Below are 230,686 nucleotides of genomic sequence, written 5' to 3' on the forward strand. Positions count from 1 at the left end.
GGTGCCGTCCCAGCCGGCCTCCTCGGGCGTGAGCCCCGCGAGCCGCTGCAACTGCTCGGCGACGACCTCGCCCTTGAGCCGGCGCTGGGCCCCGGGCTTGGCGTGCTGCCAGTCGCAGCCGCCGCAGCGGCCGGGCCCGGCGTAGGGACAGGGCGCCTCGATACGGTCCTTGGAGGCTTCCAGGACCTCGACGGCGTCCGCCCGCAGGAACCGGGCGCCCTCCTCGCCGTCGGTCACCCGGGCCACGACCCGCTCACCGGGAAGGGTGTGCCGGACGAACAGCACCTGGCCGTCGGACGTACGGGCGATGCAGTGCCCGCCGTGCGCGACGGGGCCGACCTCGACCTCGTAGTCGACCCCCACCAGTGATTTCTTCGGTTCTGCCTGCATGGCGGGGAGACTCCACAACGATCGAGTGAGGGATGGACCACGGGACCGGCCCACGGGATGGGCCGACAACAACCCACCACTCTACTTCGGCGTCGACGCCTCCTTCGCCCGCTCCTCCGCGGGCCCCCGCCGCACCGCGCCCGGCGCGTTCCAGTCCTGCCGCTTGCGGGCCCGCTTCTTCGCCGCCTCCGACGACTGCAACTGGTACGGCACCGAGGTCACCATGACCCCCGGCGTGAACAGCAGCCGGCCCTTGAGCCGCAGCGCGCTCTGGTTGTGCAGCAGATGCTCGTACCAGTGGCCGACCACGTACTCCGGGATGATCACGGACACCACGTCCCGCGGCGACTCCTTGCGCAGGCTCTTCACGTACTCGATGACCGGCCGCGTGATCTCGCGGTACGGCGAGTCCAGCACCTTCAGCGGTACGTCGATCCCGCGCCGCTCCCACTCCTCGCGCAGCGCCTTGGTCTCCGCCGGGTCGACGTTGACGCTCAGGGCTTCCAGCGTGTCCGAGCGCATCAGCTTGGCGTACGCCAGGGCTCGCAGCGTGGGGCGGTGGATCTTGGAGATGAGGACGACGGAGTGGACGCGGGACGGTCGTACGCTGTCGTCGCTCGGGCCCTCGGGGGCCGCGATCTCCTCGGCCACCCGGTCGTAGTGCTTACGGATCGCGGACATCGTCGCGTAGAAGATCACCATGCCGAGCAGGGCGACCCAGGCGCCGTGCGTGAACTTGGTGACCAGGACGACGACCAGCACCAGGCCGGTGAAGAAGGCACCGAAGGCGTTGATGGCCCGGGAGCGGACCATGTGGCGGCGCTTGGCCCCGTCCTTCTCGGCGGCCAGGTGGCGGTTCCAGTGCCGGACCATGCCGGTCTGGCTCAGTGTGAAGGACACGAACACGCCGACGATGTAGAGCTGGATCAGCCGCGTCGAGTCGGCGCCGTAGATCCACACCAGCAGTCCGGCGGCGCCGGCGAGCAGCACGATGCCGTTGGAGAAGGCGAGCCGGTCGCCGCGGGTGTGCAGCTGGCGCGGGAGGTAGCGGTCCTGGGCGAGGATCGAGCCGAGCAGCGGGAAGCCGTTGTACGCCGTGTTCGCGGCGAGGAACAGCACCAGCGCGGTGGCCGCGGCCAGGACGATGAACAGGAAGCTGCCCTTGCCGAAGACGGCCTCGGCGACCTGGGAGATCACCGGGTTCTGGACGTAGTCGGAGCCGATGGCGGCGCCGTCCTTCAGCAGGTCCACGGCCGGGTTCTCGGCCATGCGGACCTTCGTCACCATGGCCAGCGCGATGATGCCGCAGAACATGGTGACGGCGAGCAGACCCATCGCCGCGAGCGTGGTCGCGGCGTTCTTCGACTTGGGCTTGCGGAAGGCCGGGACGCCGTTGGAGATCGCCTCGACGCCGGTGAGGGCGGCACACCCGGAGGAGAAGGCGCGCAGCAGGAGGAAGACCAGGGCGAAGCCCGCCAGGCCCTGGTGTTCGGCCTTGATCTCGTACGACGCCGTCGGCGCCCGCATGGTCTCGTCGAGGACCAGTCCGCGGAACGCCCCCCACGCGATCATGATGAAGACGCCCACGACGAAGACGTACGTCGGGATCGCGAACAGCGAGCCGGACTCCCTCACGCCCCGCAGGTTCATCAGGGTGAGCAGCACGATCACGGCGGTCGCGCAGAGCACCTTGTGCTCGACGACGAAGGGCACCGCGGAGCCGAGGTTCTCGATGCCGGAGGCGATCGAGACGGCCACGGTCAGGACGTAGTCGACGAGCAGGGCGCTGGCGACGGTGAGGCCGGCCTTGGGGCCGAGGTTGGTGTTGGCGACCTCGTAGTCACCGCCCCCGCTCGGGTAGGCGTGGACGTTCTGTCGATAGGAGGCGACCACCGTGAACATCAGCACGACGACCGCGACGGCGATCCAGGGGCTGAAGTGGTAGGCCGACACACCCGCGATGGACAGGACCAGCAGGACCTCGCCAGGCGCGTACGCCACGGAGGACAGCGGGTCGGAGGCGAAGACGGGGAGGGCGATGCGCTTCGGCAGGAGCGTTTCCCCCAGCCGGTCACTGCGCAGTGCGCGCCCGATCAGAATCCGCTTGGGCACGTCGGTCAGTTTGGACACGACAGAACATCGTAGGCGTTCGAACGGGTGCCCAACCACTCGCCACCCCGCTTGTGCCCTCCGGGTGAAAACACGAGGCGCCCCGGCTGCGGATTCCGCAGGTGGCCGGATGCGCATGCCTATATGACAAAAACCCGTCTGTCGCCCGGGCAGTACCTGCCTCTCGCCGCCCCCTGGAGGTCCCATGCACGCCACCGCGGAGCTGATCGGTGCCGCCGGCACCCTCGTCGGCCTCGGAATCCTGACCTTGGTGAGTGTCCGCAGCATCAGCCGCCGCTGATCGTCCCGATCCCCGGGACAACCGTGCACAGGGGTGCCGCCGTCCCACCGTGCGTGTGTAGCTTGGGCGACGGTCTGAGACCCTGATGGGGCTGAGCAGTATCTCTTGACACCGGAAGGACGGTCGTGCACATCGTCATCATGGGCTGCGGCAGAGTGGGTTCCGCTCTCGCCCAGACCCTGGAGCAACAGGGGCACACGGTCGCCGTGATCGACCAGGACCCCACCGCCTTCCGACGACTGGGCTCCGGGTTCGGAGGCCGGCGTGTCACCGGAGTCGGCTTCGACCAGGACACCCTGCGCGAGGCCGGCATCGAGGAGGCCGGTGCCTTCGCCGCCGTCTCCAGCGGTGACAACTCCAACATCATCGCCGCCCGGGTGGCCCGCGAGATGTTCGGCATCGAGAACGTCGCGGCCCGGATCTACGACCCCCGCCGCGCCGAGGTCTACCAGCGTCTGGGCATCCCGACGGTGGCCACGGTCCGCTGGACGGCCGACCAGATGCTGCGCCGGCTGCTGCCCTCGGGTGCCGAGCCGCTGTGGCGCGACCCCACCGGTGGCGTCCAACTGGCCGAGGTGCACACCTCCGCCTCCTGGGTGGGCCAGCGGATCAGCCGGCTCCAGGAGGAGACGGGCGTCCGCGTGGCGTTCCTGACCCGTCTCGGCGAGGCGATCCTGCCGAGCTCGCAGACGGTGTTGCAGGAGGGCGACCTGGTGCACGTGATGATGCGCACCGACGAGGTCGACAAGGTCGAGGCGTCCTTCGCCAAGGGCCCCGAGGAAGAAGGCGGTCACTGATGAGGGTCGCCATTGCCGGTGCCGGTGCGGTGGGCCGCTCGATCGCGGGCGAACTGCTGGAGAACGGCCACGAGGTCCTGCTCGTCGACAAGGCGCCGACCGCCATCTCGGTCGAGCGCGTCCCCCAGGCGGAGTGGCTGCTGGCCGACGCCTGCGAGATCACGTCCCTGGACGAGGCGGCGCTGCAGCGCTGCAACGTGGTGATCGCCGCGACGGGCGACGACAAGGTGAACCTGGTCGTCTCGCTGCTCGCGAAGACGGAGTACGGCGTCCCGCGCGTCGTCGCCCGGGTGAACAACCCGAAGAACGAGTGGCTCTTCAACGAGTCCTGGGGCGTGGACGTCGCCGTCTCCACCCCGCGTCTGATGTCGGCCCTGGTCGAGGAGGCGGTGAGCGTCGGCGATCTGGTCCGGCTGCTCCGCTTCAGCCACGGTGACGCCAACCTCGTCGAGCTGACCCTGCCCGAGGAGTCGGCCCTGGCCGGCACCCAGGTCGGCGACGTCGAGTGGCCGCAGGACACGTCCCTGGTGACGATCATCCGCGGCACCCGTGTCCTCACCCCGACCCCGGACGACTCCCTGGAGGCCGGCGACGAACTCCTCTTCGTGGCCGCTCCGGCCCGCGAGGAGCAGCTGGAGGACCTGCTGTCGGTGCGCCGCGAGGACACGACGAGCTGACGTCGTCCGGCGTTACGACGAGGGAGGGCGCCCCGGGATTCCCGGGGCGCCCTCCCTCGTCGTAACGGAAGTCCTCGAAACTACGCGTCGCGCCGGTGCCGGGCGGCGCCGGTCGTCTCGCCGCGCTCCTCGGCCAGTGCCGCCTTGCGCTCTTCCTCCGCCTTCTCGGCCGCCTCCATCTCCGCGAACACGTCGATGGGCGCCGGGGCCTTCGCAAGGAAGACCCAGGTCAGCCAGACGGCGAGCAGGAAGGGCGGGATCTTCAGCCCGACCAGCACCCAGCCCAGCTGTGCCGTGTCGGCCCACCAGTACAGCGGGAAGAGGATGGCGCACTTGGCGAGCAGGATCGCGCCCCACGCGTAACTGGCCTTGGCGTACGCCTTCTTGCGGCCCGGGTTGCGGGTGCGCCAGGAGAGGTTCTCCTTGAAGACCGGGCCGAGGATCAGACCGATCAGCGGGACCCCGCACAGCGTGGTGATGATGTAGGCCAGGCCCAGGCCCAGCGTGTAGAGCATGCCGGGCAGGTAGAAGTCCTTGGCGTTGCCCGTCATCATCGCGAAGACGACACCGAAGGCGACGCCGAAGACACCGCTGAAGGCGTGCTTGACGGTGTCCTTCGTCACCAGGCGGACCACGACCAGGATCAGCGACACCGCGAGCGCGGCGATCGCGGACATGTGGAGGTCCTTGTTGATCGTGTAGATCGTGACGAAGAGGAGGCCCGGCAGCACCGTCTCCACCATGCCCCGCAGGCCTCCGAAGGCCTCGAACAGCGCGGCCTCGGTCACCGCCCGGGCGTCGTGCTGCTCAGTGTCTTCCGTCGGCTTGTCGAGCGACGTCACCGGCTACTCCCTACCGAGGGGTCTCAGTTCGTATTTCGGGTTGAACAGCACCCGGCGGCCCCGGCTCATCGAGATCCGGCCCGATGCGATCAGCTTGCGCCCCGGTTCGATCCCCACGATGGAGCGCCTGCCGAGCCACACCACGTCCAGTGCGGCGGAGCCGTCGAACAGCTCGGCCTCCAGCGCGGGGACACCGGCTCTGGGACGCAGCGTGACCGTGCGCAAGGTACCAGTAACGGTCACGATCTGTCGGTCGTGGCAGTCACCGATCTTGATGCAGCCTGCGGTCTCGGCGTCCTCCCGCAGCTCCTCCGACTCCAGGTCCTCCTGCGACGAGGAGAGCCTGTCGAGCATGCGCCGGAACCGGCCCACCGGCTTTTCGGAACGCGGAACAGCACTCATATGTGAAGCGTACCGGGGTGCACTGACACGTTCGTACCCGCAGTACTAGCCCTCGAACCGATAGCCCATCCCAGGCTCCGTGATGCTGCATCCCCCGGGGGACAACCCCCGGACCCCCGGCCGCCCAGCAGCTCAGTTCTCGAACCGATAGCCCATCCCAGGCTCCGTGATGAAGTGCCGGGGATGCGAGGGGTCCGCCTCCAGCTTTCTGCGCAGTTGGGCCATGTAGACCCGCAGGTAGTTCGTCTCGGTTCCGTACGAGGGCCCCCACACCTCCTGGAGCAGCTGTTTCTGGCTGACCAGACGGCCGGTGTTGCGCACCAGCACCTCCAGCAGGTGCCACTCCGTGGGGGTCAGTCGTACGTCCTTGCCGGCCCGGTTGACCTTCTTCGCGGCGAGGTCGACGGTGAACTCCTCGGTCTCCACCGTCGTCACGTCGTCCTCGCCCGGTCCGACCGGCTCGGCCCGCCGGACCGCCGCCCGCAGCCGGGCCAGCAGCTCGTCCATGCCGAAGGGCTTGGTGACGTAGTCGTCGGCGCCCGCGTCGAGGGCCTCGACCTTCTCGTCGGAGGAGTGCCGGGCGGACAGCACCAGGATCGGCACCCGGGTCCAGCCGCGCAGGCCCCGGATCACCTCGACGCCGTCCATGTCGGGCAGGCCGAGGTCGAGGACGACCACGTCGGGGTGGCGGGCGGCGGCCAGCTCGAGGGCGGTGGCGCCGTCGTGGGCCGCGTCGACCTCGTACTTGCGGGCCTTGAGGTTGATCACGAGGGCGCGCACGATCTGCGGCTCGTCTTCGATCACGAGCACCCGGGTCATGTGACCTGCCTTTCGGGTTGTACGACCGGTTGTGGCTCAGGCTGCGATCCTGCCGCCCTGAGCGTGAGGACCATCGTCAGGCCGCCGCCCGGCGTGTCCTCGGCGGTCAGCGTGCCCCTCATCGCCTCGGCGAAGCCCCTGGCCACCGCGAGGCCCAGCCCCACCCCGGCGCCGCGCGGGGCGTCGCCGTAGCGCTGGAAGGGCGCGAAGATGCGCTCCTTGGCCTCGTCGGGGACGCCGGGGCCGCGGTCGACCACCCGGACCTCGACCCGGTCGGCGATGGCACTGGCGGCCACCAGGACGGCCTGGCCGGGCGGGCTGTACTTGACGGCGTTCTCGACGAGGTTGGCCACGGACCGCTCCAGCAGTCCCGGGTCCACGGCGACCATGGGCAGCGTCTCGGGAATGTCCAGCCCGACGCTGTCCTCGGGCACTCCGCCCAGCGCCATGGGGACGACCTCGTCGAGGTCGACCTCCCGGATCAGCGGGGTGACGGTGCCGGTCTGGAGCCGGGACATGTCGAGGAGGTTCCCGACGAGGTGGTCGAGCCGGTCGGCCCCTTCCTCGATGCCCTCCAGCAGCTCCGCCCGGTCCTCCTCGGACCACTCCACGTCGTCGGACCGCAGGGAGGATACCGCCGCCTTGATCCCGGCCAGGGGCGTCCGCAGATCATGGCTCACGGCGGCGAGCAGCGCCGTCCGGATCCGGTTGCCCTCCGCCAGCGTGCGGGCCCGGTCGGCCTCCTCCTGGAGCCGCCGCCGGTCCAGCGCGACGGCCGCCTGCGCGGCGAATGCGGCCAGTACCCGGCGGTCCTCCGCGGGCAGCACCCGCCCGGTCAGCGCGAGGGCCATGTGGTCGCCGACCGGCACGTCCACGTCCGCGTCCTCCGGCCGCTCCACCGGGCGCCCGAGCCCGGCCCGGCCCGCGCAGGTCCACGGTTCGACGTCGCTCGCGCGCTCCAGCAGGGCCGCCGACTCCATCGCGAAGGTCTCCCGGACCCGCTCCAGCAGCTCCTCCAGGCCGGTCTCGCCGCGCAGCACGTTGCCGGCGAGGAAAGAGAGGATCTCCGACTCGGCCCGCAGCCGCGCCGCCTGGTGAGTACGCCGGGCCGCGAGGTCGACCACCGAGGAGACCGAGACGCCGACGCCGACGAAGATCGCGATGGCGACGATGTTCTTGGGGTCGGCGATGGTCCAGTGGTGCAGCGGCGGTGTGTAGAAGTAGTTCAACAGCAGGGAGCCGACCGCGGCCGAGGCCAGCGCGGGCGCCAGTCCGCCGAGCAGGGCGGCCGCGACCGTGACGGTCAGGAACAGCAGCATGTCGTTGGCCAGGCCGAGGTCGACGGTGCTGAGCAGCACGGCCAGGACCGGCGGGCCGGCCACCCCGACCGCCCAGCCCCGGATGATCCGGGCCCGCCCGAGCCGGGCGCCCCGGGCGACGGGCAGTCCGCGCCCCTTGGCGACCTCGTCGTGGGTGACGATGTGGACGTCCAGGTCGGGCCCGGACTCGCGGGCGACCGTGGCGCCGACACCGGGGCCGAAGACGTACTGCCAGGTCTTGCGGCGAGAGGACCCGAGGACGATCTGGGTGGCATTGGCGCCGCGTGCGAAGTCGAGCAGCGCCGCCGGTATGTCGTCGCCCACGACGTGGTGGAAGGTGCCGCCGAGGTCCTCGACGAGGGTGCGCTGGACGGCGAGTTCCTTGGGCGAGGCGGCGGTGAGTCCGTCGCTGCGGGCTATGTACACGGCCAGCACTTCCCCGCCGGCGCCCTTCTCGGCGAGCCGTGCGGCCCGCCGGATCAGCGTCCGCCCCTCCGGGCCGCCGGTCAGCCCGACCACGATCCGTTCCCGCGAACCCCAGATCTTCGACACCCGGTGCTCACTGCGGTACTGCTTGAGGTACTCGTCGACCCGGTCCGCCACCCACAGCAGCGCCAGCTCCCGCAAAGCGGTGAGGTTCCCGGGCCGGAAGTAGTTCGACAGCGCCGCGTCGACCTTGTCGGACCGGTAGATGTTGCCGTGCGCCATCCGCCTCCGCAGCGCCTGCGGCGACATGTCGACAAGCTCGATCTGATCCGCCCGCCGCACCACCTCGTCCGGCACGGTCTCCCGCTGCCGTACCCCGGTGATCGACTCGACGACGTCCCCCAGCGACTCCAGATGCTGGATGTTGACGGTCGACACCACGTCGACCCCGGCCGCGAGGAGTTCCTCCACGTCCTGCCACCGCTTGGCGTTGCGGGAGCCGGGGACGTTGGTGTGGGCGAGTTCGTCCACCAGGGCGACGGCGGGGGCGCGGCGCAGTACGGCGTCCACGTCCATCTCGGTGAAGGCGCTCCCCCGGTAGGCCGACTCCCGGCGCGGGATCTGCTCCAGACCGTGCAGCATCACCTCGGTGCGCGGTCGGCCGTGGTGCTCGACGAACGCCACCACGCAGTCGGTGCCCCGCTCCATCCTGCGGTGCCCCTCGGACAGCATCGCGTACGTCTTGCCGACGCCCGGTGCCGCACCGAGGTAGATCCGAAGCCTGCCGCGTCCCATGGGTCCCATTGTCTTTCGGTCATCACTGCCTGCGCAGCGTCGACCCTACGACCAGCAGTCGCGGCAAATGGAGCGGAGGGGCGCCGCCGCAGCCGTCTTTGACGCAACCCTGACGGCACACCCGCGACGGCCGGCCCTCCGCGGTCTCCCCGTCTAGACCTCGACGATCTCCCCGTCGCCCAGCTCCAGCACCCGGTCGGCGAGATCCAGCAGGGTCGCGTCGTGCGTGGCGACCAGCGCGGTGACGTTCTCGCTGCGTACGACGGCCCGCAGCAGCTCCATCACGGCGTGCCCGGTCTCCGCGTCGAGCTGACCGGTCGGCTCGTCGGCGATCAGCAGCGAGGGGCTGTTGGCGAGGGCGCGGGCGATGGCGACGCGCTGCTGCTGGCCGCCGGAGAGCTCGGTGGGCCGCTGTGCCGCGTGGTCGGCGAGGCCCACCAGGGACAGCAGCAGCTCGACGCGCTCCTCACGCGCGCGTGCCTCGGCCCGGCGCAGCCGCATCGGGACGCCGACGTTCTCGGCGGCGGTGAGGATCGGAATGAGCCCGAAGGACTGGAAGACGAAGCCGATGCTGTCGCGGCGCAGGGCGAGCAGCCCGTCCTCGTCGAGCCCGGCGAGGTCGCGGCCGTCGACCTCGACGCGCCCCTCGTCCGGGGTGTCGAGTCCGCCGACGATGTTGAGGAGCGTGGTCTTCCCGGACCCCGACCGTCCCTTCAGGGCGACGAGTTCACCGCGCGGCACCTCCAGGGAGACCCCGCGCAGGGCGTGGACGACGCCGGCTCCGCGCCCGAAGGACTTGTGGACGTTCTCGACCCGCACCATGGTCTCGGTGACCACCTGGCTCATCTGCCGCTCCCCCGTGACGCCTTCGACCGGGCGCCAGTATCCCCACCGGACGCCCGGCCGATCAACGGTTTCAGCTCAGGTTGTCCCCGTGGGTGAGGGTCTCCCAGGCCACGAACAGGTTGTTGCTGCCGGCCGGGCGGTTCCGTTCGGTCAGCGTCTGCGTATTAGCCATGCCCATGCCAATCCTGTTGTGCAGTGCGTTGTAGCCGACCTCGGTGACCGGCCCGAGGCCCAGATGCAGCGACCCACCGCACAGCCGGCTCGGCACGGCCGTACCCAGCTCGTACTTGGCCTGGAACCCGAGCGCCTGCCGCAGCCGCTCACCCACGTCGGTGCCGTACAGATCCTGCCCCTGGGTGCGGCTGGTCTCGGCGATGTGCGAGATCGCGGAGATGCCGTACCCGGTGTGCGTGAAGTCGCGGCAGGTCTCCTGGGTGAGGCCGGTGACGAAGGTGGACTGCCCCTGCCAGTACCTGACGACCTTGTCCCGGGTGTCGAGGTTCTGGCTCGGCACGGTCTTCGGCAGATCGCCGTCGGAGGCGAGATAGACGTAGGCGGCGGTACGGGTGCGGAACTTCACCACGGCCTTGTCGTACGAGGTCCGGTCCTCCAGGAAGACGGAGATGCCGACGGCGGCCTCCATCATCGACAGCTCCCAATTGCCGTTGGAGTTCGAGCCGTTGATGATCTCCGGGAGGTAGACGTCGCGGAGCATGGTCGCGAAACGCCCGGAGTTGGCCCAGCCGCCCGTGTACGTGTGCTTGATGATCTCGGCCGCCTTCGGCCAGGAGGAGCCGGCCCAGCCGGTCTGGAGGGGCGCGTTGCTGTTGGTGTGGTCCGTGATCACCGCCGACCAGGCGTCCATCAGCTGGATCGACTTCTTCGCGTAGCGCTCGTCACGGGTGATGTACCAGGCGAGCGCCTGCGTGTACGCGGCTATGGCGTCCTCGCGCTCGTCGGTGCAGCCGTAGTTAGGGTTCGAGTAGGAGCCGCACTCGACGACCGCGCGGGGCTTGGGCGTGCGGTTCAGATCGGCGTACCTGCTCGCCATCATCTGGTCGTAGGCGCCCTTCCAGGGCTGGGCGCCGGCGTTGACCTTGGATCGGGCGAAGTCCAACTGCCCCTTGGAGACGGTGACTCCGGGATGGGCGAAGGTGGTGGGAGCGGCGTCGGCGGGCCAGGCGAGGGCACCGGCGACGAGCGCGGCGACGGCGGCGAGGAGAGCGGTTCTGCGCATACGTGGAGGGCCTTCCGTTCTCGTATATGAACGCGAAGCGCCTTTATGAACAGACGCGTTGGCCGGAGACGGTAGGTACAGACCAATGCGCCGTCAAGGGTCCACGCACGAGAAAGGGCCGCACCCCCGGTGGGGGGTGCGGCCCTCGTGGTTCTACGACGCTCAGCGGACCTCGGTGATCTCCGGCCCGCGCTGGAGCTGGCCCATGCCGCCGGAGAAGCGGGAGCCCTCCTGTTCCTGCTGCTGGACACCCTCGGGGACCATCTGGGCGTCGTTCGGCAGCTTGAGGACGATCGGGTCGCGCGGGGCCATCGGGCCCTCGCCGCGGACCACGACCGTGTCCCGGAAGATCTGCTCGAGCAGACCCGCGGCCTGCGGCTGCACCGCGCCCTGGCCCGAGATCACACCGCGCAGGAACCAGCGCGGACCGTCCACGCCGACGAACCGCACGACCTGGAAACCGCCCGTGCCGTCCGGCAACTGCACCGGTACCTGGGCCCTCAGCTCCCAGCCCAGCGGGCCCTCGACCTCGTCGACGATGCCGCCCTGCTGGGTGATGCCGGTGGCGATCTCCTCGCGCACCTCGCCCCAGATGCCCTCGCGCTTGGGAGCGGCGAAGGCCTGCAGCTGGACGGCGCTGTCGCGCAGCACGACGGTCGCCGCGACGATCGCGTCACCCGCGACCTCGACCCGCAGCTCCATGCCGTCGACGCCGGGCACGAAGAGCCCGCCCAGGTCCACGCGGCCCTCGCCGGGCTCGCGCACCTCGGTGTCGTCCCAGGGCCCGTCGGGCCGCGGCTCGGGCTCGAGCCTCACGCGCTCGCGCGCGCCGTCCTCGTCGTCCGCCTCAGTGTCGACACTGTCGACGACCTGCTCGGCCTCGCCGGCCGCGTCCTCGGCGGCACCCTTCTTCTTGCGACGTCCGAACACGTCACTGTCCTTCCCGGTCGGATACGACCGAAGCGTATCGATTCCCACCCGTTGTGCCGCCGTCGGCGGCCTGACCGCTTGTGCTGCTCACCCCGGCCACCGCGGCGTGGCCTCCGGTGGACCCGAAGCCCCCTTCGGCCCGCGCCGAGTCGGGAAGTTCCGCGACCTCCTGGAAGCGGACCCGTTCGACCTGCTGGACGACCAGTTGGGCGATCCGGTCGAAGCGCTCGAACCGCACCACCTCGCGCGGGTCGAGATTCACCACGATCACCTTGATCTCCCCACGGTACCCGGCATCAACCGTCCCCGGGGCATTCACGAGAGCGACACCGCAGCGGGCGGCGAGGCCGGATCGGGGGTGCACGAAGGCCGCGTAGCCCGCCGGGAGCGCCACAGACACCCCGGTGGGCAGCACGGCCCGCTCGCCCGGCTTCAGTTCACAGCTCTCGGTGGTGCGCAGATCGGCCCCCGCGTCACCGGGGTGCGCGTACGACGGAAGCGGTACGTCGGGGTCGACGCGCCGGATCAGCACGCTCAGGGGTTCACGGCTCACGGGTTCACCTCGAAGGCACGGGCACGCCGGACCTGGTCCGGGTCGTCCATGGCGGCCCGGATCTCCTCCGGGCGGCCGTTGTCGATGAAGTGGTCGACCTTCACCTCGATGAAGAGCGCCTCGGCACGGACGGCGACGGGCCCGTCGGGGCCGCCGATCCGTCCGGTGGCGGTCGAGTAGATCTTCCGTCCCGCGACGGCCGTCACCTCGGCCTCCAGATGGAGCACCGTGCCCACCGGGACGGGCCGCGCGAAGTCGGTCTCCAGGCGTCCGGTCACCGCGATCGTCCGCAGCAGCCAGTTCAGCGAGCCGAGGGTCTCGTCGAGGGCGGTCGCGAGCACGCCGCCGTGCGCGAGGCCCGGTGCGCCCTGGTGGGCGGACCGCACGGTGAACTCGGCGGTGACCGAGACCCCTTCGCCGGCCCGGGCCTCCAGGTGCAGTCCGTGGGCCTGCTCGCCGCCGCAGCCGAAGCACTGGCCGTAGTGCGCGCCGAGGAGCTCGCCAGGTGCGGGCGCGTCGGGGTGACGCACCGGCTGCACGGCGTCGGCGGGAGGCTGAAGAGCTGCGGAACTACCACTCACAGCCGCAGACCTTACCCGCCCGCCCGCCTCCCACCGCCACCCTGCCTGACAGCGCTTCGCACTGGCTCCCCCTGACAGCGGCCTGGTTCTCACACCGTGCCAAGCTTGGCTTCATGCAGCTTTCCGCCGCCCCCTACGAAGAACGCCTCACCGCCCCCCGCTCGTGGTGGCTCATCTCGTTCCTGGTGGGGGTCTCCTTCGCTCTGATCCTGCTGCCGTTCGGCACACTGCCGCTGCTCGGCGGCCTGGTCGGCGGCACCGCGGTCGCGGCCGTCGCCGCCAGCTCGTACGGCTCGCTCCGTATCCGCGTGGTCGGCGGCTCGCTGATCGCCGGCGAGGCGAAGATCCCGGTCACGGCGCTGGGTGCGGCGGAGGTACTGGACGCGGAGGAGGCGCGCGCCTGGCGCACCTACAAGGCCGACACCCGCGCCTTCCTGCTGCTGCGCGCCTACATCCCGACGGCGCTGCGCGTGGAGGTCACGGACCCCGAGGACCCGACGCCGTACCTGTATCTGTCGACGCGGGAGCCGGAGCGGCTGGCGGAGGCGATCAAGCAGGCGCGGGACGCCGCCTAGAACGTTCGCGCGAGGCTTCACTCCGCGCGGACCCGCTTTCCGACGGGCCCGGAATCTCACGGAACTCTTACCGGGTTCCGCCGCCCTCCCCGTGTCCCCGCCCGAGCTCCTTCGCGATGTCCCCGATCTCCAGGGGGTGCGCCGGCGCCTCCAGCGGCGGGAGCGCGTCGAGCGTGTCCCAGGGCACCTGGAACTTGCGCAGGTCCGCGCGGATGCGTGCCGCGAGCTTCTTGGTGTCTCTGCGGTTCATGACCGCGCCCACGGCCGCGCCGACCATGAACGGCATCAGGTTCGGCAGGTTCCGGACCATCCGCTTCATGATCTGCTGCCGCAGCTGCTGCTTCATCGGGCCGCTGAGAGCGGAGTTGATCGTCGACGGCTTGGTCACGTCGATGCCGCGCTCCCCCGACCAGGAGTTCAGATACGCGGTGCTGCGGTCCTTGAGACCACCCGGCGGCCGCACGCCGTAGACCTCGTGGAGCTCGGCGATCAGCTTCAGCTCGATCGCCGCGACCCCGGTGATCTCCGCGGCCAGCTCCGTCGGCATGGCCGGCGGGACAGGCAGCATCGCCGCCGCGCCGATCCCGGCTCCGACGGTCGAGGAGGCGTTCGCGGCGCCCGCCACGAGCTTGTCGGCGATCTGCTCGGGCCCGAGGCCGGGAAACTGCCTGCGGAGCGTCTGGAGGTCGCGTACGGGGATCCGCGGGGCGTTGTCGATGATCCGGTCGGCGAGGTACGCCAAGCCCGCCCTGGCGCGGCTGCCGCTTCTGCGGACGCCTTCCCCGACCTTGTCGCGCATCACCGCGACCCGTCGCCTGGCGACGGGCGCGGGATGGTCCGCGGACGCCGGGAAGTCACCCCGGCCGGCCGCGGGTTCGAGCGAGGCTCCCGTACCTGATGAGCCCCGCTCGTCGTCACGCGCACCGTGAGGGCCGTCGGACGGCCCTTGGTCCGCTCCCGGCAGGGGGGAGCGGCGCTTCCAAGGAGGGGTCGAGCCAGTCACGGCCGACCCGCCCTCAGTCGCAGTCGCGGCAGATCGGCTGACCGTTCTTCTCTCGGGCCAGCTGGCTGCGGTGGTGCACCAGGAAGCAGCTCATGCAAGTGAACTCGTCCTGCTGCTTGGGCAGTACCCGGACGGCCAGCTCTTCGTTCGAGAGGTCCGCGCCGGGCAGTTCGAGGCCTTCGGCGGCTTCGAACTCGTCGACATCCACTGCGGAGGTCGACTTGTCGTTCCGGCGAGCCTTCAGTTCTTCAAGGCTGTCCGAATCGACGTCGTCGTCGGTCTTGCGTGGGGTGTCGTAATCCGTTGCCATGTCGCTCTCCCCCTCTGGGTGTCTGCGGTGTCTCCAGCGCACGTAACGCGTGAGAGGCCGGACTTGTGCCCGACCCGAGGCGGAGATTTTGCCTCACATCAAGGTCTGTTACTCAATCGACACCCAACCGGACTCCTCATGAGTGATCGGCTGGGATGGCGATGGGGACCGTACACGGTCCGAATGCCGCACTTCAAAGGCGTCTCCCGTGTACTTCCCGTGATCAAGCCCCTCGAAAACCCGGACTTTCCCGGCTTTCCGACAGCATTCCTGATCACTGACAGTAGATGGCCGGAAATTCGCCCTTGTGATCGATCACACACGGGACGGCTCGACGAGTGCCCAGAAAATTCCGCGCAAAGCGAACATCCCCGTGTGTCGGCGACATGATCTCAGATCGGCAGGGTGACCCGCATCACGAGGCCTCCCCCCTCTCGCGGCTGTGCGTAGATGTGCCCGCCGTGCGCCCGGGCAACCGAGCGGACGATGGACAGTCCGAGACCGACACCCTTGTCGCTGCCGGTGCGATCAGCACCCCGGAGCCGCTTGAACGGCTCGAAGAGGTTGTCGATCTCGTACGCCGGAACGACCGGGCCCGTGTTCGACACGACCAGAACCGCCTGGCCGTGCAGGACCTCGGTGGTGACCTCGACCCAGCCGTCCTTCTGCACGTTGTACCGCACGGCGTTCTGCACGAGGTTCAGCGCGATCCGCTCCAGTAGCACGCCGTTGCCCTGGACGACCGCGGACTGCCGCTCGCCGCGGATCACGACGCCCTTCGCCTCGGCCTCCCCGTGCACCTGGTCGACGGCCTGCTCGGCGACCTCGGCGAGGTCCACGGGCTTGCGTTCGATGATCTGGTTGTCGCTGCGGGCGAGCAGCAGCAGGCCCTCCACGAGCTGCTCACTGCGCTCGTTGGTGGCCAGCAGCGTCTTGCCGAGCTGCTGGAGCTCCATGGGCGCGCCCGGGTCGGAGAGATGCACCTCGAGCAGGGTGCGGTTGATCGCGAGGGGTGTCCTCAGCTCGTGCGAGGCGTTGCCGACGAACCTCTGCTGGGCCGTGAAGGCCCGCTCCAGGCGCTCCAGCATGTCGTCGAAGGTGTCGGCCAGCTCCTTGAGCTCGTCGTCCGGGCCGTCCAGCTCGATCCGCCGGGCCAGGTCCGAGCCGGCCACCGCGCGTGCGGTCCGGGTGATCCGGCCCAGCGGTGACAGGACCCGGCCGGCCATGGCGTAACCGAACGCGAAGGCGATGATCGCGAGGCCGAGGAGGGCGAGGAGGGAGCGGCTGAGGAGGTTGTCGAGGGCAATCTGGCGCTGGTGGTCGATGCAGTCGCTGATCGCGGAGTTGAACTGGGTGAGCGTCAGGCCGGTGGCGTTGTTGACCGCAGGGCAGTCGGAGCTGGAGACCCTGACGTCGTTGGTAGCGGTCACGATCTTGAACGGCGGCTGATTGCCCGTGCTGATGGCCTGCGCGGCCAGCAGGTAGATGATCGACAGCAGCAGGATGCCGGCGATCAGGAACATGCCGCCGTACAACAGCGTGAGCCGTATGCGGATGGTCGGGCGCAGCCAGGGGAACGGCGGTTCGACCCGCCGCGGGTCCCAGGTGGGCTTCGGAGGCGCCCCGGGAGGCGCGGGTGCGGCGGCCACGGCGGATCAGATCCGGTAGCCGGAGCCGGGCACGGTGACGATGACCGGCGGCTCGCCCAGCTTGCGGCGCAGGGTCATGACGGTGACCCGGACGACGTTCGTGAACGGGTCGGTGTTCTCGTCCCAGGCCTTCTCCAGGAGCTGCTCCGCGGAGACGACCGCGCCCTCTGAGCGCATCAGCACCTCCAGGACGGCGAACTCCTTGGGCGCGAGCTGCACCTCCTTGCCGTCCCGGAAGACCTCGCGGCGGTTCGGGTCGAGCTTGATGCCGGCGCGCTCCAGGACGGGCGGCAGCGGCATGCTGGTGCGGCGGCCGAGGGCACGCACGCGTGCCGTCAGCTCGCTGAACGCGAAGGGCTTGGGCAGGTAGTCGTCGGCGCCGATCTCCAGGCCCTCGACACGGTCGCTGACGTCGCCGGACGCCGTGAGCATCAGCACGCGCGTGGGCATGCCGAGCTCGACGATCTTGCGGCAGACGTCGTCGCCGTGCACCAGCGGGAGGTCACGGTCGAGGACGACCACGTCGTAGTCGTTGACGCCGATGCGCTCCAGGGCGGCCGCACCGTCGTACACGACGTCGACGGCCATGGCCTCCCGGCGCAGTCCGGTGGCCACCGCATCGGCGAGCAGTTGCTCGTCCTCGACGACGAGTACGCGCACGTCGCTTGTCCTTCCTGTGTCCACCCGCGTAGCGCTGCAAGGGCACGCGGGCAGGGGCCTTGGTGAGTGTGTTGACCTCCATCCTGCCCTTTTCGGCCATAAGTCGGCTGTAAGACGGGGAAGGGCCGTCTGAAGGCCAGGTTGGGCCCGGGTGAAGGTCAGGTGTGAAGCCGGGGAATGCGAGATTTTCTCGTCGGGTTGAGGTTTCCGTGGAAGAGAGCGCGGGGAGGACGGATTTACACCCCGCGATCACGCTCTGCATGTGCCGCAGCACCATGCGGTGCACCGCAATCCGCTTTCCGCAGAGCGGGCGTGGGTGTCCGGCGCCGCCGCCGCCCAGCAGGGCAGCGCTGGGCATCTGCTGGAGGCGTGATCGCCCCTTCCTAACGGCACACCCCCGTGCCACCGACCCACGACCCAGGACGAGGGGGCGCAGCATGGACGCATTCACCGCAGGACTTCTGCAGCGCATAAGGGCGACCGAGACCGACCTGACGCGGGCTCGCAACGAGGGCGACGACTTCCTCGTCGAGGTGGAGCAGGGCGAGCTCGAAGACCTGCGCCGCCTCGCCGCCGAACATGGTGTGGAGGTCAGCGCCTAGCGTCTGATCGGCTTTGAGCACGACCGTGGGCCCCGGTGAATCCAGCACCGGGGCCCATTGGCGTGCGTTCCGTCGGTGCCCGTCAGTCGTGCCAGGCGCCGAAGTCCTCCAGGAGCCGCTGGAGGGGCTCGAAGACGCCCGGGGTGCCGGCGATCGCCAGATCCCGTGCGGGGCGCTCTCCGGGGCGTCCACCGGTCAGGGCGCCCGCCTCCCGGGCGATCAGGTCGCCCGCAGCGAGGTCCCAGGGGTTGAGGCCGCGTTCGTAGTAGCCGTCGAGGCGGCCCGCGGCCACGTCGCACAGGTCCACCGCCGCCGATCCGCTGCGGCGGATGTCCCGGAGCAGCGGGATCAGCTGCTGGGCGACCTCGGCCTGATGGGCCCGGACCTCCAGGACGTAGTTGAAGCCCGTCGAGACCAGCGCCTGGTCCAGGGGCGGTGCCGGGCGGCAGGCCAGCCTGCGTTCGCCCTCCCACGCGCCCGTGGCCCAGGCGCCCTCACCCTTCACCGCGTGGTACGTCTCGCCGCGCATCGGGGCCGCCACCACTCCGACGACCGTCTCGCCGTCCTGCTCGGCCGCGATGGAGACGGCCCAAGTGGGCAGGCCGTACAGGTAGTTGACCGTGCCGTCGAGCGGGTCGATCACCCAGCGGATGCCGCTGGTGCCCTCGCTGGAGGCGCCCTCCTCGCCGAGGAAGCCGTCGTCGGGGCGGTGGGAGGCGATCAGGTCCGTGATCAGTTTCTCCGCCGCGATGTCCATCTCGGTGACCACGTCGATGGGGCTCGACTTGGTGGCGGCCACCGCCAGATCGGCCGGGCGGCCGTCCCTGAGGAGGGCACCGGCCTTGCGGGCGGCCTCCTGGGCGAGCTGAAGCAGTTCCGTGTGCAGAGGGGCGGTCACGGGGTTCCTCACGCGTAGGGGCTGTCGGCGCCCGCCGCGGCGGGGTGGGGGGCACGGGACGGGCAGCAGCCGACCGGGCAGAGGTTGTGGCTCGCGCCGAGTGCGCCGAGGGCGCAGGGCGTAACGGCCTGGCCGCGCTCGACCGCGGATCGCTCCAGGACCAGGTCGCGGATCGCGGCGGCGAACCGCGGGTCGGCGCCGACCGTGGCCGAGCGGCGCATCGGCAGCCCCAGCTCCTCCGCCTTGGCCTTGGCCTCCGTGTCGAGGTCGTACAGGACCTCCATGTGGTCGGAGACGAAGCCGATGGGGGCGATCACCACCGCGGGGGCGCCGGACGCGTGGCGCTCCTCCAGGTGGTCGCAGATGTCCGGCTCCAGCCACGGGATGTGCGGGGCGCCCGAGCGGGACTGGTAGACGAGCTGCCAGGGATGGTCCACGCCGGTGCGCTCGCGGACCGCCTCGGCGATCAGCCGCGAGACCTCCAGGTGCTGCTCCACGTACGCGCCGCCGTCGCCATGGCCCTCGACCGGGCCGGAGGTGTCCGCCGACGCGTTCGGGATGGAGTGGGTCGAGAAGGCGAGGTGCGCGCCGTCCCGGACGTCCGCGGGGAGGTCGGCGAGGGACCGCAGGACGCCCTCGATCATGGGCTCCAGGAAGCCCTCGTGGTTGAAGTAGTGCCGCAGCTTGTCGATCCGGGGGAGCTCGACGCCCTCGGCCTCCAGCGCCGCCAGCGAGTCGGCGAGGTTCTCCCGGTACTGGCGGCAGCCCGAGTACGAGGCGTACGCGCTCGTGGCGAGGACCAGGATGCGGCGGTGGCCGTCGGCGACCATCTCGCGCAGGGTGTCTGTCAGATACGGGGCCCAGTTGCGGTTGCCCCAGTAGATCGGCAGGCCCAGGCCGTGCTCGGCGAAGTCCTTGCGCAGGGCGTCCAGCAGGGCGCGGTTCTGGTCGTTGATGGGGCTGACCCCGCCGAACAGGAAGTAGTGCTGTCCGACTTCCTTCAGGCGTTCCTTGGGGATGCCGCGCCCTCGCGTCACGTTCTCCAGGAACGGGACGACGTCGTCCGGGCCCTCCGGGCCGCCGAACGAGAGCAGGAGCAGGGCGTCGTAGGGGGTGGCATCGAGCGCGTCTCGCATGGGTCGATCCTGTCATCCGGTACTGACAGCCGGGAAACGGCGGGGGGTGACGGACGGAGTTCCGGGACGACCCGCCCGCCAGGTGCATGAGGGTCACCTGACTCGTAAGCTGTATCCGCCGCCTTCACGCCTTACTGGACTGTCGGCATCCACCGCCGATCCCGTCCGACCGGAGACCCTCGTGCCGAGCCCCTACCTCGCCCTGTTCGCCGCCCCCGGCAGCAAGGGCTTCTCCGCCGCGGGGTTCGTCGGCCGGATGCCGTTGTCGATGATGGGCATCGGCGTGGTGACCATGGTCTCCCAGCTCACCGGGCGGTACGGGCTCGCCGGCGCGCTGTCGGCCACCATGGCGCTGGCCGCGGCGGTGGCGGGCCCCCAGGTCTCGCGGCTGGTGGATCAGCACGGACAGCGGCGGGTGCTGCGACCGGCGACGCTGATCGCACTCGTCTCGGCGGCCGGGCTGCTGTTCGCCGCGCACTACCGGTGGCCCGACTGGACGCTGTACGTGTTCAGCGCGGGCATCGGATGCGTGCCGAGCATCGGCGCGATGATCCGCGCGCGGTGGGCCGCGCTGTACGGCGGGACGCCGCAGCTGCACACCGCCTACTCGTTCGAGTCGGTGATCGACGAGGTCTGCTTCATCTTCGGGCCGATCATCTCGATCGGGCTGTCCACGGCCTGGTTCCCGGAGGCGGGGCCGCTGCTCGCCGCCTGCTTCCTGGCGGTCGGCGTCTTCTGGCTCACCGCTCAGCGCGCCACCGAGCCCGCGCCGCACCCGCGCGAGAAGCACGGCGACGGCGGCAGCGCCCTGCGCTCCGCCGGGCTCCAGGTCCTGGTGGCCACCTTCGTGGCGACCGGGGCCATCTTCGGTGCCGTCGACGTGGTCACCGTGGCCTTCGCCGACGAGCAGGGCCACAAGGGCGCCGCCAGCATCGTGCTCGCCCTGTACGCGGCGGGCTCCTGCGCGGCCGGCCTCGTCTTCGGGCTGCTGCGCTTCAAGGGGGCGCCCGAACCTCGCTGGCTGCTGGGCATATGCGCGATGGCCGTGAGTATGATCCCCCTCCTACTGGTCGGAAACTTGCCGTTTCTGGCCGTGGCGCTGTTCCTGGCGGGCCTGGCCATCGCTCCCACGATGATCACCACGATGTCCCTCATCGAGCAGCACGTACCACGCGCGCAGCTGACCGAGGGCATGACCTGGATCAGTACCGGGCTCGCGGTCGGAGTCGCACTCGGCTCCTCCGCGGCCGGCTGGGTCATCGACGCGGCCGGAGCGCGCGCCGGGTACGGGGTCCCGGCGGTGTCCGGGGCCGTCGCGGTCGCGGTCGGTTTTCTGGGGTACCGCCGGCTCAAGGGGCCGGCTCCGGGTCGGGGAGGCACCGTTGAGCAGCACAGCGAGCGGCAGGAACGGCACGTGGCGTAACTGGGGTGGGAACGTCGCCGCCCGTCCCGCGCGGGAGGTCACTCCCGCCTCGGTCGAGGAGCTCGCGGACGCCGTACGGAAAGCGGCCGCGGACGGCCTGAAGGTGAAGGCCGTCGGCACCGGGCACTCCTTCACCTCGATCGCCGCCACCGACGGTGTGTTGATCCGTCCTCAGCTGCTGACCGGTATCCGCGACATCGATCGTGAGGCCGGGACAGTCACCGTGGAGGCCGGGACCCCGCTCAAGAGGCTCAACATCGCTCTCGCGCGGGAGGGCCTGTCGCTCACGAACATGGGCGACATCATGGAGCAGACCGTCTCCGGCGCCACCAGCACCGGCACGCACGGCACCGGCCGTGAGTCCGGTTCGATCGCCGCCCAGATCAAGGGCCTGGAGCTGGTCACGGCCGACGGTTCGGTGCTCAGCTGTTCCGAGAAGGAGAACCCCGAGGTCTTCGCGGCCGCCCGGATAGGCCTCGGCGCCCTCGGCATCGTCACCGCGATCACCTTCGCGGTGGAGCCGATCTTCCTGCTGACGGCCCGCGAGGAGCCGATGCCCTTCGACAGGGTGCTCGCCGAGTTCGACGAACTGTGGGCCGAGAACGAGCACTTCGAGTTCTACTGGTTCCCGCACACCGGCAGCACCAACACCAAGCGCAACAACCGCAGCGCGGGCCCGGAGAAGCCGGTGCCGCAGATCCAGGGCTGGATCGAGGACGAGTTCCTCTCCAACGGCGTCTTCCAGGTCGCCCAGTGGGTCGGCCGCGCGGCGCCCGGGACGATCCCGGCGATCGCCCGGATCTCCAGCAAGGCCCTGTCCGCGCGGACCTACACGGACATCCCGTACAAGGTCTTCACATCGCCGCGCCGGGTGCGCTTCGTGGAGATGGAGTACGCCGTCCCGCGCGCGGCCGTCGCCGAGACGCTGCGCGAGCTGAGGACCATGGTCGAGCGTTCCGGCCTCAAGGTCAGCTTCCCGGTCGAGGTGCGCACGGCGCCGGCCGACGACATCACCTTGTCCACGGCGTCGGGCCGCGACAGCGCCTACATCGCGGTGCACATGGTCAAGGGCACGCCCTACCAGGCGTACTTCACCGCCGCCGAGCGCATCTTCACGGTGCACGAGGGGCGTCCGCACTGGGGCAAGGTGCACACGCGCGACGCCGAGTACTTCGCCGGGGTCTATCCCCGCTTCGGCGAGTTCACCGCGCTGCGGGATCGGCTCGATCCTGAACGTCGGTTCCAGAACGACTACTTGCGGAGGGTGTTGGGCCCGTAGCGCTCGGTGGGCGTGGCGGACGGGGTCTCCGGGGCGGGCGAAGTGGGCGTGCCGTCACCGGACTTCGAGTTCCGTTTCGGGTGATTCCGTGAAGTGCGCCACGTTCAAGATCCCTGAATTCGCGCGGGAGGCCGTCAAGTCCGGTCTGTTGCCAGAAGTCGGGCGGCGCGCCAATCCACGCACGTGGTCCAAATGGAGTACTGTTGCGAGCCCTGGATCCGGTCTCCCGCCAGGGCGTCCATGGCTCCAAGGACCGCCAGGAGGGGGCTAGTTGCACAGGGTGACGGATTTGGTCACTTAGCGTTGCGAATAGGTAACCGTGCCATAACGGCGTTCCAGGGCTCGTGCCCGACACGCCGGGCAACTCGGCAAGGTTGTGGCAGGCTGCACCCGGGCAGGCCACACTCGACTAGCGGAAGCAGCGACGCACGTGACGTCGGCAGGCACCACCCGGGAGGTCCCCATGCCCGAACTGCGTGTCGTGGCCGTCTCGAATGACGGCACACGGCTGGTGCTGAAGGCTGCGGACAGCACGGAGTACACGCTTCCGATTGACGAGCGTCTGCGCGCCGCGGTACGCGGCGACCGTCCCCGCCTCGGCCAGATCGAGATCGAGGTGGAGAGCCATCTCCGCCCCCGTGACATTCAGGCACGTATACGCGCCGGTGCGACGGCCGAAGAGGTCGCGCAGATGGCCGGCATCCCCGTGGACCGCGTACGCCGCTTCGAGGGCCCTGTGCTCGCGGAGCGCGCGTTCATGGCCGAGCGGGCACGCAAGACACCCGTCCGCCGCCCCGGCGAGAACGCGGGCCCCCAGCTCGGCGAGGCCGTCCAGGAGCGCCTGCTGCTGCGCGGCGTCGAGAAGGACACCGTCCAGTGGGACTCGTGGCGCCGCGACGACGGCACCTGGGAAGTCCTGCTGGTCTACCGGGTCGCGGGCGAACCGCACTCGGCGAGCTGGACGTACGACCCGCCCCGGCGGCTCGTCCAGGCCGTCGACGAGGAGGCACGCTCGCTGATCGGCGAGTCCGACGACCTCGCCGTGCCGGAGCCCAGCTTTCCGTTCGTCCCGCGGATCGCTCGGCTGCCGCGCGACCGTCCGCTGGACCGCGCCCTCGAACGGGGGCCGAGCCTGCCCGTGCCGTCGACCGATCCGGTCGAGGAGGCCACGGCCGAGCGGGACTCGCTGACCAGCCTGCTGGAGGCGGTGCCGAGCTTCCGGGGCGACCTGGTGGTCCCGGAGCGCCCCCCGGAGCCCGCCCCGCCCATGGAGGAGCCTCCCGCCGAACCCGAGGTGGAGGAACCCCCGGCCCCGGCGGCCTCGGCCGGTTCGGCCTACGCGGACGTCCTCATGCCCCGTTCGGTCGGCAGCCACCGCGACCGCCTCACCGGCTCCACCGACCGCCAGGCTGAGGCCGACGGCGTCCGCCCCGGACGCCGCGCGGCGGTCCCGAGCTGGGACGAGATCGTGTTCGGCACGCGCCGCAAGAAGCAGGAGTAGCCGGTCGTACGGCTGTGGAGACGGCCGTACGAGGATGAGGGCCCGCGCCGGTCGGCAGCGGGCCCTCCGGCTTGTGCGACACGAGTACGGCCGGGCGGCTGAAGAGGGGGACAGCCCGTCAGCGCCGCGTCGAGCCGCCCCCCGCTCAGCCCTCGCGCCGGGTCACTGAGGGTCGGGACCCACGGCGACCGGCCGGGACGGGTCCGACGACCACTCCGACCAGGACCCCACGTACAGAGCCGCCGGAATCCCGGCGACCGCCAGGGCCAGCACCTCGTGCGCCCCGGAGACGCCCGAACCGCAGTACACCCCGACCTCGGAGCCGTCGCCCGCCCCGAGGGCCTTGAAGCGCGCGCCCAGCTCCTCCGCGGGCAGGAAACGCCCGTCCGGCCCCACGTTCTCGTTCGTCGGCGCGGACACGGCGCCCGGGATGTGCCCGCCGACCCGGTCGATCGGCTCGACCTCACCCCGGTACCGCTCCCCCGCCCGCGCGTCGAACAGCACTCCGGACCGCGCCAGCGCCGCCGCCGCGTCCGCGTCGAGCAGCCCCGCCGGTCCCGGCATCGGCCGGAAGTCGCCCTCGGCGAGAGCGGGACCGGGCACCGACGACTGGAGGGGCCCCTCCCACGTCGGCAACCCGCCGTCGAGGACCCGCACGTCCGGGTGACCCGTCCAGCGCAGCAGCCACCACGCGCGGGCGGCCGCCCAGCCCTGTCCCCCGTCGTACACGACCACCGGCACGGAGGCCGACACACCCGCCCGGCGCATCGCGGCGCCGAACTCCGCGACATCGGGCAGGGGATGCCGGCCGCGCGGACCGGCGGCGGACGCAAGTTCCCTGTCCAGGTCGACGAAGACGGCGCCCGGGATGTGCCCGGCCGCGTACTCGGCCCGGCCGTCGAAGGGGGGTCCCCCGGCCGCCTTGGCCACGCTCAACTGCCAGCGGACGTCGAGCAGTACCGGCGGGTTCTCGCCCGCGAGTTCGCTCACGAGTTCGGATGCGGAGATGATGGCGTTCATGGCCACCATCCTCGCGTACGGGGTGGCCGCATCGCCCATGTCCGGCTACTCTGCTCCGCCGGGCAGGCCCGATCACGAGGCGTACGGGATCGGGCACATGCTGTACAGCCGATCGACACCTGTGGACAATCGCGCAGAAGCGGACGGGAAGCCGCACACCGGGCATTCCGCGGACACGGGCCACGGAGCGGCGGCGCGCCCGGAGCGCGCCGTGCCACGGGTGGTGCGAGCATCGGCACCGGGTTCCGGAGAGCGGCGGCGACGCGGCCGCCGCGAGGGGTCGAGGAGAGAGTGACGATGACCGGCGAGACGCACACCCCCGGCACGCCCTGCTGGGTGAGCCTGATGGTGCACGGGCTGACCACGACCCAGGACTTCTACGGCGAACTGTTCGGCTGGGAATTCCAACCCGGTCCCAAGCAGCTCGGCCCCTACGTCCGGGCCCTGCTGGACGGGGAGGAGGTCGCCGGAATCGGCCAGCTTCCGCCCGACCGCCACCTCCCGGTCGCCTGGACGCCCTACCTCGCCTCGGACGACGTCGACCTGACCGCGGAGACGGTACGGCTGTGCGGCGGCACGGTCGGGGTCGGCCCGCTGGACGCGGAGGACGCGGGCCGGCTGGCCATCGGATCCGACCCCTCCGGCGCGGTCTTCGGCATCTGGCAGGCGGGAGCGCACCGCGGCACGGGTATCTCGGGCGTCCCCGGCACACCGGCCTGGCACGAACTGCTCACCTTCGAGACGGCGAGCGTCACCAAGTTCTACGAAACGGTCTTCGGCTATGACGAGGAGCCGGTGGTCTCCGCCGACCTCGACTACGTCACCCTCCATGTCGCCGGCCACCCGGTTGCCGGAGTCCACGGCGTCGGCAACTGCCTCCCCCGCGACCGGGGCCCGCACTGGATGACGTACTTCGAGGTGGCCGACACCGACGAGACCCTCTCCCGCCTCACCGGCCTCGGCGGACACATCCTGAAACCGGCCCACGAGAGCCCCCACGGCCGCGTGGCGACGGTGGCGGATCCCGAGGGGGCACGCTTCTCGGTGGTACAGGTACCTCGCTGAGGCTCGTCTCCGCCGACGCGGGACGTGCGGGGTCGGTGATCGGGCCGACGGCGGTCATCGGCCGTCCAGACCCAGGGAGCGGGCGCGGAGCACCGGCCAGGCGGCGAAGGACAGTGCCGCCATCACACCGAAGTAGTGCCAGGTGCCGCTGTCGAGCAGGGCGCCGCCGAGGATCGGCCCGGCGAAGAAGCCCAGGTAGCGGAGTTCCAGCGCGCCGAAGAACGCCCCCTTCTCCGCGTCGGGCGCGAGGCGGTGGGTGACGAGGTCGGCCATCGGCATCAGGAGCGCCTCCCCGACGGTCCAGGCGAGCACCCCGGCCAGCAGGACCCACAGTCGGCCGCCGGAGGTTCCCCAGCACAGGAAGGCGACGGCGAAGCCGGTGCAGCCCACCCCGGCCTGCGCCGGGAGCGTGGTGCGCCGGGCGAGCCACGCGGCCGGCCACTGGTAGGCGAAGCCCAGGACGGCGTGCACGGCGAACACCACCGCGAACAGCGTCGGGGCGCGGTCACCGGACTCTCCCTTGAGGTAGAGGGGGATCACCGATTCGAGCTGGGCGAAGACCAGGGTGATCAGAACGGCCGAGACCAGCACCAGCCGGAACCGCCCGTCGCGCAGGGAGTGCGTCCAGGTCCAGCGCCCCTGACGGGCGGCCGGTACACGGACGTCCAGCACCCGCAGGGAGTCGCGTCGCGCGTGGACCAGCAGCACGCAGCAGGCGAACAGCGCCGCGGAGACGGCGAAGAGCGCCCGGTGGGAGACGCTGTAGGCCGCGGCACCCGCGAGGGGGCCGAGCGCGGCGCCGGCCGACACGGTCATGAACCGTATGCGGAAGACCAGTTCGCCGCCCTCGCCCGCGGCGAGGCTCATCAGCTTCTTCAAGGACGGCCCGACCAGCATCAGCGCACCGCCCAGGCACACGATCAGGGGCAGCACCAGCACCGGCGCGGTGACGGTGGCGAGGGCCGCGGCCAGCAGCGCGTAGAGGACGAGGCCTGCGCGCAGCAGACTCCCGGCCCCGGCGCGGTCGGTGATGGCTCCGCCCGCCAGCGCCCCCACCGCACCGACCAGGGCGATGGAGCCGGTGAAGGCGCCGATCGCGGCCGGCGGCAGCGAGGTGATGTCGGCGAGATAGAGCGCCAGGAAGGGCATCATGCCGAAGAAGGCACAGGAGTTGATCAGCGAGCAGAGTGCCAGGACGCGGACCGTCCGGTCCCCGATGAGGTCCGCGAAGCCCGCCTGGCGCACCTGGGTGGTCGTCGTCATCGCAGGACCCGTTCCGTCTCCGCGCGCATCTGCGCCCACAGCACCTTGCCGGCCTCGGTGAACTCCGCCGTGGGCTCGCCCTCGATCTCGTCCAGGCCCTTGGCGAGCAGATCCGCGTTCTGCCGCGTCAGTTCGCGGTGGATCTCCCGACCGGTGCGGTCGTGGGCGCGGCGGTGGAACGCGGTGATGCGGGCGAAGGCATGGACGGCCATGAGCATGCCCCACAGGGGGCGCGGGTCCTTGCGCACCGGGGAGTTGAAGGTCGCCCCTTCCGCGACGGTCACCAGCGGGTCCAGTTCCAGGAGCAGCATCAGCCGAAGGTGTGAACTCTCGTGCAACAGGTGCTCGGCGGTGTAGTGGGTGGCGCTGAACGGCTGAGCCGCCTCCGACAGGAACACCGCGCCCATCAGGATCGCCTCGGTGAACGAGGAGTGGAACTCGGAGGCGTAGGGGACGACCACCCGGGTGTAGGCGCGGATCTCGGTGGCGAGTTCGGGCCAGACGTCCTCGATGAGGGCGAAGGCCCGGGAGATGTCGGTGATGTCGTCCTCGCCGATCTCCCGTACGGCGAGGTCGGAGCGGGGGTAACCGGGCTGCGGCTCATGGGAGTTCATGGACGTGAAGTGGCGCGCGATCCAGGGACCGGCGTTGTCGATCTCGATGTCGGTTCCGGCGATGACCGGTCGCCGCACACGCCGGGCGTTCCCCAGCCGGGCATCGCCCGCACCGTGGATGTAGGAGGCGGGCACGGCGGCGGAGCCGTCGCGGACGATGCCGTCGCCGTCCTCGCGGATCACCAGCCGGTGCACGGGGGTGTCGAAGACCAGGTGATGGCGCACCTGGGGGAACCGCACCTCGGTGACGGGCGCGGGCGACCGCACGTCGGTGCCCTCGGGGTCCGCGGCGGGGCCGGTGGCGTGGGGCAGGGCGACGAACCGCGCGAAATGCGTGGACCAGGCGCGGATGAAGTCGGCGTCCTTGCGCTGGGCCGCGAGCATCAACTGCCGCCACAGGTAGGGGAAGACCGGATGGGACAGGAGCCGGTGCGCGGAGTCGTCGTCCAGTGCCGCGAACCGCTGCCCCCACAGGGTCAGTTCGGCCTCGGTCGGCTCGCCCGCGAGCTGCCCCAGCCGCTTGGTCACCCGCGGGACGGAGGCGCGGAGCTTGGCCACGTAGGCGGGCAGGACGGGGTCGTCGTCCCCGGCGAGGGCCAGATGGCCGCCGAGGAAGTCGGTGGTGGTCATGGTGAGGTCCTGTTCGGAGAGAGTGGCGACGGTGCGACGTCCGGCAGGCCGCGGCGGCGGAGGAACGGCTCGATGCGCGGCTGGTCCAGGCCGGTGAGCTCGTGGAACAGGGTCATCGCGGCGCGGGATCCGCCGGCGGCGAGCATCGTGCGGAGCGCCTCGCCGCTCGCGCGGGTGAGGCCGCCGCGCTTCTCCAGCGCCTCGACCAGGTTCGCGGCGATGATCTCGGACCAGAGATAGGCGTAGAAGCCCGCGCCGTAGGGGCCGTGGAAGACGTGGTCGAAGTAGCCGGAGCGGTAACGCGGCGGAATCTCGGGCACTGTGTCCAGCCCCCAGCGAGCGGCGCCCCGCGCCTCGATCCGTGCGGCGTCCCAGTCCGCGTTCCCGCCCTGGTCGTCGGGTCCGTCGGGAAGCGTGTGCCAGGACCAGTCCACCGCGGCCGCGCCCAGGATCTCCACCAGCAGATGCACTCCGCCGGTGCTGTGGCGCTCGCTCACCTGTTTGATCCAGTCCGGGGGCAGCGGCTGTCCGGTGCGGTGGTGCCGGGCGTAGTGCTCGAGGAGTTGCTCGTCGAATGCCCAGGTCTCGTGGACCTGGGCGGGAGCCTCGGAGAAGTCACGGGGGACGCCGGGGGCCGAGTGCGCCGGATAGCGGACGTCGGAGAGCAGTGCGTGCAGGGCGTGTCCGAACTCGTGGAAGAGGGTGACGACTTCGGGCATGTCGAGGAGGCAGGGGCGCCCGGCGCCGGGCGGGGTGAGGTTGAAGGTGTTCACCACGACGGGCCGGGTCGCGGTGGTGTGTGCCTGGGGGCGCAGGATGCCCGTCCACGCGCCGCCTCGTTTGCCGGGCCGGGAGAAGACGTCGATCAGGAAGAGGCCCACCGTGCCGGCGTGTTCGTCGGTGACCTGGAAGACGCGGGCCTCGGGGTGGTGGGCGGTGAGGTCATGGCGTTCGGTGAACTCGAGGCCGTACAGGAGGCGGGCGCTGTGGAAGAGGCCGCGGGTGATGACGGCGTCCAGTTCGAAGTGGGCACGGAGTTCGTCCGCGGTGGGCCCTTCGGCGCCGGTCTCCCCTCCGTCGGCCGCGGGTCCCGCTGCCGCGTGGTGGGTCCAGTCCCAGGCCCGGATCCGGTGACCGGCCCTGGCCCGCAGCGCGCGGCGTTCGGTGTGTGCCGCGTGCAGGAGCGGCTCCGCCAGCCGCCGGAACATCGCCTCCACGGCCTTTGGGGTGCCCGTCGTCTGATCCTCGGTCGCCCATGCGGCGTACGACGGGTAGCCCAGGATGCGGGCCTGGCGGGCGCGTAACCGGGCGATCCGGGCGGCCCGTTGCTCGTTGTCCGCCCCTCTCCCGAGCGAGCGTTCGAAGAGGGTTCTCCGCGTGTCCCGGTCCCGTAGCTGCACAAGCGCCGGCTGGCTGGTGGACGAGGCGAGCGGCAGAACGTGCCAGGGTGCTGCCCTGCCGCGGCGCGCGGCCTCCTCTGCCATGGCCGCGAGCCGGTCGGCGGGCAGACCGCGCAGGGCGTCGGGTCCGGGCACCGCCAGGGCCTGGCGGTGGGCGTCCTCGATCAGGGTCTGCCGGTAGGCGGCACACTCCCGGGAGAGCTCGCGGTTGACCTCGCCGAGTTCCCGGGCGGCTTCGGCGGGCAGCATGGCGCCCACCCGCCGCATGCGGCGCCACCAGTGCACGGTCAGGGCCCGGGACTGGGGGTCGGTGATCCGGTCGCGCCCGGCGTGCACCGCGTCGATACGGGCGACCAGACGCCTGTTGCGGACGATGCGCCCTTCGTGGCGGGAGAGCAGGACGGCGATGTCCTGCTCCAGGTCGGTCAGTGCGGCCTCGCCGCCCGCGGTCACCTGGTGGGTGAACGCGTCGTGGATGTACTGCACCCGGGTGCCGGAGAACTCGAGCGCCTCGACGGTGTTGGCGAAGTCCGGCGGCGCCGGGTCGGCGGCGATGGCGTCGACCCGGGCCTCGCGCTCGGCGATGGCCTGCTCCAGCGCGGGCCGATAGTGCCCGGGGCGGATGTCGGCGAACGGCTGCATCCCGTGGGCGGCGGGAGGCTCCAGAAGCGGGTTCGGGCTCATCGGGCCGCCCGCATCCGTACGGCCAGTTCGTCCACGGCCCACTGGCGCAGCGGGCCGGTCCCGCCGTCGGTGCAGATGTCGCGCAGCAGGATCAGCGGGGACAGTGCCTGCCGGTCGAGGGAGGCCGACGCCACCAGGGCGCCGTGGGCCTGGTCCGGCTGCTCCAGCCGCAGGGAGCAGCGGGCGGCCTGGCAGTGGGCGTAGGAGGCGTACGGCGCGCCCAGCCCGGCGGCGATGCGGTACGCCTCGCGCGCCTCGGCGATCCGGCTCTCCCCCATCAGGAAGTCGGCCAGCCGTACGTGCGCCTTGGGATCGAGCGGGTCCCACTCGGTCATCCGTCGGTAGAACCGCTCCGCGCCCTCGATGTCCCCGCGGGCCTTGGCCGACCGCCCAGAAGTCTCGAGGACCGGGTGGACGTTCTCCAGCGCCAGGAGGCGGGTATCCCCGTCCGCGAGCGCCACGGCCTCCAGGGCGTATTTCTCAGCGAGTTGCAGCTGCCGGTCGACCTCCGCGTGGTCGCCCTCGAAGAACGGTATGAAGGCCACTCCGCGCCAGTAGATGGAGGTGTGCAGCGGCTCCATCTCCACGCCCGCCCGGTCGGCCACCTCGTCGGCGGCGGCCAGCCAGTACCTCATGTCGGCCAGTGCCTTCTGCTTCTCGCCCTTGGCGCACAGCACGATCATGTGGGCGGCGGCCCCGTACCGTACGGCCGGATCGAACTCCTCGGTGCGGGCGATGGCATCCATGACACCGCGGGCCCGCACGAACGCCGCGGCCGCGCTCCGGGCGTCCCCGGCGAGCTGTGCGTCGGCGTTGTGCCGGAAGTAGGCCAGCCGCAGGGCGTCCAGATCGCGGCCGACCGGGTCGGCGGGGACGAGGGCCGCGATGGTCTTCCAGAAGCCGAGCTTGGCCAGCGCGGTCACCAGGCGGGACCGGTCGCCGGTGGACAGCCCGGACCAGTTCTCGGTCAGGGCGCACAGGTTCTGCCAGCGGGCCGACCTCAAGGGTACGGGCAGGTCGCGGGGGTCGTCCGGGTTGGGCCGGCCGGGCTCCTCGGTCTTCAGCGCCTGCCTCAGCAGTCCGAGCGAGGCGATCTGGTGGACGGGAACGGGCAGGTCCTGTGCCAGGCGGCGGCCGACGTCGGCGGTGCACTGGGCGTGCAGAGGACCGCCGGGGCTCTCCAGATCGAAGTACGAGGCGAGGAGTTCGCGTGACCGGGGGGCCGGCTCCGGTGCGAAGGTGCCCCTCGGCGGCTCCTGCATCGGGGGCAGGTCGCCGACGTCTCCCTTGGTCCGCAGAAACTTCTCCACCGCCGGCTCCTCCGTCGTGGTCCTCTGTCGTCGATCGGCTGTCGTTGATCAGCTGTCGTGGTCCGCTGGGTGCTTGCCACGAAGCGTGATGGCCGCAAAGGGAGTTCGCCCTTTGCGGCCATCGCGAGCCCGCCTGGTCGCCAGGAGGGCAGGTCGCCTGATGTCGGAGATCAGACGGCCGGGGCGTAGTAGGCCACGCCCGAGACCGTGAGACCGAACTCCTCGGCCAGCTCGTCCGTCTCGACCTCGACCTCGGTGATCTGCTCGGCGTCCATGTCTGAACCTCCTGTGTCGACTGCGGCCCCGGGGTTTTCGGGGACAGGTCAAACGTAGGAGGTGCTTCTCGAAGATCCGCCGAGCATTGCTGGAGATCGACTCGAGAGACGGTCAGGGCATGCGTGAGCCGGGACAGGCGAGCAGGTGAGCGTCGTGCCGGGCGCTCAGCCGGTGGTGACCGGCAGCACGTCGGGGGACAACGCCGCCGCCCGTGCCGTGGCCGCGGTCATCCGGCGGCGGTGATGGCGACGGCACAGGACCTCGTACCCGATCGCTTCCGCCTGGTTGACGTCTCCCACGACCACCTGAGCGCCTTCCACGACCATCTCGCCCCCTATGGTGCGGGCGTTGTGCGTGGCGCGGGCGCCGCACCAGCAGAGGGCCTCGACCTGCAACACCTCTACGCGGTCGGCCAGTTCCACCAGGCGCTGGGAGCCCGGGAACAGTTTGGAGCGGAAGTCGGTCGTGATGCCGAAGGCATAGACGTCGAGGCCCAGGTCGTCGACGACGCGGGCGAGCTGGTCGATCTGAGCGGGGGCCAGGAACTGGGCCTCGTCGGCGATGACGTAGTCGGCGCGGCCGCCCTGGGAGAGGTGGTCGACCAGGTAGGCGTACAGGTCCTGGCCGTCCTCGACCTCCACCGCGTCCGTGACCAGGCCGAGGCGGGAGGAGAGTTTGCCCTCGCCCGCGCGGTCGTCCCGGGTGAAGATCATGCCCTGCAGGCCGCGCGCGGAGCGGTTGTGCTCGATCTGGAGAGCCAGGGTCGACTTCCCGCAGTCCATGGTTCCGGAGAAGAACACCAGCTCGGGCATGGGGAGTTGAGCACCTTTCGGCAACGGAGGACGGCAGCGGGAGGCTTCAGGAGCGTACTTCGAGCAGCGGGACCAACTGCTCCGCGGGGGTCATCGAACCATGGTTGCCGACCATCGCCGACTCCTTGGGCTCCCGCTCGGACGCGATGATGAGGACGTCGTCCCGCGCGGCCGCGACCACGTCACCGAGGCGTGCGTACACCCGGTCGTCGACCTGGGGGCCGAACCAGCCCGCCGCGATCGCCTCGTCCCGCGAGGCCACCCAGAACTGCTCGCCGAGCACCTCGCGCCAGCAGGTCACGACGTCGTTCTCGGCGCCCGGCACCGCGTAGACGTGGCGGGCCCGGCCCTCGCCGCCCAGCAGGGCGACCCCGGCACGCAGCTCCCAGTCCTCGTCGAAGTCGATGCGGTGCTGCTCGTCGAAGGGGATGTCGACCATGCCGTGGTCGGCGGTGACGTAGAGCGCGCTGCGCGGCGGGAGCTGCTCCGCGAGGCGCTGCACCAGACGGTCCACGTGCATGAGCTGGCCGCGCCAGGTGTCGGAGTCGACGCCGAAGCGGTGCCCCGCACCGTCGAGTTCGGCGTAGTACGTGTAGACGAGCGCGCGGTCGGCGGCGGCCAGTTGCTCGGCCGCGAGGTCCATGCGGTCCTCGCCCGGCAGCCGGCCGAGGAACGTGCCGCCGCTCAGTGCGACCTTGGTCAGCGGGGTGTTCTCGAAGGTCGGTGAGGACACCTGCGCCGCGTGCACGCCCGCGTCCTGGGCGCGCTGGAAGATTGTGGGGTACGGCTGCCACACACGCGGCGAGGTCCACGGCTGCCAGCGCAGCTGGTTCATCAGCTCGCCGGTGTCGGGGTTGCGCACGGTGTAACCGGGCAGTCCGTGTGCGCCCGGCGGCAGTCCGGTGCCGACGGAGGCGAGGGAGGTCGCGGTGGTCGCCGGGAAGCCGGCCGTGATCGGCCGGCCGGTGCCGCCGCGCGAGCCCGCGAGCAGCGAGGCCAGGAAGGGGGCCTCGTCCGGGTGCGCCAGCAGCTGTTCCCAGCCGAGGCCGTCGATCAGGAACACACAGTTCCGGTCGGCGGGGGTCAGCTCGGTGATCGTGGCGGTCGTGCCGGGTACGCCCATGCCTGCGGCGAGCGTGGGCAGGAGGTCGGCGAGGGAGCCGCTGCCGTACTCGGGCAGCGGTGCGGAGTCGACGGCCAGTGGTTCCGGGTAGGGCTCCCAGGCGGTGGGCTGCGCCATCAGTGCGCGGTGTCCGCGGTCGCCTCGGAGAGGGACTGGGCGAAGGCGAGGGTCTGACGGACCGTGTCGGGGCCGTCGCCGGCCTCGCTGACCCGCAGGCTGAGGTCGTCGGCGGTCGAGTTGCCCGTGTAGCCGTGGTCGGCCTCGCAGTTGGGGTCGCCGCAGGCGGCCGGCTCCAGGTCGATCCGGGAGACGGCGCCCCAGCCGATGGTCAGCACGACCTCGCGGGGCAGGGTGCCCGGCTTGTACTGCTCCGGGTTGGCGACCACTCGGCTGAGCACGACCGAGGAGATCCGGCCAAGCTTCACGGACTCCGTGGACGTCGTGGCGTACGGCGTCGGGGAGGTGGTGTCGGCGGCCTGCTCGTCGGTGTGGCTGACGATGAAGCGGTTGCCGGTGAGGACGAGCACGGTCACATGCCGCCGCACCTCGTTCTGGTCGAACGTCGTCTCCTGGTGGACCAGGTACGACCGGATGGGCTCGCCGCCCACAGCGGCCTCCACCGCCTCGGCCACGAGGGCCGGGTAGTAGCCGCTGCGCTCGATCGCCGCTCGCAGCCCCTGGGTCGTCGTACTGGTCTTGGCCATGACCCCCATCCTACGGGGGGCGACTGACTGCGAGGCACCGCTCAGGGGTGTTCTCAGTACGCGGGCAGGGTCCGCGGGCCGAGGTCGTCGCGGGCGGGCGGGGGTGCCAGGCGTACGGACGCGCCGAGGACGCTCAGGCCGTGCGGGGCGACGACGACCGGTTCCAGGGTCACCGCGACGACCTCGGGGTGGTCGTCGACGAGGCGGGACACCCTCAGCAGCAGCTCCTCCAGGGCCGCCGTGTCGACCGGTGCCGAGCCTCTCCAGCCGAACAGGAGCGGCGCCGTTCGGATGGACCGGACCAGGGAGGTCGCCTCACGGTCGGTGACCGGAATCAGCCGGTGCGCGACGTCCCCGAGCAGCTGCGAGGCGGCCCCGGCGAGCCCGAAGGAGAGCACGGCTCCGGCCGCGGGATCGATGACGGCCCGTACGACGGTGTCCACGCCGCGTGGCGCCATCCGCTGGACGACCGGGCGCAGCTCCTCGGGCGTCCCGAACAGCTCGGCCAACTCGGCGTACGCCCGCCGCAGTTGTTCCTCGTCCGCGAGGTCGAGCCGTACGCCGCCCAGGTCGGCGCGGTGCCTGAGGTGCGGGGCGGTGGCCTTGAGGGCGACGGGGTAGCCGAGGGTGCGAGCGGCCCGGGCGGCCTCGTCGGGGGTGGGTGCGGGCAGGGCCCGGTGCACCTGGACGCCGTACGTGCCGAGGAGTTCGCAGGTCTCTTCGGTGCCGAGGGTCAGGCCCTGTCCGCGCGCGAGGAGGCCGTCGATGAGTTCGGCGGCGCCCTTCTCGTCGATGGCCGCGTCGATGTACTCGGGCACCTTGCCGGGCTCGGCGGCGTCGCGTCGCCATTGGGCGTACTTCACGGCTTCGCCGAGGGCGCGGACGGCACGCTCCGCGGCGGGGTAGGCGGGGATGAGGCGGGAGCAGTTCCGGGGTGCCTCTTCGGGGGCCTTGGCGGCGAGGCGGTCCAGGGCGCGGAAGGGGTGGGAGGCGCTCGGCGTGGCGGCCTGCGGTGCCGTGCTTGCCGCGGCGGACAGCGCCTCCGCGAGTCCGCCCAGCTCGACGTGGACCACCAGCACCGGCTTGCCCGGCACCCGCTCGGCCGCCGACCTGAGCGCCTCGGCGAGCGCAGCGTCCCCGGCGGAGCCCTCCCCCACGGCGGGTATCGCGGTCACGACCACCGCGTCGCAGGTGTCGTCCGCCAGCGCGCGCGACAGGGCGGTGTGGAAGTCCGCGGGCGAGGCGGCCGTCGTCAGGTCCAGCGGGGTCAGCGGCCTGAGCCCCTCGGAGAGGCAGGCGTCGTAGGTCAGCAGGCCCAGGGACTCGGAGTTGCCGAGGATCGCCACGCGCGGGCCGCCCGGGAGGGGCTGCCGGGCGAGCAGCAGGCCGGTGTCGACGAGTTCGGTGATCGTGTCCACGCGGATCACACCGGCCTGCGCGAGCAGGGCGGACACCGTCGAGTGCGGCAGCCGGGTGGCGCGTACGGCGTGCCCCTGGGGGGCGGCGCCGGCGCTCTGGACGACGACCAGCGGCTTGGCGGCCGCGGTGCGGCGGGCGAGGCGGGTGAACTTGCGCGGGTTGCCGATGGACTCCAGGTACATGAGGACGACGTCGGTGTCCGGGTCGTCGTACCAGTACTGCAGGACATCGTTGCCGGACACGTCCGCGCGGTTGCCGGAGGAGACGAAGGTGGAGACGCCCGTGGTCCCCGTGACGCCGCCGCCGCGCCGGTGCAGGCGGGACAGCAGGGCGATGCCGATGGCGCCGGACTGGGCGAAGAGGCCGATGCGGCCGGGTCGGGGCTTCTCGTTGGCCAGGGACGCGTTCAGCTGTACGTCCGGGTTGGTGTTGATGATGCCGAAGGCGTTGGGCCCGATGATCCGCATGCCGTACGCGCGCGCGTGCCGTACGAGTTCGCGCTGCCGTTCGCGTCCCTCGGGGCCGCTCTCCGCGTACCCGGCGGAGATCACCACGAGTCCCTGTACGCCGTGCTCGCCGCACTCGGTGACGACCTGGGGGACGTGCTCGGCGGGCACGGCGACGACCGCGAGGTCGACGGGCCCCTCGATGTCGCGCACCGAGCGGTAGGCGGGGACCCCGTCGAGCTCCTTGTCGGGGAAGGCCTTGTTCACGGCGTACAGCCGGCCCGTGAAGCCGGCGTCGCGGATGTTGTCGAAGACGCCGCGGCCCACGCCGCCACGGGTGCGGCCGACGCCGATCACGGCGACCGAGCCGGGCGTCAGCAGCCGCTGCACCGACCTCGCCTCGGCGCGCTGCTCGCGCGCGTACTGCACGGCCAGGGAGCGGTCGGTGGGTTCGAGGTCGAACTCCAGGCGGACGACGCCGTCCTCGAAGCTGCGCTTCTGGGTGTACCCGGCGTCCCTGAACACCTTGATCATCTTGTTGTTTGCGGGCAGCACCTCGGCGGCGAAGCGGCGGATGCCGCGCTCGCGGGCGACGGCCCCGATGTGTTCGAGGAGGGCGGAGGCGACGCCCCGGCCCTGGTGGGCGTCCTGCACGAGGAAGGCGACCTCGGCCTCGTCGGCCGGTGCGGACGCGGGCATTCCGTCGGTGCCGATGCGGTCGTAGCGTACGGTGGCGATGAACTCACCGCCGACCGTGGCGGCGAGTCCCACCCGGTCCACAAAGTCGTGGTGCGTGAAGCGGTGGACGTCCTTGGCGGACAGGCGAGGGTAGGGCGCGAAGAAGCGGTAGTACTTCGACTCGTCCGACACCTGCTCGTAGAAGCTGACCAGGCGCTCGGCGTCATCGACGGTGATGGGGCGGACGCGCGCGGTGCCGCCGTCGCGCAGCACCACGTCGGCTTCCCAGTGCGCGGGGTACTCGTGCCGGTCCGGCGAGGTCTGCATGGGCCCCAGATTACGGCTCGCGTACGACAACGGCGCGAGGCAGTCTGTGGAGAACGCAAGAGGATCGCAAGGACGGAAGTCGGACCGAGGCCGCGGTCCGACGGCTCACCCCGGACGGGACGCAGGTCCGCTCCGGAGAAGCTTCACGTTGTGGGAAACTGGTCTAGACAACCCTGAACACCGAAGGGCAGCATCACATGGCTGAGCGCCGCGTCAACGTCGGCTGGGCCGAGGGTCTTCACGCCCGCCCCGCTTCCATCTTCGTCCGGGCCACCACGGCCTCCGGTATCCCCGTGACGATCGCCAAGGCCGACGGCAACCCCGTCAACGCGGCCTCCATGCTGGCGGTTCTGGGCCTCGGCGCCCAGGGCGGCGAGGAGATCGTCCTCGCCTCCGACGCCGAGGGCGCGGACGCCGCCCTCGACCGGCTGGCGAAGCTGGTCTCCGAGGGTCTCGAGGAGCTTCCCGAGACCGTCTGATTTACCGGGTCCGGCTGATTCACGGCACCACAGAAGGGCTCGTCCGAATTTATCGGGCGAGCCCTTTGCATTTCCTGCTCACAGGCAGCGGAAATAATCTCCCGCGAATTACTGCCTCTTTGTATACGGCTCTTGTGTTAATGCCGCAGGCTCGGCATGTTTACGGGATGTTGCGAGTTCCTCACACGCTCGGGCCGATCTCCCGCGCCGTTGAATCGGAGCCGGTGCGCGGCTGTCGAGCGCTCGGTGTGCAGAGCCGTGACCGCCCGCGCGCGCTCCCCGTCGCCGCGCGCCACAGCGTCGACGATGGCGCCGTGCTCCGCCCAGGACTCGACGGGGTTGACCGGGGCGTCCACGGCGTACATCCAGGAGATCTTGTGCCGCAGCTGGGTCAGCATCGAGGTCAGCGCGGGGCTGCCGGAGGCCTGGGCGAGCGTCTCGTGGAACCAGCCGCCCAGGGACCGCAGGTCATCGCTGTTGCCCCTCCTGGCCCTCTCCTGACCCAGCCTCACCAGACCGCGCAGGACCTTCAGATGCGCCTCGGTGCGCCGCTGTGCTGCCCGGGAGGCACCCAGGGGCTCCAGGAGCATCCGCATCTCCAGCAGGTCGGCGGCCTCCTGCTCGGTCGGTTCGGCCACGCACGCGCCCGCGTGGCGCCGCGTCACCACGAAGCCCTCGGCCTCCAGGGTGCGCAGCGCCTCCCGGACGGGGACACGGGAGACCCCGTAGCGACGGGCGAGGAGTTCCTCGGTGAGGCGGCTGCCGCGCTCGTAGACACCGGCGACGATGTCGTCCCTGATCGCGGTGCATACCGAGTGCGCCGGAATACGCATGACCGACCTCCGCCTTAATCCCCGTGAAACGTCGATGATTGACGTGTGTTCAGTGACTCTATTGCAAAGAGCGGGAATTTCCGATGGCGGGCCGGAATCCATGGATATTTTTTGGACAACAGGGCGACAGAAACGGCAAAACCCCGGCTCGGTGAGCCGGGGTTTCAGGAGATCTCGCGGTCCGTCGTCAGACGTTCACGCCATGCGAACGCAGGTAGGAGACGGGGTCGATGTCCGAGCCGTACTCCGCGGTCGTACGAGCCTCGAAGTGCAGGTGCGGCCCGGTGACGTTGCCGGTCGCGCCGGAGAGGCCGATCTGCTGGCCCGGGGTGACCGTCTGGCCCACCGAGACACCGATGGACGACAGGTGCCCGTACTGGGTGTACGTGCCGTCGTTCATCTTGATCACGATGTTGTTGCCGTACGACCCGCCCCAGCCGGCCTCGACGACCGTGCCGGAGCCGACCGCGTGGACGGAGGTGCCGCTGGCGGCGTGGAAGTCGACGCCGGTGTGGCTGCCGGAGGACCAGACGGCGCCGCCGGCCTTGTAGCCGGTGGAGATGTACGAGCCCGAGATCGGGGCGACATAGCTGTTGAGGCGCTTGCGCTCGGCGGCGGCGCGGGCGACGCGCTCCTTGGCCTCGCGCTCCTTCTCGGCCTTGGCGGCGGCCTTCTTGAGCGCCGCCTCCTCGGCCTTCTGCCGGGCCTTCTGCTCGGCGGCCTCGATGGCCGCCTGCTGCTGGGCCTCGGCCTGGGCGTCGATCTGGGCGGCGACCGAGTCGCCGATGGTGACGACCGGGGTGAGGCCGGTCTGCTCGGCCGCGGGCTCCGCGGCGAGGGCCGGGGCCGCGAGGGTGCCGATGACGCCGGTGGTGGTGAGGGCCGCGACCCCCGCCACGTGGGCGGTGGTGCGCTTCATCCTGCTGGGACGACGGTGCTTCCCGGTGGCGCGCGTGAACGCCATGTGGTGGCTGGTCCTTTCCTTCCTTCTCGCCTACCGGGTTAGCTGACGGGTTCGGAGCAGGAAGGTCTCCTACGGACCCCCCTCGCTGCGCGCGGGCGTCCGATTCACCCCAGGGACTACATGAATGTGGGTCCCCGGCTCCCCTGGCTCGCGCCGTACGGGGACTCGGCGATGACTGTCCGGTGCCGCGGGCGCGGCGCACTGCCTGACGAACAGCCCGGATGACGCTAAGCGGGGCGACTTTCAATCCCCAAACGGATCAGGGGTTTTGTAGCGCATGCCACAGGGCAGACAGGCAACCTCTCCCCTAATTCGGACATTAAGGGGCCCTGGTGACACGTCAGTCACCAGGGCCCCTTCACGCGCGTGGCGCTACTCGGCGGACACGACGCTCACTTCACCGATTCCGAGCGCCTCCACGGGCTCCTTGATGGCGGACGCGTCGCCGACCAGGATCGTCACCAGCCGGTCCACCGGGAAGGCGTTGACGGCCGCCGCGGTGGCCTCCACGGTGCCGGTCGCGGCGAGCTGCCGGTACAGCGTGGCCTGGTAGTCGTCGGGCAGGTGCTGCTCGACCTGGTCGGCCAGCGTGCTCGCGACGGCCGCCGCGGTCTCGTACTTCAGCGGGGCCACGCCGACGAGGTTCTGCACGGCGACGTCCCGCTCGGCGTCGGTCAGCCCCTCGGCGGCAAGGGTGCGCAGGACCGTCCACAGGTCCTCCAGGGCCGGACCGGTGTTCGGGGTGTCGACGGAGCCGCTGATGGCGAGCATCGCGGCGCCGGTTCCGTCGGGGACGGACCTGAGGACCTGCCCGAACGAGCGCACACCGTAGGTGTAGCCCTTCTCCTCACGCAGGACGCGGTCCAGGCGAGAGGTGAGGGTGCCGCCGAGGCAGTACGTGCCGAGCACCTGCGCGGCCCACACACGGTCGTGCCGGTCGGCGCCGATACGGCCGATCAGCAGCTGCGTCTGGACGGCGCCGGGGCGGTCCACGATGACGACACGGCCCGTGTCGTCGGCGGTGATCGGCGGCACCGGACGCGGCTCGGCCTGGGAGCCGGTCCACGAGCCGAGGGTGTCGGCGAGCAGCGCGTCCAGGTCGATGCCGGTCAGGTCACCGACGACCACGACGGTGCCGGTGGCCGGGCGGACGTGCTTCTCGTAGAAGGCGCGTACGGCCGCGGAGTCGATGTTCTGGACGGTCTCCTCGGTGCCCTGGCGCGGGCGGGACATGCGCAGGTCCGCCGGGAACAGGGTCCTGGAGAGCTCCTTGGCGGCCCGGCGGGAGGGGTTGGCCAGCTCGTGCGGGATCTCGTCGAGGCGGTTGGTGACAAGGCGTTCGACCTCGCTGTCCGCGAACGCGGGCGCCCTGAGGGCGTCGGCCAGCAGACCGAGCGCCTTGGGCAGACGCGACGCCGGGACCTCGAGGCTCAGCCGTACGCCGGGGTGGTCGGCGTGGGCGTCGAGAGTGGCGCCGGCCCGCTCCAGCTCGGCGGCGAACTCCTCGGCGGTGTGCTTGTCGGTGCCCTCCGAGAAGGCCCGCGCCATGATCGTGGCGACGCCGTCCAGGCCGGCCGGCTCGGCGTCCAGCGGGGCGTCGAGGAGCACCTCGACGGCGACGACCTGCTGGCCGGGGCGGTGGCAGCGCAGGACCGTCAGGCCGTTGTCGAGCGTGCCGCGCTCGGGGGCCGGGAAGGCCCACGGCCGCGCCTCGCCCGCCTGCGGCCGGGGGTGGAACTCCATCGTGGCGAGCTCGGTCACTTGGCCGCCTCCTCGTTCTTGTCGCCGGCCTCGACGGTGGCCTCGGCCTCGGGGTCCTCCGGGGGATCCGCGTCCTCGGCGGTCTCCGCGGAGACGGGCTCGTAGACGAGCACCGCGCGGTTGTCGGGACGCAGGCAAGCCTTGGCGACCGCCTGCACTTCCTCGGCGCTCACTTCGAGCACCCGGTTGACGGCGGTGAGGGCGAGCTGCGGGTCGCCGAACAGGACGGCGTAGCGGCACAGTTCGTCGGCGCGGCCCGCGACGGTGCCGAGCCGGTCCAGCCACTCGCGCTCCAACTGGGCCTGGGCACGCTCCATTTCCTCGGCCGTGGGGCCCTCCGCGGCGAACCGGGCGAGCTCCTCGTCGATCGCCGCCTCGATGACCGGCACCTCGACGTCACCGGACGTCTTCACGTCCAGCCACCCCAGGGAGGGCGCCCCGGCGAGCCGCAGCAGGCCGAAGCCGGCGGCGACGGCCGTACGGTCGCGGCGTACCAGCCGGTTGTAGAGGCGGGAGGACTCGCCGCCGCCGAGGACGGTGAGCGCCAGGTCGGCCGCGTCGGCCTCGCGCGTGCCGTCGTGCGGCAGCCGGTAGGCCGCCATCAACGCGCGCGCGGGGACCTCTTCCTCGACGACCTCGCGCAGCTGCTCGCCGATGATCTCCGGCAGCGAGCCGTCGCGCGGGGCGGGCTTGCCGTCGTGGGACGCGATCGAGCCGAAGTACTTCTCGATCCAGGCGAGCGTCTGCTCGGGGTCGATGTCGCCGACCACGGACAGCACCGCGTTGTTGGGTGCGTAGTACGTCCGGAAGAACGCGCGCGCGTCCTCCAGCGTGGCCGCGTCCAGGTCGGCCATCGAACCGATCGGCGTGTGGTGGTACGGGTGGCCCTCGGGGTAGGCGAGGGCGGTCAGCTTCTCGAACGCCGTGCCGTAGGGCACGTTGTCGTAGCGCTGCCGGCGCTCGTTCTTGACGACGTCCCGCTGGTTCTCCATCGACTCGTCGTCGAGGGCGGCGAGCAGCGAGCCCATGCGGTCGGCCTCCAGCCAGAGGGCGAGCTCCAGCTGGTGGGTGGGCATGGTCTCGAAGTAGTTGGTGCGCTCGAAGCTCGTGGTGCCGTTGAGCGAGCCGCCCGCGCCCTGGACGAGCTCGAAGTGGCCGTTGCCCTTGACCTGTCCGGAGCCCTGGAACATCAGGTGCTCGAAGAGGTGAGCCAGGCCGGTACGGCCCTTGACCTCGTGACGCGAGCCGACGTCGTACCAGAGGCACACCGCCGCGACCGGGGTCAGATGGTCCTCGGAGAGCACCACGCGCAGCCCGTTGGCCAGGCGGTGCTCCGTTGCTGTCAGGCCTCCGGTGCCTGCCTGGTCTGTGGCCGTGTGACCCATGGGCATGTACGTCCCTTCGATCGCGGTGCGGTTGATCTGAACCGCGTTTTTCTGCCGGTCCTGCCACTGTATGCAAGCGTGCGGAGCGCCGGTGAAGTTCCCGGTGGTCGTACGCCGACAGCGAGATCCCGTAGCCTGCGGGCGGGGGCCGCGCGCCGTACGGGTGAACACACGGCGGGACGGCTGACGCCGGGGCGTCGTCCGCGTTGTCAGTGCCACGGTCCACAATGGTCCGCGTCAGATCCCGTTCACGCTTCAGCAAGAGTGAGCCGAAGGGGCGCGACCCGAAGGCGAGCGACCAGAAAAGAGGAGCCGGCAGCGATGGCCCGCCGTAGCACGAAGACCCCGCCGCCCGACGACTCGTTCGAGGAGAAGATCCTCGACATCGACGTCGTCGACGAGATGCAGGGCTCCTTCCTCGAGTACGCGTACTCGGTCATCTACTCCCGCGCCCTGCCGGACGCCCGTGACGGCCTCAAGCCGGTGCACCGCCGCATCGTCTACCAGATGAACGAGATGGGCCTGCGCCCCGACCGCGGCTATGTGAAGTGCGCCCGTGTCGTCGGCGAGGTCATGGGCAAGCTCCACCCGCACGGCGACGCGTCGATCTACGACGCCCTGGTGCGCATGGCCCAGCCCTTCTCCATGCGCGTGCCCCTGGTCGACGGCCACGGCAACTTCGGTTCGCTGGGCAACGACGACCCGCCGGCCGCCATGCGGTACACCGAGTGCCGCCAGGCCGAGGCGACGAGCCTGATGACCGAGTCGATCGACGAGGACACGGTCGACTTCGCCCCCAACTACGACGGCCAGGAGCAGGAGCCGGTGGCGCTGCCCGCCGCGTTCCCGAACCTGCTGGTGAACGGCGCCTCGGGCATCGCGGTCGGCATGGCCACGAACATGCCCCCGCACAACCTCTCCGAGGTCATCGCGGCCGCCCGCCATCTGATCCGCCATCCCAACGCGGATCTCGAGACCCTGATGAAGTACGTCCCCGGCCCCGACCTGCCCACCGGCGGCCGGATCGTCGGTCTGGCCGGCATCCGGGACGCCTACGAGACGGGCCGCGGCACCTTCAAGATCCGCGCCACGGTGTCGGTGGACACCGTCACGGCCCGCCGCAAGGGTCTGGTCATCACCGAGCTTCCCTTCGCGGTCGGCCCGGAGAAGGTCATCGCCAAGATCAAGGACCTGGTCGGCTCGAAGAAGATCCAGGGCATCGCCGACGTCAAGGACCTCACCGACCGCGCGCACGGCCTGCGTCTGGTCATCGAGATCAAGAACGGCTTCGTGCCGGAGGCGGTCCTGGAGCAGCTGTACAAGCTGACGCCGATGGAGGAGTCCTTCGGCATCAACAACGTCGCGCTGGTCGACGGCCAGCCGCTGACGCTGGGCCTCAAGGAGCTCCTGGAGGTCTACCTCGACCACCGCTTCGAGGTCGTGCGCCGGCGCAGCGAGTTCCGCCGCACCAAGCGCCGTGACCGTCTGCACCTGGTGGAGGGCCTGCTCACGGCGCTCGTCGACATCGACGAGGTCATCCGCCTCATCCGCTCCAGCGACAACTCCGCGCAGGCCAAGCAGCGCCTGATGGAGCGCTTCTCGCTGAGCGAGATCCAGACGCAGTACATCCTGGACACGCCGCTGCGCCGTCTCACCAAGTTCGACCGCATCGAGCTGGAGTCCGAGAAGGACCGGCTCAACGCGGAGATCGAGGAGCTGACCCGCATCCTCGACTCGGACACCGAGCTGCGCAAGCTGGTCTCCACCGAACTGGCCGCGGTGGCCAAGAAGTTCGGCACCGACCGGCGTACGGTCCTGCTGGAGGCGGGAGCGGTCGCCCCGGCGGCCGGTGTTCCGCTGCAGGTGGCAGACGACCCGTGCCGGGTGCTGCTGTCCTCGACGGGTCTGCTGGCCCGTACGGCGAACGGTGAGCCCTTCCCGGAGGACGCGGACAGCCGGCGCGTGAAGCACGACGTGATCGTCTCGGCGGTCCCGGCGACCGCGCGCGGTGAGGTGGGGGCGGTGACGTCGAGCGGCCGGCTGCTGCGGATCAGCGTCATCGACCTGCCGCAACTGCCGGATACGGCGTCGGCGCCGAACCTCGCCGGAGGGGCTCCGCTGACGGAGTTCGTCTCCCTGGTGGACGGCGAGACGCTGGTCTGCCTGATGACCCTCGACGAGTCGTCGCCGGGTCTGGCGCTCGGCACCGAGCAGGGTGTCGTCAAGCGTGTGGTGCCCGACTATCCGTCCAACAAGGAGGAGTTGGAGGTCATCACGCTGAAGGACGGTGACCGGATCGTCGGCGCGGTCGAGCTGCGCACCGGTGAGGAGGACCTGGTCTTCATCACGGACGACGCGCAGTTGCTGCGCTATCAGGCCGCGCAGGTCCGCCCGCAGGGCCGGCCCGCGGGAGGCATGGCCGGCGTCAAGCTCACGGACGGCGCGAAGGTCATCTCCTTCACCGCGGTGGACCCGGCGGTGGACGCGGTCGTCTTCACGGTCGCGGGCTCGCGCGGCACGCTGGACGACTCCGTCCAGACGACGGCGAAGCTGACCCCGTTCGACCAGTATCCGCGCAAGGGCCGCGCCACCGGCGGCGTCCGCTGCCAGCGGTTCCTGAAGGGCGAGGACTGCCTGTCCCTGGCCTGGGCGGGTCCCGTACCGGCCCGCGCCGCGCAGAAGAACGGCACACCGGCGGACCTGCCGGAGATCGACCCGCGCCGCGACGGTTCGGGTGTGTCGCTGGCGAAGACGGTGTCGGTGGTGGCGGGACCGGTCTAGAACGCGGGGTCCTGAAGGTCTGCTTCGGGATCCTGTACGTAGCGCAGGACGCCCCACATTCCGTGCTCGTCGGCGGTGTGCGGGGCGTCGCTCGCGCACTCCCCCAGTTCCTTGCCGAGTCCGGGCACGTCGATCCCGGAGCCGATGAGAACCAGCTGGCTGAGGCGCTCGGCGTCCGCCGGCCAGGGTTCCGGGTAGAAGCGCAGGAACCGCCCGACGGCATGGACGGCGTAACGGTTTTGGGTGTCGTACGCGCCGAAGTCGACGTACCCCTTGATCCGGTACAGCCCCTCGGGCCGACTGTCGAGGAACCGCATCAGCCGGCGCGGGTCGAGCGGCGTCTCGGAGACGAAGGAGAGGCTCTCGTACGCGGCGTGCAGATGGCCGTCGTGCGGGTCGTCCTCGTGGTGGTGCAGGTCGTCGAAGGAGAGCTGCCCGATCCGCTCCTCGCCGGGCCGGCAGTCGAAGAGGAACTCCGGGTCGATGCGGCCGTAGGCGGCGGGCACGACGGCGGCACGGTCGACGAGGGACCGTACGAGTCCGAGGACGCGCTCGCCGTCGGCCGCCCGGTCGAGCTTGTTGACCACGACGAGGTCGGCGAGGGCGAGATGCCGGTCGATCTCGGGGTGCTTGGCTCGGGTGTCGTCGAACTCGGCGGCGTCGACGACCTCGACGAGTCCGCCGTAGACGATCCCCGGATGCTCGCTCGCGAGCACCATGCGCACGAGTTCCTGGGGTTCGGCGAGTCCGCTGGCCTCGATGACGATCACATCGATGCCGGTGTCCGGACGGGCCAGCCGTGCGAGGTACTCGTCCAGCTCGCCGACGTCGACGGCGCAGCACAGGCAGCCGTTGCCGAGGGAGACGGTGGAGTCGCCCAGGGCGCCCGCGACGGCCATGGCGTCGATCTCGATGGCCCCGAAGTCATTGACGATCGCACCGATACGACTGCCTCCGCTGCGGTGCAGGAGATGGTTGAGGAGGGTGGTCTTGCCGGAACCGAGGAATCCGGCAAGTACGACGACCGGGATCTGCCGAAGGGGGCGACTCGGCTGACTCAACGTGCGACCTCTCTGACACCGACGCGTGCACCGGATCGTGGGCCCGGCGCACGTACGAGGATTGAATGCCGGACCAGGATACGAGCCGGAAGAATCACCGCGAAGTGAACGATTGTTAGCAGCACTTGCGGGGCAGACGTTGGGCAAGGCGCCGGTTCGTGCGACCCTCGCTTCCTTCCGTGCGCCTCCTCTCCGCCTCCCCGCCGATCAGAGCCGCTCGGCATTCTGGGAGACGGCAAGCGCCGCCCATCGCTCGCCGGTCCCCTTCCGTCGACCCGCACCCCGACGACCGGCGGACGGCCGCCTGATTCGGGGGTTGACATGGCCACACTTAGGCACTTCGCGGGGAGGCTGAGCTCCGCCACGCTCGCGCTCCTGGCTGCCACGGTGACGATGGCAGCACGCCAACGGCGCCTCGACGCGACCCGGCTGGACGAGAGGCGACTGGAACTCCAAGCGCTGGCGGTTCGGCGCAAGGGGTACGCGCATCAGCAGCGCATGCACTGGGAGCTGCTGTCCAGGGCGATCGACGACCCCACCCTCTTCGCGGTGATCGACACGTACGACAAGAGCATCCCGGCGGCGAAGCGTCGCCAGTTCCTCTACGCCAACGCGTGGTACGCCTACCTGTTCCATCTGTTCCGAGCCGAGGTCCTGGACCAGGAGGAGCTGTACATAGCCATGCGCGAGTTGCTGCAGAATTCGCTGTTCCGTGAGTACTGGGACGCGTCGAAGGCCCAGCGGGCGAACCTGAAGCAGTCGTCCGACGAGGCACGCGTCGGGCGCATGATCGACGGTCTCGTACGGGACCTGGACGAGGCGGACACCGACGAGTGGTGGGTGGTGGGCAACCCTCCGTCCGAGTGATCCCCGCCCGCCCTGCCGCATCATCTCGCTCAGTCGCCCCGACAACACGAGCCTGCGACTTTGGCCGCATGAACGCGTAGCACTCATCAACCCCAGTACGGTTCTGCCAGCACTGTGCCCCACACAGCGAAGGACCGATACCCCTTGAAAATCGTGCGCCGCATCGGTGTGCCTCCAAGCGCCCGAGGCTCCAACACGGGCGCCAGCTGCCCGGACGTGTTCGAGCTGAGCGATGGCAACTTCGCCGTCATCGGAACCGAAGCCACCGAGGCGCTTGAGCGTGAACTCCCCGCCGATGCCTCCCGTGCCGACTACGAACGCATCGTCATCGTGAGCCGGGAGACCCTGATCCGCGCCAAAGCGGACATCCCCGACGCCTGAACCACGGGCACGCGTCCGCACCGGACTCGTCACGTGAAAGAGCCCCGCCCGGCCGCACCTCACCAAGAAGCGTCCCGGGCGCCCACCGGCGAGCAGCCCGTCACCCCGTCCCTGCTCGATCTCCCTCGATGAGGCCTGGCGCCAGAACGGCACCAGGCCACACGCATGTCATGCCGCGAAGGCCCTGCGGTCGATCAGGCGGGGTCCTCGTCCAGCTTCGCCACCACCCGGTCGGAGATGTCGGCCAGCGTCCGCAGCTCCGCCGGGGTGACATGGTCCAGGAACAGCTCTCGCACGGCCTCGACATGCATCGGAGCCGCCGCCGCGATCGCCGCCCGCCCGGCGTCCGTGATCACCACGAATGCTCCTCGCGCGTCTTCGGGGCACTCCTCGCGGATCACCAGCCCTCGTCCGGCCATCCGCGCGATGTGGTGGGACATCCGGCTCTTCTCCCACTCCAGCGCCCGGGACAGATCCTGGTAACGCTGCCGGCCTTCCGGCACATCCGTCAGGTTGACCAGTACGGCGAAGTCCGCGGCCGAGAGTTTCGACTCGCTCTGCAGCATGCGTGACAGACGGCCCACCAGCCGCTCGTGCAGTCGGACAAAGCTCCGCCAGGCGTGCTGCTCCTCCGCCGTCAACCACCGCACCTCGTCATCCATACAAGCGAGTGTAAAGGAGTTGATAAGTCATCCAGCTTGGTGAAGGGCGACCCTCCGAACAGCAGCACGAGCACATGCACAGCGTCCGAAACCTCGTGGTCAGGACGCGTATCGCGGTGTCCACTGCGTCGCCGAGATCGCGTCGCGCAGCTCGGCCTCCGTGGCCCGGGGGGCCACCCCGTCCTCCACCGCGGCCTCGGCCACGGCCACGGCGATCTCGCGGGCCGCCTCCCGCATGCCCGCCAGCGGTGGCAGCAACGGGGTGGCCCCGTCCGTGCCCGCTCGAACCGCGCACTCCCCCACGGCCCGCGCCGCGGCCACCATCATGCGGTCGGTCACCCGGGAGGCCCGGCAGGCGGCCACGGCCAGGCCGACGGCGGGGAAGACGTAGACGTTGTTGGCCTGAGCGACCGGCACCTCCCGCCCGTCCACCTTCAGCGGCGGGAAGGGCGAACCCGCGGCGATCAGCGCCCTGCCGTCGGTCCAGCGGGCGAGGTCGGCCGGCTCGGCCTCGGCGTTCGAGGTCGGGTTGGACAGCGGAAGGATCACCGGCCGGTCACAGGCTTCGGCCATCGTCCGCACGATCTCCTCGGTGAACGCGCCGTGCGCGGTGGACAGCCCGATCAGCACCGTCGGCTTCACCTCGTCCACGACCTGCGCCAGATCGCGCCCACCCCACTGTCGTACCTCCGCGTCATCGCGCGCGTAGACCCGCTGCTCGGGAGTGAGGTCGGTGCGGGAGCGCACCAGCAGGCCGTCGATGTCGACGAACCAGAAGCGGTCGGCCGCCTGCTGCTCGGAGAGGCCTTCCTCGACGAGCGCGGTGCGGATCATGTCGGCGACCCCGATCGCCGCCGACCCCGCGCCGAGGACCACGAGGCGGTGGTCGGTCAGCCGCGTCCCGGCAACCTTCGTGGCGGTGGACAGCGCGCCGAGTGCCACGGCCGCGGTGCCCTGGATGTCGTCGTTGAACGTCAGCAGCCGGTCCTGGTAGCGGCCGAGAATCGGGCGGGCGTGCGCGGTCGCGAAGTCCTCCCACTGAAGGAGGGTCCCGGGCAGTTCGGCCTCCACGGCGGACACGAACGCCTCGATCATCTCGTCGTAGGCGTCCCCGGTGACGCGGTGCTGCCTGCGGCCGAGATAGTGCTCGCCGGTCAGCAGCTGCTCGTTGTCGGTGCCGGCGTCGAGCAGGATCGGCAGGGTGCGTGCCGGGTGGATGCCGCCGATGGCGGTGTAGAGGCTGAGCTTGCCGATCGGGATGCCCATGCCGCCCACCCCCTGGTCGCCCAGGCCCAGGATGCGCTGGCCGTCGGTGACGACGATAACGTCGACCTCGGGGTTGGGCCGGTTGCGCAGGATCTCCCTGAAGCGGTGGCGGTCCTCGTAGGTCAGGAACAGACCGCGCGGCCTGCGGTAGATCTGGCTGAAGCGTCGGCACGCCTCGCCTACCGTCGGGGTGTAGACGACCGGCAGCATCTCCTCCAGGTGGCGGGTGAGCAGGTCGTAGAAGAGCACCTCGTTGGTGTCCTGGAGCTGGCGCAGGTAGATGTGCCGGTTGAGCGGTTTGTCGTACGCGAGGAACGCCTTGTACGCCCGGTCCGCCTGTTCCTCAAGGCTCTCCGTCGCGGGCGGCAGCAGCCCGTCCAGGCCGAGTTCGGCGCGTTCTTGCGGACTGAAGGCGGTGCCCTTGTTGAGCAGCGGGTCGGCGAGCAGGGCCGCCCCGCGGGCGGAGGCCGGGTTGGTCGACGTCATGACGCTTCCTCACAGGTCCACGGTGGGCGGGCTTCAGGGGCGGGGGATGTTGCGCAGGTTGGCGCGCGCCAGGTCCAGCATCTTGCCGACCCCTCCGTCGAGCACGGTCCGACCTGCCGCGAACGCGAAACCCTTCACCTGACCGGCCGAGATGTGCGGCGGGATCGACAGCGCGTTGGGGTCGGTCACCAGGTCGACCAGGAAGGGGCCGTCGTGGGCGAAGGCCTGCTTGAGGCCGGCGGTGACGTCCTCGGGCCGTTCGACACGGATCCCCGCGATGCCGGCGCCGCGGGCGATCGCCGCGAAGTCCACCGGCTCGTGGTCGGTCTCGTAGTCGGGCAGTCCGTCGACCAGCATCTCCAACTTCACCATCCCGAGGGAGGAGTTGTTGAACACGATCGTCTTCACCGGCAGGTCGTGCAACTTCGCGGTGAGCAGTTCGCCCATCAGCATGCCGAGCCCGCCGTCGCCCGACATCGAGATCACCTGGCGGCCGCGGTCGGCGAACTGCGCGCCGATGGCGTGCGGCAGCGCGTTGGCCATGGTGCCGTGCAGGAAGGAACCGATCACCCGGCGCCGCCCGTTGGGGGTCAGATAGCGGGCCGCCCACACGTTGGACATGCCGGTGTCGACGGTGAACACGGCGTCGTCGGCGGCGAGTTCGTCCAGGACGGAGGCCGCGTACTCGGGGTGGATCGGGAGGTGCCGCTCGACGTCGCGCGTATAGGCGCCGACCACCGTCTCCAGGGATTTGGCGTGCTCGCGCAGGCTGCGGTCCAGATAGGAACGGTCCCGCTTCGCCTCCACCAGCGGCAGCACCGCGCGCAGCGTCTCCCGTACGTCGCCGTGGACACCGAGCTCCAGCACCGTACGGCGGCCCAGGCGGCCCGCGTCATGATCGATCTGTACGGTCCGCGCCTGCGGCAGGAAGTCGTTGTACGGGAAGTCCGTACCCAGCAGGACGACCAGGTCGGCCTCGTGCATCGCGTCGAAGCACGCCCCGTAGCCCAGCAGTCCGCTCATGCCGACGTCATAGGGGTTGTCGAACTGGATCCACTCCTTGCCGCGCAGCGTGTGCCCGACGGGGGCGGCGGCCTTCTCGGCGAGTGCCATGACCTCGGCGTGCGCGTCCCGGACTCCGGCGCCGGCGAACAGCATCACCTTCCGCGCCGCGTTCAGCTTCTCGGCCAGGGCCTGCACCTGCGTGTCCGGGGGGACCACACGGCCGCGCTCGGTGACCAGGTCACTGCTCCCGGTCGGTTGGGTCGCCTGGGCGTGGGTGACATCGCCTGGGACGATGAGCACCGAGACCGCGCTGTGCCCGAGGGCGCGCTGCAGGGCGATCCGCAGTACGCGGGGCATCTGCTCGGGGGTGCTGATCATCTCGCAGTAGTCGCTGCAGTCGGTGAACACGCGCTCGGGGTGCGTCTCCTGGAAGAAGCCGGTGCCGATCTGGTGCGAGGGGATGTGCGAAGCGATCGCCAGCACGGGCGCGCCGGAGCGGTGCGCGTCGTACAACCCCTGGATCAGGTGAGTGTTGCCGGGGCCGCAGCTTCCCGCACACACCGCGAGCTTGCCGGTCAGCTGTGCCTCCGCCGACGCGGCGAACGCGGCGGCTTCCTCGTTGCGTACGTGCACCCACTCGATGCCGTCGGTGCGCCGCACCGCGTCGACCACGGGGTTCAGGCTGTCGCCCACCACTCCGTAGATCCGCTCCACGCCCGCCTGGCGCAGGATGTCCACCATCTGATGGGCTACGGTCACGTTTCGCATCGCCGGGCTTCTCCTCGTGAGCTGTACGCCGTGTCGTCCGGCGCCTACCCATTCCGATTTTGTTGACGCATCCAGCCTGGAAACCGATGTCAGGCGCCCCGCAAACGACTCCAGCCCCGTCCGCAGCGTCACCTCGGCACCCCGGCTGTCGGCGGCGCACTCCGCGCGCCGTACGAGCCCTCGCCGCTCCTTACGCCGGAGATGATGCGAGAGGCGGCTGCGCTGCCGGCCGATGCGGGAGGCCAGCACGGAGGGACGCGGTCGGCGCCCCTCCGCCTCACACAGGGCGAGGAGAAGGGCGTAGTCGGTGCTGGGCAGCGCCTCGCGTGACCCATCCATCGCTTCACTCCTTTAGTTGACACATCAATTAGAGCGGGCCACCATTGACACGTCAACCGTTGGTGCCGCGCAGCCACCCCTGGCGCGCAACACCTACTCACGAAGGAACCCAGCCATGTCTGATCTCGTCTTCGGCCTGGACACGTTCGGCGACGTACCGGAGGACGACTCCGGCACTCCGGTGTCCGACGCGCGGGCCATCCGGCAGGTCGTCGACGAGGCCGTTCTCGCGGAGGAAGTCGGCGTCGACGTCATCGCCCTCGGCGAGCACCACCGCCCCGAGTACGCGATCTCGACCCCGGAGACCGTTCTCGCCGGCATCGCCACGCGCACGGAGCGGATCCGTCTGTCGTCCGGCGTGACGGTGCTGAGCTCCGACGATCCGGTCCGGGTCTTCCAGCGGTTCTCGACCGTGGACGCGCTCTCGAACGGCCGGGCCGAGGTCATCCTGGGACGCGGCTCCTTCACCGAGTCGTTCCCCCTCTTCGGATACGACCTGAGCGATTACGACGTGCTGTTCGAGGAGAAGATCGAACTCTTCGCCAACCTGCTGGAGGAGAAGCCCGTCACCTGGAGCGGCACCAAGCGGGCCGCTCTCGACAACGCCGACGTCTTCCCCAGGACCGAGTCCGGGCAGCTGACCACCTGGGTCGGTGTCGGCGGCTCGCCCCAGTCGGTCATCCGCACCGCGCACTACGGCTTCCCGCTCATGATCGCCATCATCGGCGGCAGCCCGGAGCGCTTCGCGCCCTACATCGACCTCTACCAGCGCGCCAGCGACAAGTTCGGCACCACCGCCCACCCGGTCGGCATGCACTCGCCGGGCTTCATCGCCGACACGGACGAAGAGGCCCGCGAACTGCACTGGCCGCACTACAAGGTCATCCGTGACCGTATCGGCGCGCTGCGCGGCTGGCCGCCGGTCAGCAAGGAGGAGTACGCGAACGAGATCGAGCACGGCTCCCTCTACATCGGCTCCCCCGAGACGGTGGCCCGCAAGATGGCCGGCGCCATCAAGGCACTCGGCGTCGGCCGGTTCGACCTCATCTACACCACCGGGGCGCAGCCGATCAGCGCCCGGCTGCGCGCCGTCGAGCTGTACGGCACGAAGGTCCTCCCGATGGTCCGCGACCTCCTCACCGCCTGACACCCCGAACGGAACAGACATGACCAGCACAGGCGTAGCAACGGTCGGCATCCTGGGCGCGGGAAAGGTCGGCACCGTGCCCGCACGGCTGGCCCGTGCGGCCGGCTACCGCGTGCTCATCGCCGGGTCGGGCGACCCCGACAGGATCGCCCTCACCGTCGAAGTTCTCACCCCCGGCGCGGTCCCGGTCACCGCGGTGCAGGCGGCGGCGGAGGCGGACGTCGTCGTCCTGGCCCTCCCCCTCGGCAAGTACCGGAGCGTTCCGGCGGGGGCCCTGGAGGGCAAGCTCGTCATCGACGCGATGAACTACTGGTGGGAGATCGACGGCATCCGCGCCGACCTCACCGACCCGCGCACCTCGTCGAGCGAGATCGTGCAGGAGTTCCTGTCCGGCGCGCGCGTGGTCAAGGCCTTCAACCACATGGGCTACCACGACCTCGAGGAAGGGTCCCGGCCTACCGGCATCCCTGGCCGCAAAGCCATCGCCATCGCCGGTGACGACCCCGAGGACCTCATCACCGTCTCGCACTTGGTCGACGACTTCGGCTTCGACCCCGTCGTCGCGGGCCCGCTGGCCTCGGGGGTACAGCTGGAGCCGGGCACCGAGCCGTTCGGCGCCAACGTCGACGCCGAGGAGCTGCGCGCGATGCTCGACCGTTTCCCCGAGTCGGAGCGCGGACGGGCCGTCGCCGGCGCACGGGCCACCCTCGCTGAACCGGCGCCTGAGCCGTCGTAGGCATCGGAACGTCTCAGCCGCACCGACCTCGCTCACCTGCTTGACGTGTCATCCACATTCGATGGATTTAGATGACGCATCAACAGAAGCTCGAGAGGGCAGTCGCCGACAGGTCAGTCCAGGTGAGCCTCCAGCCACCGCAGGACCTCGGGAGTCACCGGGTCGGCGATGTCGGCAAACTCGTCATGTTTCTTCAGGAACTTGGCCACGTAGGGGCAGACCGGCACGATCCGCTTGCCTGAGGCGTGCGTGTCGGTGAGCGCCTGGCGCACCAGTTGTGCGGCCAGGCCTTGTCCGGCGTAGGCGTCGTCGACCTCCGTATGGAAGAACACACGCTGCTCACCGTGGTCGCGGTACTCGGTCAGGCCGGCGCGCTTGCCGTCGACCACGATCTCGTACCGATGGTGTGCGTCCACGCGCTCGACGACCGGATCAGCAGAAGGCCGGCTCATGAGGGGACCGTTCCGAGGGAGGTCAGCAACGCGGAGGGTTGCGGCGCGGCCTGATCGTGGCGTTGGGCAGGGCGGGCGCGGGAAGGCGGCCGCCGGGAAAGCTCTCGATGGTGCCGAAGCGTTCGGAGGAGGTCTCCCAGTCCTCGCGGGCCTTGGCGATGTCCTCGTGGGTGCGGCCGATGAAGTTCCACCACATGACGATCTCCTCCTCGAACGGCGTGCCGCCGAGCAGAATCGCCCGCGCCGGACCGTCCGACTCGTTCGTGAGCGTCAACGCGTCGGCGCCCGGCGGGACATAGCCCAGCTCCGCCCGGTGCAGCAGGGTGTCGGCCACACGGACGTCCCCGCTGTCCACGAGAACACCGTGCTCGAACTCGGCGTCCACGGAGAGAGTGATCGTCATACCCGGTTCGAGGACGATCTCGGCGCCGAGCAGCGGCGTGAACGTCCGCACCGGGGAGACCTCACCGGCGAGCGAGCCGAGGAAGACCCTGATCTCGGCCCCCTGGGTCCGCACCGGACGGGGCGCATGGTGCTGGAAGTCCCGGTCGGCGTTCCGGTGCTCTTCCGGCAGCGCCACCCACAGCTGCACGCCGTGGACGACGGTCGTGCGCGGGGTGGAGACCTCCGAGTGGGCGATGCCGTATCCGCCGGTCATGAGGTTGATCTCGCCGGGGCGCACCACGGCGTGGGTGCCGAGCGTGTCGCGGTGCTCGACCTCCCCGCCGAACAGCCAGGTCACCGTCTGCAGCCCGGTGTGCGGGTGCGGCGGCAGCGCCATGCCGCCCCTGTCGGCGACCTGGTCGGGACCGTAGTGGTCGGCGAAGCACCAGGCTCCGATCAGCGTCCGGTCCCGCTGCGGCAGCGTCCGCCGCACCGTCATCGACCGCGGTCCCCCCAGGGGCACGTCCCGCGCGGAGAGCACGTCGACCCGAGGCGCCCCGGCCGGCCGTACGTCGTCGACCGGTGCCCCGCATCTCATCACTGCCGACTCGGCTTCCACGTTGCTCACCGAGACCACCTCCCACGAATCTAGTTGCTGCATCAACTATCATGCCATGATCGCACAGCCGTCGCCCAGCAGAGCCGCGTGCGATAGCCGGCCTCGACCCCTCACAGACGACACGGCACCCCTCCATATATTGATTCAGTCAATATTGACAGAGAATCAGTCAAGCATGGACAGTCGAATCAAGTCCAAGGAGGGAACATGCCGATCAACCAGACCGGGTCCACCACGGTCAACGTGCCGCGAGGCCTCGCGGGTGTCGTCGTCACCGACACGGCCCTTGGTGACGTCAGAGGGCTGGAGGGCTTTTATCACTATCGCCAGTACTCGGCTGTCGACCTCGCGCGGACCCGCGGCTTCGAGGACGTCTGGTACTTGATGGTCCACGGCGACCTGCCGGAGGCTGCGCAACTGTCCGCGTTCACGGCGCAGACAGCGGAACTCCGTCGTCTGCCCGAGGACGTGCGCGCCGTACTTCCCGCCCTCGCCGCGGCGAGCGGCGCTTCCGGCCCGCTCGCCGGTCTACGGACCGCACTGTCCCTGCTCGGGGCCTCGAAGGGGTTCCGGCCGGTGTACGACATCGACGCCGACCAGCGGCGCGCGGACACGGTCGCGGCCGCGGCCGCCATACCGACGCTGCTGACGGCGCTGTACCGGCTCGGGCAGGGCCTCGAACCGGTGGAACCGCGGACGGATCTGCCGTACGCCGCGAACTACCTCTACATGCTGACCGGTTCGGAACCGGACGCGGACCGGGCGAGGGCGATCGAGCAGTACTTGATCTCGACCATTGACCATGGATTCAACGCATCAACGTTCACGGCGAGAGTGATCGCATCGACCGGGGCGGACGTGGCGGCCGCCCTGGTCGGCGCGGTGGGGGCACTCTCCGGTCCCCTCCACGGCGGCGCTCCGAGCCGCGCGCTGGACACGCTGGACGCGATCGGCAGCCGGGACCGTATCGACCCGTGGATCAGGCAACACGTCCTTGCAGGGGACCGCATCATGGGCTTCGGCCACCCTGTCTACCGCACCGAGGATCCCCGTTCCCGCATGCTGCGTGGCATCGCGGAACAGTTCGGCGGCCCGCTGGTCGACTTCGCGACCGAGGTCGAACAGCGCGTGGAGGCGATCCTGGCGGAGCTCAAGCCCGGCCGTGAACTCCACACCAACGTCGAGTTCTACGCGGGCGTGGTCATGGAACTGTGCGGCCTTCCACGGCAGATGTTCACCCCGACGTTCGCGGCGGCGCGAGTGGTCGGCTGGGGAGCGAACATCCTCGAACAGGCAGAGGACTCGAAGATCATCCGTCCCGCGGCGCGGTACGTGGGGCCTGAACCGCCGGTGGCGGTGCCGACGATGGCCTGACATGTCTCCTCCCTGGAATGGATTCGCCTGTGCATGGATGACTCAAACGTCGTCACTATTGATTGAATCAACATTCACTCAGCGCCGATACGGTGACCTCATGAGCGATCACGAACCCCTTCCCGACCTCGAGGGACGGCGGCTGACCACCAAGGAGGCCGCCGAGCTGCTCGGCGTGAAGCCCGAGACCGTCTACGCCTATGTGAGCCGCGGTCAGCTCGGCAGCCGACGGGTGCCAGGCGGCCGCGGCAGCACCTTCGACGCCAAGGAGGTGCAGGCGCTCGCCCGGCGCAACAGGCGGGACAGCGGCGGGAGTTCGGGCTCCGGCGGCGAACTGTCCGTGCGGACCCGCATCACGCTCATCGACACGGACCGGTACTACTTCCGGGGCGTCGACGCGACCGAACTGGCCGCGCGCCATTCCTACGAGGAGATCGCCGAGTGGCTGTGGACGGGGCGGATGCTTCCCGGCACGGCGTTCACGGCCCCCGACACCTCCGTCTCCGTCGCCCGACGAGCCGTCGACGCGCTGCCCGAACACACCTCGCCCACCGACCGGTTGCGGGTCGCGGCGATCGCCGCCGCGACCGCGGACCCGCTGCGCTTCGACCTGTCCGAGAGCGCCGTACTGGGCACCGCGCGCATCCTCATCCCCACCCTCGTCGCCGCCCTGCCACCGGTGCGGATCGGCCACCGCGACGAGGGCTCGCTGGCCGAGCGCCTGTGGGCGCGGCTCAGCGCGCGCAAGCCCGACGAGGCGTCCCTGCGCGCCCTGGACACCGCTCTGGGCCTGCTCGTCGACCACGACCTGGCCGCCTCCACCCTCGCCGTGCGGGTCGCCGCCTCGGCCCGCGCACACGCCTACGCGGCCGTCTCCGCCGGGCTCGGCGTGCTCGAGGGCCCGCTGCACGGCGCGGCCAGCGGGCTCGCCCACCGACTGCTGCTGGACGTGCTCGACCGCGGCGACGCGGGCCCCGTGATCGCGGACGAGCTGCGGGCCGGGCGCCGCATCCCGGGACTGGGCCACCGGCTCTACCCGGGCGAGGACCCACGCGCGCGTGCCCTGTTCGGCCTCCTGGAGGAGATCCCCCGCGCGGCACCCGCCCTCGCCGCGGCCCGCGACGTGGTGGCCACCACCGCCCGCCACACCCCGCTGCACGCCAACGTGGACCTGGCCCTCGCCGTGCTCACCGCCTCCTCCGGGATGCTCGCCACTGCGGGCGAGACGATCTTCGCTGTCGCCCGTACGGCGGGCTGGATCGCCCACACCCTGGAGGAGTACGGCGAACGCCCGCTGCGCATGCGGCCGAGCGGTCTCTACGTAGGCAACAAGCCACCTCAAGCGCTGCCGTAGCGGGACACCGGCACCGCCGGAAGTCGCCCCGAGCCAAGTCAGGTTAGGCTCACCTCTGTGAGTACGTGTGCATCCGTCTCCCGCGACCTCGACGAGCCCATTTCCGGGACCGCGGCGACCGCGAAGACCTGGCTGCTCCTCGAACAGCCCGGTCCGTGGGGCGCGCATGCGCTCACCTCGAGCCATCTGGACCCCGCGCTGGGCCGCGCCGTGGAACGGGCGGCGAAGGGCACGGGCGTACGGATTGCGCTCATTCGCCGCCCGGGGCGGCACGCGGACTGCGGCACACCGTCCGTGCGCCGGGTGTACGCGTCCCACACGGCTCCCGGGAACGTCTGGCTGCACAGCGCCGAGGTCCGCGACCCACGGCGCCTGCTCGATCTCGACTTCGCCGCGCTGGGCGCCGGTGACCACGACAGCTTCGGTTCAGCGCTCGACGGACGGCCCCACACAGGTGACCCGCTCGCCCTCGTCTGCACCAACGGCAAGCGCGACCGCTGCTGCGCACTCCTCGGCCGGCCCCTGGCCGCCGAGCTGTCCGCCTCCGGGGTCGACGGGGTCTGGGAGGTCACCCATCTGGGTGGACATCGCTTCTCGCCGACGCTGCTCGTCCTGCCGTACGGCTACGCGTACGGCCGGGTCGGGGCCCACGCCGTCAAGGAGATCCTGCACAGCGTCCAGGACGGACGGATCGTCGTGGAGGGCTGCCGCGGAGGCTCGGCCTGGGAGCGGCCCGGCCAGGCGGCGGAGCTGGCAGTGCGAACAGCGGCGGGCGAGTACGCGGCGGACGCGCTGAGCGTCGTACGGATGGACGGCGCGGCTCCGCGCTGGGAGGTGACCGTCGCGCATGTCGACGGACGCCACTGGCGGGTCGCCGTGGCCCAGAGCGCGTCCCTGCCGCCCCGCGCGGAGAGCTGCGGGACGTCGGTGCTGGGCTCGCCCGCGCGGATGGACGTGGTGGCGGTGCGCGAGCTGGCACCGTCGACAGCGCTGGCGAGCTGACCTGGGCGTACGACTTCCGTGCGATGACGGTCGTACGGCCTCCATGTGTTGATCAAGAGATCCACGCCACACACCCCTGCAGCAGCTCGTACCCGTCCGCGTACCGTCATGGGTATGAGCCCCACTCCCCCCGCACGACGCCTCCGCCTCGGTCTGCCGCGGCGGATGTTCTCGCAGCTGCTGCTGATGCAGCTCGCGATCGCCGCCGGGGTCACGGTGCTCGCGACCGGGCTCTTCCTCGCGCCGCTGAGCGACCAGCTGGACGACCAGGCGATGCGCCGGGCCCTCGCGATCGCACAGACGACCGCCGAGCAGCCGCAGATCGCGAAGGACCTGCAGAGCACCTCGCCGTCGGTGAACGGACCGGTGCAGGTGGAGGCCGAGCGGATCCGGAGGGCCACCCAGGCCGAGTACGTCGTGATCATGAACACGAGGGGCGTGCGCTGGTCGCACACCGACCCGCGGCAGATCGGCGGGATCGTCTCCACCGACCCCGCGCGGGCGCTGGCCGGCGAGCAGGTCATGGAGATCGACGACGGCACCCTGGGCCGCTCGGCCCGCGGCAAGGTGCCGTTGCGCGACAGCGACGGCGACATCATCGGAGCGGTCTCGGTGGGCATCGCGTACGACAGCGTGCGGGCCCGGCTGATCCACGCGATCCCGGGGCTGCTCGCCTACGCGGGCGGTGCCCTGGCCGTCGGCGCGCTCGCCGCCTGGCTCATCTCCCGGCGGGTCCAGCGGCAGACCCGTGACCTGGCCTTCTCCGACATCTCGGCGCTGCTCGCGGAGCGCGAGGCGATGCTGCACGGCATCAGGGAGGGGGTCGTCGCGCTGGATCGCAGCGGCCGTATCCGCCTCCTCAACGACGAGGCGCGGCGCCTGCTGGGAATCGGCGACGAGGCCGTCGGCCGCTCCCTGGACGAGGCGCTCGGCGAGGGCCGTACGACCGACGTACTGGCCGGCCGGGTGACCGGCACCGACCTGCTCACGGTGCGCGGCCAGCGGGTCCTGATCGCCAACCGCATGCCCACCGACGACGGCGGCGCCGTCGCCACCCTGCGCGACCGCACCGAGCTGGAGCAGCTGGGCAGGGAGCTCGACTCGACGCGCGGTCTGATCGACGCCCTGCGCGCCCAGGACCACGAGCACGCCAATCGGATGCACACGGTCCTCGGGTTGCTCGAACTGGAGATGTACGACGACGCCGTGGAGTTCGTCGGAGAGGTGGTCGGCGACCATCGCGCCACCGCGGAGCAGGTCACCGAGAAGATCAGGGACCCGCTGCTCGCGGCCCTGCTGGTCGGCAAGGCGACCGTCGCGGCGGAGCGCGCGGTCGCGCTGTGGATCTCGGACCGGACCTGGCTTCCCGATCGGCTGATCGATCCCCGGGGCATCGTCACGGTCGTCGGCAACCTGGTGGACAACGCGCTGGACGCCGTCGCGGGCACACCGCACGCGCGCGTGGAGGTCGAGTTGCGTGCCGAGGGACGTACGGCCGTTCTCAGGGTGCGTGACACGGGGCCCGGGATCCCCGCGGAACAGCGTGAACTGGTCTTCACCGAGGGCTGGTCCACGAAGAAGCCGCCGGCACACGGCAAGCGCGGCATCGGGCTCTCCCTGGTGCGCAGGCTTGCCGAACGTCAGGGCGGCAGCGCGGCGGTGACCGAGGCCGACGGCGGGGGCGCGGAGTTCACCGTCGTGCTGCCGGAGGCCCTGGCGGGCCCGGGCCTGGAACCGGCGCTCACCGTACCCGCAGTCGTCGAGGAGGAGTCGTGATGATCGAGGTCCTTGTCGTGGACGACGACACGCGTGTCGCGCGGGTCAACGCCGCCTATGTCGAGAAGGTGCCGGGCTTCCATGTGGCGGGCGAGGCGCACAGTGCGGCGGAGGCGCTGCGCCAGGTGGAGCTGCTGCCCCGGCTCGACCTGGTCCTCATGGACCACTACCTGCCCGACGAGACGGGTCTGTCGGTCGTCCAGGAGATGCGCCGCCGCGGCCACCAGACCGACGTGATCATGGTGACGGCGGCCCGGGACATCACCACGGTGCAGGCGGCGATGCGGCAGGGCGCGCTGCAGTACCTGGTCAAGCCGTTCGCCTTCGCCGGCCTGCGCGCCAAGCTGGAGGCGTACGCGGAGCTGCGCCGCACCCTCGACGGCGGCGGCGAGGCGGAGCAGGCCGAGGTGGACCGCATCTTCGGTGCCCTGTCCGCACCCTCGGAGCCGGACCTGCCCAAAGGCCACTCCCCCACGACCGCGGAGCTCGTACGGCAGTCCCTGATGAACGCCGAAGGCCCCCTGTCGGCCCAGGAGATCGCCGAACGGACCGGAGTGAGCCGCCAGACCGCTCAGCGCTATCTGAAGCTCCTGGAACGCACAGGACGCGCCCGCCTCACCCTGAAGTACGGCGACGCGGGCCGCCCGGAACACCGTTACGTGTGGGCGACCCGCGCCTGAGAGGGCACGGCCCGTGGGGGCGGGGGAAGGGAACCGTGCCCTCCCCTCTTACGGATGGCACCCCGTCGTCGTCTCGACGGCCTAGGCGGCTCCTGCCCCCGTGAGCGACCGCACCTCGGTCTCCGCGTGCTTGGCCTCGCCCGCCACCTCCGCCGAGGTGACCGTGCCGAGCCACCCGGCGAGGAAGCCCAGCGGGATCGAGACGAGGCCGGGGTTCTGCAACGGGAAGTACTGGAAGTCGACACCCGGGAACAGGGACGCGGGGCTTCCCGACACCACCGGCGACAGCAGCACGAGGACGACGGCCGGGATCAGCCCGCCGTACACCGCCCACACCGCACCCCGGGTGGTGAAGTCGCGCCAGAACAGCGAGTAGAGCAGCACCGGCAGATTGGCCGACGCGGCGACCGCGAAGGCGAGACCCACCAGGAAGGCGACGTTGAGGTCGCGGGCCAGGAGGCCGAGCCCGATCGCCACCACGCCGATACCGACGGCGGCGAGGCGCGCCACGGCGACCTCGCTGCGGGGCTTCGCGTTCCGTCGCCGCAGCGACACGTACAGGTCGTGAGCCACGGACGCGGAGGAGGCGAGGGTGATCCCGGCGACCACCGCGAGGATCGTGGCGAAGGCGATGGCGGCGACGATCGCGAACAGAACCGTTCCGCCTGTGGAGTCCGCGCCTCCGCCCAGGTCGAGGGCCAACAGGGGCACGGCCGTGTTCCCGGCCGCGTTGGACCCGCGCACCGCTTTCGGCCCCACGATCGCGGCCGCCCCGAAACCGAGGACGATCGTCATCAGATAGAAGCCGCCGATGAGCCCGATCGACCAGACCACCGAACGGCGTGCCGCCCGCGCCGTGGGCACGGTGTAGAAGCGCGAGAGGATGTGCGGCAGCCCCGCCGTCCCCAGAACGAGCGCGAGTCCGAGGCTCATGAAATCGAAGCGCGCGGTCCAGTCCTCACCGTACTTGAGCCCGGGCGCCAGGAACTTCTCGCCGTGCCCGCTGCGTTCGGCCGCGGTGAGCAGCAGCTGGTCGAAATTGCCGTGGAACCGCACCAGAACGAGCACGGTCAGGACGATCGTGCCGCTGAGGAGCAGGACCGCCTTCACGATCTGGATCCATGTGGTGGCCCGCATCCCTCCCAGCGACACATAGATCACCATGAGCGCGCCCACCCCGATGACCGTCCAGGTCTGCGCCGCCTCGCTGGTACCGCCGAGCAGCAGGGCGACCAGGCTCCCCGCGCCCACCATCTGCGCCACCAGATACAGAACGGACACCGTGACCGAGGACGTTCCCGCCGCGATCCGCACCGGCCGCTCACGCATCCGCGCCGCCACCACGTCGGCCAGCGTGAACCGCCCGCAGTTGCGCACCAGTTCGGCGACCAGGAACAGCACCACCAGCCATGCCACGAGAAAGCCCACCGAGTAGAGCATCCCGTCGTACCCGAAGAGCGCGATGAGCCCGGAGATGCCCAGGAACGATGCCGCCGACATGTAGTCACCCGCGATGGCAAAACCATTCTCCATCGGCGAGAAGAGGCGACCCCCCGCGTAGAACTCCTCCGCCGAACCGTGCCGGTTGCGGCTCACCCACGTCGTGATCGCCAGCGTGACCGCGACGAACGCGCTGAACAGCAGTAGCGCCAGTGTCTGATGGTTGCCCGTCACGAAGCACCGCCCCGGATACCCCGCGTCAGCTCCTGGGTGTCCCACCGCAGCTCCAGCGCCGCCCGATCCCTGCGCAGCCGCGCGTGCCGTGCGTACGCCCACGTGAGCAGGAAGGTGGTGAGGAACTGACCCAGCCCGGCGACCATCGCCACGTTCACCGCACCCGCCACCGGCCGTGCCATCAACCCGGGCGCGGTCGTCGCGGTCACGACGTACCCCACGTACCAGCCGAAGAACACGACGCACGCCGGCACGACGAACCTCCGGTACCGGCCGCGCACCTCCTGGAAGGCCGCACTGCGCTGCACCTGGAGGTACACGTCCGCAGCCGCCGCCTCCTCCCGCTGCGCCCGCCCGGCCTGAGCAACGGGCAGCGGCACAGGCGCACCGGCACCGCCCAACTCACCCCAGCCGGAGGCGAGCGCGTCGTACCAGGGGTCCTCGTACCTCACGGCTTCGGGCGCCTCGGCGAGTGCCGGGTCGTGACCGCCGTGGTGTTCGGCCGCACTTTCGGGACCACCCCCGACGCCGCGGGGACGACCGTTGCTTGACTGCATGCCCCAAGGATGGACAGAACGGGAAGATCCCCGACTCTTCTTCCCCTCGCGCTTCACCCCATCAGGTGACTCAACCCGCCGGAGGCCGCACAAGTCCCTTCGCATACGCGTAACGCACCGCCTGCGCCCGGTCCTTGAGCCCCGTCTTGGCGAACAGGTTGTTGATGTGCGTCTTCACGGTCGCGGTGGAGACATGCAGTCTTCTGGCGATCTCCTGGTTGCTGAGCCCATCGGCGATCAGCACCAGCACCTCGGTCTCCCGCCCCGTGAGCCCGTCCGGCGCCTCCACCGGCTCGGCCGGCTGCGGCTCGGGGTCCGACAACCGCTCCAGCAACCGCCGCTGGATACTCGGCGACAGCCCGGCGTCCCCGGACAGCACACTGTGCACCGCCCTGACGATCTCGTCCCCTCCCGCGTCCTTCGTCAGATAACCGCGCGCACCGGCCCGCAGCGCCGGGAACAGCGACTCGTCGTCCGCGTACGTGGTGAGCACCACCACCTGGGTGCCGGGGTGCTCGGTCCGGATCCGCCGGGTCGCCTCCACGCCGTCGCAGCGGGGCATGCGCAGGTCCATCAGCACCACGTCCGGCGCGAGTTGGGCCACGAGCCGCACCGCCTCGTCCCCGTCTCCTGCCGCGCCGACGACCTCGACACCGGGCAGCAACCCGAGCAGCATCACGATGCCCTCCCGGACGACGGTCTGGTCGTCAGCGACCACCACCCGCGCGGTCGTGCCCTGGACCTCCTCCGTCATACGGGCACCTTCAGCGTCACCACGAACCCCTCCTCGTCCGGCCCGGCCTCCAGTGAACCGCCGAGCAGTTCGGCACGCTCCCGCATGCCCAGCAGACCGTACCCGGCCCCCGCAGCGGTGAGTTCGCCCGGCGATCCCCCTGAGTCCCGTACGCCCAGGGTCACTTGATGTTCGCCGTAGTCCAGTCTCAGCCGCACCTTGGCGCCCGGAGCGTGCTTGCGGACATTGGTCAGCGCCTCCTGGGCCACCCTGCGGACAGCCTGCGAGGCTTCGGCCGGCAGTCCCCTGCGCTCACCCGTAATGGTGACCTCGGCATCGGCGGTCGTCTCCACGAGCTGGGTCAGGAAGTCCTCCAGCGGCGTGAGATCACCGCGCAGCGCCGAGAGAGCCTGCCGGGTCTCGGCGAGCCCGTCCCGCGCCATCCCCCGTGCCGCCACGACCCGCTCGAGGATCTGCTCCCGGTCGGCGCCCCGCTCGATCAGGAGCCGCGCGGCCTCCAGGTGCACGAGCTGCGCCGAGAGGCTGTGCGCCAGCACGTCATGGATCTCCCGTGCGATGCGGGCCCGTTCCGCGAGGGCCGCCGACTCCGCCTCCGCCTCCCGCGCGGCCCGCTCCTGCGCCAACAGCCGCTGGGCGTTGCCACGGGCTTCGGCGTCGAGGCGCAGGGTGTAGCCGGCGAGTGCCAGCCCGGCCGCCGTCACCGCGGTCGTCAGCCACGCGTCGTCGTTCATCGCGGCGAAGGCCGCGAGGGAGACCGCCGTCACGGGCAGCGCGGCGGCGAGGGGGAGTCGCTCCAGGGCGCTGATGGCACAACCGCACCAGATGACGAGAGCCACCGTTGTGAAGTCGGCGGCCTGTCCCACGACTGCGATCCCCACGAGCACGGCGATGAGCGCGATCGACGGCAGGAGCCGGTGCGCCAGCGTGGCGCGCCAGAACGCCCAGGCGACGAAGGCGGTCAGCAGCACTCCCGCAACGGCCCCGGCCACGCCCCATCCATGGACGTGCGTGCTGTCGTAGGCACCCCACAGCAGCATGCCGATCACCAACAGCCGCACGACCCAGCCGATCAGCCGCCGGGATCGCGCGGCGCCGTCACGGCCCAGCGCCTCCCGTGAAGGCCAGCGTGTCCAGGCATTGTCCGTCACACACGCTCCTTCCATGCGGGCCGGGGCATGCCGTCACCGTACGCCGCGCCCTGTGCGGGAGCCGTGTGCGGGGACCGGGCCCGCAGGGCGAGGATCCCGGAGCGGACGAGCAGCGTGGCTGCCAAGGCGAGGAGCAGGGCGGACGACTCCTGGTGGACGCCCAGTGCGGCACCGAGGGCGTAGAGGCCGGCGCGGAGGGCTATGCCGACGAACCAGACCATGCCGCTCGCCTTGGTGCTCCTGCTCCACACGGCTCCGTCCGGCTCCGTCCATATGCGGGTGGTCCAGCCCCAGGCGGCTCCGGTGGCCAGACCGATGAGCAGCTCGGCGGTGAGCAGGACGACCGACGCCGTGTGGTGACGGGCATCGACGATGCCGGGCTCGCGCAGCGCCACGACACCCAGGACGACGGGCAGCAGCCACCAGCGCTGTCCCGCGTCGATCTGCTGCGCGCGGAACTGGCGCGCGATCACCAGGGCGACCACGGTCACGATCAGAAACGCGTCGACCAGCCCGGACATCGGAGCCTCCGTGAGCGAAGAAGGGCCGTGCCGGCAGCGAGTGCTGCCGACGCCTTCGAAGCTACGGAAATTCGCAGGTCAGGAGATCGGAGCAGGGGTGGATCGTGGGTGGATCCGCGAGTGCGGCGGCGTCCACCCACGGGTGGAGAGACGCTGCCGCCAGTCGGTCGTGGGCGGGCGGCCCTCCGCCGGCCGACACCGACCGTTCCCACCGCCTCGAGCCCAACCGGAAGCGCTCGTGCACCTCGCGGTGAACCGGAGGCACGCCTCAGACACACCCCGGATCGAGCCCGGCGACTTCACCGGCCCGAGGTGGCCACTCCCAGCTCAGCCGCGCCCACCGGCCCGGCCCCGCCAAGCCCGGCCGGGGCCCCGCTCCGGCATCGCCGGTCCGGGTTCCCGGCCCAGGCCCAGCGCGGCGTTACGCGTCGATGCGCGACCGGTCCAGCGTCGCCGCCGAGTTGGAGATGAACTCCTTGCGCGGCGCCACATCGTTGCCCATCAGGAGGTCGAAGACCTGCTCGGCGGCCTCCAGGTCGGAGAAGGTGATGCGTCGCAGAGTGCGGTGGCGGGGGTCCATGGTCGTCTCGGCCAGCTGGTCGGCGTCCATCTCACCGAGGCCCTTGTACCGCTGGATGGAGTCCTTGTACCGGACGCCCTTCGTCTGGAACTCCATGAGCTTGTCGCGCAGCTCTCGGTCCGAGTACGTGTAGACGTACTTGTCCTGCCCCTTCTTGGGCTGGACGAGTTCGACGCGATGCAGCGGCGGCACCGCCGCGAACACCCGGCCCGCCTCGATCATCGGCCGCATGTAGCGCTGGAACAGCGTCAGCAGCAGGGTCCGGATGTGGGAGCCGTCCACATCGGCGTCGGTCATCATGATGATCTTGCCGTAGCGGGCCGCGTCGATGTCGAAGGTCCGGCCCGACCCCGCCCCTATGACCTGGATGATCGCGCCGCACTCGGCGTTCTTGAGCATGTCGGTCACGGACGACTTCTGGACGTTGAGGATCTTGCCGCGGATCGGCAGCAGCGCCTGGAACTCCGAGTTCCGGGCCAGCTTTGCCGTACCGAGCGCGGAGTCTCCCTCGACGATGAACAGTTCGCTGCGGTCGACGTCGTCGCTGCGGCAGTCGGCGAGCTTGGCGGGCAGCGACGAGGACTCCAGGGCCGTCTTCCGGCGCTGCGCGTCCTTGTGCTGGCGGGCCGCGATACGCGTGCGTGCGGCAGCGACCGCCTTCTCCATGACGACCCGGGCCTGCGCCGCCGCGTCCCGCTTCGTGGACGTCAGGAACGCCTTGAGCTCCTTGGCGATCACGGTGTTCACGATGCGGCGGGCCGCCGAGGTGCCGAGGACCTCCTTCGTCTGCCCCTCGAACTGCGGTTCGGCCAGTCGCACCGTCACCACCGCCGTGAGGCCCTCCAGGGCGTCGTCCTTGACGATGTCGTCCTCGGCGACACGGAGCAGTTTCTTGGCGCGCAGCACCTCGTTCATGGTGCTGGCCACGGCGGTCTCGAAGCCCGCGACGTGGGTGCCGCCCTTGGGGGTCGCGATGATGTTGACGAACGACTTCAGGGTCGTGTCGTAGCCCGTGCCCCAGCGCATGGCGACATCGACGTCGAGCTCCCGGGTGACCTGGGTGGGCGTCATCTGTCCATGCTCGTCCAGGACCGGCACCGTCTCCTTGAAGGTGCCCTGGCCGGAGAGACGGAGGACGTCACAGACCGCCTTGTCGGTGGCGAGGTACTCGCAGAACTCGCTGATTCCGCCGTCGAAGCGGAAGGACTCCTCTCCCTTGCTGCCGCCCTCGCCGAGACCGAACTCGTCACGGACGACGATGGTCAGCCCTGGCACCAGGAACGCGGTCTGACGGGCGCGCTGGTGGAGGTTCTCCAAGGACAGCTTGGCGTCCTTGAGGAAGATCTGCCGGTCGGCCCAGTACCGCACGCGCGTGCCGGTGCGGGTCTTGGGGACCCGCTTGGTCTTGCGCAGGCCGCCCGTCTCGAACTTGGCGTCGGGACCGATTGCGGCGAAGGAGCCGGGGACGCCGCGTCGGAAGCTGATCGCGTGCGTGTTGCCGGCGCGGTCCACCTCGACGTCCAGCCGGGCGGACAGGGCGTTCACCACGGAGGCTCCGACGCCGTGCAGGCCGCCGGAGGCCGCGTACGACCCTCCGCCGAACTTGCCGCCGGCGTGCAGCTTCGTCATGACGACCTCGACTCCGGACAGGCCGGTCTTGGGCTCGACATCGACCGGGATGCCCCGGCCGTTGTCCCGGACCTCCACCGAGGCGTCATCGTGCAGGATGACCTCGATGTGGTCGCAGTAGCCCCCGAGGGCCTCGTCCACGGAGTTGTCGATGATCTCCCAGAGGCAGTGCATCAGGCCTCGACTGTCGGTCGAGCCGATATACATACCCGGGCGCTTGCGCACGGCCTCGAGCCCCTCGAGGACGAGCAGGTGCCGCGCGGTGTAGTTGGAACCGTCCCGGTCTGCTCCTGCCAGCAGCGCTGTGGACGGCACGGACGTCTCGGCGGTCACGCGGTTCGCTCCTCGCTGAATTTCAGATGTGGCCCTTGTGGGTAAGGGCGCGGCTTCGGTCGCCGCCAAGAGGGTACCGAGGCCTGGTAGAGCCGTTGTAACGCCACCCTCGTCCCAAACTCACGATAGCCCAGGGTCGCATACGTGTTCGATCCCTCGATTGAGTGAAGTACATATCACGTTCCCTTCGAGGCATGAACCATTTAGGCTCCGGGCACGTCCTCATGAACAACCGGCAACCCAGCCGGGAGGACGGACCTTGACAGCAAGAGCGAACCCGTAAGACACATAGATACGCAATACGGCACATTCGCCGCCAACCGGCAGCAGACAGCCGGACTCGAAGATTTTTTTTCGAGGAGAGACCCAGAGCGGGAACGTTTTGGGGCTGGTTGGATGTTGACCCTGGTACGACAGCTCGTCGAGCTAGAGAAGAGGCGACGTGACTACTGTTCTGACCCCCGCGAGCCCGTTGACGGCCGCCGATCGCTGCGACCGCTGCGGCGCCCAGGCATACCTGCGCGTCGTCCTGCTCAGTGGTGGTGAACTGCTCTTCTGCGCCCACCATGGCCGCAAGTTCGAGCCGGAACTCAAGAAGATCGCCGCTGAGATACAGGACGAGACGGAGCGACTGACGACCGTTCCGGCATCCTCCAACGAAGAAGAGCGCTGACACCTCGCGTCCACGACGAGCCAGCGTCGGCACAGGCCGGCACACGGGCGGCCGCCCCTGGAAGCAGGGGCGGCCGCCCGCGCCGTATCCGGTAATGACCCTCAGGCGCCGTCAGGGGACCGCGTGCGGCCCTCGCAGGCCCCTGCCCCACCCCAGCGCCCGTACGACGTCGGACACGCGCGTATAGACGCCTGGGCTGCCCGGGCGACCGCAGCCGCTCCCCCAGGACACGAGCCCGACCAACTTCCCCTGGGCGACCAGCGGCCCGCCGCTGTCCCCCTGACAGGCGTCGCCACCGCCCTCCGCCTCCCCGGCGCACAGCATCGCGCCGGAGGCATAGGTGCCGTCGTCGCCGCCCGGGTAGGCCCGCTCACAGAGAGCGTCGGCCAGCACATGCACGTGTGCCGCCCGCAGACTGCGCGCGTAGTCACCACCCCCCGTGGCGTCACCCCAGCCGTAGACGACGGCAGCCGTCCCCGGCTCGTACGCCGCGTCACCGGCGGACGCCATCGTGACGACGGAACTGCCCGCCAGGGGCTCGGCGAGTCTGAGGACCGCGAAGTCTCCGGCGTTGGTGCTCGTGTCGTATCCGGGGTTCACCCAGGTGTCGCGGACGGGGATCTCCTGCCCCTGGTCCGAGAGCAGGTCCGTGCGGCCTGCGATGACCTTGAGATCGCGCACCCGGTTCGGCGGCGCCCCCAGCACGTCCGCACCCATACAGTGCGCCGCGGTGAGCACGACGGTCCGGCTGACGGCCACACCACCGCAGTACTGTCCCGCGCGAGTACCTCCGAAGCGGTCACGGCTGGAGAGTGCCACGTTCCACGGCCCTTCGGAGATGTCGACGGGAAACCCGCCGACGACGACGCTGCCGGCGGCCACGGGGGCGGCGGACACCAGCGGTATGACACCCGCCACGACCGCCAGCACCAGCGACCCGTTCAGTGCCCGGACAAAGGGACGACGCATGCACGCTCCTCACTCAGGGGTGGTCATGGGACACCCAGAGTGATCCACGTCGGCGCCACGCGCACCCGCTCAGCACGAAGGCCCGGCTCCCACCAGGAGAACCGGGCCTTCGACGTCGTACGACCGCGACCTAGTCGAGGTAGTCGCGCAGCACCTGCGAACGCGACGGGTGGCGCAGCTTCGACATGGTCTTGGACTCGATCTGGCGGATACGCTCGCGCGTCACGCCGTACACCTTGCCGATCTCGTCGAGGGTCTTCGGCTGACCGTCGGTGAGGCCGAAGCGCATCGAGACCACACCGGCCTCGCGCTCGGACAGGGTGTCCAGCACGGAGTGCAGCTGCTCCTGCAGCAGGGTGAAGCTGACCGCGTCGGCCGGGACAACGGCCTCGGAGTCCTCGATGAGGTCACCGAACTCGCTGTCGCCGTCCTCGCCGAGCGGGGTGTGCAGCGAAATGGGCTCGCGGCCGTACTTCTGGACCTCGATGACCTTCTCGGGGGTCATGTCGAGTTCCTTGGCCAGCTCCTCCGGCGTGGGCTCGCGGCCCAGGTCCTGGAGCATCTGGCGCTGCACGCGCGCGAGCTTGTTGATGACCTCGACCATGTGCACCGGGATACGGATGGTGCGGGCCTGGTCGGCCATGGCGCGGGTGATCGCCTGACGAATCCACCAGGTGGCGTACGTGGAGAACTTGTAGCCCTTGGTGTAGTCGAACTTCTCGACCGCGCGGATCAGACCGAGGTTGCCCTCCTGGATCAGGTCCAGGAAGAGCATGCCGCGGCCGGTGTAGCGCTTGGCCAGGGAGACCACCAGACGGAGGTTGGCCTCCAGAAGGTGGTTCTTGGCGCGACGGCCGTCCTCGGCGATGATCTCCAGCTCACGCTTGAGCTTCGGAGCCAGCTTGTCGGCGTTGGACAGCTTGTCCTCGGCGAACAGACCGGCCTCGATGCGCTTGGCGAGCTCGACCTCCTGCTCCGCGTTGAGCAGCGGGACCTTGCCGATCTGCTTGAGGTAGTCCTTGACGGGGTCGGCGGTGGCACCGGCCACGGCGACCTGCTGGGCAGGCGCGTCGTCCTCGTCGTCGTCGGAGAGGACGAAGCCCTTGGTCTCGCCGCCCTCCTCTTCCTCTTCGCCGGGCTTGATCTCCTCGAGGACCTCGTCCTCGGCGCCCTCGGCGTCGTCCTTGCCGGCGGTCGTCTTCTTCGCCGCCGTCTTCTTGGCGACGGTCTTCTTCGCGACCGCCTTCTTGGCGGTCGTCGTCTTCTTGGCGGCGGCCTTCTTCACGGGCGCCTCGTCCTCGACGGAGGCCTCGGCGGCGGGCGCCGCCGGGGTGGCGGTGGCGGTGGCCTTCTTCGTGGTCACCGTCTTCGCAGCAACCGTCTTGGTGGCGGTGCGCTTGGCCGGACTCTTCGCTGCGACGCTCTTTCGGGTGCGCTTGGGCTCCGCGGCACTGACCATCAGCGTCACACCCTCTTCCTCGAGGATCTGGTTGAGGCTGCGCAGTACGTTCTTCCACTGAGTGGCCGGAATCTGGTCAGCTTCGAAGGCCCGACGCACGTCATCGCCGGCGATCTGCCCCTCAGCCTTTCCCCGCTCAATGAGAGCCATGACAGAGACGGACTCGGCGATCTCCGGCGGGAGCGTACGGGATGTGCTGGCCGACACGAACAACCTCTCGGAACGTTGGAAAACGGCTTCCGGCCCCGTCCGGGATGGACAGGAACCGACCACCGGCCGTGGGGATGGGCCGACGGTGCGGGCGGGGGCCGGGAAGATGCACAGCGCCTTTGACGGCGTCCGTATTCCCTCCGCGGCTGTCACCTCTTAGGTCATCGCGTTGTTTCCACAAGCGTTACGCCCAATCTGCGTGGCCCGAGTCACACCCCGTAAGCGTTCAAAAACGGTCAGACACGGACAGAGGTGGTCACCAGCGAGCCCTTCAGAGGAAAAACTGCCCTGTCACACCGTCGGACCCCGCAGGATTCCGAAGGATCCTGCGGGGTCCGACGGGGGGACGGTTCACCGGCCGAACGATGCCCAGGAGGGGGAGGCACCCTCCGGCCGTACCGCCCGCGGTGCGTGGTCAGTGCTCGCGCGGCGCCGGCACCACGCGCTCGACCTCGGGATGAATGGTGAGCAGTTGCCGTACGGCCGCCTCGGCCGCCGTCCCGTCGCCAGTGGCGAGGCCGTCGACGATCCTGCCGTGCTGCACCAGCGACGCCTCATTGGGCCGCTCACATCCTGTGAGCGGACCGCCGGAGACCTGAAGGGCCGCCGAGACGATTCCCGAGAGGTGCTCCAGCATGCGGTTGCCCGCGACCTGGATGAGCAAGGAGTGGAACTCGGCGTCCGCGCGGGAGAAGGTGAGCGCGTCACCCTGCGCCATGGCATGGCCCATGATCTCGACCATATCGGAGAGCCGCTGCTGGACATCGTCGCGTCCATGCCCGGCGGCGAGGCGCGCGGCGAGCGGTTCGATCGTCCAGCGCAGCTCGCTCAGCTCGCGGCGCTGGTCGTCACGCTGCGGCCCGAAGGCCCGCCACTCGATGATGTCCGGGTCGAGCAGGTTCCAGTCGCTGACGGGGCGCACGCGCGTGCCGACGTTCGGACGGGCACTGACCAGGCCCTTGGCCTCCAGGACACGGAGGGACTCACGGACGACGGTGCGGGAGACCTCGAAACGCTGGCCGATCTCCTCGGGCACCAGCGGGCGGTCGGCGCCCAGGTCGCCCGAGACGATCATCTGGCCCAGCTGCTGGACGAGTTGGCCGTGCAGTCCGCGTCCACGGCTGCCCGCGGAGCGTCGGCCCACGCGCCCCAGCTCGGGGTCCGCGGCGTCCCAGGCGGACATCCCACGGTCGGCGGCGGGCGCCTCGGCATAGGGGTAGCGGTCGAGTCCGCCCGGGCCGGCGAGGCCGGAGTCTGCGGAGCGGGCGGCGGTCATCATGGTGTGCGCAAGGGTACTCACGGATCATTTGTCGGCGCTGGCCTCAACTGCCTTGAGGTCTTTGGTGAAAAGCACACGAAAGGGTGATCGCTCACCCCGTCGCAATTGACGCCTTATCGGAAAGAAATGGGCTTTCCACGGGGAGTTGTGCGCAGAGCAGGACCGGGCAGGCACGGGCGGTCGTCATCGGACCCTGCTTCGCAGGGTCGTGAGCACATATGCGCAGAGCAGGGCCATCAACGACAACGTCAGCGCACCACCCACGGGTTGGGCGATCATGCGCGCCGCGGCGGAAAGATAGCGCTCTCCACCGAAGGGCCACTGCAGCAGGAGCCCCTCGCGCAGCCGCAGCGGAAAGCCGGCCGCCGTCCGCACAGCCGGTCCCTCCAAGGCTTTTTGTACGAGGGGTACGACCAGGACGGGTACCGCGACCACCACCGCCAGCCCGGCCGTGGTGGAGCGGAAGATCCCGGCGGCCAGCACGCCGGCCCAGGCGCACCCGATCACGAGCCCGAACCAACTCGCGCTCAGCGGCAGCCAGTCGGCGGGAACCTGCGCGAGCTCTCGTCCGTAGAGGAGGTAGAGCACTTCGGCGTCGCAGCCCACCGTGAGAAAGGCCAGCAACAGCGCGGTGGCACCGGAGACGACGAGTTTGGCCGCGAGCAGCCCCAGGCGGCGGGGCACGGTGCCGCGGTCCGCCGCCAGTGCGGGGTGGCGGAACTCGTCGCCGAAGGCGAACGCCCCGAGCAGCCCCGCGCCCAGAGCAGCGGGCGGCAACGGCAGCTCCTGCGGCCATGCGACCAGCAGGCGGTGCTGCGGGGTATGGCCGACACGGGCGAGGAGTGCGGCGGTCAGGGCGGAGACGACGAGTACGGCAGCCCCGGTGAGGAACCCGGTCCCGACACCGGTGGCCCGGCGCAACTCGTACCGCAGCGGGCGGAGCGGGCTGGGAGCGGGGCGGACGGAGATGGGGGGCGGGAGTTCGGAGAGGGCGGTGAGGGTGGCGACTCCGGCAGCAGGTCGGGGTCGCGTGGGGGGCTGAGGCGAGGCGCCCTTCGCCGGGTGGGGTGCGGCACCGGCGGAGGGTGGCCGGGTGGTCGCGCTGTTGGCCGAGGTATGCGCGGAGGTCGCTGGTCGGTCACGGACGTCGGCCGCCCCTGCACCGTCGGCTTCGTGTGCTCCTGAGCGATCGGCCTCGGCGACCAGCTGTGTCTCGCCAACTTCCCCCTGGTCGGCCTGACCGTCCTGCGCGAGCGGCGACGGCACCTCCCGCGATCCACCCGGATCGAGGTGGCCTTCGTGAGCGACAGGCGACGACGGCCGGTCGGCTCCGTCCAGGGCTTCGGGACGGAAGGCGGCCGCGTCCGATCCCGGCTCGTCGCCAGACGGCTTCGGCTGGGCTTCCGCTGTTCCGGGCGCAGCGGCGGCGGCCGGACCGTGTGCGGCGGTGTCGGGCTCCCGGATCGCGTCGAGCCGGTGCCCGTTCTGGGTGGCCTGCGGTACGTCCGAGGGGGCCTCTCCCGCTCCGGGACCCATGTCGCCGATCTCGTCCGCGAGTTGGTGCACGAGGATGCCGTGGCGGTACGCGGTCTCGCCCACGTCGGCGCAGGTGCTGCCGTACACGGAGAGGCGGCTGCCGCCCTCGCGTACGACCTCGACGGAGCGCTGTGTCGTGCGGGCCTCCTTGGTGAGCAGGGTCGCGAGGCGGGCGGCGTGCGGGGTCCGGACGGCGACTCGGGGGCGCAGTCGGGTGCGGGAGAAGTCGGCGGCCTCCTGGTCGGCGACGAGTCGGCCCTCCTCGAGCGTGACGATCCGGTCTGCGGTGCGGGCGGCCTCCTTGGGGTCGGTCGCGGTGATCAGGACCGTGCCGCCCTGGTGCGCGTGGGCGCGCAGCATGCCGTACAGCCAGCGGCTCTCACGGGCGGAGAGCCCGCCGACGGGATCGTCGAGGACGAGTGTGTGCGGGTCGGACAGCAGGGCGCAGGCCAGACCGAGGCGACGGTCCATTCCGCGCGAGAGGGTGCCGAGGCGTTCCTCGCGCAGGCTGACGAGACCGACGACCTCGAGCACTTCGTCGGCGCGACGCACCGGGACGCCCGCGGCGGCGCACAGCATGCGCAGATGGCTGCGGACCGTGCGGGCGGGGTGCCCCGGCACATCGCCGAGGAGCACGCCGACCTCGCGTGACGGATGGGCGATCCGGCGCAGGGGGCGTCCTCTGAAGTAGGTGACCCCGCGGCCTTGTTGGAGTTCGAGCATGAGTCTGAGCGCTGTCGTCTTGCCCGCCCCCGGAGCGCCGAGCAGCGCGGTGACGCGGCCCGCGCGTGCCTCGAAGGAGACGTCGTCGACGGCGGGCGGAAGCTCCTTGCGGGGGTTGCTGGTCAGTCCGAAGGCCTGGATCACTCGTAGCAAGATAGCGCGCTATGTCCGGTTTTGCGGGCACCGCAAGGCTCGCTCCGCGAGCAGAGATTCAGCCCGGTCGGACCCGTGTTCAGTGGCTGCGGGCGAGGCCGACCGGCCTGGACCGCGGCGGTGGAGTCACATCTCGCGGCGTCGGCAAGGAGATTGAGCGGTCGTCACACTTCGGGGCGCAGCATCGGCGGGTTGAGCAGGGTGGCGCCACCGGCCCGGAAGAGCTGGGCGGGGCGTCCGCCCTGCCGGGTGGTGGTGCCGCCGGTGGGGACGAGGAAGCCCGGTGTACCCGTCACCTTGCGGTGGAAGTTGCGTGGGTCCAGCGCCACTCCCCACACCGCTTCGTAGACGCGGCGCAGCTCTCCGACGGTGAACTCGGTGGGGCAGAACGCCGTCGCCAGCGACGAGTACTCGATCTTGGAACGGGCGCGCTCCACGCCGTCGGCCAGGATCTGGGCATGATCGAAGGCGAGCGGCGCGACGGGTTCGCCGTCCCGCCCGTAACCGCCCCGTTGCAGCAACTCCTCGACCGGCGCCCAGCGGGCGTTGCTGGCATCGCCGCCCGCGCGGGGCGCGGGGAGGTCGGGGGCGAGCGCGAGGTGGGCGACGCTGACCACCCGCATCCGGGGGTCCCGCTTGGGGTCGCCGTACGTCGCGAGCTGCTCCAGGTGGGCGCCGTTGTCCTGCACGGGAACGGCCGGCTCGTGGGCACGCAGCCCGGTCTCCTCGGCCAGCTCGCGGGCCGCGGCCTGCGACAGATCCTCATCGGCCCGTACGAAACCGCCCGGCAGCGCCCAGCGTCCCTGGAACGGCGGCTCGCCCCTGCGCACCGCCAGCGCGCACAGAGCATGGCGGCGCACGGTCAGCACGACCAAGTCCACGGTGACGGCGAAGGGCGGAAAGGCTGACGGGTCGTAGGGCATGCGGCGATCATAGTCGTCTGCCTGACGATAAACACTCTCTTCGTGGGCCGCATCGATGACTGGTCCACTGCGACTCGAGCGGGTTCCACCGTCCTCCCTGCCGTCGTGCGGCGACACGTCCTACGAGGTCACACTCCCAGTTGCAGCCCGTCGGCCGCCTCCTCGACCATGGCGAGGCCCAGACGCCCGACCCGTACCGAGAACGGGGCACCCGCGATCCGCAGTCCGGTCAGAACGATCTCACCCAGGGGTGCGCTGCGCACCGGGCGCAGGGTGACGGTCCCCGCGGGGGCGTCGGGGCGGATGCCCGCGAGCGTGGTCAGCAGCAGCACGCCCGCTGCCGCCGCCGTGGCCGCGGGCCGGCACGCCGCCGGATGCGGGACGGGGGCGCTCCCGTCGGTGCGCTGCTCCCCCGCGTACATCTCCGGCAGCCGGTGGCCGAAGGCTTCGGCCGCCGCCAGTGTGCCCCGCAGCAGAGAGGCCGCCTCCTTCTCGTAGCCGGCGGCGGCGAGTCCGGCGACGGCTACGGCCGTCTCGTGGGTGCGCACGGCGCCCCCGCGATGGCCGAACGGGTTGTACCCCGCCTCTTTGGCACCCAGACCGCGCAACCCCCAGCCCGAGTCCATGGCGGGGCCGCCGAGCAGCCGGGCCAGCTGTTCGGTCTGCACCTTGGCGAGCAGCCCGGACGCCCGCTCACCCCCGCCCAGCAGACCCGTGTCGAGAAGGTGGACGGCTGCCGCGCCCAGGTGTGGCACGAGCCGGCCGTCCGGAGCGCGGGCTGCCGCGGGCCGGCCACCGCCCAGGTCGTCGATCCAGAACTCCTCCCGGAACGCGGCCCGCAGTTCCTGGGCCCATTGCCGCAGCCCGGCACCGCCCGGTCTGCCGCAGGCGTCCAGCAGATCGGCGCCGAGCAGTGCGGCGCGATGGGCATGAGCCTGTGTCTCGCAGCGGACCGGTCCGGCGGGCTGCGGGTCGCGCAGGTAGGGGGTGTCGCCCACGGTGGTCCGCAGCCAGGTCAGGCAGCGTTCGGCCGTGGGCAGCAGTTCTTCCGTGTCGGGATCGGGAAGGCCCCAGCGGCGTGCTTCCGCGAGGAGCACGGGGAAGAGCAGCGTGGCTTCCGTGCCGGTGCAGCTCGGCGGGAGATGGGTGCCCGCGTCGCGTCTGGGCCCGGGGATCATGCCGGACTGATCTCCCGGGCCCCGGAGTTGGGTGCGGGCAAGGGTGCGCAGGGTGCCTGCGACCAGCCGGGTACCGAGTGGCAGGAGCATTCGGGCGGCGGCGAGCGCCTCGGCCGGGGCCAGGCCACAGCGCCAGGGGGCTCCGGCTGCCAGGTGTGTGTCGGTGGGATGTGCGGGGTCCCGCAGGAGCAGCGCCTGGAGGTCCTCGATGCTCGTCCGGAGCAGTTCCCGGACTCGGGGATCGTCGCCCGCTGCCCGCGCGGGAGCGAGAGGACTCGTGGCCGCCCGGCCCACGGCCCGCACGGGCCCCGTACCGTCCGGACGGACCCGCAGCTCCACGCTCGTACTGCCTCCCGGGGGCAGGACGAACTCCCAGCGCAGCAACCCGGCCGAGGCCAGCGCGTCGACGGGCTGCGGGTCCGCCGTGATCGACGAGTTGCCGACGGGAGAGGACCAGCGCAGACCGGAGTCGTGGACGCTCGCGGGCAGTTCGGGCCCGGGTGCGCCGCTCGCGATCGCCCCCAGGTCGGCCAGGTCCGTCCCGAGGGCCACCTCGACCGGTAGCCGCAGCGGGCGCGGGGCCGCGCTGTACAGGGTGATCCGCTCCGTGCCGTCCGCGTGCCGGACGCGCTCGACGACGACATCCGGGTCCGGTCCCGTGTGCGCGGAGGTCCGAACGGTTCCCAGGAAACGGGCGCTGTCGGCCGTGGTCATGCGCGACTGGACCGCGACGGGTTCGCGTCCGGCCACTCGGACCTGGCAGCGGGACAGCACGCGTCGACCGGCCCGGTAGAACCCCTCCAGCCCCCGCCCGGTCAACTGCCCCTGTTCCGTGGAGATCGCAAGGCCCGGGAGAGCGACGCAGATGAGGGCGGTGTGGGTGGACGGCAGGTCGACGGGGCGGCGGGGTGGCGGAAGAGGGCTGCCACGACCAGGTGAAGCCGGCGGGCGACCTGTCTGGCCGGTGGGCTGAGGTGGTGCCGAGCGGTGGCCCGTGGGAGGCGGAGAGGCAGGCCTTTCGGCGGCCGACGGACCTGGGTGGTGTGGCCGACCTGCCGATCGGGCAGAGGGCGAGCCGGACAGAACGGCCGGGTCCTCCTCGCCCCGGCCGGGCGGGCCCAGCGCCCTCCCCCGGCTGGGGCGATCGGCCGGCTCGGCCTCCCACGACGGGCGTGAGACCGAGGGCGTCACAGGACCGGGACGGCCATCAGGGGTCGCCTCCCACGAGGGCACCGAGGCCGGAGGCATCGCAGAACCAGGGTGACCGTCGGGGTGCGCCTGCGATGAGTGGAGTGGACCCGGTGCGGTCACCGGACCAGGGGGCGCGACTCGGCCCGTCGGCCAGGCGGAATACACCCCTTCCTCGGGCCGCGCGGGCGCGTATCGGACCTGGCCGGGGGAGACAGCGGGGCCACTCGGACCCTCCGGCGCGTGGCGGTCGGCGCCGGCCGGGTGCCGTGGCAGGCCGGTCTGCGGCCCTGGTCCGCCTGCGGCGGAGAGGTCGTCGTCGGTGGCGGCGGGCGGAGTCGGCTGATACATGGGCGGCTTCTTCTGCGCTCTGTGCGCCTCGGGCGTGATCGGCGTCGGCATGGAGGTTCCTGAACGGCCTGAGCGGCACACCGGCAAGGCCCGCCCAGGCGTTCCGCCACTCAGGTGAACGGAACAGGGCTCCTCGGGGTCACGCCTGTGACCGGCCGAGCCGACCGATTGGCGGCGGGTGTGAGGGCGGCCGTAGCGGCCAGTCACCGACGTGGGCTGCCATTCCGCAGGCCGTTCCGGTCGGCTGTCATCCCTTAGGCAGGAAGTAGGCCAACATATCTGAGGTCGGTGACCGGTCGGCCGAGGCGCTTGGACGCCGATGCGGGCTTCCATTCCGAAGGGCGGTGCTCGGGTCCGCCAAGGCCCCTGGCCGGCTGCCTGTGTGGGCGTGCGGACATACCGAGGACTCAGGTCCGGACAGCCCAAGCCTCTTGGGCAAACACATGGTCTGCCTACCAAGTCGCTCCCGCTCACACGTCCCCGTCAGTGTCACCACCCCGACTCCGCACCGCCCTCTTCCGCGTGCGGTTCACCCGCGCGGCCAGCGGCCTCGTGCCTCCCGCCGCCGGCGTACGAGGGCGGGAACCGTCACCCCCCTGCCCGTGCCCCTGCGCCCTGGCGTCCGCGGCGTCACCGGGTCGCGTCCTGCGTCGGCGCCCGGTAGCCGGTGCGGCGCAGGGCGCAGGTCCGTCCACGTCGCCCGCCTCCGGGTCCTCGGCGCCTTCGGGACTTCCGGATTCCGGCTGTTCCCTGTCCCCCCGCTCGGCGCGCAGACAGCGGCGGATCGACTCCGGGTCCAGGCCCTCGTTGCAGGCCTGGTGGAGCAGCCGCGCGAAGAGGTAATCGGGGTCCGCGCCGAGTGCCATGGCCAGGGCTTCCCTGGCCTCCAGGTCGTCGCCGGTGGACCAGGCGACCCAGCCGGCGAGGGTGAGCGGCGCGGCGGCGTGTTCGCCGTACGGGCCGACACAGCGCCGGGCCAGGGCCCGCCACAGCCGGAGCGCGAGGACGGCCTCGTCGCCCTCCATCCACTCGGCCGCGCGGTCGCGAGTGGTGCGGTCCTGCAGACCGAGAATAAGCGTGGCGGCCTCGTCGTGGTCGAGCAATTGATCGTCCCGGAGATCCTCGGTGAGCGTGCCGGACACGGCCGGAGCCAGGGCGTAGCGCTGCATGATCTGCCTCGCCAGCTGCAGCGTCTCCTCTGCCACGCCCGTACGGCTCGCGCCGTCGAGGATCCTCGGGACGATCGCCATACTGCCCGTGTCCAGGGCGATTTCCTGAGCCAGGGCGGAAGCGTTCTCCCAGGGCAGCAGCCTGCCCCGCAGCTCCCTGAGGGTGCCGCGCACCTGGAGCCCGGCGTAGGTGGCGGCTGCCGCCAGGACGGACGTGCCGGGCAGGCCCATCGCCTCCCCTTCGGGCGGGCAGCATTCCTCGCTTCCGCAGCAGTAGGACCAGAAGCGGCCGTCCGAAATGCACAGCGCCTCGATCACCGGTACGTCGAGGAGACCGCACTCGACGCGCAGCTTCTGCGCGAGTCCCCTCAGCCGCTCCATCACCTGCCTGCCGGACTCGCCCTTCCCGGGCTCCTGACAGAGATAGGCGACCATCTGTTCGGGGCGGGCTCCCCGGCGTTCGCTGCCGGTGACCAGCCCGTGGGCCAGCTGTCGCGCCACGGCGGGCCAGTCGTCGGCGCTGGCGGGGATGCCGAGCCGGGCCCGGCCCCCGAAGCGGCCCCGTCCGCCCCGGTCATGGAGGGCGACCAGGACGATGCTGTCCTCGGGGCGGTATCCGAGCAGATACGGCAGCGCGTCGGCCAGTTCGGCCGGGGTGCGCAGCGTCACCTGATGCTCGGCGCTGTGGCCGTCGTAGGTGGTGCAGTCGAGGTGGCCCATGGGCGTCGCATGCCCGCCGTGCACACCGTGGGGTGCGCGCGGCTCCTGTCCCGCCGCGTCGCCGTTTTCGGAGGATCCAGTCGTTTCGCTGTGGTTCGTCATGCGCAGACGATCTCGCGGATCATGAAGTTCCGCTTTGCCCTGTGGATAACCCCGACCAGGGACACGTCAATTCACATCTTGACCGCGAGACCTCGTCCACGGGCGCCTCCGCCCAGCGCCCCGCCCCGAGCGGTCCGGGCCCGGATTGTCAGTGGCGTCCTGTTGTATGGACGCATGGAGCACACGAGCAACGCCGATCTCCGAGTGGCCGCCGACGCGGTTCTCGCCCGTCTCGTCGGGGATCCCACGGGCACGGCCCGGCTGCGGGAGGACCAGTGGCGGGCGATCGAGGCGCTGGTGGCCGACAAACGGCGGGCCCTCGTCGTACAGCGCACGGGCTGGGGCAAGTCCGCGGTGTACTTCGTGGCGACGTCGCTGCTGCGCTCCCGGGGCAGCGGCCCCACCGTGATCGTCTCGCCGCTTCTCGCGCTGATGCGCAACCAGGTCGACGCCGCGGCCCGGGCCGGCATCCACGCACGGACCATCAACTCCTCCAACACGGAGGAGTGGGACACGGTCCAGGCCGAGATCGCGGCGGGCGAGGTCGACGTCCTGCTCGTCAGCCCCGAGCGGCTGAACAACCCTGACTTCCGTGACCAGGTGCTGCCCAAGCTGGCCGCCGCGACCGGACTCCTCGTGGTGGACGAGGCTCACTGCATCTCCGACTGGGGCCACGACTTCCGCCCGGACTACCGGCGGCTGCGCACCATGCTCGCCGACCTCCCGCCCGGCGTCCCCGTGCTGGCGACGACCGCTACCGCCAACGCGCGCGTGACCGCCGACGTGGCCGAGCAGCTCGGCACGGGGGCCACCTCGGACGCCCTGGTCCTGCGCGGCCCGCTGGACCGGGAGAGCCTGAGCCTGGCCGTCCTGCCGCTGCCGGACGCCGCGCACCGGATGGCCTGGCTGGCCGACCACCTGGACCAGCTGCCGGGCTCCGGCATCATCTACACCCTCACCGTGGCCGCCGCCGAGGAGGTCACCGCCTTCCTCCGGCAGCGGGGCCACACCGTCACCTCGTACACGGGCAAGACGGAGAACGCCGACCGTCAGCAGGCCGAGGACGACCTGCTGGCCAACCGGGTCAAGGCCCTGGTCGCCACCTCCGCCCTGGGCATGGGCTTCGACAAGCCCGATCTCGGCTTCGTGGTCCACCTGGGCTCGCCCTCCTCCCCCATCGCCTACTACCAGCAGGTGGGTCGAGCCGGACGCGGCGTCGAGCACGCCGAGGTGCTCCTCCTGCCGGGCAAGGAGGACGAGGCGATCTGGGAGTACTTCGCCTCTCTCGCCTTCCCTTCCGAGGACCTCGTGCGCCGCACGCTCGACGTCCTCACCCGCGCGAGCGGACCGATGTCGCTGCCCGCGCTGGAGCCGCTGGTGGAGCTGCGCCGTTCCCGGCTGGAGACCATGCTCAAGGTCCTGGACGTGGACGGGGCCGTCCACCGGGTCAAGGGCGGATGGGTCGCGACCGGGGAGCCGTGGACCTACGACGCGGGGCGGTACGAATGGGTCGCCCGGCAGCGCAAGACCGAGCAGCAGGCGATGCGCGAGTACGCGTCCACGACGGGCTGCCGGATGGAGTTCCTGCAGCGCCAGCTGGACGACGAGGGGGCCAAGCCCTGCGGACGCTGCGACAACTGCGCGGGGACGCGCTTCACCGCGGACACCTCGACGGCCGCACTGGACGCCGCACGCGTCGACCTGGGCCGGGCGGGCGTCGAGGTCGAGCCGCGCCGCATGTGGCCCACCGGGCTGCCGGCGATCGGTGTCGAGCTGAAGGGTCGCATCCCGGCAGGCGAACAGACCGCACCCGGAAGGGCGTTGGGCCGCCTGTCGGACATCGGGTGGGGAAACCGGCTACGACCGATGTTCGCCCCCCAGGCCCCGGACGGTCCGGTACCCGACGACGTCGCGAAGGCGGTCGTGGGCGTGCTGACCGACTGGGCCAGGGGCCCGGGCGGCTGGGCCTCGGGGGCGCCGGACGCCCCGCCACGGCCCGTCGGTGTCGTCACCGTCCCCTCGCGCACCCGGCCTCAGCTGATCAACTCCCTCGGTGCGCGCATCGCGGAGGTCGGGCGACTGCCACTGCTGGGGTCGGTGGAGTACGCGGGCGAGGCGCCCCCGCTGTCCCGGAGCAACAGCGCCCAGCGCCTCAAGGCACTCGACGGAGCCCTCGTCGTGCCGCCCGCCCTCTCCGCCGCGCTGGCCGGAGCCGGGGGCCCCGTCCTCCTCGTGGACGACTTCACCGAGACGGGCTGGACCCTCGCGGTGGTCGCCCGGATGCTCCGACGAGCCGGTGCGCAGGGGGTGTTGCCGCTGGTGCTGGCCGTACAGGGTTGATGACGCCGCGTTGCGGAACCCGGTCTCCGACGGCACACACCGGCTGCCTGGCACCTCGGGAGTCCGCACCTCGCTGAGGTGCGCGGATGTCCCGGGCGTCACACGGTGCTTCGGCGGGTAGGGATATAAACCACACACCACCAGATTCCGGTCGGTGACCCCAATTGCTCGTTGCCGCAACCAAGTTCGACAGGAAGAATTGAAGTCCGCTCCCCGCACGGCTCGCCCGTGGTCCGGTAGGGCTCTGCTGCGGCGTGCGTTCCCCCGAATCCGACCCCGCCCGCAGTGTGGGCGCGTAGCCGAAGGGAGGACCGTGACCTTCGGATTCGCTCCGTCCTCCGCGGCATCCACGTCGACGTCTGCCGACCTGTCCGCCGCATCCAACAACCCGCTGACCCGCATGCTCGAACCCGCGGAGTGGGCCGCAGCCGGAATACCCCTGCTGCGCAACCCACGGGAGGTCGTCAGCGGACTGCACTCCCGACATCGCCCGAAGCCGGCGACCGCGATCGTGGCCGTGCTCGATCCGGACGAGCGGCTGCGCGCGAGTGCGTCGTTCACCCGCCGCCCGGCCCCGGCCGACGGCTGGATGTTCCGCAACACGCTGCTCGCACAGCTGCGCAGGGTCATCCCGCACGACCTGCGGCGCCGCACTCCGGTGCGTACCGCCGTGCTGCTCTACTGCCGGGACGGCGACGCGCGTTGGACAGAGGAGGACGGCGCGTGGATGTGGGGCCTGCGGGACGCCTGCACGCTGCACGGGCTGCGCTGCGGTGCGTACATCACGCTGACCCGTGACGGCTGGCAGGTTCTCGGCGAGGGGCGCGGCGGCCGCCGCCCCAACTCCGATTCGTCACCGGAGCCCTTCGCTCTCTCCGAGGCGCCGCCCCCGCTGCCCCGCACCGGCGGTGCCGCCTCGGAAGTCCTGCGCCGCGCGGCAGCCCGCTGAAGAAGCACCGCAGAACCCCGACCCTTATGGATCAGAGGTCGGGGAACGCTCCGGGCCCGAGCCGATGGAGCGGTCCGGCTGAGCATGTCCACGGATCGTTCCGGTTCGCGTCGCGGTCAGCCGCGTACGGCATACGGCTTCGAACGGCACACGCCTTGGCGCGCCTCAGTACGGCGTACGACGGACGGACGCGAGGAGCATCGGGCGGCCGCCCAGTGATCGCGGGCCACACCTCGATGCTGCGCTGCCGGCCGACGACGCAACTCCCCCACGGCTTCAGGGCGAACTCGGGCGACGGCGGACGCGCACGGACCATCCCCACGATCGTCCGCGCACGACAAACCCCCCGCTGTGCAGGTGCCGCCGAAGCGGCGCCTTCATCACCCCCGCGTCCCCCGGACGCGCCGGAACGGGCTCAGACGCGCGCGCCCAGCACCGAGTTGATCTGCTGCGGGTCTCCGCAGACGATCAGCAGGGCACCGGCCCGGCCGTGCGCCAGGGGCAGAACGGTCGCGGCAGAGGAGTCGGGACCGCCGTTGACGGCGACCACGACCACGGGGCGCTTGGTGGTACGGCCCACTGCGGTGGCGTCGGCGTAGAAGACATCGTCGCCCGCGTCGTGCTGGGCCCAGTAGGAGGCTTCGCCGAAGGTCAGCTCGTGGGTGGCCCACGGGTGCTGTTCGCCGGTGGTGATCACCAGCACCTCACCGGGGGCACGACCCGAATCCAGCAGCAGGTCCACGGCTTCCTCGGCGGCGTCGAGCGCGCCTTCGGCGGAGGCCGGGATCAGCTGGATCTGCGGGGATGCCGGAGCCGGAGCGGCGGCGGTGCGGACAGCCGGACCCGACGGTCCGGGCGTGGCGGCCACGTCATGCGGCGTGCGTTGCACCGGAGGCGTGGGCCGGAGGGGGCCGGGACGACCGGGACGCGGGTGCGCCGCGGGCCGGGGGCCGGGTACGGGACGGGGGGTCGGCGCGGTACGGCCACTGGCCGAAGTGGCGCGGGGACCCTGGGCACTCTCGTGAATCTGAGGCTCCTCGGGAAGGAGAGGCATGGCTGACTTCTATCAAACGTTGGTGCGACTCGCGTCGGCGGGTGGCACACGAGTGCGAGCGGAACGGTCAGAAATCGAATCCGAGTTGGCCTTCGATCTCCGGAACGCCTCCGTCTGCCCAGCTGCGGGCCTTCTTGAGGTGCCGCCACTGGGGCAGCGCATCAAGATACGCCCACGACATCCGGTGGTACGGGGTGGGTCCCCGCTCCTCCAGTGCGGCCTTGTGCACGGGCGACGGATACCCGGCATTGTCCGCAAAACCGAAGTCTGCATGGTCGATACCCAGTTCGGCCATCATTTTGTCGCGCTGAACCTTGGCAATCACCGAGGCCGCCGCGACAGCCACGCACGACTGGTCGCCCTTGATCACCGTGCGGACCTTCCAGGGGACCCCGAGATAGTCGTGCTTGCCGTCGAGGATCACCGCGTCCGGCCGGACCGGCAGGACCTCCAGGGCACGGACCGCCGCCAGCCGCAAGGCGGCCGTCATGCCCATGGTGTCGATCTCCTCCGGGGAGGCATGCCCGAGGGCGTAGGACGTCACCCACTTCCGGAGCTCCACGTCGAGCGCGGTGCGCCGTTTGACGGTGAGCAGCTTGGAGTCGGTGAGGCCTTCGGGGGGTCGGCGCAGTCCGGTGATGGCCGCGCAGACGGTGACGGGGCCGGCCCAGGCGCCGCGCCCCACCTCGTCGACACCGGCAATGACCTTCGCTCCGGTCGTGGCACGGAGGGAGCGCTCGACAGTGTGTGTAGGTGGTTCGTACGGCATGGCGCCCTTAGCGTACGCCGCCTGGATCACCCGGCGACACCCCGGTTCCCCCGAGCCCTGTCGCCCCGGCCCCAGCCACGTTCAGCCGTGGCTCGTCCGCAGCAGGGGAACCATCAACTGGTCGATCATCTCCTCAAGATCCCGATCGTTCCATTCACTTCCGCACATCTTCGATCGGTACATCATCATCGCCGGTATGGCATCGAAAACGTAGCTGTTCGCCGCGTCGGATCGGACCTCTTGTCGCTTGATTCCACGGGTGATGACCTCACGGAGCAACCTGATGGTCGGCTCGACAACCCCGTTGAAGATCACGCCATGGAAACGCTCCGCCTGGATGGGATCGCACTCGTGAATCACGGCACGGAGCGCGAATCCGGGGCGCGAGTACATCGCCTCACGCGCCTGTCGGCACAGCTCGAGAAGATCCTCGCGCACGCTGCCCAGATCGGGAGCCGTCTCGATGATCGGCAGCCCGGACTGCAGGGCATCGGCGACGAGGTCCTCCTTGGACGGCCAGCGCCGGTAGACCGCGGCCTTGCCGGTCTGGGCGCCGGCGGCGACGCCTTCCATCGTGAGGCCCTTCCAGCCGACCGTACTGAGCTGTTCCAGCGCGGCATCGAGGATCGCGCGTTCGAGCACGGCGCCGCGCCGACGGAGGGAGGCCGCCTGAGCGGGGGCGGCCGTCCAGCGCGAGGTAACCATCTGACTGACTCCAACGAGCAGAGGAAGCGGGGATTCCGGGGGACGGGGACGGTGCGCGGCGACGACGGGGGAAGACGTCGCACGACGAGAACGTAAGTGAACGCTTGCGTTCACTATGAGGGACTCACTACGGTTGACGCGACAGTGAACGCGAGCGTTCACTAACGCACTTGTGGGGGACCCATAGTGACAACCTCTCAGTTGATCAAGGAACAGAAGCCAGGTGCGGCCCGTCGGGAAGGACACCCCGGCATCGCGCTCACCGTCATCGCGGCCTGCCAACTCATGGTGGTCCTCGACGCGACGATTGTGAACATCGCCCTCCCGCACATTCAAGACGCTCTCAAGTTCAGCACCACCGACCTCACCTGGGTCGTCAGCGCGTACACACTCACCTTCGGCGGGCTGCTGCTCCTGGGCGGCCGGGCCGGCGACATCCTCGGCCGGCGCCGGGTCTTCACGGCCGGCATCCTGCTGTTCACCTTCGCCTCGCTGCTCGGCGGACTCGCCCAGGAGCCCTGGCAGTTGCTGGCCGCACGCGTCCTGCAGGGTGTCGGTGGCGCGATAGCGTCGCCCACCTCGCTGGCCCTCATCACCACCACGTTCCCCGAAGGCCCGGAGCGCAACAGGGCGTTCGGAGTGTTCGCCGCGGTGTCCGCGGGCGGCGGCGCGATCGGTCTGCTCGCGGGCGGCATGCTCACCGAGTGGCTCGACTGGCGCTGGGTGCTCTTCGTGAATGTGCCGATCGGTGTCCTGATCGCCGTCCTCACGCCGCTGTACATCAACGAGTCCGAGCGGCACACCGGCCGCTTCGACATCGCCGGCGCACTGACCTCGACGGCGGGCATGGCGTCCCTCGTCTACGGCTTCATCCGCGCGGCGGACCAGGGCTGGCGGGACAGCCTGACCATCGGTTCGTTCGGCGCGGCGATCGTGCTGCTGGCTGCCTTCGCCTTCATCGAGACCCGGGCGAAGGAGCCGATCACACCGCTGAGGATGTTCGCCGACCGGAATCGCTCGGGCACGTACGTGATCATGCTGAGCCTGGCCGCCGCGATGTTCGGCATGTTCTTCTACATCGTGCTCTTCGTGCAGAACGTGCTGGGGTACACCCCGATCGAGGCAGGTCTCGCCTTCCTGCCGGTGACGGTCGTGATCGCCCTCGGCGCGGGCCTGTCCCAGCGGTTCCTGCCGGTGCTCGGACCCAAGCCGTTCATGATCGCCGGTTCGGCGCTCACGATGATCGGACTGTTCTGGCAGACCCTCATCAGCTCCGACAGCTCGTACGCCGGCGGAGTACTCGGTCCGATGCTGCTCTTCGGCTTCGGCATGGGCCTCAACTTCGTCACGTTGACGATCACCGCCGTCTCCGGGGTCGCCCCGCACGAGGCGGGCGCGGCATCCGGACTGCTCAACACCACGCAGCAGGTGGGCGGGTCGCTCGGTCTGTCCATCCTGACGACGGTGTTCGGCACGGCCAGCAAGGACGAGGCGGAGAAGCAACTGCCGCAGTTCATGGCCGACGCCACGCCTGAGCAGAAGGCGGAGTTCGCCAGGACCCACGAGTTGCCCGCTCCCTGGGGGCACGAAGTGCTCACCCAGGGCATCTCGACGGGATTCGTCGCCGCGGCCTCGATGGCCGTACTCGCCCTGGCCACCGCCGCGTTCGTCATCCGGGTCCGCAAGAGCGACCTGGAGGCGCTCGCGGGCACGGCGGGCCCCGGAGTCGGCTGACTCCACCGGGCCCTCGCAGGGTCGCGGATGGCCGGACCTCGTCCAGTGAGTCGACGGCGAGGACGACGCTCCGGTCATCCGCACTCCGCGCACGGGGCGCGACGAGACGCAGGCGGCGCGTCGCCGTACGGCCCACGCTCCGGTCACCATGGCCACCGCGGCCGACAGGACCGCGAACATCGACATGAATCCCATGACCACCCCCTGCGCCCCTCGTGTGCCACCTGCCTGTGCGCCCCCATGGCTCACACAGCGGAATGCCACGACAACGAGCACGTGGTCACGCAGAGTTCCCGACATGCACAGAGAGTTTCATGCGGGTGGATACAGCAAGGTCTCAGACGGTGGTCGGCACCCAGTCCGGCAGCGCCTCGGTGCGCTCCACCCACGCGGCAGGCGGTGTCCCCGCCTTGCCCCCGGCGATCACCCCGCCCACGATGGCGCAGGTCGTGTCCACGTCGCCGCCCACCTGAGCGGTCGACCAGAACGCCTCCTCGTAGTCCCCGAGGGACCGGGCTGCCGACCAGAGGGCGAAAGGCACCGTGTCATGAGCTGTCGTGCGCCGTCCGCAGCCCAGCACGGCCGCGACGGTCCCCGCGTCGCCGTAGTCGAGCATGTCGCGGGCGCGTCGCAGGCCCGCTCCGACGGCGCTCTTGGGGACGAGCGCGATGACTCCGTCGAGGAGGGCCTCGGGGCTGGGCGGCCCTCCGGCAGCCGCGGCCAATGAGGCCGCCGCGGCGACGGCCATGGCGCCCACCACGGCCTCGCGGTGCTGATGCGTGGGGTAGGCGGAGATCTCGGCCTGGTGCACCGCCTGTTCCGGGTCGTCCGCGTACCAGGCTCCGAGGGGGGCGATCCGCATCGCGGCGCCGTTGCCCCAGGACCCCTGCCCGTTGAAGAGTGCGGCGGCGAGCTCACGCCAGTCGCCGCCCTCCCGGACCAGTCGCAGCAGACGGTTGACGGCGGGGCCGTAGCCACGGTCGAAGTCGTGGTGATGGGCGAAGGAGTGGGCCAGCGCGTCCTGGTCGATCCGGCGGTGGGCGCCCAGGACGGCCACCACGGAGCAGGCCATCTCGGTGTCGTCCGTCCACTGCCAGGGCTCGGACGGCAGCTCGCGCCGCTTCAGCAGCGGATAGTTCACCGGCACGAAGAACTGTGAGCCCAGCGCGTCCCCGACCGCGAGTCCGCGCAGGCTGGACAGGGCGCGGTCCAGGCGCCCGTCGGGAGAGGAGTCAGCGGTCATCGCTCTGCCACCCTATCCGGTGACCCCGTAGGGCTCCGGGTCACGCCACCGTTCAAAAGGCCGGTCGATCACGTACTTGCCGTCGTCCCCGAGAACGAGCATCCGCATCTCCGCGTTCCCCGGATTCGCCAGCGACTCGAATTCCGCGACGGTCCAGTGGAACCAGCGCATGCAGAACAGGCGCATCGCGAGGCCATGGGTCACCAGCAGGACGTTCGGCGGATGGTCGGGGGCCTCGAAGCTGCGGAACAGACTCTCGAGGAAGCCGCCGACCCGGTCGTACACGTCGGCCCCGGACTCCCCCTGAGCGAAGCGGTAGAAGAAGTGGCCGTAGGCGTCCCGGTAAGCCTTCTGCAGGCGCACGTCGTCACCGTCCTGCCAGTTCCCCCAGTCCTGCTCACGCAGCCGGGGCTCCTCACGCACGCGTACGAGCTCGGGGTCGAGGTGGAAGGCGCGGAACGTCTCGTGAGTGCGGCGGTAGGGGGAGACGTACACGCTGATCCGCTCGCGGCCGAACACCTCGCGCAGCCGTTTGCCGGTCTCCTCGGCCTGCTGCCAGCCCCGCTCGGTCAGCGCCAGAGCGTGGTCTGGCTCGCGTTCGTACACGGTGTCATCAACATTGCCCGTTGACTCGCCGTGCCGGACAAGGACGATGCGCCGTGGTCGTGCCATGTCATGACCCTAGATCGAGTGAGGGCCGATCGAGCACCCGTACGGCCTCCATACGGCGTAGGTCACACATTTCCTGCACCATGGGCCACACCAGTGCGCACGGTTAACAGTCCGCTTTTCAAACCGTCCAGCTCGGCTCCAGCTGCACGATGTCGCCCGTCAAAGACGCCACGTCCGCCTCGATCTGGGCGCGCAGCGCGAGGCGCTCGATGCGCTCCGTGCGGTACTTGCCGTGCTCGGCGGCCGACTGCCACATCGACAGCACCAGGAACTCATGGCCCGGCGCCTCACCGAACAGGCCGCGGATCATGCCCGGCGAACCGGCCATCGCGGGATTCCAGACCTTCTCCTGCATCAGCGTGAAGTGCTCGGCGCGCTCCCCGTGGACCCGGCAGTGGGCGACCCGTACGAGGTCGGTGTCCGTGAAGCGCGGTTCGAAGCCGGTCTTCACGTCGAAGCGGTAGTCGAAGAGCTTGACCTGCGCGTCCTTGAACGTGCCCGACTGTGTGGACGCGAGACGGTCGTGGGAACGGGCCATGAAGGAGTCGTAGAAGGAACGGCTCTCCCAGAAGGAGAAGATGTGCGCCACTCCGGTCCGCCCCCGGCTCCAGCCTCCGCCCTGTCCCCGAAACCCCGGCTCCCCCAGAAGCCCCGCCCATTTCCGCTGCCCGCGCTCGAAGCCGCGGCGGTCCACCACGGTGCAGCGAATCCACTTGACCAGCACCGCGCCATCGTAAGGCCACGCAGCGTGGCCCAGGTCACGCTCCGGCAGAGATCTCTCACGCGAGCGGTACGCGCGCGTGGCAGGATGGACAACCGGCCCCGGCTGCCTGGCAGTTCGGACCGTGGACACGGAGAAGGGGAAACCTGGTGAACGCCCTCAACAAGGGGATCCGCAAGGTCGAGGTCTCGCTGAAGTGGGATCCGAGTCCGGTGGGGAGCGCTGCCACCGACCTGGACATCGTCGCCGCAACGTATCTGGAGGCGGATCCGTACGGCGATCCCGCCTATGTGGTGCATTTCGACAGCCGCTCCCCCGACGGCACCATCACCCTCAATCGGGACAGCAAGGACGGCAAGGGTTTCGGCTGGGACGAGGTCATGACCCTGGAGCTCAACCGGCTCGACAGCCGGTACGCGCGCGTGGTCGTCGGTGTCGTCATCCAACAGCGCTCCGAGGACCGGACCTTCGTCGGTGTGCTCAACCCCGCGCTGCGGATCCGCGAGGGGTACACCGTGCTCACCGAGGACGACTTCGGCAGCGTCCTCGGGGCGACCGCGGCGACGGTCGCGGAGTTCGTGCGGGACGGGTCCGGAACGTGGGAGCTGCACCCCGGCATCCACGGCTCCGGGGACGACCCCGCGGGGTACACGCGGGCCATGGGGCAGGCACACCGGCCCTGATCAAGGGGTGCCGGTGCCGGTGCCGAGGCCTCCGAGCTCCAGGCCCTTGCGTTCCCAGTCCGCCGCGATTCTCGCGAGCCATACCAACTGCCCGTCGCCGGCGAGGAGTCCGGCTCGGGCGGTCTCACACCAGTCCTCGCAGTCGAGCAGCATGAGATAGACGCGATGCGAGGCCGCCCAACGCTCGGCGGGGCCGACAAAGTCTCGCTGTGTCTCCGAACCCAGGCTCCGGCCAGCGCCCCGGCGATGAAGAACCGTTCGGCCGACGGCCCGAGCCGAGCGGCCTGACGTACGTGAGCCGCCATGACGGCGTCGGCGTGCGGATACAGGGCCAGTGTCGTGCCCATGTCCGCGCAGTGGCACATGACATGGAGCAACCGCCCTGGTCCACGGCAAGGTCGCACAGCTCCTCCACCACGTTGACCCGGCCCCAGCCCGTGACCCGCTCCGCCAGCCAGAACAGCGTCTGCAGGCTCCCCGGCAGCCGCGCGAGCGCCGGCACGGCAAGGGGGCCGAAAGCGCGCGAAAGGATCCCGGGCGTCTGGATGCGCGGGATGTCGGCAGCGGTTCCGACGGCACCGAGCGGGGCGAGCCCGACGAGCACGTCGTACGCGTCCGCGCCATGGCGTACGAGCCAACGGCCGGTCGTACGGGTCCGATCGCCCGCTCTCACCGCCGCAGCGGTGATCCGCTCATTGGGGCGGTCCGGTACGTGGACACGGTCGAACCGGCCGACCAGGTCCCCGGGATGGGCGCCCGGGCAGTCAAAGTGCTACGTGCGTGCGGCCGCCGTCGGTGCAGGCGGAGCGCGTGCTCGGACAAGGGGATAGTCACCTTGCTCACCGGACGGTTGAGCGCTCGATTCTCTTGATCATGTCCAGGAGCTTGCCCTCAAGGACCCGAAACGGCAAGGGACGAAGCATCCATGAGCGAGACGGACCTGGTGCCACGGGCTGCTGACTGCAAGAGGCGGGGAGCCGGCACTTCGCCGGCTCCCCGCCTCTTGCAGTCACTTCACGCCTGAACGGCGCTCACCCTCAGCTGCAGCCGCTGGTGGAGCCGCAGCCCTCGCAGATGTAGCAGGAACCGGCCCGCTGCATCTTCGTACCGCAGGAGAAGCAGAGCGGGGCGTCGGCCTGGATGCCCAGCTGCATCTCCACCAGCTCGGCGCTGGTGTGGGCCTGCTTCGGGGCGGGCTTGGCCGCCTCGACCTCGGCCTTGGGGGTGACGACGGCCTTCAGCTCCTGGGCGCGCGGCGCCGACTGGGCCAGCCCTTCGACGTCCATCTCGTCATCGGACGGCTCGTACGAACCGGTCTCCAGGTGGCGCTGACGCTCCTCGGCGGAGTGGATGCCGAGCGCGGACCGCGTCTCGAAGGGCAGGAAGTCGAGTGCCAGGCGGCGGAAGATGTAGTCGACGATCGACTGCGCCATCCGCACGTCCGGGTCGTCCGTCATACCGGCCGGCTCGAAGCGCATGTTGGTGAACTTGGAGACGTACGTCTCCAGCGGCACGCCGTACTGGAGGCCGACGGACACCGCGATGGAGAAGGCGTCCATCATGCCCGCGAGGGTGGAGCCCTGCTTGGACATCTTCAGGAAGACCTCGCCGAGACCGTCATCCGGGTAGGAGTTGGCGGTCATGTAGCCCTCGGCGCCGCCGACCGTGAAGGACGTCGTGATGCCGGGACGGCCCTTGGGAAGACGCTTGCGGACCGGGCGGTACTCGACGACCTTCTCGACCGTCTCGCGGATGGTCGCCTCGGCCTTCGCCGTGACCTCGACCTTCTCCTTCTCCTTGGTCTTGGCGGAGAGGGGCTGGCCGACCTTGCAGTTGTCGCGGTAGATGGCGAGTGCCTTGACGCCCATCTTCCAGGCCTCGAAGTAGACCTCTTCGACGTCCTCGACGGTCGCCGTCTCCGGCAGGTTGACCGTCTTGGAGAGCGCGCCGGAGATCCAGGGCTGGATCGCGGCCATCATCCGGACGTGGCCCATCGCGGAGATGGAGCGCTCGCCCATCGCGCAGTCGAAGACCTCGTAGTGCTCGTGCTTGAGGCCCGGAGCATCGACGACATTGCCGTTCTCGGCGATGTGGGCGACGATCGCCTCGATCTGCTCCTCCTGGTAACCCAGGCGGCGCAGGGCCTGCGGGACGGTGCCGTTGACGATCTGCATCGAGCCGCCGCCGACCAGCTTCTTGAACTTGACCAGGGCGAGGTCGGGCTCGAGACCGGTGGTGTCGCAGGACATCGCGAGACCGATGGTGCCGGTCGGAGCGATGACGGACGCCTGGGCGTTACGGAAACCGTTCTTCTCACCGACACGCAGCACGTCCTGCCAGGCCTCCGTGGCGGCGGCCCAGATCGGCGTGTCCAGGTCGTCCACGCGGACGGCCTTGGTGTTCTCGTCGGAGTGCTGCTTCATGACCCGCAGGTGCGGCTGCGCGTTGCGGGCGTAGCCGTCGTACGGGCCGACGACCGCGGCGAGCTCGGCGGAACGCTTGTACGACGTGCCGGTCATCAGGGAGGTGATGGCACCGGCGAGGGCGCGGCCGCCGTCCGAGTCGTACGCGTGGCCGGTCGCCATCAGCAGGGCGCCGAGGTTGGCGTAGCCGATGCCGAGCTGGCGGAACGCGCGCGTGTTCTCACCGATCTTCTGCGTCGGGAAGTCCGCGAAGCAGATGGAGATGTCCATCGCGGTGATGACGAGCTCGACGACCTTGGCGAAGCGCTCGACCTCGAAGGACTGGTGGCCCTTGCCGTCGTCCTTGAGGAACTTCATCAAGTTCAGCGAGGCGAGGTTGCAGGACGTGTTGTCCAGGTGCATGTACTCGCTGCAGGGGTTCGAGCCGTTGATACGGCCGGACTCCGGGCAGGTGTGCCAGTGGTTGATGGTGTCGTCGTACTGGATGCCCGGGTCGGCGCAGGCCCAGGCCGCCTCGGCCATCTTGCGGAACAGGGTCTTGGCGTCGACCTCTTCGATGACCTCGCCGGTCATGCGGGACGTCAGGCCGAACTTGCCGCCCGTCTCGACGGCCTTCATGAACGTGTCGTTCACACGGACCGAGTTGTTGGCGTTCTGGTACTGGACCGACGTGATGTCGTCGCCGCCCAGGTCCATGTCGAAGCCCGCGTCACGCAGGGCGCGGATCTTCTCCTCTTCCTTCACCTTGGTCTCGATGAAGTCCTCGATGTCGGGGTGGTCGACGTCGAGGATGACCATCTTGGCGGCGCGACGGGTGGCACCACCGGACTTGATCGTTCCCGCGGAGGCGTCGGCACCGCGCATGAAGGAGACGGGACCCGAGGCGTTGCCGCCGGAGGACAGCAGTTCCTTGGAGGAGCGGATCCGGGAGAGGTTCAGGCCGGCACCGGAGCCGCCCTTGAAGATCATGCCCTCTTCCTTGTACCAGTCGAGGATCGACTCCATGGAGTCGTCGACGGCCAGGATGAAGCACGCGGAGACCTGCTGCGGCTGCGGGGTTCCGACGTTGAACCAGACGGGGCTGTTGAAGCTGAAGATCTGGTGCAGGAGGGCGTACGCCAGCTCGTGCTCGAAGATCTCGGCGTCGGCGGGCGAGGCGAAGTACTTGTAGTCCTCGCCGGCCTTCCGATACGTCTTCACGATGCGGTCGATCAGCTGCCTGAGGCCGGTCTCGCGCTGCGGGGTGCCGACGGCACCGCGGAAGTACTTGCTGGTGACGATGTTGACCGCGTTCACCGACCAGAAGTCGGGGAACTCGACGCCACGCTGCTCGAAGTTGACCGAGCCGTCGCGCCAGTTGGTCATGACGACGTCACGACGCTCCCAGGCCACCTCGTCGTACGGATGCACGCCGGGGGTGGTGTGGATGCGCTCGATACGCAGCCCCTTGGTCGCCTTGGTGCCCTTGGCGCGGGAACTCCGTGCCGGACCGCTCGCCGTCTCTGTCATGCCGCCTCCCTGTACAGGCAAAAACGCCCTGAAATGCCACGATGTTCCCGTGGCACTGTGTTGTGTCTGGTGTCGCGGGCACCCACGTGCATGCCGCCCGCAACAAGTCGTCGTCCGACGCCGCCCGGCCGGATCCGGGGTCTTGGCCCGGTTCCGGCCCGCCGGTCAGTCGGCGGCGTGGGCGGGTTCGGGGACCTGAGCAGTCCCTCCGGACCCGCGGTCGTCTTCCTGGCCCCCCGTGACAGCCCCTTCGCGGTCCTCGTCGTCCGCGGTGGGGGGTCCCGTCTGGTGCCTGAGCTCCACGATTGCGGCCTCGAAGTCCTCGAGCGAGTCGAACGCCCGGTAGACGGAGGCGAATCGCAGATAGGCGACCAGGTCGAGCTCCTGCAACGGGCCGAGTATGGCCAGCCCGACGTCATGGGTGGTCAGCTCGGCGCTTCCGGTGGCCCGCACCGCCTCCTCGACCCGTTGGCCGAGTTGGGCGAGCGCGTCCTCGGTGACAGGTCGCCCCTGGCATGCCTTGCGCACGCCGTTGATGACCTTGGTACGACTGAAAGGCTCGGTGACCCCGGACCGCTTGACCACCATGAGCGAGCACGTCTCCACGGTCGTGAAACGACGGGAGCAGTCCGGACACTGGCGGCGCCTGCGGATCGACGTGCCGTCGTCGGTCGTACGACTGTCGACGACGCGGCTGTCGGGGTGCCTGCAGAAGGGGCAGTGCATGAAGTCCCAACCCTCCTCACAGCAGAATCAATAGCCTCGCTGGGCCTCTTGGGCCCCTCGAAGCAGCCCCCAGCATAGGCGATCGCCGAGGGTCCGGAGACCCGGGGGACCACAACTTCTGGGCTGCTGTAGCAATCCAAGCACTAGATGTAGGGATCGGCTCCATAAACACGCCGTACGCGCGTGTCGCGCCCGTATTGGCATGTGCCGCACGACAACGCCGCCACGCCGGGGACGCTCATGCACAGGCGTACCGCTGCGCCGCATGCGGAGATACCGTGGGCACCGCACGGAGGGGACGTGGGGCTCCCGCGCAGATGAGGACCGGGGCCCTGCCGCCGGAGCACCGGATGGCAGACTGGGGCACCAGCCCATGAGGTCCCCACCTCGGCGGTGAAGAGTACAACAAAGGGCCCTTTTGTCCGCCGGACATCACGTTAGCCATACACCCAGACACATGATCGCGGCAGGCAATCCGCGATTTTTCACTCGAACGTGTGTTTGGCGCAACCTTTCGAAAGCAACTACCGTTGTCCAGCAGGGAGACCATCGAGAGGGGCCGACGTGACCACCACCGCAGACAGTGCCACCATCACTGCCCAGGACCGCTCCCAGGACCGACCCGAGCCGGTGCATGCGATGAACGAAGCCACGAATCCCGAGGGGCACAAGCGCTCCCTGCCGGGCCGACCGCCAGGCATCCGGGCGGACAGCTCGGGGCTCACCGACCGGCAGCGCCGGGTGATCGAGGTCATCAGGGACTCCGTGCAGCGGCGCGGCTACCCGCCGTCGATGAGGGAGATCGGACAGGCCGTTGGTCTCTCCAGCACCTCCTCGGTCGCACACCAGCTCATGGCACTGGAACGCAAGGGCTTCCTGCGGCGCGACCCGCACCGCCCGCGCGCATACGAGGTGCGCGGCTCGGACCAGGCCGCCTCCGCCCAGCCCACGGACACCGCCGGCAAGCCCGCCGCGTCCTACGTCCCGCTGGTGGGCCGAATCGCCGCCGGCGGCCCGATCCTCGCGGAGGAGTCCGTCGAGGATGTGTTCCCGCTCCCCCGACAGCTCGTCGGTGACGGCGAGCTGTTCGTCCTGAAGGTCGTCGGCGACTCCATGATCGAGGCCGCCATCTGCGACGGCGACTGGGTCACGGTCCGCCGTCAGCCCGTCGCCGAGAACGGCGACATCGTGGCCGCCATGCTCGACGGCGAGGCCACCGTCAAGCGCTTCAAGCGCGAAGACGGCCACGTCTGGCTGCTCCCGCACAACGCGGCCTACGAGCCGATCCCCGGCGACGACGCGACCATCCTCGGCAAGGTGGTGGCAGTGCTGCGCCGCGTGTGACGGCCGCGGCGGGCGGACCACTTCGACGTCCGCCCTCTGACCGGGCCCCGGGACCTCTGCGCCGGTTCCGGGGCCCAGTGCTGTGCGGGCGCCTTACGGCGGTCCAGGCGACCGATGCCTTCGCCGAGCGTGGGTTGGCCTGGCCGGCGACGGTCAAGCCAACCCACGCCCTTACTCCGCTTCCGCCGACTTCGCCGTCGCGTCGATCGAGGCCAGCGACTTCCGGACCTGGTTACGGTCCGTCGTGTACCAGAAGTCGGGCAGCGACGCCTTGAGGTAGCTCCCGTATCGCGCGGTGGCGAGCCGCTGATCCAGTACGGCGACCACACCTCGGTCCCCCGACGCCCGCACGAGACGGCCGGCGCCTTGCGCCATGAGCAGCGCCGCGTGCGTGGCGGCGACCGCCATGAAGCCGTTGCCGCCTGCGTCCTCCACCGCTTTCTGCCGAGCGCTCATGAGCGGGTCGTCGGGGCGCGGGAAGGGGATCTTGTCCATGACGACCAGCTGGCAGCTGGGACCGGGCACGTCTACGCCCTGCCAGAGCGACAGCGTGCCGAACAGGCATGTCTTCGGGTCTGCCGCGAAGTTCTTGATCAGCTCCCCGAGGGTCTCCTCGCCCTGAAGGAGGATCGGGAACTCGGGGATACGGGAGCGTAGTTCCTCGGCGGCGAGCTGGGCGGCCCGCATCGACGAGAACAGTCCCAGGGTGCGACCGCCGGCCGCCTGGATCAGTTCCGTGAGCTCGTCGAGCATGTCCGCGCGGTCGCCGTCCCGCGCGGGGCGCGAGAGGTGCTTGGCGACATAGAGGATGCCCTGCTTCGGATAATCGAAGGGCGAGCCGACGTCGACGCCCTTCCACTGCGGAAGGTCGTCTCCTTCGGTGCCCTCGGGGGACAGTCCCAGGGAGGCGCCGACGCCGTTGAAGTCGCCGCCCAGCTTCAAGGTCGCCGAAGTCAGGACGACGGAGCGGTCCGCGAAGAGCTTCTCCCTCAGCAGGCCCGACACGGACATGGGGGCGACACGCAGTGATGCGCCGAAGCGGTCGTGCCGTTCGTACCAGACGACATCCCACTCGGAGCCGTTGGTGATCCGCTCCGCCACGTCGTGCACGCTCTCGACAGAGGCCAGAGCCTGCTTGCGTACGGAGTCCTCGTCCTGGACGGACTTGTCGCGGGTGGCGCCGATGGCGGAGATGACTGTACGGGCGGCATCGCGCAGCGCCATGAGGGCGTAGCCGAGGTCTTCCGGGATCTCCTCCAGGCGGCCCGGCAGCGCGAGTTCCATCAGCCGCTCGAAGCCCTCGGCGGCGGTCTGGAGCTGGTCGGCGGCCTTCTCGTTGACGAGCCTCGCCGCCCGGCGCACCGCGCGGTTGACCTGCCCGGGGGTGAGCTCGCCGGTGGCGACTCCGGTGACCCGGGAGACCAGCTCGTGCGCCTCGTCGACGATCAGTACCTCGTGCTGCGGCAGTACCGGGGCGCCCTCGATGGCGTCGATGGCGAGGAGCGCGTGGTTGGTGACGACGACGTCGGCGAGCTTGGCGCGCTCACGGGCCATCTCGGCGAAGCACTCCGCGCCGTACGCGCACTTCGTGGCGCCCAGGCACTCCCGGGACGACACCGACACCTGGGCCCAGGCCCGGTCGGAGACGCCCGGGGTGAGGTCGTCGCGGTCGCCGTTCTCCGTCTCGTCCGACCAGTCGCGAAGCCTCAGCAGGTCCTGGCCCAGCTTGCTGGTGGGCGCGGCCGCCTCGAACTGGTCGAAGAGGCCCTCTTCCTCCTCCTGCGGCACTCCCTCGTGGAGGCGGTGCAGACACAGGTAGTTCGACCTGCCCTTGAGCATCGCGAACTCCGGGCGGCGGCGGAGCTGAGGGTGCAGCGCGTCGACCGTGCGCGGGAGGTCCCGCTCCACGAGCTGGCGCTGCAGGGCCAGGGTGGCAGTGGCCACGACGACTCTCTCCCCGTGCGCGAGCGCGGGCACGAGGTAGCCCAGCGACTTTCCGGTGCCGGTGCCGGCCTGGACCAGCAGATGGGAGCCGTCGTCGATCGCCTCCGCGACGGCTTCGGCCATGGTCACCTGACCTGGGCGCTCCGTGCCGCCGACGGCAGCGACGGCGGCATGCAGGAGTTCGGGGAGTGAGGGCTTCGTCATAGCGCGACAACCCTACGGCCCACCACTGACAAACGAGAGGCCAAGGGGGGACGAGGGGCGGGATCAAGGCCGGGTGCGGGAGGGGCTGGGGATCGGATGGGTTCGCTTGAGGTCGGGATTGGGCGATTCAGAGTCGGTTTCGGTCTGTGCGGAGGTGGGATCGGTTCGGATGCGAGATGGGTGCGTCGGCTCGGTCCGGATCGGTCAATTCCGGACGGGATCGGTCTGCTGTGCGCGGGCCCGTCGGACACTCAGGTGCGGACCGGGTCTGGCGCGGACTGGCTGAGCACGGACTGCTTGACCAGGGACTTGTCGGGTGCCGACCGGTCGAGCGGTGTCGGTCGAAGGCATGCAGGCGGTCAGTACTGGCCCAGGATCGTCCGGTCAGGCGTCCCGCACCGGCAAAGCACGGCGGTGTCGCTCCGGCTTGAAAAAGGTGCGGCGCGAGTGGAACCGGGCCGGGACGAGCGGTGTACCAAAAGTGACAATGTCGCGACGTTGTGTCACACCAGATCGCGCAGGCATCGGTCTCGGACCATGAGGGCGGCTCGTTTGTCGGGCAGGTCGACCTCGGCGGAGAACCGGAAGCCGGCGCTCAGGAAGGCGGAGACGGAAGGGATGTTTCGCATGGCGGGTTCGGCGATGACACGGGCGCAGGCGGGGCGCTTGTCGAGCGCGAGGTCGGCGACGGCTCGGAGCAGTGCGCTGCCGAGACCTCGTCCGCGGTCCGTGACCGAGCCGATGAGGAGGTGGATACCCGTGTCGTGAGGTCGGGCGGGATAGTGGCGGGCCAAGGGATCGAGGTCTGCCCGGTAGATCTCCCAGTAGCTCATCGGCGTGCCGTCCAGGACGCCTAGGCAGGGGACGCTTCGGCCATCTCCGGCGAGCTGGGCGCGCACATGGTCCGCGGCCAAATTCCGGGGGCCGGACAGTTGCCAGAACTCCGCGACGGTCGGGTCGTTCATCCAGTGGCTGATGAGCGCAAGGTCTTGCTCGCCCTGGACAGGGACGAGGTGGAACACCCCCACGGGCGTGTCCACGGATCCCCAGTCGGTGACGCAATCGAGGAGGTCGGCACATGCCCGGGTGGCCGATCCGGGTCCTGCCGTGTCGTGCTCGCCGCGTCGGTCCTCACCGCTGTCAGAGGGGTCATTCGCGATGAGCGCGAGGAATTCGTCGGGCAGGCGCAGTTCGAGGGTGTCCTCGCTGTCGGATTCCCAAGCTGGACCGGCGTCGATACCCCGGACGGAATCGGCATCGGCGACGCCCGGGCCGGCCCCGAAGGTGGTGCAGCGGTCGGCCGGGCCAGGGTTGGTGCAGGTTGCGGCATCGGTGCCGGGGGCGGTACCGGCGTCGGCACTCGCGTCGGTGGAAGGCACGGCGACGCTCCTCTCAGGAGACGGGTCGGGGCATGTTCCTCAGGAATGAAGGTGGTTGACGGTGACCACGGGCGAAGGAACGCCGGCGATGAGGCGATACACGGCGGTGATCACGAGTGCAGGGGGTTGGCGATGGTGACGTACACGGACTGGGTGTCGACCGGGCCGACGAGTTCGTCGAGGCCATGCAGTCGGGTCAGGAGGTTGGCCTTGCAACGAAGAACGGGCGAGTCGAGCAGGCGGGCGGGCAGTGAGGTGCGCAGCCGGGAGGGTCCGGAGGCGACCTCGCTCAGGAAACGGCGGAAGGCTGCGAGCAGCAGCCGTTCGTCGGCGAGGCGCTGGGAGCCGAACGCACCGATGAGACCGAGGACGTTGTTGATGCCGAGGTAGTACGCGAAACGCTCGTCGGTGACCTCGTCGGAGACGAATGTGTCGCTGTGCTCGCCGGTTCCGGGAAGCCTGGCGTCGAGTTCCGCACGTCGGGAGGCTCGGAAGTAGTAGCCCTGGTTGTCCCGGTAACGGCCTCCCACGGGCCAACCGTCGCCGTCCAGGTGGACCAGCGTGTTCTGCTGATGCGCCTCCAGAGCGATGCCCGCCTCCGCGTCGAACCACAGCACCGGACGGACGACCTGCTCCAGATAGCGCAGGAACCACTCGGCGGCGACGGCACCCAGCGGTCGACCGGTCCGGCCCGCGAGGCGCGTGACGACGTCGGCGAGACGGGACCGCGTGGTCGGCGGGTCGGCCGTTCCACCGCCCGTGGTGCTGTCCGGCCAGGGGGAGGGTCTGGGCGAGACGAGCCCGGCGACGCAGGAGACGTCGTCCGTGGGACGGAAAGGGTTGTGCCGGATCATCACATCGAGTCCCGGCACGGGTTGGCCGTCCGGCCCGTCCACGGCCAGCCACGCCGGGTCGCGGACGATGTCGAAGCCAGGATGAACGGCCTGCCAGTGCTCGACGAGCCCACTGCGCAGAAGGCGGTGGACCTCGACGCCTCGGTGGAGTTCCTTACGGAGATTTTCGCGGCGGGAGTTGGTGATACGCAGTCCCAGCGAGAGCTTGAGCATGGCCGGGGCACCGGAGCGATACACAGTCCGGACGGAGGAGGTGGCGTGCCACGCGGAGCCGTGTGCTCCGAGATCCTTGAGCAGTCCGGCGTCGAGCAGGGCCGCGGTCGCGGGATGGTGCCGGACTTCCCGCAACTGCCAGGGGTGGAGCGGCAGGGCGGCGTGTCCGTCGGGCAGGGGCAGGCCGGTTTCGGCGAGGCGTGCTGTGAGTTGTGCCGCCGGGATGGGGCGGCCGCGCTCGGTCCAGGCCGAGTCGGTGGCGAGTACGGAAGGAGCGACAGCGAGCCAGTGGAGGGGGAAGCAACCGCGCAACTCAGGTGAGTAGAGGGGTGCTTCGACCTCGGAGAGACCCTCACGGCTCTTCGGAGCGGGGTGCAGGGGGTGTCCGAGCACCAATGCCTGTTCGGCGGCTAGGAAGAGGTCGGATTCGTCGGAGGGATGCTTTCTGTGCTCGTCGATGAACGTGGCGGTGCGGCGCACGGAGTCGGCTACGCGTGCGGCGAGGTCGTTGCCGGCGGCGGCGTCCAGGAGTGTGAAGGCGGCTTGGCCGACGGGGGCACGGACGGCGGCCGGCCCGCTGTCGGTGGCCGGGCTGGAGACCGCGGTCAGGGCCCGGGCGTCGGGACCTCCGCCCGACCTCTCCCTGGTGAGCAGTGCGGTGACCGTGACGGCGTCGACGGGCGGGGCCTGTGGGGGAACGTCAGCCAGACGGGGAGGGCCGAAGCGGTGCCAGCCCGTCGGGGACCAATAGTGGACGGGGGTCAGCAGAGCGGTGCCGCTGGCGGGCAGAGGGATGCGGAGGGTGCCGTCGGCGGGGGCGGGGAGGTCGGCCTCGCGCACCCAACAGCGGAGGAGGTTCTCCACGGCTGCGGCCTGGGCCGCGATGTGCGGGTCGGGATGGTCCAGGGGTTCCGCAGGGGTGCCCCGCGGCCGGTCGACGCTCTGACGGTTTCCCGGCGCGGGGGTCCAGTCCTGGCCGGGGACCTGTCCTGGAACCCGCTCCTGACCTGGTCCGTCGCCTCGGCTGGAGGTCTTCGCTTCCTGAGGACTGCGTCGTCCCTGTTCCGGCACCCGTTCCTGCGGGCGAGGGGCCGCGACGGTCGCCGGTCCGGGCTCGGGCTGCCGGGAAGTCTCCGTGACGGAGGGGCCTCGGGTGGGTGTGTGGACCGGGCCGTCGGGTGCGGAGGTGCTGTTCAAGGCTGTTCCTCGTGAGCGGGTTCTGGGTCGTGAGAGCGGGCCGGGGTCATGTGTGGGAGTGCGTCGGTCTGTGGCGTCTTGGTCGGTGGTGAGTCGAATGGGGGTGCGATGTCTTTCCGGAGCTGGAGCAGCGGGTCGGGGTCGGTCCAGGTCGCGATGCGCGCGTGGGCGTCCGCGCGATGCGTGTCATCGGCCGGCGGGCTGGCCCACGCGTGCGGCGCGATCGCCGTGACGGTGGTGTGCGTGACCCGATGGGCCTGTCTGGCCGTGAGAGGTGTGGCCGCGAGCCACCGCCTCCACCGCGTCGGACAGCCGGTCGAGCACCGCGTCCGCCTGCTCGTCGCTGATGGTCAGGGGTGGGAGGAGGCGTACGACGCTCGCGTGGCGGCCACCGAGTTCGACGATGAGGCCGCGCCGCAGACACTCCCGCTGGACCGCGGCGGCGAGTTCAGGAGCGGCAGGGCGGGAATCGGTGGCCGCACTCTCGGCAGACCCGCTCCGGCCGGCTTCAGCCTCAGCATGCCGACGCCCCACCTCGGGATCCACCAGCTCGACCCCGAACATCAGCCCCCTTCCCCGCACCTCCCCCACACACGAAAGGCGCTGCCCCAGATCCCTGAGTCGGCACAGCATCCGCGCCCCCAGTACCGACGCGCGCTCGGCGAGACCGTTCTCGCGGACGTACGTGAGCGTCGCGGTGCCCGCCGCCAGGGCGAGCTGGTTGCCGCGGAACGTGTCTGCGGGAGCGCCGCGTTCGCAGCGGCCGAGGTCGTCGCGGTGGACCAGGACGGACAGCGGCAGGCTGCCCCCGATGGCCTTGGAGAGGATCATCACATCGGGAGTGATGCCACTGTGCTCCACCGCCCAGAAGGCGCCGGTGCGACCGACTCCCGTGTGGACCTCGTCGGCGATCAGGGGGATGGATCGGGCCGCAGTGATCTGCCGCATGCGCCGCATCCAGGTATCCGGCGCGGGGATGACTCCGCCCTCGCTCTGTACGGCTTCGACGATCAACCCGGCAGGTCTCGGGGCACCCGACACGGGGTCGTCGAGGAGGGACTCGGTCCAGCGGGCGGTGAGTTCGGTGCCGCGAGTGCCGCCGACGCCGAACGGGCAGCGGTAGTCCTGCGGATAGGGCAGCCGCGTGACGCGGACGCCGGCCGCCTCCTCGGAGGTGTCGAATGCCGAGGTGGCCATGCAGTGGTGGGCGCCGGTGAAGGCCAGCATGCCGGTGCGCCCGGTTGCCGCCCGGACGAGCTTGAAGGCGGCCGCCACCGCGTCCGTGCCCGCCGGTCCGCAGAACTGCACGCGCGCGTGGTCGGCGAGACCGGCCGGCAGGGTGCGGAACAACTCGGCGACGAAGGCGTCCTCGACGGGGGTGGCCAGGTCGAGAGCGTGCAGGGGCGCGCCCGAGTCGAGGACCTTGCGGATGGCCTCCAGCACCACGGGATGGTTGTGCCCCAGCGCAAGGGCCCCCGCGCCGGAGAGACAGTCCAGGTAGCGGCGGCCGTCCGCGCCCTCGATGGTGAGTCCGCGCGCCCGCACGGGCACGATCGGAAGGGCACGCGCATAGGTGCGCGCCGCCGACTCGCGTGCCGACTGTCGGCGCGGGGCCCCCTCGGACACGCACCCGCCGTGCGAAGACTCGGCCACGTCTCGCTGTCCTCCCGCCGTCGTCACACGCCCAGGGGTGAGCCGAAGTCGCACCACGGGCACAGGGGACCGCACAGAAACAGCAGACCCCCACGGCTACCAACCCCGGACGGTTCGCCCGGTTACGGGTTGCCTCAAGATCCTTGCCGTGACGGAACCGTTGCCGTTCCGTGGGGAGTCCCCCACAGCGAGCGCATAGTGTGTGTTGCCGTTCCAAGAGGCCGTGCGCCCACAGGAGAACGGCACCGGACGGACCAGAGCCGCCGGAGTGCCGATGTGGGGGTCACGGCCGCAGCGCCTAGTTCGTTCACCTCAGGGGGAGTCAGATCATGCGATCCATACGGCCGTTGTCCACCGTCCGCCGGGAAAGGGGGGCGCGCCGCAGAACCTCCCCCGTGCTGGCCGCCGTTGCTCTCGCCTCGGCGCTCGCGCTCACGGCGACCGCCTGCGACTCGGGTGACGCCGAGGCAGGCGGCGAGTCCTCCGCCTCCGCCACGTCGGGCGACGAGAAGATCACCATCCCGGACGACATCAAGGACCGGCTCAAGGAGCACGGGATCGACGTCGACAAGTGGAAGGACGGCGCCTGGAAGGACTGGAGCAAGGACGACTGGCTGCGCGAGGCCGAGGACTACATCAACCCGATCATCGAGGGCCTGTGGGACCCGGACCGGATGCGGGAGGCCGAGGAGCCGGACCAGGAGGTCGACGACAGCGACCTCGACGGTGACCAGGGCGTGACCGACCCGGAGCCTGCGCCGGTGGACGCGAAGGCCGTGTCGCCTACGTATCACGACAGCGTCCCCGAGGCGGGCAAGGTGTTCTTCGACTCCCCCGAAGGACAGATGGTCTGCTCGGCAACGGTCGTGCAGGACCCGGCCAACCCCGGCAAGTCCAACATGGTGTGGACGGCGGGCCACTGTGTCCACGCGGGCAAGAGCGGCGGCTGGTACCGCAACCTCGCGTTCGTGCCGTCGTACAACGACAAGGGCCTGGCCACCGCCGAGTTGGAGAGTGCCGCTCGGGAAGAGGTCGCTCCGTACGGCGTCTGGTGGGCCGACTGGGCGCAGACCTCGGACCAGTGGATCGAGCAGGGCGGTACGACGGGCGGCGACGGAGCCTCGTACGACTTCGCGGTCATTCATGTGACTCCGGAGGAGGGCGGCACGGGCAAGTCGCTGGAGGAGACGGTCGGTTCGGCTCTGCCGGTGGACTTCAAGGCTCCGGCCGCGACGAAGATCCAGGACATGACGGCGACCGGCTACCCGGCCGCGGAGCCGTTCGACGGCCAGACGCTGTACCAGTGCCAGGACAAGCCGGGTCGGCTGTCGATCAGCGCCTCGGACCCGACGATGTACCGCATCGGATGCACCATGACGGGCGGCTCGTCCGGTGGCGGCTGGGTCGCGACCGGTTCCAACGGCAAGCCGGCGCTGGTGTCCAACACCTCGATCGGCCCGGTGACCGCGGGCTGGCTGGCCGGACCGCGGCTGGGCGAGGTGGCCAAGGGCGTGTACGACTCGGTCAGCGACAAGTTCGCCGGTCAGTGACGACGACGGCGACGGGGCGGTTCACCGGGCCCCCGGCTCACGAAAACCTTCACCGCCCCGTCGCCGTTCGCCCTCAATTCCACGGGCATAGTGGGTTCTCGCGTCACGAGGGGGTTCGCGCAGAGCACGGACCCGCATGAGTGACACGCCCATGACACCAACGCACTGTGAAACACCAATCGCTCCAACGGGGGTTACCGCACCATGCGTTCCACACGTACGTCCGCGACGCCGAGTCGCAGGCGGCGCACCGCTCTTGCCGTCACCGGCCTCGCCGCCGCCCTGGCGCTGACCGCGACCGCCTGCGAAGGCTCGGACACGGCGAGCGACAAGGCGGGCGCCACGACGTCCCAGGCCGCCGACAGCGGCAACGACAAGGTCCAGATACCTGCCGACCTCGCGGACAAGCTCAAGGAGCACGGCATCGACGTCGACCAGTGGAAGGACGGCGCCTGGAAGGACTGGGACAAGGACAAGTGGCTCAGTGAGGCCAAGGACTTCGTCAACCCGGTGATCGAGGGCCTCTGGAAGCCGGAGCGGATGAAGTCCGCGAAGGAGGCCAACAAGACGTACTCGACGAAGGACGCGGCGGCCGACCAGGGCGTCAGCGACCCGGACCCGGTGCCCGTGGAGGCCTCGGCCGAGAAGACGCCGTACCACGAGAACGCGGCCCCCGTCGGCAAGATCTTCTTCGACACTCCCGAGGGCTCGGCCGTCTGCTCGGGCACGGTCGTCAAGGACGTGAACCACCCGGGGAAGTCGAACCTGGTGTGGACGGCCGGTCACTGCGTGCACGCGGGCGACGGCGGCGGCTGGTACCGCAACATCATGTTCGTCCCTGCCTACAACGACTACGGCAAGTCCGAGGCGCAGCTGACGAATTCCAACCCCGCCGAGATCGCGCCGTACGGCCAGTGGTGGGCGGACTGGGCGTCGACCTCGAACGAGTGGATCGCGGGCGGCTCGGAGACCGGCGGTGCCGGTGCCGCGTACGACTACTCGGTGCTGCACGTGAAGCCGGAGTCCGGCGCCAAGTCGCTGGAGGAGACGGTCGGAGCCGCGCTGGACGTGGACTTCTCCGCCCCGTCCGCGACCGAGGTCGCCAAGATGGGCGCCTGGGGCTACCCGCAGGCGGCGCCGTACAACGGTCTCAAGATGTTCAAGTGCATCGACCGGCCGGGCCGGCTCTCGCTCAGCACGACGCTGCCGACGATGTACCGCATCGGCTGCACGATGACCGGCGGTTCGTCCGGCGGCGGCTGGTTCCGGGTGGTGGACGGCGAGACCAAGCTGGTCTCGAACACGTCGATCGGCCCGGCCGACAACACCTGGCTGGCCGGTCCGCAGCTGGGCCAGGGGGCCGAGGCTATCTACCAGAGCATGAGCAAGACGTACGGCGGTCAGTGACCGGAACACGCTGAAGGCCCGCCCCCTGCGGAGGGGGCGGGCCTTCACGGCGTTCCTGAAGAGCTATGGCCGTCAGGCGACCGGCACCGCGACCGGCACGTACGGCGCGAGATCCGCCGCCAGCTCCTCATGCACCCGGACCTTGAGCAGGGTGCCCTCCGGGGTGTGCTCCTCGGAGATCACCTCGCCCTCGGTGTGGGCGCGGGCGACGAGCTTGCCGAGCGTGTACGGCACGAGCGCCTCGACCTCGACCGACGGCCGCGGCAGCTCGTTGTCGATGAGTGCGAGCAGTTCCGCGATGCCCTGGCCGGTACGGGCCGAGACCGCGATGGAGCGCTTCTCGATCCGCATCAGCCGCTGGAGCGTCAGCGGGTCCGCCGCGTCGGCCTTGTTGATCACGACGATCTCGGGCACGCGGGTGGCGCCCACGTCCGTGATCACCTCGCGCACGGCGGCCAGCTGCTCCTCCGGGTTCGGGTGCGAGCCGTCCACCACGTGCAGGATCAGATCGGACTCGCCGACCTCCTCCATGGTGGAGCGGAACGCCTCGACCAGGTGGTGCGGCAGGTGGCGTACAAAGCCGACGGTGTCCGCCAGTGTGTACAACCGTCCGCTCGGGGTCTCGGCCCGGCGCACGGTCGGGTCGAGGGTCGCGAACAGGGAGTTCTCGACCAGCACGCCCGCGCCCGTGAGGCGGTTGAGCAGCGAGGACTTGCCGGCGTTGGTGTAGCCCGCGATGGCGACGGACGGCACCTTGTTGCGCTTGCGTTCCTGGCGCTTGATCTCGCGGCCGGTCTTCATGTCCGCGATTTCCCGGCGCATCTTCGCCATCTTCTCGCGGATCCGTCGCCGGTCCGTCTCGATCTTGGTCTCACCGGGACCACGGGTGGCGAGGCCGCCGCCCTTGCCGCCGCCCATCTGACGGGACAGCGACTGACCCCAGCCGCGCAGTCGCGGCAGCATGTACTGCATCTGCGCGAGCGCGACCTGCGCCTTGCCCTCTCGGGACTTGGCGTGCTGGGCGAAGATGTCGAGGATCAGGGCCGTACGGTCGATGACCTTGACCTTGACGACGTCTTCGAGGTGGATGAGCTGGCCCGGGCTGAGCTCACCGTCGCAGATGACGGTGTCGGCGCCGGTCTCCAGGACGATGTCCCTGAGCTCGGTGGCCTTGCCGGATCCGATGTAGGTGGCCGCGTCGGGCTTGTCGCGGCGCTGGATCACGCCGTCGAGCACGAGCGCGCCCGCGGTCTCCGCGAGGGCGGCGAGCTCCGCGAGGGAGTTCTCCGAGTCCTGTGCGGTCCCCGAGGTCCAGACGCCGACGAGCACGACCCGCTCCAGGCGGAGCTGGCGGTACTCGACCTCGGTGACGTCCTCGAGTTCGGTGGAGAGGCCTGCCACGCGGCGCAGGGCCGCGCGCTCGGAGCGGTCGAACTGGTCGCCGTCCCGCTCTCCGTCGATCTCGTGGCTCCAGGCGACGTCCTCTTCCATCAGGGCATCGGCCCGAAGACCTTCGGGGTGTGAGTGCGCGAAGCGCTGCGAGTCCTGGGAAGGGGATGAAGAGGAGGTCATTGGGTCCTTACGTCGTTGGGGATGCCGATTCGGCGACCGTCACTGGTGACAACGCACGAGTACCCCGGGAGATTCCCGTGTCCCGTGCCGCGCCGACCTGAAGATGGTCGCACGGCACGGCCCGTCTCGTCATCGCCTTATTTCGCGGCCTTCCCCGTGGCCGCCTTCGGGATCGCCACCGACTTCCAGTCCGGGTGGCCCGGCATCGGCGGGGTCTTCTCGCCGTAGAGCCAGTCCTGGAAGAAGCCCCCCAGGTCGCGGCCCGAGATCTCCTCGGCGAGCGCGACGAAGTCGGCGGTCGTGGCGACGCCGTCCTCGTGACGGCTCACCCAGGCCCGCTCCAGACCCTGGAAGGCAGGCCGGCCGATCTCCTCGCGCAGGGCGTAGAGGACCAGCGCGGCGCCGTCGTAGACGTTGGGACGGAAGATGCTGATCTTCTGGCCGGGATTCGGTGCCTTGGGCGTGGCCGGCGGTCCGCCCGCGGCGCGCCAGCGGTCGGAGGCGCCGTACGCGGCCTTCATCCGCGTCTCCATGGGCCTGTCGGCCTTCTCCTCGGCGTACAGGGCCTCGTACCAGGTGGCGTGTCCCTCGTTGAGCCACAGGTCGGACCAGTTGCGGGGGCTGACGCTGTCGCCGAACCACTGGTGGGCGAGTTCGTGCACCATGATCGACTCGACGTACCACTTGGGATAGGCGGGCTCGGTGAACAGGTCTCTCTCGAAGAGAGAGAGGGTCTGCGTCTCGAGTTCGAAGCCGGTGCCGGCGTCGGCCATGAGCAGGCCGTACGTCTCGAAGGGGTAGCGGCCGATCTTGCTCTCCATCCAGGAGATCTGGTCGGGGGTCTTCTCCAGCCAGGGTTCGAGCGCCTCGCGGTGCTTGGTGGGCACGACGTCACGGACCGGCAGTCCGTGCGGGCCGGTGCGGTGCAGCACGGTGGAGCGGCCGATGGACACCTGGGTGAGCTCGGTGGCCATGGGGTGCTGGGTGCGGTACGTCCACGTGGTCTCCCCGGCGACCCGGTCCACGCCGGTCGGCAGGCCGTTCGCGACGGCGGTGTAGCCGTCGGGCGCGGTGACCCGGATCGTGAACATCGCCTTGTCGGAGGGGTGGTCGTTGCACGGGAACACCAGATGGGCGGCGTCGGCCTGGTTGGCCATGGCGAGGCCGTCCGTGGTCCGCACCCAGCCGCCGTCGCGGCCCTGGGCGGGCACGGGATCGCTGGTGTGTTGCACGGTGATCCGCATCCAACTGCCGCCGGGCAGCGGTTCCTCGGGCGTGACCACCAGGTCCTCGCCGACGCCGGTGAACGTGGCGGGCTCGCCGTCCACCTCGACCGAATCGACCTTGCCGTGAGCGAAGTCGAGGTTAATGCGGTCCAGTTCGGTGGTCGTCCAGGCGTCGATCGTGGTGACGGCCTTCAGCGGCTTGCTGTTGGAGCCGGGATAGGTGAAGGCGAGGTCGTACGACGCCACGTCGTACCCGGGGTTGCCCAGGTGCGGGAAGAGACGGTCGCCGACGCCCAGCGGGGTGGCGGGAGCGCTCGCGGCGACGAGACAGACGGAGACGGCGGAGGCGAGCAGCGCGGCCGCCTTCAGCCGGCGAGGGCTCCTGGCGTGGGGGGTGAGCAGCATGCACCACGGCTACCAGCGCGCGCGTGCCGTACGGCGGCGACTCGCGCCCGGCCCACCCGAACGGGTAACGGCCTGGTTGGATGCGGACATGGACGTGAACGCGGAGTCCGGACTCACGAAGGCGGTCTGGAGCGACGCCGATTTCGAGCAGATGGGGTGGCACGACGTCACCGTGCACGGCATGTACGTGCAGCGGACCGATGACGTGCTGCCGCGCCTGCTGTTCGATCTCGACTACGTCACCCGCTGGGTCCATCCGGTCCCGCCGGAGACGCACTTCAGCTTCTGGATCGCGCCGTCGACGCTCGTCTTCGACGACGTCTGGGATCTCGAAGGGGATCTCGACTTCAAAGGGCTGGGCGTGGACCTGGAACTCGACGCGCTGCACCGGCTGGCGCCCGAGGAGGACCGGCCCGGGTGGAGTGACGCGCCGCTGTGGCACCTGGAGGGGCATGCGTTCGACCTCAGGTTCCGCGCCCCCGGCTTCCGCCAGTACGTCCGGCAGCCGCCCCGGCTCTCGCCCCGCCTCGTCCTGGGCCACGCCGAGCGTGGCGGCTGCTCCTTCGCCGAGACGGCGTTCGAGTAGGGCGAGCGCCGTCACACTCCCGTCGTCTGCGCCCTGCTCACGTCGTACACACCCGGGACGTTCCGCATCGCCCGCATGAGCGCGGGCAGCAGCGCCGCGTCCGGGAGCTGGACCGTGTAGGTGTGGCGGACACGCTGCTGGGTGGGGGGTTCGACGGTCGCCGAGACGATCTCGGCGCCTTCGAGTGCCATGGCCTCGGTGAGGTCGGCGAGCAGATGAGGGCGGCCGAACGATTCGGCGAACAGCGTGACCCGGCACTCGGTGGTGTCGCCCCAGCGCACATCGACCTCCGCGCGCTTCGCGTCCTTCATACGCGCCACCGCGGCGCATCCGACGCGATGCACGGTGACCACTCCCCCGCGCACGGCGAACCCGGTGATGTCGTCGGGCGGTACGGGCGTGCAGCACCCGGCCAGCCGTACGGTCGCGCCGGGCAGGTCGACAAGGACGTCGGCGCTGCCGGGGCGGGCGGCCGGACCGTCCGCGACCGGCGCTTCGGCGGCGGAGCGCGGGGCCGGCTCGCGCTCCTCGACCTCGTGCGGCTCCTCCTGGGAGGGGTGCGTCGCGATCCAGCGCTGGATGGCGATCCGCGCGGCGGGCGTGTGCGCGTGCTCCAGCCACTCCCTTGAAGGCTCGGAGGCCGGGTCCTGGCCCATGAGCAGCTGGACGGTGTCGCCGTCCCGCAGAACGGTGCTGAGCGTCGCCAGCCGGCCGTTGACGCGGGCTCCGATGCACGCGTGCGCGTCCTCGCCGTACTGCTCGTAGGCGGCGTCCACACAGGTCGCCCCCTCGGGGAGGCCGAGTGTGCCGCCGTCGGGCCGGAAGACGGTGATCTCGCGGTCCTGGGCGAGGTCCTCGCGCAGGGTGGACCAGAAGGTGTCCGGGTCGGGTGCGGCCTCCTGCCAGTCGAGGAGGCGGGAGAGCCAGCCGGGGCGTGTGGGGTCCTCGCGCTCGCCGTCTGCGGACTCCTCCGAAGGAGGAGCGTAGGGATTGGCGAGCGCGACGACGCCGGCCTCGGCGACCTTGTGCATCTGGTGGGTGCGGATGAGGACTTCGGCGACCTGGCCGTCACCGCGCGCGACGGCGGTGTGCAGCGACTGGTACAGGTTGAACTTCGGTACGGCGATGAAGTCCTTGAACTCCGAGACGACGGGCGTCAGACAGGTGTGCAGCTCGCCGAGCACGCCGTAACAGTCGGCGTCCTCGTTGACCAGCACCAGTAGCCGGCCGAAGTCGGCGCCGCGCAGCCGACCGCGCTTGCGGGACACGCGGTGCACGGAGACGAAGTGCCGGGGCCGGATGACGACTTCGGCCGGGATGTCCGCGTCGCGCAGGACGCCGCGCACCTCGTCGGCGATCTCCGCGAGGGGGTCGTCGGCGCGGGAGGCGTTGTCGACGATCAACTCCCGTGTGTGCTCGTACTCCTCGGGGTGCAGGATCGCGAAGACCAGGTCTTCCAGTTCGGTCTTGAGCGCCTGCACGCCGAGCCGTTCGGCGAGCGGGATGAGGACGTCGCGGGTGACTTTGGCGATGCGTTCCTGCTTCTCGGGGCGCATCACGCCGAGGGTGCGCATGTTGTGCAGCCGGTCGGCGAGTTTGATCGACATCACACGGACGTCGTTGCCGGTGGCGACGAGCATCTTTCGGAAGGTCTCGGGTTCGGCGGCGGCGCCGTAGTCGACCTTCTCCAGTTTCGTCACACCGTCGACGAGGAAGCGGACCTCCTCGCCGAACTGCTCCCGTACCTGATCGAGTGTCACATCGGTGTCCTCGACGGTGTCGTGGAGCAGGGACGCCGTCAAAGTCGTGGTCTCGGCGCCGAGTTCGGCGAGGATCAGAGTCACGGCGAGCGGATGTGTGATGTACGGCTCACCGCTCTTGCGCATCTGGCCGCGGTGCGAGGACTCGGCCAGGACGTAGGCGCGGCGCAGGATGTCGCGGTCGGCGTCGGGGTGGTGGGCCCGGTGGGCCTCGACGACGTGGCTGATGGCGTCGGGCAGCCGATCGCGGGTCGCGGGGCCGAGCAGGGCGGCGCGGCCCAGACGGCGCAGGTCGATCCGCGCCCGCCAGCGCGCCGCAGGTCCTGTTACCGGACCTGGGGTCGCGGGGTTCGTGGCCTCCGCACTCATGGGCACCTCCGGCTGCGTCAACCGGCGGACGGGGTGCCCCAGGGCGGACACGGCTCAGGGGATGGCATCGGTCCCCCGTCCGGGCCGGTGCTTGATGCTACCGAGCCCACCACGCGCGGCTGACCGCCTCTCGTCGAGCGTGAAACGGATCACCCATTCGAGCGACGATTCCGAGGTTTACGATTTCGCGCCAGCTGACCGGCGATCGTCCGTCGATTCGAACCGCTCCGGCTGCCCGGAGCTGCGGATCCCAGCGACCGGGGCCGCCGGACCCCATGATTCACGCGCTCAGCGGACCGCGTTTTCCAGCCATTCCGGTTCGATCTCACCCTCGGCGACGATCACCGCGGGGCCGGTCATCTCGATCTCGCCGTCGGGCCTCTCGGTGATCACGAGGGTGCCGCCGGGTACGTCGACGGTGTACGTCACCGGCGTCCCGGTCACGGCCGGGTCGGCCCCGTCCCTGCGTGCGGTGGCCACGGCGACGGCGCAGGCGCCCGTGCCGCAGGACCGGGTCTCGCCGGAGCCGCGCTCATGCACGCGCAAGGCGACGTGACGCGGACCACGGTCGACGACGAACTCCACGTTGACCCCGTCCGGGTAGGCGGCGGCCGGGCTGAAGGGCGGCGGGGAGTACAGGTCGCCCGCGTGGGCGAGGTCGTCCACGAAGGCCACGGCATGCGGGTTGCCCATGTTCACGTTCCGCGCGGGCCAGCTGCGCTCGCCGACGCTCACGGTGACGTCCCCTTCGGGGAGCCGGGCCGCGCCCATGCCGACGGTGACGTCACCGTCCTTCGCGAGGTGCACGGTCTTCACACCCCCGCGCGTGGCCACGGCCAGGTCGCCCTCGGTGATGTGCCCGGCGTGCTGGAGGTAGCGCGCGAAGACGCGTACGCCGTTGCCGCACATCTCCGCGACGGAGCCGTCGCCGTTGCGGTAGTCCATGAACCACTCCGCCTCGGCGGCCATGCCCCGCGCCTCCGGGTGGGCGGCGGATCGCACCACGTGCAGCAGACCGTCACCCCCGATGCCGGCGCGGCGGTCGCACAGGGCGGCGACGGCGGCCGGGGGGAGGTCGATGGCGTTCTCGGGGTCCGGGACGATCACGAAGTCGTTCTCGGTGCCGTGACCCTTGAGGAAGGCGATCCGCGTGCTCATTCCTCGATCGTACGGCGTGGGTACGACAGCGGGTCACGGACAGCCGTACGACGTCTGCACGCGTACGTGGTCGTACGTCACGCCACGCGCGCGTGGCGTCAGCGCAGCCGGGCCACGCGGAACACGGCCAGCGCGATCACCGCGGCCACGACCACGACGTACAGCAGCACCATGCGCCAGTCGGGACGCCGTCCGGAGCCCCGCTGCGGCAGCCCGGGCCACGTGTGACCGACCCGGCGGGCGGCCATCATGCCCCACCCCGCCGCACAGGAGCAGATCAGCAGGCCCAGCATGGCGATCACGGCCCCGCTGTCGCCGAAGTCGAAGGCCAGCGGGAAGGCGAACATCAGGGAGCCGACCGCGGCCAGGGTGACGATGGGCGCGAGCTGCCAGATACGCATCCGGCGCTGCGGGCGCAGCTCGACCTCGACCTCCGGGCCGCCCGCGAACATCTCCTCGGGCTCGGGACCGTCGGCGGTCACTCCGCCCTGGGTGTCGTCGGGCCCGTCGGGGCTCAGACTGTCTTCGTCCTGCTCCGCTTCACCGCCGTCGACGGTGAGGGGCTCGGTGCCTTGTGCGGTGTCGCGAGGGCCGGCCTCCATCGCCACGCGCCCTCCCAACTCGGACTCCACTTGGTCGATCGAAGCTCGATGATGGCACGGCGCCGGAGGGCCGGATGACGGCCTGAGCGTCCCGATGCCAGGACGTGATCAGGCTGTGACCGGTCGTTCGACCAACGCCAGCGCGAGCTGCGGAAGTTCTGTGAGATCCGCCGCAGCCCCACTCAACCAGTGCACCCGCGGATCGCGCCTGAACCACGAATCCTGGCGGCGCGCGAAGCGCTTCGTGGCACGGACGGTCTCGTCCCGCGCTTCCGCGAGCGTGCACTCCCCGGCGAGCGCCGCGAGCACCTGCTGATACCCGAGCGCGCGCGATGCCGTACGCCCCTCGCGCAACCCGTGCGCCTCCAGCGCCCGTACCTCGTCCACCAGGCCCGCGTCCCACATCCGGTCGACCCGGCGCGTGATGCGCTCGTCGAGCTCGGGGCGCGCGACGTCGACGCCGATCTGGAGGGTGTCGTAGACGGAGTCGTGGCCGGGGAGGTTGGCGGTGAAAGGCTTGCCGGTGATCTCGATGACCTCCAGGGCCCGGACGATGCGGCGTCCGTTGCTGGGCAGGATCGCCTGGCCGGCCTCGGGGTCGGCGGCGGCCAGACGGGCGTGCAGCGCGCCGGAGCCGCGGAGTGTGAGCTCCTCCTCGAGCCGGGCCCGGACCTCGGGGTCGGTGCCGGGGAACTCGAGGTTGTCCACGGCGCCGCGGACGTACAGGCCGGAGCCGCCGACCAGGATCGGCCAGCGTCCCTCGGCGAGCAGCGCGTCGATGCGCTCGCGCGCGAGTCGCTGGTACTCGGCGACGGAGGCCGTGACGGTCACGTCCCAGATGTCCAGGAGGTGGTGCGGGACGTCATCGCGCTCCTCGGGCGTCAGTTTCGCGGTGCCGATGTCCATCCCTCGGTAGAGCTGCATGGAGTCGGCGTTGACGACCTCGCCGCCGAGACGTCGGGCCAGGAAAACGCCCAGATCGGACTTTCCGGCCGCGGTCGGTCCGACGACGGCGATGACTCGGGGGGCGGGGGGTGCGCTGCTCACCGCCCCAGTCTCGCAAACGTCAGGGCGTGGCCTCGAACGAGTTACGTGACGGCACGCGTGCGGGGTCGTTGCCTGTTGCGAGGTTTTCGCCGCCGGTTTCGAGAGGCGGCGTCCCGGGCGACGCAAATGGACGCACTGGGCAACGCGGGATTTCCCCCGCACAAGTAACGTATGGAGTGGATATGGGCGTTTTCGCACGACTTCTCCGGAGGTCAAAGGCTGCGGAGGAGGCGTCAACCGCCGAGGTGGAGGCCGCCACCCTGACGGCCGAGCCCGAGGCGGAGAAGGCGGCAGAGGCGAAGGAGCCGGCCGAGGCGGACGCCCCGGCCGGGACCGACGCCGGGGACACGGCAGAGCCGACGGCGACGGAGGCCGTCGAGGCCGGTGCCGCCGAAGGCGTCGACATCCCCAAGCAGCAGTCCCCCGAAGAGGCGGCCGACAGCGAGGCCGGCGAGGGCGCCCGCACGTAACTGCCCCGCGCGGGAAGGTGAACGATGGGTCTCCTGGACAATTTGAAAGCCAAGCTCAGCCCGGCCAAGGACAAGGTCTCCGGCCTCGCACAGCAGCACGGGGACAAGCGTGCAGCACGGTCTCGACAAGGCCGCGAAGGTCGTCGACGAGAAGACCAAGGGCAAGTACAGCGACAAGATCCAGACGGGCACGGGCAAGGCCAAGAACGCCATGGACCGACTCGCGCACAAGGACGACGGAACGGGCGGCGGCACGACCACGCCCCCGTCCTCACCGCCGCCTGCTTCCTGAACGGCACACCGACGGACGGCCGCGGGGCACAGCGCCTGGCGGCCGTCCGCCGTTTCACACGGCCCGCACTCGCCTCACCACCGGGCCGGTCCCGACGAGGCCGGTCACGACCAGGTCGCGACCACGTACCCCACGCCGTACGGCGCGTCGTCGTACAGCAGCCGGCCATCGAGGCCCGCCCCCTCGGCGGCGCCCGCCAGGACCTGCCAGGGGGCCCGCCCGGACACCTTGAGCTCGTGCGCCAGCTCGGCGTCCAGCGCTTCGAGGGCCGCCACGTCCGCCGCCCCCAGCGCACGCGCGACCTCCGCGTCGAAGGGCGCCGCGCGCTCGTCGAGGTAGCCGGGTGACTTGAGCGTGCGGCAGGCGCTGGCGTCTCCCATCACCAGCAGCGCCACGCGCTCGGCCCGCGCGGCGATTTCCCTTCCGACTTCAATACACCGCTCGGCGGCCAGAGGTTCCCCCACGCCGAGTCCCTCGATCGGGGCGTCCGCCCAACCGGTGCGTTCCAGCAGCCACGCGGCCACGGCGAGGGAGGGCGGAAGCAGGCGCCCGGACGCCCCGCCCTTGTCCGCGCCCAGCCTGACGTCGAGCTGCACACCGAAGCCGCGGAAGGACCCCGCCGTGCCCTCCGGATGTGTACCGCGCCCGCTCTGCTCGGCGGGTCCGAGGACCACCAGCAGATCGGGCCGGGCGGCGGCGAGCACCCCGAGCGCGTCCGTGCACGCGGTCCGGGCCGCGTCCAGCTCGGGCGCGGCGCCCGCGGCGACCTCGGGCACGAGGAGCGGCGGACAGGGGCAGACGGCGGCGGCGACAAGCATGATCGGCAGCCTACTGCGGTCCCCGGGAGGGCCGAGGACGGCACCGCCGGATCACGGGGCCTCCGTACTCCACACCCGCTCGGCGAGGTAGTACCGCAGGCGGTATCTGCCCAGGCCGCCCTTGATCTCCACGTAGTACGTGTCGTCGTCCACCCGGAACACCTCGCGGCGGCGCTGTTGCAGTCCATCGGCGAACTTGTGCGCACACGCCGTCTCGTACAGCCTGCTGCGGGCCTCCTCCCGGTTGCCCTCGAAACGCTCGATCGCCCGGAGGCTGTCCGCGCGCTCCTCGACGATCACCCCATGCACCATGCGTCCCCCTGTGCGCTCCGGTCAGTCGACGGCACAGCCTCCGGTGACCGCAGGCAGCGGTTCCGGAACGCCGATCTTCGGCAGCCCCAGCAGCACGCCCGCCGGCTTCGCCGCCTCGGCGGCGTTCCGCTTCTCCCAGGCGTCGCCCGCGCGCGTGCGGCGGACCTTCAGGACCTCGCCCTCGGCGAGGAGGTGGTGCGGGGCGGCGTAGGTGATCTCGACCGTGACGACGTCGCCGGGGCGGACCTCGTCGTCCGGCTTGGTGAAGTGGACCAGGCGGTTGTCGGGGGCACGGCCGGAGAGGCGGTGGGTGGTGCCGTCCTTGCGGCCCTCGCCCTCGGCGACCATGAGGTCGAGGGTGCGGCCGACCTGCTTCTTGTTCTCCTCCCAGGAGATCTCCTCCTGGAGGGCGACGAGACGCTCGTAGCGCGCCTGCACGACCTCCTTGGGGATCTGCCCGTCCATGGTCGCCGCGGGGGTTCCGGGACGCTTGGAGTACTGGAAGGTGAAGGCGTTCGTGAAGCGGGCCTCGCGGACCGCGTGCATGGTCTGCTCGAAGTCCTCCTCGGTCTCGCCGGGGAAGCCCACGATGATGTCGGTCGAGATCGCGGCGTCCGGCATGGCGGCACGCACCTTCTCGATGATCCCGAGGAAACGCTCCTGCCGGTACGAGCGGCGCATCGCCTTCAGGATCGTGTCCGAGCCGGACTGCATCGGCATGTGGAGCTGCGGCATCACGTTCGGCGTCTCGGCCATGGCCGCGATCACGTCGTCGGTGAAGTCGCGCGGGTGCGGGGACGTGAAGCGCACGCGCTCCAGGCCCTCGATCTTCCCGCAGGCCCGCAGCAGCTTGCTGAACGCCTCGCGGTCGCCGATGTCGGAGCCGTATGCGTTGACGTTCTGCCCGAGCAGCGTGATCTCGGAGACGCCCTCGCCGACCAGGGCCTCGATCTCGGCGAGGATGTCGCCGGTACGGCGGTCCTTCTCCTTGCCGCGCAGCGCGGGGACGATGCAGAAGGTGCAGGTGTTGTTGCAGCCGACGGAGATCGACACCCACGCCGCGTACGCGCTCTCGCGCCGGGTGGGCAGCGTGGACGGGAACGCCTCGAGGGACTCGGCGATCTCGACCTGCGCCTCTTCCTGGACGCGCGCACGTTCCAGCAGGACGGGCAGCTTGCCGATGTTGTGGGTGCCGAAGACGACGTCCACCCAGGGCGCCTTCTTCACGATGGTGTCGCGGTCCTTCTGCGCCAGACAGCCGCCGACCGCGATCTGCATCCCGGGGCGCTTGGTTTTCATGGGGGCGAGGCGGCCGAGGTTGCCGTACAGCCGGTTGTCGGCGTTCTCGCGCACCGCGCAGGTGTTGAAGACGACGACGTCCGCGTCGCCGTCGGAACCCTCCGGCGCCTTCACGTAACCCGCGTCTTCGAGCAGCCCGGACAATCGCTCGGAATCGTGGACGTTCATCTGGCACCCGTAGGTGCGTACTTCGTAGGTCTTGGAAGAGGAGACGTCCACTGCCTGGCTCCGGTCGATGCTGCTCATGTGACAAGGGTAGGCGGTGCCGGAAGCGGCTCCGGTCGCCCTGTGGACAACCGGGGTCTAGGGCTCGATCAGCCCGGCTCGTATCGCGTACCGCGTGAGTTCCAGGCGGTCCCGCATGCCCAGCTTCTGGAGCAGGTTCGCCCGATGGCGTTCGACCGTCTTCGCGCTGATGAACAGCATCTCGCCGATCTCCTTGGACGTGTGCCCCTCGGCGACGAGCTTGAGGATCTCCTCCTCGCGTTCGGTGACGGCCCGCTCGGGCAGGGAGTCGCCGCGATGGAGGCGGTCCAGGTAGGAGCGGACGAGGGCGCGTTCGGCGCCCGGGTAGAAGAACGGCCGGTCGCGAACGGCCGCGCGGCACGCCTCGACCAGATCGCGGTCGGCGACGGACTTGAGGACGTAGCCGCTGGCCCCGGCCTTGAGGGCCTCGAAGAAGTACTGCTCGTTGTCGTACATGGTCAGGATGAGAATGCGCAGGTCGGGCAGGCGGCGGGAGAGCTCGCGGGCCGCCTGGAGGCCCGTCATCCGGGGCATGGCGATGTCCAGGACGGCCAGATCGACGTCACGCGCGCGTGCCAGCTCGACCGCCTCCGCCCCGTCGCCGGCCTCGGCGACGACCGTGAGATCGGCCTCACCGTCGAGGATGAGACGGACTCCGCGTCGTACGAGGGTGTGGTCGTCGACGAGCAGCACGCGGACCGGGGTGCGGGGTGCCCGGGGAGTCATCGGTGCCCTCCGACGCGCAGGCGTACGTCCGTGCCCCCGCCGGGCGCCCCGGCGACCGTGAGCTCCGCTCCTATCAGCAGCGCCCGCTCGCGCATGCCCCGTATCCCGGCCCCTTCCGTGGCCTCCCCCAGGCCCCGGCCGTTGTCGCGGACGAGCAGTTCGACACCGCCGTCGATCTGCTGGAGGCGGACCTCTGCGTGGTCGGCGGCGGCGTGCCGGGCGGTGTTGGTGAGGCCCTCCTGGGCCACCCGGTAGAGCACGAGTTCCGACTCCTCGGTCAGGGGCGGCAGTCCGCCGGGGACGTGGTGGCGCACGGTCAGTCCATAGGCGCTGAACTCACCGGCGAGCGAGCGCAGGGCGCTGCCCAGGCCGAGTTCCTCCAGGACGCCGGGGCGTAGCCGACGGGCGATGAAGCGGATCTCGTCGAGCCCCGCGCGCGTGGCCTCCTGTGCCTGGGCCACCTCCTCGCGCAGCCCCTCGGGTGCCCGGTCGGCGACCCTCTTGAGCTGGAGGAGGACCCGCGGTCAGGGTCTGACCGACCTCGTCGTGCAGCTCACGCGCGATCCGGTGACGCTCCCGCTCCTGCGCGGACAGGGCCCGGCCCGCGCCGGCGGCGCGCTCGGCCTCCAGCCGGTCGAGCATCGTGTTGTACGTCGTGATGAGCTCGGCCGCTTCGGCGGGACCGGCGACATCCGCGCGGGCGCCGGGCCGCAGCAGGTCAGCGGTGGACATGGCCCGGCCGAGCCGCTTGAGCGGGGCGAGGCCCACCCGCAGGACCAGGGCGTTGGCGACCAACAGCAGGGCGAGGCCGACGAGGACGACCAGGGCCTCGGCCTGTCTGATCGGCGTCGACACGGTGACCGGGCCCAGCAGCAGCGCGGCAGCCACGACCAGGCCGGCGGCGTTGAGCGAGAAGATCCGCCAGAACAGTGACACCTGCGTGTTCTCGCCTTCCTCGCCCCTGTCGCATGGCCCTTCCGTGGCCAGCTTCGCCGCCTGGCGCCGGTCGCGCATATCCGTGGCAACACCCATGTCGCCACGGTACGGCCGATGGCAGCATGCGGACTCGGCACCCACGATCACGCTTGGTACACAGGCTCAGCACAAGGGGAGAAACGTGTCTGCACCGCGCCTGAGGGCGACGCCGCTGCCGGGGATCGGGGTCCAGTACGACCTCGTGACGCGCGAACACCGCCATCTGTCCGTGGTGGCGCACCGCGACGGTGCCCGGACGGTGAGCCTGTACCGGGCCGACGACCCCGACTCCTGTGCCCAGTCGCTGCGGCTGACCGGTGCGGAAGCGGGCTCGCTGATCGACGCGCTGATGCCGTCCCACCACAGCGCGAGCCTGCTCCACACCACGGATCTGGGGCTGGTCGCCGAGCGGATCGAGGTGGCCGCGACCTCACGCTGGAACGGGCGGGTGCTGGGCGAGACCCGGATGCGCACGGACACGGGCGCGTCCGTCGTGGCGGTGCTGCGCCGGGCCGAGGCGATTCCCTCGCCGGCGCCGGACTTCCGGCTGGTGGGCGGCGACACGCTGATCGTCGTCGGTACGCGTGAGGGCGTCGACGCCGCCGCGGCGATACTCGGGCGGGAGTGAACCGGTGCACTCCGCGGTCCTGCTCGTCGAGTTCGGTTCCATCATTCTCGGCCTCGGCCTGCTCGGCCGGTTCGCCGCCAGGTTCCGGCTCTCCCCCATCCCGCTCTACCTCCTCGCCGGTCTCGCCTTCGGGAAGGGCGGGCTGCTGCCGCTGGGCGCGAGCGAGGAGTTCGTCTCCATCGGCGCCGAGATCGGCGTCATCCTGCTGTTGCTGATGCTCGGCCTGGAGTACTCGGCAGGCGATCTCGTCACCAACCTCAAGGCGCACTATCCGTCCGGACTGGTCGACTGTGCGCTGAACGCCGTGCCGGGTGCGGCGGCCGCGCTGCTGCTGGGCTGGGGCCCGGTGGCCGCCGTGGTCCTCGCGGGTGTCACCTGGATCTCGTCGTCCGGCGTCATCGCGAAGGTGCTCGGCGATCTGGGCCGGGTGGGCAACCGGGAGACGCCGGTGATCCTCAGCGTGCTGGTCCTGGAGGATCTGGCGATGGCGGTGTACCTGCCGATCGTCACCGCGCTGGTGGCCGGAGCCGGACTGCTGGCCGGGAGCCTGACGCTGGCCATCGCGCTGGGCGCGGCGGGGCTCGTGCTGTTCGTGGCGGTCCGCTACGGGCGGCTGATCTCCCGGTTCGTGTCGAGCGACGATCCGGAGAAGCTGCTCCTTGTGGTGCTCGGGCTGACGATCCTGGTCGCGGGCGTGGCCCAGCAGCTGCAGGTGTCGGCGGCGGTCGGCGCCTTCCTGGTCGGCATCGCGCTGCCCGGGGAGGTCGCGGAGGGGGCACACACCCTGCTGAGCCCGCTGCGGGACCTGTTCGCCGCCGTGTTCTTCGTCTTCTTCGGGCTGCACACCGACCCGGCGAGCATCCCGCCCGTGCTGCTGCCCGCCCTGGCGCTGGCCGTGCTCACCGCGGCGACGAAGATCGCCACGGGTTACTGGGCCGCCCGGCGGGCGGGGATCTCCGTCAAGGGCCGCTGGCGTACGGGCGGCGCGCTGGTCGCCCGCGGCGAGTTCTCGATCGTCATCGCCGGCCTCGCGGTGAGCGCCGGCATCGAACCGTCGCTGGGCCCGCTGGCCACGGCGTACGTCCTGATCCTGGTCGTCCTCGGCCCGCTGACCGCGCGCTACACGGAGCCGCTGGCGTCCTGGTGGACACGACGCTCCGGAGAGCGCCGGACGGTACGGGAGGACGCGTCCACAGTGGCGGAGGCATCGGTGGCGGACTGAGGGACGGCGTGGGGTGCGTGGCACCAGCCCCATCCGTCCGACAAGCCTCCGCCCTCTCAGGCAACCCCCTCCGGAGCCCACCCCTGTCTCCGCAGCACGCCCGACACATCCGGTGCCTCGTAGTGCTCACCCTTGAGGACCTTGCCGTCGGCCCGGCGGGCGACATGGCCGTCGGGACCCAGCTTGGTCATGTTGGAGCGGTGGATCTCGGCGATCACCGCGTCGAGGTCGATGCCATGGACGAGGGCCGTGCCATAGGCGACGTAGACCACGTCGGCGAGTTCGTGCGCGAGCCGGTCGAGCGGGCCCTCGACGGCTACCTCGGCGACCTCGGCGGCCTCCTCCGCGAGCAGCTCGCCGCGGTGGGCGGCCAGCTCCGGCGACACCGCGGTCGGCGTACTACGGGCGTCCAGCCCGAAGGCGAGGTGGAACTGACGGACCAGGTCGGCGGGCGATGAACTCATACGGCGACTCTATCGATCACCACTGACAGTCCGGCGGGCCTCTGCCGACCCCGACGGACGCCACCGGCACACACCGCCCGGCAGCCCACGCGGATGCCCCTGTGGCGCCCGCCCTGGTCAGCACGGCGTCCCTGCTGGCAGGATCGCGCGCATGTCCAAGGTGTTCCCCCGTATGAGCAGGAACCGGGCGCTGCAGGGTGCGGCCGCCGGTTTCGTGGTCTTCGGGCTGCTGCTGTGGTGGCTGCTGCCGGGCGAGGAGCCGCCGGGCGGAGCGATCTCCTTCGCCACCGGCTCGCGCGGCGGGGTGTACGAGGAGTACGGCAAGGACCTGAGCGACGAGTTCGCCAAGGACATGCCCGACCTCAAGGTGGACCTGGAGACCAGCGCCGGGTCGCAGGACAACGTCGCGCGCGTGGCGTCCGGCGAGGCCGACTTCGCCATCGCGGCCGCCGACGCGGTGGAGTCGTTCGCGATCGACCATCCGGTCGAGGCCGCCCGGCTGCGCGGTGTCGCACGCCTGTACGACGACTATGTACAGCTCGTCGTCCCGCGGAACTCGGCCATCGACTCCGTGGCCGACCTGAGGGGCAAGCGGGTCGCCATAGGGCTGAAGACGTCGGGCGTGCGGCTGATCGCCACCCGGGTGCTGAACGCGGAGGGCATCGACCCGGTCAAGGACATCAAGCCGTTCTCGTACGGCATCAAGGACGTCGACCAGCTCGGCCACACCATCGACGCGTTCTTCTGGTCGGGCGGACTGCCGACGAACGGACTGAAGGCGCTCGCCGAGACGTCCTCGTTCAAGTTCGTCCCGATCAAGGCCGACTTCGTCACCAAACTCCACACCCAGAGCGCCGCCAACCGCTACTACCGGCCCACCAACATCCCGGAGGCGGCCTACGACGGCCAGGACGCGTACGCCGTGCCGACCATCGCCGTGTCCAACCTGCTGATCACCCGCGAGGACCTGGACCCGCGGCTCACCGAGTGGCTGACCCGGACCGTGATCCGCAGCCGGGACCACATCGGCAGCGAGGTGCACTCCGCACAGCTGGTCGACCTGCGCACCGCGATCTACACCTCTCCCCTGCCGCTGCACGAGGGCGCACGGCGCTACTACCGCTCCGTCAAGCCGTAGCACTGCGGGGCACCGTCACCGTCACCTTCAGGCCGTGCGGCTCGTGATGGTCGTACGAGATCGTGCCGCCGCCCGCGTGCAGCAAGGTCCGCGAGATGGACAGACCGAGGCCGGAGCCCTTGATGTTCTGGTGGCGGTTGCTGCGCCAGAAGCGGTCGCCGATGCGGGCGAGTTCCTCGGCGGTCAGACCGGGGCCGTTGTCGGTGACGACGACGGTCGCCGTCTCGCCGTTGGAGGAGACCGCCACCTCGACGCACTCGTCCTCGGGCGTGAACTTGACCGCGTTGTCGATGACCGCGTCCAGCGCGCTGGACAGGGTGACCGGGTCGGCCCAGCCGGTGGTGGGCGGGCAGTCGCCCACCAGGCGTACGCCCTTGGCCTCGGCGGTCGGAGCCCATGCCGCCACGCGCTCGGCGGCCAGCGCGCCGATGTCGGTGATGCGCAGATGCGCGTCCGTGTGCTCGGCCAGGGCCAGGTCCAGCAGGTCGTCCAGGACCTGGGCGAGACGCTTGCCCTCCGTCTGGACCGAGGCGATCTCCTTGTTGCCCTCCGGGAGTTCGAAGGCGAGCAGTTCGATGCGCAGCAGCAGCGCGGCGAGGGGGTTGCGCAGCTGGTGCGAGGCGTCGGCGACGAAGGCGCGCTGCTGCTCCAGGACGTCCTCGACGTTGTCCGCCATCTCGTTGAACGACCGGGCCAGTCGCTGGAGTTCCGGCGGCCCGCCGGCGGCCGCGACCCTCGACTTCAGGCGGCCGCTCGCGATCGCGTGCGTCGTGGCGTCGAGGACGCGCACCGGCCTGAGCACCCACCCGGTCAGCCGCAGGGCGGCGCCGACGGCCACCAGCATCGCGGCCATCAGGCCCGCGCCGATGACCAGCCAGCCGTGCAGAATGCGCGAACGCATCTCCCCCGTGGGTGAGTCGGTGACGACGACAGCGATGACGTCACCGTCCCGGATGACCGGGGAGGCGACCACGAGCCGCCCCTGCTGCCAGGGAAAGACCTGCGGCGGATCCTCGCTGCGTCGGCTGAGCAGCGCCTCGTCGAACGCGGTCCGCACCTCGCCCGTCTCGGGGATGAACAAGGTCATGGGAGCGTTGGCCATGATGCTCTTGTTCTGGTAGAAGACGCCGACGCGGATGCGGTAGACCTCGTAGTAGCTGTCGAGTTCGCTCTGCAGCGTCTTCTGGCGCTCGCCGCCCTCGCCGGTGACGTACTGGGCGAGGGCCGCGAAGTGCGCGGTGTCGTCGATCCGGTCGACGACCACTTTCTGCTGCTGGGCCGCGGCCACGCTGAAGCCGAGCGGGATGCCGAGCGCCAGCAGCACGGCCGCCATCAGGACGATCAGCAGCGGGAGGAGTCGTGTGCGCACCCGGGCCCGCTACGAGGACGGGGCGACGAGCCGGTAGCCGACGCCGCGTACGGTCTCGATGAGGGCCGGCATGCGCAGCTTGGCGCGCAGGGAGGCCACGTGGACTTCGAGAGTGCGCCCGGTCCCCTCCCAACTGGTGCGCCACACCTCGCTGATGATCTGCTCCCGGCGGAAGACGACTCCGGGGCGCTGGGCCAGCAGGGCGAGCAGGTCGAACTCCTTGCGGGTCAGTTGGACGACCGAACCGTCCACACTGACCTGACGGGTCGGCAGCTCGATACGGACCGGGCCGAGGTGCAGCGCGGCCTCGGCTTCGGCCGCGGGGTCCTCGTGGGCGGTGCGACGGCTGACGGCGTGGATCCGGGCGAGCAGTTCTCCGGTGTCGTACGGCTTCACGACGTAGTCGTCGGCGCCGAGGTTGAGGCCGTGGATGCGGGAACGGACGTCGGAGCGGGCGGTGACCATGATCACCGGGGTGCTGGTGCGCTTGCGGATCTTGCCGCAGACCTCGTATCCGTCCTGGTCCGGCAGGCCCAGGTCGAGGAGGACGACTCCGAAGCCGGCGCCTTCCGGGACGAGTGCCTGGAGGGCTTCCTCGCCACTGCGCGCGTGGGTGACGTCGAAACCGTGCCGCGCCAGAACCGCGGACAGAGCGGCGGCGACGTGATTGTCGTCCTCTACGAGGAGCAGTCTCATCCGGGCCTCCTTCGGTTCATCGGCCGTACGATCTAAATGAGGACAAAAGTGCGATTTAGTGGTGTACAAAAACGCGTGCACGCGCGCGCGTGCACTTTGTGAAGTCACGCCGATGGAAGAGGACGACGTCAAGTGGGTTCCGGTTGCGAGCCGCTTCCGTTACCCGGCCGATATGCGCCCTGCTCACAACTGCTACGACACGTGTCCGATTGCTATCGGATCGTGATGCTCAGATTCCCCTCAAAGGTAATGACGCAGGTCGCGTGGGGTCACTAGTGTCCTCCGAAACCGAGGAGGACGGAGCCCGATAGCGATGACCGAAGTATCGGTGGCCAAGGAAGATGTGGCCGCGACCGGAGAACTGGTCGTCCTGAAGAGCGTCAACAAGCACTTTGGCGCGTTGCATGTTCTCCAGGACATCGATCTGACGATCGCCCGCGGCGAGGTCGTCGTGGTCATCGGGCCCTCCGGGTCCGGGAAGTCCACCCTGTGCCGCACCATCAACCGCCTGGAGACGATCGACTCCGGCGCGATCTCCATCGACGGCAAGCCCCTGCCCGCGGAGGGCAAGGCGCTGGCCAAGCTGCGCGCCGACGTCGGGATGGTCTTCCAGTCCTTCAACCTGTTCGCGCACAAGACCGTGCTCGAGAACGTGATGCTCGGCCAGATCAAGGTCCGCAAGGCGGACAAGAAGCAGGCCGAGGAGAAGGCTCGCACCCTGCTCGACCGGGTCGGCGTGACGAGCCAGGCGGACAAGTACCCCGCACAGCTCTCCGGCGGCCAGCAGCAGCGTGTCGCCATCGCCCGGGCCCTGGCCATGGACCCCAAGGTCATGCTCTTCGACGAGCCCACCTCGGCGCTCGACCCCGAGATGATCAACGAGGTCCTCGAGGTCATGCAGCAGCTCGCCCGGGACGGTATGACCATGATCGTCGTCACCCATGAGATGGGATTCGCCCGTTCGGCCGCGAACCGGGTGGTGTTCATGGCGGACGGCCGCATCGTCGAGGAGGCTGTGCCGGACCAGTTCTTCAGCGCCCCGCGCAGCGACCGTGCCAAGGACTTCCTGTCCAAGATCCTGCACCACTGACAGCGCGTCACGACCTGCGTCACCCGCCTCGACGGCTCGCATCTCCCATCACACAAAGGATGTTCACCATGAAGCTCCGCAAGGTCACCGCCGCGGCGGCCGTTGCGCTCGTCCTCTCTCTGACCGCGACCGCGTGCGGTGGGGACGACGGCGACAGCGACAGCACCGACTCGGGCTCCAGCGGCGGCGGCAAGATCAAGGTCGGCATCAAGTACGACCAGCCCGGTCTGGGCCTCAAGGAGCCCGACGGTTCCTTCTCCGGCTTCGACGTGGACGTCGCGACGTACGTGGCCAAGGAGCTCGGCTACAAGCCGGACCAGATCGAGTTCGTGGAGACGAAGAGCGCCGACCGTGAGAACGCGCTCGCCCGTGGTGACGTGAAGTTCATCGCGGCCACCTACTCGATCACCGACGAGCGCAAGGCGAAGGTCGACTTCGGCGGGCCGTACCTGCTGGCCCACCAGGACCTGCTCGTCAAGGCGGACTCGGACATCACCGAGGCCACCGACCTCAATGGCAAGAACCTGTGCTCGGTGACCGGCTCCACGTCGGCGCAGAACGTCAAGGACGACTTCGCCCCGAAGGCCAACCTGAAGACGGTCAGCGGCTACTCCGAGTGCATCTCCGCCCTCCAGAACGGCACCGTGGACGCGCTCACCACGGACGACTCGATCCTCGCCGGCTTCGCCGCGCAGTCGCAGTACAAGGGCAAGTTCAAGCTCGCCGGCCTCAAGCTGAGCAACGAGAACTACGGCATCGGTGTCAAGAAGGGCGACACCGCGACCGTGGACAAGATCAACAAGGCGCTCGAGAAGATGGTCAGCAGCGGCGCGTGGGAGACCGCCGTCAAGGACAACTTCGGCCCGGCCAACTACAAGAACGAGCCCGCCCCGAAGATCGGCGTGATCGTCAAGTAACGCAGGGATCCACTGGCGCGCCGCCGCCCGCAGCGATCAGGGCGGCGGCGCGCCGCGCCCCTCCACGTACCCCAGACACCCGGAAGCGCGGGAGATCGTGTTCGACTTTCTTGATGGTTACGACGTCCTAGGGGCGTTCTGGATGACGGTGAAACTCACCGCCATCTCCGCCCTCGGCTCCCTGATCTGGGGCACCTTGCTGGCCGCGATGCGGGTCAGCCCGGTCCCGCTGATGCGCGGGTTCGGCACCGCCTACGTGAACATCGTCCGGAACACCCCCCTGACGGTGATCATCGTCTTCACCTCGCTCGGTCTCGCCGACACCTTCGGCGTGACCATGGGCTCCAAGGACTTCGACGTCCAGGGCTTCCGGCTGGCGATCCTCGGCTTCGTCGTCTACACCGCGGCCTTCGTCTGCGAGGCGATCCGCTCCGGCATCAACACCGTGCCCGTCGGACAGGCCGAGGCGGCGCGTGCCATCGGGCTGAGCTTCAGCCAGGTCCTGCGCCTCATCGTCCTGCCGCAGGCGTTCCGTTCGGTCATCGGCCCGCTGGCCAACGTACTGATCGCCCTGACCAAGAACACGACCGTGGCGGCCGCGATCGGTGTGGCCGAGGCCGCCGCCCTGATGAAGACAATGATCGAGAACGAAGCCCAGACGCTCGCCATCGGCGCCGTCTTCGCCTTCGGGTTCGTGGTCCTGACCCTGCCGACCGGCCTCTTCCTCGGGTGGCTGAGCAAGCGACTGGCGGTGAAGCGATGAGCTCCGTTCTGTACGACACTCCCGGGCCCCGCGCCAAGCGGCGCAACATCCTCTTCTCAGTGCTCTTCTTCGTCCTGCTCGCCCTCCTCCTGTGGTGGGTCTGGCAGGTCATGGACGACAAGAACCAGTGGGACTGGGCCCTGTGGGAGCCGTTCACCACCGAGCAGGCGTGGACGACCTACCTGTTGCCAGGCCTCGGCGACACCCTGAAGGCCGCCGCGATCTCCATGGTGATCGCCCTTCCGCTGGGCGCGGTTTTCGGCATCGCCCGCCTGTCCGACCACCTCTGGGTACGCGCCGTGGCCGGCACGGTGGTCGAGTTCTTCCGGTCCATCCCGGTGCTGCTGCTGATGCTGTTCGCCTTCTACTTCTACTACCGGTCCACGGACATCAGCAGCGAACAGCGGCCGCTGTACGCGGTCGTCACCGGCCTGGTGCTCTACAACGCGTCCGTCCTCGCCGAGATCGTCCGGGCCGGCATCCTCTCCCTGCCCAAGGGCCAGACGGAAGCGGCCTACGCGGTCGGCCTGCGCAAGGGCCAGACGATGTCCAGCATCCTGCTGCCGCAGGCCGTCACCGCGATGCTGCCGGCCATCGTCAGTCAGCTCGTCGTCATCGTGAAGGACACCGCGCTGGGCGGCGTGATGCTCGGCTTCACCGAACTGCTCAACTCGCGCCAGACGCTGGCCGCCAACTACGCCAACAACATCCCCAGCTTCATCGTGGTCGCGGCCATCTTCATCCTCCTGAACTTCCTTCTCACCACCTTCGCGAGCTGGCTGGAGAAGCGGCTGCGGCGCAGCAAGAAGAGCACGGGCGCGGTTCTCGGCGAGGATACGGAGATCAATCCCGGCGCGATCCGCGGCACTCTCGGCACCGGCGAGAACACCGGCGGCGGAATCTGATGATCAGTCAAGATGCTTGAGTGACACGGCCGCAGAGCCGTGACCAGTGCGGAGGCAGTGGCGTGATCGCCACTGCCTCCGTCACTTGACGCAAGCACCGGCAATGGGTTGCATACGTTCTGTGATCGTGCACCCTGCTCCAACCTCCTGTTCACACACGTCTCTCGGGACGCCCTCGCGGGCAGGGGGCGCCGCGTCGTGGACCCGGTGATCATCGTCGGAGCGGGGCCTGTCGGGCTCACGCTCGCCCTTGCGCTGGCCCGTCAGGACGTGCCGTCCGTGGTCCTCGACGAGGGTCCCGGCAAGGACGAACCGCGTCCCGCTCGCACCGTCGTTCTGCGCGAGGACACCGCCGCCCTGATGGAGCGCCTGAGTGGCGTCCCGCTCTCCGAGGCCGGTTGCCACTGGGCCGGATGGCGGTCGTTGCGCCGCAAGCAGGTGATGCGCGAGGTCACCTTCGACGACGTGGAGCCGGCGCCGCTGCACATCGCCCAGCACGAGCTGACCGGCGCCCTGCGCGCGGCCTGCGCCGAGGAGCGGCTGGTCAAGGTCTCCGTGGACAGCCGTCTCGACACCGTCGAGCAGGAGCCCTCCGGCGTCACCGCCCACACCCGCGGCCCCAGCGGCACGTGGTGGCGCGGCAGTCACCTGGTCGGCTGCGACGGCCCCCGCTCGACGGTCCGCAAACTCCTCGACATCCGTTTCCCCGGCCGTACGGCGGTGGAGCGGCACGCCGTCGCCGCGCTGCGCACGGAACTTCCGTGGGAGGACGAGGCGTTGCTCCATCGGATGCCTCCGTGGCGGACGTCCGGACCCTCGGCCGGGGAGGTCACCGGACGGCCCCTCCCGGACGGCGTCTGGCGCCTCGACTGGCTGCTGCCGCCCGGCAAGGAGCTGGTCACCCCCGAGCTCCTGGTGGCCCGGATCCGGGAGACCCTCGCCGGCTGGACGGGCGGCCCGACACCGCCGTACGAACTCCTCGACACCGGCGTGCACACCGTGCACCACCGTCTCGCGCGCCGCTGGCGGGTCGGACGGGTGTTCCTCGCCGGGGACGCGGCACATCTGCTCGGCGCGCTCGGCACACAGGGGCTCGACGAGGGGCTCAGGGACGCCGACAACCTCGCCTGGAAGCTGGCCCTGGCCTGGCATCACGGGCCGCACGAGGCGCTGCTCGACAGCTACCAGGCCGAGCGGCGCGCGGTCGTCGCCGCCCGGCTGCGCGCCGCCGACCAGGCCCTGCCGCTGGTGCGCGGCGGCGGAGGGCTGCGGGCCGTCGTCCCGGGTTCCGCGCGCGGACACGACGCGCTCCTCACGGACGGTCACCTGGGGCGCGGGACACTCGGTGCGCCGGGGGCGTACGCCACCTCGCCGCTCGCGCCGCGGCATCTGGAGGCGGAGGTCCCGGTGGACACCGCTCCGGGCGCGCCGGTCGCCGATGTCCGGGTCACCGCCGAGGACGGTTCCTTCGTAGGACTGCGGGACCGGCTCGGTCGTGGGGCGCTGCTCGTGGTGCTGATCGCGCCGGGCACCGGGGTGTGGGAGCGCAGGCACTGGGTGGGCGCCGGGCTCATGCCCCGCCTCGCCGCCGCGGTGGCGGCGCTGCCGCATCCGGCCGAGCTGCTGGTCGCGGAGGGCTACCCGGGCGCGGCCGCCCACACGGTGCTGCTGGTACGGCCCGACGGTCACCTGGTGACCGCGCTGAACGGCGTGCGGCCGGCCGATCTCTACGCGGCCGCCGAGGCGACACTGGGCGGGCCGGCGAAGACGGAGGCGGGAGCGGGGGCGCGCTGACGGCTCCGGGAGCTCGTACGGGAGCGGAATCCGGCTCGCGTCGACGGGGCCGGACAGCTCGGGCCGCGGTGGTCGCGGAGTCGAGTCCGAGTGGTGCGGATGGCTCGGCCCGAGGTCACGGGCCGGGCCACGCCGTGCGTGACTGCCGCACGCACCGTCACCGTGAGGTCCACATCGTGACAGTGAGTTGACCGGCCTGCACCATCATGGTGTACTCCGGATCGTGACCGACACCTGTGTGCGCCTGTGGCGGAGGGTCCATATGGACCTCGTCCGCTATGCGGGCTGCGTGTGTCGCGTGTCCTGCTGAATTCGCCTCCCTCTTTTCCAGCGCGCGCCGCTTCGGTGCTGCCGCGCGCTTCCCGCGAACGCTCATCAGGACGGTGCCCGTGTCTGTCTCCCCTTCTGTGTCCGCCGTTTCCACGCCGACGCAGGCGGAACTCCTCGATTTCGTACGGCGGACCGCCGCCGATACCGAGCTGATCTCCTCGCTCCCGCTCGACCCCGAGGGCCGCACCTGGGTGCGCCTGGAGGGGCCCGGCGGCAGCGAGGCCTGGCTGATCGGCTGGCCGCCCGGTACGGGCACCGGCTGGCACGACCACGCCGAGTCCGTCGGTGCCTTCGTGACGGCCTCCGGTGAGCTCAAGGAGAACTCGCTCGCCGCCCGGCTCCCCGCGGACGGCTGGCAGACCCTGGAACTCGCCGACGGCATCGACCGGGAGCGGAGGCTCACGGCCGGCAAGGGGCGCTCTTTCGGGCAGCACCACGTCCACGAGGTGCTCAACGAGTCCACCGCCGAGCACGCGATCTCGGTCCACGCCTACTACCCGCCCCTGCCGCAGATCCGCCGCTACAGCCGCACCGGGCAGGTGCTGCGCCTGGAGCACGTGGAGCGCCCGGAGGACTGGCAGTGAGCGGCTCGGGCACGCGGGAGGAGCAGCGAGTGGGCGGCCTCGGTGACAGTTCGGGCGACGTCCCGGTCGGCATCGACGAGTTGCTGGAGCGGGTCCGCGCGGGCTATGAGCGGATCGAGGCCCGGGAGGCGTACGACGCCGCCCGGCGCGGGGAGGCGCTGCTGGTCGACATCCGCTACGCCGCGCTGCGCGAACGGGACGGACTGGTTCCCGGCGCCCTTATCGTCGAGCGCAACGAGCTGGAGTGGCGCCTCGACCCGCGGGGCAGCCATCGCGCCCCCGAGGCCACGGGGCACGATCTGCGCGTCGTGGTGATCTGCAACGAGGGTTACGCCTCGAGTCTCGCGGCCGAGTCGCTGCATCGGCTGGGGCTGCGCCGGGCCACGGATCTGGTGGGCGGGTTCCAGGCGTGGAAGGCCTCGGGTCTGCCCGTGGCGTCGTAGAACGTGTCTCGGTCGATCTCGGGTCCGCAGCGGAGCGGGGCGGCGGCAGCGCTGCCTTCCGTGACGAGGCGGACCGGATCGCGGCGCCCGTGTCCCCGCCCTCGACGTCTTCGCCCCGTTGCAGGGCGCGCGTTTGTCCACCGCCAACTCTCCGGTGCCCGCCGCCTAGTTGGCGGCCGCGACCGCGAAGCGTCCGTTCTTCAGCGCGACCAGGCCCTCCTCGCTCACCCTCGTGGAACGCAAGGTATGGCTGCGCCGGCTGAGCGGTGACGCCGAGGGACGGAAGCGGTGCGGGTCGGGCACCTGTACCGGCGCCCTGTCAGATGTACCGGCGCCCTGTCAGAGTTCCTTCGCGGCCCCGTGAAGTCTTCCGCGAGCCCAGCCCCGACACGCTCCCGGGGCCGCAGCTCCCCGCCGACTCGGCCCGCGGCTTCAGAACCCCTCGTCGAGGAACTCCGCGTCCTCGCCCTCCTCTTCGAGCGCCTGCCGGACCACTCTCAGTGCCATGCCCTCGGGGTACCCCTTGCGGGCGAGCATGCCCGCAAGGCGGCGCAGTCGCTTGTCGCGGTCGAGGCCACGAGTGGAGCGCAGCTTGCGGGCGACGAGGTCGCGCGCGGTCGCCTCCTCCTGCTCGGAGTCGAGCTGTGAGACGGCCGCGTCGATCAGTGTGGAGTCGACGCCCTTGGTGCGCAGCTCCTGGGCGAGGGCGCGCCGGGCCAGTCCCCGGCCGTGGTGCCGGGACTCCACCCAGGCTTCGGCGAACGCGCTGTCGTTGATCAGCCCGACCTCCTCGAACCGCGACAGCACCTCCTGCGCCGCCTCGTCCGGGATCCCCTTCTTGGTCAGGGCGTCCGCGAGCTGTTTCCGCGTGCGCGGGGTCCCGGTGAGCAGGCGCAGACAGATAGCCCGTGCCCGCTCGACCGGGTCCCCTGAAGACTCCCCCTGCTCGGCCCTCGACGAGGAGGGAGCGCCTTCGTCCGCACCGGACGGCTCCCCGCCGCGTCGCTGCCGACGCCCACGGGAACCGCCCTCGCCACGGGCCGCACGGCCCCCACGGGCGCCACCGCGCCCACGCCGGGAACCGCCGTCGTACGGCACCGAGCCGTCGCCCGGCTCGTCGTCGTACGGCGCGTCATGGCCGTACGGCCGCCCGGCGCCGTGGACCCGGTCGTCGCCGAACGCTCCCCCGGTGCCGTACGACGCGGCGCGACCGTGTCCCCCGTGCCCCGCGTCGTCCCCGTACGCATCGCCGACCGGCCCGGAGAATCCCCCGTCGCCTGCCCCGCCCCGCTCACGCGGAGCGTCCTGGTAGGCGTACTCGGCCCAGTCGGTTCGTCGTGTCACGGGGTCAGCCCTTGGCAGCCGCGGCCTTGGGCTTGGCGGCCTTGGCCGCCGGAGCGGGCACCGTCTTCGCGGCGTCGTCCGACGTGGCGGTGACCGCGGCGTCCGCGCCCGGCTCGGCGGTCGGCTCCTGGGGCCGTACGCCGACGCCCAGCTTCTCCAGGATCTTCTTCTCGATCTCGTTGGCCAGGTCGGGGTTGTCCTTCAGGAAGTTGCGCGCGTTCTCCTTGCCCTGGCCGAGCTGGTCGCCCTCGTAGGTGTACCAGGCGCCGGCCTTGCGGACGAAGCCGTGCTCCACGCCCATGTCGATCAGGCCGCCCTCGCGGCTGATGCCGTGCCCGTAGAGGATGTCGAACTCGGCCTGCTTGAAGGGCGGCGCGACCTTGTTCTTGACGACCTTGACGCGGGTGCGGTTGCCGACCGCGTCCGTGCCGTCCTTCAGGGTCTCGATGCGGCGGATGTCGAGTCGCACCGAGGCGTAGAACTTCAGCGCCCGGCCACCGGTCGTGGTCTCCGGGGAGCCGAACATCACGCCGATCTTCTCGCGGAGCTGGTTGATGAAGATCGCGGTGGTCTTGGACTGGTTGAGCGCACTGGTGATCTTCCGCAGGGCCTGGCTCATCAGACGGGCCTGCAGACCGACGTGGCTGTCACCCATCTCGCCCTCGATCTCCGCGCGCGGGACGAGGGCTGCGACGGAGTCGATGACGATGAGGTCGAGGGCTCCGGAGCGGACCAGCATGTCCACGATCTCCAGGGCCTGCTCGCCGTTGTCCGGCTGGGACAGGATCAGGTTGTCGATGTCGACGCCGAGCTTCTTCGCGTACTCGGGGTCGAGGGCGTGCTCGGCGTCGACGAAGGCGACCTGGCCGCCGGCCTTCTGCGCGTTGGCCACCGCATGCAGGGTCAGGGTCGTCTTGCCGGAGGATTCCGGGCCGTACACCTCCACCACACGGCCACGCGGCAGGCCGCCGACGCCAAGGGCGACGTCGAGTGCGGTCGACCCGGTGGGGATGACCTCGATGGGCTCGTTCGGCCGCTCGCCCAGACGCATCACCGCGCCCTTGCCGAATTGCCGTTCAATCTGTGCGAGAGCGGCATCCAGGGCCTTCTCGCGGTCGGTTCCTGCCATGGGTTCCACCCGATTTGCTTGAGTCGATCGCTTCACGTCAACGACGCTAACGCCTGCCACTGACAATGGGCCCCGACGCCCGTCCGGCCTGTGGATAACTTGGTCACTTCTCCACCGAAACCGTGCCGTAATACCCGCCGCGCGCCTCGCCGGAACTCCCATCAGAATGGATGTTCGATTTTCGTGTCAAGCGCACCACGCGGCACTGCCGGGTGGTATGTGTGGCGGCGTTGTGAAGCTAGCTCTGCAGGGCCGACCGCATGTGGTGGCAGCGGTCGATGAAGCGGCGGCGCGCCCAGAGGAGCCACCAGCAGAACCCCACCACAGCGATCGCGAGGACCAGCGGAAGGATCCACGCACCGGCGCTCACTCCGAGAGCGAGTGTGCCGATCGCGATCAGCCCCATGAAACCCAGCCAGTACGGCAGCCACCGGCCGCCCCGCTCCACCCGTCCCAGTTCCGCGTCGATCAGCCGTCGCATGGTGGCCCGCTCCTCGGGCGCCTTGGGCACCTCACTGTGCCGGAGCTTGCGGTTGAGCTCGGCGACTCCGCGCGCGTCGGTGCCGGTGACACGCGCCGGCCCTGCGACGCTGCGCAGCCAGGAACCCGATGCTGATGGCGGTGCAGAGCGCGGCCTGAACCACCCACCAGACCGGGTTCTCGTGCCGCCGGAACAGGGCGGTGAACCCCAGGAGCAGCGGGAAGATCAGGACTGCCTGCGCGGTAAGACTGCGGTCGAGCAAGCGCTTGAAGGCGCGCACGGCACGTACCTCCTCGAAGTCGACGAAATACCGCTGTCGCTTCCGAATACCCCGCCGGGACGGGCCTATTGAGGTTTGTCCGGTGCCGCGCGGCCCGGTATGCCGCCCGGGGTTCCGGGCCGGCGTGCTTCCCCCGTCGTACGACCGGTGCCTCCGGCCGTACGACGACGGGACGGGCTCGCTTCGCGAGCCTTGGGTCATGGAGACCACGAAGAGCACCTACGAGCCCGTGCAGCCCGCCAAGGAGGGCACCATGCCGACACGCACACCCGCCGTCACCGCCACCCTGGCCGCCCTGCTCCTGCTGGCCGCATCCATCGCAGGCCAGATCGCCGCCGGTGCGGACTACCCGGCCGTCCCGCCGGGCCTCGTCGTCCCACTGGTGACGGCGGGACTGCTGTTCTGGCGCACCAACCGCTGGACGACCGGGCTCGCTCTCACGGTCGGCCTGTTCATCGGCGCGGGCGCATTCCTGACCCCGAACACCGGCGACCACCTCGGGTCGGGGGACACCGCGCTCATCGTCTCGACCGGCGCCGAAATCATCGCTCTCGCCGGGCTGGTCGTCGCCGGGGCCGTCGCCACGCTGCGAAAGGCCGCGAGGGTCTGACAGACACGCCTCTCAGGAGGAATCGTCCGTCGAGTCCCGCTCCCCGGGCCGTCTCGTCCACAGCGCACGCGCGCGTGTGAAGAGGTTGGATTCCGACAGGCGGTGACCGTGGACCCGGGGGTCGTCCGTGACGTCGTACCGCTTCACATACGCCCCCAGGAACGCCTGCAGCGTGGCGACCGCCGGAATGGCGATCAGCGCACCCACCGGACCGAGGAGGGCGGTACCGGCGATGACCGAGCCGAAGGCGACGGCAGGGTGGATGTCGACGGTCTTCGAGGTCAGCTTGGGCTGCAGCACGTAGTTCTCGAACTGCTGGTAGATCACGACGAAGATCAGCACCCACAGCGCGTACCAGGGATCGACCGTGAAGGCGATCAGCATCGGCAGGGCGCCCGCGAGATACGTACCGATCGTCGGGATGAACTGCGAGACCAGCCCCACCCAGACGGCGAGCACGGGCGCGTTGGGCACCCCCAGGGCCTGGAGCAGGATGTAGTGCGCGACACCGGAGATCAGCGCCATCAGACCGCGTGAGTACAGATAGCCGCCGGTCTTGTTGACGGCGATCTCCCAGGCCCGCAGCACCTCCGCCTGCTTGGCGGGCGGCAGGACCGAGCAGAGCGCACGGCGCAGTCGCGGGCCGTCCGCGGCGAAGTAGAACGAGAACAGCGAGATCGTCAGCAGTTGGAAGAGCCCGCCGAGAACCTGGGCGGACACGTCCAGGACGCCGGTGGCGCTGTTCTGCACGTAATTGCGCAGCCAGTCGGAGCGCAGCAGCCCCTCCTGCACGTCCACCCGCTTCAGCTCGGTGTGGAAGTGGGTGTTGATCCAGTTGATGACGGAGTCGATGTAGGCGGGGAAGTCCTCGACGATCTTGATGATCTGGTTCGCCAGCATGGTGCCGAGCAGGGTCACGAAACCCGCGGACACGATCAGCACGGCGAGGAAGACGAGGAAGGCGCCCAGCCCCCGCCGCACCCCGCGCGAGGCCATCCAGCTCACCGCCGGCTCGATGGCCAGGGCCAGGAAGAACGCGATGAGGATGTTGATCAGCAGCCCGGTGAGCTGGTGGAAGGCCCACGTGCCCAACTGGAAGGCGGCATAGAGGGCGAGCGTCAGCACCACGGCACGCGGAATCCAGCGTGGCATGCGCGAGTTCGCCCCGGTGGGTCCGTCGGCCGGGGGCCGGATGGGCGGCGTCGTGCCGAACGGCGACGCGTGCTGGGGGACCTCGTCGGTCTCGTCGGTGGGTGCCACGGAGCAAGTTTCGCCCACGCGGCCGACAATGCGCCGCCCCCGGCCGATCTTCGTGACCGGTCAGCGCTGTTCTTGGGGCACGTTCATGACGCCGCACACCACACGCCACACGTCCTTGGCCTCCCAGCCACAGTCCAGTGCCTCGTACACCGTGCGCCCACCGAGCTCCGCCATGACGTGGTCACGCGCGAAGGTCTCGGCGGAGCCCGGACCGAAGTGCTCCGCCATCCGCTGCCAGAAGACCGTCAACCGCATGACACCAGTATCCCGCCCCTGAGAGTGGGCCTCGTCCGGGACCGCTTGCCGAGAACGCTTTCCGTCCTACGGTCTGACGCATGGCCGAAACAGGAGCTTCCCCACTCCCCCCGACGCCCCCGGCGCGCTCCCCGCTCTTCCGCGCCGAGCACTTTGTCTGGCTCACCGCGCGCGTGCTGGAACAGCGCCTCTTCGCACACCACTTCCTCAACGGGAACGCCGACCCGGTGGAGACCGCGCTGGACGCCTACCGCAACGAGGACGGCGGATACGGCCACGCGCTGGAGCCCGACCTGCGCGGCCCGGTCAGCCAGCCGCTGCACGCCGGTCACGCGCTGCGCGTCCTGGACGCCATCGGCCGCTGCGGCGGACAGCGCGTGGAACGGGTGTGCCGCTATCTGACCTCGGTCTCCACCCCGGACGGCGCCCTGCCGGCGATCCGTCCCAGCCAGCGCGGCTATCCCGCGGCCCCGTTCATCCCGATCGTTGACGACCCGCCCAGCGAGCTCCTCGCCACCGGCCCGGTGGTGGGCCTGCTGCACCGCAACGAGGTGTGGCACGCGTGGCTGTTCCGGGCCACGGACTTCTGCTGGCACGCGGTCGAGTCCCTTCGGGAGTCGCACCCGTACGAGGTGCAGGCCGCCGTGGTCTTCCTGGACTCCGCTTCCGACCGTCCGCGCGCGGAGGCGGCCGCCGACCGGCTCGGCCGCCTGGTGCGCGAGCACCGTCTCGCGGCCCTGGACCCGGAGCGCCTCGATTCCTCCCCGGTGTCGCCCGGCTACGCCCCGGGTGAGCACCACTTCCCGCACGACTACGCGAAGACCCCGCACTCGCTCGCGCGCGCGTGGTTCACGGACGAGGAGATGGAGCGCTCCCTCGGCTTCCTGGCGGACGAACAGCAGGAGGACGGCGGCTGGCCGGTCCGCCGGCGCCAATGGGCCCCGAGCGCGGCCCTGGAGGCACGCCCCATAGTGACGATCGAGGCACTGCGCACCCTGCGGGCGTACGGCCATTCGATCGGCTGATCTCGGCGCGACGGCCCGCTCGACCGGCTGTCCTCACCCGATGGCCCGCCCGCCCGCCGTCACCACCACGGCCGCCGCGACGACGAGCAGGAAGGGGGCGCGCAGCACCAGCGCGAGCGCGGCCGCCGCAAGCCCCGCAACCCTGGCGTCCAGCACGAGGTCGCGGCCGTCGGCGAAGGTCTGCTGAGCCGTGAGCGCGGCAAGCAGGGCGACCGGCAGCAGAGCGGCGAGCCGCCTGACGAGAGGCCGCTCCAGGGCGCCCGCGGGGACGAGCAGCCCGAGGAGCTTGACGGCGTAGCAACCGAGCGCGGTGACACCGATCGCGATCCAGACGTTCACCGGTTCCCCCTACGACGTCCCTGGACCCACAGCACGAGCGGCGCCGCGAGGGCGGCCGCCAGGACAGGCACCCCGGCAGGCAGCACAGGCAGCAGACCGAGGCCCAGCAGGACGGCGAGCCCGGCGACGGCACGCTCGGTGGCGGTCTTGAGCATCGGCGCGAGCAACGCCAGGAACACAGCGGGCCCGGCCGCATCGAGGCCCCACGCGTCCGTGTCGCCGATCGCCTCGGCACCCAGCGCACCGAGCAGAGTCGTGAGGTTCCACAGCACGTACAGGCTGAGCCCCGTGACGGCGAACCCGATGCGCACACTCCGCCGGGTGGGCTGGGCCAGCGCGACGGCCGCCGTCTCGTCGATGACCCACTGAGCGGCAAAGGGCCGTACCGCGCGCGGAAGGGCGAGCAACTGCGAAAGGCGCAGTCCGTAGAACGCGTTGCGCACACCCAGGAAGAACGCCCCGGCGGCCGCGGTGAGCGGATTGCCACCGGCGGCGAGCGCGCCCACGAGCGCGAACTGGGACGCCCCGGTGAACACCAGGAGACTGAGCGCACAGGTCTGCAGCAGCGTGAGCCCGCTGCCCGCCGAGGTCACCCCGAAGGCGAACCCCGAGAGTCCTACGGCGACCCCGACCCCGAGGGCGTCCCGGACGACGGCGGCGTCCGGCCTTCCTCCGTCGTCGGCGCGTGAATCCGGGAGAGCTGTCTGTTCTGCCACGCATCGGACGGTAGGACCAGCCCCCGCCCGCCGTCTTGTACGTTCTTGCGCTCGCGCTGATACGCCCCGGGAGGCACGCCGACGATCCGGGTGAAGTGCCGGTTCAGATGCGGCTGATCGGTGAACCCCACGGCGAGGGCGGCCTCGGCCGGAGAGGTCCCCGCGTCCAGCAGCCGCCGGGCCCGCCGTACCCGCGCATCGGTCAACCAGGCATGCGGCGGCATCCCGTACGCGTCCCGGAAGGCCCGCAGCAACGCGAACGGACCGGCACCGAGCTCGGCGGCCAGCCGCTCCAGGGTCGGCGGCGCGACCATCCGCTCCTCCAGCACACCACGCGCCCGTGCGGCCACCCGCGCCCCCGCCGTCCGCACCTCCCGCTCCGGCAACGCCCCACCGTTGAGCCGCAGCAACCGGGTCACGGCAACCCGCAGCAACGTGTCGGCGGCCAGCGCGTTCCCCTCGTCCGCGGCCCGCAGCACCCGATGCACGAGCCCAGCGGCATAAGGATCATCGAGAACCGGGCTGACGAACCCCGGAGTACCGCGGACAGCCGTGGTCTCACTGGCGATCTCCGCCACCACCTCGGGCGACGGGTACACCGCCCCGTACCGCCACCCCTCGGGCACCCCAGCCCGCCCGGTATGCGCGGTGTCGGGATTGACCAGCGCGAGCGACCCGGCCCCCGCATACCGATCGGCACCCCGATAGTGAAAAACCTCCACACCATCGGCGATGGCGGCGATCACGAAGTTCTCGTGGGTGTGCCGCACAAAGTTCTTCCGCACATACCGAGCCCGCAGCAGATCCACACCAGGCAGCTCGGAGTACCGCCAGTGCCGCGCCCGCTCACGAGAACCCGCCATGGCCCCATTGTCCGCCTGGCCGCGCACCCCCGCGGCGTCACGCCTGCGCAACGGCGAGAAGGGGACGTACCCGGGGCGTCCGCCCGCAGCGTCGGGCGCCCAACCAACAGCACATCCCCAGCCCACCGCACCGCCCGACCGAGGACGGACACCCCCCGGTGCGGCACCGACCCCCAACCGGACCGAATGCGCGACGCGAACCCCCACCGAAGCCGCCACGGGCCGCCGCAGGCATACGAGACGCGCCCGCGCCACGGAAAACCACAGGTCAGACCCGTCTGTCAGTACCCGGGTGCAGGATGGACACATGGTCAGCAACCCACGCCGAGCCCTGGACGGCTTCTCTCCCGCCACTCGCGGCTGGTTCACGGGAGCCTTCGACGCTCCCACCGCCGCCCAGGCCGGCGCGTGGAACGCCATCAAAGAGGGCTCGGACGTCCTGGTGGTCGCCCCCACCGGCTCCGGCAAGACCCTGGCCGCCTTCCTCGCCGCCCTTGACCAGCTGACCTCCACACCCCCACCCGCGGACCCGCGCAAGCGCTGCCGAGTCCTCTACGTCTCCCCCCTCAAGGCCCTCGCGGTCGACGTGGAGCGCAACCTCCGCAGCCCCCTGACCGGCATCCGCCAGGAATCCGTCCGCCTGGGCCTCCCCGAGCCCGAGGTCAAGGTGGGCATCCGCTCCGGCGACACCCCCGCCGCCGAGCGCCGCGCCCTGTCCACCCGCCCCCCGGACATCCTGATCACCACCCCGGAGTCCCTGTTCCTGATGCTGACGTCGGCCACCCGCGACGCGCTGACCGGCATCGAAACGGTGATCCTCGACGAGGTACACGCCGTCGCGGGCACCAAACGCGGCGCCCACCTCGCCCTCTCCCTCGAACGCCTCGACGAGCTCCTGCCCAAGCCGGCCCGCCGCATCGGCCTCTCCGCGACCGTCCGCCCGGTCGACGAGGTCGCCCGCTACCTCTCCCCTCGCCGCAAGGTGGAGATCGTCCAGCCGAAATCCGGCAAGGAATTCGACCTGTCCGTCGTGGTCCCCGTCGAGGACCTGGGCGAACTGGGCGGCTCCCCGGTGGCCGACGGCACCGAGGGCGCGGAACGCCCCTCGATCTGGCCGCATGTGGAGGAGCGCATCGCCGACCTCGTCCAGTCCCACCGCTCCACGATCGTGTTCGCCAACTCCCGCCGCCTCGCGGAACGCCTCTGCAACCGCCTCAACGAGATCGCCTACGAACGGGCCACAGGCGAAACCCTCGACGAACACCACGCCCCCGCGGAACTGATGGGCGGCTCGGGCGCGGCCCAGGGCGCACCCCCGGTCATCGCCCGCGCCCACCACGGCTCGGTCTCCAAGGAACAACGCGCCCTCGTCGAAGAAGACCTCAAAGCGGGCCGCCTCCCCGCGGTGGTCGCCACCTCCAGTCTCGAACTCGGCATCGACATGGGCGCGGTGGACCTGGTCGTCCAGGTCGAGTCGCCCCCTTCCGTGGCCTCCGGCCTCCAGCGCGTGGGCCGCGCGGGCCACCAGGTGGGCGCGGTCTCCACCGGCGTGGTCTTCCCGAAGTACCGAGGCGACCTGGTCCAGGCGGCGGTCGTCACCGAACGCATGCGCACCGGCTCCATCGAGTCCCTGAAGGTCCCCGCCAACCCCCTGGACGTACTGGCCCAGCAGGTGGTCGCGATGACGTCGATGGACACCTGGCAGCTGGACGACCTCCTCGCCATGGTCCGCCGAGCAGCTCCCTTCGCCTCGCTGCCCGATTCCGCCTTCACCGCGGTCCTCGACATGCTCGCGGGCCGCTACCCGTCGGACGCCTTCGCGGAACTGCGCCCCCGCGTGGTCTGGGACCGGGTCGCCGGCACGATCACCGGCCGCCCTGGTGCCCAGCGCCTCGCCGTCACCTCCGGCGGCACGATCCCCGACCGCGGCCTCTTCGGAGTGTTCCTCGCCGGAGCCGACCCGAAGAAGGGCGGCGGAAGGGTGGGCGAGCTCGACGAGGAGATGGTCTACGAGTCGCGCGTCGGCGACGTCTTCACGCTCGGCACCAGCTCCTGGCGCATCGAGGACATCACGCGCGACCGCGTCCTGGTCTCCCCCGCCCCCGGTGTCCCGGGCAGGCTCCCCTTCTGGAAGGGCGACCAGCTGGGCCGCCCGCTCGAACTCGGCCGCGCGGTGGGCGCGTTCCTCCGCGAGGTCGGCTCTCTCCCCAAGGACAAGGCCCGCCCACGCCTCCTCGCGGCGGGCCTGGACACCTGGGCGGCCGACAATGTCCTCGCCTATCTCGACGAACAACGCGAGGCCTGCGGCCACATCCCCGACGACCGCACGATCGTCGTGGAGCGCTTCCGCGACGAGCTCGGCGACTGGCGCGTGGTCGTCCACTCCCCGTTCGGCGCCCAGGTGCACGCCCCGTGGGCCCTCGCCCTGGGCGCCAAGCTCTCCGAGCGGTACGGCATGGACGCCCAGGTCATGCACGCGGACGACGGCATCGTCCTGCGGCTGCCCGACGCCGACCTGATGGGCCTGGACCTGCTCGACCAGGAACCGGCCAGGCTCGGCACGGAGTACGACGCGGACCAGGCCCCCGTGGGAGCCGCGGACGTCGTCTTCGACAAGGGCGAGGTCGACCAGGTCGTCACCGACCAGGTGGGCGGGTCGGCTCTGTTCGCGTCCCGCTTCCGCGAGTGCGCCGCCCGCGCGCTCCTGCTGCCGCGCCGCAACCCGGGCAAGCGCACCCCGTTGTGGCAGCAGCGCCAGCGCGCCGCCCAACTGCTCCAGGTCGCCAGCGAGTTCGGCTCGTTCCCGATCGTCCTGGAGGCGGTCCGCGAGTGCCTCCAGGACGTCTTCGACGTCCCCGGCCTCGTCGAGCTGATGGGCGACCTGGAGTCCCGCAAGGTCCGCCTGGTCGAGGTCACCACTCCCGAGCCGTCCCCCTTCGCCCGCTCCCTCCTGTTCGGATACGTCGCCCAGTTCCTGTACGAGGGTGACTCGCCGCTCGCCGAGCGCCGCGCGGCGGCCCTGTCCCTCGACTCCCGTCTGCTGGCCGAACTGCTCGGCCAGGCGGAGCTGCGCGAGCTGCTCGACGCCGAGGTGCTGGCCGAACTGGAACAAGAACTCCAGTGGCTCACCGAGGACCGCCGGGCCAAGGACGCCGAGAGCGTCGCGGACCTCCTCCGCCTCCTCGGTCCCCTCACGCACGCGGAGCTGGCCGAGCGGGGCGCGGAGCCGCAGTGGGCGCAGGAGCTCGCCCGAGCCCGGCGCGCGATCAAGGTCCGTATCGCCGGCACCGACCACTGGGCGGCGATCGAGGACGCCGGCCGCCTGCGCGACGCACTGGGCACAGCACTGCCGGTCGGCGTACCGGAAGCCTTCACGGAACCGGTCAAGGATCCGCTGGGCGACCTCCTGGCCCGCCATGCCCGCACCCACGGCCCGTTCACCTCGGCGACCGCGGCGGCCCGGTTCGGCCTCGGCGTGGCGGTCACGGAAGGCGCGTTGCAGCGCCTTTCCGCGAACGGACGTGTCGTGCAAGGCGAGTTCCACCCGGCGGGCATCGGCCAGGAGTGGTGCGACGCCGCCGTGCTGCGCCGACTGCGCCGCCGCTCCCTGGCCGCCCTGCGCCACGAGTTGGAGCCGGTGTCCCCGCCCGCCCTCGCCCAGTTCCTCCCCCAGTGGCAGCACATCGGCAAGGGCCACGGGCTGCGGGGTGCCGACGGACTGGTGCGCGCGGTCGAGCAGTTGCAGGGCGCCTCGGTGCCCGCCTCCGCCCTGGAGAAGCTGGTCCTGCCGTCCCGCGTCGCGCACTACACCCCGGCGATGCTCGACGAACTCACCTCCGCGGGCGAGCTGGTGTGGGCCGGAGCGGGCTCCCTCCCCGGCAAGGACGGCTGGGTCTCCCTCTATCTCGCCGACGCGGCGCCCCTGCTCCTGCCACCACCGCACCCCTTGGAGCTGACGGCACTCCACGAGTCGGTCCTGACCGCCCTCTCCGGCGGCTACGGCCTGTTCTTCCGCCAGATCGCCGACCAGGTCCGCGCGACCACCCACCCCGACGCCACCGATCCCCAACTCGCCGACACCGTCTGGGACCTGGCCTGGTCCGGCCGCCTGACCAACGACACGCTCACCCCGATGCGCTCCCTGCTGGGTTCGGGCCGCACGGCCGGCTCCACGGCCCACCGCGCCAAACGCACGGTCCCGCGCGGCCGCTACGGCTCCCTCACCGCCGCCGCCCGCCCCGCCTCCCGCACCGGCCCGCCCACGGTCGCCGGCCGCTGGTCGCTGCTGCCCGACCGGGAGCCCGACCCCACCCTGCGCGCCCACGCCCTGGCCCGCACTCTCCTCGACCGGCACGGTGTGGTGACCCGGGGCGCGGTCTCCGCGGAAGGCGTCGAGGGCGGCTTCTCGGCGACGTACCGCATCCTGTCCGCCTTCGAGGAGACCGGCCAGGCCCGCCGCGGCTACGTCGTGGAAGGCCTCGGCGCCGCCCAGTTCGCCATGGACGGTGCGGTCGACCGTCTCCGCGCGGTGGCCAACGCCCGCGACCGGGGAGACGGCCTGCCGGGCGCGAACACCGGCTTCGGCACCCCCGGCGCACAGGACGGCTTCGAGGCCCCCGCCGGCACCGCCCCCGCCGACGACTTCGCCTTCGACTGGCTGGACGAGGCCCCACGCTCCCCCGGCGACTACGTCTCCCCCCGCGACCTGGCCCCACCAGGCACCGGCGGCCCCCGCAGCGGGCCGTACGGCCCAAGCCACCCCGTCACCCCCCACCGGTTCCCGGCCCGCACCCCCGACTCCCGCGCCGTCGTCCTCGCCGCCGCCGACCCGGCGAACGCGTACGGCGCCGCCCTCCCCTGGCCGGAGCCCCCGACCGGCGCGGGCCACAAGGCAGGCCGTAAGGCGGGGTCCCTGGTGGTCCTGGTGGACGGTGAACTGACCCTCTACATGGAGCGCGGCGGCAAGACCCTGCTTGCCTGGCCGGAGGACCCGGACGGCAAGGCCACCGACGACCCACGCCTCCAGTCGGCCGCCGAAGCCCTCGCCACGGCCGCCCGCGCAGGCTCCCTCGGCACGGTCACCGTGGAACGCATCAACGGCGCCTCAGCCCTGACCTCCCCCATCGGCACCCTCCTGGAAGGAGCAGGCTTCATCGCCACCCCCCGAGGCCTACGCCTAAGGGCCTGACACGCCCGGCCTCTCTTGGCCAACGGCAGGCCGGACCGACTTGGGGGCGCGGGGCTGTATCGATATGCGGCTCCGCCGCGGGGCGCGGCAAGCCAACGACAACCCGCACCCGCCACAAAGACAGCAGCCCCCAACCCATTGGGCGCCCACCCACCACCCCATGCCACCCTTGACCCATGCCCGAAGGAGACACCGTCTGGCAGGCAGCGAGCCGACTGCACACCGCCCTCGCCGGCAAGGTACTCACCCGCAGCGACCTCCGCGTCCCCAAGTACGCCACGGCCGACCTCACGGGCCGGACCGTCCTGGACGTCACCCCACGCGGCAAGCACCTGCTCACCCGTATCGAGGGCGGCCTGACCCTCCACTCACACCTCAAAATGGACGGCTCCTGGAAGGTGTACGCCACGGACCAGCGCTGGACCGGCGGCCCCGCCCACCAGATCCGCGCGATCCTCGGCACCGCCGACCGCACGGCCGTCGGCTACCGCCTCCCCGTCCTGGAACTCCTGCGCACCACCGACGAAGACCGTGCCGTGGGACACCTGGGCCCCGACCTCCTCGGCCCCGGCTGGGACCCGGACCGCGCCCTCGCCAACCTCCTCCAGGACCCGGCCCGCCCCCTCGGCGAGGCACTCCTCGACCAGCGCAACCTCGCCGGCATCGGCAATGTGTACAAGAGCGAGCTCTGCTTCCTGCTCGGCGTCACCCCGTGGCTCCCCGTGGGCGCCCTCCCCGAGGACCGCGCGGCCAAGCTGCCCCTGCTCGCCAAGAAGCTCCTCGAGGCCAACCGCGACCGCCCGGTCCGCACCACCACGGGCCGCCGCGGCCAGGACCTCTTCGTCTACGGCCGCGCCCGCCACCCGTGCCTGCGCTGCCACACCACCGTCCGCAAGGCCGACCAGGGCGACGGCTCCCGCGAACGCCCCACCTACTGGTGCCCGGCATGCCAGACCGGCCCGGCCCCCGGCACCGCCCGACGCCCGGGAACCCCACACCGTACGACTAATTGACGCCCCGTCAGATTCCCTCGTACCGTCCCCACATGACCGTCAGCGCGTACGACCTGACCGGACGCACCGCATTCGTCACCGGCGCCGCCGGCGGTATCGGCCGCGCCTCCGCGGTCCTGCTCGCCGAAGCCGGCGCCATCGTGCACTGCGCGGACCGGGACGCGCAGGGCCTGCACGAGACGGCGACCCTGATCAAGAGCGCGGGCGGTACCGCCCACACCCACCACCTCGACGTCACGGACCGCGACCGGCTCCACCAGGCCGTCACCTCCTGCGAGCGCCTGGACGTGATGGCGGCGATCGCCGGCATCATGCACAGCAGCCCGGTCCTGGAGACCCGGGACGAGGACCTCGACCGGGTCTGGAACATCAACTTCAAGGGAGTCCTGTACGCCTGCCAGGAGGCGGCCCGTCTGATGCTGGAGCACCGGACCAGGGGCAGCATCATCACGATGGCCTCCGGCGCCGTCGACACCGGCGGTCCCGGCCTGCTCTGCTACGGCGCCGCCAAGGCGGCCGTCGTCCAGCTGACGAAGACCCTGGCGACCGAGGTCGGCCGCCACGGCATCCGCGTCAACGCCGTCGCCCCGGGCTGGATCCGCACCCCCATGACCGACCGCCACGGCGAGGACCAGGAACGGACCGAGGCGCTGATGGCCCGGATGTCCCCGCTGGGCCGGGTCGGCGAGCCGGAGGACATCGCCCACGCCGTGCTGTATCTGGCCTCCGACGCCTCGTCCTTCACGACGGGCCAGATCCTGCGTCCGAACGGCGGAGTGGCGATGCCGTGGTGACCCCCCAGGCCGCCCGCCACCGCCCCGCGGCAAGCGCCCCGGCCGCCCGCGCCCTGGGCACACAGTGCACCGGCAGCAGACTCAGCCCCCACCCTCCGGCGGCGACCGCGCCCTCCAGCACCCCCGCGCCGGGAGCGAAGGCCAGCCGCAGCACGGCCCACCACCACACCACCCCGGCCCCTAGGGCCACCCCCCACCGCACTATCGGCCGCGCCATCAACCCACCTCCAGCCGGAGCAGGACGAACGGGGTGAGCGAGACAAGCAGGCCGACCAACCCGAACAACCCGAAGCTAGGTCACCTCCGTCACCCACCGCGCGGGCGCACCGGCAGCGCAGAGAGGCATCGTCCGCACAACCGGCACCGGTGACCGCGAACCACGTCACTCCACGATGCACGAAAGCCCCGGCCGACGCCTCTCCGGATGATCCGGAGAAACCTGGCCGGGGCCTCCCGCACTTCTCAGCGCGCCCTCAGCTCGTCTTCGAGCGCGTCTCAAGCGCAAACGCCGACGACGCTCAAGCGGCGACGACGTCCACCGCTTCGGCGGGCGCCTTGATGGTGACCCGTTCCGGTGGCACACCGGCCACCGAGACGGAGCCCAGCATCGGACGTACCGACGTGGGCACGGGCTGGCTGGGGGTGGCCGCAGCGGACTGGGCCAGCTCGGCGAGGGCGAGCTCGTCGCTCACTTCTCGCATCAGTTCGGACATCCGTACGTCCAACGCGTCGCAGATGGCGGAGAGCAGCTCGGAAGATGCCTCCTTCTGCCCCCGCTCCACCTCGGAGAGATAGCCGAGTGAGACTCGGGCGGACGAGGAGACTTCGCGCAGAGTACGGCCCTGGCGCTGGCGCTGCCGACGCAGCACGTCACCCAGCAGGCGACGGAGCAGAATCATCGGTGGCTCCCTCCTCGGACCGCGTAGCCGCATCCTTCACGCCCCACCGTACCGCCTTGCGCCGCGGCCGTGCGGGGAGCGATGTCGTGTTCACTCAGGGCTGCAAACATCAAAACCCCCCGTTCCGTTCCGTATCCTGTGCCCGCTCATTCCCGGTCTGTTCGCCCGCAAGCTCCTGAAGGAGCAGTGCGAGTACGCTCCGTACACTCTCCATACGAATTTCCGCCCGGTCGCCGTTCAACCGCAGCGACGCCACTTTCCCGCCACCGGAGAGTTCCGAGGTGGGTCCGTCGACCGCCACATAGACCGTCCCGACGGGCTTTCCGTCCTGTTCCTCCGGACCTGCGACACCCGTGGTCGCGATGCCCCAGGCGGCACCGAGCGCCTTGCGCACTCCCGCCGCCATCTGGGCCGCGACCTGCGGATCCACCGCTCCGCGCTCAGCCAGCAGAGTGGCGTCGACGCCGAGCAGTTCATGCTTCAGCTCGGTGGCGTAGGCAGTCACCGAACCCCGGAACGCCCTGGACGCACCGGGGGCCGCTGTGATTTCCGCCGCAACCAACCCACCGGTGAGCGACTCGGCGACGGCGAGCGTCTCCGCCCTCACCGTGAGTAGTCGTACCACTTCGGTGGCCGGGGAATTCACGCTTCCGTCTCCTCCAACGCCGCCTCGCGCTCGGCGATTCCCTGCCGACGCAGCACAATGGCCTGTCTCACATAGTCGAGGCCGGTCGCCACGGTCAGCGCGACCGCCACAGCCATCACCCAGAACCGCGCGGTGGCCAACCACCCCGTCAGCGCCAGGATGTACATACCGACCGCGATGCCCTGGGCGAGCGTCTTCAGCTTGCCGCCGCGGCTCGCCGGGATGACGCCGTACCGGATGACCACAAAACGCAGCAGCGTGATCCCGAGTTCCCGCCCGAGGATGACGCCGGTCACCCACCACGGCAGATCGCCGAGGGAGGACAGACAGATGAGCGCCGCCCCCATGATCGCCTTGTCGGCGATGGGGTCGGCGATCTTCCCGAAGTCGGTGACGAGGTTGTAGGTGCGCGCCAGATGACCGTCGAAGAGGTCGGTGATCATCGCGACGGCGAAGGCCGCCCAGGCGAACGACCGCCAGGCCGGGTCGTACCCGCCGTCGGCGAGCATCAGCGCGACGAAGCCCGGCACCAGCAGCAGCCGAAGCATGGTCAGGAGGTTGGCGATGTTCCAGAGACTGGCCTGGTCGACGGCCGCCGCCGCGATCTTCCCGCTCCGCGCGGACTTGGCACCGGTCTCGGTGCCGGACGCACCCGCCGTGCCGGTCGCACCCGCCTGGGAGGGGCCACCCGCAGCGGATGCCGGTGCTCCGGTCATCTGCCCGCCTCCTCACTACACGCGAGCGAGCCGGTCAGCGGCTCGGCCACCAGGTCGACACCCTCGGTACCGATCACCTTCGCCTCGACCATACGACCGACACTCAGACCTTCGCCGCTCGTGAGCAGCACCTGGCCGTCCGTCTCGGGGGCCTGGTGCTCGCCGCGTCCGTGGACGCCCTCGTCGTCCATGGACTCCACCAGCACCTGCACGGTCTCGCCCACGCGCTCCTCGGCCCGCTGCGAGACGAGTTCCTCGGCCAGCCGGGAGACTCGCGCGAGGCGCTCGGCCACGACGTCCTCGTCGAGCTTGTTGTCGTACGTCGCCGCTTCCGTGCCCTCCTCGTCGGAGTAGCCGAAGACGCCGATGGCGTCGAGCCGCGCGCCGTTCAGGAACCGCTCCAGCTCCGCCAGGTCGGCCTCGGTCTCGCCCGGGAAGCCCACGATGAAGTTGGAGCGCACACCGGCCTGCGGGGCCTTGCCGCGGATCGTGTCGAGCAGCTCCAGGAAGCGGTCGGTGTCACCGAAGCGGCGCATCGCGCGCAGCACGCCGGGGGCGGAGTGCTGGAAGGAGAGGTCGAAGTAGGGCATGACCTTGGGCGTGGAGGTGAGCACGTCGATGAGCCCGGGCCGCATCTCTGCCGGCTGGAGGTAGCTGACGCGCACCCGCTCCAGGCCGTCGACCTCGGCGAGCTCGGGCAGCAGTGACTCCAGCAGCCGGATGTCGCCCAGGTCCTTGCCGTACGAGGTGTTGTTCTCGGAGACCAGCATGATCTCCTTGACGCCCTGCTCGGCCAGCCACCGCGTCTCGTTGAGCACGTCGGAGGGGCGGCGCGAGATGAAGGAGCCGCGGAAGGACGGGATGGCGCAGAAGGTGCAGCGCCGGTCGCAGCCGGAGGCGAGCTTCACCGAGGCGACCGGGGCGCCGTCCAGTCGGCGGCGCATGGGTGCCCGGGGGCCGGAGGCCGGAGCGAGCCCTTCCGGAAGGTCCGCGGGCGCGGGCGCGGCGACCTCGACGGCCGCCCCGTGCCCCGGCAGCGCGACCGCCGCCGCCGATTCCTGCCGCTGCGAAGGGCTGATCGGCAGCAGCTTGCGCCGGTCGCGCGGGGTGTGGGCGGCGTGGATGCCGCCGCTCAGGATGGTCTGCAGGCGATCCGAGATGTCGGCGTAGTCGTCGAAGCCGAGCACGCCGTCCGCCTCGGGGAGGGCCTCGGCCAGGTCCTTCCCGTACCGCTCGGCCATGCAGCCCACCGCCACGACGGCCTGGGTTCTGCCGTGCCCCTTGAGATCGTTGGCCTCCAGGAGGGCGTCGACGGAGTCCTTCTTGGCGGCGTCGACGAAGCCACAGGTGTTGACGACGGCGACGTCCGCGTCCTCGGCGTCCTCGACGAGTTCCCAGCCGTCCGCCTCCAAGCGGCCTGCGAGCTCCTCCGAGTCCACCTCGTTACGGGCGCAGCCAAGAGTGACGAGTGCGACGGTACGGCGTTCAGGCATGGGCTCAAGACTACTTCGTTCCACCGACAGCCCACGTCGAAGGGGTTGGCGATCTTGGCGCCAACCCCTTCCATGCCTGCCGGAACGCTCACCCGGGTCCTAGCCGACCGTCGGATCGCCCTTCGTGTACGTGAGCCGCTCCACGGCTCCCGGCTGCCAGTCGTCGTCGATCTTCTTGCCGTTCACGTACAGCTGGATCGCCCCGGCGTCGCCGAGGACGAGGTTGATCTTCTCGCTGTCCTGGAAGGTCTTGCTCTCGCCCTTTTCGAGCACCCCGTCGAACAGCAGCCGGCCGTTGTGGTCCTTGGCGGAGATCCAGCTCCTGCCGTCGGGGGCGCCGACCTGGACGGTCACCTTGTCCTGGGGCGCGGCCGCGATGGCGCTGTCGGACGGGTCCGGCTTCGGCGACTCGGGCTTCTCGCTCTTGGGCGTGGGCGAGGAGGACTTGCTGGCGGAGGGCGCGACACCCTCGGCGACCTGTGCCTTCCCGCCCTCGTCGTCACCCTTGAACGCGGTGAACCCGACGAAGCCGACCACGGCGACGATCGCCGCGACCATGGCGGCGGTCCAGTTGGGTCCACGCCGCTCGGGACGGATGCGTTCCGCCTCGAACAGCGGGGCGGCCGGGGTCGGCGCCGGACGCCCGCCGCCATGGTCGGCGGCGAACTGGTCCAGCAAGGGGGCCGGATCGAGATGGACGGCCTTGGCCAGGGTCCGGATGTGCCCACGGGCGTAGACGTCCCCGCCACAGGGGGCGAAGTCGTCCGCCTCGATGGCATGCACGATGGCGATGCGGACCCGGGTGGCGCTGCTGACGTCGTCGACGGTCAGCCCGGCCGCGATACGTGCCTGCTGGAGGGCACGGCCGATGGAGATACGGGCTTCCTCGCGGTCGTCTTCGAACGGACGCTCGTCTTCAGGGGAGTTGCCGAGGGACACGGGGGCGCCTTTCGAGCGTTTAAGCCACCTGTGCTGAGGATTCAGTCTAGGGGGGGTGCGAAAGGGTGGGGCAACCGGGCGGTGGGACTTTGTACGCCATCGGTATGGCCGGACACACCGATGGCGGGACAGCAGCTTTTCGCTTCCCTCAACTTGACGTACGCCGAAGGGAAACGGTTGCTCAATGATCCCTTACGGGTGAGTCACGATCGAACACCCATCGGCGGCTCATCCGTGGGTCCGGCGACCACTGCGCCCCGTTTCCTGCCTTTAAGCCTCCCCGCGGATCACCGCGAGCACTCCGTCCAGCTCATCAGCCTTCACAAGAACGTCACGAGCCTTGGATCCCTCGCTCGGTCCGACGATCCCCCGGGACTCCATCAGGTCCATCAGACGCCCCGCCTTGGCGAAGCCGACGCGCAGCTTGCGCTGGAGCATGGAGGTCGACCCGAACTGCGTGGAGACCACGAGTTCGGCCGCCTGGCACAGCAGGTCCAGGTCGTCGCCGATCTCCTCGTCGATCTCCTTCTTCTGCTTGGTGCCCACGACGACGTCGTCCCGGAAGACGGGCGCCATCTGGTCCTTGCAGTGCTGGACAACCGCCGCGACCTCGTCCTCGGTCACGAAGGCGCCCTGCATACGGGTGGGCTTGTTCTGGCCCATGGGCAGGTACAGCCCGTCACCCTTGCCGATCAGCTTCTCGGCGCCGGGCTGGTCGAGGATGACCCGGGAGTCCGCGAGCGAGGAGGTGGCGAAGGCGAGCCTGGAGGGCACGTTCGCCTTGATCAGACCGGTGACGACGTCGACCGAGGGCCGCTGCGTGGCGAGCACCAGGTGGATACCGGCCGCGCGCGCGAGCTGCGTGATGCGCACGATCGAGTCCTCGACGTCCCTCGGCGCGACCATCATCAGGTCGGCGAGCTCATCGACGATCACCAGCAGATACGGGTACGCCTTCAGCTCCCGCCCGCTGCCTTCCGGCGTCTTGAGCTTGCCTTCGCGGATGGCCTCATTGAAGTCGTCGATGTGTCGGTACCCGAACGCCGCCAGGTCGTCGTAGCGCAGATCCATTTCCCGTACGACCCACTGGAGCGCCTCGGCGGCCCGCTTGGGGTTGGTGATGATCGGCGTGATCAGGTGCGGAATGCCCTCGTACGCCGTCAGCTCGACGCGCTTGGGGTCGACGAGGACCATCCGCACGTCCTCGGGGGTCGCGCGGACCATGATGGAAGTGATCAAGCAGTTAATGCACGACGACTTACCGGAACCAGTCGCTCCGGCAACGAGCACATGCGGCATCTTCGCGAGGTTGGCCATCACATAGCCGCCCTCGACGTCCTTGCCGAGCGCGACCAGCATCGGATGCTCGTCCTCGGCCGCCGCGGCCAGCCGCAGCACGTCACCGAGGTTGACCATCTCGCGGTCGGTGTTGGGGATCTCGATGCCGACCGCGGACTTGCCCGGGATCGGGCTGATGATCCGGACGTCCGGGCTGGCGACGGCGTACGCGATGTTCTTCGCCAGCGCGGTGATCCGCTCGACCTTCACGGCGGGGCCGAGCTCGACCTCGTACCGCGTGACCGTCGGCCCGCGCGTGAAGCCGGTGACGGCCGCGTCGACCTTGAACTCCATGAAGACGTTCGTCAGCGAGGCGACGACGGCGTCGTTGGCCGCGCTGCGTGCCTTGCCGGGGCCTCCGCGCGTGAGGAGGTCGAGCGAGGGCAGGGAGTACGTGATGTCACCGGAGAGCTGGAGCTGCTCGGCGCGCGGCGGCAGTTCGCCCTGGGCCTCGGGCGCGGGCTTGGTGAGGTCCGCGACCTCGACCTTCAGTTTCTCCTGGACCTTCAGCTTCTCCTGCCGCGGGCGCGCGGCCGGGGCCGGCACGGGGGTCGGCACCGGCGTCGGCGTCGTGTCCTCGCGGTCCCCGACGCTGACCCCCTGGGTGAGGTCGGCGACGATCGGCGACGGCGGCATGCCGTGCAGTACGGCACCGTCGAGCGCGGCGGCGGCCGCCGCGGCGACGTCCACGGCGTCCATCGGACGGTCCATGTCGGGCTGCGGCACCGCGGAGCGCCGGGGACGGCCGCGACGCCGCGAGAGGGCCTCCTGCTCGGCGCCGTCGGGGTCGTACGCCTCGGGGGCCGGCCCGCGCCTGCGGGTACGCGCGGGCAGCGCCTCGCGCCACTGGTCGTCGTAGCGCTCGTCGTCCTCGCCGAACTCGTCCTCGGCCGGATCGTGCATGACACCGAGCCGCACACCGAGCTCCCGCAGTCGCCGCGGGATGGCGTTGACCGGGGTGGCCGTCACGACCAGCAGCCCGAAGACCGTGAGCAGCACGAGCAGGGGTACGGCGAGGACCTCGCCCATGGTGTAGGTCAGCGGGGTCGCCGCGCTCCAGCCGATGAGACCGCCCGCGTCCCTTATGGCCTGCATGCCGTCGCTGCGGGCGGGTGCGCCGCACGCGATGTGGACCTGTCCGAGCACACCGATGACGAGCGCGGACAGGCCGATCACGATGCGGCCATTGGCCTCGGGCTGCTCGGGGTGCCGGATGAACCGCGCCGCGATGACCGCGAGCAGTATCGGCACCAGCAGGTCGAGGCGGCCGAAGGCGCCGGTGACGATGATCTCGACCAGGTCGCCGACGGGACCTCGCAGATTCGACCAGGTACCGGCCGCGACGATCAGCGCGAGGCCGAGCAGCAGCAGCGCGACACCGTCCTTGCGGTGCGCCGGGTCGAGATTCTTCGCGCCATTCCCTATGCCGCGGAACACGGCGCCCACCGCGTGCGCGAGGCCCAGCCAGACGGCGCGCACGAGCCTGTAGATGCCACCGGTCGGACTGGGCGCCGGCTTCGGGGCCGGCGCGGTCTTCTTCGCGGCGGCTTTCTTGGCGGGCGCCTTCTTCGCCGGAGCCTTCTTCGCAGCGGCCTTCTTCGCCGGAGCCGCCGCCTTCTTCGCGGGCTGCTTCTTGGCAGCGGAGGGACGTGAGGCCATAGGTGCGAGGTTACCGGGGGAGACGACTACGGACACGTGTGCCCGGTGCTTCACCCGTTCGTGTCGCCCTTGCGGGGACGCGGAACTGACACGCGCTCACCCGCAACTGAGCTATGGGTGGGGGTCAGTTCTGCGAGGGCACCGACTGGGTGCTGCCCGTTCCCGGCTCCAGGGCGTCCAGTGCCCGCCGCAGGCCGGTGAGTTTGCGTTCGAGATGCGCCGCGGTGGCCACGGCCGCCGCGTCCGCCGACTCGTCGTCCAGCTGCTTGGACAGGGCCTCCGCCTGCTCCTCGACCGCGGCGAGCCGCGCCGAGAGCTCGGCCAGCAGTCCCGCCGGCTCCTTCGCCTCACCGGCCGGAGCCTTGCCGCCGGCACCGCCCTCCAACTGGAGCCGCAGCAGCGCCGCCTGCTCCCTCAGCTGGCAGTTCTTCATGTACAGCTCGACGAAGACGGAGACCTTCGCTCGCAGCACCCACGGGTCGAAGGGCTTGGAGATGTAGTCGACCGCGCCCGCCGCATACCCGCGGAAGGTGTGATGCGGACCGTGGTTGATCGCGGTGAGGAAGATGATCGGGATGTCCCGGGTGCGCTCGCGCCGCTTGATGTGCGCCGCCGTCTCGAAGCCGTCCATGCCCGGCATCTGCACGTCCAGCAAAATCACCGCGAAGTCGTCGGTGAGCAGTGCCTTGAGCGCTTCCTCCCCGGACGATGCCCGCACCAGCGTCTGATCGAGCGCGGAGAGGATGGCCTCCAGCGCCAGCAGATTCTCCGGCCGGTCATCGACCAGGAGGATCTTGGCCTTCTGCACCATGGCCCGCCCTCCTCGCCCCGGCTTGGGGCCTCCCCTGTCCTCAGGACTCGTGGTGACACCGGCAGGTGCCGCCCCGTGGGACGGCTCCCTTGCGCCGCCCGTCCTCGTGCCGGTCATGGTAGCCGCACCCCGCCCGTCGCCACACCCTGTCACCGCGATGTCACTGTGCACGTAGCAGAAACGCAGCGGGAGACCAGAAGGTTCCCCGAATCCCGTACTTCTACACGGCTTCGAGCACACTGAGTCAGCAACTCCGCGTGAACACGGAAGGTCCTCGCAGCATCCACGCGAAGCCCGACCGATCCCGTCACGCCTCCTGCATCCGCTGCGATCACGCGCCCCGCATCCACTCCTCCATCACCGACAGCAGATGATCGGGATCGACCGGCTTGGTGACATAGTCGGAGGCGCCCGACTCGATCGCTTTCTCCCGGTCGCCCTTCATCGCCTTCGCCGTCAGCGCGATGATCGGCAGGCCCGCGAACTGCGGCATCCTGCGGATCGCCGTTGTCGTCGCATACCCGTCCATCTCGGGCATCATGATGTCCATCAGGACGACCGTGACGTCGTCGTGCTGCTCCAGGACCTCGATGCCCTCGCGACCGTTCTCGGCGTACAGCACCGACAGTCCGTGCTGTTCCAGGACGCTGGTGAGCGCGAAGACGTTGCGGATGTCGTCGTCGACGATCAGCACCTTCTCGCCACCGAACCGGATGCCGCGCCGCACCTCCGGCGCCGGGCTCTGCGCCGTCGTCGCCGACCACTGGTCCAGCTGGGGCCGCTGTTCGACCTCCGGCAGGGTCCTGCGGCGGCGCCTGAAGAGTGCCGCGGCGCCGTTCTGGGTCTCCTGGTACGACTTCACCTCGGCCGGCGTCCCGATCTCGACCTCGGCCCGGCTGTTCTCGGAAGCGCTCAGGTCACCGACGTCCAGGACCGCCGCGGACTGCTGGTAGCCCTGCGGAGGCAGTTCGCTCGGGTGCAGCGGCAAATACAGCGTGAACGTCGAGCCGCGCCCCGGCTCGCTCTGCGCGTGGATCTCACCACCGAGCAGCTGGGCGATCTCTCGCGAGATGGAGAGCCCGAGCCCCGTACCGCCGTACTTCCGGCTCGTCGTGCCGTCGGCCTGCTTGAACGCCTCGAAGATCACCCGCATCTTGCTCGCGGCGATCCCGATCCCGGTGTCGGTCACGGAGAACGCGATCAGATCGGCGTCCGGATCCCGCAGCGAACCGGTCTCCAGCAACTGCTCACGGATCTGCATCGGCACATCCGCGCCGGCGGGCCGGATGACCAGCTCCACCGCCCCGGAGTCGGTGAACTTCACCGCGTTGGACAGCAGATTGCGCAGCACCTGCAACAGCCGCTGTTCGTCGGTGTGCAGTGTGGCGGGCAGCTCCGGCGAGACCCGTACGGACAGGTCGAGGCCCTTCTCCGCGGTCAGCGGGCGGAAGGTGGCCTCCACGTAGTCCACGAGCTGGACGAGCGCGATGCGCGTCGGCGAGACGTCCATCTTGCCCGCCTCGACCTTCGACAGGTCGAGGATGTCGTTGATCAGCTGGAGCAGGTCGGAGCCTGCGCCATGGATCGTCTCGGCGAACTCGACCTGCTTCGGCGAGAGGTTGGCGTCGGCGTTGTCAGCGAGCAACTTGGCAAGGATCAGCAGTGAGTTGAGCGGCGTGCGCAGCTCGTGCGACATGTTGGCGAGGAACTCGCTCTTGTACCGCATCGACACCGCGAGTTGCTCGGCGCGCTCCTCCAGAACCTGCCGCGCCTCCTCGATCTCGGTGTTCTTCACCTCGATGTCACGGTTCTGCTGGGCCAGCAGCTCGGCCTTCTCCTCCAGTTCCGCGTTGGACGACTGGAGGGCCTTCTGCCGGTTCTCCAACTCCGCCGACCGCTCGCGGAGTTGCTCGGTCAGCTCCTGCGACTGCCGCAGCAGCACCTCGGTCTTGGTGTTGACGGAGATGGTGTTGACGCTGGTCGCGATCATCTCGGCGATCTGGTTGAGGAAGTCCTTCTGGATCTGCGTGAACGGCGTGAAGGACGCCAGCTCGATGACGCCGAGCACCTGGCCCTCGAAGAGCACCGGCAACACGATCACCTGCGCGGGCGGCGCCTCCCCGAGCCCCGAGGAGATCTTCAGATAGCCGCTCGGCGCGTTCTCCACGAGGATCGTGCGCCGTTCCTGCGCGGCCGTCCCGATGAGTGCCTCACCCGGCCTGAAGGACGTCGGCATCGATCCCATGGAGTAGCCGTACGACCCGAGCATGCGCAGTTCGTACGACTCCTCCTGGTCGGCGCTCGCGTCCTTGCCGTCGACGAGCGGCATCGCCAGGAAGAACGCGCCGTGCTGCGCGGACACCACCGGCGTCAGCTCGCTCATGATCAGCGAGGCCACGTCCGCGAGGTCGCGGCGGCCCTGCATCAGCGCGGAGATGCGGGCCAGGTTGCCCTTGAGCCAGTCCTGCTCCTTGTTGGCGATCGTGGTGTCGCGCAGGTTGGCGATCATCTTGTTGATGTAGTCCTGGAGTTCCTGGATCTCCCCGGACGCGTCCACGTCGATCTTCAGGTTCAGGTCGCCGCGGGTCACCGCGGTCGCCACGCGCGCGATGGCACGCACCTGCCGGGTCAGGTTCCCGGCCATCTCGTTCACGGACTCGGTGAGGTCGCGCCAGGTGCCGTCGACGTCACGCACGCGCGCCTGACCGCCGAGCTGTCCTTCGGTGCCCACCTCGCGGGCGACCCGGGTGACCTCCTCGGCGAAGGAGGACAGCTGGTCGACCATCGTGTTGATGGTGGTCTTCAGCTCGAGGATCTCGCCCCGGGCGTCGATGTCGATCTTCTTCGTCAGGTCGCCCTTGGCGATGGCGGTCGTGACCATGGCGATGTTCCGCACCTGACCGGTCAGGTTGGACGCCATCTGGTTCACCGACTCGGTGAGGTCCTTCCACGTACCGGCCACACCCGGCACCCGCGCCTGCCCGCCGAGGATCCCGTCCGTACCCACCTCACGGGCCACCTTGGTGACCTGGTCGGCGAACGAACTCAGCGTCTTCACCATGGTGTTGAAGGTGTCGGCGAGCTGCGCGACCTCGCCGCGCGCCTCGATGGTCACCGTCCGGGTCAGGTCGCCGTTGGCGACGGCCGACGCGACCTGGGAGATGTTCCGCACCTGCACGGTCAGGTTGTTGGCCATCAGGTTGACGTTGTCGGTGAGGTCCTTCCAGATGCCCGTGACCCCCGACGCGTGCGCCTGCCCGCCCAGGATGCCCTCGGTACCCACCTCGCGGGCGACCCGGGTCACCTGCTCGGCGAAGGACGACAGCTGGTCCACCATCGTGTTGACGGTGCTGACGAGTTCGAGGATCTCGCCCTTCGCGTCGACGGTGATCTTCTTCGACAGATCGCCCTTGGCGACCGCGGTCGTGACCTCGGCGATGTTCCGCACCTGGATCGTCAGGTTGTTCGCCATGAAGTTCACGGACTGCGTGAGGTCCTTCCAGGTGCCGGAGACCCCCTGCACCTCGGCCTGACCGCCGAGGATGCCCTCGGTGCCCACCTCGCGGGCCACCCGCGTGACCTCTTCGGCGAACGACGACAGCTGGTCGACCATCGTGTTCAGGGTGTTCTTCAGCTCGAGGATCTCGCCGCGGGCGTCCACGGTGATCTTCTGGGACAGGTCACCCCGGGCCACCGCGGTGGCGACCTGGGCGATGTTGCGCACCTGTCCGGTCAGGTTGGACGCCATGCCGTTCACGGAGTCGGTCAGGTCGCGCCACACACCGGCGACGCCGGGCACCTGCGCCTGCCCGCCCAGCCGTCCCTCGGTACCCACCTCACGGGCGACCCGCGTCACCTGGTCGGCGAAGGCGGAGAGCTGGTCGACCATCGTGTTGATGGTGTTCTTCAGCTCAAGGATCTCGCCGCGCGCGTCCACGTCGATCTTCTGGGACAGGTCGCCCCGCGCCACCGCCGTCGTCACCTGGGCGATCTGCCGCACCTGCGAGGTGAGGTTGCCGCCCATGAAGTTGACGGAGTCCGTGAGCTCCTTCCAGGTCCCCGAGACCCCCGGCACCACGGCCTGACCCCCGAGGCGGCCCTCGGTGCCCACGTCCCGGGCCATCCGCGTCACCTGGTCGGCGAAGGCCGACAGCTGGTCCACCATCGTGTTCACGGTGTTCTTCAGCTGAAGCATCTCGCCGGAGACGTCCACGGTGACCTTCTGCGACAGGTCGCCGTTGGCCACGGCCGTCGTCACCTGGGCGATGTTCCTCACCTGTCCGGTGAGATTCCGGAACGCCGTGTTGACGGAGTCCGTGAGGTCCTTCCACGTACCGGCCGCGCCCGGTACCTGCGCCTGCCCGCCCAGCTCACCCTCGACACCGACCTCGCGCGCCACGCGCGTGACCTCGGCACCGAACGCCGACAGCTGGTCCACCATCCCGTTGACGGTGTTCTTCAGCTCCAGCATCTCGCCGGCCACATCGACGGTGACCTTCTGCGACAGGTCACCGTTGGCCACGGCCGTCGTCACGGCGGCGATGTCCCGCACCTGTGTGGTGAGGTTCCGGAAGACCGTGTTCACCGAATCGGTGAGGTCCTTCCACGTCCCCGCCGCACCCGGCACGTTCGCCTGCCCGCCGAGCTGGCCCTCGGCACCGACCTCGTTGGCCACACGGGTGACCTCGTCCGCGAAGATCCGCAGCGTCTCGGTCATCTGGTTGATCGTGTCGGCGAGCTGCGCGACCTCACCGCGTGCCGAGACGGTGACCTTCTGCGACAGGTCACCGTTGGCGACCGCGGTCGTCACCTGTGCGATCCCGCGCACCTGGGCCGTCAGATTGCCGGCCATCAGGTTCACCGAATCGGTGAGGTCCTTCCACACACCCGCCACACCGGGCACCTGCGCCTGCCCGCCCAGCTCACCCTCGACGCCCACCTCGCGCGCGACGCGGGTCACCTCGGAGGAGAAGGACGACAGCTGGTCCACCATCGTGTTGACGGTGTTCTTCAGTTCGAGCATCTCGCCGGCCACGTGAACCGTGACCTTCCGGGACAAGTCACCCTTCGCGACGGCCGTGGTGACGAGCGCGATATCCCGCACCTGCGCCGTCAGCCGGTACGCCATCGTGTTGACGGAATCCGTCAGGTCCTTCCAGGAACCGGACATACCGCGCACCTTGGCCTGTCCGCCCAGCTTGCCCTCGGTGCCCACCTCACTGGCCACACGCGTGACCTCGTCGGTGAACGTCGACAGCTGGTCGACCAGATTGTTGACGGTCCGCCCGACCTTCAGGAACTCACCCCGCAGCGGGTGCCCCGACCCGTCCGCAGCCTGCGTCCGCAGCTCCATCCGCGGCGACAGATCGCCCTCCGCGACCGCGGAAAGCACCCTGCCGACTTCCGAGACAGGTCGTACGAGATCGTCGACCAGGGCGTTGGAAGCGTCGATGGCCGTCAGCCACGACCCCTCACAGGCGCCGATCTCCAGCCGCTCCGTGAGCTTTCCCTCACGGCCCACCATCCGCCGCACCCGCGACAGCTCACCCGTCAGATGCAGATTCCGGTCGGCCACCTCGTTGTAAACAGCGGCGATCTCGGACAACACGCCGTCGCCGGACACCGTGAGCCGCTTCCGGAAGTTCCCGTCACGCATCGACACGAGAGCCGCCAGCAGTCGGTTCAGGGCGGCCGTGTCCACCGCGGTGGTCCCACCGCGTGGTTTGCGCTGGTTATTCAGGGACTGTCCGCCTTTCGCGCGCGTCTTAGTGCCCCGCGTCGCTGCGCCAGACTCCACTGTGTCCCTCCCGCAGGGGTCGACCGTTACTGCTGCTCCGGTACTACTGTTCGACGTACCAGTTAATGCTGCGCGTTTTCGCCGGGCAGACCAGGCCGCGCCCCGGGCTGCTGCCCACACTGCGCGGACCACACTCAGCCTGCCCGGACCTTCACAAGAAGCTTGCCCAGTGTTTCACCCTGGCTGAACCAGGCCATAACAGTTCGGCAGCTTCGCACATCGTCCGCACACCCTCCGGACGGAAACACTGGTGACCGGCATCCGCATGGACGGGGAAGGTAAGTAACCTTGCATGCGGCTGTCCAGCCGCGCCGGTCCGTCCGGCCTTGGACGGTGGCACGAGAACGAGCGGGCATCGGAGGGGCGGCCGCACAACATGACCACCGGACTGATCCCTGGGGGACATCCCCCGGACCGCCGGCCGACGGACAGCCTGCCGCACCAGCGGCACGAGCCGGCCGTCAGCGCAGCCCTGCACGTCGACAACCGGTCGAGGAGTTCTGTGATCACCGCGCGCGCGGCCGCCAGCTTCGAGCCCGTCGGGCGCTCGGTCGCGAGTGCCCGCTCCTTCGTCCGCGACACACTCCAGGGCTGGGGCTTCGCGGACATCGTCGACGACGCGGTCGTCCTCACCAGCGAACTGGTGACCAATGCCGTGGTGCACGCGGGCACCACGGCGGACGTACTGTGTCTGCGCAGCGACGACGGCGTACGCATCGAGGTCGCCGACCGCTACCCCGAGCGCGAGGTCCCCCTCCAGGGCTCCCTCGCCACCATGGGCAGCCCCGACCGCGAGGGCGGTCGCGGCCTCCAGTTGTGCGCGGCCCTGGCCGGCCGCTGGGGCGTCGAGTACACGCCCACACACAAGCAGGTCTGGTTCCAGATCGCCCTCCCCGAACGCCAGGTGGGCACCCGCGCCGCCGGCCCCTCGCTCCCCGCGAATCTCCTCCCCCTCGCCGACGGCCGCGTCCGCGTCGCCGTCGTCCAGATCGACCGTACGGCGGCCATCTCGGCGTGGAACGAGGACGCCGAGGAACTCTTCGGCTACCCGGCCGAGCAGGTCATCGGCAAACCGCTCACCGACCTCGCGGCCTGGCCCCACACCCCGGGCACCAGTACGGGCATCGCGGAGGCGCTCCAACTCTCCCGCTGGGAAGGCAGTTACGGCATAAGGGGCGCCAACGGCCGCGTCACCCCCGTGTACGCCTCCCACCTCCGCGTCCGCGACACGGAAGGCGAGCCCTCCACGGTCTGCCTCCTGGTCCGCGACCACGAACGCGCGGTCCTCCAGACCCCGTTGCGCATCCCGGCCTCCGACACCTCAACCTCCTCCGACGGCCAGAGCACCGACCCCTTCGAGGTGTTCATCGGCTCCCCGGCCCCGGACGACCTCGACGGCCTCCTCCAGCGCACGGTGGAACGCGCCCGCGACATGCTCGACGCCGACTCCGCCTTCCTCCTCCTCGCCACCGACGACGAAACGGAGCTGGAGGTGCGCGCCTCCACCGGCCTGCCCTCCGCCCGCCAGCGGTTCGCCCGCGTCCCCGTCGAGGCGGGCCCCGGCCGCTACGGCTCGGCCCGCATGCCGGCCGTCCACGAGGACCTCACGGCGGTCCCAGGCGCCGTCCCGCTCCTGAGCGGCACCGGCATGCGCTCGGTCGTCACGGTCCCCCTGAAGGTCGAGGGCCGCCTCACGGGCTCCCTCGGCGTCGCGGCCGAAGGCCCCGGCAGATACTCGAACGAAGAAGCCCTGCGCCTCCAATTCGCCGCGGACCGCATCGCGTTGGCCGTCGAGTCGGCCCGCCTCGGCGAACTGGAACGCCTGCGCCGAGGATCGCTCAGCTTCCTCGTCGAGGCCTCCGACCTCCTGGCCGGCACCCTGGACCGCGACCAAACGCTGGCCCTGATGGCCCAGATGACCGTCCCGACGCTGGCGACCTGGTGCGCGGTCTACACGATCGCCGACCAGGCCTCGGAGCCGTATCTGTCGTACGTCCTGCATGAGGACGAGGAACTCATCGACGGCATCAAGTCGTTGCTTTCGAAGATCTCCCCACCCGACCCGGTACCCACCCCGGGCGCCCGCGTCTGGTCGGCCCCCGCCGAGGCGGCCCACCAGGCGGCCCTGCGCACCTCCATGCGCAGTCTGGGCCTGGGCGAACCCATCGGCCGCCTCAGCTCGGGTATCGGCCCGACCCTCGCCACCGCATCGGCCGTGGGCGGCGAGACGGTCGTCCTCCCCCTGGTGGCCCGCAACCGCGTCATCGGCATGCTGACCCTCGGCAAGCCGACCGACGAGCACTTCCGCCAGGAAATCCTGGAACTGGCCGAGGACTTGAGCCGAAGGGCAGCGCTGGCGCTGGACAACGCCCGCCTGTACTCCGAGCGCACGGCCATCAGCCAGTCCCTCCAGCGCAGCCTCCTGCCGCCCGAGCTCCCCCAGATCGACGGCGTCGAGGTCGAGGTCATCTACCGCGCGGCCGGCGAGGGCAACGAGGTCGGCGGCGACTTCTACGACGTCTTCCCCATCAGCGACGGCGCCTACGGCTTCGCCATCGGCGACGTCTGCGGTACGGGCCCGAACGCGGCGGCGGTGACGGGCCTGGCCCGCCACGCCTTGCGGCTGCTGGCCAGGGAGGGCCTCAGCGGCCCGGCGGTCCTGGAGCGCCTCAACTCCGCGATCCTCGACGAGGGAGCCCGCAGCCGCTTCCTGACGCTCCTCTACGGCGAGATGCGCCCCCAGGAGGACGGCAGCGCCGAACTGAAGGTGGTCTGCGCCGGCCACCCCCTCCCGCTCCGCCTCCGCCAGGACGGCACGGTCGAACCGGCCGCCGAGCCGCAGCCGCTGCTGGGCGTCATCGAGGATCTCGAGCTGTACGAGCAGACGGTCACCCTGGACCCGGGCGACGTCCTGCTGTGCGTCACCGACGGCGTCACCGAACGCCGCGAGGGCGCCCGCATGTTGGGCGACGACGGCCTCACCGACGTCCTCACGACCTGTACGGGCCTGACCGCCGGCGCGGTCGCCGCCCGCATCATGCGCGCCGTGGAACGCTTCGCGTCGGATGCCCCGTCCGACGACATGGCGATCCTGGCCATGCGGGTCCCGGGCCTCCAGAAGGACTGAGAAGGGTACGAAAAAGGCCCCGCCCAATTGGGCGGGGCCTTTCGGTTGGAGCCCCCTAACGGAATCGAACCGTTGACCTTCTCCTTACCATGGAGACGCTCTGCCGACTGAGCTAAGGGGGCCTGTCGCCTTCGAGGTTTCCCTCGCGGCAACGGGATAGATCATACCCCGAACAGACGGGTGTTCCCAACCACGCCCACGAGGTACGAAAGCCGATCAGAAGGCTGCCTGAAGCAGCCCTCCGAGCGCATTGCACGCGCCCACGACCCGCTGCATGTCCCGCTTGGTCAGGGACGCGTCCACCGGCAGCGCCAACGTCTCGTCCGCCGCCAACTCCGTCTCCCGCAGCGACACACAGCGCCGGAACTCGGGCAGCCGGTGCACGGGCGTCTTCACCGGCACCCGGCACTCAACACCCTTGCCACGCAAGGCACGAGCGAAGGCATCGCGATCGGGCCGCCCGTTCCCGGGCACCCGCACGACGTACTGCTGATAGGTGTGCCCATCACCGCCGTCGGGCTTGCCCACACCCTTCAACTTCCCATCGAGGTAAGCCGCCCGCTCCCTGCGCTGAGCGACCTCGTCGTACGGCGCCTCGGACTCCCCCTGCTCCAGCACGAGCAGCCCATGACGTTGTCCCAGAGCGTGCAGCGCCGCGATGCCGGCCCGCCGCCCGAATCGATGTACGACCACCACGGCCGCGGTCCGCGCGGTCACGGCCGCCTCGACAGCGGACGCATCCAGGCAGTAGCTCACCGGATCTATGTCGGCGAACACCGGAAGCGCACCGGCCAGGACAACAGCCTCGGCGACCTCGACGTTCCCGAAGGCCGGCACCACGACCTCGTCACCGACTCCGACGCCGGCGGCCCTGAGCATTGCAGCAGTACCCATGCTTTGGATGGTGGTCGTGGAACGTGAACGTCAAGTGACGCAGAACAAAAAAGGGTTGGACCCCGAACCGAAGTTCAGGATCCAACCCTTTGAAGAATTGTTCGGCGGTGTCCTACTCTCCCACAGGGTCCCCCCTGCAGTACCATCGGCGCTGTAAGGCTTAGCATCCGGGTTCGGAATGTAACCGGGCGTTTCCCTCACGCTATGACCACCGAAACACTATGAAACTGTCGAACCATGCCACACCACACCCGAATACGGGTATGGGGCTGTTCGTGGTTTCAGAACCAACACAGTGGACGCGAGCAACTGAGGACAAGCCCTCGGCCTATTAGTACCGGTCACCTCCGCACGTTACCGTGCTTCCAGATCCGGCCTATCAACCCAGTCGTCTACTGGGAGCCTTAACCCCTCAAAGGGGGTGGGAATACTCATCTCGAAGCAGGCTTCCCGCTTAGATGCTTTCAGCGGTTATCCCTCCCGAACGTAGCCAACCAGCCATGCCCTTGGCAGAACAACTGGCACACCAGAGGTTCGTCCGTCCCGGTCCTCTCGTACTAGGGACAGCCCTTCTCAATATTCCTGCGCGCGCAGCGGATAGGGACCGAACTGTCTCACGACGTTCTAAACCCAGCTCGCGTACCGCTTTAATGGGCGAACAGCCCAACCCTTGGGACCGACTCCAGCCCCAGGATGCGACGAGCCGACATCGAGGTGCCAAACCATCCCGTCGATATGGACTCTTGGGGAAGATCAGCCTGTTATCCCCGGGGTACCTTTTATCCGTTGAGCGACGGCGCTTCCACAAGCCACCGCCGGATCACTAGTCCCGACTTTCGTCCCTGCTCGACCCGTCGGTCTCACAGTCAAGCTCCCTTGTGCACTTACACTCAACACCTGATTGCCAACCAGGCTGAGGGAACCTTTGGGCGCCTCCGTTACTCTTTAGGAGGCAACCGCCCCAGTTAAACTACCCATCAGACACTGTCCCTGATCCGGATCACGGACCCAGGTTAGACATCCAGCACGACCAGACTGGTATTTCAACGACGACTCCCCCTGAACTGGCGTCCAGAGTTCACAGTCTCCCAGCTATCCTACACAAGCCGAACCGAACACCAATATCAAACTGTAGTAAAGGTCCCGGGGTCTTTCCGTCCTGCTGCGCGAAACGAGCATCTTTACTCGTAGTGCAATTTCACCGGGCCTATGGTTGAGACAGTCGAGAAGTCGTTACGCCATTCGTGCAGGTCGGAACTTACCCGACAAGGAATTTCGCTACCTTAGGATGGTTATAGTTACCACCGCCGTTTACTGGCGCTTAAGTTCTCAGCTTCGCCCAACCGAAGTCGGACTAACCGGTCCCCTTAACGTTCCAGCACCGGGCAGGCGTCAGTCCGTATACATCGCCTTACGGCTTCGCACGGACCTGTGTTTTTAGTAAACAGTCGCTTCTCGCTGGTCTCTGCGGCCACCCCCAGCTCACCGAGTAAATCGGATCACCAGTGATGGCCCCCCTTCTCCCGAAGTTACGGGGGCATTTTGCCGAGTTCCTTAACCATAGTTCACCCGAACGCCTCGGTATTCTCTACCTGACCACCTGAGTCGGTTTAGGGTACGGGCCGCCATGAAACTCGCTAGAGGCTTTTCTCGACAGCATAGGATCATCCACTTCACCACAATCGGCTCGGCATCAGGTCTCAGCCTTAATGAATGGCGGATTTACCTACCACTCGGCCTACACCCTTACCCCGGGACAACCACCGCCCGGGCTGGACTACCTTCCTGCGTCACCCCATCACTCACCTACTACCACCGTGGTTCGGCGGCTCCACCACTTTCCATTCCCCGAAGGGTCCGGAACGGCTTCACGGCCTTAGCATTAATGGGTTCGATGTTTGACGCTTCACAGCGGGTACCGGAATATCAACCGGTTATCCATCGACTACGCCTGTCGGCCTCGCCTTAGGTCCCGACTTACCCTGGGCAGATCAGCTTGACCCAGGAACCCTTAGTCAATCGGCGCACACGTTTCTCACGTGTGTATCGCTACTCATGCCTGCATTCTCACTCGTGAACCGTCCACCACTAGCTTCCGCTGCGGCTTCACCCGGCACACGACGCTCCCCTACCCATCCCAGCGGGCGTTGGCCCTCATGCTGAAATGACACGACTTCGGCGGTACGCTTGAGCCCCGCTACATTGTCGGCGCGGAATCACTAGACCAGTGAGCTATTACGCACTCTTTCAAGGGTGGCTGCTTCTAAGCCAACCTCCTGGTTGTCTGTGCGACTCCACATCCTTTCCCACTTAGCGTACGCTTAGGGGCCTTAGTCGATGCTCTGGGCTGTTTCCCTCTCGACCATGGAGCTTATCCCCCACAGTCTCACTGCCGTGCTCTCACTTACCGGCATTCGGAGTTTGGCTAAGGTCAGTAACCCGGTAGGGCCCATCGCCTATCCAGTGCTCTACCTCCGGCAAGAAACACACGACGCTGCACCTAAATGCATTTCGGGGAGAACCAGCTATCACGGAGTTTGATTGGCCTTTCACCCCTAACCACAGGTCATCCCCCAGGTTTTCAACCCTGGTGGGTTCGGTCCTCCACGAAGTCTTACCTCCGCTTCAACCTGCCCATGGCTAGATCACTCCGCTTCGGGTCTTGAGCGCGCTACTATATCGCCCTATTCGGACTCGCTTTCGCTACGGCTTCCCCACACGGGTTAACCTCGCAACACACCGCAAACTCGCAGGCTCATTCTTCAAAAGGCACGCAGTCACGACTGTATGTGCAAGCACATACAGCGACGCTCCCACGGCTTGTAGGCACACGGTTTCAGGTACTATTTCACTCCGCTCCCGCGGTACTTTTCACCATTCCCTCACGGTACTATCCGCTATCGGTCACCAGGGAATATTTAGGCTTAGCGGGTGGTCCCGCCAGATTCACACGGGATTTCTCGGGCCCCGTGCTACTTGGGTGTCTCTCAAACGAGCCGTACAGATTTCAGCTACGGGGGTCTTACCCTCTACGCCGGACCTTTCGCATGTCCTTCGCCTATCCATACGGTTTCTGACTCGTCTCACAGCCGGCAGACTGTGAAAGAGAGATCCCACAACCCCGAATGCGCAACCCCTGCCGGGTCTCACACGCATACGGTTTGGCCTCATCCGGTTTCGCTCGCCACTACTCCCGGAATCACGGTTGTTTTCTCTTCCTGCGGGTACTGAGATGTTTCACTTCCCCGCGTTCCCTCCACATACCCTATGTGTTCAGGTATGGGTGACAGCCCATGACGACTGCCGGGTTTCCCCATTCGGAAACCCCCGGATCAAAGCCTGGTTGACGGCTCCCCGGGGACTATCGTGGCCTCCCACGTCCTTCATCGGTTCCTGGTGCCAAGGCATCCACCGTGCGCCCTTAAAAACTTGGCCACAGATGCTCGCGTCCACTGTGCAGTTCTCAAACAACGACCAGCCACCCATCACCCCGAACCATCCGGTTCGAGTGCACTGGGGCCGGCACTGAAGGCAGCCGATACGGCCATACCCTCAGACACCCAACAGCGTGCCCGGCACCCTCGCCACTCGTGATCAGCTTTCCACGCTCCGAAGAGCAGTACTGGCAGCCCGAGATGACTGAGAGTGCCGAATAATCAACGTTCCACCCTTGAGCAACCAGCATCAGACATTCGCCGATGTACTGGTCCTGGACCACCAAGCAAGCTTGGCGGCCTAGATGCTCCTTAGAAAGGAGGTGATCCAGCCGCACCTTCCGGTACGGCTACCTTGTTACGACTTCGTCCCAATCGCCAGTCCCACCTTCGACAGCTCCCTCCCACAAGGGGTTGGGCCACCGGCTTCGGGTGTTACCGACTTTCGTGACGTGACGGGCGGTGTGTACAAGGCCCGGGAACGTATTCACCGCAGCAATGCTGATCTGCGATTACTAGCAACTCCGACTTCATGGGGTCGAGTTGCAGACCCCAATCCGAACTGAGACAGGCTTTTTGAGATTCGCTCCACCTCACGGTTTCGCAGCTCATTGTACCTGCCATTGTAGCACGTGTGCAGCCCAAGACATAAGGGGCATGATGACTTGACGTCGTCCCCACCTTCCTCCGAGTTGACCCCGGCGGTCTCCTGTGAGTCCCCATCACCCCGAAGGGCATGCTGGCAACACAGGACAAGGGTTGCGCTCGTTGCGGGACTTAACCCAACATCTCACGACACGAGCTGACGACAGCCATGCACCACCTGTACACCGACCACAAGGGGGGCACCATCTCTGATGCTTTCCGGCGTATGTCAAGCCTTGGTAAGGTTCTTCGCGTTGCGTCGAATTAAGCCACATGCTCCGCTGCTTGTGCGGGCCCCCGTCAATTCCTTTGAGTTTTAGCCTTGCGGCCGTACTCCCCAGGCGGGGAACTTAATGCGTTAGCTGCGGCACCGACGACGTGGAATGTCGCCAACACCTAGTTCCCACCGTTTACGGCGTGGACTACCAGGGTATCTAATCCTGTTCGCTCCCCACGCTTTCGCTCCTCAGCGTCAGTAATGGCCCAGAGATCCGCCTTCGCCACCGGTGTTCCTCCTGATATCTGCGCATTTCACCGCTACACCAGGAATTCCGATCTCCCCTACCACACTCTAGCTAGCCCGTATCGAATGCAGACCCGGGGTTAAGCCCCGGGCTTTCACACCCGACGTGACAAGCCGCCTACGAGCTCTTTACGCCCAATAATTCCGGACAACGCTTGCGCCCTACGTATTACCGCGGCTGCTGGCACGTAGTTAGCCGGCGCTTCTTCTGCAGGTACCGTCACTTTCGCTTCTTCCCTGCTGAAAGAGGTTTACAACCCGAAGGCCGTCATCCCTCACGCGGCGTCGCTGCATCAGGCTTTCGCCCATTGTGCAATATTCCCCACTGCTGCCTCCCGTAGGAGTCTGGGCCGTGTCTCAGTCCCAGTGTGGCCGGTCGCCCTCTCAGGCCGGCTACCCGTCGTCGCCTTGGTGAGCCATTACCTCACCAACAAGCTGATAGGCCGCGGGCTCATCCTTCACCGCCGGAGCTTTCAACCACCACAGATGCCTGCGGTAGTGGTATCCGGTATTAGACCCCGTTTCCAGGGCTTGTCCCAGAGTGAAGGGCAGATTGCCCACGTGTTACTCACCCGTTCGCCACTAATCCCCACCGAAGTGGTTCATCGTTCGACTTGCATGTGTTAAGCACGCCGCCAGCGTTCGTCCTGAGCCAGGATCAAACTCTCCGTGAATGTTTACCCGTAATCGGGTGCACACACACGAGAGCGGAACCACCGGCGGAATAAGCCGATGATTCACAGCGTCCTCGCTGTGTTTTTCTTCAAAGGAACCTCATCTACGACCATGACGGCCGGAGACGGGGTATCAACTAATCTGGCGTTGATTTTTGGCACGCTGTTGAGTTCTCAAGGAACGGACGCTTCCTTTGTACTCACCCTCTCGGGCTTTCCTCCGGGCTTTTCCCTTCGGTCTTGCGTTTCCGACTCTATCAGACCGTTTCCGGTTCCGATTTCCTCGGTGCTTTCCAGGTTCCCGCTTTCGCGTTTCCCTTTCCGGCGGCTCCGACTTTATCAGAGATTCTGAGTCGGAATTCCCACCCGCTTCGGGGACTGGTTCCGACGCACGAAGCGATCGGGTTCCCGTTCAGGCGGAGCCGTAAACGTACTGGAGCGGGGCTCCTCGATGCAAATCGAGGAGCCCCGCTCCAGGTTCACGCGTACGGATGTCCGACAGACCGTCAGACCTCCACCACCACCGGGAGGATCATCGGCCTGCGGCGATAGGTGTCGGAGACCCACTTGCCCAGGGTCCGCCGCACCAGCTGTTGCATCTGGTGGGGTTCGACCACGCCGTCCTGGGCCGAGCGTTCGAGGACCTCCGTGATCCTCGGGATCACGTCGGCGAACGCCGAGTCCTCGATACCGGAGCCACGGGCCTGAACGTGCGGGCCGCCCGTGATCTTGCCGGTCGACGAGTCGAGGACCACGAAGACCGAGATGATGCCCTCGTCGCCGAGGATGCGGCGGTCCTTGAGAGCCGGTTCGCCCACGTCGCCGACCGAGAGGCCGTCGACGTACACGTAACCCGCCTGGACCTTGCCGGAGATCTTGGCCTTGCCCTCGATGAGGTCGACGACGACGCCGTCCTCCGCGATGACGATCCGGTCGTGCGGGACGCCGGTGAGGGCGCCGAGCTCGGCGTTGGCGCGCAGGTGCCGCCATTCACCGTGGACCGGCATCAGGTTCTTCGGGCGGCAGATGTTGTAGAAGTACAGCAGCTCGCCGGCCGAGGCATGGCCCGAGACATGGACCTTGGCGTTCCCCTTGTGGACGACGTTGGCGCCCCAGCGGGTCAGGCCGTTGATCACGCGGTAGACCGCGTTCTCGTTGCCGGGGATCAGGGACGACGCCAGGATCACGGTGTCGCCGTTGACGATCCGGATCTGGTGGTCGCGGTTGGCCATCCGGGACAGGGCGGCCATCGGTTCGCCCTGGGAGCCCGTGCAGACCAGGACCACCTCGCGGTCGGGAAGGTCGTCGAGCGTCTTGACGTCGACCACCAGGCCCGGCGGGACCTTCAGATAGCCCAGGTCCCTTGCGATGCCCATGTTGCGGACCATCGAGCGGCCGACGAAGGCGACCCTGCGGCCGTATTCGTTGGCCGCGTCCAGAATCTGCTGGATGCGGTGGATGTGGCTGGCGAAGCTCGCCACGATGATCCGCTTGCGGGCGTTGCCGAAGACCTGGTGCAGGACGTTGGAGATGTCCCGCTCCGGCGGGACGAACCCCGGCACCTCGGCGTTCGTCGAGTCGGAGAGGAGGAGGTCGATCCCCTCCTCGCTCAGACGTGCGAACGCGTGCAGGTCCGTCAGACGGTTGTCCAGCGGGAGCTGGTCCATCTTGAAGTCGCCGGTGTGGACCACCATGCCCGCAGGGGTGCGGATGGCCACGGCCAGGGCGTCCGGGATGGAGTGGTTGACCGCGATGAACTCGCAGTCGAAGGGACCGATGCGCTCGCGGTTCCCCTCCACCACCTCGAGGGTGTACGGACGGATGCGGTGCTCCTGGAGCTTCGCCTCGATCAGAGCGAGGGTCAGCTTGGAGCCGATCAGCGGGATGTCCGGCTTCTCGCGGAGCAGGAAGGGGACGGCACCGATGTGGTCCTCGTGGCCGTGCGTGAGCACGATGCCCTCGATGTCGTCGAGGCGGTCCCTGATGGACGAGAAGTCCGGCAGGATCAGGTCGATCCCGGGCTGCTCCTCCTCGGGAAAGAGGACGCCGCAGTCGACGATCAGAAGACGGCCGCCGTACTCGAAGACCGTCATGTTTCGGCCGATCTCGCCGAGACCGCCGAGCGGGGTGACCCGCAGGCCGCCCTCGGGGAGCGGCGGGGGCGAACCGAGTTCAGGATGCGGATGACTCAAAAGACTCTCCTCACCACACGCGCCACGTACCGGTAGGGCACGTGGCGCGCATGACGTTCGTGCTAGTAGCAGTTGTCGTTGTGGGTGGCAGGCACCGGTGGTGGCCTGCCTATTCAGTTGTGAAGTCTGTTGCGCGCCGGGGGCGCGCGAAGTCTGTTGTCAGAGCTGTACCCCGCCGGCGGCAAGATCGATCTTGAGCTGCTCGGTCTCTTCGGACGTGAGCTCCACCATGGGGGCGCGCAGTGGTCCGGCGGGCAGGCCCTGGAGGGTGAGCGCGGCCTTCGTGGTCATGACGCCCTGGGTGCGGAACATGCCCGTGTAGACCGGGAGCAGCTTCTGGTGGATCTCGGTCGCCTTCTGGACGTCGCCGGAGGTGTACGCCTCCACCAGTGCGCGCAGCTCGGGGGTGACCAGATGGCCGACGACCGAGACGAAGCCGACCGCGCCCACGGAGAGCAGCGGCAGGTTCAGCATGTCGTCGCCGGAGTACCAGGCGAGGCCGGAGCGGGCGATGGCCCAGCTGGCGCGACCGAGGTCGCCCTTGGCGTCCTTGTTGGCGACGATGCGCGGGTGCTCGGCCAGGCGGACCAGCGTCTCGCTGTTGATCGGGACGCCGCTGCGGCCGGGAATGTCGTAGAGCATGACCGGCAGCTCGGTGGCGTCGGCGAGGGCCTTGAAGTGCCGGTACAGGCCCTCCTGCGGGGGCTTGTTGTAGTACGGCGTGACGACGAGCAGGCCGTGGGCACCGGTCTTCTCGGCCGTACGGGCGAGTTCGAGGCTGTGGTGGGTGTCGTTGGTGCCGACGCCGGCGACGACGTGGGCGCGGTCGCCGACCGCTTCCAGTACGGCTCGTACGAGGTCCGTTTTCTCCGCGTCGCTGGTGGTGGGGGACTCACCGGTGGTGCCGTTGATGATCAGGCCGTCGTTGCCTGCGTCCACCAGGTGGGTTGCGAGCCGCTGCGCGCCGTCGAGGTCGAGCGCGCCGTCCGCCGTGAAGGGCGTGACCATGGCGGTGAGGACCCGCCCGAAGGGGGTCTGCGGAGTGGAGGTCGGAGCCATGGGTAACACGCTACTCGCTGCTCAAGACGTGGTCTGCCCTCGGGGGGCTGGAAAAGTCATGACAAAGAAGGAGCCCGGCACTGCCTGCTCGGGGGTTCAAGCAGTGCCGGGTCCGTTTGATCAGGCTAGATGAACTTCTCTAAATGCCGCAATACGGACACTTCGCGCGACTGGCCCGTACACCTGTGCCCGGAGGGAGAACGCGGGTGCGTTACGGCGCCACACGACCGTTCGCGTTGAAGGCCGCGTAGGTGAGCGGCATGAGCTTGGCCCACTCCGCCTCCATCTTCTCGCCGACCATCTCGATCTCCCGCTGCGGGAACGACGGGACCTTCGCCAGTTCGTGCTGGGTGCGCAGACCAAGGAAGTGCATCAGCGAGCGCGCGTTGCAGGTCGCGTACATCGAGGAGAACAGGCCGACGGGGAGGACGGCGCGGGCGACCTCGCGGGCGACGCCGGCGGCGAGCATCTCCTGGTAGGCCTCGTACGCCTGCCGGTAGGAGTCCTCCATCGTGCGGGTGACCAGCTGCTGCTGGGCCTCGGTGCCCTCGACGAAGACGTACTTGCCGGGGCGGCCCTCCTGGACGAGCTTGCGGTCCGGGCCGGGGACGTAGAAGACCGGCTCCAGCTCCCTGTAGCGGCCGGATTCCTCGTTGTACGACCAGCCCACGCGGTGCCGCATGAACTCGCGGAAGACGAGGATCGGGGCGCTGATGAAGAAGGTCATCGAGTTGTGCTCGAAGGGGCTGCCGTGCCGGTCTCTCATCAGGTAGTTGATGAGGCCCTTGGAGCGCTCGGGGTCCTTCTGCAGCTCCTCCAGGGACTGCTCGCCGGCGGTGGAGACGCGGGCGGCCCACAGGACGTCTGAGTCGGCCGCGGTGTGCTTGACCAGCTCGACGGTGACGTCGCTGCGGAAGCTGGGCTTGAGGTCGTCGGCGGGGGTGTCGGTCACGGCTCGGAGGGTCCTTCCATCACTTCTCTCGGGCGGCGCCCACTCTACGGCCCGGCACTGACATCGGGGCGTTCGGTGCCGGGACGCGACATCTTCGGTGAAGTTCTGCGAATTCGGGGCATCAGGGCACCTTTTGTGGCACTCGTGCGTCTGTATCAACAACAGTCACTTATTCGAGCTTGAGAGGAGCGTCTCCCCGATGTTCCGTCGGCGTGAGCCCGTCCCGTTCGCCTTCGTCGCCGAGGCCGACAGGTTCCGCAGCAATGTCACTCCCCCACCCCGTGGGAAGTCCTCCGCGGGGCAGATAGCCGGGAGCTGGCTCCTGGGGGTCACCATCGTCGCCGCACTGGTGGGGTCCCTGATTCTCGGGATGCCGGCGCTGGCGCTCGATCACTCCCCCGCCTCGACGCAGGAGTCACAGGCGTCCCAGGGACACTGACTCTCCCCCACTGCCCCAAATGGCGTGGGAGGGGCCCCCATGGACCCCCGAGGGTGGCTCCAGGAGACACCGGCGGATAGCCTCACCGGGCACAGCCCACCGCATGGATTGAGTGAGGACCAGTCGTGCCCCTGCCCTTCCTGACGGCCGACCGCGTGTTCGAGACAGCCGACGACGTCGCGCTGCCCTTCGACGACCGCGAGCACTGGCGGCGTCCCTACCGGCCCGGCCCCTATCGGGTGGGGGCGGCGGCGCTGCTGTTGCTGCTCGCCTCGTATGTGCTGTTCGCGGCGGTCATCATCGCCCTCACCGGCTCCGCGTCCGAGGGCGGTGTGGTCTTCGGGATCGCGCTGGCCGTCATCGCCGTCGCGCTGCGGCTGCTGCGCATGGGGGTGTGGGTGAGCGCCCGCGGAGTGCGCCAGGTGGGGTTCTTCCTCACGCGTACGACGCGCTGGGACAAGGTCGTCGCCGTGCGGACGGTGCAGCAGCCGGTGCGCTGGCTGGGGCTGCCGCGGACGGTGCAGGGGCAGGCGCTGACCGTCGTACGCCATGACCGGGCGGCCGGGGTTGCGGTGCCGCTGCTGACCACGCACAACGCGGACTTCCTGGCGCGCCCCGAGGCGTTCGACCGGGCTGCCGACTCGGTGGAGGCGTGGGGCGCGGAGTATCAGCGGGGCTGAGACGCCCGTAGAGACGTCGAAGGGGCCGGCCCGCAGCTGCTGCGGGCCGGCCCCTTCGGTGTGCTTCGGTCAGGCCTGGACCGGCCTTCCCTCGTGCAGGGCGATCGCGCGCTGCATGGCCTTGCGGGCGCGCGGGGTGTCGCGGGCGTCGTGGTAGGCGACGGCGAGGCGGAACCAGCTGCGCCAGTCGTCGGGCGCCGCCTCCGTCTCGGCCTTGCGCTTGGCGAAGACCTCGTCGGCCGAGTCGCGGTCGATACGGCCGCTGGGGGTGCGCTGCAGTTCGTCGAGGGGCAGGCCGCCCTCGGCGTCGAGTTCGGCGGCGAGCTGGTTGGCCTTGCGGACGAACTCGGTGTTCTTCCACAGGAACCACACGCCGATGACCGGCAGGATCAGCACCGCCACGCCGAAGGTGACGGTGAGGAGCGTGCCGGTCTGGATGAGCATGACGCCGCGGCTGCCGACCAGGACGAAGTAGAAGACCAGGACGGCGGCCGTTATGGCGTAGGACAGCTTGGCGCGCATCAGCTCAGGTCCAGGAAGTGTTCCAGGCCGAAGGTGACGCCGGGAGTGGTGACCACACGGCGGGCGCCCAGCAGGATGCCCGGCATGAAGCTGCTGTGGTGGAGCGAGTCGTGACGGATGGTCAGCGTCTCGCCCTCGGCGCCCAGCAGGACCTCCTGGTGGGCCAGCAGGCCCCGCAGCCGGACGGAGTGGACGGGAACGCCGTCGACGTCCGCGCCGCGCGCGCCGTCCAGGCCCGTCTCCGTGGCGTCCGGCGCCGGGGCCGTGCCCGCCTCGGCGCGGGCCGCGGCGATGAGCTGGGCCGTGCGCGTGGCGGTGCCGGACGGGGCGTCGACCTTCTTCGGGTGGTGCAGTTCGACGACCTCCACCGACTCGAACCAAGGCGCGGCGATCTGCGCGAACTTCATGTTGAGGACGGCCCCGATGGAGAAGTTGGGCGCGATGAGGACGCCCGTCTCCGGGGAGGCGGCCAGCCAGCCGTTCAGCTGCGCGAGGCGCTCGTCGGTCCAGCCCGTGGTACCGACGACGGCGTGGATACCGTGGCCGACGCAGTACTCGAGATTGGCCATCACCGAGTCGGGCGTGGTCAGTTCGACGGCGACCTGGGCGCCCGTCCCGGCCAGCGTCTCCAGCTTGTCGCCCCGGCTCAGGGCGGCGACCAGCTCCATGTCCTCGGCGGCCTCCACGGCCCGTACCGCCTCGGAGCCGATCCGGCCCTTGGCACCGAGGACCGCCACGCGCAGCTTGCTCATCTTCTTGCTTCCTTAACCGGGGTTCTGGAGTCTCGGAGTCGGACCGGGTCAGGCCACGGCCTCGTGCAGCCGCGACGCCTGCTTGTCCTTGAGCGGGCCGATGACCGACAGCGAGGGCCGCTGTCCCAGGATGTCGCGGGCGACCGCGCGGACCTCGTCCGGGGTGACCGACGCTATCCGGGCCAGCATGTCGTCGACGGACATCTGCTCGCCCCAGCACAGCTCGCTCTTGCCGATGCGGTTCATGAGCGCGCCGGTGTCCTCCAGGCCGAGGACGGTGGAGCCGCGGAGCTGGCCGATGGCGCGGTCGATCTCGTCGTCGGTCAGGCCGTGCTCGGCGACGTGGTCGAGTTCGTCGCGGCAGATCTTCAGCACGTCGTGGACCTGCGAGGGCCGGCAGCCCGCGTACACGCCGAACAGGCCGCAGTCGGCGAAGCCCGAGGTGTACGAGTACACGCTGTAGGCGAGGCCCCGCTTCTCGCGGACCTCCTGGAAGAGCCGGGAGGACATGCCGCCGCCCAGCGCGGTGTTCAGCACGCCCAGCGACCAGCGGCGCTCGTCGGTGCGGGCCAGGCCCGGCATGCCGAGGACGACGTGCGCCTGCTCGGTCTTGCGGCCGAGCAGTTCGACGCGGCCCGCGGTGCGCAGGGCGCGCCTGCCCTCGCGCGGGGCGATGGGCGTGGCGTCGGTGTTCTTGAGGGCGCCCGCCTTCTCGAAGGCGGCGCGGACCTGTCGTACGACCGTGTTGTGGTCGATGTTGCCCGCGGCCGCCACGACCAGGTGTGTCGGGTCGTAGTGCTTCTTGTAGAAGCGGCGGATGCGGTCGGCGGTGAGGGCGTTGACGGTGTCGACCGTGCCGAGGACCGGGCGGCCGAGGGGGTTGTCGCCGAACATGGTGTGCGCGAACAGGTCGTGCACACAGTCGCCCGGGTCGTCCTCGGTCATGGCGATCTCTTCGAGGATCGCGCCCCGCTCGACGTTGACGTCGTCCTCGAGGATCAGCGAGCCCGTGAGCATGTCGCAGACGACGTCGATGGCGAGCGGCAGGTCGGTGTCGAGCACGCGTGCGTAGTAGCACGTGTACTCCTTCGCCGTGAACGCGTTCATCTCGCCGCCGACCGCGTCGATCGCCGAGGAGATGTCCAGCGCCGACCTGCGCGTGGTGCCCTTGAAGAGCAGGTGCTCCAGGTAGTGCGTGGCGCCGTTCAGGGACGGGGTCTCGTCGCGGGAGCCGACGTGGGCCCAGATGCCGAAGGTGGCGGAGCGGACCGAGGGCAGCGTCTCCGTGACGATGCGCAGGCCGCCCGGGAGGGTCGTCTTGCGGACCGTGCCGATGCCGTTCGCGCCCTTGACGAGGGTTTGGGTACGGGCGACGGCCCGCGCCTCCGAAGAGGTGCGGGCCGTCGCCGGTGAGCTACTCGACGTCACTTGTCGGTGTCGTCCTTCTTCTCATCGTTCTCTTCGCCCTCGATGACCGGGATCAGGGAGAGCTTGCCGCGGGAGTCGATCTCGGCGATCTCGACCTGGACCTTGGAGCCCACGGCGACGACGTCCTCGACGTTCTCCACGCGCTTGCCGCCGGCGAGCTTGCGGATCTGCGAGATGTGCAGCAGACCGTCCTTGCCCGGGAGCAGCGACACGAACGCACCGAAGGTGGTGGTCTTGACGACCGTACCCAGGTAGCGCTCGCCGACCTCCGGCATGGTCGGGTTGGCGATCGAGTTGATCGTGGCGCGCGCGGCCTCGGCCTGCGAGCCCTGCTGGGCACCGATGTAGATGGTGCCGTCGTCCTCGATCGTGATGTCGGCGCCGGTGTCCTCCTGGATCTGGTTGATCATCTTGCCCTTCGGGCCGATGACCTCACCGATCTTGTCCACGGGGATCTTGACCGTGATGATCCGCGGGGCGTTGGGGGACATCTCGTCCGGCGTGTCGATCGCTTCCATCATCACGTCGAGGATGTGGAGGCGGGCGTCACGGGCCTGCTTGAGGGCCGCGGCCAGGACGGAGGCCGGGATGCCGTCCAGCTTGGTGTCCAGCTGGAGGGCGGTGACGAACTCCTTGGTGCCGGCGACCTTGAAGTCCATGTCGCCGAAGGCGTCCTCCGCACCGAGGATGTCGGTGAGGGCGACGTAGTGCGTCTCGCCGTTGATCTCCTGGGAGATCAGGCCCATGGCGATACCGGCGACGGGGGCCTTGAGGGGCACACCGGCGTTCAGCAGCGACATGGTGGAGGCGCAGACCGAGCCCATCGACGTCGAGCCGTTCGAGCTCAGCGCCTCGGACACCTGACGGATCGCGTAGGGGAACTCCTCGCGCGTCGGCAGGACCGGCACGATGGCGCGCTCGGCGAGAGCGCCGTGGCCGATCTCGCGGCGCTTCGGGGAGCCGACGCGGCCGGTCTCGCCGACGGAGTACGGCGGGAAGTTGTAGTTGTGCATGTAGCGCTTGCGGGTCACCGGGGAGAGGGTGTCCAGCTGCTGCTCCATACGGAGCATGTTCAGGGTCGTGACGCCCAGGATCTGGGTCTCGCCACGCTCGAACACGGCGGAACCGTGCACGCGCGGAATGGCCTCGACCTCGGCGGCCAGCGTGCGGATGTCGGTGACACCGCGGCCGTCGATGCGCTTCTTCTCCTTGATCACGCGCTCGCGGACGAGCTGCTTGGTCAGGGAGCGGTACGCGGCGGAGATCTCCTTCTCGCGGCCCTCGAACTCCGGCAGGAGCTTCTCGGCGGCCAGACCCTTGACGCGGTCCAGCTCGGCCTCGCGGTCCTGCTTGCCCGCGATCGTCAGCGCGGAGGCGAGCTCCGGGCGGACGGCGGCGGCGAGCGCCTCCAGGACGTCGTCCTGGTAGTCGAGGAAGACCGGGAACTCGCCGGTCGGCTTGGCGGCCTTCGCGGCGAGGTCGGCCTGGGCCTTGCAGAGCACCTTGATGAAGGGCTTCGCGGCGTCCAGACCGGAGGCGACGACCTCCTCGGTCGGCGCCTCGGCGCCGCCCGCGACCAGTTGGATGGTCTTCTCGGTGGCCTCGGCCTCGACCATCATGATCGCGACGTCGCCGTCCTCCAGGACGCGACCGGCGACGACCATGTCGAAGACGGCGTCCTCGAGCTCGGTGTGCGTCGGGAACGCGACCCACTGGCCGTTGATCAGCGCGACGCGGACGCCGCCGATCGGGCCGGAGAAGGGCAGACCGGCCAGCTGGGTGGACGCGGAGGCGGCGTTGATCGCCACGACGTCGTACAGGTGGTCGGGGTTGAGCGCCATGATCGTCGCGACGACCTGGATCTCGTTGCGCAGGCCCTTCTTGAAGGACGGGCGCAGCGGACGGTCGATGAGGCGACAGGTGAGGATGGCGTCCTCGGAGGGACGGCCCTCACGGCGGAAGAAGCTGCCGGGGATCTTGCCGGCGGCGTACATCCGCTCCTCGACGTCCACCGTGAGGGGGAAGAAGTCGAGGTTTTCCTTGGGGTTCTTGGAGGCGGTGGTGGCCGACAGCACCATGGTGTCGTCGTCCAGATACGCCACGGCGGAGCCGGCGGCCTGCTTGGCCAGGCGGCCCGTCTCGAAGCGGATGGTGCGGGTGCCGAAGGAGCCGTTGTCGATGACGGCCTCGGCGTAGTGGGTCTCGTTCTCCACTAGCGTTTCTCCATTACTTTTCGTCTTTTGTCCCGGCCCGCCCGTGTGGCGGGGGGACATGGGCGGAGAAGCGCTCCGTCTGTTGCGGGCCGGTCTTCGATCGAAGCACCCGGGTTCGCATTGCCCGGGAGCCACTACCGAGGACCGGCGGCGGCGAGGTGCACTTCTCCTCGTGGTACTGCGTTGTGCTACCACACTACAAAGTAGGTGTGACACTCCGCACGTTTCCGCACGTACGGCAAAGGGAGCGACCCCCGACTCGTTTCGGGAACCGCTCCCCACATGACGTCTTACTTGGCGCCCGCCGCACCGCGGCGGATGCCGAGGCGGTCGACCAGCGCGCGGAAGCGCTGGATGTCCTTCTTCGCCAGGTACTGGAGAAGGCGGCGGCGCTGACCGACCAGGATCAGCAGACCACGGCGGGAGTGGTGGTCGTGCTTGTGGGTCTTGAGGTGCTCGGTCAGGTCCGAGATCCGGCGCGAGAGCATGGCGACCTGGACCTCGGGGGAGCCGGTGTCGCCTTCCTTCTGACCGAACTCGGCGATGAGCTGCTTCTTCACTGCGGCATCGAGCGGCACTCGAAACTCCTCGTAGTCTGAAAATGGCCACCGAGTGCCCCCGGTCTATGTCTCGGGGGAGCTTCCGTTACTCGGGAGGCGGGGATCCGCTGGGCGCGGCCTCCAGAGCGAAGGGCTCCGGGGGTGCGTACACGAACGGCCGTCACTCAGGGTACCAGGCAAAGGTGGGGGCCTTCGCCCCGGTTCCGGAAGCACCCTGATGGGGCGCGGGGGGCCACTAGGGTGAGCGCTCGGATCGTGGTCGTACGACGTCGGAAGGGGTCGCCGGGACATGGCGGAGACGGCAGAGGAGATCAAGGCGCGCAAGGAGCGGGAGCGGGACGAGCTCTACGCCCTCGACATCTCGGGCGTCGAGTGGCACAGCGCGCCGGGCACCGAGGAGCACGAGGAGCGGGTCGAGATCGCGTACCTGCCCGAGGGTGCCGTGGCCATGCGGTCCTCGCTGGAACCGGAGACCGTGCTGCGGTACACGGAGGCGGAGTGGCGGGCGTTCGTGCTGGGTGCGCGGGACGGGGAGTTCGACATCGAGCCGGCGCCGCAAGAGGCGGAGTGACGGTGAGGGGCGGCACGCGTGCGTGCCGCCCCTCTTCGCTCTCTCAGTGCTTCAGTCCGGCGCCCCCGACGGCGAGGGCCATCAGGACCGGGTCGGTCGGGTACTTGTCGTCGGCGACCAGTTCCCGCTTCCCGAAGAAGACCCGGCCCTGTTCGTAGAGGATGTCCGACTGCTCCGGGTCGCTGAGCTCGCCGTCCTCGTCGTCCGGGAGGGTGAAGAGGAGGAGCGGGGTCTCCTTGTCCGTCCTCGGGTTCCAGCGCACCACGGCGGCCGGGGCGACGGTGCCCGCACCGCTCCGGTAGATCAGGAGGTCGTCGCCGCTCATCCGCAGCGGATGGACCTTCTGCAGCTCGCGCCCGTCGAACTTCCCGGCCGTCTTGCCCGTCACCAGGTCGAACGCCACGATCCAGCCCGTCGGCTGGTTGGCGGCGATGTTCTCCTTGCTGGTGACGAAGGCCTGGTCGCGTCCGACGACCAGGCCGTCGCAGGTCTCGTACTCGCCGAAGAACGACAGTCCGAAGTACCGCTCGCCGCACTTCGCCTCGTAGCCGTTCAGCGCGATGGTCGTACGGCGCTTGCCCGCGCTGTCGAGCGAGATCAGGTCGGTCACCTCGCTGTCCCCCGCCGCGACGGCGAGCACCGGCGGATCGGACGACGGCAGGTAGACGGTCTGGACCCCACTGGCGACCCGGTACGTCCACCGCACCTTGCCCGTGCGCGGGTCCAGCTTCTGCACCTGGAAGGTGACGTCGGGCAGTGATCCGCAGCTGAGCAGGGACAGCAGGGCGCGGCCGCCGGCGAAGGCCTTGTCCTGGCACTTGGAGCCGAGGGCGCTGTTCCACAGCTGCTTGCCGGACTTCATGTCGTACGCCACGGAGCCCTGCCCCCAGGCCACGGCGACGACGCCCTTCGTGAGCGTGAGGTTGGTGTTGGTGACGTAGGCGGAGTTCGCCGCGGGCATCTTCTTCTGCCACAGCTTCTTGCCGGTGTCGAGGTCGAAGAACACCACCTGGTCGCAGACGCCCTCCTTCTCCGAGCCCTTGGGCTGCGGAGGCTGGATGACGACGGCGGTACGGCCGTCCGCGGTGACATGTCTGCTGGTGGCGCAGATCTGGCCGTCCAGCTTGAGGCTCCAGGCCTTCTCGTCGGCGTCGAGGGCGATGTTGTAGCCCTCGAGACGGCCGGCGACGCCCTTGACCATGACCTTGTCGGTGGCCCAGGTGCCGGGCGCGTAGCGGGGGGCGGCGTCGTTGGTCTTGGCGAGGTTCTCCTCGTCGTGCTCGATCATCAGCCGGCCCTCGGGCGAGGCGGGGACCGTCTCGGTCGTCTCCCTGATGTCGTCCGGGCTCTGTGCGACGGCCTGCTCGGCGCCGGCGGGTGCGCCGTCGTCCCCGGACGCGAGGAGCCAGCCGCCTCCGCCCAGCGCGACCGCCGCGAGGACCGCCACGGCGCCCAGCAGCGTCGTACGGCGGCGGCGCCTGCGGGCGGTGTCGGCCGAGAGTGCGGATTGGGTGTAGATCGAGGGAGGCGGGCCGAAGCTCATGCTTGGTCAATCCTTCGCTTCGTCAGCACGTCAGCTCGTCATCGATCGGACCGTCGAGTACACGTCGAAGACGGCCAGCGCCAGTGGCACCAGCGTCAACAGCACGAAGCCCTCGGCAAGCTCCAGGAAGCGCCCCCAGAACGGTGTGAGGCCGCTCCGGGGGACGATCAGGCCGACCGCGGTGACGAGCAGGGCCGCGGCCGCGATCGCCGCGACGAGCCAGATCGTGCGGATGTCGAGGGCGGTGCGGTCGCCCTCGAGCGCGTCACGGACCAACGAGTGCGGCGGGTTGAGGGCCAGGCCGAGACCAAGCAGCACCAGGACTGCGAGACCGGCGGCCAGGACCGGGGCGACCTGGGCGGTGTAGCGGAAGAGGTGCGCGCGCATCAGCAGGGCGATACCGGTCGCGAAGGCGAGCAGCTGTGCCCAGGCGCCGTCGGAGAAGCCGAGGACCGCCGAGGCCGCGACCGCGACGATCACACAGCCGCCGACGAGACCGACCAGCAGTTCGTGGCCGCGGCGGGCCTGGGCCGCGACACGCTCGGCGTCGACGGGCTCCTGGGGGGCGGGATCGGCACCGTAGGCGCGGCGCGGGGCCGTGCTCGGCTGGTCGAAGCCGATCGGCAAGCGGGCGAAGCGCATCGACAGGCCCGGCAGAAAGGCCAGGGTTCCCACGGCCAGTGGGGTGCACAACGCCGCGATCTCGGAGGGCGTCCAATGCGCGAGGATCGCTGTGAACAGCACGATCAGACCGATGGCGGATGCGAAGACGAACGCGACGAACGGGCCGTCCCCGCTCGGGGCGCACAGGGTGAGAACGACCGAAGCCAGCAGTACCGCCGCGCAGGCGAGAAGGAACTGCAGTTTGCCGATGCCCTGGCCGTCGGCGAGGGGCAGGAGTCCGGAGCCCGCGACGCCCACGTTGGGAAGCGCGCCGAGTCCCAGTGCGACGGCCGAGGCCCTGTCGTCGTAGATCCGGGCCCGCGCGCAGGCGAACACGACCAGGAGCACCCCGACCACCCCGGCGAGGATGCCGGGCAGGCTGTTCATGTCATGGCGCGGGTCGGCTGTCCAGGCCACGAAGGCGAGCAGGGCGGGCAGGACTCCGCCGCCGACGAGGCCCGCGGCGCGTGTGAGGTCGCCGCCCCACAGGGTGTGCTCGCGCGTCACGGCGGAGGCGACCGCCTCGGACACGTCGTCGAAGACGGCCGGCGGCAGCGACTCGGAGAAGGGGCGCAGGCTGAGGAGTTCGCCGTCGAGAATGCGCTGGGCCGCGAACGAGCGGGAACTGTCGAGGACGGTGCCGTCCCGTCGGACGAGGTGGTAGCCGACGGGGGCTCCCTCGGCGGGGCTCTGCCGGGAGAGCCTGAGGATCTCCGGGTAGATGTCGGCGACCGGGATGTCGTCGGGCAGGGCCACGTCGATCCGGCTGTCGGGGGCGACGATGGTCACTCGGCAGAAACCGAGCCCTGCACCTGTCCCGGAGGGGACTCCCGTGCCGGGTCCTCCCCCGGTGGCCGCCGTGGAGGCCGTCATGCTCACCTGCTGCTCCCCCTCAGTGATGGTTGTGCGCGATAGCTGTGCCTGATGGTTGTGCGTGTTGACTGTGCGTGTTGGCCGTGCGCGATGGTTCTGCGTCAACAGTGTGAAGATCCTGGGCGTTTCCCGGCCCCGTATGCACGGCAGGACGGAGAGGCAGGTTCCGTCGCGCCGTCTCCCGAGCTCCGTACCGCTCCGCTCCGAATCGCGCGAATTGCGACGATTTCGCCCGTCCCAACTCACGTGTGCTCACGCGAACATCCGGCACCCTACCTCCCCCTCGTCACTTGTGGTGTCAGTAGGATCACGCGGCGGCCCGCGTCCGCCCGACACGGGGCGGCGGACGAACACTGGGGCCCGGCAAGGGAATTGGTGAGCAGTGAGCCACATCGTCGTGAAGCGCCCCCCACGGGCGCTGCCGTCCGAGGTGCCCACGGACGAGATCGTCCTGCAACCTCCGCCCGAGTTGCCGCGGGGGCACCAGGAAAGCGTGCTGATGCAACTGCTGCCGACGCTCGGCATGGGCGGCTCGGTGGTGTTCTTCTTCACGAACGGGCAGCCGTTCATGAAGATCATGGGAATGGTCATGATCGCCTCGACCGTGGCCATGTCCATCGCGATGGTGGTTCGTTTCCGCCGTGGTTCCCAGGGACAGTTGGCGGACCTGCGCCGCGACTACCTGAGCTATCTGGCGCAGACCCGGCACACCGCCCTCGCCGCCGCGAGGGCGCAGCGCGACGCGCAGTACTACCTCCATCCCTCCCCCGAGCAGCTGTGGGCCCTGGTCGCCGAAGGCAGCCGGGTGTGGGAACGCCGCCCGGGCGACGAGGACTTCGCCCACGTGCGCATCGGCCTCGGCGCGCAGGCACTCGCCACCCCGCTCGTCGCTCCCGAGACCGGCCCGGTCGAGCAACTGGAACCGCTGACAGCAGGCGCGATGCAGCGCTTCCTCTCTGTCCACGGCACCCTGGACGACCTGCCGTTGGCGGTCTCGCTGCGCGCCTTCTACTACGTCACGATCAGCGGTGACCCGCAGTCCGTACGGTCCTCCGCCCGGGCCATGGCCGGCTCGCTGGCCGCGCTGCACTCACCCGAGGACCTGATCCTCGTGGTCGCGGCGGGCCGGGATGCCCTGCCCGACTGGGAGTGGGCCAAGTGGCTGCCGCACGTCCAGGCGCCCGGTGCGGTGGACGGCGCGGGCAGCCGTCGGCTGATCGACAGTGACACGCGCGAGCTGGAGAACCTGCTCTCCTCCCGGCTGACCGGTCGCCCGCGCTTCCATCCGAACGCAGCGCCCCTGCCGGAGGAGCCGCACATCGTCGTCGTACTGGACGGCGTCTCCCTGCCGCCGGACTCGGTCCTGGCCAACCCCGAAGGGCTTCAGGGCGTCACCGTCATCGAGGTCGTTCCGGGCGAACTGTCCGGTGGCGGCGGCGAGTTGTCCATCGTCGTACACCCCGAGGCGCTGCAGCTGGAATCCGGGCACGGGATCGTCTACGACGGGACCCCGGACGTCTTCTCGTACGAGTCCGCCGAGGCCCTCGCCCGGCAACTGGCCCCTCTGCGGGTGGCATCCGGCGGGGACGACGACGAACCGCTGCTCGCCAACCTGGAGTTCACCGACCTGCTGAACCTGGGGGACGCGGCGTCCGTCGACACCAGGCGCACCTGGCGGCCGCGTTCGCTGGCCGAACGGCTGCGGGTGCCGATCGGTGTCGGCGAGGACGGACGCCCGGTGATGCTGGACCTCAAGGAGGCCGCACAGGAGGGCATGGGACCGCACGGCCTGTGCGTGGGCGCGACCGGTTCCGGCAAGTCGGAGCTGCTGCGCACCCTGGTGCTGGGCCTGGCGGTCACCCATTCTTCCGAGACCCTGAACTTCGTCCTCGCGGACTTCAAGGGCGGCGCGACCTTCGCGGGCATGGCCCAGATGCCCCATGTGGCCGCCGTCATCACGAACTTGGCGGACGATCTCACGCTCGTCGACCGCATGGGCGACTCCATCCGCGGCGAACTCAACCGCCGCCAGGAGATGCTGCGCGACGCCGGCAACTACGCCAACATCCACGACTACGAGAAGGCACGCGCGGCGGGCGCGCCCCTGCGGCCGATTCCCTCCCTGGTGCTGGTGATCGACGAGTTCAGCGAACTGCTGACGGCGAAGCCGGACTTCATCGAGATGTTCGTACAGATCGGCCGTATCGGCCGCTCGCTCGGCGTACACCTGCTGCTGGCGTCGCAGCGCCTGGAGGAGGGCCGACTGCGAGGCCTGGAGACGTACCTGTCGTACCGCATCGGCCTCAGGACCTTCTCGGCGGCCGAGTCACGCGCGGCGCTGGGCGTGCCCGACGCCTATGAACTTCCGAATGTCCCGGGATCCGGGTTCCTGAAGTTCGGCACGAACGAGATGGTGCGGTTCAAGGCGGCGTACGTCTCCGGGGTGCACCGCTCGGGTTCGCAGCGGGCGGCGCTCGGGGGCGGGCAGCTGCCGGTGGATCGTCGGCCGGTGCTGTTCACGGCGGCCGAGGTGCCCGTGCAGTACGCGCAGGTGCCGCAGCAGCGCCAGTCGGATGGCGCGTCGGGCAGTCCGGAGGTCGATGACGCCCTCGCGGACACCGTGCTGGATGTGATCGTGCGCCGCCTGGAGGCGCAGGGCCCGGCGGCGCACCAGGTGTGGCTGCCCCCGCTGGACAGTCCGCCCTCGTTGGACGGGCTCCTGCCAGGGCTCACCGCGGTACAGGGCCGCGGGCTCACTCAGCCCGAGTACGAGGGCGCGGGCCGCCTGATCGTGCCGGTAGGTCTGGTGGACAAGCCCTACGAGCAGCGCCGGGACCCTCTCTGGGTCGACTTCTCCGGCGCGGCCGGCCATATGCAGATCCTCGGCGGCCCGCAGTCCGGCAAGTCGACGCTCCTGCGCACCCTGATCTCGTCGTTCGCGCTCACGCACACGCCGTACGAAGTCCAGTTCTACGGCCTCGACTTCGGCGGTGGCGGCATGGCTGCGGTGGCCGGCCTGCCGCACGTGGGGCAAGTGGCCTCGCGCCTGGACCCCGAGCGGGTGCGACGCACGGTGGCCGAGGTGTACGGCGTGCTGACGCGCCGCGAGGAGTACTTCCGCTCGGCGGGCATCGCGTCCATCGCCGACTTCCGGGCCCGGCGGGCGAGGGGCGACATCCCGGTCACCGACCAGCCGTGGGGCGACGTCTTCCTGGTCATCGACGGATGGGGCAACTTCCGCGCGGACTACGAGGCGATGGACCAGATCATCCACGAGATCGCGGCGCGGGGGCTCGGCTACGGCATCCACCTGATCCTGACGGCGTCGAGGTCGATGGAGGTCAGGGCGGCCCTCAAGGACCACCTGATGAACCGTCTGGAGCTTCGGCTCGGCGACACGATGGATTCGGAGCTGGACCGGAAGGTCGCGGCGAACGTCCCGGCGGGTGTGCCGGGTCGGGGCCAGTCACCGCAGAAGCAGCACTTCATGGCAGCTGTGCCGCGTATCGACGGCTTGATGTCGGATACGGATCTGGCGGAGGCCACCGCGGCGCTGGCGACGGAGGTCTCGCGGCACTGGCAGGCGCCAGGTGCGCCCGAAGTACGGCTGCTGCCACGGGAGTTCGCCGCTGATCAGCTGCCGCCCGGGGGCCGGTTCCCGCGGCGGGGTGTGGCATTCGCGCTCGACGAGGACAACCTTGAGCCGGTCTTCGTCGACTTCGATCAGGATCCGTTCTTTCTGGTGTTCGGTGAGAGCGAGTCGGGCAAGTCGAATCTGCTGCGGCTGCTGATCAAGCAGGTGACGGAGCGGTATTCGGGCGACGAGTGCAAGTTGTTCGTGGTCGACAACCGGCGGTCGCTGCTGGATGTGACGCCGAGTTCGCATCTGGCCGAGTACATCCCCATGTCCAACGCCATGGACCATCACATGTCCGCCCTCGCGGAGCTGATGAAACGCCGGACGCCTACGGCCGACGTGACGGCTCAGCAACTGCGGGACCGGAGTTGGTGGCGGGGGCCGACGGTGTTCGTTGTCATCGACGACTACGACCTTGTGGCCATGTCGAGCGGTAATCCGCTGGCCGGGCTGACGGAGATGTTGCCGTTCGCTCGGGATGTGGGGGTGCGGTTCATCATCGCGCGGTCTACGGCTGGGGCGGGGCGGGCATCCTACGAGGCGTTCATGCAGCGGATCAAGGAACTGGGGGCGCAGGGGGTTGTGCTTGCCGGTGACCCGAGTGAGGGGGATCTGCTGGGTGGGGTTCGGCCTCGGCCTATGCCTGCGGGGCGGGGGGTCTTTGTGTCGCGGCGGCGGGGGAAGCCGTTGGTGCAGGTGGGGTTGGTGGCGGAGAGGGGGTACTGAGGTGGCGTACTCGGCGGTGGGGTTGGAGCGGGCCGGAGCGGGAGCGCGGCTCTGTGCCGCCGCAGTGGAGCCGTATGGCAGTGAATTGTGGAAAGTAGGGTGAGATTCGTGAACTCAGGTGAACTGAGCTCACCGTTCTGGCCTGTTGGTGACTTGGCGGAACTGTCCCGTCCGGTGTTGGGCGGGCTTCACGGGGACACGGGGAAGGGGTCCACGCATGGCGTGGGATGAGTGGGAGCAGCTGAAGTCCGAGGCGGCCGGTCAGCGTTCCACGCGGATGCAGCTCAATCAGTATCCGGCCGACCAGGGCGGGGACGGCACTCAGGGAGACCTCGTAGCGGGTCATCAAGATCTTGAGGCGGTGGGCAAGGCTGCCCATGACTTGTTCGAGGACTTCACAACCTTCAGCGGGCACGCACGCGTGGCCTCGGAGGCTGCCGCGGGTGGGCTCAAGGGGGAAGGGTTCGCTCTGGGAGGCGCGCTGGAGCACGTGACGGAGCACTGGAGCAAGCAGACCAAAACCCTGCTGGACGCCTGCGCCCACATCTCCAACCACCTGCGGTTCACCAAGAACCAGCACGCCGCAGACGACTCGTACATCTCCGGCTCTGTCAGCAGCATCGCCCTGCTGGACGAAGGCTTCGACGACCGGAAGGGCCACTGACTCCGATGGACCTCGACGCACTGCGCTACGGCGATTTCTCCAAGCTCGGTGAAGCGGTCACCGACTGGGAACAGATGACGAAGAAGCTCGCGGACCTGCAGAAGGACGCCGAGGAGAAACTCAAGGCCAAGGCAGACAAGGCCAAGTGGGCGGGCGTCAACGCCACCGTCACGCGCGAATTCATCACCAAGACCGCCGCAGAGTTCGCTGACGCGCATACCCAGGCTGACTCCATCACCAAGATCCTCAAGGACACCCGCGGTGAACTCATCAGCTACCGAACCCAGCTGAACGAGGCGATCACACGGGCCACGGCCACTCAGCAGCACCTGACAGTCGTCGACACTGGGGGCGGCACATTCACCGTCGCCGGAAACACCCGGCCCGACTGGGCGTCCGACCCCAGTGGGAAGACGGGGGCGACCGATCAGAAGGCCGTGGATGACCTCAGCAAGGAAATCGAGGGCATCCTGACCAAGGCCACGGAAAGCGACACCACTGCGGCCAACGTACTCAAGCTTCTCGTGGACCAGGTGAAGTACGGCTTCGCCGATGCGTCGTACGCCGATCGGGACTCTGCGGCCAAGGCCGTTGCGGCGGCTGAGAAACTGGCGAAGATGGCCAAGAACCCGGCCGACATGTCTCTCGACGACATTGCCGCCTTCAACCGAACCATGGAGCTGTACAACGACGACCCCCTGTTCGCGGAGCAGTTCGCAACGCGGTTGGGTCCCAAGGGGACGCTTCAGTTCTGGACCGAGATGGCCTCCGCGCACGCCGGCGCCAGAGGCTCAGAAGTCGACACGATGAAGGACCTGCAGAAGAACTTGAGCCTGACCCTGGCCACGGCATCCTTCTCGGACTCGGACGCCATGCAGGACTGGAAAAAGGACCTCGTCGCCGAGCGCAACACGAACTTCCGCGCCGCGAACTCCACGAACCCGGTCGGTGCCCTCGGCGCTCAGGTCATCAGCAGCCTCATGCGGGAAGGTCAGTACGACACCGAGTTCCTCGACGATTATCGGGAGAAGATTTTCAAGGCAGACAAGGGGGCGGGAGACTCAAGTACCGACGACCTGTGGGTCAAGGGCTACGACGGCCTCGACCTCGTCTTCGGTGACGGCACCGGTAGGGATCCTCTGGAGGGACTGTTCGAGGGCCTCTCTCACAACCCCGAGGCGGCAACGCACGCTTTCGAGTCCAAGTCGGATCTGAACCACATGCTGGGCACCACCCTGCATACGGAACGGGGAGAGTCCCTTGGGCGAGCCCTGGAAGCCGCCGTCACTGGAGTGGCCAACGGGGACTCTACTTCCGTGGCTCCGCCGCACAGTGCTGCCCAGGTTGAGATCATGGCCAACGTCATGGAGGCAGTAGCGCAGCCTGGCGAGGGCGGGATCATGGGCATTGCGGGGACAGAGGGAGGCTCGGGGCTCGTGAGCACGGGTTTGGGTGACAGCTTCGGGAACATGGCAGCTGCTTATATGCCGGAAATCAGTCAAACACTGGCCGGCGAAGGCTCGGAATCCATCTTCCTGACGAATAGTGATGATCCTGAAGGCTTGGGCAAGGTCCGCGATGTGGTGAGATTTCTTTCTGCTGTATCCGAGGACCCTTCAGGAAGGGCAGGTATCGTCCTTGGTGAAGGAATATACACAAGCGGCCTCATCGAATCGCACCTTGCAGACCCTTCCTTGTTCGATGGCCCCGACGAGCAGGTTCTCGAGCGTATCGGCAAGAACGCGGGGATCATTGAAGGTATCGTCGGTCATTCAGTAGCTGACGACGAAGTCCGAACCGCCGTCGAAAGTGAGCAGTCTTACAACGACGCCTTGAAAGCAAAGGGAGACTTCGCCAAAACCTGGATCGCGGTTGGCGTGACCTTCGTCGAGGTTCCTCAAGCCTATGGAGGAGCAGCAATGGGGGCCGTGGTTGGAGGAGGCGTAGGAGCCATCGCCGGAGGAGCCGTTGACCATTTGCTAGAAGGCCAGAAAATGAACGGCGCGCGAGACGGAGCTCTGTATAGCAGCGCGGGCGATCTGTACGATTCTCGCAATTCGGTCAGCAAACACACCCAGTGGGCAGCTCAAGAGAGCATCGATCGGTATCAGGTCAACCTTCCCAAGGAAGGCACCGACGCTCTGATTGGAAATGCCGTGACCGAAGGCTGGGACGCTAGCAGTGAATTTCTGAGCAATACGAAGGAGCGTCCCCATGCCTAATATCAGAGAACAGATTGTCACTCAGAGGAGCACGAAGGGTATCCTTCTCAGCCTGACAGCTCTGTGCCTTGCGGGCGTCGCCATCTGGGTTGGGTACGTGCAATTCTTCACCAATGGGCTTGAGAGTCTGCCCACCAAAATATGCGACGGAAGTGTCGACCGCGGCCTGGCCACCCAAGTGTTGCCGCCAGCACGATCAGCAGAAGAAGGGGTCAAACGTCAGAACTCAGGGGACGACCTAACATTTTACTGCCACGTCGACACCAGCAATGATTCTTCCCTCTGGAGTGAAGCGAAAGTACAACCCCTCTCCAAAGCGGATTGGCTCGAAAGCTATGGGGTAGGTGGTGGCAACAATCGAATCATTCACACCTCCGTCGATGGCATAGAAGCGGTGGCGAAGCTCGATACCGAGCACGCAGCGGTGTATGTTTCCTGCTCGCCTCCCGGCGTCCCTTCCTATAACGCCTCTGAGGACTATGCGGTCACCACGCGGGTGGAGGCGAATGGAGACCTCAACGTGACGGGCACAGCACTGCGGCAGGTACTGACCGACTTCGCCTATCAAGTCACCAAGCACACCTACGAACTGGCCGAGTGCAAGGAACCCCGGGACTTTCCCGACCAACTGCCCCGATATTGAGGCGGAGTGATGACGGACGAGGAAGTCATGCAGCAACTCAATGGTCGTGGCCGAGTTGAGCTGTTAGTCGGTCGCATCAACTCGGTGGAGCAGCACAGGATAGAGAAAATCATCCACGAAGTTGGTTACCAACTGCTGTCCATTGGCAATGCTGGCCGCATGGGCATCCTGCTCCGCTGCGAACGCAATGACGCACCCCATGCCAGACGCCGGGCCGAGCAAACCATTGCACGACTACGCGCGGGCGGCCCGCTGCTACCAGCTATTGGGGAGGCTCCACCCCCGCTACCTCCTCCGCCGCCTCCAGTCGGACCACCGCCCCCACCCCGTCAGAGCTTCCAGGCGCCTGAGGGGCCGCCTCCGCCACCCACCACCGCATCCCCGCCCCGACCCCGGATTCCACCACGCCCCGCGATCCCGCCTCCGCCACCTCCTCCCCTCGCGCAAGCCTCTTCCTCAGACGACTGAACCGTTTGAACCGTTTGAGTACTGCGGGACTGCTGGGACAGCGCTACCGGGCAGGCAGCCCGCGAGCCATTCCATTGGCCGGCGAAAAGCGCAGAGTCGATGATCCCGCGTGGTGCGGTAAGCCCCTCTCGCTCGACGGCACCCTGTGGTGAGCCAGCCACGCAAGGGCGTGTGGCTCGACAACTGATCAGCATGACTGCGCGTGAACTTCCGCTGTTTCAAAACTGGTTGAGACCTGAGCAGTTCATGCACGCGACCAGCCCAGAACCTAGGAAGGAAAGTAAGGCATGATCAAAACAATCACATGGCTCCCCGCATGCGTCGGGCTCGGCGTGATCCTTTGGCTGCTGACCAGCGCACCCGACATCAGCTCGGCCTATTCGGGACGGGCCTACTGTCACGCCGTACTCGGCAACGATTGGAGCCCCAACTACGGATCGATGGAGGAAGGGGCGGAGACCATGTGCACCTCCTATCAGACACGACGCACTGGCTGGGCGGTGCTGGTGGCCGTGCCGACGGTGGTACTGGCAGCCGCGGGCATGCGCAAGGGGAGCGCTTGAGCTGGTCATTTGAGGCCTTGGAACTCAAAGGGCCAGCTCAGAGGAGGTGGTCCGCCTTGCCCGCCTTGATGTCGAGGATCATCGTGCGGAGCGCTTCGCGGGTGTCGGTGAGGTGGGCCTCCTCGGCGCCGGCTATGGCGATGTAGGCGTTGCCTTCATGGTCGGTGCCGAGGCGGAAGCAGGCCGAGCCCTCGGCGCAGAATGGGTCTTCCCACGTGATGTCTTGCACGAGTGTCTCCTCATAGCTGGGTGGCAATGCCCTGGATGAAGGTGTATGAGTCGGCAGGCGGCAGGGCGTGCTGCTCCATCCAGGCGAGCTGGGCTCGGTACTTGGACAACTGTGCGTCCTCGTTCAGGAATTCCGGCCCATGGGCGCTGTCGATCTGCACGGTGTCGAGCCGCGGCACGGGACCCTCCATGTACACGACGGTCTGGCCAGCCCCAGGGAAAGACCCCGCGTCGAACGGAATGACGCGCAGCGACACGTTGGGCCGTTCAGTCATGGCGAGGATGTGTTCCAGTTGCGCTCGTGCAACCTTGCGTCCGCCGAACTGCATGCGCAGAGCCGACTCGTGGAGTATCCCGACGTACTCGGTGGGGTTGTCGCGCTCCAGCACGCGCTGGCGCTCCAGGCGGTGAGCGAGTCGCAGGGCGATCTCGTGCTCGGGCAGTGGCGGTAGCGCGGCCTTGAAGATGGCCTGGGCGCAGTCGCCGGTCTGAAGGAGTCCGGGCATGTGGATCAGGTGCACGGTACGCAGACGTACCGCGTGGTGCTCTAGCTCGGCAATGTCGAGGAGCCCGGCCGGGAGGCTTCCTCGGTATCTCTCCCACCAGCCCCGCTCCGCGGGTTGGGCCATCTCGGCCAGGGCGTCGACGTAGGCCTCGTCATCACAGTCACAGTTGCAGGCCAGCGTGCGAAGCCTCTCGGCGCTGATGGCACGCGTACCCGACTCGATGTTGGAGATCTTGCCTCGATCCACACCGAGCAGCCCGGCGGCGCGTTCACCCGTCATACCGGCGGCTGTGCGCAGCTTTCGCACCTCCGCGCCCAGCCGCTTCTGGCGTTCCGTCGGAGACGTCCTCGCTGCCATGCCGCTCCTCCCCTCCAAGCCAGCCGCGCCCTGCGGGGCTTGAGTTATCCGGACTAGGGGGCAACATAACCCCATTAGGCTCTACAGTGGGTAATGCACAAGCTACACACAGCAGTTGGCGGCCCATCGCGCGAGCCTGCCCGGATCCTCCTTCCCTGAGAGGGGTGGGCCGCGCATCAGGGAGGCGAGCCACCGACTGCTACCGCAGGACCGTCCACACATCCGTACACCGGCATAGGAGCCGACGTGTCCGTCTCTCTCTGCCCGCTGGCCCCCACCTACCCAGCCGACCCCACCACCCCCACCCCCGAAACCCTCGCCTACAGCTTCACCCTCCCTGCCGCCTTGGCCAGCCCAGCACTGGCGAGAGCAGCGACACGCGAGGTTCTCAAGGCCCACGACCTGTACGACATGCTGGACCCGGCGCTCCAAGCGGTGGGCGAACTCACGGCAATCGCCGCACAGTTCACGGAGGCCTCAGACTTCTACCTGTCCCTCCGCTACCGAGCCGGGACCCTCCGGGTGATCGTCTACGACAGTCACCCTCGCCATACCCAACCCCACCTCGCCGCAGCCTGCGACACCCGCCGCCGCGCGGCCCTTCGCGTCCTCGCCTGCGTCTGCCGTGCCTGCGACGGTGCCTGGGGGTTCGGCGAGTCCCGCGAACCGGGCGGCGGGACGCGTATGTGGACGAGACTGCCGAGGGCGAATGCGGCGGCGTACGGCGCGGGAGCCCCGTAGGGGTACAGCACAGGGTGGGCACCTCCCGTGCGTGCCCACCCTGGTTCTTTGAAGTGCGGGTTCCTACTGGAAGTAACTCGCGCCCTTCAGATCGCCGCCCCGGTAGTCACCGCCGGCGGTGTGGACCTTCTGGGAGATCTGGACCAGTGCCTGGTGGATGGCCGAGGCGTGGGTGTCCCAATCCTTGGCCTTCTTGGCGAACTCGGCGTGGGCCTCGCCGGCCCAGCCGCCGGACACGTCGAGGACGGCCTTTTTCAGGGCCTCGAGGTCTTCCTCGAGCTTCTTGGCCTGGTTACCGAGTTCGGTGGCGAGCGCGTCCATGACGCCGTACGAGACGGCAAGATCGCCGTAGTGGACTCCGGACATGCTTCCCTCATTTCATTGACGATTTCGACCGGACCACCCAGCCCGGAAGCAATGCGGTTCTACGCCGCCGATGGCTTCAGTAGCTGTTGAGCGCCGAGGTCTTGCCGCCGAGGTCCTCCAACGAGATCTTGGTGATGTCGGCGTGGATCTGGTCCTCGAGGATGTTCTTGTCCCGGGTGTTCAGCTTCACGCCCTCGAGGAAGCCGTCGAGCATCCGGCCGATCGCGGCCATGTGGGTGTTGATTTCCGTCTGCTTCGCGTTGAAGGCGTTGGCGCCGCCGCCGGTCCACGCCTTCTCGATCATGTCGATCGTTCCCTGCAGCTGCGCCAGCGTGTTCCTCACCGAGTCGTATCGATCGATGATCGCCGTCTGAAGGACTTGGGCGTGATCGTCACTGAACTTGCGGTCTACGGCCATTTCAACACTCCTTTTCGTGAGATCTGTGGTTCGTTTCGCGCTTCACCGACTGGAGACACGGTGTGCGTCGCGCCTTCGTACAGATGTGGTCGCCCGCTTCTGAACGGTTGTGGGTGACTGGTCAGTCGGTCGAGCGGGAGCTTTTATGCGCCTCGTCGGGAGCGGAACACCGCGAAGGTGCTGCCTCCGATCAGCAGGGCGGTTGCGGCGGCTCCGAGGGCGACCCACATCGTGGTGTCGTCTGATGTGTCGGAGCTTGCCCCTGCCGCCGAGGTCTGGCCGCCAGAAGTGCTTTTCCCCGGCTGCGACGAGGCTGATGCGGACGTGGAGGGCGAGTCACTCGGGTCGTCCGTGACGCCCGCCGCGTTCTCCTTGGCCAGCGGGTCGGTGTTGGCCGGACCGGGGTTGAAGTCGCTGTTCTCCAGCACCTTGCGGGGGCGGATCAGGCCGTAGCCGAGGTATGTGCTCGGGTCGTCCTTCGCCCAGTCGCGGCCGGCGGTGTCGATCAGGCTGGCGAGGACCTGGTTGGCCGTCCAATCGGGGTGGGCGGACCAGATTAGGGCAGCGGAGGCGGAGGCGATGGCTGTGGCTTGGCTGGTGCCCTGGCCATTGCAATAGGAACGGAAAGTGTTGTCGCACCAAGTGGGAGCATCCAGACCGGGGGAGGCCAAGTCGACGTAGTTCCCGTAGTTCGAGAACTTTCCGACCGTTCCAGATTTGTCTGCTGCGGCTACGCCCACCACGTACGGGTAGGAGGCCGGGTACCCGATGACGTTCTTTCCTTCGGCCTCGTTACCCGTGGCGGCAATCATCAACTTCCCTTTGGATTGGGCATACTTGACCGCCGCTCTCACATCGGGAAAATCGATGGCGCCGCCGAATGACATGCTAATGATCTTCGCATCGCTGTCAGCAATGGCCCTGATCACATTCCCCAGGGTCGGAGCATTCTTCTTTTCTGCCTTGCTCAAGCCCGTCAAAGCAATACGGTAAGGAACGATCTTCGCGCCCGGAGCAAGGCCCTTCAATCCGTCGTCGGCGCCCGTGCCTGCGATGAGTTCAGCCATGCTCGTCCCGTGGCCCTTGTAGTCCTCGGTCGCCTTGTAGCCAACAGCTTCAGGAACCTCATCTACGAGTACCTGGCCCTTGAGAGACGGGGTGTTGGGGTTGACTCCCGTATCGACAACGGCCACTTTGACGCCTTTACCGGTGCTCACCTTCCACATCTCGTCGGCCTTCATCGCCGACAGGTACCACTGCTGGGACTGGACATCCGCGGCTGCCGCACCCGGAGCCAGACCTGCCGACAGGACGGCCAAGGCGCCAAGCGCTGAGCAGACGGCGGAAACCCGTCTTCCGTTCCGTCCCGCGAAAGGCGCGCTCCACACGCCGCGTCGGCTGATTCCTGACACCATGCCTCTGCCTGTCCTCACTGTTATCCCGTCAGTCGTTGGCCGACGGCCCGTCACGCCGCTCGTCACGGCGCGAACGTCTCTCACCGGAACCCTGATTGTCCGCAGGGCCACGAGGCACGCCAGCAGCGCCAGGCGTACGCCCGCCGTCCCTGGGCCCGGGATTGCGCCCCTTCGGCGTTCCGATGACGCCGTCGGGACTGCCGACGGGACGGCGAGACGTCTGGCCTGTGCCTGCCGCCGCGTTCGAGACTCCGATCACCCCACGCTGGCCGGGCTTCTCCCCCGTGACACGTGACGTGGGTACGCCTTCGCCTCCGATGACCGCGCCGCGCGGAACCCTGGAACCGTTAGCGCCAGGGGTGGCCCCGGTGACAGGCTTGCCGCCGACAACTCCATTGGTGGTGCGCCCCACGCCCGTGCGACCGGGATTCGCTGAGCCCATGCCATTGACAGGACCCCGGGGGACACCACCGGTCTGCTTGGCCGCCGGTCCCCCGGTCCTCGGTACGCCTCCGACCACGCCTCGTCCCATGGGGCCTGCCGTACGGCCGCCCGCCTGCCCGGGCGCGACAGCTCGTCCCGTCGACCCCATAGGGCTGGTTCCCGTACGCCCTGCTGGGGTGCGTCCCGTCGCACCACCGGCTCGACCCTGCGCCGAAGCAGGCGCCCTGGTTCCGGGGACACCGCCGAACCCGGAGGTACGCCCGGCCGGCCCACGCACGGCAGGAGGTCCCGCAACGGGGGCAAAGGGAGGGGTCGATCCCACTGGGGTTGTATTGGGGCCTGCCGTCGACGGTGGTGTGACGTGCGTCGGCTTCACAGTCTCCTGCGGCGGCAACGTACCGACGCTGTCGATCTCTGTGCCGACGTGCGGTTCCGGTGACGTGGCAGATGCACCCGCACTCTTGTGGGACAGCGACTGATCACCGGAATGCGCCCCTCCCACCCCGGTGTCCAGCGTGCTCTTGTGCGTGCTACCTGAATTACTCAGGGACGAGATAGATTCCTGTCCAGGCGTCGGCGTCCTCGGATCGCCAAACTCCGGCGGCGGCTGAGGCACCCCCACATCCGGCATCGGAGGAAACACAGGCTCCTCAGCCGCCTGCATACTCCCCGCAGAAACCGAATAGAACGACGCCAACCGATACATCTGGTTGATCGCCTCCTGCCGGTCCCCCTCCGCCTTCACAGCCGCCGAGTACTCGGCATTACCGTCGACCCGCTTGGCCTCGGGAATGTCCGCAACGCTCTTCGGATCCGACCGACCGTCCCGAGGCGGCATAGCCTTACGCACAGACGCAAGCCCGGAACTCGCGGCCATCACCTGCGTCCCCACCGTGTCGGCATAGCCGGCAAGATCGAGCGCCGTGGTGACCAGGTCCATGCCCCACTTGTAGAACGCGCCGTGCGCCTCGCCCTCCCAGTCGACGTCGCCCAGGCTGCGGGTCAGCTCGTTGGCGGCGTCGTTGATGGCGTCCCGGGCGTCAATGAGCGAAGTACCCGCGCTCTCGATCAGCTCCGGACTCGCGGACTCCACGATGTCGATCATCTGGTTGAGGTCGTGGCCCTCGAAGCTGGTCTTGCCGAAGTGCATGCCCCGGTTGCCGCCGAAGGGGTTGATCCTGGTCGCCCCCATGACCGCGTCGAGCGTGCCGTTCTGCTGGGCGGCATCCTGGTGCTCCGGCTGGTAGTGACCAGGCCCCTTCCCGTCCCCGCTCATCAGTACCCCGCGTCCGTGTGGTCGGCGTTGTTGTCGCGCTTGACCTGTTCGTGCAGCATCTCGTCGCGCCCCTGGTTGACCTCGGTCCGGATCTCGTGGAACCGGTAACGAAGTTCCTCTTCGAGGTTGTCGAAGCTGACGTCCACGCCGTGCACGGCGATCTGCATGGCCTCCAGCTGGAGCCCGAGCGACTTGGAGAGCGACGTGATGCGCTCGTGGACGCGTTCGTACTCCAGGTGGAGCGTCTTCGCTTCCGGGAAGTTCCCCAGGCCGAACGCGCTCGCCGGCAAGCCGTGCGCCGCGACCTTCGACGCGCCGCCCGCCGAGCCCTCGAAGGCCGCGAGCAGGTCGTCGACGCGCTTCTTGAACGTCGAGAGCGCCATCAGGCCACGCCGTACGTCGGCGGCGCCTCCGTCCATGTCTGCAGGAAGCACGAAGCCACCCTCCCCGTTGGCTGTTGCCGTCGTGGGCAGCCCACGCACTCAAGTGGTCACTACAGCAACATGCGTGACTACTCTAATGACTTCCTACGACAGTCCCAACTGCCATATGCGACAACATCAGTTGCCTAATCCACGCCCGCGACCCTTCGGGCCCGCCTCCGCGCGTCCCTGATCGCCACCGCCGTACCTCCAAGGCCGGTGACCAGCACCACCGCCGCCACCACCGCGTACGTGGCGAGCCGGGCGTTGCGCTCGTCCGGGGTCTCGCCGACCTGGAACTTGGCGGCGGTCGGAGCCTCGGCCTTCCCCAGGCCCTCCTGAGGGTCGGGGGATTCGATCGGCTCGTCGTCCGCCGTCAACGCCCGCACCGGGTCCACCACCCCCCAGCCGACCAGCCGGTCGTGCCCCGCGAACGTGCGCTCCGCCGTCTGTTCGATCTGGGCGACGACCTGGGCGGCGGTCCAGTCCTTGTGCCTGGCCTTGATCAGGGCCGCGACGCCGGCGACATACGGTGCGGAGAAGCTCGTACCGTTGTCGGAGCAGTGGCCGCCCTTGGGGACCGTGGAGACCATGTCGACGCCGGGAGCGGCGACGCCGATGAAGTCGCCGGACTGGGAGAAGGCGGCGCGTTCGTTGTTGCGGTCGGAGGCGGCGACGGCGAGGACGCCGGGGTAGGAGGCCGGGTAGGTCTTCTTGACGTTGCCGCCGAGGCCGTCGTTGCCCGCGGAGGCCACGACCACGATCTTCTGCGCGAGCGCCGCGTTGACCGCCTGTTCCAGGAGGGCTGTGGGCTTCACCGCGTTCGATGTGTCCTGGGAGATGTTGATGACGTCGGCCCGGACTTCGATCGCGTGGTGGATGGCCGTGGCCAGGGTCTCGGCGGTGCCGTGGCCCTCCGCGTCGTTCTGCTGGATGGGGATGACTCTTGCCTCGGGGGCCAGGCCCACGAATCCGGTGCCCTTCGCCGGGCGGGCCGCGATGATGCCGGCGACCTTGGTGCCGTGGCCGACGGTGTCGGTGGTGCCGTTCTCCTTGCCGCGTTCGACGGGGTCGCCGTTGTCGTCCTTGAGGTTCTTCGGGAGGAGGTTCATGCCGGCGGCCGCGTCCACCGCGGCGGTGAGCTGCGGGTTCTTGACGTCTACGCCGGTGTCGATGACCGCCACCCGTACCCCTTCGCCCTTCGACCGGCGCCACAGTTCGTCGAGTTGGACGCGCTGGAGGGACCAAGGGCGGCCCGGGTACAGGCCGTTGGGGAACGTGCACTGGTCCGAGTAGGGGAGCTTGTCCGCGGCCGTCGCGGGGGGCGCGAGGGCTGTCGCCGTCGCCGTCGTCAGCAGAGCCGCGGCTGCCACCAACGCTGTACGCGCCACACCGGTCGCACGCGTCGCACGTGTCGTACGAAGCACTGTCGGACTCCCCCTCACGAACCCTGCGGCTGGCGTGCCGCGGCCGTCGACAGGCGTGGGCCCGTGGGCAGGAACGCCGACCAGGTCGCGGGGATCGGTGCCGGGTCCACATCCTTGTAGCCGAGGCGGGTCTGGGCCTGCTGGGCCTCCTGCTGGGGCTGCTCACGCTCCTTGGCCGTGGCGCCGATGCCCGCGTCGTCCGTGGCGCTGTCCGCGTTGGACTGGAGGACGTAGCGAAGGCCTGTGTCGGTGACGACGAAGACCGGGCCGGCCTTCGTCTCCTTGCCCTTGAACTGGCGGAACAACTGGCCGGATCCGGGAGTGACGTACCCGCTGGAGGAACCCGTGGCGAGGGTTTTCGGGAAGTCGGTGCCCACCCAGGTGCTCAGGGTCGTGGCGCCCGAGTCGGCGTCCACGTCGCGGAGCACGTTGCAGATCGTGCTGCGGCTGCCGGTCGCGTCCGACGCCTCGTTGACGGGCGCGGGGTCGGCCGTCGGCCAGTTGCGCTCCGTGCCGAAGGTCTTGCCGGGGACGATCGCGCCGGGGCTCATCTCCTTCGCCTGGCCGGCCTGGCCGAGCGGGGCCAGGTCCTCGCTGAACAGCAGGAGTTGGGCGATGAAGGCCGATACGGGTGCGACACGGCCGGGCAGTACGACGTAGTACTGCTCGGTGTTGTTGTCGAACGCCTTGAGCACCATGCCGACCTTGTCGGTCGCCTCGTCCAGCTGACCGGGCGCGCCGGCCGCCGTGCCCGCGGCGCCGGTGATCTCCGGGAAGGCGATCGGGTCACCCTGATGCAGGGTCGCCAGCCACTCGTCGGAGACCGACTGGGGTTTGCGGCCCGATCCGACGACGGCACGCAGGAGCAGTTCGTCACCCTTGTCGATGCCGTACGAGGTCCCGTTCGCGTCCACGATGTAGCGCTTGCCGTCCGGGGCCTGGACGTAGAGGAGTTGGCCGCCCGTCAGGCGTCCCTTGCTCTCGGTCGCGTTCATGTCGCGGGAGGCGAGGACCAGCGCGGCCTTCTGGATGGAGCGGCCGCCCGCGCTGGGACGCTCGCAGACCACCCACCGCTTGTCGCTGCCGGCCTCGGACGCGGACGGCAAACGGTCGGGGGCGTACGGGATGCCGATGGTGACACCGTGCGGGATCTTCCCGCTGTCGAGGACGGACTCGGAGACGGTGACGACCTCGCCCTGGCCCTCGCTGAGGAGCAGCTTGGCCGACGCCATGTTGAGGACCGGGTGCAGCTGGATCTTGCCGTCGGTCTTCAGCACGACGTACCGGGTGGTCGACTTGCTGGCGACGATCACCTTGGCGTTGGGGGTGTCCCAGCCCTTGGGGGCGGCGGGCTTGAACATGCCCCAGGCCCCGAACACGGCCATGACGATCACACCCACGATGACGCCGGGCAGTACCGCGCGCAGCGGCCGGGGTGCCCCCTCCTCGGAGCCGTCCGACGACGACTGCAGGAAGGCCGCGAGCATACGGCGCTTCGCGAAGGTGTAGGCGTTGAGCTGGTCCCGCCGAGATGCCATCTGTGACTGTCTCTCCCCCGTGTGTCCCTGGTCCGCGCTCGCGGGTGACGCAGTTCCGCGGCTCCGTTGTCAGACCGGCCCCCTACTATGCCTGGTATCTGCAGAGACTTGTGGGGCGGGTAGGGTGCCTGGGCCTTCAAAGGCCTTGTGCAGTGCCGAAGTTCCAGTGAGTTGTGAGCAAAAACGGGGGGATGGAGTGATGGCTTCCGGAACGCGTACCCGGTCCCGTGGCCGGACGCGGGCGCAGGGCTCCGCAGCGCCCCGGCCGGGACCGGCTCAGCGGCCGTCGGCGCCGAGCCCGCTTCATTTCAGGACGCGTTCGGGCCAGGGCGGAGCATTCCGGTTGCAACGCCTGGTCCTCGTGGAGGTCGCGTTCGCCGTCCTGCTCGTCGGCTGGGCCATCGGTCCGGTGGCGCTGGTGCCTGCAGCCGCCGTCGCCGTCTGCCTGGTGCTGCTCTCGTTCGTCCGTCGCCGCGGCCGCTCTCTGCCTGAATGGCTGGCCACCGCGCGGGCGTTGCGGGCGCGGCAGCGGCGGGCCGCGAGTACGCAGTTGCCGCCGGGCACCGAGCCGGGGTTCGCACCGGCCGTGGAGTGCGATCCGAGCCTGCGGACCTACACGTACGGGAGCCGGGACCGGCGTCCGGTGGGCATGGTCGGGGACGGCACGTTCGTCACCGCCGTGCTGCTGGTGGAAGCCGGTGCCACCGCACTGCGGGCCGAGCGGAGTCGGCAGCCGCTGCCGCTCGCGCTGGTGCACGACGCCCTCGAAGTGGACGGAATCCGACTGGAGTCGGCGCAGATCGTGCTGCACACGCAGCCCGCGCCCGCGATCCATCTGCCCCAGCAGTCCGTGGCCGTCGCCAACTACGCGCCGCTGCACGAGCAGACCGGTGCGCCGGCGGTACGGATCACGTGGATCGCGCTGAAGCTCGACCCGGAGCTGTGCCCGGAGGCCGTGGCCGCACGTGGCGGTGGTCTCCTCGGGGCACAGAAGTGTGTTCTGCGGGCGGCCGATCACCTCGCGAGCCGACTGACGGGGAGCGGGTTCCGTACGACCGTCCTCGACGAGGAGGAGCTGATCTCCGCCATCGCCACGTCGGCGTGCGCCAATCCGCTGGTGACGGCGGAGGCCGGGCGAACGGAGGTGCGGGAGAGACGGACCGAGGAGTCGGGCCGCAGCTGGCGCTGCGACAACCGCAGGCACACCACGTACTGGGTCCGCCGGTGGCCCGCCCTGGGCGGCGAGAGAGCCCCGTCGTTGCCCCAGTTCCTTGCGCTGGTCACCGCCGTCCCCGCGCTCGCCACCACGTTCAGCCTCACCCTCGCGCGCGGAGAGCGCCAGGAGGTGTCCGTCAGCGGGCACCTGCGGGTGACCGGGCGCAGCGACGACGAACTCGTGGCCGCCCGCCGCGCGTTGCAGACCGCCGCCCGGCACACGGGCGCGGGGCTCGCACGTCTCGACCGGGAACAACTGCCCGGCATGCTCGCCACCTTGCCCCTCGGAGGTGCCCGATGAGGACGATGCCGACGATGACCACGCGAGCCGGACAGGCGCCCGACGGTCACGGCGAACCGCAGTCCGCCACCCGGCAGCGGGCACGTTCACTGCTGCGCACCGGCTTCGGGCTGATCGGTCCGCGGCACGCGCGGCACTCCGTCCCCGTGGAGCAACTGGACGCCCTGGCCCTGCCGATCGGCGACGACGGCGTCGTCATAGGCGTCGACAGCGACGGGCGGCCTGCGGTCCTCGGGGTCAATCGGCCGACGCCCTACGACATCCTCCTCATCGGGGGCCTGTGGACCGCGCAGGTCATGGCCCTCAGAGCGGCGGCCACCGGTGCGCGAGTCGCCGTGGAGACGGGGCGGCCACAGGCCTGGTTGCAGATGGTGCACGCCATGGGCGGGGGACAGAACGGGCTGGCGGTGTACGAGGTCGGTCGGGTGCCTCCGCAGGGGGCTTCGGCCGGTACGCCGGTGCTTGTGGTGCGGGACTGCGGTATGCGACCGCCGCGCGGACGGGTGGTATCCGGGCCGTGGCAGTCGGTGCTGACACTGTTGCCGTACCTCAGTCCCGTCGCCCCGCGGCTGATCCGGCAGGCCCGGCTCGTCGGCGTGCAGCGGATCTCACCGGACGAGGCCGTGGAGCTGGGTCGCGCGATGGCACTTCCTCTGGCCGACGTGGAGGCTCTGCCCACTCTCGCCGACGGCGTCACGCTGTGGTGTGCCGACCGTGACCGGCGGTATGTGATGACGCAGCCGACCGACGCCGAGATCGGATTGTTGGGTACGCCACGGAGGATGGACTGAACCTGCGCACATCTGGGCGGTATTGAGCGGTTAGCGCCGTTTCGTCTCTCCCATTGCGTGGACCCTTGCACCAATTCCTCGCCTTTATATGCCGTTTTGACCGTCGACATGTCGAACGCGCGTGCCGATTTCAGCTGGCGTGTGACGCAATGGACGGACGCGGAGGGGTGGACGGCCCTGCCGGGGTGGGGCTTGTGGTGATTAGGCTGGTACCGGGCGCTACGCCAGACCCGTGGAGCAGGCGTCGGCGTCACCAGGGGGGAGAGCCGATGGATCGGACGACCTCGAACGACTCAGGACGACAAGTAATGGTCGCCCCGGCACGGCATGAGGGTGCTCGACCACACCAGGAGGAATTGTGAGCAGCGATCGGGACGGGATCCGCGGGGGCTGGGCCACACCCGGCGATGACCAGCCCGATGAGGAGACCTCCGTCGAGATGACGGGCGAGTTCACCATCGACTACGCCCCGCCTGCCTGGTACACGCAGAACGCGTCGCAGAGCTCGGGCGGAGGGGAGAGTTCGAGTGGCTCGGCCGCGTCGTCCGGCGGGGTGGATTCGTCCGGTACGGCGGGTGCGGCCGGGGCCGGTTCGCCGAGTTCCGGTGCGCCCGGTGCCGCGCCCTCTCCCGTGGACTGGTCCGCTTCCTCCCTGCCGGGGCTGACGCCTCCCGCGCATTCGCGTCCCCAGGGTGCCTCTGCGGGGCCCGGGGCTCCGTTCACGCCTCCGGCGCCGGGTCCGGGCGTTCCCTTCACGCCGCCCGCGCCAGGTCCCAGTGCTCCTTTCACTCCGCCCGCTGCCGGTCCGGGGGCGCCTTTCACGCCTCCGGCGCCGCCGTCTTCCGGTCCCGGGGCCCCGTTCACACCTCCGGCTCCGGCTACGGCTCCGGCTCCGGCTCCGGGTGCGCCGTTCCAGCCGCCCGCGCCGTCGAGCGAGGGGCCGGGTGCGGTGCCCGGGCTTCCGGCGGGCAGCGGGTTCGAGCCGCAGCCTCCGCAGGCCGCGCAGCCGCAGCAGTCCGAGTCGCCGGCCCCGGATGCCGGGTCGCCGGCGGCTGTGCCGAACATTCCGGGGTTCCAGTCGCAGTGGGGCGCTCCGGCGGCACCCGCGCCGTCCCCGTCGAGCTTCGCCCTGCCCACGCCGGTGACGCCGCCGGTCGCCGCGGACTCCGACCCCGCCCCGGCAGCGCCGCCCGCCGCGCCCCCGACGAGCTTCACCCTCCCCGCGCCCGCGGCTCCGCCTGCCCCTGCGGCGGCGGACGAGGAGCCGGAGTCCGGGAACGGTGACCTGGAGAGCGGCGCCACGATGCGGTTCTCCGCGGCCTCGCTGAAGCGCGAGATCGCGGAGCGCGCCGCGGTGGCCGAAGAGGCCGACGGTGCCGATTCCTCCGTTGCCGACGAGCCCGTTGCCGACGACTCCGCCGAGGATGCCGTCGTGGAGCCGTCGGTGGATGCCGAGGCGGACACCCCGGGTGCCGATGCGGCGGACGAGGCGGACGACGACATCGCGGAAGCGGTCGAACCGGCTGCCGAGGACATCGCGGAGCCGGACGGGACGGCCGCGCAGGACGACACGGACGCCGACGCCGACGTCCTGGCGTTCCCGGGCGCTTCTGAGGAGGCCCCCGCCGAGGACACGGAGCCTGCCGCGGACGACACCTCGCTGTCCCAGGACACCGACGCCGGTGTGGGGGACCCGGAGCCCGCGGTGACCGAGCCCGAGGACGCCGGTCCCGACGAGGAGACCGAGGCGGAGGAGACCGCGCTTCCGGAGGCCGCCGCCGAGCCGACCGCCACCGAGCCGGAGGACGCGGAGCTCTCGGACGCGGCGCCTGCCGAGGCCGAGCCGGAGGACGCCGTACCCGCGACGGCGGAGCCCGCCGACCCCGTACCGGCTGACGCCGAGCCCGAGGACACCGCCCCCGCGGACGCCACGCCCGAGGACAGCGCCCCGCAGGACGCACCCCCCGCCTGGACTCCCCCGCCGGCGCCGCAGGCCGGAATGCCGCCACTGCCGCCGTCGTACCAGCCCGCCGCTCCCGCCCCGGCGGCCCAGTGGCCGGCACAGGCCCAGCCCCAGCAGCAGGCCCCGGCGGCACCCGCCCCGCAGCCGACGGCCGCGCAGCCCCACCCGCCCGTACCGCAGCAGCAGCCGCCCTTCCAGCCGCAGGCCCCGCAGCCCGCGCCCGCCGCCTGGAACCAGCCGCCCGCCCCGGCCGCACCACAGCCCGGCGCCCCGGCGGCCCAGCAGCCGCCCACCACCCCCGCCCCGCAGGACGGTCACGGCTTCCCGCAGCCCGGCGGAGCCCCCGCACCCAACCCGCAGCCCGGCTACGGCTTCCCGCAGCCCGGCGCTGCCCAGCCGACCCCTCCCCAGCCTCAAGGCGGCTACGGCTTCCCCCAGCCCGGAGCCCCCGCACCCGCCCCCCAGCCCGGCGCTGCCCAGCCGACCCCTCCCCAGCCTCAAGGCGGCTACGGCTTCCCCCAGCCCGGAGCCCCCGCACCCGCCCCCCAGCCCGGCGCTGCCCAGCCGACCCCTCCCCAGCCCTCGGCCCCCAACCCCCAGGGCGGCTACGGCTTCCCCCAGCAGGGTCAGCCCCCGGCCGGCACTCCCTCCGTCCCGCACGCCCAACCGGCGCCCGCCCCGGGTCCGCAGGCCGGTTACGGCTTCCCGCAGCCCGGCGGAGCCCCCGCACCCAACCCCCAGCCGCAACCCGGCGCTGGCCAGCCCCCGGCCCCCAACGCCCAAGGCGGCTACGGCTTCCCCCAGCAGGGCCAGCCCCCGGCCCCCACCCCCTCGGACCCGCACGCCCAACCGGCGCCCGCCCCGGGTCCGCAGGCCGGTTACGGCTTCCCGCAACCCGGAGCTCCGGCCCCCGCTCCCAACGCCCAGGCCGGCTACGGCTTCCCCCACCCCGGTGCTCCGAACGCCCCGCAGGCGCCCGCCCCCGGCGGCTACGGCTTCCCGCAGCCGCCCGCGCAGCAGGATGGCCAGCCGCACCCTCAGCCGGGCGTACCGCAGGGACAGGTCCAGCCCGACGGTCAGCCGCAGGGATTCGCCCCGCAGGCACCCCAGGCGCCGCAGCCCCCCATCGACCCCCGCACCGGTACCGCCTGGCCGCAGCCCATGCAGCACGACCAGCGGCAGATGACCAACCCCGGTGCGGCGCCGCTCGGTTACACCGCTGCCGTGGAGCTGTCCTCGGACCGGCTGCTGAACAACAAGAAGCAGAAGGCGAAGAGCGGCCGTCCCGCCGCTCAGTCCTCCCGGTTCAAGATCGGTGGGAAGAAGGAAGAAGCCGAGCGGCAGCGGAAGTTGGAGCTGATCCGTACGCCCGTGCTCTCCTGCTACCGCATCGCGGTCATCAGCCTCAAGGGCGGCGTCGGCAAGACCACGACCACCACCGCCCTCGGCTCGACCCTCGCCACGGAGCGGCAGGACAAGATCCTCGCCATCGACGCCAACCCGGACGCCGGTACCCTCGGCCGCCGGGTGCGGCGGGAGACCGGGGCCACCATCCGTGACCTCGTCCAGGCGATCCCGTACCTCAACTCGTACATGGACATCCGCCGGTTCACCTCCCAGGCGCCGTCCGGGCTCGAGATCATCGCCAACGACGTCGACCCGGCCGTGTCCACGGCCTTCAACGACGAGGACTACCGGCGGGCCCTCGATGTGCTGGGCAAGCAGTACCCGGTGATCCTGACGGACTCCGGTACCGGTCTGCTCTACTCCGCCATGCGCGGTGTGCTCGACCTCGCCGACCAGCTCATCATCATCTCGACGCCGTCCGTCGACGGTGCGAGCAGCGCGAGTACGACGCTGGACTGGCTGTCGGCGCACGGGTACGCGGATCTCGTGTCGAGGTCCCTCACCGTCATCTCGGGGGTGCGCGAGACCGGCAAGATGATCAAGGTGGACGACATCGTCAGCCACTTCGAGACGCGCTGCCGCGGTGTCATCGTGGTGCCCTTCGACGAACACCTCGCGGCCGGTGCCGAGGTCGACCTCGACATGATGCGGCCAAAGGTCCGGGAGTCGTACTTCAACCTCGCGGCGATGGTCGCCGAGGACTTCGTACGCCACCAGCAGATGCACGGCCTGTGGACCAGCGACGGCAACCCGCCCCCGGTGGCGGCCCCGCCGATGCCGGGCCAGCCCATGCCCGGGCAGCCGTACCCGCAGCAGCCTCAGCAGCCGGAGCACCCGTACGCCCCGCAGCCGGGGCAGCCCTATCCGCAGCAGGCTCAGCCGTACCCTCAGCAGGCCCAGCCATACCCTCAGCAGGCCCAGCAGCCCGGCCAGCCCTACCCGCAGCCGGGACAGCCCGGGCAGCCGTACCCGCCCGCGCCCCCGCAGCAGTAGCCCGCACAAGCGAAGGGCGGCCGGTGCTCACCAGCACCGGCCGCCCTTCGGCGTCGTAGGAACGGGACGAACGACTACTCGGCCGCCGAAATCAGCTCCCGGCACTTCTTGACGTCCTCGGCCATCTGCTCCAGCAGGGCCTCCAGGGAGTCGAACTTCGCCTGGCCGCGCACATACGCGAGGAAGTCGACGGCGACGTGCAGGCCGTAGAGGTCGAGGCCGACGCGGTCGATGGCGTACGCCTCGACCGTGCGCTCGGTGCCGTCGAACTGCGGGTTGGTGCCGACGGAGATCGCGGCCGGCATCGCCTCGCCCTGGGCGTGCAGCCAGCCGGCGTAGACGCCGTCGGCGGGGATGGCGGTGTGCGGAAGTGTCTCGACGTTGGCCGTGGGGAAGCCCAGCTCGCGGCCGCGCTGCGCGCCCCGGACGACCACGCCCTCGACCCGGTGCGGGCGGCCCAGGATCTCGTGGGCGCCCTCGACATCGCCGGCGGCGACCAGTCGGCGGGTGAGGGTGGAGGAGAACGGCTCCCCGCCGCCCGCCTCACCGCACACGAACAGGTCGACGACCTCGACCTCGAAGTCGTACGTCTTGCCCTGCTCGGCGAGGAACTCCACGTTCCCCGCGGCCTTGTGGCCGAAGCGGAAGTTGGGGCCCTCGACGACCGCCTTGGCGTGCAGCTTGTCGACCAGGACCTTGACGACGAACTCGGCCGGCGAGAGCTTCGAGAACTCCGTCGTGAAGGGCAGGATGAGGATCGCGTCCACGCCCAGCTCCGCCATCAGCTCGGCGCGGCGGTGGTGCGGGGCCAGCAGGGGCGGGTGGCTGCCGGGGCGGACGACCTCGCTGGGGTGCGGGTCGAAGGTGACGACGACGGCGGGAACGCCCAGCTCACGGGCGCGTTCCACGGCATGCCGGATGATCAGCTGGTGTCCGCGGTGGACTCCGTCGTAGGAGCCGATGGTGACGACGCTGCGTCCCCAGTCCTCCGGGATGTCCTCCAAGCCACGCCAGCGCTGCACTGTGACCGCTCCTCGTCGAACCTGTGTCCGTATGTACGGCTTATCTCTTACGCAGGACTAAGGGTGCCATGCCGCGTCGCTCCGGCCCGCATCGGCATGGGCGCTGTGACTCGACGCACGTAGGACGGGCGGGTCAGGCGGGGACGCGGACGCCTGCCAGGTTCTCGATCATCCGGCGGGTACTGGGGCCGACCACGGCCGCCCAGTGCTGCGGAGCGCCGGCCAGCCAGCCCGCCACCTGCGCCGCGAAACCCGGCACCTGACGGCCGAGATCGACCAGGCCACGGTCGAAACGGGCCGCACCCTCCGGGGTGCGGACGAGGAGAAGGCCGGTGCGGTGGACGAGTTCGCGCAGTCCGTCGTCGGGGTGGCGGGCGGCGGCGCGCAGGAGGGCGTCCAGGACGGCGGGCGCGTGCTCGTGGCTCAGCAGGAATTCGAGCAGTTCTCGACGGAGGGGGCGGGAGGCGGGGGTGCCGGGGGTGGCCAGTACGGCGGCGAGGGCGGCCCGCGCCTCCTCCGAGCCGCCGTCCAGCAGGCCGGTGACCAGCGGGAGGAGTACCGCCCGCGCCCCCGGCCCCTGGTCCAGGCGCCGGTCGACGTACGCGGCCATGTCCGCCGCGGTCTCCGGACGCTGCTCCACCGCCTCCCGCACGAGCCCGGCGATCCGGCGGGCCTGCGTGGGCGTGGTGACGTCGGCGAGGGTACGCAGGACCGCTCCGGCGCCGGGGCGGCGCAGCCGGGCGCGGAAGGCGTCGAGGACCGGCTCCGGGTGCGTGGCCAGGGCGGCGACCAGCGCACTCGGCGGGAACTGCGGGTCGCCGGCCATGAAGTGGCCGAGGGCTTGCGGGAGATGACGGGCACGCGTGCGGGGATCGCGGACGAGGAGGGCGAGCGCACCGCCGTGCAGGGTGCAGTCGGCGGGGCGGGCGAGCAGGGTGAGGGCGGCGTAGCGCAGCAGCTCGCGGTCGGCCTCCGTTCTCACGTGCGGGGCGGCGCACAGGCCGTACGCCACCGCCGCGACCCGCCGGTCGGGGCGTTCGTCGTGCGCCCATCGGTCCACGGCCCGGCACACCGCCGACGGTTCGTCCTCCGCGAGCACGGTGAGCAGTTCGTCGGCCCGCCGGTGCGCGCAGTCGACGAGCACCTCGGTGAGGTCGTCGAGGGCCAGCCGCCGGTGGGTGTGCAGCAGCGCCTGCGCGGCCTTCGCGACGGTCGCGTGCGGGGTGGCGGGCAGCGGGCGCTCGTCGTCGAACCAGCACGTCAGATGCGGTGATACGGCGGTGGGGTCGGCGGCGAGCAGCCCGGAGGCCGCGTCCAGGAAGCGGGGGGCCGTGTCGTGCGCGGGGCCGTCGGCGAGGACGAGACGGCGGAGCAGGTCGAAGAGGGTGATCGGGGGCAGAGCCAGGGCGAGCCAGAAGTCGGGGGCGAACTCGGCGGCCCGGACGGGGCGTTGGTCGAGCTCCTGCTCGCGTCCTTGGCGTCGCCAGTCCACCACGCGGTCCGCGAGCAGGCGCAGTACGCCCGTGTACGGCGTCGCGTCGGGTACGCGGAGCAGGGACTCGGCGAGGAGTCGGGCGGCCCACCAGGAGTCGGGGTCGGCGTCCAGAGCCTGGATCAACTCCTCCAGGCGGAGGGCGAGTCGGGGGGTGCCGTGCTGGCGGGACTGGAGGAGCAGGGCCTGGACGACCGGGCCGATGCGGTGGTGCGGCACCGGGAGGGGATGCGGGCTGCGGCGGTGGACCAGGGCGCGCAGGGCCTCGTCCAGGTCGAGGTGCATGCCCTGGATCCAGTCGGCGAGTTCCTCGTGGGCGAAGCGGTAGCCGTTGCCTGCGGGGACAAGGAGGCCCTCGGTGAGGACGGCGGACGCCCAGCCGGTGCCGCCGCCGAGCCGGGCGGAGGCCTGGCCCCAGGGGAACACCGTCTCGAACGACTCGCGGTCCAGTTCGCCCTGGCCCGGGCCGAGGCTGCGGCGGGCGGCCTCGTGCACCTGGCCGGAGACCTTTGCGGCGAGGCGGCGTACGGCGGTGCCGCGCAGGCCGTTCTCGGCGGCGAGGCGGACGGCGATGCGGAGGCACATCAGGTCGAGGTGGGCGGCGAAGACGTCGTGGCGGTCCGCGCGGGTGGCGGGGGTGCCGGGGGTGCCGGTGTCGGGGAGGGCGGCTCGGACCTCGGAGAGGAGGCGCAGGGTGAGGGGGTGGCGGGCGTCGGTGTCCGTGAGGGCGTCCTCGGGGATGCCGTAGCGGGCCCGGGCTTGGCGGGCTTCGTCCTCGTGCAGGTCGGCAAGGTGGACGCAGGGCGGTTTCTCGCCCCCTGCGCCCCTCCCCTTCCCATCCCTGGGGGCTGCGCCCCCAGGCCCCCCTTCGGCGTGAACGGCCTCGTCCTCAAACTCCCCCAGAGGGGGTACCCCCAGACGGGCTGAGGGTGACTGAGCCTGCGGGCTGTGCAGCATTCCTCCCGGGAACCCCTCCCCCGCCCGCTCCCAGTACTCTTCCCGGCACGCCACCACCAGTCGTGCCTTCGTCTGACGCAGCCATGTCGCCGTGCCGTCGGTCCATTCCGTGAGGCGGTGGGCCAGGACGGGTGGCATCTCCTCGGGGCCGTCGAGGAGGAGGAGCAGGGGGCGGCCGTCGGTGTGGGCGAGCCGGGCCAGCCGCTCAGGGGTGACATCGCCCAGGTCGGCGACGTGTACCGAGCGCGACGCGGCGACGATCCGTGCCGCCCGGGTCAGCGCCCTGCGTGCCGCGTCCGCGACCGAGGTGTCGTCGTCCCTCAGATCGGCGCCGCGCAGCCACAGGGCCGGGCCGGGTCGGGCACCCCGGTTGCGGCGGGTTGCGAGGGACGCGAGTTCTGTCGTACGGCCGCTGCCGGGTGGTCCGACGAGGGCGAGGACGGCGGCCGGGCCGTCGGTGAAGGCCGCGAACTCCGCTGCCGTGGCCGCCCGTTGGACCGGTGTCACCGTTCCTGGGGTGCCGGTGCTCGCCCGGCCGACGTAGCCCGCGAGCGCGCCCGGCGGGCCGTCCTGGCCCACCGACGTCGCCGTCAGTTCCCGTACGCCCGCGAGGTTGAGGTCCACGCCGTACGCGGGGACGGTCGCCGCGTTCTCGGCGAGGAGTTCGGCGAGCGGGCCGGGCGGTGCCGGGAGCAGGGGGACGGCGAACCCAGCGTCACGGCCGCCGCCCTGCAGCGCGGTGCCGAGGACGCCGATCACCGCGCCGGTCGCGGCGTCGAGCACCGGTCCGCCGGCCGCCCCGCCGCCCAGCCGCAGCGCGTCCCGCCCGGCCGTGCCGATCGCCAACTCCAGTGCGCCGTCCAGGAGATGGAAGCGATCCGTCGCGGTGTACGTCACGGCAGTCGCGCCGAGCACCCTCGCCTCACGCCAGCACCCGGCGGCGATCCGCACATAGGCACCGGTCTCGATCCGGTCCCGCACGGTGACGGGGAGCGGTTCGACGCCGAGCCCCTCGGTCCGTACGAGCGCCAGGTTCAGCTCGGGCAGGGCGGTCACCGCGTCGGCGGTCACCACGCAGTGGCGGTCCTCGGTGGCGTAGAGCAGCAGCCTCGGCAGTCCGTCGACGGCCTCGTGGCTGGTGATCACGGTGCCGTGGTGGTCGGCCACGAAGCCGGTGCCCCGGGGGCGGCCGGCCAGATCGTGGATCCGGACAAGGGATTCGTCGCGTGCGTGTCCCGGCCCGGAAGCCGTGCCCAAGGACGCGTGGTGCTCGCTGTCACCCGCGCGTCGGCGGTCGCCCGCAGTCCGCGGGCCCCGTCCCGCCATGGTCGAACCTCCCCGCCGTGCCCTGCCCTGTCTTCGACGGTAGGCACCAGGTGATCGGCGGGACAGATCGCGCGGTGAACGCGCCCCCGTCCGCTCCCCCGCTTCACTCCGAGCGCCTGCCCGCACGGGTGAATGGGAGGGAGTCGATGGATACACCCTAGGGGTGGGGGAACCGAGGGGGGACCGTGGAGCGGCGGACAACTCCGTGCCCGCCGCTCCACGGACGGAGCGTCCTAGGACCTGCCCTAGCCGAAGACGGCGAGGCTCTTCGCCTTGCCCTTCTGTTCCTCCACGAGGGCCAGCAGTCGGCCCTCGGGGGCGAAGACGGCGATGGTGCCGCGGCCCGTGTACTCGTCGGGCATCTCCAGGCGTACGCCGTTGGCGAGCAGCCGGGCCCGCCTCTCGTCCACGTCCCAGCGCGGGAACGCGGCCGCGGCCGCCTCGGCGATCGGCATCACCGTCAGCTCCTGCTGGTGCTGCTCCAGCGTCTTGGCCGCGTCCAGCTTGTACGGGCCGACCCGCGTGCGCCGCAGAGCGGTGAGATGGCCGCCCACGCCCAGGTCCGCGCCCAGGTCCCGGGCCAGCGCCCGGATGTACGTACCGGACGAGCAGACCACCGAGACGACCAGATCCATCACGGGCGTGCCGTCCTCGGCGACGGCGTCCCGGACGTCGTACACCGCGAAGGACGAGATCTTGACGGGCCGGGCGGGGATCTCGAACTCCTCGCCCTCACGCGCCCGCTTGTAGGAGCGCACACCGTCGATCTTGATGGCGCTGACCTTGGACGGCACCTGCATGATGTCGCCGCTCAGCTTGGCGATCCCCGCGTCGATGGCGTCCCGGGTGACCTTCGAGGCGTCTGCCGCTCCCGTGATCTCGCCCTCGGCGTCATCGGTCAGGGTCGTCTGGCCCAGGCGGATCGTGCCCAGGTACTCCTTCTCGGTGAGCGCGAGGTGTCCGAGGAGCTTGGTCGCCTTCTCGACGCCGAGGACGAGCACACCGGTCGCCATCGGGTCGAGGGTGCCGGCGTGTCCGACGCGGCGGGTCCTCGCGATCCCGCGCATCTTGGCGACGACGTCGTGCGAAGTGAAGCCCGACGGCTTGTCGACGATGACAAGCCCGTCGGGCGTCTGGTTCTTCTGTGTCATTCGGCGGTGTCGTCCTCGTCTTCACCCGGCTTCTTGTACGGGTCCGCCTCACCGGCGTAGGCGGCTCCGGCCGAGACCTCGCGCACCTTCTCGTCGGACTGGCGCGCCTTGTCGAGGAGGTCGTCGATGGTCTTGGCGGTGTCGGGCAGCGCGTCCGCCACGAAGGTCAGCGTCGGCGTGAACTTCACACCGGCCGCCGCACCCACCGCGGAACGCAGCACGCCCTTGGCGCTCTCCAGACCGGCGGCCGCGGCCGCGCGCTCCTCGTCGTCCCCGTACACCGTGTAGAAGACGGTCGCCTCCCGGAGGTCACCCGTGACCCGGGTGTCCGTGATGGTGACGTGTGAGCCGAGCCGCGGGTCCTTGATCCCGCGCAGCAGCTTCTGGGCCACCACCTCTCGGATGAGGTCCGCCAGCCTCTTCGCCCGCGCGTTGTCGGCCACTGGTCCGTCTCCTTAAGTGTCTTGCTTCTTGCTGAGTCTTCGTCGCTTCAGTCTTCGTCGCCGTGGAGTCTGCGTCGAACCGAGAGCAGTTCCACCTCGGGCCGCCCGGCGACCAGCCGCTCACAGCGGTCCAGTACGTCGGTGAGGTGTGCGGTGTCCCCGGAGACCATCGCCAGCCCGATCTCGGCCCTGCGATGGAGATCCTGATGGCCCGTCTCCGCCGCGCTCACCGCGTACTTGCGCTGGAGCTCGGCCACGATCGGACGGACGAGAGAGCGTTTCTCCTTGAGCGAGTGAACGTCGCCGAGGAGCAGGTCGAAGGACAGAGTCCCCACATACATGTGTGTGTCCGGATGTCCCGCCGGTTCGGGGTATGGGCGCCGCGTCGACGCCGATACAGGAACCGTACACGCAACGGCCGGGGCCGATCGACGGATATTACGTCCGCCGATCGGCCCCGATCGCGTGCTACGACAATCAGCCGCGCGGCTTCTCGCGCATCTCGTACGTCGCGATGACGTCGTCGACCTTGATGTCGTTGAAGTTGCCGAGGTTGATACCGCCCTCGAACCCTTCGCGGATCTCGGTGACGTCGTCCTTGAAGCGACGCAGACCGGAGATGTTGAGGTTCTCCGCGATGACCTTGCCGTCGCGGACGAGTCGAGCCTTCGTGTTGCGCTTGACCTCGCCCGAGCGGACCAGGACACCGGCGATGTTGCCCAGCTTGGACGACTTGAAGACCTCGCGGATCTCCGCCGTGCCGAGCTCGACCTCCTCGTACTCCGGCTTGAGCATGCCCTTGAGGGCCGCCTCGATCTCCTCGATGGCCTGGTAGATCACCGAGTAGTACCGGACGTCGACGCCCTCGCGCTCCGCCATCTGCGCCGCGCGGCCCGCAGCGCGGACGTTGAAGCCGATGACGATGGCGTCGGAGCCGGTCGCCAGGTTGATGTCGGACTCGGTGACCGCACCCACACCGCGGTGCAGGACACGGATGTCGACCTCGTCGCCGACGTCGAGCTGGAGCAGCGAGGACTCGAGAGCCTCCACCGAACCGGACGCGTCGCCCTTGATGATGAGGTTGAGTTCCTGCACCAGACCGGCCTTGAGGGCCTCGTCCAGGTTCTCCAGGGAGAACCGGACTCCACGCCGGGCGAAGTTGGCGTTGCGCTCGCGCGCCGCCCGCTTCTCGGCGATCTGACGTGCCGTGCGGTCCTCGTCGACGACCAGGAAGTTGTCGCCGGCGCCGGGGACGTTGGTGAGACCCAGGACCAGGACGGGGGTCGACGGACCCGCTTCCTCGACGTTGTTGCCGTTGTCGTCGAGCATCGCCCGGACACGGCCGTACGCGTCGCCGACCACCATCGTGTCGCCGATGCGCAGCGTGCCGCGCTGGACCAGGACCGTCGAGACGGCACCGCGGCCGCGGTCGAGGTGGGACTCGATCGCAATACCCTGCGCGTCCTGCTCCGGGTTGGCCCGCAGGTCGAGCGAGGCGTCCGCGGTGAGGACCACGGCCTCCAGCAGGCTCTCGATGTTGAGGCCCTGCTTGGCGGAGATGTCGACGAACATCGTGTCGCCGCCGTACTCCTCGGCCACCAGACCGAACTCGGTGAGCTGACCGCGCACCTTGGTCGGGTCCGCGCCCTCGACGTCGATCTTGTTCACCGCGACCACGATCGGCACCTCGGCCGCCTTGGCGTGGTTCAGCGCCTCGATCGTCTGGGGCATCACACCGTCGTTGGCCGCCACCACGAGGATCGCGATGTCGGTCGACTTGGCACCACGGGCACGCATGGCGGTGAACGCCTCGTGACCCGGGGTGTCGATGAAGGTGATCCTGCGCTCTTCGCCGTTGACCTCGGTCGCGACCTGGTACGCACCGATGTGCTGCGTGATACCGCCGGCCTCGCCCGCGACGACGTTCGTCTTGCGGATGGTGTCGAGAAGGCGGGTCTTACCGTGGTCGACGTGACCCATGACGGTGACGACGGGCGGACGGACCACCAGGTCTTCCTCGTCGCCCTCGTCCTCGCCGAACTCGATGTCGAAGGACTCGAGAAGCTCGCGGTCCTCCTCCTCCGGGCTGACGATCTCGAGGATGAAGTTCATCTCGTCCGCGAGGAGCTTCAGCGTCTCGTCGGAGACGGACTGCGTGGCAGTGACCATCTCGCCGAGGTTCATCATCACGCCGACGAGCGATGCCGGGTTGGCACCGATCTTCTCGGCGAAGTCGGTGAGCGACGCACCGCGCGACAGACGGACGGCCTGTCCGTTGCCGCGAGGCAGCATCACGCCGCCGACCGACGGGGCCTGCATGGCCTCGTACTCCTGGCGCCTCTGCCGCTTCGACTTGCGACCACGACGCGCGGGACCGCCGGGACGACCGAAGGCGCCCTGCGTGCCACCACGGCCACCGGGACCACCCGGGCGACCGCCGAAGCCGGGACGGCCACCGCCGCCGGGACCACCGGGACCACCCGGACGACCGGCGAAACCGCCACCGCCGCCACCGGGACCACCCGGACGACCGGCGAAGCCGCCGCCACCGCCACCGGGACCGGCGGGACGACCGGCGAAGCCGCCGCCACCCGGACGACCGCCGCCGGCACCGCCGGGACGACCGCCGCCGCCACCGGGACCGCGGCCGCCGGGGCCACCGCCACCGGGACGCGGGCCGGCAGCCGGACGCTGCGGCATCATGCCCGGGTTCGGACGCGGGCCGCCGCCGGGACGCGGAGCGCCGCCCTGCGGACGGGGCATGCCGCCCGGGGAGGGACGAGCGCCGCCCGGAGCGGCCGGACGGGCACCGCCCGCCGCGCCCTGGGGACGGGGGCCACGGTCCTGGCCCTGCGGACGCGGGGCGCCGCCGGGACGGTCACCGGGGCCACCCTGGCCACCGGGACGCGGGGCGCCGCCCGGACGGGGCGCCTGCGGGCGCGCCATGCCGGTGGAGCCACCAGAGGTGAAGGGGTTGTTGCCCGGACGGGGACCGGCCGGACGGGCACCGGGACGCGAGGCCTGGCCACCCGGACGCGGGGCGCCCGGACGGTCGCCGCGATCGCCGCGGTCGCGACCCTGGCCGCCCTGACCGGGGCCACCGGCGGGACGGGGAGCACCCGGACGCGGAGCCTGCTGGCCGGCCGGACGCGGGGCGCCCGGACGCGGGGCGGAGCCCTGGGAGGCCGGCGGCGCGGCGGGGGCCGCCGGGGGTGCCGTGAACTCGGGCGTGGTCGGAGCCGGTGACGCCGGCGCGGGGCGCGGCGCGGGCTTCGGGCCCGGAGTGGGACGGGGGCCGGGAGCGGCCGACGCGGCGGGAGCCGCGGGCGTCTCGGCAACGGCCGGCTTGGGGGCCGGCGGGCGCGGGGCGGCCGGACGGGCAGCCTGCGCCGGAGAGGGGGCACCCGGCTTGGCCGGTGCGGCCTTGCGGGCGGGGGCGGGCTTGCCGCCTCCGTTGCCCTGCTGAAGGGCGTCCGTCAATTTACGGACGACGGGCGCTTCGATGGTCGAAGACGCCGAACGGACAAATTCACCGAGTTCTTGGAGCTTGGCCATGACGACCTTGCTCTCCACCCCGAACTCCTTGGCGAGTTCGTATACCCGGACCTTAGCCACTTCGCTCCTTTTAGGTCCGGGTTGCGTCCGGACCGTCGCTACTTCATGGGCGTACTCATCGCGTGCTCATCGAGTGCTCATCGCAATCTCGACCTACTTCCAACTCGCGGGGTACCAGGGCCGCACGGGGGTTCCGTGCGACGCTCCTTGCGGTGTTGCCTGCTCAGCAACTGTCTGTCTGCTCGACGTACTGGCGCAACGCCTTTACGTCGAGCGCTCCCGGGGCGCGAAGCGCCCGCGTGAACGCCCGGCGGCGTACCGCCTGGTCGAGACAGACCAGGGCGGGGTGCACGTAGGCGCCCCGGCCGGGCAGCGTACCGCGAGGATCGGGGACGCATGCGTCCTTGATCGCCACGGTACGCAGCAGATCGGTCTTGGCCGCTCGCTGCCTGCACCCCACACAGGTGCGTTCAGGGCATGCACGGGCGTGCGTCCGGCCAGACACTGCTAAGTCTACCTCCCCGTAGCGACCTCACCCCTTCGGGGCAGAGATCGAACGGTTGTTGTCGTGATCTCAGCCCTCGTGGGCCGAGATCTATTCCCGATCGTGATCCGGGACCTATTCGCTCGGCTGCTCGATGTCCGGACGGATGTCGATCCGCCAGCCGGTCAGACGAGCCGCAAGCCGGGCATTCTGCCCTTCCTTGCCGATCGCCAGCGACAGCTGGTAGTCCGGCACCGTCACGCGCGCGGAGCGGGCCGCGAGGTCGACGACCTCCACCTTGGAGACCCGGGCCGGGGAGAGCGCGTTCGCCACCATCTCGGCCGGGTCGTCCGACCAGTCGACGATGTCGATCTTCTCGCCGTTCAGCTCACCCATGACGTTGCGCACCCGCCCGCCCATGGGGCCGATGCAGGCACCCTTGGCGTTCAGTCCGGAACGGGTGGACCGTACGGCGATCTTCGTCCGGTGACCGGCCTCACGCGCGATGGCGGCGATCTCCACCGAACCGTCGGCGATCTCCGGCACCTCCAGGGCGAAGAGCTTCTTCACCAGATTGGGATGTGTGCGCGACAGCGTGACGGACGGACCGCGCACACCCCTCGCCACCCGCACGACGTACGACCGAAGCCGCATGCCGTGCTGATACGTCTCGCCGGGGACCTGCTCCTGCACCGGCAGGATGGCCTCCAGCTTGCCGATGTCCACGAGCACGTTCTTCGGGTCACGGCCCTGCTGGACCATGCCCATGACGATGTCGCCCTCACGGCCGGCGTACTCGCCGAGCGTCGCGTCGTCCTCGGCGTCGCGCAGCCGCTGCAGGATGACCTGCTTGGCGGTGGTGGCGGCGATACGGCCGAAGCCGGACGGGGTGTCGTCGAACTCGCGGGCCTCCTGGCCCTCCTCGAGGTCCTCGGGGTCCTCCTTCGCCCACACCGTCACGTGGCCGGTTTCCCGGTTGAGCTCCACGCGCGCGTGGCGGCGGCTTCCCTCGGTGCGGTGGTAGGCGATGAGGAGGGCCGACTCGATCGCCTCGACCAGCAGGGGGAAGGAGATCTCCTTCTCCCGTACCAAGCCCCGCAGGGCACTCATGTCGATGTCCACGGCTACGCCTCCTCTTCCTTCTTGTCCTTGCGGTTGAACTCGACCTGCACGCGCGCCCTGTCGATGTCGGCGAAGGCGAGTCTGCGGCTGGTGGCCTTGCGGCCCTTGACTCCGGGCACCTCGACGTCCAGACCCTCGTCGTCGACCTCGAGGATCCGCGCGACCACTTCGCCACCCTCGGTCAGCTGGAACTTCACCAGCCGGCCCACGGCGCGCACATAGTGCCGGTGCTCCTTGAGGGGGCGCTCCGCGCCCGGGGTGCCGACCTCCAGGGTGTACTCACCCTCGCCCATCGCGTTCGTCTCGTCGAGCTTCGCCGAGAGCGCGCGGCTCACATCGGCGATCTGGTCCAGGTCCGCCCCGGTGTCGGAGTCGACGACGACACTGAGCAGCCGCTTCCGTCCTACGGAGTCCACTGAGATCTCTTCCAGATCCAGACCCTGGGAGCTGACGAGCGGTTCCAGGAGCTCTCGCAGCCTCTCGCTCTGGGTGGTGCTCATCCGGGTGACTCCTCGGCCGCGTGTGCTGTTGTGGGTAGGTCGCGTGTCTGGTCAAAGGGTATCCGCTCCAAAGGTGTGTTGCCGTCCACCCTGCGGCGACCGGGGGTCCGCCACGGTGCCGATGAGGGGGTGTGGACCGGGGCGCGGGTACCGTGATCACCGGCGGGCCGCCTTCCCGCCCATGTGTTCGTACGAGCCCCCCGAGGACGACTGCCGTGCCGTACCCCCCGCCGCCGCGCACCCCCTCGGGGCCGCGCCGAAGAACCCTCCTCGCCTCGGCCGCCGGTGCCGCCCTGCTGGTGGGCTGCTCCTCCGGGTCCGAGGAGACCGAGGAGAGCACCGGAGGCAGTCCGTCGGTCGCCGAGCGGGCACGCACGCGTGCGGCGCGGGACAGCCGGGGGATCGTCGAGCGGTACGACGCGGTGATCGCCGCGTACCCGGGGCTCGCCGAGCGGCTGGGGGTGCTGCGGGCGGAGGCCGTGCGGCATGTGGAGGCGTTCGGCGGTACGCCGGCGGCGACCGGTTCGGCGTCGCCCACCGTCGGCTCCCCCGCCCCCTCCGTCGTACCCGGCACCGAGAAGGACGCCCTCGCCGGGCTCGCCACGGCCGAGCGGTCGCTCGCGGACGCACGGGCGAAGTCGCTCCTCGAGGTGCCGGGCGAGCTGGCCCGGCTGCTGGCCTCCGTGGCGGCGGCCGGGGCGGCCCACGCGTATCTGCTGACGGAGGCGGCGAAGTGAGCGACGAGCAGGACAAGCGTGAGCTGGCCGCGCTCCAGGCGGCGCTGGCGGCCGAACATGCCGCCGTGTACGGGTACGGGGTCGTCGGCGGGCGGATCCGTGAGGGGCGGCGTACCGAGGCGAAGTCGGCGTACGACGCCCATCGCGCCCGGCGCGACGCGCTCGCCCGTGAGGTGCGTGATCTGGGCGGCACCCCGGCGGCAGCGGCGGCGGGTTACGCGCTGCCGTTCCCGGTGCCGGACTCGGACGCGGCCGTGCGGCTGGCCGGCGAGCTGGAGGACCGGGTCGCCGGGGTGTACTCCGACCTGGTGCGGGCAACCGTGGACGGGCGGCGCTCCATGGCCGCCGAGGCGCTGCGGGAGGCGGCGGTGCGCGCGGTGCGCTGGCGCGGGGAGAGCGTAGCCTTCCCTGGTCTCGCCGAACGGGCGGCGACCGCGTCGGCCCCGCCGACTTCGGCGACACCCACGGCGTAACGGGTACGGGAAGGGAACTGCTCGCGTATGGCTTTCGAACCGCCACCGCGTCTGGTGAGGGCGCTCGGTGAGACGGCACCCGGAGACGGCTGGCTGGAGAAGCTGCCCGAGGCGGCTCGGCAGGCCGTCGCGCTACGCGAGTCGACCGTGGAGCGGGTGCAGGTGCCGGGCGGCCGCAGCAGCCTCGTCGTCCTGGTCCGGCGGTCCGACGGCACCCCCGCCGTGCTCAAGCTGGCCCCGCCGCGGTCCCGGCCGGAGGCCGAGCGGGCGGCGCTGGCGCACTGGGGCGGGCTCGGTGCGGTGCAGTTGCTCGACGAGCCGGTGACCGAGGGGGTGCTGCTGCTGGAGCGGCTGCATCCCGATGTGTCGGTGCGCTCGTTGCCGGAGGCGAAGGCGCTGCTGGAGGCGGCGGGCACGTTGCGCCGGTTGTGGGTGGAGCCACCTGTCGACGGGAGCGCCCAGGTCTTCGAGACGGTGGCCGAGCGGACCGGGCGGCAGGCCGAGGCGATGCGGGCGGGCGCGGGCGCGGATGTGGCCGATCTCGTGAGTGCGGCTCTGACTGCCCGTGAGGAGTTGCTGGTGGCTCCGCCGGAGTCGCGGTTGCTGCACGGGACGTTTCGGCAGAGCAAGGTGCTGGCGGCGGAGCGGTCGCCGTGGCTTGCCGTGGGGCCGGATCCGGTGGTCGGGGAGTGTGCGTTCGATCTGGCTCGGCTGGTGCGGGATCGGGTCGAGGACTTGATTGCTCAGCCGTCGGGGGCGGCCATCACCCGGCGGCGGATCAAGCGGCTTGCCGAATCGTTGGATGTGGATCAGGAGCGGTTGCGGGGATGGACGCTGTTCCGGGCCGTGGAGTCCGGGGTGCGGGCGCGGCGGGTGGGTCGGCTTCAGGACGCTGAGTTGTTGCTGGAGTTCGCCGGGTGGCTTTAGGGGTTGAGTGCCCCTGGGTGGGTCGGTCGGCCCGGAGTTGCGACGCACTGGACCTCCTGGCCGGTAACGTCCCCATGACCGTTCCCCGCCCGTAGTGACGTTCTGGCATGTCCTACGGTCGGGGAACGATCTGAGGTTCTTTATGCGCTGAGGCGGGCGATCGCCTCGTCCACCGTCAGCTCCTCGCGCTCGCCGGTCCGGCGGTCCTTGAGTTCCAGGACGCCCTCGGCGGAGCGGCGGCCCGCGACGAGGATCTTCGGTACGCCGATCAGCTCGGCGTCCGTGAACTTCACGCCCGGGGAGACGCCGGCCCGGTCGTCGACCAGGACCCGCAGGCCGGCCGCGCGCAGCTTCTCGGAGACGTCGAGGGCCAGTTCGGTCTGGAGGGCCTTGCCGGCGGCGACGACGTGGACGTCGGCCGGGGCGACCTCGGCGGGCCAGCACAGGCCCTGCTCGTCGGCGCTCTGCTCGGCGATGGCCGCGACCGCGCGGGTGACGCCGATGCCGTAGGAGCCCATGGTCACGCGGACCGGCTTGCCCTGCTGGCCGAGGACGTCGAGCTTGAGGGCGTCGGCGTACTTGCGGCCCAGCTGGAAGATGTGGCCGATCTCGATGGCGCGGTCCAGCTTGAGGCCGGTGCCGCACTTCGGGCAGGGGTCGCCGTCCTGGACGACCACGACGTCGACGTACTCGCCGACCTCGAAGTCACGGCCCACGACGACGTTCTTGGTGTGCGTGTTCGCCTTGTTGGCGCCCGTGATCCACGCGGTGCCCGGGGCGACGCGCGGGTCGGCGATGTACGTGACCTTCTCGCCCAGCCCCTGCGGGCCGACGTAGCCACGGACCAGGTCCGGGCGGCCCGCGAAGTCCGCCTCGGTGACCATCTCGACGACCGCGGGGGCGAAGTGCGCCTCGACCTTGCCCATGTCGACCTCACGGTCACCGGGGACACCGACGGCGACGATCTCGCCGTCGACCTTCACGAGGAGGTTCTTCAGGGTGGCGGAGGCCGGGACGCCGAGGGAGGCGGCGAGGGTCTCGATGGTGGGGGTGTCGGGGGTCGGGATGTCCTCGGCGACGGGGACGTCGGTGGCGTCCACGGGCTTGAGCTCGTACGAGATCGCCTCGGTGTTCGCCGCGAAGTCGCAGTTGGGGCAGTCGGCGAAGGTGTCCTCGCCGGCGCCGGCCGGGGCGAGGAACTCCTCGGACTTGGAGCCGCCCATCGCGCCCGCGGTGGCGGCGCAGATGCGGTAGTCGAGGCCGAGGCGCGTGAAGATCTTCTGGTAGGCCTGGCGGTGCAGCGCGTAGGACTGGGCCAGGCCCTCGTCCTCGGTGTCGAAGGAGTACGAGTCCTTCATGAGGAACTCGCGGCCGCGCAGCACGCCGGCCCGCGGGCGGGCCTCGTCCCGGTACTTGTTCTGGATCTGGTAGAGGATGACCGGCAGGTCCTTGTAGGAGGACGCCTGGTCCTTCACCAGCAGGGTGAAGATCTCCTCGTGGGTCGGGCCGAGGAGGTAGTCGCCGCCCTTGCGGTCCTGGAGGCGGAACAGCTCGGGGCCGTACTCCTCCCAGCGGCCGGTCGCCTCGTAGGGCTCACGCGGCAGGATGGCGGGGAGCAGCACCTCCTGGGCGCCGATCGCGTCCATCTCCTCACGGACGATCCGTTCCACATTGCGCAGGACCCGCATACCGAGGGGCAGCCAGCTCCAGATGCCGGCCGCGGTGCGGCGGACGTAGCCGGCGCGGACGAGGAGCTTGTGGCTGAGGACCTCGGCGTCCGCCGGGTCGTCGCGCAGCGTCTTCGCCATCAACTGGGACATGCGCTGGACCGGTGCGTTGGCCATGGTTCTCGTACTCCTGCCGGATAAGGGTGATGGCTAGGAGGTTAGCCGGGGGGCCGGTTGTGGCGGAAATCGGTTAGGGCCTGTCCGGCGGATCAGGCCGGCTGCAAGCAACGGCACTTGTCGACGCGGGTGAGCGGGGTCTGGTGCGTGCAGCTGCAAGGCGGAGGAGGGAGTCGACGCGATGGGGGTCCCCCCGCTCGAGCGAAGCCGAGAGTGGGGGAGTCGGCGAGTGACGACAACGCGGCAGATGTGCGTGCCAGACCCCGCGACGCCGGCATGATCCGCCGGACAGGCCCTAACGGCGGCGCAAGGGGAGGGGGGCGCCCATCACGGCGTACGGCTTCGGGGCGCTGGGGAACAGGACCTGGCGGGCCAGGTCCTGGTAGCCGAGGGAGTGGTAGAGGCCGCGGGCCGGGCTGTCGGTGTCGATCGCGGAGAGGATCGAGCGGGGTTCGCGGGCGCCGTCCGTGATGGTGGTGATCAGGGAACGGCCCACACCGCGGTTCTGGTAGCGCGGGTGGACGTGGAGTTCCGTGATCACGAAGGAGTCGTCCAGCCAGTTGTCGTGGCCCTGGGCGCGGAGATAGGGCTCCACGACCGTGGACCACCAGTGGGTGCGGTCGTTGGGCATGCCGTAGACGAAGCCCACGAGACGCTCCGCCGAGGTGGCGCCGAGGGCATGGGCGCCGGGGTAGGTCATGTGGCGGAGGACGATCTGGCGGCGGACCGCCACCTCGTCGGCGCCGAGACCGAACGCTACCGCTTGGACGGCCAGGGCTTCGTCGACGTGGGTGGAGAGGTCGAGAGGGCCGATCACGATGTCGTCGGGTTGGCGGCGGTGTCCGTGACCGGGGAAGCGCATGTGGGGATCGTATAGGGGGC

At 69.9% G+C, this 230,686-nt stretch carries 184 protein-coding genes, 1 tRNA gene, 3 rRNA genes, 3 pseudogenes and 1 riboswitch (1 of these 192 only partly in view); of the genes and pseudogenes, 64 read left to right on the top strand and 127 right to left on the bottom strand.

Annotation, left to right across the window (positions count from 1 at the left end):
* Positions 1-390 carry the 5' end (the start) of a class I SAM-dependent RNA methyltransferase gene (locus QF037_RS13325; protein WP_307024897.1) on the bottom strand. It extends 939 nt beyond the left edge of the window, so only the first 390 of its 1,329 coding nucleotides appear in the window; its start codon is at positions 388-390; the stop codon falls past the left edge of the window.
* A gap of 81 nt (positions 391-471) precedes the next feature.
* Entirely contained in the window at positions 472-2,520 is a 2,049-nt protein-coding gene (locus QF037_RS13330) for an APC family permease (protein WP_307024899.1), read from the bottom strand.
* Between the two features lie 405 nt (positions 2,521-2,925).
* On the opposite strand from QF037_RS13330, the gene QF037_RS13335 reads away from it, so the two are divergent.
* Together QF037_RS13335 and QF037_RS13340 are read left to right on the top strand one after the other, a co-directional pair.
* On the top strand, positions 2,926-3,597 hold the full coding sequence (locus QF037_RS13335) for a potassium channel family protein (RefSeq protein ID WP_046257105.1): 672 nt from the start codon (positions 2,926-2,928) through the stop codon (positions 3,595-3,597).
* Positions 3,597-4,274 carry a potassium channel family protein gene (locus QF037_RS13340; RefSeq protein WP_307024901.1) on the top strand — a complete coding sequence of 226 codons (678 nt, stop codon included), beginning with the start codon at positions 3,597-3,599 and terminating at the stop codon, positions 4,272-4,274. The genes QF037_RS13335 and QF037_RS13340 overlap by 1 nt, the downstream gene beginning before the upstream one ends.
* An 80-nt stretch (positions 4,275-4,354) precedes the next feature.
* Here the strand turns inward: QF037_RS13340 and QF037_RS13345 are convergent, their stop codons facing one another.
* From QF037_RS13345 to QF037_RS13385, 9 genes are all read right to left on the bottom strand, one after another.
* Positions 4,355-5,116 (bottom strand): DUF3159 domain-containing protein, encoded by a 762-nt coding sequence (locus tag QF037_RS13345; RefSeq protein WP_307024903.1) that lies wholly within the window; start codon positions 5,114-5,116, stop codon positions 4,355-4,357.
* Positions 5,117-5,119: 3 nt separating this feature from the next.
* Positions 5,120-5,518, bottom strand: a complete 399-nt coding sequence (locus tag QF037_RS13350; protein WP_046257102.1) for an OB-fold nucleic acid binding domain-containing protein — start codon at positions 5,516-5,518, stop codon at positions 5,120-5,122.
* Positions 5,519-5,650: 132 nt separating this feature from the next.
* Positions 5,651-6,337, bottom strand: a complete 687-nt coding sequence (locus tag QF037_RS13355) for a response regulator (RefSeq protein WP_307024906.1) — start codon at positions 6,335-6,337, stop codon at positions 5,651-5,653.
* Positions 6,334-8,877, bottom strand: a complete 2,544-nt coding sequence (locus tag QF037_RS13360; RefSeq protein ID WP_307024908.1) for a sensor histidine kinase — start codon at positions 8,875-8,877, stop codon at positions 6,334-6,336. Before QF037_RS13360 ends, QF037_RS13355 begins: the two co-directional genes overlap by 4 nt.
* 153 nt (positions 8,878-9,030) lie before the next feature.
* A complete protein-coding gene (locus tag QF037_RS13365; RefSeq protein ID WP_046257099.1) occupies positions 9,031-9,723 on the bottom strand; it encodes an ABC transporter ATP-binding protein in 693 nt (230 codons plus the stop codon).
* Positions 9,724-9,793: 70 nt separating this feature from the next.
* Positions 9,794-10,960 (bottom strand): alginate lyase family protein, encoded by a 1,167-nt coding sequence (locus QF037_RS13370; protein ID WP_307024910.1) that lies wholly within the window; start codon positions 10,958-10,960, stop codon positions 9,794-9,796.
* 162 nt (positions 10,961-11,122) lie between these two features.
* The gene (locus tag QF037_RS13375) at positions 11,123-11,890 is read right to left on the bottom strand and encodes a DUF3710 domain-containing protein (RefSeq protein ID WP_307024912.1); all 768 of its coding nucleotides are present in this window, start codon (positions 11,888-11,890) and stop codon (positions 11,123-11,125) included.
* A 1-nt stretch (position 11,891) separates the two neighbouring features.
* Positions 11,892-12,443 (bottom strand): dUTP diphosphatase, encoded by a 552-nt coding sequence (gene dut / locus QF037_RS13380; protein WP_307024914.1) that lies wholly within the window; start codon positions 12,441-12,443, stop codon positions 11,892-11,894.
* Positions 12,440-13,024, bottom strand: coding sequence for a PaaI family thioesterase (locus QF037_RS13385; RefSeq protein ID WP_307024916.1), 585 nt, complete (start codon positions 13,022-13,024; stop codon positions 12,440-12,442). The genes dut and QF037_RS13385 overlap by 4 nt, the downstream gene beginning before the upstream one ends.
* A gap of 113 nt (positions 13,025-13,137) precedes the next feature.
* On the opposite strand from QF037_RS13385, the gene QF037_RS13390 reads away from it, so the two are divergent.
* The gene (locus QF037_RS13390; protein ID WP_307024918.1) at positions 13,138-13,599 is read left to right on the top strand and encodes a DUF3093 domain-containing protein; all 462 of its coding nucleotides are present in this window, start codon (positions 13,138-13,140) and stop codon (positions 13,597-13,599) included.
* A gap of 67 nt (positions 13,600-13,666) precedes the next feature.
* Here the strand turns inward: QF037_RS13390 and QF037_RS13395 are convergent, their stop codons facing one another.
* From QF037_RS13395 to QF037_RS13410, 4 genes are all read right to left on the bottom strand, one after another.
* Positions 13,667-14,602 carry a hypothetical protein gene (locus QF037_RS13395; protein ID WP_307024920.1) on the bottom strand — a complete coding sequence of 312 codons (936 nt, stop codon included), beginning with the start codon at positions 14,600-14,602 and terminating at the stop codon, positions 13,667-13,669.
* 13 nt (positions 14,603-14,615) lie between these two features.
* Positions 14,616-14,912 carry a DUF4193 domain-containing protein gene (locus QF037_RS13400; protein WP_005481602.1) on the bottom strand — a complete coding sequence of 99 codons (297 nt, stop codon included), beginning with the start codon at positions 14,910-14,912 and terminating at the stop codon, positions 14,616-14,618.
* A gap of 392 nt (positions 14,913-15,304) precedes the next feature.
* The gene (locus tag QF037_RS13405) at positions 15,305-16,561 is read right to left on the bottom strand and encodes a sensor histidine kinase (protein ID WP_307024922.1); all 1,257 of its coding nucleotides are present in this window, start codon (positions 16,559-16,561) and stop codon (positions 15,305-15,307) included.
* A gap of 6 nt (positions 16,562-16,567) precedes the next feature.
* A complete protein-coding gene (locus QF037_RS13410) occupies positions 16,568-17,221 on the bottom strand; it encodes a response regulator transcription factor (RefSeq protein ID WP_046257092.1) in 654 nt (217 codons plus the stop codon).
* Positions 17,222-17,658: 437 nt separating this feature from the next.
* Between QF037_RS13410 and QF037_RS13415 the strand changes: the two genes are divergently transcribed.
* Positions 17,659-17,823: a hypothetical protein gene (locus QF037_RS13415; protein WP_199924513.1), complete on the top strand. Its 165-nt coding sequence runs from the start codon at positions 17,659-17,661 to the stop codon at positions 17,821-17,823.
* 82 nt (positions 17,824-17,905) lie between these two features.
* Here the strand turns inward: QF037_RS13415 and QF037_RS13420 are convergent, their stop codons facing one another.
* Entirely contained in the window at positions 17,906-18,721 is an 816-nt protein-coding gene (locus QF037_RS13420; protein WP_307024924.1) for an inositol monophosphatase family protein, read from the bottom strand.
* An 8-nt stretch (positions 18,722-18,729) separates the two neighbouring features.
* The gene (locus tag QF037_RS13425; protein ID WP_307024926.1) at positions 18,730-19,857 is read right to left on the bottom strand and encodes a ferrochelatase; all 1,128 of its coding nucleotides are present in this window, start codon (positions 19,855-19,857) and stop codon (positions 18,730-18,732) included.
* A gap of 181 nt (positions 19,858-20,038) precedes the next feature.
* Between QF037_RS13425 and QF037_RS13430 the strand changes: the two genes are divergently transcribed.
* The 3 genes from QF037_RS13430 (at position 20,039) to sepH (ending at position 24,060) form a co-directional block, all read left to right on the top strand.
* Positions 20,039-21,280 carry an MFS transporter gene (locus QF037_RS13430; RefSeq protein ID WP_307024928.1) on the top strand — a complete coding sequence of 414 codons (1,242 nt, stop codon included), beginning with the start codon at positions 20,039-20,041 and terminating at the stop codon, positions 21,278-21,280.
* Positions 21,240-22,559, top strand: a complete 1,320-nt coding sequence (locus QF037_RS13435; RefSeq protein ID WP_307024930.1) for a D-arabinono-1,4-lactone oxidase — start codon at positions 21,240-21,242, stop codon at positions 22,557-22,559. Before QF037_RS13430 ends, QF037_RS13435 begins: the two co-directional genes overlap by 41 nt.
* A gap of 463 nt (positions 22,560-23,022) precedes the next feature.
* Positions 23,023-24,060: a septation protein SepH gene (gene sepH / locus QF037_RS13440; protein ID WP_307024931.1), complete on the top strand. Its 1,038-nt coding sequence runs from the start codon at positions 23,023-23,025 to the stop codon at positions 24,058-24,060.
* A 162-nt stretch (positions 24,061-24,222) separates the two neighbouring features.
* Here sepH and QF037_RS13445 read toward each other — a convergent pair whose 3' ends face one another.
* Positions 24,223-25,080: a sulfurtransferase gene (locus QF037_RS13445; RefSeq protein WP_307024933.1), complete on the bottom strand. Its 858-nt coding sequence runs from the start codon at positions 25,078-25,080 to the stop codon at positions 24,223-24,225.
* A gap of 297 nt (positions 25,081-25,377) precedes the next feature.
* Between QF037_RS13445 and QF037_RS13450 the strand changes: the two genes are divergently transcribed.
* Positions 25,378-26,145, top strand: a complete 768-nt coding sequence (locus QF037_RS13450; RefSeq protein WP_307024935.1) for a VOC family protein — start codon at positions 25,378-25,380, stop codon at positions 26,143-26,145.
* A 54-nt stretch (positions 26,146-26,199) separates the two neighbouring features.
* Here QF037_RS13450 and QF037_RS13455 read toward each other — a convergent pair whose 3' ends face one another.
* The 8 genes from QF037_RS13455 to QF037_RS13490 all read right to left on the bottom strand — a co-directional run bounded on the left by QF037_RS13455 (position 26,200) and on the right by QF037_RS13490 (position 37,831).
* On the bottom strand, positions 26,200-27,408 hold the full coding sequence (locus QF037_RS13455; RefSeq protein ID WP_373463714.1) for an MFS transporter: 1,209 nt from the start codon (positions 27,406-27,408) through the stop codon (positions 26,200-26,202).
* Positions 27,405-28,652 carry an aKG-HExxH-type peptide beta-hydroxylase gene (locus QF037_RS13460; RefSeq protein ID WP_307024938.1) on the bottom strand — a complete coding sequence of 416 codons (1,248 nt, stop codon included), beginning with the start codon at positions 28,650-28,652 and terminating at the stop codon, positions 27,405-27,407. Before QF037_RS13460 ends, QF037_RS13455 begins: the two co-directional genes overlap by 4 nt.
* Positions 28,649-30,736: a M3 family metallopeptidase gene (locus tag QF037_RS13465; protein ID WP_307024940.1), complete on the bottom strand. Its 2,088-nt coding sequence runs from the start codon at positions 30,734-30,736 to the stop codon at positions 28,649-28,651. The genes QF037_RS13460 and QF037_RS13465 overlap by 4 nt, the downstream gene beginning before the upstream one ends.
* A complete protein-coding gene (locus tag QF037_RS13470; RefSeq protein WP_307024942.1) occupies positions 30,733-32,046 on the bottom strand; it encodes a hypothetical protein in 1,314 nt (437 codons plus the stop codon). The genes QF037_RS13465 and QF037_RS13470 overlap by 4 nt, the downstream gene beginning before the upstream one ends.
* Before the next feature lie 440 nt (positions 32,047-32,486).
* The gene (locus QF037_RS13475; protein WP_307024944.1) at positions 32,487-33,134 is read right to left on the bottom strand and encodes a thymidine kinase; all 648 of its coding nucleotides are present in this window, start codon (positions 33,132-33,134) and stop codon (positions 32,487-32,489) included.
* 46 nt (positions 33,135-33,180) lie between these two features.
* Positions 33,181-34,374, bottom strand: coding sequence for an alkaline phosphatase family protein (locus QF037_RS13480; RefSeq protein ID WP_307024946.1), 1,194 nt, complete (start codon positions 34,372-34,374; stop codon positions 33,181-33,183).
* The gene (locus QF037_RS13485; RefSeq protein ID WP_307024948.1) at positions 34,374-34,961 is read right to left on the bottom strand and encodes a DUF5998 family protein; all 588 of its coding nucleotides are present in this window, start codon (positions 34,959-34,961) and stop codon (positions 34,374-34,376) included. Before QF037_RS13485 ends, QF037_RS13480 begins: the two co-directional genes overlap by 1 nt.
* 53 nt (positions 34,962-35,014) lie before the next feature.
* On the bottom strand, positions 35,015-37,831 hold the full coding sequence (locus tag QF037_RS13490) for a bifunctional acetate--CoA ligase family protein/GNAT family N-acetyltransferase (protein WP_307024950.1): 2,817 nt from the start codon (positions 37,829-37,831) through the stop codon (positions 35,015-35,017).
* A gap of 197 nt (positions 37,832-38,028) precedes the next feature.
* On the opposite strand from QF037_RS13490, the gene QF037_RS13495 reads away from it, so the two are divergent.
* Positions 38,029-38,310: an HPr family phosphocarrier protein gene (locus QF037_RS13495; RefSeq protein ID WP_059198592.1), complete on the top strand. Its 282-nt coding sequence runs from the start codon at positions 38,029-38,031 to the stop codon at positions 38,308-38,310.
* 137 nt (positions 38,311-38,447) lie between these two features.
* On the opposite strand, the gene QF037_RS13500 is transcribed toward QF037_RS13495, so the two are convergent.
* From QF037_RS13500 to QF037_RS13515, 4 genes are all read right to left on the bottom strand, one after another.
* Positions 38,448-39,143 (bottom strand): GntR family transcriptional regulator, encoded by a 696-nt coding sequence (locus QF037_RS13500; RefSeq protein WP_307024954.1) that lies wholly within the window; start codon positions 39,141-39,143, stop codon positions 38,448-38,450.
* Between the two features lie 187 nt (positions 39,144-39,330).
* A complete protein-coding gene (locus QF037_RS13505) occupies positions 39,331-40,107 on the bottom strand; it encodes a M23 family metallopeptidase (RefSeq protein ID WP_307024956.1) in 777 nt (258 codons plus the stop codon).
* A 13-nt stretch (positions 40,108-40,120) separates the two neighbouring features.
* Positions 40,121-40,288, bottom strand: a riboswitch (cyclic di-AMP (ydaO/yuaA leader).
* 191 nt (positions 40,289-40,479) lie between these two features.
* The gene (locus QF037_RS13510) at positions 40,480-41,868 is read right to left on the bottom strand and encodes a M16 family metallopeptidase (protein ID WP_307024958.1); all 1,389 of its coding nucleotides are present in this window, start codon (positions 41,866-41,868) and stop codon (positions 40,480-40,482) included.
* Positions 41,865-43,259, bottom strand: coding sequence for a M16 family metallopeptidase (locus QF037_RS13515; protein ID WP_307024960.1), 1,395 nt, complete (start codon positions 43,257-43,259; stop codon positions 41,865-41,867). Before QF037_RS13515 ends, QF037_RS13510 begins: the two co-directional genes overlap by 4 nt.
* A 315-nt stretch (positions 43,260-43,574) precedes the next feature.
* Between QF037_RS13515 and QF037_RS13520 the strand changes: the two genes are divergently transcribed.
* Positions 43,575-46,034 (top strand): DNA gyrase/topoisomerase IV subunit A, encoded by a 2,460-nt coding sequence (locus QF037_RS13520; RefSeq protein WP_307024962.1) that lies wholly within the window; start codon positions 43,575-43,577, stop codon positions 46,032-46,034.
* On the opposite strand, the gene QF037_RS13525 is transcribed toward QF037_RS13520, so the two are convergent.
* Entirely contained in the window at positions 46,031-47,095 is a 1,065-nt protein-coding gene (locus QF037_RS13525) for a CobW family GTP-binding protein (protein WP_307024964.1), read from the bottom strand. The two genes, QF037_RS13520 and QF037_RS13525, sit on opposite strands and share 4 nt — an antisense overlap.
* A 321-nt stretch (positions 47,096-47,416) precedes the next feature.
* Here QF037_RS13525 and QF037_RS13530 point away from each other — a divergent pair, with 321 nt between their 5' ends.
* Together QF037_RS13530 and QF037_RS13535 are read left to right on the top strand one after the other, a co-directional pair.
* Positions 47,417-47,962 (top strand): DUF6082 family protein, encoded by a 546-nt coding sequence (locus QF037_RS13530; protein ID WP_307024966.1) that lies wholly within the window; start codon positions 47,417-47,419, stop codon positions 47,960-47,962.
* 144 nt (positions 47,963-48,106) lie between these two features.
* Complete coding sequence (locus tag QF037_RS13535; RefSeq protein WP_307024969.1) at positions 48,107-48,343, top strand: hypothetical protein; 237 nt, start codon at positions 48,107-48,109, stop codon at positions 48,341-48,343.
* Between the two features lie 194 nt (positions 48,344-48,537).
* Here QF037_RS13535 and QF037_RS13540 read toward each other — a convergent pair whose 3' ends face one another.
* The 3 genes from QF037_RS13540 to QF037_RS13550 all read right to left on the bottom strand — a co-directional run bounded on the left by QF037_RS13540 (position 48,538) and on the right by QF037_RS13550 (position 52,530).
* Positions 48,538-49,005 (bottom strand): MarR family winged helix-turn-helix transcriptional regulator, encoded by a 468-nt coding sequence (locus QF037_RS13540; protein WP_307024972.1) that lies wholly within the window; start codon positions 49,003-49,005, stop codon positions 48,538-48,540.
* A gap of 99 nt (positions 49,006-49,104) precedes the next feature.
* Entirely contained in the window at positions 49,105-50,757 is a 1,653-nt protein-coding gene (locus tag QF037_RS13545) for an NAD-dependent malic enzyme (protein ID WP_307024975.1), read from the bottom strand.
* Between the two features lie 33 nt (positions 50,758-50,790).
* On the bottom strand, positions 50,791-52,530 hold the full coding sequence (locus QF037_RS13550) for a pyruvate dehydrogenase (protein ID WP_307024977.1): 1,740 nt from the start codon (positions 52,528-52,530) through the stop codon (positions 50,791-50,793).
* A 454-nt stretch (positions 52,531-52,984) separates the two neighbouring features.
* On the opposite strand from QF037_RS13550, the gene QF037_RS13555 reads away from it, so the two are divergent.
* Together QF037_RS13555 and QF037_RS13560 are read left to right on the top strand one after the other, a co-directional pair.
* Complete coding sequence (locus tag QF037_RS13555) at positions 52,985-54,016, top strand: LLM class flavin-dependent oxidoreductase (RefSeq protein WP_307024979.1); 1,032 nt, start codon at positions 52,985-52,987, stop codon at positions 54,014-54,016.
* A gap of 13 nt (positions 54,017-54,029) precedes the next feature.
* Positions 54,030-54,752: pseudogene (locus QF037_RS13560) on the top strand (NADPH-dependent F420 reductase); the annotation flags it as partial.
* A 113-nt stretch (positions 54,753-54,865) separates the two neighbouring features.
* Here QF037_RS13560 and QF037_RS13565 read toward each other — a convergent pair.
* A complete protein-coding gene (locus QF037_RS13565) occupies positions 54,866-55,204 on the bottom strand; it encodes a GNAT family N-acetyltransferase (protein WP_307024981.1) in 339 nt (112 codons plus the stop codon).
* Positions 55,205-55,226: 22 nt separating this feature from the next.
* Entirely contained in the window at positions 55,227-56,216 is a 990-nt protein-coding gene (locus QF037_RS13570) for a pirin family protein (RefSeq protein ID WP_307024983.1), read from the bottom strand.
* 198 nt (positions 56,217-56,414) lie between these two features.
* On the opposite strand from QF037_RS13570, the gene QF037_RS13575 reads away from it, so the two are divergent.
* The 5 genes from QF037_RS13575 (at position 56,415) to QF037_RS13595 (ending at position 62,393) form a co-directional block, all read left to right on the top strand.
* Positions 56,415-57,581, top strand: a complete 1,167-nt coding sequence (locus QF037_RS13575) for a citrate synthase (protein WP_307024985.1) — start codon at positions 56,415-56,417, stop codon at positions 57,579-57,581.
* A 100-nt stretch (positions 57,582-57,681) separates the two neighbouring features.
* A complete protein-coding gene (locus QF037_RS13580; protein ID WP_307024987.1) occupies positions 57,682-58,935 on the top strand; it encodes a citrate synthase in 1,254 nt (417 codons plus the stop codon).
* A 57-nt stretch (positions 58,936-58,992) separates the two neighbouring features.
* Positions 58,993-59,937, top strand: a complete 945-nt coding sequence (locus tag QF037_RS13585; RefSeq protein WP_307024989.1) for a sucrase ferredoxin — start codon at positions 58,993-58,995, stop codon at positions 59,935-59,937.
* A gap of 114 nt (positions 59,938-60,051) precedes the next feature.
* Positions 60,052-61,713 carry a sensor histidine kinase gene (locus QF037_RS13590; protein WP_307024991.1) on the top strand — a complete coding sequence of 554 codons (1,662 nt, stop codon included), beginning with the start codon at positions 60,052-60,054 and terminating at the stop codon, positions 61,711-61,713.
* On the top strand, positions 61,713-62,393 hold the full coding sequence (locus QF037_RS13595) for a response regulator (RefSeq protein ID WP_046257064.1): 681 nt from the start codon (positions 61,713-61,715) through the stop codon (positions 62,391-62,393). The genes QF037_RS13590 and QF037_RS13595 overlap by 1 nt, the downstream gene beginning before the upstream one ends.
* 81 nt (positions 62,394-62,474) lie before the next feature.
* On the opposite strand, the gene QF037_RS13600 is transcribed toward QF037_RS13595, so the two are convergent.
* The 6 genes from QF037_RS13600 to QF037_RS13625 all read right to left on the bottom strand — a co-directional run bounded on the left by QF037_RS13600 (position 62,475) and on the right by QF037_RS13625 (position 69,589).
* Positions 62,475-64,067, bottom strand: coding sequence for a solute symporter family protein (locus QF037_RS13600; protein WP_307024993.1), 1,593 nt, complete (start codon positions 64,065-64,067; stop codon positions 62,475-62,477).
* On the bottom strand, positions 64,064-64,624 hold the full coding sequence (locus QF037_RS13605; RefSeq protein ID WP_307024996.1) for a DUF485 domain-containing protein: 561 nt from the start codon (positions 64,622-64,624) through the stop codon (positions 64,064-64,066). The genes QF037_RS13600 and QF037_RS13605 overlap by 4 nt, the downstream gene beginning before the upstream one ends.
* 70 nt (positions 64,625-64,694) lie before the next feature.
* Positions 64,695-65,378, bottom strand: coding sequence for a response regulator transcription factor (locus QF037_RS13610; RefSeq protein WP_307024998.1), 684 nt, complete (start codon positions 65,376-65,378; stop codon positions 64,695-64,697).
* Positions 65,375-66,526, bottom strand: a complete 1,152-nt coding sequence (locus tag QF037_RS13615; protein ID WP_307025000.1) for a histidine kinase — start codon at positions 66,524-66,526, stop codon at positions 65,375-65,377. Before QF037_RS13615 ends, QF037_RS13610 begins: the two co-directional genes overlap by 4 nt.
* Positions 66,523-67,047: a DUF1453 domain-containing protein gene (locus QF037_RS13620; protein WP_307025002.1), complete on the bottom strand. Its 525-nt coding sequence runs from the start codon at positions 67,045-67,047 to the stop codon at positions 66,523-66,525. Before QF037_RS13620 ends, QF037_RS13615 begins: the two co-directional genes overlap by 4 nt.
* A gap of 421 nt (positions 67,048-67,468) precedes the next feature.
* Positions 67,469-69,589 (bottom strand): DNA gyrase/topoisomerase IV subunit B, encoded by a 2,121-nt coding sequence (locus QF037_RS13625; RefSeq protein WP_307025004.1) that lies wholly within the window; start codon positions 69,587-69,589, stop codon positions 67,469-67,471.
* A 442-nt stretch (positions 69,590-70,031) separates the two neighbouring features.
* Between QF037_RS13625 and QF037_RS13630 the strand changes: the two genes are divergently transcribed.
* Positions 70,032-70,262, top strand: coding sequence for a DUF7455 domain-containing protein (locus QF037_RS13630; protein ID WP_046257057.1), 231 nt, complete (start codon positions 70,032-70,034; stop codon positions 70,260-70,262).
* Positions 70,263-70,373: 111 nt separating this feature from the next.
* On the opposite strand, the gene QF037_RS13635 is transcribed toward QF037_RS13630, so the two are convergent.
* From QF037_RS13635 to QF037_RS13665, 7 genes are all read right to left on the bottom strand, one after another.
* A complete protein-coding gene (locus QF037_RS13635; protein ID WP_307025008.1) occupies positions 70,374-71,231 on the bottom strand; it encodes a S1 family peptidase in 858 nt (285 codons plus the stop codon).
* A 130-nt stretch (positions 71,232-71,361) separates the two neighbouring features.
* Complete coding sequence (locus tag QF037_RS13640) at positions 71,362-72,897, bottom strand: RNA polymerase sigma factor (protein WP_307025010.1); 1,536 nt, start codon at positions 72,895-72,897, stop codon at positions 71,362-71,364.
* Between the two features lie 418 nt (positions 72,898-73,315).
* Positions 73,316-74,200, bottom strand: a complete 885-nt coding sequence (locus QF037_RS13645; RefSeq protein WP_307025012.1) for a FadR/GntR family transcriptional regulator — start codon at positions 74,198-74,200, stop codon at positions 73,316-73,318.
* A gap of 162 nt (positions 74,201-74,362) precedes the next feature.
* A complete protein-coding gene (locus QF037_RS13650) occupies positions 74,363-76,582 on the bottom strand; it encodes an ABC transporter ATP-binding protein (RefSeq protein WP_307025014.1) in 2,220 nt (739 codons plus the stop codon).
* 173 nt (positions 76,583-76,755) lie between these two features.
* Positions 76,756-77,514, bottom strand: a complete 759-nt coding sequence (locus QF037_RS13655) for an NUDIX hydrolase (RefSeq protein ID WP_307025016.1) — start codon at positions 77,512-77,514, stop codon at positions 76,756-76,758.
* A gap of 128 nt (positions 77,515-77,642) precedes the next feature.
* The gene (locus tag QF037_RS13660; RefSeq protein WP_307037149.1) at positions 77,643-79,559 is read right to left on the bottom strand and encodes a glycogen debranching N-terminal domain-containing protein; all 1,917 of its coding nucleotides are present in this window, start codon (positions 79,557-79,559) and stop codon (positions 77,643-77,645) included.
* A gap of 1,142 nt (positions 79,560-80,701) precedes the next feature.
* The gene (locus QF037_RS13665) at positions 80,702-82,222 is read right to left on the bottom strand and encodes a DUF4192 domain-containing protein (RefSeq protein WP_307025018.1); all 1,521 of its coding nucleotides are present in this window, start codon (positions 82,220-82,222) and stop codon (positions 80,702-80,704) included.
* Positions 82,223-82,396: 174 nt separating this feature from the next.
* On the opposite strand from QF037_RS13665, the gene QF037_RS13670 reads away from it, so the two are divergent.
* Positions 82,397-84,562, top strand: a complete 2,166-nt coding sequence (locus QF037_RS13670) for a RecQ family ATP-dependent DNA helicase (RefSeq protein WP_307025020.1) — start codon at positions 82,397-82,399, stop codon at positions 84,560-84,562.
* 313 nt (positions 84,563-84,875) lie between these two features.
* The gene (locus QF037_RS13675; RefSeq protein ID WP_307025021.1) at positions 84,876-85,511 is read left to right on the top strand and encodes a hypothetical protein; all 636 of its coding nucleotides are present in this window, start codon (positions 84,876-84,878) and stop codon (positions 85,509-85,511) included.
* A gap of 415 nt (positions 85,512-85,926) precedes the next feature.
* On the opposite strand, the gene QF037_RS13680 is transcribed toward QF037_RS13675, so the two are convergent.
* The 3 genes from QF037_RS13680 to QF037_RS13690 all read right to left on the bottom strand — a co-directional run bounded on the left by QF037_RS13680 (position 85,927) and on the right by QF037_RS13690 (position 88,039).
* The gene (locus tag QF037_RS13680) at positions 85,927-86,565 is read right to left on the bottom strand and encodes a hypothetical protein (RefSeq protein WP_307025022.1); all 639 of its coding nucleotides are present in this window, start codon (positions 86,563-86,565) and stop codon (positions 85,927-85,929) included.
* Positions 86,566-86,632: 67 nt separating this feature from the next.
* A complete protein-coding gene (locus QF037_RS13685; protein ID WP_307025024.1) occupies positions 86,633-87,334 on the bottom strand; it encodes a ribonuclease HII in 702 nt (233 codons plus the stop codon).
* An 81-nt stretch (positions 87,335-87,415) separates the two neighbouring features.
* Positions 87,416-88,039 (bottom strand): TetR/AcrR family transcriptional regulator, encoded by a 624-nt coding sequence (locus tag QF037_RS13690; RefSeq protein ID WP_307025026.1) that lies wholly within the window; start codon positions 88,037-88,039, stop codon positions 87,416-87,418.
* A 186-nt stretch (positions 88,040-88,225) separates the two neighbouring features.
* On the opposite strand from QF037_RS13690, the gene QF037_RS13695 reads away from it, so the two are divergent.
* Positions 88,226-89,773 (top strand): MFS transporter, encoded by a 1,548-nt coding sequence (locus QF037_RS13695; RefSeq protein WP_307025029.1) that lies wholly within the window; start codon positions 88,226-88,228, stop codon positions 89,771-89,773.
* A gap of 337 nt (positions 89,774-90,110) precedes the next feature.
* On the opposite strand, the gene QF037_RS13700 is transcribed toward QF037_RS13695, so the two are convergent.
* From QF037_RS13700 to QF037_RS13710, 3 genes are all read right to left on the bottom strand, one after another.
* On the bottom strand, positions 90,111-91,016 hold the full coding sequence (locus QF037_RS13700; protein WP_307025031.1) for an ADP-ribosylglycohydrolase family protein: 906 nt from the start codon (positions 91,014-91,016) through the stop codon (positions 90,111-90,113).
* A 12-nt stretch (positions 91,017-91,028) separates the two neighbouring features.
* On the bottom strand, positions 91,029-91,688 hold the full coding sequence (locus tag QF037_RS13705) for a histidine phosphatase family protein (RefSeq protein ID WP_307025033.1): 660 nt from the start codon (positions 91,686-91,688) through the stop codon (positions 91,029-91,031).
* A gap of 118 nt (positions 91,689-91,806) precedes the next feature.
* A complete protein-coding gene (locus tag QF037_RS13710) occupies positions 91,807-92,412 on the bottom strand; it encodes a YdbC family protein (protein ID WP_307025035.1) in 606 nt (201 codons plus the stop codon).
* A gap of 146 nt (positions 92,413-92,558) precedes the next feature.
* Between QF037_RS13710 and QF037_RS13715 the strand changes: the two genes are divergently transcribed.
* Positions 92,559-93,092, top strand: coding sequence for a TerD family protein (locus tag QF037_RS13715; RefSeq protein ID WP_307025037.1), 534 nt, complete (start codon positions 92,559-92,561; stop codon positions 93,090-93,092).
* Here QF037_RS13715 and QF037_RS13720 read toward each other — a convergent pair whose 3' ends face one another.
* From QF037_RS13720 to nrdR, 3 genes are all read right to left on the bottom strand, one after another.
* Positions 93,093-93,245 carry a hypothetical protein gene (locus QF037_RS13720; RefSeq protein WP_307025039.1) on the bottom strand — a complete coding sequence of 51 codons (153 nt, stop codon included), beginning with the start codon at positions 93,243-93,245 and terminating at the stop codon, positions 93,093-93,095. It lies immediately after the preceding gene.
* An 884-nt stretch (positions 93,246-94,129) separates the two neighbouring features.
* On the bottom strand, positions 94,130-97,024 hold the full coding sequence (locus QF037_RS13725) for a vitamin B12-dependent ribonucleotide reductase (protein ID WP_307025041.1): 2,895 nt from the start codon (positions 97,022-97,024) through the stop codon (positions 94,130-94,132).
* Between the two features lie 165 nt (positions 97,025-97,189).
* Positions 97,190-97,750 (bottom strand): transcriptional regulator NrdR, encoded by a 561-nt coding sequence (nrdR, locus tag QF037_RS13730; protein ID WP_307025043.1) that lies wholly within the window; start codon positions 97,748-97,750, stop codon positions 97,190-97,192.
* A gap of 564 nt (positions 97,751-98,314) precedes the next feature.
* On the opposite strand from nrdR, the gene lexA reads away from it, so the two are divergent.
* A complete protein-coding gene (gene lexA, locus QF037_RS13735; RefSeq protein ID WP_307025045.1) occupies positions 98,315-99,094 on the top strand; it encodes a transcriptional repressor LexA in 780 nt (259 codons plus the stop codon).
* 171 nt (positions 99,095-99,265) lie between these two features.
* Here the strand turns inward: lexA and QF037_RS13740 are convergent, their stop codons facing one another.
* The 4 genes from QF037_RS13740 to QF037_RS13755 all read right to left on the bottom strand — a co-directional run bounded on the left by QF037_RS13740 (position 99,266) and on the right by QF037_RS13755 (position 106,565).
* Positions 99,266-101,242: an ATP-dependent DNA helicase gene (locus tag QF037_RS13740; RefSeq protein WP_307025047.1), complete on the bottom strand. Its 1,977-nt coding sequence runs from the start codon at positions 101,240-101,242 to the stop codon at positions 99,266-99,268.
* Between the two features lie 503 nt (positions 101,243-101,745).
* Positions 101,746-102,621 (bottom strand): GNAT family N-acetyltransferase, encoded by an 876-nt coding sequence (locus QF037_RS13745; protein ID WP_373463717.1) that lies wholly within the window; start codon positions 102,619-102,621, stop codon positions 101,746-101,748.
* Positions 102,622-102,731: 110 nt separating this feature from the next.
* On the bottom strand, positions 102,732-104,594 hold the full coding sequence (locus QF037_RS13750) for an IucA/IucC family protein (RefSeq protein WP_307037153.1): 1,863 nt from the start codon (positions 104,592-104,594) through the stop codon (positions 102,732-102,734).
* A gap of 477 nt (positions 104,595-105,071) precedes the next feature.
* Positions 105,072-106,565: a diaminobutyrate--2-oxoglutarate transaminase family protein gene (locus tag QF037_RS13755; protein WP_373463719.1), complete on the bottom strand. Its 1,494-nt coding sequence runs from the start codon at positions 106,563-106,565 to the stop codon at positions 105,072-105,074.
* Positions 106,566-106,867: 302 nt separating this feature from the next.
* On the opposite strand from QF037_RS13755, the gene QF037_RS13760 reads away from it, so the two are divergent.
* The gene (locus QF037_RS13760) at positions 106,868-108,088 is read left to right on the top strand and encodes a trypsin-like serine peptidase (protein WP_307025051.1); all 1,221 of its coding nucleotides are present in this window, start codon (positions 106,868-106,870) and stop codon (positions 108,086-108,088) included.
* Between the two features lie 204 nt (positions 108,089-108,292).
* Entirely contained in the window at positions 108,293-109,495 is a 1,203-nt protein-coding gene (locus QF037_RS13765; protein ID WP_307025053.1) for a trypsin-like serine peptidase, read from the top strand.
* A gap of 72 nt (positions 109,496-109,567) precedes the next feature.
* Here the strand turns inward: QF037_RS13765 and hflX are convergent, their stop codons facing one another.
* Together hflX and QF037_RS13775 are read right to left on the bottom strand one after the other, a co-directional pair.
* The gene (gene hflX, locus QF037_RS13770) at positions 109,568-111,067 is read right to left on the bottom strand and encodes a GTPase HflX (protein ID WP_307025055.1); all 1,500 of its coding nucleotides are present in this window, start codon (positions 111,065-111,067) and stop codon (positions 109,568-109,570) included.
* 137 nt (positions 111,068-111,204) lie between these two features.
* Positions 111,205-112,698 (bottom strand): M1 family metallopeptidase, encoded by a 1,494-nt coding sequence (locus QF037_RS13775; RefSeq protein WP_307025057.1) that lies wholly within the window; start codon positions 112,696-112,698, stop codon positions 111,205-111,207.
* An 88-nt stretch (positions 112,699-112,786) separates the two neighbouring features.
* Here QF037_RS13775 and QF037_RS13780 point away from each other — a divergent pair, with 88 nt between their 5' ends.
* Positions 112,787-113,284, top strand: a complete 498-nt coding sequence (locus QF037_RS13780; protein ID WP_307025059.1) for a hypothetical protein — start codon at positions 112,787-112,789, stop codon at positions 113,282-113,284.
* A gap of 11 nt (positions 113,285-113,295) precedes the next feature.
* Here QF037_RS13780 and QF037_RS13785 read toward each other — a convergent pair whose 3' ends face one another.
* The 4 genes from QF037_RS13785 to miaA form a co-directional block, all read right to left on the bottom strand.
* Positions 113,296-115,413 carry a RelA/SpoT family protein gene (locus tag QF037_RS13785; protein WP_307025061.1) on the bottom strand — a complete coding sequence of 706 codons (2,118 nt, stop codon included), beginning with the start codon at positions 115,411-115,413 and terminating at the stop codon, positions 113,296-113,298.
* Positions 115,414-115,701: 288 nt separating this feature from the next.
* The gene (gene dapF / locus QF037_RS13790; RefSeq protein ID WP_307025063.1) at positions 115,702-116,571 is read right to left on the bottom strand and encodes a diaminopimelate epimerase; all 870 of its coding nucleotides are present in this window, start codon (positions 116,569-116,571) and stop codon (positions 115,702-115,704) included.
* A 98-nt stretch (positions 116,572-116,669) separates the two neighbouring features.
* Positions 116,670-117,173, bottom strand: coding sequence for a hypothetical protein (locus QF037_RS13795; RefSeq protein WP_307037155.1), 504 nt, complete (start codon positions 117,171-117,173; stop codon positions 116,670-116,672).
* A 108-nt stretch (positions 117,174-117,281) separates the two neighbouring features.
* Positions 117,282-118,220, bottom strand: coding sequence for a tRNA (adenosine(37)-N6)-dimethylallyltransferase MiaA (miaA, locus tag QF037_RS13800; protein WP_307025065.1), 939 nt, complete (start codon positions 118,218-118,220; stop codon positions 117,282-117,284).
* A gap of 182 nt (positions 118,221-118,402) precedes the next feature.
* On the opposite strand from miaA, the gene QF037_RS13805 reads away from it, so the two are divergent.
* Together QF037_RS13805 and QF037_RS13810 are read left to right on the top strand one after the other, a co-directional pair.
* On the top strand, positions 118,403-118,690 hold the full coding sequence (locus QF037_RS13805) for a hypothetical protein (RefSeq protein WP_307025067.1): 288 nt from the start codon (positions 118,403-118,405) through the stop codon (positions 118,688-118,690).
* A gap of 24 nt (positions 118,691-118,714) precedes the next feature.
* Positions 118,715-118,982, top strand: a pseudogene (locus tag QF037_RS13810) (antitoxin).
* A 104-nt stretch (positions 118,983-119,086) separates the two neighbouring features.
* Here the strand turns inward: QF037_RS13810 and QF037_RS13815 are convergent.
* The 5 genes and pseudogenes from QF037_RS13815 to QF037_RS13835 form a co-directional block, all read right to left on the bottom strand.
* Entirely contained in the window at positions 119,087-119,800 is a 714-nt protein-coding gene (locus QF037_RS13815; protein WP_307025069.1) for a class III extradiol dioxygenase subunit B-like domain-containing protein, read from the bottom strand.
* Between the two features lie 51 nt (positions 119,801-119,851).
* Positions 119,852-120,112: a hypothetical protein gene (locus QF037_RS13820; RefSeq protein ID WP_307025071.1), complete on the bottom strand. Its 261-nt coding sequence runs from the start codon at positions 120,110-120,112 to the stop codon at positions 119,852-119,854.
* A gap of 21 nt (positions 120,113-120,133) precedes the next feature.
* On the bottom strand, positions 120,134-121,657 hold the full coding sequence (miaB, locus tag QF037_RS13825) for a tRNA (N6-isopentenyl adenosine(37)-C2)-methylthiotransferase MiaB (protein WP_307025073.1): 1,524 nt from the start codon (positions 121,655-121,657) through the stop codon (positions 120,134-120,136).
* A gap of 57 nt (positions 121,658-121,714) precedes the next feature.
* Entirely contained in the window at positions 121,715-122,383 is a 669-nt protein-coding gene (locus QF037_RS13830; RefSeq protein WP_307025075.1) for a response regulator, read from the bottom strand.
* Positions 122,380-123,319, bottom strand: a pseudogene (locus QF037_RS13835) (sensor histidine kinase). The gene QF037_RS13830 and the pseudogene QF037_RS13835 overlap by 4 nt, the downstream one beginning before the upstream one ends.
* Positions 123,320-123,500: 181 nt before the next feature.
* Between QF037_RS13835 and QF037_RS13840 the strand changes: the two are divergent.
* Both QF037_RS13840 and QF037_RS13845 read left to right on the top strand, forming a co-directional pair.
* Positions 123,501-123,986, top strand: coding sequence for a cation:proton antiporter regulatory subunit (locus QF037_RS13840; RefSeq protein ID WP_307025077.1), 486 nt, complete (start codon positions 123,501-123,503; stop codon positions 123,984-123,986).
* Between the two features lie 4 nt (positions 123,987-123,990).
* Positions 123,991-125,208 carry a cation:proton antiporter gene (locus QF037_RS13845; RefSeq protein WP_307025079.1) on the top strand — a complete coding sequence of 406 codons (1,218 nt, stop codon included), beginning with the start codon at positions 123,991-123,993 and terminating at the stop codon, positions 125,206-125,208.
* A gap of 56 nt (positions 125,209-125,264) precedes the next feature.
* Here QF037_RS13845 and QF037_RS13850 read toward each other — a convergent pair whose 3' ends face one another.
* Positions 125,265-125,672 (bottom strand): MazG nucleotide pyrophosphohydrolase domain-containing protein, encoded by a 408-nt coding sequence (locus QF037_RS13850; RefSeq protein ID WP_307025081.1) that lies wholly within the window; start codon positions 125,670-125,672, stop codon positions 125,265-125,267.
* A 151-nt stretch (positions 125,673-125,823) separates the two neighbouring features.
* On the opposite strand from QF037_RS13850, the gene QF037_RS13855 reads away from it, so the two are divergent.
* Positions 125,824-126,810 carry a TAXI family TRAP transporter solute-binding subunit gene (locus QF037_RS13855; RefSeq protein ID WP_307025084.1) on the top strand — a complete coding sequence of 329 codons (987 nt, stop codon included), beginning with the start codon at positions 125,824-125,826 and terminating at the stop codon, positions 126,808-126,810.
* Here the strand turns inward: QF037_RS13855 and QF037_RS13860 are convergent.
* Together QF037_RS13860 and QF037_RS13865 are read right to left on the bottom strand one after the other, a co-directional pair.
* Positions 126,800-128,179, bottom strand: coding sequence for a sensor histidine kinase (locus QF037_RS13860; RefSeq protein ID WP_307025086.1), 1,380 nt, complete (start codon positions 128,177-128,179; stop codon positions 126,800-126,802). The genes QF037_RS13855 and QF037_RS13860 overlap by 11 nt on opposite strands.
* Positions 128,180-128,188: 9 nt before the next feature.
* Positions 128,189-128,875 (bottom strand): response regulator transcription factor, encoded by a 687-nt coding sequence (locus tag QF037_RS13865; protein WP_046257015.1) that lies wholly within the window; start codon positions 128,873-128,875, stop codon positions 128,189-128,191.
* Positions 128,876-129,188: 313 nt separating this feature from the next.
* Here QF037_RS13865 and QF037_RS13870 point away from each other — a divergent pair, with 313 nt between their 5' ends.
* The 8 genes from QF037_RS13870 to QF037_RS13900 all read left to right on the top strand — a co-directional run bounded on the left by QF037_RS13870 (position 129,189) and on the right by QF037_RS13900 (position 135,701).
* A complete protein-coding gene (locus QF037_RS13870) occupies positions 129,189-129,965 on the top strand; it encodes an amino acid ABC transporter ATP-binding protein (RefSeq protein ID WP_307025088.1) in 777 nt (258 codons plus the stop codon).
* A gap of 68 nt (positions 129,966-130,033) precedes the next feature.
* Positions 130,034-130,882, top strand: a complete 849-nt coding sequence (locus QF037_RS13875) for a glutamate ABC transporter substrate-binding protein (RefSeq protein ID WP_307025090.1) — start codon at positions 130,034-130,036, stop codon at positions 130,880-130,882.
* 97 nt (positions 130,883-130,979) lie between these two features.
* On the top strand, positions 130,980-131,645 hold the full coding sequence (locus QF037_RS13880; protein ID WP_307025092.1) for an amino acid ABC transporter permease: 666 nt from the start codon (positions 130,980-130,982) through the stop codon (positions 131,643-131,645).
* A complete protein-coding gene (locus tag QF037_RS13885; protein WP_307025094.1) occupies positions 131,642-132,550 on the top strand; it encodes an amino acid ABC transporter permease in 909 nt (302 codons plus the stop codon). Before QF037_RS13880 ends, QF037_RS13885 begins: the two co-directional genes overlap by 4 nt.
* A gap of 198 nt (positions 132,551-132,748) precedes the next feature.
* The gene (locus tag QF037_RS13890) at positions 132,749-134,344 is read left to right on the top strand and encodes an FAD-dependent monooxygenase (RefSeq protein WP_307025096.1); all 1,596 of its coding nucleotides are present in this window, start codon (positions 132,749-132,751) and stop codon (positions 134,342-134,344) included.
* Positions 134,345-134,582: 238 nt separating this feature from the next.
* Complete coding sequence (locus tag QF037_RS50975; protein WP_323185208.1) at positions 134,583-134,654, top strand: putative leader peptide; 72 nt, start codon at positions 134,583-134,585, stop codon at positions 134,652-134,654.
* 79 nt (positions 134,655-134,733) lie between these two features.
* Positions 134,734-135,258 (top strand): cysteine dioxygenase, encoded by a 525-nt coding sequence (locus QF037_RS13895; RefSeq protein WP_307025099.1) that lies wholly within the window; start codon positions 134,734-134,736, stop codon positions 135,256-135,258.
* 29 nt (positions 135,259-135,287) lie between these two features.
* Positions 135,288-135,701 (top strand): rhodanese-like domain-containing protein, encoded by a 414-nt coding sequence (locus QF037_RS13900; RefSeq protein ID WP_307037157.1) that lies wholly within the window; start codon positions 135,288-135,290, stop codon positions 135,699-135,701.
* A gap of 432 nt (positions 135,702-136,133) precedes the next feature.
* Here the strand turns inward: QF037_RS13900 and recX are convergent, their stop codons facing one another.
* The 3 genes from recX to QF037_RS13915 all read right to left on the bottom strand — a co-directional run bounded on the left by recX (position 136,134) and on the right by QF037_RS13915 (position 138,655).
* The gene (recX, locus tag QF037_RS13905; protein WP_307025101.1) at positions 136,134-137,045 is read right to left on the bottom strand and encodes a recombination regulator RecX; all 912 of its coding nucleotides are present in this window, start codon (positions 137,043-137,045) and stop codon (positions 136,134-136,136) included.
* 4 nt (positions 137,046-137,049) lie between these two features.
* The gene (gene recA / locus QF037_RS13910; RefSeq protein WP_307025103.1) at positions 137,050-138,174 is read right to left on the bottom strand and encodes a recombinase RecA; all 1,125 of its coding nucleotides are present in this window, start codon (positions 138,172-138,174) and stop codon (positions 137,050-137,052) included.
* 238 nt (positions 138,175-138,412) lie between these two features.
* Positions 138,413-138,655, bottom strand: a complete 243-nt coding sequence (locus tag QF037_RS13915) for a hypothetical protein (RefSeq protein ID WP_307025106.1) — start codon at positions 138,653-138,655, stop codon at positions 138,413-138,415.
* A 52-nt stretch (positions 138,656-138,707) separates the two neighbouring features.
* Here QF037_RS13915 and QF037_RS13920 point away from each other — a divergent pair, with 52 nt between their 5' ends.
* Both QF037_RS13920 and QF037_RS13925 read left to right on the top strand, forming a co-directional pair.
* A complete protein-coding gene (locus QF037_RS13920; protein ID WP_307025108.1) occupies positions 138,708-139,007 on the top strand; it encodes a hypothetical protein in 300 nt (99 codons plus the stop codon).
* Between the two features lie 127 nt (positions 139,008-139,134).
* Positions 139,135-139,545: a hypothetical protein gene (locus tag QF037_RS13925; protein ID WP_307025110.1), complete on the top strand. Its 411-nt coding sequence runs from the start codon at positions 139,135-139,137 to the stop codon at positions 139,543-139,545.
* Positions 139,546-139,557: 12 nt separating this feature from the next.
* Here QF037_RS13925 and QF037_RS13930 read toward each other — a convergent pair whose 3' ends face one another.
* Both QF037_RS13930 and QF037_RS13935 read right to left on the bottom strand, forming a co-directional pair.
* On the bottom strand, positions 139,558-140,805 hold the full coding sequence (locus tag QF037_RS13930) for an AI-2E family transporter (RefSeq protein ID WP_307025112.1): 1,248 nt from the start codon (positions 140,803-140,805) through the stop codon (positions 139,558-139,560).
* Between the two features lie 60 nt (positions 140,806-140,865).
* Positions 140,866-141,060 carry a DUF3046 domain-containing protein gene (locus tag QF037_RS13935; RefSeq protein WP_307025115.1) on the bottom strand — a complete coding sequence of 65 codons (195 nt, stop codon included), beginning with the start codon at positions 141,058-141,060 and terminating at the stop codon, positions 140,866-140,868.
* 80 nt (positions 141,061-141,140) lie between these two features.
* Here QF037_RS13935 and QF037_RS13940 point away from each other — a divergent pair, with 80 nt between their 5' ends.
* A complete protein-coding gene (locus tag QF037_RS13940; RefSeq protein WP_307025117.1) occupies positions 141,141-142,085 on the top strand; it encodes a hypothetical protein in 945 nt (314 codons plus the stop codon).
* A 33-nt stretch (positions 142,086-142,118) separates the two neighbouring features.
* Here the strand turns inward: QF037_RS13940 and QF037_RS13945 are convergent, their stop codons facing one another.
* Genes QF037_RS13945 through QF037_RS13955 form a run of 3 tightly spaced genes read right to left on the bottom strand, consistent with a single transcriptional unit; the run spans position 142,119 to position 144,003 of the window.
* Entirely contained in the window at positions 142,119-142,424 is a 306-nt protein-coding gene (locus tag QF037_RS13945) for an AzlD domain-containing protein (RefSeq protein WP_307025118.1), read from the bottom strand.
* A complete protein-coding gene (locus tag QF037_RS13950; protein WP_307025119.1) occupies positions 142,421-143,140 on the bottom strand; it encodes an AzlC family ABC transporter permease in 720 nt (239 codons plus the stop codon). Before QF037_RS13950 ends, QF037_RS13945 begins: the two co-directional genes overlap by 4 nt.
* Positions 143,041-144,003, bottom strand: a complete 963-nt coding sequence (locus QF037_RS13955) for an AraC family transcriptional regulator (RefSeq protein ID WP_307025121.1) — start codon at positions 144,001-144,003, stop codon at positions 143,041-143,043. Before QF037_RS13955 ends, QF037_RS13950 begins: the two co-directional genes overlap by 100 nt.
* Positions 144,004-144,310: 307 nt before the next feature.
* On the opposite strand from QF037_RS13955, the gene QF037_RS13960 reads away from it, so the two are divergent.
* From QF037_RS13960 to QF037_RS13970, 3 genes are all read left to right on the top strand, one after another.
* A complete protein-coding gene (locus tag QF037_RS13960; protein ID WP_307025123.1) occupies positions 144,311-149,191 on the top strand; it encodes an ATP-dependent helicase in 4,881 nt (1,626 codons plus the stop codon).
* Between the two features lie 176 nt (positions 149,192-149,367).
* Positions 149,368-150,204 (top strand): DNA-formamidopyrimidine glycosylase family protein, encoded by an 837-nt coding sequence (locus tag QF037_RS13965; protein WP_307025125.1) that lies wholly within the window; start codon positions 149,368-149,370, stop codon positions 150,202-150,204.
* A gap of 32 nt (positions 150,205-150,236) precedes the next feature.
* Positions 150,237-150,998 carry an SDR family NAD(P)-dependent oxidoreductase gene (locus tag QF037_RS13970; protein WP_307025127.1) on the top strand — a complete coding sequence of 254 codons (762 nt, stop codon included), beginning with the start codon at positions 150,237-150,239 and terminating at the stop codon, positions 150,996-150,998.
* Here QF037_RS13970 and QF037_RS13975 read toward each other — a convergent pair.
* The 9 genes from QF037_RS13975 to QF037_RS51455 form a co-directional block, all read right to left on the bottom strand.
* Entirely contained in the window at positions 150,946-151,215 is a 270-nt protein-coding gene (locus QF037_RS13975; protein ID WP_307025129.1) for a hypothetical protein, read from the bottom strand. The genes QF037_RS13970 and QF037_RS13975 overlap by 53 nt on opposite strands.
* Before the next feature lie 301 nt (positions 151,216-151,516).
* Complete coding sequence (locus tag QF037_RS13980; RefSeq protein WP_266821377.1) at positions 151,517-151,897, bottom strand: helix-turn-helix domain-containing protein; 381 nt, start codon at positions 151,895-151,897, stop codon at positions 151,517-151,519.
* A gap of 109 nt (positions 151,898-152,006) precedes the next feature.
* Positions 152,007-152,543: a CinA family protein gene (locus QF037_RS13985; RefSeq protein WP_307025134.1), complete on the bottom strand. Its 537-nt coding sequence runs from the start codon at positions 152,541-152,543 to the stop codon at positions 152,007-152,009.
* Positions 152,540-153,259 (bottom strand): CDP-diacylglycerol--glycerol-3-phosphate 3-phosphatidyltransferase, encoded by a 720-nt coding sequence (pgsA, locus tag QF037_RS13990; protein WP_307025136.1) that lies wholly within the window; start codon positions 153,257-153,259, stop codon positions 152,540-152,542. The genes QF037_RS13985 and pgsA overlap by 4 nt, the downstream gene beginning before the upstream one ends.
* Entirely contained in the window at positions 153,256-154,752 is a 1,497-nt protein-coding gene (gene rimO, locus QF037_RS13995; RefSeq protein WP_307025139.1) for a 30S ribosomal protein S12 methylthiotransferase RimO, read from the bottom strand. The genes pgsA and rimO overlap by 4 nt, the downstream gene beginning before the upstream one ends.
* A 99-nt stretch (positions 154,753-154,851) precedes the next feature.
* A complete protein-coding gene (locus QF037_RS14000; RefSeq protein WP_307025141.1) occupies positions 154,852-155,691 on the bottom strand; it encodes a helix-turn-helix domain-containing protein in 840 nt (279 codons plus the stop codon).
* A 270-nt stretch (positions 155,692-155,961) separates the two neighbouring features.
* On the bottom strand, positions 155,962-158,688 hold the full coding sequence (locus QF037_RS14005; protein ID WP_307025143.1) for a DNA translocase FtsK: 2,727 nt from the start codon (positions 158,686-158,688) through the stop codon (positions 155,962-155,964).
* Positions 158,689-158,812: 124 nt separating this feature from the next.
* A complete protein-coding gene (locus QF037_RS14010) occupies positions 158,813-159,499 on the bottom strand; it encodes a response regulator (protein WP_307025144.1) in 687 nt (228 codons plus the stop codon).
* A gap of 331 nt (positions 159,500-159,830) precedes the next feature.
* On the bottom strand, positions 159,831-165,296 hold the full coding sequence (locus tag QF037_RS51455; RefSeq protein WP_307025146.1) for a HAMP domain-containing protein: 5,466 nt from the start codon (positions 165,294-165,296) through the stop codon (positions 159,831-159,833).
* Between the two features lie 376 nt (positions 165,297-165,672).
* Here QF037_RS51455 and QF037_RS14020 point away from each other — a divergent pair, with 376 nt between their 5' ends.
* Positions 165,673-168,423, top strand: a complete 2,751-nt coding sequence (locus QF037_RS14020; RefSeq protein ID WP_307025147.1) for a SpoIIE family protein phosphatase — start codon at positions 165,673-165,675, stop codon at positions 168,421-168,423.
* A gap of 46 nt (positions 168,424-168,469) precedes the next feature.
* Here QF037_RS14020 and QF037_RS14025 read toward each other — a convergent pair.
* The 8 genes from QF037_RS14025 to thyX all read right to left on the bottom strand — a co-directional run bounded on the left by QF037_RS14025 (position 168,470) and on the right by thyX (position 178,796).
* Positions 168,470-168,545, bottom strand: a tRNA-Thr gene (locus QF037_RS14025).
* 94 nt (positions 168,546-168,639) lie between these two features.
* A complete protein-coding gene (locus tag QF037_RS14030) occupies positions 168,640-169,302 on the bottom strand; it encodes a DegT/DnrJ/EryC1/StrS family aminotransferase (RefSeq protein ID WP_307037158.1) in 663 nt (220 codons plus the stop codon).
* Positions 169,303-169,416: 114 nt separating this feature from the next.
* Positions 169,417-169,533, bottom strand: a 5S ribosomal RNA gene (gene rrf / locus QF037_RS14035).
* Between the two features lie 95 nt (positions 169,534-169,628).
* Positions 169,629-172,752: ribosomal RNA gene (locus tag QF037_RS14040) — 23S ribosomal RNA — on the bottom strand.
* 315 nt (positions 172,753-173,067) lie between these two features.
* A 16S ribosomal RNA gene (locus tag QF037_RS14045) occupies positions 173,068-174,593 on the bottom strand.
* Together the 16S, 23S and 5S rRNA genes form the textbook arrangement of a ribosomal RNA operon.
* Positions 174,594-175,099: 506 nt before the next feature.
* Positions 175,100-176,785 (bottom strand): ribonuclease J, encoded by a 1,686-nt coding sequence (locus tag QF037_RS14050; RefSeq protein ID WP_307025149.1) that lies wholly within the window; start codon positions 176,783-176,785, stop codon positions 175,100-175,102.
* Positions 176,786-176,944: 159 nt separating this feature from the next.
* Entirely contained in the window at positions 176,945-177,844 is a 900-nt protein-coding gene (dapA, locus tag QF037_RS14055) for a 4-hydroxy-tetrahydrodipicolinate synthase (protein ID WP_307025151.1), read from the bottom strand.
* Positions 177,845-178,055: 211 nt separating this feature from the next.
* Entirely contained in the window at positions 178,056-178,796 is a 741-nt protein-coding gene (gene thyX, locus QF037_RS14060) for an FAD-dependent thymidylate synthase (RefSeq protein WP_307025152.1), read from the bottom strand.
* Between the two features lie 199 nt (positions 178,797-178,995).
* On the opposite strand from thyX, the gene QF037_RS14065 reads away from it, so the two are divergent.
* Complete coding sequence (locus QF037_RS14065; RefSeq protein WP_307025155.1) at positions 178,996-179,235, top strand: hypothetical protein; 240 nt, start codon at positions 178,996-178,998, stop codon at positions 179,233-179,235.
* A gap of 125 nt (positions 179,236-179,360) precedes the next feature.
* On the top strand, positions 179,361-179,915 hold the full coding sequence (locus QF037_RS14070; RefSeq protein ID WP_307025157.1) for a hypothetical protein: 555 nt from the start codon (positions 179,361-179,363) through the stop codon (positions 179,913-179,915).
* A 69-nt stretch (positions 179,916-179,984) separates the two neighbouring features.
* On the opposite strand, the gene QF037_RS14075 is transcribed toward QF037_RS14070, so the two are convergent.
* From QF037_RS14075 to rpsO, 5 genes are all read right to left on the bottom strand, one after another.
* Entirely contained in the window at positions 179,985-180,437 is a 453-nt protein-coding gene (locus tag QF037_RS14075; RefSeq protein ID WP_307025159.1) for a hypothetical protein, read from the bottom strand.
* Entirely contained in the window at positions 180,437-181,189 is a 753-nt protein-coding gene (dapB, locus tag QF037_RS14080) for a 4-hydroxy-tetrahydrodipicolinate reductase (protein WP_307025161.1), read from the bottom strand. Before dapB ends, QF037_RS14075 begins: the two co-directional genes overlap by 1 nt.
* Before the next feature lie 48 nt (positions 181,190-181,237).
* Positions 181,238-182,617: a M16 family metallopeptidase gene (locus tag QF037_RS14085; protein WP_307025163.1), complete on the bottom strand. Its 1,380-nt coding sequence runs from the start codon at positions 182,615-182,617 to the stop codon at positions 181,238-181,240.
* On the bottom strand, positions 182,614-184,830 hold the full coding sequence (locus QF037_RS14090) for a polyribonucleotide nucleotidyltransferase (RefSeq protein WP_307025165.1): 2,217 nt from the start codon (positions 184,828-184,830) through the stop codon (positions 182,614-182,616). The genes QF037_RS14085 and QF037_RS14090 overlap by 4 nt, the downstream gene beginning before the upstream one ends.
* A 290-nt stretch (positions 184,831-185,120) precedes the next feature.
* A complete protein-coding gene (gene rpsO / locus QF037_RS14095) occupies positions 185,121-185,408 on the bottom strand; it encodes a 30S ribosomal protein S15 (RefSeq protein ID WP_046263478.1) in 288 nt (95 codons plus the stop codon).
* 271 nt (positions 185,409-185,679) lie between these two features.
* Here rpsO and QF037_RS14100 point away from each other — a divergent pair, with 271 nt between their 5' ends.
* The gene (locus QF037_RS14100) at positions 185,680-185,961 is read left to right on the top strand and encodes a DUF397 domain-containing protein (protein WP_307025167.1); all 282 of its coding nucleotides are present in this window, start codon (positions 185,680-185,682) and stop codon (positions 185,959-185,961) included.
* A gap of 43 nt (positions 185,962-186,004) precedes the next feature.
* Here the strand turns inward: QF037_RS14100 and QF037_RS14105 are convergent, their stop codons facing one another.
* On the bottom strand, positions 186,005-187,504 hold the full coding sequence (locus QF037_RS14105; RefSeq protein WP_307025170.1) for an outer membrane protein assembly factor BamB family protein: 1,500 nt from the start codon (positions 187,502-187,504) through the stop codon (positions 186,005-186,007).
* Between the two features lie 30 nt (positions 187,505-187,534).
* A complete protein-coding gene (eccD, locus tag QF037_RS14110) occupies positions 187,535-189,046 on the bottom strand; it encodes a type VII secretion integral membrane protein EccD (protein WP_307025171.1) in 1,512 nt (503 codons plus the stop codon).
* Positions 189,047-189,422: 376 nt separating this feature from the next.
* Here eccD and eccCa point away from each other — a divergent pair, with 376 nt between their 5' ends.
* From eccCa to QF037_RS14135, 5 genes are all read left to right on the top strand, one after another.
* A complete protein-coding gene (eccCa, locus tag QF037_RS14115) occupies positions 189,423-193,403 on the top strand; it encodes a type VII secretion protein EccCa (protein ID WP_307025173.1) in 3,981 nt (1,326 codons plus the stop codon).
* A 217-nt stretch (positions 193,404-193,620) separates the two neighbouring features.
* On the top strand, positions 193,621-194,067 hold the full coding sequence (locus QF037_RS14120) for a hypothetical protein (RefSeq protein ID WP_307025175.1): 447 nt from the start codon (positions 193,621-193,623) through the stop codon (positions 194,065-194,067).
* Between the two features lie 5 nt (positions 194,068-194,072).
* Positions 194,073-196,289: a hypothetical protein gene (locus QF037_RS14125; RefSeq protein ID WP_307025177.1), complete on the top strand. Its 2,217-nt coding sequence runs from the start codon at positions 194,073-194,075 to the stop codon at positions 196,287-196,289.
* Entirely contained in the window at positions 196,282-196,932 is a 651-nt protein-coding gene (locus QF037_RS14130) for a hypothetical protein (protein WP_307025179.1), read from the top strand. Before QF037_RS14125 ends, QF037_RS14130 begins: the two co-directional genes overlap by 8 nt.
* A 755-nt stretch (positions 196,933-197,687) precedes the next feature.
* Complete coding sequence (locus QF037_RS14135) at positions 197,688-197,963, top strand: hypothetical protein (RefSeq protein ID WP_307025181.1); 276 nt, start codon at positions 197,688-197,690, stop codon at positions 197,961-197,963.
* A gap of 37 nt (positions 197,964-198,000) precedes the next feature.
* On the opposite strand, the gene QF037_RS14140 is transcribed toward QF037_RS14135, so the two are convergent.
* Positions 198,001-198,192 (bottom strand): hypothetical protein, encoded by a 192-nt coding sequence (locus QF037_RS14140; protein WP_307025183.1) that lies wholly within the window; start codon positions 198,190-198,192, stop codon positions 198,001-198,003.
* Between the two features lie 10 nt (positions 198,193-198,202).
* Positions 198,203-199,054 carry a helix-turn-helix domain-containing protein gene (locus QF037_RS14145; RefSeq protein WP_307025185.1) on the bottom strand — a complete coding sequence of 284 codons (852 nt, stop codon included), beginning with the start codon at positions 199,052-199,054 and terminating at the stop codon, positions 198,203-198,205.
* Positions 199,055-199,300: 246 nt separating this feature from the next.
* Between QF037_RS14145 and QF037_RS14150 the strand changes: the two genes are divergently transcribed.
* Positions 199,301-199,795: an ATP-binding protein gene (locus tag QF037_RS14150; RefSeq protein ID WP_307025187.1), complete on the top strand. Its 495-nt coding sequence runs from the start codon at positions 199,301-199,303 to the stop codon at positions 199,793-199,795.
* A 63-nt stretch (positions 199,796-199,858) separates the two neighbouring features.
* On the opposite strand, the gene QF037_RS14155 is transcribed toward QF037_RS14150, so the two are convergent.
* The 3 genes from QF037_RS14155 to QF037_RS14165 all read right to left on the bottom strand — a co-directional run bounded on the left by QF037_RS14155 (position 199,859) and on the right by QF037_RS14165 (position 201,820).
* Positions 199,859-200,161 carry a WXG100 family type VII secretion target gene (locus QF037_RS14155; RefSeq protein ID WP_307025189.1) on the bottom strand — a complete coding sequence of 101 codons (303 nt, stop codon included), beginning with the start codon at positions 200,159-200,161 and terminating at the stop codon, positions 199,859-199,861.
* Positions 200,162-200,237: 76 nt separating this feature from the next.
* Complete coding sequence (locus QF037_RS14160; RefSeq protein WP_307025191.1) at positions 200,238-200,579, bottom strand: WXG100 family type VII secretion target; 342 nt, start codon at positions 200,577-200,579, stop codon at positions 200,238-200,240.
* A gap of 143 nt (positions 200,580-200,722) precedes the next feature.
* Complete coding sequence (locus tag QF037_RS14165) at positions 200,723-201,820, bottom strand: S8 family serine peptidase (RefSeq protein ID WP_307025193.1); 1,098 nt, start codon at positions 201,818-201,820, stop codon at positions 200,723-200,725.
* 1,661 nt (positions 201,821-203,481) lie between these two features.
* Here QF037_RS14165 and QF037_RS14170 point away from each other — a divergent pair.
* Complete coding sequence (locus QF037_RS14170; RefSeq protein WP_307025195.1) at positions 203,482-203,685, top strand: hypothetical protein; 204 nt, start codon at positions 203,482-203,484, stop codon at positions 203,683-203,685.
* Between the two features lie 28 nt (positions 203,686-203,713).
* On the opposite strand, the gene QF037_RS14175 is transcribed toward QF037_RS14170, so the two are convergent.
* The 3 genes from QF037_RS14175 to eccB all read right to left on the bottom strand — a co-directional run bounded on the left by QF037_RS14175 (position 203,714) and on the right by eccB (position 207,101).
* Positions 203,714-204,148, bottom strand: a complete 435-nt coding sequence (locus QF037_RS14175; RefSeq protein WP_307025197.1) for a hypothetical protein — start codon at positions 204,146-204,148, stop codon at positions 203,714-203,716.
* 134 nt (positions 204,149-204,282) lie between these two features.
* Positions 204,283-205,509 (bottom strand): type VII secretion-associated serine protease mycosin, encoded by a 1,227-nt coding sequence (gene mycP, locus QF037_RS14180; protein WP_307025199.1) that lies wholly within the window; start codon positions 205,507-205,509, stop codon positions 204,283-204,285.
* A 68-nt stretch (positions 205,510-205,577) separates the two neighbouring features.
* Positions 205,578-207,101, bottom strand: coding sequence for a type VII secretion protein EccB (gene eccB, locus QF037_RS14185; RefSeq protein ID WP_307025200.1), 1,524 nt, complete (start codon positions 207,099-207,101; stop codon positions 205,578-205,580).
* Positions 207,102-207,300: 199 nt separating this feature from the next.
* Here eccB and eccE point away from each other — a divergent pair, with 199 nt between their 5' ends.
* The 3 genes from eccE (at position 207,301) to QF037_RS14200 (ending at position 213,771) form a co-directional block, all read left to right on the top strand.
* The gene (gene eccE, locus QF037_RS14190) at positions 207,301-208,617 is read left to right on the top strand and encodes a type VII secretion protein EccE (RefSeq protein ID WP_307025202.1); all 1,317 of its coding nucleotides are present in this window, start codon (positions 207,301-207,303) and stop codon (positions 208,615-208,617) included.
* Positions 208,618-208,622: 5 nt separating this feature from the next.
* Positions 208,623-209,408, top strand: coding sequence for a hypothetical protein (locus QF037_RS14195; protein WP_373463956.1), 786 nt, complete (start codon positions 208,623-208,625; stop codon positions 209,406-209,408).
* 358 nt (positions 209,409-209,766) lie between these two features.
* Positions 209,767-213,771, top strand: a complete 4,005-nt coding sequence (locus tag QF037_RS14200; RefSeq protein ID WP_307025206.1) for an SCO5717 family growth-regulating ATPase — start codon at positions 209,767-209,769, stop codon at positions 213,769-213,771.
* 74 nt (positions 213,772-213,845) lie between these two features.
* Here QF037_RS14200 and QF037_RS14205 read toward each other — a convergent pair whose 3' ends face one another.
* The 9 genes from QF037_RS14205 to rimP form a co-directional block, all read right to left on the bottom strand.
* The gene (locus tag QF037_RS14205; RefSeq protein ID WP_307025208.1) at positions 213,846-214,793 is read right to left on the bottom strand and encodes a bifunctional riboflavin kinase/FAD synthetase; all 948 of its coding nucleotides are present in this window, start codon (positions 214,791-214,793) and stop codon (positions 213,846-213,848) included.
* Positions 214,794-214,926: 133 nt separating this feature from the next.
* Positions 214,927-218,568 carry a trypsin-like peptidase domain-containing protein gene (locus tag QF037_RS14210; protein ID WP_307025210.1) on the bottom strand — a complete coding sequence of 1,214 codons (3,642 nt, stop codon included), beginning with the start codon at positions 218,566-218,568 and terminating at the stop codon, positions 214,927-214,929.
* Positions 218,569-218,813: 245 nt separating this feature from the next.
* Positions 218,814-219,719 carry a tRNA pseudouridine(55) synthase TruB gene (gene truB, locus QF037_RS14215; RefSeq protein ID WP_307025213.1) on the bottom strand — a complete coding sequence of 302 codons (906 nt, stop codon included), beginning with the start codon at positions 219,717-219,719 and terminating at the stop codon, positions 218,814-218,816.
* Entirely contained in the window at positions 219,716-220,162 is a 447-nt protein-coding gene (gene rbfA / locus QF037_RS14220) for a 30S ribosome-binding factor RbfA (protein WP_307025214.1), read from the bottom strand. The genes truB and rbfA overlap by 4 nt, the downstream gene beginning before the upstream one ends.
* Before the next feature lie 47 nt (positions 220,163-220,209).
* Complete coding sequence (locus tag QF037_RS14225) at positions 220,210-220,503, bottom strand: DUF503 domain-containing protein (protein WP_307025216.1); 294 nt, start codon at positions 220,501-220,503, stop codon at positions 220,210-220,212.
* A gap of 136 nt (positions 220,504-220,639) precedes the next feature.
* Positions 220,640-223,777 (bottom strand): translation initiation factor IF-2, encoded by a 3,138-nt coding sequence (gene infB / locus QF037_RS14230; RefSeq protein ID WP_307025218.1) that lies wholly within the window; start codon positions 223,775-223,777, stop codon positions 220,640-220,642.
* A 163-nt stretch (positions 223,778-223,940) separates the two neighbouring features.
* Complete coding sequence (locus tag QF037_RS14235; protein ID WP_095046730.1) at positions 223,941-224,222, bottom strand: YlxR family protein; 282 nt, start codon at positions 224,220-224,222, stop codon at positions 223,941-223,943.
* 114 nt (positions 224,223-224,336) lie between these two features.
* Complete coding sequence (nusA, locus tag QF037_RS14240) at positions 224,337-225,323, bottom strand: transcription termination factor NusA (protein ID WP_307025220.1); 987 nt, start codon at positions 225,321-225,323, stop codon at positions 224,337-224,339.
* 2 nt (positions 225,324-225,325) lie between these two features.
* The gene (rimP, locus tag QF037_RS14245; protein WP_307025222.1) at positions 225,326-225,823 is read right to left on the bottom strand and encodes a ribosome maturation factor RimP; all 498 of its coding nucleotides are present in this window, start codon (positions 225,821-225,823) and stop codon (positions 225,326-225,328) included.
* Positions 225,824-226,038: 215 nt separating this feature from the next.
* Between rimP and QF037_RS14250 the strand changes: the two genes are divergently transcribed.
* From QF037_RS14250 to QF037_RS14260, 3 genes are read left to right on the top strand one after another with little or no spacing between them, the layout of a single operon-like run.
* A complete protein-coding gene (locus tag QF037_RS14250) occupies positions 226,039-226,560 on the top strand; it encodes a hypothetical protein (RefSeq protein WP_307025224.1) in 522 nt (173 codons plus the stop codon).
* Positions 226,557-227,033 (top strand): ferritin-like domain-containing protein, encoded by a 477-nt coding sequence (locus QF037_RS14255; protein ID WP_307025226.1) that lies wholly within the window; start codon positions 226,557-226,559, stop codon positions 227,031-227,033. Before QF037_RS14250 ends, QF037_RS14255 begins: the two co-directional genes overlap by 4 nt.
* Positions 227,034-227,060: 27 nt before the next feature.
* The gene (locus QF037_RS14260; RefSeq protein ID WP_307025227.1) at positions 227,061-227,960 is read left to right on the top strand and encodes an aminoglycoside phosphotransferase family protein; all 900 of its coding nucleotides are present in this window, start codon (positions 227,061-227,063) and stop codon (positions 227,958-227,960) included.
* 140 nt (positions 227,961-228,100) lie between these two features.
* Here the strand turns inward: QF037_RS14260 and QF037_RS14265 are convergent, their stop codons facing one another.
* Positions 228,101-229,804: a proline--tRNA ligase gene (locus tag QF037_RS14265; protein ID WP_307025229.1), complete on the bottom strand. Its 1,704-nt coding sequence runs from the start codon at positions 229,802-229,804 to the stop codon at positions 228,101-228,103.
* Positions 229,805-230,099: 295 nt separating this feature from the next.
* A complete protein-coding gene (locus QF037_RS14270) occupies positions 230,100-230,666 on the bottom strand; it encodes a GNAT family N-acetyltransferase (protein WP_307025230.1) in 567 nt (188 codons plus the stop codon).
* Positions 230,667-230,686 lie beyond the last annotated feature (20 nt).

This window comes from Streptomyces canus (genome assembly GCF_030815415.1).
In the GTDB taxonomy this organism is placed as follows: domain Bacteria; phylum Actinomycetota; class Actinomycetes; order Streptomycetales; family Streptomycetaceae; genus Streptomyces; species Streptomyces canus_F.

What these genes read in the sequence shown, in the direction of transcription:
- QF037_RS13340 (WP_307024901.1), top strand. Translation starts at nt 3,597, where the DNA reads ATGAGGGTCGCCATTGCCGGTGCCGGTGCGGTGGGCCGCTCGATCGCG.
- QF037_RS13350 (WP_046257102.1), bottom strand. Translation starts at nt 5,518, where the DNA reads ATGAGTGCTGTTCCGCGTTCCGAAAAGCCGGTGGGCCGGTTCCGGCGC.
- QF037_RS13355 (WP_307024906.1), bottom strand. Translation starts at nt 6,337, where the DNA reads ATGACCCGGGTGCTCGTGATCGAAGACGAGCCGCAGATCGTGCGCGCC.
- QF037_RS13360 (WP_307024908.1), bottom strand. Translation starts at nt 8,877, where the DNA reads ATGGGACGCGGCAGGCTTCGGATCTACCTCGGTGCGGCACCGGGCGTC.
- QF037_RS13365 (WP_046257099.1), bottom strand. Translation starts at nt 9,723, where the DNA reads ATGAGCCAGGTGGTCACCGAGACCATGGTGCGGGTCGAGAACGTCCAC.
- QF037_RS13370 (WP_307024910.1), bottom strand. Translation starts at nt 10,960, where the DNA reads ATGCGCAGAACCGCTCTCCTCGCCGCCGTCGCCGCGCTCGTCGCCGGT.
- QF037_RS13390 (WP_307024918.1), top strand. Translation starts at nt 13,138, where the DNA reads ATGCAGCTTTCCGCCGCCCCCTACGAAGAACGCCTCACCGCCCCCCGC.
- QF037_RS13400 (WP_005481602.1), bottom strand. Translation starts at nt 14,912, where the DNA reads ATGGCAACGGATTACGACACCCCACGCAAGACCGACGACGACGTCGAT.
- QF037_RS13415 (WP_199924513.1), top strand. Translation starts at nt 17,659, where the DNA reads ATGGACGCATTCACCGCAGGACTTCTGCAGCGCATAAGGGCGACCGAG.
- QF037_RS13425 (WP_307024926.1), bottom strand. Translation starts at nt 19,857, where the DNA reads ATGCGAGACGCGCTCGATGCCACCCCCTACGACGCCCTGCTCCTGCTC.
- sepH (WP_307024931.1), top strand. Translation starts at nt 23,023, where the DNA reads ATGCCCGAACTGCGTGTCGTGGCCGTCTCGAATGACGGCACACGGCTG.
- QF037_RS13445 (WP_307024933.1), bottom strand. Translation starts at nt 25,080, where the DNA reads ATGAACGCCATCATCTCCGCATCCGAACTCGTGAGCGAACTCGCGGGC.
- QF037_RS13450 (WP_307024935.1), top strand. Translation starts at nt 25,378, where the DNA reads ATGACCGGCGAGACGCACACCCCCGGCACGCCCTGCTGGGTGAGCCTG.
- QF037_RS13455 (WP_373463714.1), bottom strand. Translation starts at nt 27,408, where the DNA reads ATGACGACGACCACCCAGGTGCGCCAGGCGGGCTTCGCGGACCTCATC.
- QF037_RS13460 (WP_307024938.1), bottom strand. Translation starts at nt 28,652, where the DNA reads ATGACCACCACCGACTTCCTCGGCGGCCATCTGGCCCTCGCCGGGGAC.
- QF037_RS13465 (WP_307024940.1), bottom strand. Translation starts at nt 30,736, where the DNA reads ATGAGCCCGAACCCGCTTCTGGAGCCTCCCGCCGCCCACGGGATGCAG.
- QF037_RS13475 (WP_307024944.1), bottom strand. Translation starts at nt 33,134, where the DNA reads ATGCCCGAGCTGGTGTTCTTCTCCGGAACCATGGACTGCGGGAAGTCG.
- QF037_RS13480 (WP_307024946.1), bottom strand. Translation starts at nt 34,374, where the DNA reads ATGGCGCAGCCCACCGCCTGGGAGCCCTACCCGGAACCACTGGCCGTC.
- QF037_RS13485 (WP_307024948.1), bottom strand. Translation starts at nt 34,961, where the DNA reads ATGGCCAAGACCAGTACGACGACCCAGGGGCTGCGAGCGGCGATCGAG.
- QF037_RS13490 (WP_307024950.1), bottom strand. Translation starts at nt 37,831, where the DNA reads ATGCAGACCTCGCCGGACCGGCACGAGTACCCCGCGCACTGGGAAGCC.
- QF037_RS13495 (WP_059198592.1), top strand. Translation starts at nt 38,029, where the DNA reads ATGGCTGAGCGCCGCGTCAACGTCGGCTGGGCCGAGGGTCTTCACGCC.
- QF037_RS13500 (WP_307024954.1), bottom strand. Translation starts at nt 39,143, where the DNA reads ATGCGTATTCCGGCGCACTCGGTATGCACCGCGATCAGGGACGACATC.
- QF037_RS13505 (WP_307024956.1), bottom strand. Translation starts at nt 40,107, where the DNA reads ATGGCGTTCACGCGCGCCACCGGGAAGCACCGTCGTCCCAGCAGGATG.
- QF037_RS13515 (WP_307024960.1), bottom strand. Translation starts at nt 43,259, where the DNA reads ATGCCCATGGGTCACACGGCCACAGACCAGGCAGGCACCGGAGGCCTG.
- QF037_RS13520 (WP_307024962.1), top strand. Translation starts at nt 43,575, where the DNA reads ATGGCCCGCCGTAGCACGAAGACCCCGCCGCCCGACGACTCGTTCGAG.
- QF037_RS13530 (WP_307024966.1), top strand. Translation starts at nt 47,417, where the DNA reads ATGGCCACACTTAGGCACTTCGCGGGGAGGCTGAGCTCCGCCACGCTC.
- QF037_RS13540 (WP_307024972.1), bottom strand. Translation starts at nt 49,005, where the DNA reads ATGGATGACGAGGTGCGGTGGTTGACGGCGGAGGAGCAGCACGCCTGG.
- QF037_RS13545 (WP_307024975.1), bottom strand. Translation starts at nt 50,757, where the DNA reads ATGACGTCGACCAACCCGGCCTCCGCCCGCGGGGCGGCCCTGCTCGCC.
- QF037_RS13550 (WP_307024977.1), bottom strand. Translation starts at nt 52,530, where the DNA reads ATGCGAAACGTGACCGTAGCCCATCAGATGGTGGACATCCTGCGCCAG.
- QF037_RS13555 (WP_307024979.1), top strand. Translation starts at nt 52,985, where the DNA reads ATGTCTGATCTCGTCTTCGGCCTGGACACGTTCGGCGACGTACCGGAG.
- QF037_RS13565 (WP_307024981.1), bottom strand. Translation starts at nt 55,204, where the DNA reads ATGAGCCGGCCTTCTGCTGATCCGGTCGTCGAGCGCGTGGACGCACAC.
- QF037_RS13575 (WP_307024985.1), top strand. Translation starts at nt 56,415, where the DNA reads ATGCCGATCAACCAGACCGGGTCCACCACGGTCAACGTGCCGCGAGGC.
- QF037_RS13580 (WP_307024987.1), top strand. Translation starts at nt 57,682, where the DNA reads ATGAGCGATCACGAACCCCTTCCCGACCTCGAGGGACGGCGGCTGACC.
- QF037_RS13590 (WP_307024991.1), top strand. Translation starts at nt 60,052, where the DNA reads ATGAGCCCCACTCCCCCCGCACGACGCCTCCGCCTCGGTCTGCCGCGG.
- QF037_RS13595 (WP_046257064.1), top strand. Translation starts at nt 61,713, where the DNA reads ATGATCGAGGTCCTTGTCGTGGACGACGACACGCGTGTCGCGCGGGTC.
- QF037_RS13605 (WP_307024996.1), bottom strand. Translation starts at nt 64,624, where the DNA reads ATGCAGTCAAGCAACGGTCGTCCCCGCGGCGTCGGGGGTGGTCCCGAA.
- QF037_RS13610 (WP_307024998.1), bottom strand. Translation starts at nt 65,378, where the DNA reads ATGACGGAGGAGGTCCAGGGCACGACCGCGCGGGTGGTGGTCGCTGAC.
- QF037_RS13620 (WP_307025002.1), bottom strand. Translation starts at nt 67,047, where the DNA reads ATGTCCGGGCTGGTCGACGCGTTTCTGATCGTGACCGTGGTCGCCCTG.
- QF037_RS13635 (WP_307025008.1), bottom strand. Translation starts at nt 71,231, where the DNA reads ATGCGTCGTCCCTTTGTCCGGGCACTGAACGGGTCGCTGGTGCTGGCG.
- QF037_RS13655 (WP_307025016.1), bottom strand. Translation starts at nt 77,514, where the DNA reads ATGCCCTACGACCCGTCAGCCTTTCCGCCCTTCGCCGTCACCGTGGAC.
- QF037_RS13665 (WP_307025018.1), bottom strand. Translation starts at nt 82,222, where the DNA reads ATGACGAACCACAGCGAAACGACTGGATCCTCCGAAAACGGCGACGCG.
- QF037_RS13670 (WP_307025020.1), top strand. Translation starts at nt 82,397, where the DNA reads ATGGAGCACACGAGCAACGCCGATCTCCGAGTGGCCGCCGACGCGGTT.
- QF037_RS13680 (WP_307025022.1), bottom strand. Translation starts at nt 86,565, where the DNA reads ATGCCTCTCCTTCCCGAGGAGCCTCAGATTCACGAGAGTGCCCAGGGT.
- QF037_RS13685 (WP_307025024.1), bottom strand. Translation starts at nt 87,334, where the DNA reads ATGCCGTACGAACCACCTACACACACTGTCGAGCGCTCCCTCCGTGCC.
- QF037_RS13690 (WP_307025026.1), bottom strand. Translation starts at nt 88,039, where the DNA reads ATGGTTACCTCGCGCTGGACGGCCGCCCCCGCTCAGGCGGCCTCCCTC.
- QF037_RS13700 (WP_307025031.1), bottom strand. Translation starts at nt 91,016, where the DNA reads ATGACCGCTGACTCCTCTCCCGACGGGCGCCTGGACCGCGCCCTGTCC.
- QF037_RS13705 (WP_307025033.1), bottom strand. Translation starts at nt 91,688, where the DNA reads ATGGCACGACCACGGCGCATCGTCCTTGTCCGGCACGGCGAGTCAACG.
- QF037_RS13720 (WP_307025039.1), bottom strand. Translation starts at nt 93,245, where the DNA reads ATGCTGCTCGACTGCGAGGACTGGTGTGAGACCGCCCGAGCCGGACTC.
- QF037_RS13725 (WP_307025041.1), bottom strand. Translation starts at nt 97,024, where the DNA reads ATGACAGAGACGGCGAGCGGTCCGGCACGGAGTTCCCGCGCCAAGGGC.
- nrdR (WP_307025043.1), bottom strand. Translation starts at nt 97,750, where the DNA reads ATGCACTGCCCCTTCTGCAGGCACCCCGACAGCCGCGTCGTCGACAGT.
- QF037_RS13740 (WP_307025047.1), bottom strand. Translation starts at nt 101,242, where the DNA reads ATGACGAAGCCCTCACTCCCCGAACTCCTGCATGCCGCCGTCGCTGCC.
- QF037_RS13760 (WP_307025051.1), top strand. Translation starts at nt 106,868, where the DNA reads ATGCGATCCATACGGCCGTTGTCCACCGTCCGCCGGGAAAGGGGGGCG.
- QF037_RS13765 (WP_307025053.1), top strand. Translation starts at nt 108,293, where the DNA reads ATGCGTTCCACACGTACGTCCGCGACGCCGAGTCGCAGGCGGCGCACC.
- hflX (WP_307025055.1), bottom strand. Translation starts at nt 111,067, where the DNA reads ATGACCTCCTCTTCATCCCCTTCCCAGGACTCGCAGCGCTTCGCGCAC.
- QF037_RS13775 (WP_307025057.1), bottom strand. Translation starts at nt 112,698, where the DNA reads ATGCTGCTCACCCCCCACGCCAGGAGCCCTCGCCGGCTGAAGGCGGCC.
- QF037_RS13780 (WP_307025059.1), top strand. Translation starts at nt 112,787, where the DNA reads ATGGACGTGAACGCGGAGTCCGGACTCACGAAGGCGGTCTGGAGCGAC.
- QF037_RS13785 (WP_307025061.1), bottom strand. Translation starts at nt 115,413, where the DNA reads ATGAGTGCGGAGGCCACGAACCCCGCGACCCCAGGTCCGGTAACAGGA.
- dapF (WP_307025063.1), bottom strand. Translation starts at nt 116,571, where the DNA reads ATGAGCACGCGGATCGCCTTCCTCAAGGGTCACGGCACCGAGAACGAC.
- QF037_RS13795 (WP_307037155.1), bottom strand. Translation starts at nt 117,173, where the DNA reads ATGGAGGCCGGCCCTCGCGACACCGCACAAGGCACCGAGCCCCTCACC.
- QF037_RS13805 (WP_307025067.1), top strand. Translation starts at nt 118,403, where the DNA reads ATGGGCGTTTTCGCACGACTTCTCCGGAGGTCAAAGGCTGCGGAGGAG.
- QF037_RS13815 (WP_307025069.1), bottom strand. Translation starts at nt 119,800, where the DNA reads ATGCTTGTCGCCGCCGCCGTCTGCCCCTGTCCGCCGCTCCTCGTGCCC.
- QF037_RS13820 (WP_307025071.1), bottom strand. Translation starts at nt 120,112, where the DNA reads ATGGTGCATGGGGTGATCGTCGAGGAGCGCGCGGACAGCCTCCGGGCG.
- miaB (WP_307025073.1), bottom strand. Translation starts at nt 121,657, where the DNA reads ATGAGCAGCATCGACCGGAGCCAGGCAGTGGACGTCTCCTCTTCCAAG.
- QF037_RS13830 (WP_307025075.1), bottom strand. Translation starts at nt 122,383, where the DNA reads ATGACTCCCCGGGCACCCCGCACCCCGGTCCGCGTGCTGCTCGTCGAC.
- QF037_RS13850 (WP_307025081.1), bottom strand. Translation starts at nt 125,672, where the DNA reads ATGAGTTCATCGCCCGCCGACCTGGTCCGTCAGTTCCACCTCGCCTTC.
- QF037_RS13855 (WP_307025084.1), top strand. Translation starts at nt 125,824, where the DNA reads ATGTCCAAGGTGTTCCCCCGTATGAGCAGGAACCGGGCGCTGCAGGGT.
- QF037_RS13865 (WP_046257015.1), bottom strand. Translation starts at nt 128,875, where the DNA reads ATGAGACTGCTCCTCGTAGAGGACGACAATCACGTCGCCGCCGCTCTG.
- QF037_RS13870 (WP_307025088.1), top strand. Translation starts at nt 129,189, where the DNA reads ATGACCGAAGTATCGGTGGCCAAGGAAGATGTGGCCGCGACCGGAGAA.
- QF037_RS13875 (WP_307025090.1), top strand. Translation starts at nt 130,034, where the DNA reads ATGAAGCTCCGCAAGGTCACCGCCGCGGCGGCCGTTGCGCTCGTCCTC.
- QF037_RS13885 (WP_307025094.1), top strand. Translation starts at nt 131,642, where the DNA reads ATGAGCTCCGTTCTGTACGACACTCCCGGGCCCCGCGCCAAGCGGCGC.
- recA (WP_307025103.1), bottom strand. Translation starts at nt 138,174, where the DNA reads ATGGCAGGAACCGACCGCGAGAAGGCCCTGGATGCCGCTCTCGCACAG.
- QF037_RS13915 (WP_307025106.1), bottom strand. Translation starts at nt 138,655, where the DNA reads ATGCGACGGCTGATCGACGCGGAACTGGGACGGGTGGAGCGGGGCGGC.
- QF037_RS13925 (WP_307025110.1), top strand. Translation starts at nt 139,135, where the DNA reads ATGGAGACCACGAAGAGCACCTACGAGCCCGTGCAGCCCGCCAAGGAG.
- QF037_RS13935 (WP_307025115.1), bottom strand. Translation starts at nt 141,060, where the DNA reads ATGCGGTTGACGGTCTTCTGGCAGCGGATGGCGGAGCACTTCGGTCCG.
- QF037_RS13940 (WP_307025117.1), top strand. Translation starts at nt 141,141, where the DNA reads ATGGCCGAAACAGGAGCTTCCCCACTCCCCCCGACGCCCCCGGCGCGC.
- QF037_RS13955 (WP_307025121.1), bottom strand. Translation starts at nt 144,003, where the DNA reads ATGGCGGGTTCTCGTGAGCGGGCGCGGCACTGGCGGTACTCCGAGCTG.
- QF037_RS13960 (WP_307025123.1), top strand. Translation starts at nt 144,311, where the DNA reads ATGGTCAGCAACCCACGCCGAGCCCTGGACGGCTTCTCTCCCGCCACT.
- QF037_RS13965 (WP_307025125.1), top strand. Translation starts at nt 149,368, where the DNA reads ATGCCCGAAGGAGACACCGTCTGGCAGGCAGCGAGCCGACTGCACACC.
- QF037_RS13970 (WP_307025127.1), top strand. Translation starts at nt 150,237, where the DNA reads ATGACCGTCAGCGCGTACGACCTGACCGGACGCACCGCATTCGTCACC.
- QF037_RS13975 (WP_307025129.1), bottom strand. Translation starts at nt 151,215, where the DNA reads ATGGCGCGGCCGATAGTGCGGTGGGGGGTGGCCCTAGGGGCCGGGGTG.
- QF037_RS13980 (WP_266821377.1), bottom strand. Translation starts at nt 151,897, where the DNA reads ATGATTCTGCTCCGTCGCCTGCTGGGTGACGTGCTGCGTCGGCAGCGC.
- pgsA (WP_307025136.1), bottom strand. Translation starts at nt 153,259, where the DNA reads ATGACCGGAGCACCGGCATCCGCTGCGGGTGGCCCCTCCCAGGCGGGT.
- rimO (WP_307025139.1), bottom strand. Translation starts at nt 154,752, where the DNA reads ATGCCTGAACGCCGTACCGTCGCACTCGTCACTCTTGGCTGCGCCCGT.
- QF037_RS14005 (WP_307025143.1), bottom strand. Translation starts at nt 158,688, where the DNA reads ATGGCCTCACGTCCCTCCGCTGCCAAGAAGCAGCCCGCGAAGAAGGCG.
- QF037_RS14010 (WP_307025144.1), bottom strand. Translation starts at nt 159,499, where the DNA reads ATGGTGCAGAAGGCCAAGATCCTCCTGGTCGATGACCGGCCGGAGAAT.
- QF037_RS14020 (WP_307025147.1), top strand. Translation starts at nt 165,673, where the DNA reads ATGACCACCGGACTGATCCCTGGGGGACATCCCCCGGACCGCCGGCCG.
- QF037_RS14030 (WP_307037158.1), bottom strand. Translation starts at nt 169,302, where the DNA reads ATGCTCAGGGCCGCCGGCGTCGGAGTCGGTGACGAGGTCGTGGTGCCG.
- dapA (WP_307025151.1), bottom strand. Translation starts at nt 177,844, where the DNA reads ATGGCTCCGACCTCCACTCCGCAGACCCCCTTCGGGCGGGTCCTCACC.
- QF037_RS14065 (WP_307025155.1), top strand. Translation starts at nt 178,996, where the DNA reads ATGTTCCGTCGGCGTGAGCCCGTCCCGTTCGCCTTCGTCGCCGAGGCC.
- QF037_RS14075 (WP_307025159.1), bottom strand. Translation starts at nt 180,437, where the DNA reads ATGCGCGCCAAGCTGTCCTACGCCATAACGGCCGCCGTCCTGGTCTTC.
- dapB (WP_307025161.1), bottom strand. Translation starts at nt 181,189, where the DNA reads ATGAGCAAGCTGCGCGTGGCGGTCCTCGGTGCCAAGGGCCGGATCGGC.
- QF037_RS14100 (WP_307025167.1), top strand. Translation starts at nt 185,680, where the DNA reads ATGGCGGAGACGGCAGAGGAGATCAAGGCGCGCAAGGAGCGGGAGCGG.
- QF037_RS14105 (WP_307025170.1), bottom strand. Translation starts at nt 187,504, where the DNA reads ATGAGCTTCGGCCCGCCTCCCTCGATCTACACCCAATCCGCACTCTCG.
- QF037_RS14120 (WP_307025175.1), top strand. Translation starts at nt 193,621, where the DNA reads ATGGCGTGGGATGAGTGGGAGCAGCTGAAGTCCGAGGCGGCCGGTCAG.
- QF037_RS14125 (WP_307025177.1), top strand. Translation starts at nt 194,073, where the DNA reads ATGGACCTCGACGCACTGCGCTACGGCGATTTCTCCAAGCTCGGTGAA.
- QF037_RS14130 (WP_307025179.1), top strand. Translation starts at nt 196,282, where the DNA reads ATGCCTAATATCAGAGAACAGATTGTCACTCAGAGGAGCACGAAGGGT.
- QF037_RS14135 (WP_307025181.1), top strand. Translation starts at nt 197,688, where the DNA reads ATGATCAAAACAATCACATGGCTCCCCGCATGCGTCGGGCTCGGCGTG.
- QF037_RS14145 (WP_307025185.1), bottom strand. Translation starts at nt 199,054, where the DNA reads ATGGCAGCGAGGACGTCTCCGACGGAACGCCAGAAGCGGCTGGGCGCG.
- QF037_RS14155 (WP_307025189.1), bottom strand. Translation starts at nt 200,161, where the DNA reads ATGTCCGGAGTCCACTACGGCGATCTTGCCGTCTCGTACGGCGTCATG.
- QF037_RS14160 (WP_307025191.1), bottom strand. Translation starts at nt 200,579, where the DNA reads ATGGCCGTAGACCGCAAGTTCAGTGACGATCACGCCCAAGTCCTTCAG.
- QF037_RS14165 (WP_307025193.1), bottom strand. Translation starts at nt 201,820, where the DNA reads ATGAAGGCCGACGAGATGTGGAAGGTGAGCACCGGTAAAGGCGTCAAA.
- QF037_RS14170 (WP_307025195.1), top strand. Translation starts at nt 203,482, where the DNA reads ATGAGCGAAGTACCCGCGCTCTCGATCAGCTCCGGACTCGCGGACTCC.
- eccB (WP_307025200.1), bottom strand. Translation starts at nt 207,101, where the DNA reads ATGGCATCTCGGCGGGACCAGCTCAACGCCTACACCTTCGCGAAGCGC.
- eccE (WP_307025202.1), top strand. Translation starts at nt 207,301, where the DNA reads ATGGCTTCCGGAACGCGTACCCGGTCCCGTGGCCGGACGCGGGCGCAG.
- QF037_RS14195 (WP_373463956.1), top strand. Translation starts at nt 208,623, where the DNA reads ATGCCGACGATGACCACGCGAGCCGGACAGGCGCCCGACGGTCACGGC.
- QF037_RS14210 (WP_307025210.1), bottom strand. Translation starts at nt 218,568, where the DNA reads ATGGCGGGACGGGGCCCGCGGACTGCGGGCGACCGCCGACGCGCGGGT.
- truB (WP_307025213.1), bottom strand. Translation starts at nt 219,719, where the DNA reads ATGACACAGAAGAACCAGACGCCCGACGGGCTTGTCATCGTCGACAAG.
- QF037_RS14225 (WP_307025216.1), bottom strand. Translation starts at nt 220,503, where the DNA reads ATGTATGTGGGGACTCTGTCCTTCGACCTGCTCCTCGGCGACGTTCAC.
- rimP (WP_307025222.1), bottom strand. Translation starts at nt 225,823, where the DNA reads ATGAGCACCACCCAGAGCGAGAGGCTGCGAGAGCTCCTGGAACCGCTC.
- QF037_RS14260 (WP_307025227.1), top strand. Translation starts at nt 227,061, where the DNA reads ATGGCTTTCGAACCGCCACCGCGTCTGGTGAGGGCGCTCGGTGAGACG.
- QF037_RS14265 (WP_307025229.1), bottom strand. Translation starts at nt 229,804, where the DNA reads ATGGCCAACGCACCGGTCCAGCGCATGTCCCAGTTGATGGCGAAGACG.
- QF037_RS14270 (WP_307025230.1), bottom strand. Translation starts at nt 230,666, where the DNA reads ATGCGCTTCCCCGGTCACGGACACCGCCGCCAACCCGACGACATCGTG.